Genomic DNA, 227436 nt, shown 5'->3' on the forward strand with positions numbered 1-227436 from the left:
ATCGAACAATTGGAATTGCGGCGCCGATGCTGATTCTCATCAGCCGTTTGTTACAGGGACTGGCTGCGGGCGGTGAAATCGGTGCAGGCGCTGCTTACTTGATGGAAGCAGCGCCGCTTTCGAGACGCAATTTTCTGGTGAGCTGGCAAATAGTTGGGCAAGCCGCTGCCGCCATCCTGGGGGCGCTGCTGGGCGCTCTGCTATCCAGCAGTCTGTCTGCAGGGAATCTTGCTGCCTGGGGGTGGCGCATTCCCTTCCTGATTGGCTTGCTGATCGTGCCGGTTGGCTTGTTTGTCCGGAGGCGGCTACCGGAAGACACCGCGCCGGCAGGAGCAGCAACTCGCAACCGTCTTCAGTTTTCCGAACTTTTCAGAACGCATGGGAAGAAGCTCACACTGGCAACGCTGATGATGACAGGGCGCACGGTGCCAGCCTTCGCTGTTGTCTACTACATGCCGAGTTACCTGACCCATGTATTGCATCTGCCCGCGGTCACCGGATTCCTTTCCTCCGCCGTCTCCGCGCTCGTACTGATGCTGGTCGCTCCGGTATCCGGCCTTCTGGCTGACCGGTTCCAGCACCGCAAACCCTTATTACTTTTCGCGTACGGCGCTACAACCCTTCTGATCTATCCCGTTTTCCACCTCATTACTCATGCGCACTCCACGGCCACCGTACTCGCAGGCGTTGGTCTCATCAGCGTGTTTGTCGCGCCTTGCAGCAGCGTCGGCACCGTATTGGTCATGGAATCATTTCCAGTTCGGATGCGCGCCACTGGTTTGGCCGTTTCTTATGCACTGGGAGTGGCCCTCTTCGGAGGGACGGCTCAGGTGATCATGACCTGGTTGATCAAATGGGCCAGCGATCCCATGGCTGCCACCTGGTATGCCGCGCCGGCGTGTCTTGTCGGTTTCTGTGCGCTCCTGATGTTCCCGGAGCGACGAAACAAGGGACTGTCGTCCCCGCGACAGTAAGCAGCCTCTGCGAGCTTGCGGTTTTGAGGGGTGGATGCTCGCCCCCCGACGCGGGTAGCCCAATCGAATCGTGTTCAAAATCTGAGGCTAATGTCTCGGGCGCCTTAGCAGTCGGCAAGATTGAAGAATTTCCGGCGAGCGGCCAGAAGTCGAACGAAAGACGCCGCTCAAATGACCGGGTGTCCATTGCAGCGAACGACGCTTCATGGCCGATTGTCCTCATTCACAGAGACCGCTTGAGAGCCGCCTTCGATGATTTCAACGTCCGGCCTGTGGAGACTCGTCGAACTGGTGCTATCGGCCACGAAGCGACATTCGCGAGGGCACAGCCCCCGCCATCCAGATGATGGTTCAGCGCAACAGAACGCTCATAGACGGACGCGGGTCGCGCGCCGGCGCTCCGGGCTAACGCCCGGACCCGGGGAAGGTAAAGCTGTCAGGCGAGCGGCAAGCTGTCCTGCGTGCAAGCCAGCGACTCGCTGACGGCGACCTGGCGGTTGTCCTCGTTCGCCATCCAATGAATCGGATTGACGCCGATGTCCGACAGCGAAGCCAGAATGAAAATTCAGGATACGTCGGACGTCGTTCGCGACGGACTGACGGAGAGGCTCTTCTCATCACCTTTAGTGTGAATGAGACGTTCCCTCTGGGACCGTGAACGTCACCGTCTGCCTGCACTCAGTGCACCCAGCGAATAGGTGGTGTTGAGCGTCGACCAACTCGACAAGCATCTTGTGCTTACCGGGTGGCAGGCCCGCCACGCTGATTGTATTGACGTTGTTCGCTTCTACCCAACCCCAAGGCAGGTCGTCGATGTGTACGTGCAGATGCCCGATTCGTGGAGAAACGTTGAGCGCGCCTGGCCCGAACACCGGCAAGATATGCACGTTCTCCACCCGATACTGGATCCAGACGATGCCGTGAGCCAGTCCTGCGGCAAGCGGCGTGGGGTCCACAATCAGTTTGGGTGGCGGCTCGTTATCGATGGTGACGTACGGTGAAGCGACGCCGACCTCCCCTGTGCTCTGGGCGGAGGCGTTCGTTGCGAGCACGATACCAGCCGCGATTGCGGCAAGCGTCTTGATCAGCATGTTTATTTGCGTTCTCACTATTTGATCCCCACAGGGACAATTTTCGGCTAACTTGGACTGGAATCGCCGAGGGTGTCATGGCAGTTGCACAAGCAGACCAGGGCCCGAACCAAACGGCAGATCAACGCGAACAACATCGCATGGACCCGACTGGCACGATTGCATCGAGGAGCGCTCCGACGCATGCGCGTCGGAGCGCTTCGCACTTCAGGCGCGCAAGGGCCTTAACCCTGTGCGCACTTCGTTCGCGAAGATCATCGGTTCTTCCCATGCCGCGAAGTGCCCGCCCGTTTCGGGTTTGTTGAAGTAAATCAGGTTGTGATAGGCCTTCTCGGTCCAGCTCTTCGGCGCCTGGTAGTTTTCACCCGGAAACGCGCTGACAGCGGCGGGCACGTTCACGTCGGCCGCGAGGAAGAAGTTCGCGTGCGACTCCCAGTAGAAGCGCGCCGCCGAGATGCCGGTGTTGGTCAGCCAGTAAAGCGTGATGTCGTCGAGTACGTCGTCTCGCGTCAGGGCGCCTGCTGAATGACCGTTGACGGGATGACCGAGCACGGCTGCGCTCAACGCCGCCGCGGGCTGGCCGTAGCCGTCGCCGTGGTCGAGCAGCCAGGAAGCCAGCGCGACGGGCGAGTCGGCGAGTCCATACAGGGTTTGCGGGCGCGTACCCATTTCGAAAGCGTAACCGCGCTTTTTCTTGAAGTTGGCGCTCAACTGGTCATACGCGTGCTTCTCCTCGTCCGATAAACCGGCAGGCATCGGGTCGCCCGCTGCAAGCGACTTCAGAATCTCGGCCGGAACAGCCGCAGGGAAGTTCACATGAATACCGATCAGTTCGGGCGGCGCCTGTTTGGCCATGATGTTCGTGACAATCCCGCCGAGATCGCCGCCTTGCGAAGCAAAACGCTCATAGCCGAGGCGTTTCATCAATGTGACCCACGCCTGCGCGGTGCGCTCCGGTCCCCAGCCTGTCGTGGTCGGTCTCGCCGAAAAGCCATAACCGGGTAATGAGGGAATCACGAGATGAAAGGCATCCGAAGCCGGTGCGCCGTACGCGGTCGGATTGACGAGCGGGTCGATGATCTTGAACTGTTCGATGACCGAGCCGGGCCAGCCGTGCGTGACGATCAACGGCATCGCGTTTTCATGCTTCGACCGCACGTGGATGAAATGGATATCGAGTCCGTCGATCTCAGTGATGAACTGCGGATACGAATTCAGCCGCGCTTCGCATTTGCGCCAGTCGTATCCAGTTGCCCAATATTGTGCAAGTCCCTGAATGGTGGCGAGTTGAATGCCCTGAGATTCGTCGGGCACCGTCTCGCGATCGGGCCAGCGCGTGGCCTTGATGCGGCGCCGCATGTCGATAAGCTGCGACTCGGGGACGTGAACGCGGAACGGCCGGAGCGCTGTCTTGTCGCCGTTCGCGGGTTCGGTGATCTTGCCGATTGCCGGGCTCGTATCCGCGAAGGCGAGCCGGCTGAGCGAGCCTGCCGCGAGCGCCGCGGCGGCCACGCCGACAAAGTGCCGGCGCGATGAGGATTGGGGCGTGTCTGTTGACATGGGATCGGTCTCCTGCCTTGGTTCAGCGTGTTGTGGTGCGCGTGAAGTCTGCGATGTGCAGTTTCACGAAGTCGGACATGCTCATGGGTCTGCGGCCCGTGAGTTCGAACAGGTCGTTCGTCATGCGGTCGTATCGTCCCTGCACGTGGAGGTCGGCCATCACGGCCAGATGCCTGACGACGTGATCGGGAATGCCAAGTTCGCGCAATTTGTCCGACCACGGCGCGACGGGCACGTTCCGGTAACGGATGGACCGGCCGAGCGCCTCCGAAAAGACGCGCGCGGCCTGCTCGAGATCATTGGATTCGAGGCCCGTCAGGTTATAGATCTTGCCGATATGCGGAGCAGGGTTCTCGAGAATCACCGATACCGCATTCGCAACGTCAACCGCAGAAATGGGCGAGGTCCTGCTATTTCCGAGCGGCAGCGCAAGTTCGTCGTTATCGCGCACGCCGGCTGCGCCCAGCGTCAGGAAGAAGCTTTCGAGAAACGCCGTCGGCCGCACTGTGACGACGGGCAGACCAGACCACTGCAGTACCTGTTCGGCAAGCCAGTGCAGCTTGTGCTGGGGGCTGTCCGTTGTCTGCGTGATGCTCATTTCCGTGACGGTCATCTGCGACATGTTCACGACGGCTTCGACGCCATGATGACGCGCCACGGCAGCAAAATTGACGGTTGCTTCGAGATAGGCCGCCGAGACGGACATGCCGAAATAGACGCGCGAACAGCCTTCGATTGCGCGGTGCATCGAGGCGAGGTCGGTCAGGTCGCCGACCACGACTTCGGCGCCAAGGCGGCGCAACTCGTTCGCACGATCGTCGTCCTGGCGGACGAGCGCCCGCACTTTATAGCCCTTCGCGAGCAATGACGTTGTTACATTGCGGCCGATTCCACCAATCGCGCCTCCGGCGCCCGTCACGAGAATGGGCCGATCATGGGCAGGTTTCGTTGTCATATCACTTACCTTTCAACAAGAGAGTTCACTTTATTTATATGTGCATATGCATACATATACGTAAAAATGTGCACGTGCATACGTCGCTCAACGCGACGATCAGGTCATCATCCGCGTGTACCTTGCAGAAAGCCGAGCATAGTTTTTGTTACCAGCTCGGGTTGCTCCTCCTGGATAAAGTGTCCGCTGTTCTCTACGTCGACGGCGCTCATATTGACCGCCTTTTCACCGACGACCATTTTCATCCACTTGTAGGCGGGACCGCCCATCACGAGAACGGGCATTTGCAGCTGGCCATAACTCTTGTTGTCGCTGATGTCCTGAGGGAAGGCCTGATACCACGCGTTGCCTGCGCGGATCGCGGCGGCGCTGTCATAGGCGTGCTCGTACACGGCGCGGTCGCGCATGTCGACGGCTTTCTCATTTACAAGAAAGTAGTGAAAGAGCCAGTCCTGTTCAAGCCGGACGCGGCCTGCCAGCAGTTGCTCCGGCAAACCTCTGACCTGGTTGAATGCAAACCACCACAGGTTCGGGCGCGCCGAACCCAGCTTGTCACCGTATGCGCCCTGGGCGGGTAGAAGCGGAAACGTCTGCAGGCTATCGTCGGGATGGGGAAACTCCATCATTACAAGCTTGTCGGTGGCTTCCGGATAGTTCTCCGCGTAGGCGAACGCCACAGCCGAGCCGATGTCATGTCCCGCGATCGCAACCTTGTCATATCCAAGCGATTGCGTTAGTTCATGAATATCGGCGGCCATCGTTTTCTTGTCATAGCCGTCGGCGGGCTTTGACGACGCGCCCATGCCGCGCAGATCCACGACGATCACGGTGTAATGCGTGGCGAGCGCCGGCATGATCTTGTGGAAGGTCCACCACGTTTCGGGCCAGCCGGGCAGCAACACGAGCGGCGCACCCTTGCCGCCGACCACATAATGCAGCCGTACGCCGTTCACCGTTGCATACCCATTTCTGAATCCGGGCAGCGACTTCACCAGTGTGCTGTCCGAAATGTCGGTCCTGGCGGCCACGGGTTTGCGCGCATGCGTTGTGACGGGTGCATCCGTCGCGGACGTCTGTGTATAGCCGGGCGAGGCGGCCGCCATCAGCGCCGCAATCACGATGCTTGCGCAGCCGGTCCTGATCATTGCTTTCAAGGCAAATCCTCCTTCGATAGAGGGGCAATTCGAAGTTCGCAGGTCATGCAGCCACGGTGCGTTGATCGTCGGAATCCCGGTCGTTGACGACCATCGGGTGCGAAGCGCGTTCGTGAACATGCGCGGTCGACGTACGGTCGATCATCAGGCTCAGCAATTCAGGGCGGTTGTAGTGGCCGGCCGAATCCATCAGCATCTTGCGGCGGTCGATTTGCGTGAAGTCGAGATCGACGATCACCTCGCCTTCACCCGAGCGCAGCGGTTCGGCCATGAGCGTGCCGTCAGGAGCGACGATCGTGGTGAAGCAGCCGCCCGAGATCGGACCGATTCCGCAACCGGTATCTTTCATGATTTGTGCCTGCTGATCCGCGTCCAGCCACGCCGTCGCATTGACGACGAACGCGCCGGATTCGAGTGCATGCTGGCGGATGTTGATTTCCATGCGCTGGGCAAAGCCCTCGCCAAAAGCGGAACCGGGGTACATCGCCGAATGGATCTGCTCGCCGTCGGCGATCATCGCGTAGCGGGCAAGCGGGTTGTTGTGCTCGAAGCATGCGAGTTGCCCGATGCGGCCGACTGCGCTGTCGACTGCACGCAAGCCCGAGCCATCTCCCTGACCCCAGATCATGCGTTCGAAATGCGTCGGCGTGATCTTGCGGCGGCGCTGGATCAGCGTACCGTCGGCATCGAAGAGCAATTGCGTGTTGTACAGTGTGCCGCCATCGCGCTCATTGACACCGATGGACACGACCATGCCGGCCTTGCGCGCGGCTTCGCCGATCGCTTCCGTCGCAGCGGATGGCACCGTCACAGCCTGTTCGAGCAGGCGCAGATGTTCGGTGCCAGAAAGAAGTTCGATGCCTGTCTGGACGGCAGCAAAGTAAGGGTAATAAGGCACGACAGTTTCGGGGAAGGTGGCGAACTGCACGCCTTTCCGGCCGAGTTCGTGAATCTTCTGCACGACTTTGGCGACGGTTGCTTCACGGCTGTAGAGCACCGGGCTGAACTGGACGGCTGCGGCTTTGACGACTTTCATGAAAAACTCCTTGATGATGGGTAGGGGTACCAGGCATTGGTCGATCTTGCATATGCAACATCGAACGAGAAACTTCAGACCATACGCAACGGCAATTTGCGCGCGATATTCATGAGCTCATGGGCGCCGTCTTCGCTGAGGAGACGCGTTGCGTGGCTCTGTGCAGCCGACCACCCGCTCGCGGCGTTTTTGAGCAGCGCCCGGCCTTCGTGCGTGAGCGAGAGCGGGCGGCTTCGGCCATCGCTTGCCGGGACGCCCTCGGCAACCCAGCCCTGCGCGATCAGCGGCTGCAGATTCCTTGTCAGGGTCGAGCGCTCGTGATGATTCCGCCGGCCCAGATCCGAGCGGCTAATCGGCCCGAATTCCGCGATCATGACAAGCAATGAGAACTGCGGTGCCACGATGCCGAATGGACGCAGCGCGTCGTCATAGACGGACGTCAAGACGCGGGAAATCTGGCGGGCGCGCGTCATCAGACAATTGCGCGCAATCTGGCTGCTCAGCGGTTCATCCGCGGTGCGGTCCGGTTCAACGGTTCCATTCGGCTCGTGTTGCATATGCACTACCTCGGTCAGCCCAGTTTTGCGGTGCGGCGGTTTGCTCGCGATGGGCGTATTTGAGCGGACGAATGTATCCCGCCTGTGTCCGAAAGTCGGTTGTGCGTAAGCGTGCGTATCCCGATCTGGTAGGGATACGTTGAGATACAAAAAGACAGTGCGGGAAAAGAGGGAAGGAAATGATCAGGACTGCGGTGTGAGGGTCTCGCGACGCCTTAGCCGCCGTTGCGGCCCGACTCGGCTTCTCCATTCTCCGCGGTGGCTCGCGAGAACCGCATTTGATATTCACTCGGCGACAACCCGGTCTTGCGCTTGAACAATTGCCGAAATGTGCTGATATCGCCATAACCGACCCGCTGACTCACCGCCTCGAGCCCAATTGGTCGCGTTTCCAGCAGCCTTTTCGCGACCTCGATGCGCAGATTCTGCAGATACGTCAACGGTGCGAGCCCGAGGGCTTCCTTGAAACGGCGATTGAGCGTGCGTTCGCTGACAGCAAGCGACGCCGCCAGATCGCTCAACCGGAATCCCTGCTGCAACGTCGCCTCCATCTGCTGCTGGGCGCGCGCGACGAGCGTGTCGGTATGCCCGTGTTCGTCGAGAAGCGTTGCAAAGGAAGCCTGCGAAGTCCGGTTCATGTCGATCAACAGCGCCTTCGCGGTCATTGCGGCGAGTTCTTCGCCGGCGAAAGTTTCGACGAGCCGCACCGCGAGATTCAGATACGACGTCACAGAACCGCCCGAGATGATGCCGTCTTGCGCGATCAGCACTTCCTGTGCGCGAACTTCGACACGCGGATAGCGGCGCGCGAAGTCCGCGGCTCTCGCCCAGTGTGTCGTTGCGGCGCGGCCGTCCAGCAGGCCCGCCTCGGCGAGCAGGTAGTTGGCGGTGCAATACGCCGCCAGCACGGCACCTCCCTTGCGTTGACGCCGCAATGCGGAAGACAGCGCGTTCAACTGCTCGCGGCGCCCGATGAACTCGTCGATGTTCGAGAAAAACGGTGCCGTCAGCAGAACGGCGTCCGCCCGTTTGCGCGGGTCGATCTTGCCGTCGACGTGAACGATCTGGCCCGACGCAGCCGTGACGGGTTGTCCGTCGAGAGATTCCACGCGCCATGCGAACGCGGGCGCGGATGTCGTGCCCGGCGCAGCCTTGCGCGCACGGAATTGATTGGCCGCGCTGAAGACGTCAACCGGGCCGGCGACGCCTGACGCGAGGATGCCGTCATAGACCCAGATGCGGATGATGGCCATTTGCGTGTCCGAAATTCCCTGAATAATGGCGATCCTGCCACTTTCGCCCGCACGAGTAAACCCCGATCATGGCCGCATCCAATGACCCGAAAGCAGGAGCAACACCATGCCAATGATCGATGCACTGTGGCCCGAAGACGCCTTGACGCCCGAGGCCGAGGCCGTCCTGATCAACGAACTCACCGACATTTTGATCAAGGCCGAAGGCTATGATCCGGCCAATCCGATCGCACGCGCCGTGACCGTGCTTCACCTTCATCGCCCGGCGGCCATCTACGTCGGCGGCGAACGTACGCAGGCCCAACGCTACCGGATCATCCCGTCCGCGCCCGAAGGGCAATACACAGATGAATCGCGCCGCGCGCTGGTCAAAGCCGTGACCGAAGCGGTCTCCCGTGCAGAGAACCGGCCGTTCGACGAAGTCGCTCCGCGCGTCTGGGTGTTCCCGACCGAGATCCCGGACGGCACGTGGGGCAGCCGCGGCGCGATCTATACGCTGCCCGACATTCATGCGCTGCTAGCCGGCGAAGCCGAACGAGTCGAAGGCGAAGAACGCCTCGCGCGACGCCGCCGCGAAAAGGCGCGCATCACCTTCGAAGCCGCGCTCGATGCCGTTAGCGCAGGTATGGCGAACAAACCGCAACTGGAGCGCTCAGCATGAAATTCAACGACACAGCCCCCGTGCTGGCGCCTGCGGGCGGTGTGCCGCTCTGGCTGACGAGGCTCGCCGAAAACGCGACGCTCGAAGCCACCGTGCTGAAGCGTCCGATCGAGGGACGAGCCGATATTCTCTCCGTGATCAAACACGCGGTCTCGCTCTACGAATTCCAGCATCACAGCTACAAGGGCGAAATCGGCAACGGTTTGTATATGGAATCCTATCGGTCGCAAATCCATGGAGTGCCGATCGAAACGGTGGTCGTTGCGCATCTGAACGAACAGGGCGAGACGGATTCCGTGGTTATCAATCATCGCCCGCTCCGTGCAGCGCTGCTGTTCTCGAAACGGATGGGGGAATGCGTCGATGAGCGCTTCCGTGATTGCTATCTGACGGGACCAGAAGCCGCAGCGCTGAATACGGCATCTGGTGTGGCCTCCCGCCAGCCTTAATTTGACAACAGCCTCTGTGCTGGTCGCTTCTGCTGGAGTCTCGATGGCGCAAACCACTCCGATGTCAACCACGCCAACCACGAAGATATTGGCGATTGGCACCTTTCCACCGGGCACGGACATGCAACTTGTCCAGCGCATTCTTCCGACCGAAATTCGCGAGACGGCACGCAAGATCGGCGTGGTCGGCGTGCATGTCGGCTTCGTGGATACGGATCTCACCAAGGATTTCGACGTGCCGAAATTCAGTCCCGTCGATGTCGTTCGTCAGGCCTACGACGCACTCGAAGCGGGCGAAAGCGAAGTGCTGGCGGATGCGGGGAGCCGCGAGTTGAAGCAGTCGCTTTCGGCTGCGGTGCCGGGCTACATCGACCCCACGGTGCTTCAGGCATAGCAATACGGGACCGGTCAATCGCCCCTCGGTAAATCCAGCTGAACATCGAGCCCAACGATTCGCCCATCCACCACCCGATTGCGCAGCACGAGCGTGCCGCCATGCGCTGCCGCCACGCTGCGCGCAATCGTAAGCCCCAATCCCGTACCGCCAGGCGCATCGCTACGACGCGAATCGATGCGGAAATAAGGCTCGAACACGCGTTCGAGCAACGCGGCGTCGGCAATGCCCGGCCCGTTGTCGCTGATCACCACGCGCACGGCATCTTCAACGTCGGTCACGGTGACGCTCGCCTCCTCGCCGCCATAGCGAATCGCGTTGTCGAAAAGATTCTGCAGGCAGCGCTTGAGGTTGCGCGCAAAGCCCGGAATGGGCGCGCGCACGCTGCCCGTCACGCTCACATGATGGCCCTGTTCCCATGCATCGCTGGCGAGGCCATCGAGCATCGAAACGAGGTCGATGCGCTGGCGCGGTTCGGTGATCTCCACGCCCTGTACGGCGTCGAGCGTGGCGCGAACCATGCCTTCCATGTCTTCGAGGTCGCCGCGCAGACGCTCGCGCGAAGCCGGGTCCGGCAGCATTTCCACCCGCAAACGCAGCCGCGTGAGCGGCGAGCGCAGGTCGTGCGAGACCGCGCTCAGAAAGCGCGTGCGCGCAGCAAAGCTGTCGATCAACTGCTGCTGCATGGCGTTGAACGAGTGCGCCGCATTGCGCACTTCGCGCGGCCCGGCCTCGGCGAGAGGCGCGCGGTAAATGTTGCGCCCGAGCGCTTCGGCCGCCGCCGCGAAGCGGCGCAATGGCGCAAGCGCGAAGCGCACCGCAACCATCGCGATCAGGCACACGGCGGCGAAGCGCAGCAGATAGATGCGCAGCAGGTAATCCATCACGAGCGCGCCGCGCTCGGTATGCATGCCCGCCTGGCCTTCGTTCGCCTGGATATCGAGCCACCCTTGACCCGGCACCTGGAGTTGCACGTGAAAGTCGCCGGTCGGCATGCGCGAATCGAACAGGCTCAGCACGCCGCCTTCGCGACGCGCGCCGTCGCGCACCTGGGCGTCGATGAGATGCACGTCGATGGGCTCGGAGAGGCGCTTGCGGATCACGCCTTCGATCAGCCCGGCGGTGGCGCGCTGCGCGAGCGAAAGCGTCGCGGGCACCGGTAGCGGCGCGCCTTGCACCCACTGGAGGCGGTAACGGTCGTCGCCGAGCGTGCCGACGATCGCCTCGCGCGTCGCGGCATTGGGCGCGCGCTGGATGAGGCGCACGGTATCGGCGAGACGGCTGCCGAACAGGCGCGCAGGAATTTCGAGCGTACGGTTGTCGTGCGTTTCGAACCAGATCGTGCTGGTCAGCAACTGGCCCGCGAACATGCCCGCCGCGAGAATCACGACGAGGCGCCCGAAGAGCGTGTCGGGCCAAAGCGACCAAAGCCGCCAAAGCCGCAACCTCGATGCGAAATGAGCGAACCGTCTCACGCTTCGTACCCGACGTCGGCCACGAGCATATAACCCTCGTTGCGCACGGTGCGAATGAGCGTGGCTTCGCGCGCCGAATCCCTGAGCTGCTGTCGCAGCCGGCTCACGCATACGTCGATGGCGCGGTCGAGCGGCGTCATGCTCTTGCTGAACACCTGGTCGAGCAGGAATTCGCGCGAGAGCGGGCGGTTCGGATGGTCGAGCAGGGTGCGCAGCGTGCGGTAGTCCGAGCCGCCGAGCGAGACGACCACGCCGTCGGGCGCGTGCATCTGCTTCATGCGCGTGTCGAGGCGCCAGCCCGCGAAGGTGATGAACGCGTTCGCGTCGGCGGGGCGCGTGCCCGGCACCGCGCGCGTGCGGCGCAGGACCACCTTGATCTTGGCGAGCAGCTCGCGCGGATCGAAAGGCTTGGGCAGATAGTCGTCGGCGCCCATTTCGAGGCCGAGGATGCGGTCGAGCAGTCCGCCGCGCGCGGAAAGAATGATGACGGGCGTGTCGTGGGCCCGGCGCAGCTCGCGCGTGAGGTCGAGTCCATCTTCGCCGTCGAGCATGAGGTCGAGCACGATCAGGTCGACCTGGGCGGTGCCGAGTATCTGCTTCATCTGCGCGCCGTTGCTGGCGGCGCTCGCATGGTAGCCCATCTCACGCAGGTAGTCGCGCAGCAGTTGCCGGATGTTGGCGTCGTCGTCGACGACCAGTATGTGATCCATCTTTTTCTCTTGCCGCCGCGGGATGTTAAGCCGCGCCAACACATTCCATTACAAAACGGCCGGTTTCAACACATCGCCATTACAAACGGCCGTTAAAGTTTCGCTCGCAAATAGCAATCGTTCGCATTTACAGAATATATCATGTTGACCTTTCGATTGATTCCGGGCCTGGCCCGCGTGGCGCAGCGGCGCGCCGTACTGGCCGCGACTTCGGCCATCATCGCCTTGAGCGGCAGCGCCGCCGTCCAGGCCGCCACGCCAGCGGTGACGCAGACGGAAGAGGCGCCGCTCGTCGTTACCGATCTCGCGGGCCGCACGATCAAGGTGCCGGCCGAGCCGCATCGCATTCTGCTTGGCGAGAGCCGTCTGCTTTCCGCGGTCGCGCTCCTCGAGGGTCAGAAGCCGCTCGCGCGTATCGTGGGCTGGCAGGGCGACCTGCCGACCATGGACCCGCAGACCTACGAGGCGTACGCGCAGCGCTTCCCCGAGATTCGCCAGATTCCGCTGATCGGCAAGGCGACCGAGGACAGCATCAGCGACGAGAAGGCGCTCGCGCTCAAGCCCGACGTGGCGATCTTCAGCGTGGCGGGCCACGGCCCGAGCCGTTACAACGCGCTCGTCAAGCAACTCGAAGCGACCGGCACGACCGTGGTGTTCGTCGACTTTCGCGTGCATCCCATGCAGAACACGCTGCCGAGCATCAAGCTGCTTGGCGAGGTCTTGCACCGCGAGAAGGAAGCCGATGCCTATATCCAGTTCTATCAGCAGCATCTCGCGCGCGTGCAGCAAGTGGTGAATGCGATTGCCGAGTCGCAGCGCCCGAAGGTGTTCGTGGACATGCTGGCGGGCGTGTGGGACGCGGGCTGCTGCCACACGGCGGGCAAGGGCAACTTCGGCGAGTTCGTGGATGCCGCGGGCGGCCGCAACATCGCGGCGGGCCTGTTGCCCGGCGTGCTCGGCGATATCAGCATGGAGCAGGTGATCGCGGCACAGCCCGACGTGTATATCGCCACGGGCAGCCGCACGAAGCCTGGCCTCGCTTCGCTGCGCGTGGGCGCGCTCACGAGCGAGCACGACGCCGACGCGAGCCTCGCGCGACTGGCCGCGCGCCCCGGCTTCAACGCCATCAAGGCGATTCACGATGGCCGCGTGCACGGCATCTCGCACAACTATTACGACTCGCCGTACAACATCGTCGCGATCGAGGCGTTCGCGAAGTGGTTCTATCCGCAACAGTTCAGCACGCTCGATGTGCACGCGACCGAGCGCGAGCTGTATCGCCGTTTCCTCGCGATTCCCGATACAGGCACGCAGTGGGTCGATGCGCCGTTGCCTGCGACGCAAGCGCAGCAGGCCGCGCGATGAACGGCGCACGCCTGGCCGCGGAAGCCGCGCGCCCCCTGGACTCGGCGCCCGATGCTCGCGAAGCGACGGCACAGATGCGCGCCTACGCGCGCCTCACGCGCCGCCGCGTGCTGTGCCTCGTAGCGGTCGCGGTGCTGATCCTGGCCTCGCTGCTGTTCGACCTCAGCTCCGGTCCTTCGGGCCTGCCCATTGCGACCTTGCTGCGCACGATCTTCGTGCCCGCCTCGGCGGACCCCGCCAACAGCGTGATCGTCTGGCAGATCCGCCTGCCGTATGCAGTCATGGCGCTCGTGGTCGGCGCCTCGCTCGGCATTTCGGGCGCGGAGATGCAGACGGTCCTCAACAATCCGCTCGCGAGCCCCTATACGCTGGGCGTTTCGGCGGCGGCAGCCTTCGGGGCGTCGCTCGCCATCGTGCTCGACGTGGCGATTCCGGGCGTCGCGCAAACGTGGATCGTTTCGGCCAACGCGTTCGTGTTCGCGTTTGCTTCGGCGCTGCTGCTCGATTTCGTCGCGCGCTGGCGCGGCATGAGCACGGCGGGCGTCGTGCTGATGGGCATCGCGCTGGTGTTCTCGTTTCATGCGCTCGTCGAGCTGATGCAGTTCATCGCCTCCGCCGACGCGCTGCAGGGCCTCGTGTTCTGGACGCTCGGCTCGCTCGCGCGCGCGGACTGGCCGAAGATCGGCGTGCTCACGGCGGCGCTCGCGCTCGCCGTGCCGTTCTCGATGCGCAACGCGTGGACGCTCACCGCGCTGCGCCTGGGCGAAGAGCGCGCGGCGAGCTTCGGCATCGACGTGCGGCGGCTGCGGCTTGGCACGCTGTTGCGCGTGTCGGCGCTTTCGGCGCTCGCCGTGTCGTTCGTCGGCACCATCGGTTTTGTCGGGCTGATCGCGCCGCATATCGCGCGCACGCTGTTCGGCGAGGATCATCGCTTCTATCTGCCGGGCAGCCTGCTGCTCGGCGCGCTGATGCTTTCGCTCGCATCCATTGCCTCGAAGCTGCTCGTGCCGGGCGTGCTCATTCCGGTGGGGATCGTCACGGCGCTCGTGGGCATTCCGCTCTTTCTCGGCATCGTCGTGCGCTCGCAGGGGATGTCGCAATGAGCGGACTGTCGATTCACGGGCTTTCGGTGCGCTACGGCAAGCGCGAGGTGCTGAGCGAATTGAGCGCCGGGCCGCTCGCGCGCGGCGAGATCACGGCGCTGCTCGGGCCGAACGGCAGCGGCAAATCCACCTTGCTGCGCACGCTGGCGGGCCTGAACGCGCCACGCAGCGGCTCGCTCACGCTCGATGGCGCGCCGCTCACGCTGACGGCCGCGCTCGCGCGCTCGCACAGCGTGGTCTATCTGCCGCAGGCGTTGCCGTCCGGCGTGCGCCTCGCGGTGCTGGAGTCGGTCGTGGTGGCCGCGCGCGCGGGGCGCAATGCGGCGTCGCACTTTGGTGCGTCGCGCGGTGGCTCCGCAGCGCAAATCGCACACGCGCATGCGGTGCTCGAGCGGCTTGGCATTGCGGCGCTCGCGGGCCGCTCGCTCGACGCGCTCTCGGGCGGGCAGCGCCAGTTGGTGGGTATCGCTCAGGCGCTGGTGCGCGATCCGCAGGTGCTGCTGCTCGACGAGCCGTGCTCCGCGCTCGACCTCAATCACCAGTTCCAGGTGATGCAGGTGCTGCGCGACGTGACCCGCGAGCGTGCGATCGTCACGGTGGTCGTGCTGCACGACATCAACGCGGCCGTGCGTTCCTGCGACCGCGCGATGCTGCTGCATCGAGGACGCATTGCGCGCCATGGCGCACCAGTCGAGGTCGTCACTGCCGATAGCCTCGCCGAAGTGTTCAGCGTTCGCGCGCGCATCGAGCCATGCTCGCGCGGACAGCTTCAGGTTCTGATCGACGGTCTCGCCGGTCAGCAGGGCATCGCCAGCCGCCATTAGCGCGGCCCAGCCAGCCCGTTCTATCCGCCGTTTCAGCGCGTGTCTTCACGACGCCGGACCGCATTCGCACCGCGCGAATGCGGGGCCGGTTCGCGCGCTGTGCGGTCATCGCTACACGCAAAACTCGTGACAACTCGAAGGAAAAATAATGAAAAAGACGCTCGTCGCCGCCGCCCTTGCCGCGGCTTATGCATGCGGGGTCCACGCACAAAGCAGTGTGACGCTCTACGGCGTGATCGACGCCGGCCTCTCATACAACAGCAACGCAGGCGGCCATAGCCTCTTCGCGGCTGGCAGCGGCAACGTCACGGGCAGTCACTGGGGCGTGACCGGCAGCGAGGACCTGGGCGGCGGCACACGCGCCATCTTCCGCCTGGAGAGCGGCTTCAGCGTGACGAACGGGACGTTGCGCCAGGGCGGCCGCATGTTCGGCTACCAGGCCTATGCGGGCCTCGAAAACAATCGCTACGGCGCGCTCACGCTGGGCCGGCAATATGACTCCGTGGTTGACTATCTCGCGCCGCTCAGCTTCACGGGGCGTCATCCGGGCGGCAACAATCTCTCGGCTCACCCGTACGACAACGACAACCTCAACAACTCGTTTCGCGTGAACAATGCGCTCAAGTACGCGAGCGCGAACTATGGCGGCGCGAAATTCGGCGCGCTCTACGGGTTCTCGAACGAAGCGGGCGGCTTCGACGACAATCGCCTCTACAGTTTTGGCGCGTCGTACGATTTCGGCGGATTCGAGTTCGGCGCGGGCTACCTGCAAGCGAACAACGGCGGCAGCAGCAACACGAACGGCGCGCTCACGCTCACCGATCGCACGTTCATCGCGGCTCAGCAGCGCACCTATGGCGCGGGTGTGAACTACGTCACGCGCAATGCGCGCTTCGGCTTTGTGTGGACGCGCACGCAACTGGGCGGCCTCGACACGATCAATGGCGCGAACAGCCTCGGCCTCGTGCAGAACGGGCAGGGCGCAAGCTTCAGCAACTACGAGGTGAACGCGAGCTACATGTTCACGCCGCAATTCAGCCTGAACAGCGCGTACACCTACACGCAGGGCGCACTGTCGAGCTCAGGTGGCGAGCATCATCCGCGCTGGCACGAGGTGTCGGTGCAGGCCGACTACTTCCTCTCGAAGCGCACCGACGTCTATGCGCAGGCGAGCTACCAGCACATCAGCGCGGATGGATCGGGTCTGGGTGCGGATATCAGCGGGCAGTCGCCGTCGTCGACGAATCAGCAGACAGTCGTCGCGCTCGGCATGCGGCACCGGTTCTGAACGAGGCGCGCAGCCTGAAGCAGCCTATAGCAGGCTGACAACGCTGACGATGCTGCTCACGCCGGCGTCCGCGCCAAGGCTGGCACCGGTTCTGGCGAGCATCGTCCCGCGGCAAGCAGGCGCGCCGCAGCGGCAGGCGTATTCGCGCACGGTATCTTCGCAGGCGTCGTCGGACAATTCGAGCGCGTAGTCGATGAATAGCTCTTCGCCAGGCAGGATGTCGCGGCACGCGTCGATGAATACGTGGCCGTTTATTTCGACCGTTTCGCAGTTCGCCTGGCACGCGTGATTGAGCCAGCGCGCCCAGTTGCCGCCCTGGCCGCCGTCGATCACGCGGCCATCGGAAAGGCCGAAGAGAAACGTATGCGCGCCGTCTTCACGCAGACGATAACGCCGGGCCGCGCTGCGCCAGGTCATGATCTTGCCTTTGTATTCGAAGATGCGCTCGCCCGCCCGCAGGGGGCGCAATGCGTAGACGCCTTTTCCGTGCACCGGCGACTGCCGGACAGTCATTCGTTTGCTCATGGCTATCTTCGCGCGCGTTGAACGCGTGCAGTATAAGCGGCCAGGACGCAAGCGAGTGATGAAAATGCATATGGGCGTTGGTGCTGCATATTGCGCCTTCGCACGTTGCATGCACCGTGTTGAAGCAGACCGCGCTCGGCTCACCGCTGCCGACCCGCGCTTGCCCCACAGTTGACCTCGCGGGCAGGATCAGGGCAACATACCCGGGTTTCTTTCGCAGGTTTCCGGATCCAATTCCAGAGTGGGTATATGGCAAGCACGAATGAGCCGGGCGCAGAAGCCTCGTTGACCTATCGGCTAAAGGCATTGACCAAGATCGCCGATCGTATGAGCAGCGAGATGTCGCGCGACAAGCTGGGTGTGCCGTATCCGGAGGCGAGCATCATCGCCGCGATCGGCACGTTCGGTCCGCAAACCGTGATGGATATCTCGCGGCGCGCCAATCTCGACAAAAGCCAGGCGAGCCGCACGGTCGAGGCCATGCTCTCGAAGGAGATCCTCGCGCGCACGGGCAACGACAAGGACGGGCGCAGCGTCATCATTTCGCTCACCGCCGAAGGCCGCAAGATTTTCAAGAAGATCGGCCCGGCGTTGGACAAGCGCGACAGCGACCTTTACCACGGGCTGAACGAGGCCGAACGCGTCGCGCTGCGTTTTCTGCTCGACAAGATCCTCGCATCACACGGCTGGGACGCCACGCCCTGATCTCCTCCTTATCCGTGCGTGGCTCCCGGCACGCGATCAGTCATTGAATTGTCATCAAACTGCCGCCGCGAGCCGTAGTGCCGTTTCGTGGCGGGTCAGGCGCTAACGCCCAGCGGCACCTCACCATAAAACCCGGTGGTTTCGTAAAGCACAGACTGGGCAGCCAGCTGCATGGTCACGACTGCTTCGGCGCCTGAATCATCTTCCAGCCGTTGCCGGCAGGGTCGCGAAAGCCAGCGTCGACACTGCCATAACGGTCAACGGGCTCCTGAGTGAATTCCACGCCCTGTGCCTTCAGGCGTTCGTAGCTGGCGCGGCAGTCCGTCACGGCGAGCACGAGGGGCGGCATGGCGCCCTTGGCGACCATGGCGCGCAGCGTTTGCGCGGTGGCCTCGTCGTGAACGGGCGGCCCGGGCACGAAGAGCCCGAGCTGGAACGAGGGCTGCTCCGGGTGCTGGACCGTGAGCCAGCGGTACGCGCCATTGCGCACATCGGTATGCACACGGAATCCCAGCTTGTCGACGTAGAACTTGAGCGCCTCATCCTGGTCGTCGACGTACAGGCCTACCACATCGATACCCTGATTCATCACACCTCCCTGGTTAATGTCCACACTTCAGGGCCGCACTTTAGCTTTGCTCGCGCGCCGGCGCTTCTCCAAAACTGCTGTGGTGAGGTCGGGGCGCTGCGCGGCTTTGAGCACGCAGGCGGGCACGCGGTCGATCTCGGGCAGGTCGGCCCGCGCCTGAACGCGCATGGCGCTGGGGCTCAAGCCGGTAACGTCGCGAAATGTGCGGCCAAAGGTGCCGAGACTCTCCCAGCCGGTGGCGAAGGCGATATCCGTGATGTCGAGTTCGGTATCGCGCAGCAGGGTGGAGGCTTGTTCGATGCGCCGCGTGAGCAGATAACGATGCGGCGGGAGTCCGAAGGCGCGCTTGAAGGAGCGCGCGAAATGGGCTTCGGAAACGCCGCTGACCTCGGCCAGGCGCTTGACGGGCCAGGCCTCGTGGGAGGCGGCGTCCATGCGGTCTTTCGCGCGCAATAGACGGCGCAGCAGGGCCGGGTCCTGGAGGGGTTCGGCTTCGGATGGTTCAGGCTGCGCGTGGTTGACGGCGGGTGCGCCGGAGGTGAGGGCTGCGCTAGTCGACATGCATTCGTCTGAAGTGGGCGGCATGCCGGTAGTTTAGGCCCAACGGCGGCCCGCCACGCCTCTACTTCAGCCGTCCCGCCAGGAATTGCTGCAGCCGCTCGCTGCGCGGCGCATTGAGCACTTCCTTGGGGTCGCCTTGCTCTTCGATCTTCCCTTTATGCAGAAACACGACGTGATTCGAAACGTTGCGCGCGAAGCCCATTTCGTGCGTGACGACGATCATCGTGCGGCCTTCCTCCGCGAGTTTTTGCATGACCTTGAGCACTTCGCCCACGAGTTCGGGGTCGAGCGCGGAGGTCGGCTCGTCGAACAGCATCACTTCGGGCTCCATCGCGAGCGCCCGGGCGATCGCCACGCGCTGCTGCTGCCCACCGGAAAGGTGCGACGGGTACTTGTGCTCGACACCGGCAGCCAGCCCTACCTTGTCGAGGTATTTGCGCGCGCGGGCCTCGGCTTCGCTGCGGCTCAGTCCAAGCACGCTGAGCGGCGCCTCGATGATGTTCTCGAGCACCGTCATGTGCGCCCAGAGATTGAAATGCTGGAAAACCATCGAAAGGCGCGTGCGCATTTTCTGGAGCTGTTTCGGATCGCTCACGCGCAGCGCGCCACCGCGGTCCGCGCTCGTGCGGATTTCCTCGCCATTGAGCGTGATGCGTCCCGAGCAGGGCGATTCGAGAAAGTTAATGCAACGCAGAAACGTGCTCTTTCCCGAACCGCTCGATCCGATCAGGCTGATCACGTCGCCAGCCTTTGCCTTGAGCGATACGCCCTTCAAAACCTCGTTCTCGCCGAACTTCTTGTGCAGGTCGTCGACAATCAGCTTGTACATACTCGGTTCACTCCATCAGGACTGCGGGAAATTCTTTAGTGGCCTTGCGGCTTCAGATAGGCCAGCACACGTGTTTCGAGGCGGCGGAAACCCCAGATCAGGGCGAAGACGATGGACGCATAGAGCGCCGCTGCGATGCCGTACGCCTGAAACGTCATATAGGTGGCGGAATTCGCATCGCGCGCCACCTTCAGGATGTCGGGCACGGTCGCGGTGAACGCGAGCGTCGTGGCGTGCAGCATGAGGATCACTTCGTTGCTGTACGAGGGCAGGGCGCGCCGCAACGCGGAAGGCAGGATGATGCGCGTGTAGACCTTGGTCTTCGACATGCCATAGGCCTGGGCCGCTTCGATCTCGCCATACGAAGTTTCGCGAATCGCGCCCGCGAAGATTTCGGTGGCATAGGCGCACTCGTTCAATGCAAACGCCAGCAGCGTGCAATTCATGGCACTGCGAAAGAAGTCGCCAAGAACCGGATTGGCATGCACGAAGTGCAGGCTGTAGAGGCCGGTGTAGCACAGCAACAACTGCACATAGAGCGGCGTGCCGCGGAACACGTAGGTGTAGACCCACACCGGCCGCGAAATCCACCGGTTGCGCGACGCGCGCGCAATGGCGAGCGGCACGGCAAGCAGGAAGCCCGCCACGATCGAAACGACCAGCAGCCAGAGCGTGATGACGAGGCCGCTGGCGTTGTAGCCGTCGCTGAACAGATAGTTGGGCCAGTATTGGCGAAGCAGTTCGATCACAGCGCTGCCCTCCGCACACCGGTCGAATAGCGCTTTTCGAGGCGGTGCAATGCCAGATTGGAAACCGTGGTGATGGCGAGATAGATCGCGCCGGTCACGAGCGTGAAAAAGAAGAACGACTGGGTGGCCTTGCCCGCGTCCTGCGCGGCTTTCACCACATCGGCGAGGCCGATAATCGAAACGAGCGCCGTGGCCTTCACGAGCACTTGCCAGTTATTGCCGATGCCGGGCAACGCGAAGCGCATCATCTGCGGGAACAGGATGCGAGTAAACACGCGCGTGGAACTCATGCCGTATGCGAAGCCCGCTTCGATCTGTCCGCGCGGAACAGCGAGAAACGCACCGCGGAAGGTCTCCGTGAAATACGCGCCGTAAATGAAGCCGAGCGTGATGACACCGGCCACGAACGGGTCGATGTCGATCTGGTCCATGCCCATCATGTCGGTCGCGTCGTTGAGCCAGATCTGGATGCTGTAGAACAGCAGCAGCATGAGCACGAGGTCGGGTACCGCGCGAATGAGCGTGGTGTACGCCGTGCCGATACGCGCGAGCACGCGGTTGGGCGAGAGCTTCGCGGCAGCGCCCGCAAGCCCGAGCAAAAACGCGGCACCGAGCGAGAGCACCGCGAGCTTGATGGTTTCCCACGTGCCCGCGAGGAGCAGCGGGCCGAAGCCTTGAAAGACCATGGAAGAATGTCCTCGTTCAGGGGAGCAGCGCCCCCCTTTTGTCGTTGCCGGAGAAGACTGGGGCGCTTAGCCGCCGTACACGTCGAAGTCGAAATATTTCGACTCGATTTTCTTGTACGTGCCGTCCTTGATCATGTCGGCAATCGTCTTGTCGATCTTCGCCTTGAGGTCGGCGTCTTCCTTGCGCAGGCCGATTGCGGCCGCGCCGGTGGGGATTTCCGCGCCCGCGAACGCGAAGCCTGCGCCGCGCGGCGTCTTCAGGAAGCCGAGATTGGCTTGCACTTCGTCTTGCAGCGCGGCGTCGAGCCGCCCGGACTGCAGGTCCAGATAGACCTGGTCCTGGTTCTGGTACGGAATCACGTTGATGCCCTTGGGCGCCCAGTTCTGCTTTGCGTAGGTCTCCTGAATCGAGCCCTGCTCGACGCCCACTGTCTTGCCTTGCAGCGAAGCGATAGTCGGCTGCAGCGGCGATCCCGTTTTCGCGACGAGGCGCGTAGGCGTGTTGAAGAGCTTGGCCGAGAAGGCGATCTGCTGTTCGCGCTGCGGGGTGATCGTGAGCGCGGAGAGCGCGCCGTCGAACTTCTTGGCCTTGAGGCCCGGAATCATGCCGTCGAAGTCCTGCTCGACCCACACGCATTTGGCGTTCAGGCGCCGGCAGATTTCGTTGCCGAGGTCGATGTCGAAACCGACCAGCTTGCCATCCGTACCCTTGGATTCGAACGGCGCGTAGCTCGCGTCGGTGCCGAAGCGAATGGTGGACCAGTCTTTCGCATACGCGCCACCGGCGGCAAGGGCGAGGGCGACACACAAGGCTAGTTTCTTCATGAAGTCTCCGATAGGAATGGTTGGCGTGTGCCCGGTCATGGAATGGCGGTTCGGCCCGGCAAGTTGTCTATACAATTATCGATGCGTCGAGAAGGCCGGCAATCGGTGTTATCACCTGGGGATTTCACTGTGCTGTAATCGAAAGATGGCGTAATTCATGCGTCAGGAAGCGAGGGGTGCGGGTATACGTGGAGCAGATTGAACTTGTATAGACAAGCTAGGTTGGGTAATCTGATTCCACCTTGTCCAGACAACTTCGACACCGCAATGAACATCAAACTCACTCCCGGCCATCTGACCCTGCCCCAACTGCGCCAGATCGCGCGTGCCCATGAAAACGACGGCGTGAAGCTCGAGCTCGATCCGGCCAGCTTCGCGGCCATCGACGCAGGCGCACGCGCCGTTGCCGAGATCACGGCGAAGGGCGAACCCGCGTATGGCATCAATACGGGCTTCGGGCGTCTGGCGAGCACGCATATTCCGCTCGACCAGCTCGAACTTTTGCAGCGCAATCTGGTGCTTTCGCACGCTGTGGGCGTGGGTGAGCCGATGTCGCGTCCGGTCGTGCGTCTCTTGATGGCGCTGAAGCTGTCGAGCCTGGGCCGCGGTCACTCGGGCATCCGCCGCGAAGTCATGGATACGCTCATCACGCTCTTCAACGCCGACGTGCTGCCCGTGATTCCGGTGAAGGGCTCGGTTGGCGCCTCGGGCGACCTCGCGCCGCTCGCGCATATGTCGTGTGTATTGCTCGGCGTGGGCGACGTATTCGCGAAGGGCGAGCGTATGAGCGCGCTGGAGGGCTTGCGCCTCGTCGGCCTCAAGCCGCTCGCGCTGCAGGCCAAGGAAGGTCTCGCGCTGCTCAACGGCACGCAGGCTTCCACTGCACTTGCGATCTACAACATGTTTGCGATCGAAGACCTGTACCGCACGGCGCTCGTTGCTGGCGCGCTCTGCGTGGACGCAGCAGCAGGTTCGGTGAAGCCGTTCGACACGCGCATTCACGAACTGCGCGGGCATCGCGGCCAGATCGAGGCAGCCGCGGCCTATCGCACGCTGCTCGAAGGCTCGGCGATCAACCTCTCGCACCGCGACTGCGGCAAGGTCCAGGACCCGTATTCGCTGCGCTGCCAGCCGCAGGTGATGGGCGCGTGTCTCGACCAGATGCGTCACGCGGCGCAAGTGCTGCTCATCGAGGCGAACGCGGTTTCGGACAATCCGCTGATCTTCCCGGAAACGAACGAAGTGCTCTCCGGCGGCAACTTCCACGCCGAGCCGGTGGCCTTCGCCGCCGACAATCTCGCGCTGGCCGCAGCCGAAATTGGCGCGCTCGCTGAGCGTCGCATCGCACTGCTGATCGACGCCACGCTCTCGGGCCTGCCGCCTTTCCTCGTGAAGGACGGTGGCGTGAACTCGGGCTTCATGATCGCGCACGTCACGGCCGCCGCACTGGCTTCGGAAAACAAGACGCTCGCGCATCCGGCATCGGTCGATTCGCTGCCGACTTCGGCGAACCAGGAAGATCACGTTTCGATGGCGACGTTCGCCGCGCGCAAGCTCGCCGATATCGCCGAGAACACGGCCAACATTCTTGCGATCGAACTGCTCGCCGCGGCCCAGGGCGTGGACCTGCGCGCGCCGCACCACACGAGCCCGGCGCTTGCGCACGTGATGCAGTCGGTGCGCGCCGAGGTGCCGCATTACGACCTCGACCGTTACTTCGCGCCGGACATCGCCGCCATGGCGAAGCTCGTGCAGAACGGCGCGATCGCCAAGCACAGCCCGCTGGCATTCGAGTCCGAGCAATAAGCATTAGCGACTCAATAAAAACAGCATTCCTGAATAACATCCGAGACGAAGACGTTATGAACCACCCGAACTTCACCGACCCCCGCCTCGACCCGACCCGCACGATCCGCGCGCCGCGCGGTGCGCAGAAGGTTTGCAAGACCTGGATTGCGGAAGCCGCCTACCGGATGATCCAGAATAATCTGGACCCCGAAGTCGCCGAGCACCCGCATGCGCTCGTGGTGTACGGCGGCATTGGCCGCGCCGCGCGCAACTGGGAGTGCTTCGACCAGATCCTTGCCTCGCTCAAGGACCTGAACGAAGACGAAACGCTGCTGATCCAGTCGGGCAAGCCCGTGGGCGTGTTCCGCACGCACGCCGACGCGCCGCGCGTGCTGCTCGCAAACTCGAACCTCGTGCCGCACTGGGCCACGTGGGAACACTTTCACGAACTGGACCGCAAGGGCCTCATGATGTACGGCCAGATGACGGCGGGCAGCTGGATCTATATCGGCTCGCAGGGCATCGTGCAGGGCACCTACGAGACGTTCTATTCGGTCGCGAACCAGCACTTCAACGGCGACCCCAAGGGCCGCTGGATTCTCACGGGCGGTCTTGGCGGCATGGGCGGCGCACAGCCGCTCGCGGCGACGATGGCGGGCTTCTCGATGATCGCGGTGGAGTGCGATGAAACGCGCATCGACTTCCGCCTGAAGACGCGCTATGTGGACCGCAAGGCCAAAACCATCGACGAGGCGCTCGCCATCGTCGAGGAAGCGAAGCGTACGGGCAAGCCGGTTTCGGTGGGCCTGCTCGGCAACGCCGCCGATGTGTTCGCCGAGTTCGTGAAGCGCGGCATCACCCCCGACTGCGTGACGGACCAGACGAGCGCGCACGACCCGATCAACGGCTATCTGCCGCAGGGCTGGACGGTGGAGCAGTGGCGCGAGGCACAGAAGGTTGCGCCCGAAACCATCGTGAAGGTCGCGAAGGAATCGATGGCCCATCAGGTGCGCGCGATGCTTACGCTGCAGGAGCGCGGCGCGGCCACGCTCGACTACGGCAACAACATCCGCCAGATGGCGCTGGAAATGGGCGTGGAAAACGCGTTCGATTTCCCGGGCTTCGTGCCGGCGTATATCCGCCCGCTGTTCTGCGAAGGCAAGGGCCCGTTCCGCTGGGTGGCGCTTTCGGGCGATCCTGAGGATATCTACAAGACCGACGCCAAGGTCAAGGAGCTGATCCCTGACGATCCGCATCTGCACAACTGGCTCGACATGGCGCGTGAGCGCATCGCGTTTCAGGGTCTGCCGGCGCGCATCTGCTGGGTGGGCGTGAAGGATCGCTACCGTCTGGGCCAGGCGTTCAACGAAATGGTTAAGAACGGCGAGCTGAAGGCGCCGGTCGTGATCGGCCGCGACCACCTCGATACCGGTTCGGTGGCGAGCCCGAACCGCGAAACGGAATCGATGAAGGACGGTTCGGACGCCGTGAGCGACTGGCCGCTGCTCAACGCACTGCTGAACACGGCAGGCGGCGCGTCGTGGGTCTCGCTGCACCACGGCGGCGGCGTGGGCATGGGCTTCTCGCAGCACTCGGGCGTGGTGATCGTGGCGGACGGCACGCAGGCGGCTCACGAACGGCTTGGTCGCGTGCTGCACAACGATCCGGCCACGGGCGTGATGCGCCACGCGGACGCCGGCTACGAACTCGCGCAGCAGACCGCGCGCGAGGCAGGCCTCAAGCTGCCGATGCTCGGCCGATGAGCGACGTGACGCCGCTGTTCAAAGGCGGCGGCGTCACACTCGCTCAGAGCGTTTCAGGCAGCCGGTGTGAGTCGTTGTCTACGCAACAGACAAGCACCTCGGCATCCTCGGCACCCGTGCTGAGATACACGTGTCCCACGGCGCTGTCGAAGTAGAGGCTGTCACCGGGCGACAGCTTGAAGATAGTGCCGTTTTCGAAATGCAGTTCCAGCTCGCCGCCCAGCAGGAACAGAAACTCCTCGCCGCTGTGGCGGATGTAATCGGGAAACGCGTCCATCGTACGGGCGTGGATGCGCCCGCGCATCGGCACCATGCGCTTGCCGGTGAGGTCGTTGGCGATCATGCCGTACTCGTAGTTCGGCGTGTCGTAAATCATCTGCTTGCCCGCGCGCGTGAGCGACGGCTTCATCGGGCCGGCCGCCTTGCGCTTCCTGCGTCCGAATATCGTGTCGAAGTCCACGTTCAGCGCGTGTGCGAGGGCGGCGAATTTGTCATACGTGAGCGCAATGTCGCCGCGCTCGGCCTTCGAAATCGTCGAGACCGCGATGCCGGACAACGCCGATAGCTGCATCAACGTCAGTTCGCGCGACTTGCGCGCTTCGCGCAAACGCGCGCCAACGGCCGCGTGATCGATCTCCGTTGCCGCCTCAGTTGCGTTATTTAGTGTCGCGCGTTTTGCCATAGAAGGGACGGTTCCCGGTTACGGGTTTTGTCGTATACGAGAAATGATTTTTTCTCGTATATGATAACTCGCATTTCGACTCCCTTTTGAAGGAGCAGCGTCGTGGCGTCAATTGCACTGGGAAAAGCCGGCCTTTCGAAGGGCCAGGTCATTGCCGCCACCACGCTGGGCACGGCGCTCGAGTACTACGATTTCACGATTTACAGCTTCTTCGCGATCCAGATCGGCAAGCTGTTCTTTCCCTCCGCGTCGCCGGTCAATCAGTTCCTGCTTTCCATTGGCCTCTTCGGCGTGGGCTTCGTGGTGCGGCCGCTCGGCGGCATCGTCATCGGCGCCTATGCCGACCGCGCCGGGCGCAAGCGTGCCATGGTGCTCACCATCATGTTGATGGCGCTGAGCTGTGCGCTGATTGCCTGCGCGCCGCCATACGCGGTGGCGGGCCTCGCCGCGCCGCTCATCGTGCTCGCGGCGCGCCTGATTCAGGGCTTCGCGGCGGGTGGCGAGTTCGGCCCCGGCACCACGCTGCTCGTGGAATATGCGAGCGACAGCACGCGCGCGTTCTTCGCAAGCTGGAACTTCGCGGCGACGGCGCTCGGCCTCGCGCTCGGCGCGGTGGTCGCCACGCTCGTGAACGTGCTGCTGCCCAAGGAAGCGGTCGATAGCTGGGGCTGGCGCGTTCCGTTCCTCGTGGGCATCGTGGCCGCGCCGGTGGGCATGCTGATTCGCCGCCGCCTCGAAGAAACGCTGAGCGCGGCGCCCGCGCACGGCGCACAGCGTAGCGGCGCATTGAAGGCGGCGCTCACCACCCATCTGAAACTCACGATACTCGGGACCTTCGCGGAGCTGGGTGGTTCGGTGTCCATCTACATCACGGCGTTTTTTCTGCCGAACCACGCCGTGCGGGTGTTGCATCTTTCGTCCACGGCGGCGGTCACGTCGGGCGTGGTCAGCTCGCTCGTGCTGTTCGTCGCTGCACCGCTCGTGGGCAAGCTCGCCGACCGCTACACCCGCAAGCGCGTGCTGGTGATCTCGCGCGTCGTACTGCTGCTGAGCGTCTATCCGGCGTTCGCATGGCTTTCCGCCGCGCCTTCCATGGCGCTGCTCTGCGCGGTCTCCGCTTTCCTTTCCGTGTTCGTGGCGGGGCAGGTCGTGCCGGTGCTCGTGATGATCCCCGAACTATTCCCGCGCGAAGTGCGCGCCACCGGCATTGCACTCACCTATGTCGTGAGCGCCTCGATCTTCGGCGGATTTTCGCCACTTGTGGCAAGCTGGATCGTTGCGCGCACAGGTAATCCGCTCGCGCCCGCCTGGTATGTCGCGGCTGCCTGCGCCATTTCGCTGATCCCGCTCGTCTGGCTGCGCGACCGTACCGGCGAGGCCATCGGCTGAACACCACTTCATCAGGAAACCGAACGATGCTTGACAAGACCGAACTGGTCAGTCTGTCCGCCGTCGAACTGCGCCGCCTGATCGGCGCAAAAGCCATTTCGCCCGTTGAACTGCTCGATGCGTGCATCGAGCGCATCGAAGCCGTCAATCCGGCCGTCAACGCAATTACGGCGACATGTTTCGACGCCGCGCGCGAAGCGGCCAAAGCTGCGGAGCAGGCCGTCATGGACGGCAAGCCGCTCGGCCTGCTGCACGGTTTGCCGCTTGGCGTGAAGGATCTCGAAGATACGGCGGGCCTGCTCACGACCTACGGCTCGCCGATGTCGCGCGGCCACGTGCCTTCTCGCGACGTGGTGCTCGTGGAGCGCCTGCGCGCGGCGGGCGCGATTCTCGTGGCGAAGACGAACGTGCCGGAGTTAGGCGCTGGCGCGAATACGCGCAACCCCGTGTGGGGTGCGACGGGCAATCCGTTCAACCCCGCGCTCAATGCCGGCGGCTCGTCGGGCGGGTCGGCTGCGGCGCTCGCGTGCGACATGCTGCCGGTTTGCACCGGCTCCGACACTGGCGGGTCGCTACGCATACCCGCCGCGAAATGCGGCGTCGTGGGCTTTCGTCCGTCGCCCGGACTCGTGCCCAATTCGCGGCGCCTGCTCGGCTGGACGCCGATCTCGGTCGTCGGTCCGATGGGGCGTGACGTCGCCGAAACGGCGCTGCAACTCGCGGCAACGGCGGGCGAATCGGCGGGCGATCCGCTGAGCTACGCCGTGGACGCCAACGCGTTCGCCTTTCCCCCGCATATCGATCCGTCTACGCTGCGCATCGGCTATACCGAAGACTTCGGCTGCTGCGACGTCGACCCGCAGATTCGCGCCGTGTTCCGCGCGCGCATGGCGCAACTCAAACGCATCGTCCACACGTGCGAGCCCGTGGAGTTCGATCTTGGCGACGTGCATCGCTGCTTCGACGTGATCCGCGCGGAAAGCTTCGTCGCAGGCCTGCATGCGGCGTACACGCGTGACCCGGGCGCGCTCGGTCCGAACACGCGCGCGAACTATGAAATGGGCGCGAAGATGTCGCTCTCGGACAGTGCGTGGGCGCAAGCCGAGCAAACGCGCATCTTCCAGCGCTTCCAGAGTGCGTTCGCCCGCTACGACGTGATCGTTTCGCCCACCACGCCGGTTACGCCGTTCCCGTGGAGCGAACTGTATGCCGCGCAGATCGACGGCCGCGCGCAGGAGAATTACTATCGCTGGCTCGCGCTTACCTACGTCGTCACGCTCACCACGCATCCGGCGCTCGCGCTGCCGTGCGGCGTGGATCACGCGGGCATGCCGTTCGGACTCCAGATCGTGGGCCCGTTCCGCGGCGACATGAAGACGCTCTCGGTCTCGCAGGCGCTGGAAACGGCGTTTTCAGCGTATCCTGATCTGCGTCGTCCGCGCCCCGATCTCGCACGTTTGGCACAAGCCAATCCGTCGCTGACTTCCATCGTGACGGCACCTCCCATTGACAACCCAACCGGTAGCGACGCTGCCGGTCTTTCGGCGGTATGAACATGAGCAACGACATTCAAAGACTGCAAACGAACGCGCGCATGAGCCAGGTCGTGATCGCGGGTGGCGTGGTCTATCTCTCGGGCCAGGTGCCCGATACGGCAGGCGCACCGATCGACGTTCAGGCAACCGAAATTCTCACGCGCATCGACAAGCTGCTCGCATCGGCGGGCGTGGACAAAACGCGTGTGCTGACCGCTAACGTGTGGCTGAGCGACCCGAAGCATTTCGACGCTTTCAATGCCGTATGGGAAGCCTGGGTTGCGCAAGGGCACGCGCCGACGCGCGCCTGCGTGCAGGCATTGCTGATGCGCCCGGGCCTCGACGTCGAAGTGGCCGTCACCGCGCTCGCGTGAGCGCCTTCGAGCCAGGAACATTGCGTGATGAAATTCGATTCGGTCGTGCTTGGCGGCGGTATCGTCGGTGTGTCGGTGGCTTTGCAGTTGCAGCGGCGCGGCCTTTCGGTCGCGCTCGTGGACCGCAGGGCGCCGGGCAATGAAACATCGCACGGCAACGGAGGATTGATTCAGCGCGAGGGTGTCTACCCTTACGCTTTTCCGCGCGAGCTTTCTACGCTGCTGCGCTACGCGCGCAACCGCTCGACGGACGTGCGCTATCACCCGGGCGCCATGCCCAGGCTGCTGCCATTTCTCTATCGCTACTGGCACCATTCGCGCGCCGACCGGCACGCCGGGATCGCGCGCGCGTATTCCACGCTCATCGAGCACTGCGTGACCGAGCACCGCTCATTGATCGAGGCGGCGGGGGCAGAGGCGCTGTTGCGCACCAACGGCTGGATGAAGGTGTTTCGCAGTGCGGCCGCCATGGACGCCACCGTGGCCGAGGCGCAGCGCTGGCAGCGCGAGTACGGCGTGGGCCACGAGGCGCTGGACGCCGCGGCGCTGCGCACCGCCGAGCCCGCGCTGAGCCACACGCTGGTGGGCGGCGTGCGCTACACCGATTCCGATTCGGTTAGCGATCCGAAGGGACTGGTCACGGCGTACTCGAAGCTCTTCGAGCAACTAGGCGGCCGTGTGCTGGTTGGCGACGCCGCGACGCTCGAACCGTCGTGGCGCGTCATGACACAGGACGGGCCCGTGCTGGCGAAGTCGGCGGTCATCGCCATGGGGCCGTGGTCGGGCGATATCACGGCGCGGCTGGGCTACGCGTTGCCGCTTGCCGTGAAGCGCGGCTATCACATGCACTACGCGGTGGCGGATGGCGCGAAGCTGAACCAGCCGGTGCTCGACGCCGAAGCGGGCTTCCTGATTACGCCGATGCTGCGCGGCACGCGCCTCACGACCGGCGTCGAACTCGGCTTGCGCGACTCGCCCAAAACGCCCGTTCAGCTCGAAGCGGTCGAACCGCTCGCGCGCGGCATCTTCCCGCTGGGCGCGCGGCTCGATGCCGAGCCGTGGCTGGGCCGCCGCCCCTGCACGCCCGACATGATGCCGATCATCGGGCCGGCTCCCGGGCACGACGACCTCTGGTTCGCCTTCGGCCACGCGCACCACGGTCTCACACTCGGCCCGGTCACGGGGCGCCTGATCGCGGAAATGATGACGGGCGCGCCGACGGTGGTGGACCCTCGGCCATTCCGTGTCGAGCGGTTTTGACTCGGCGCGACGCGGCGCGTGCGGTCAGAACCGGTAATTGAGCCCCGCGAAAGCCGTGATTTCGCGGCGGCTCTCGGTGATCGGGCTGTCGGCGGCGTAGTGCTGAAGGCGTCCGAATGTCGCGTTCACCGAGCCGACCCAGTGCTTCGAAAAGTCGTGCGTCATGTAGAACGTCATGTGCAGATCGCGAATGCCGGCGCCGGGCGAGTAGGCCGGCAAGCCGGATGCCGCGCTCTCGTCAGGCGTCACGCCGAATAGCGTGCGCGTGTAGACGCCGTTGGCCCACGTGAGCCCCGGTCCCACTGAAAACAGCCACCCCGTTAGCGGCAGCGACACATAAAGGTCCGCCGTCGCCGTCGTTCCCTGCCCGTGGCCACTGATGTCCTGATACATGGCAACGGCGCCTGTGAACGCCCACAGCGTGTAATCGGCGAAGAGGCGCAGCTTCGGGCCGTCATCGACATTGCTCAGGCCGTGCAGATGCGGGTCGTCCGACACGGTGCGCGACTGGAAATCGAAGCTCAGCGAAGCGCCCACATGGTAGTTCGGCGCGGAAATCACGTTCACGCCCAGCACGTCCGGCCCTTGCGAGAAGAAGCGGTCGCGGTACGAGATGTCGAGCGACGGGAACGGATAGAACTTCATGTGGCGCGCGCCCGGATACTCAGGCGCGAAATACGCGCCGGGGCCGATCGATATTTTCCACGGCGAGTCGGTTGCGGCGGGATTGGACGTATCGGTATCGGCCCATGCGTGCGAGGCCAGGGTTAGCGCGGCGACGCACGCCAGCCCTTTCATTGCTACGGACAGCTTCACGTATTTTTCCTTCCCACCGCCGCCAGTTGGCGCAGACGCCGGGCGAGCGCCTTGGAGACGACCGGCGCGTCCTTCGCGCTGCGCGCGACTTCGCTCTCGCGCAGAAACAGAGCCGTTTCGCGCGCAACGATCTCGCGTTCGTTGTCCGAGGTGATCATGTGGTACGAATCGTCGAGCCACAGCGTGCGCAGGAAGTTCGAGCCGATACGGTCGATCACGTGGCGCGGATTGCGCGGGCTCGACGTTTCGTCGTCGATTGCGTGGATCACGAGCGTGTCGTTTTCGATCGCGGGAACATCTTTGCGCGCGGCGCGCGCGAGGCGCAGCGCCTGATGCAGCGCGGGCAGCGCAATCGTCGAAGGGCCGACTTCGCTGAAGTCGCTGCGTTGCATGGCGCGCGCGATTTTCTTGCGCAGCGCTTCGTTACGCACACCGAACGGTTCGGCCTCGCGATAGCGGTAGCGATGGCGTAGCGGCGTGAAGTACGCCCAGTCGAGCAGGAAGCGATACCACGGGATCGCCCAGCCGTCGTAGGCGAGCGTGAGCGAGAGCAGGACGAGCGACTGCGCGGCGGGCCGCTCGCGAATCAGACGCAGCGCGAGCGCGCCGCCGATCGAAAGGCCGCAGATCGAGACGCGCTCGTAGCGTGCCGCGAGAGCATCGAACTCGCGCACGGCGTTTTCGACCCATTGCTCCATCGGCAACTGGCCCGTGCCAGCGCTATACCCGTCGATGACGGGCGCGCACACCGTGAATCCTTCGCCTTGCAGATAGCGCGCGAGATAGCGCAGTTCGATCGGCGAGCTGGACAGGCCGTGAAGCATGAGGACGGCGTGGCCGTCGCCTTCGCAGAAAAAGCGCGTGGACTGCACGGCTGGCGCCTCGGTGGCGGCCAGCTCCATTTCGAGCGTCGCCATGTCAGCTCTCCGTGCGCAGCACGAGAAAATCGCCCGCGTGAGTGGTGAAGCGTTCGCAGCTGCAATTGGCGTGCCGGTACTCGCGCTTGTGCTGTTCGCTGCGCAGACGCACGCGATGGTGGCCCGGCGAGAGTGAGTGCGTCAGGCGCTGGACATCGTCGGGATGCAGTGCGCCGAAGAGCGGGCCGGGCGCGACTTCGGCGGCGGCCGGCAGCGCTTGCGACATGCTCTGCCCCACGCTCGCGCGCTGGGCGGCATTACGCTCGAGCCCCTTGATGAGGATGAAGCCATCATGATGCTGCGCGAGGTGGCGCAGCAGCCGATGCGTCTCATCGACGGCGCGGCGTGCCAGCGCGCGCTCGTTGTCGTGACGCAGCAGCAATTCGTAGCGGGACTGCGCGACCGAGGCGATCAACTGCGCGCGAAACTGCTCGCGCCGCAGACGCTCGATCAGCGTGATCACGATCGCCGTGACGAGCGGATAGGACACCAGCAGGATCAGATCGTGGGTGTCGAGGAACGTAATGTAATTGTAGGGCGGCACGAACATATAGTCCGCAATGGCGAGACCGAGCACCATCACGGTCAGCGCAGGCGCGAGGCCGAGGAAGTATTCGACCAGCGAAGCGGCAATACAGAACGTCGTGCCCGGCATCATCGGGCCGAGCAAGGGATGGAGGGCGAAGCGGACGGCACTCGCAAGCGCGAGCGCGCCAGCGGCAATACACCAACGGCGCGGGCCTCTTGGCGCCCAGAGGCGGGCGTTACGGACTTTCATGATTTCCCGGGTCGCCCGCCACGTGACGGGCCGTCGCGCGCGTATTGCTCATGGGCAATCGCTGACGCTTTAGTTGTAAGCAGTGCAAGGAATTCGACAGGAACGGCAAGACGGAGCGGCGGTGACCGACCAGTCACCGTCAGCGCTCTGACAGAATTTTCGCGTTCGGAATATTACCACCGTTTACAAACATGCGATTGGCGACGCCACGTCACCGGAAAGTCGTAGCGGGACTCGGGCGTCAGGATTCCACATCGGCCAGGCTGAATATCCCGGTCTTGTCGTTATACGAAAAGATCTCGGCGTAGCGGCCCCAGGCGATCACGGCGTCGAGCGTTTCCTGCGCGGCGTCGTCGGCAAGCAGGTCCTCCAGTTCCTGCTCGAAGCGCACGCGCGGCGCGCGATGTCCGGGGCGCTCACCCAGCACCGTATGGATTCGCGCGGCCAGCGGCACGTTGCGCAGCAGATGCTCGGCGAACATCAGCTTGCGCTCCTGCGTACTGAATTCGTTGAAGGTCTTGCCCGCGTGCGTGAGGACCACGTCGCCTTCGCTAACCTCCGCAAAGCCGAGGTGCTGCAGCATTTCCGCAATCGGGAAGAGGTCGTCGACTTCGAGTTGCAGCGTACGGGCGATTTCCGGCATGTCCGCGCGCCCGTTGTAGGGCGCCGCAGCCAGGGTTTCGATCAGGCCCGCCATCAGGTTGATCGACACGCCGGGCAGCCAGCTGCCCGCCTCGAGCTCGGGTTTCGCCGGCCCGCCCGGCTGGCGCGCGGTCATCTTCGCGTAGATGTCGTCCACGAGCGTGCGAAACACCGGATCGAGACGATTGCGCGGGTGCTTGAACGGCACCTTGATTTCCGCCGACACGCGTCCCGGGTTCGACGAAAGCACGAGAATGCGGTCGCACATGAACACCGCTTCCTCGATATTGTGCGTGACGATCAGCACCGACTTGATCGGCAGACGCCCTTGCGTCCACAGGTCGAGCAGATCGGTGCGCAGCGTTTCAGCGGTCAGCACGTCGAGCGCCGAGAACGGCTCGTCCATGAGCAGGAGCGTGGGGTCGACCACGAGCGCGCGCGCGAAGCCCACGCGCTGGCGCATGCCGCCGGAAAGCTCGCGCGGGTAGGCGTTTTCGAAGCCGTCCAGACCGATCAGGTCGATGGCGGCGAGCGCGCGCTTGCGACGCTCATGCGGGCCGACGCCGATCGCCTCCAGTCCGGCCTCGACGTTTTCCAGCACGGTGAGCCACGGGAACAGCGCGAAGGTCTGGAACACCATCGCGACACCTTCGGCCGGACCGCTCAGTGGCTTGCCGAGGTAGTTCACGTTGCCGCTCGTTTGCGGGATCAGGCCTGCAATGATGCGCAGCAGCGTGGACTTGCCGGAGCCCGAACGGCCCAGCAGGCCGACGATCTCGCCTTCGCACAGCGTGACGTTCACATCGTCGAGCACCAGTTGCTCGCTCGGGGTCTTGCCGAAGCCGCGGCACACGTGCTGGACGCACAGCACTTCCTGGCCGGTGCCAGGCGGCGTCTGCAGCACGCCGGGAGAGATTGTTTTGAGGTTTTGCATGAGATTCGTACTCAATCAAGGCAGAGCCGGGACTCGGAATACGCGTATAGCGGGCGGGGCAGCGCGCGGTTGAAACGCGTGGCGACCACTCGATTCATGGCGAAACGAAAAGGCCGTGAAAGGAAATGTTCAACTCACGGCCCCGCTCAGTGAGCGCCACCGCTTTTTCAACGATGGCGGATCTTCGTGACCGGAGTTTGGCAGAACTTAGGAAAACCGGGACTTGAGGCGGCGCCACAGGTCTTTCAATGTGTGACGGGGGACAGGGTCGAGCGACAGCAGCGCTTCGTAGTGGGGGCGCGCCTCGTTGACGTGAGGCAGGTGCGACAAAAGCAGACCGAAAATCATGATGTTTCTCCGGACATCTGGCATGGATGGGCGAGTGCAAAGCCCGCAGACGTCCGCTCGCCGCGCAGCGGCGCGGTTGCATGGGGCTACGTGCTTTCCTCGGGCAAGACTGAAGGCAAGCGGTAAGGACAACTGTCACTGTCGGGCATATTGGCTCCTTTTCATGCTGGGCGAACGCCAGCGCCCCCGGTACGACGCGGGGCAGAGGCGAACGGCGGCCGCGGGCGCAAGCGCTCGCAAGGTTGTGCCAATGCGAACGCGTGCGAAGCCCGCGTCGGCATGGCGCTACGGTTTGGGGTGCACGAAGGAAGACTGCTACGGCGCGCACCGTCTGCCTGCTGGCAGGACGGCGGCTCGGGAAAGGGAGCGGATGTCCTGCCGGTCAGGCAGCGAAACTATTCGAAGATCGACTACTGCTACTGTCCAAGGCATCAGCCCCATTGAGAAGACGGGCGAATTCTAGTCTCGGTAAAAACGCGAAGTCAATCAAAATTGCTAAGCAGAGCAGAGATTCAATTCTGAAGGTTGGAGAAACGCGATTGAAAGGAACTGGAGTCTGCGGCGCTGTTGCCGGCAAGCCGCGCCTTATGCTTTTTTTACTTGCGTTTTTATCTGCGTGCCCAATACAATCCGCCCCGTCACAGCAAAGGAGTCCTCCGTGGACGCATGTTCCAGTAGTGGAAGTCCGATGCCGGCCAGCGCCGGCAGCACAACCGCGAGATAGTCGCCGCAGGTTCGCTCCTTCGCCGCTAACTCGCTTACGCCGGGTTAGCGCGCTTCGTTACCGACTGGTCTCGGTCGCCATTGCGACCAGTCTCTCAGCAGCACGCTCCCTCTGATCGATTGCCATTTGCAAATTTGCAAGCTTGCTTGCAGGAATGGCTGCGCTTTCGCATTTCGTCCGCTTCTCGAAGCGGCCAACGCGGAGGGATGATGTTCGTCTTTCTCTTTCCTGTCTTTCAACTGCGCGCGTTGCGTGCTGGCTGCCGTCGCGCACGAATTCTGCTGGCCGCGGCGGCGCTCGCCTGCCTGCACGGCTTCGCTCCCGCGGCTGCGGTTCGCGCCACGCCCGCTAGCGCGCGCCGCCGTTCGCTACACCTCGCACGCCGCGCCGCGCATATGGCGGCACGCGGCGCGCTGCGCACCGTTCACGCGGGGCATCCGCTCACGCCCACGGGTTACGCGTTTCTCGGCGCGACCGTAGCGGCGGCCGCGCTGGTCTCGCTGCTGTGCGCGTGCGAGCCGGAGCGACCTTTATGGCCGCGTTCGCGCTTCGCGTAGAAAACCTGCGCGCCGGACACCGTTTCATCAAGCTTCGCAGGCACGCTCTGCGTTGAACAGCGGACTCGTGTCCGCGATTTACTACAGCCCCACAAATACTATGAAAAACACCCTCAAGAGCAGGCTGCTCGGTTCGGGCGGCCCCATCACGCTGAGCGCTGTCCTCTCACTGGGCATCGTGCCTGCCGCCTTCGCGCAGACCAGCGGGGAAGGTTCGCCCGCTCAACCTGCCGCTTCGCCGGCTTCCTCATCCGGCACAGCGGATCAGCAACAAGCGAGTGCCGCCGATCAGAGCGCTGCTGCGCCCACGGGCCTTTGGGAACGTTCGAACCTCTTTGGCGATATGGGTGGTTTGCGGCCCTGGCTCGCGCAGTATGGCTTGTCGTTCGGCCTGCAGGAAACCAGCGAGTATATGGGGAACGTGAGCGGCGGAACGAGTCGTGGGGGCGCCTATCAAGGGCTCACTGAGTTCAGCCTCGGCATGGATACACAAAAGGCGTTCGGATTGCCGGGCGGCATCTTCAACGTCTCCGGCTTTCAGATTCACGGCACGAGCCTGAGCGCGCGCAACCTGCAAACGCTGCAGAGCGCGAGCGGCATCGAGGCCGATGCCTCGACCCGCTTGTGGGAGCTGTGGTACCAGCAGACGCTGCCCGGCGGCAAGGTCGACGTGAAGGTCGGTCAACAAAGCCTCGACCAGGAGTTCATGATCAGCCAGTACGCGAATACGTTCATGAACGCGACGTTCGGCTGGTCGGTGCTGCCGTCTGTCGATCTGCCGGGGGGCGGCCCCGCGTATCCGCTTTCATCGCTCGGCGTACGCGTGCGCGCCACGCCTACGGACGCGATCACCGTGCTTGGCGGCGTATTCGATGGCAACCCGGCGCCGGGCCAGGGCGATCCGCAAAAGCTCAACGCGAGCGGCACGAATTTCAACCTGGGCAACGGTGCACTGGTTATCGGCGAGATTCAGTACGCAATCAATCAGCCGTCGACCAATGGTTCGGATACCAAATCAAATGGAATGCCTGGCACTTACAAGCTTGGCTTCTGGTACAACAGCAACCGTTTCTCCGATCCGGCAACGGGCCTGTCGGGCGTAGGCGGCCCGGTTAGCTATCGCGGCAACTACAGCATTTATGCCGTGGCGGACCAGATGGTGTGGCGGCCGAGCGCCGATAGTCCGCAGTCGGTGGGCGTGTTCGCGCGCGTGATGGGTGCGCCCGGCGACCGCAACCTCGTGAACCTCGGAGTCAACGCGGGCGTGACGCTCAAGGCGCCGTTCAAGGGACGCGACAACGACGTGGCAGGCCTGGCCGTGGGTTACGCGCACATCGGCTCGCATGCACAGGATTACGCGAGCGCCCAGGCAGCCTCGACGCCGGGCTACCCATCGCGCAGCGCCGAGACGGTTCTGGAAGCGACGTATCAGTACCAGATCGCGCCGTGGTGGCAATTGCAGGCGGACTTTCAGTACTTCTTCCGGCCTGCCGGCGGCATTCCGGACCCGCAGAATCCGTCGCGACGCATTGGCGACGAGGCAGTGCTCGGCCTGCGTACGACGGTCGTTTTCTGATTGGAAAACGTCGCACCTGCCGCAGGATTCGCGGCGGCAGGTGCGTGCAGGATGACGAAGTGCTGAGTTGCGTGCGTGAAGATGCGAACGAAAGACGAGGGAAGACCCCGATTGGTCGTACTTGTGATTGATCTAGACTCCAGGGGCGAGTGCTGCGCAGCTATTCGATGCGGCACCAGTTTCCAAACGCAGATTTCGTTCCATGAAGCATCCGACCCAGGGATGGCTTTTGGGTGTCTTTCTTCTGGCGCTCGCCAGCGTCTCGGCGGCCGAGCCCGTCAAGGCGGCGCGCACCCAGAAGCCTGTCCAGAAGCACATCCAGAAGTACGCGAGGGGCCACGCCCCGAAACACGCCGTCGCGGCCGCGCCTGCGCCGGCGGCGCCAGCCGTCTCCCTCCCTGCAATTGCGAAGCGCTACGAATACCAGTCGCCGTTTGAAAGGCAGTACGCCGCGCAGCTGGCGAAAACCACCGCTGTAACGCCTGGCACTCCGGACGACACCGGCGGCACGCTCGATTCAGGGACCAACGGGGCGCGCACGCCCGGAGCCCAGGTCGATAGTAATGGGGTCCCGAACCAGGCGCTTCATCCGCAAACGCCGCCGCTCGTCACGGTTGGCGACTGGGATCTCTCCGCCGATGCGCACCTTCCGCTCACGCGCTCGCATGATACGGGTGCGGCTATCAGCGCCCGGCATGGGTTCTAGAAAAATCCCCCCGCCACCCACTTCCTTACCGCCGAGCGGTAATCGGTAAGGCATTGCCGTTGTCACGCGTTGCTCCCGGGAATGCGAATGAGGCGAGCCAGTAAGCTGACAAGCTCACATCTCGCAAAAGAATCCTCCCCGGACTCACGCCTTATGTCACAACGACGCCCAACCTGTTCGCGCATCCTGGGTCAACTCCTGCTCCCGGTGCTGCTCAGCTCGACGCTGATGCTGCAGGGCTGCGCCACGACCGCGGAAAATCTTGCCCTGGGTTTTGGTCTCGGCTCGGTCGGTACCGTCTCCGCGCTGGGCTGCCTGCTCGCCTGCCAGATGAACGACGCGCGCTGGTAACCGGCGCTCAGTAGTACATCCACCGCCCGTACTGCGGCGACCAGTACACCCAGCGTGCCGGCGGTTGCTGGTACTGCGCACCCCAAGGTGCGGGCGGCGGGTAGTACGCGGGCCGGGGCTGCGCGTACGTGGGCTGCTGCTGCGGGTATTGCTGCTGGGCGTACTGCTGCTGGGCGTATTGCTGCGCGTACACCGGTTGCTGCTGTTGCGCATAAGCGGGCGGCTGAGCGTAGGCCGGCCGCTGCTGGGCATACGCAGGCGGCTGCTGGGCATAACCGTACGGCTGAGGCGGCGGCGCGTATTGTTGGGCCTGCTGCTGGGCCGGTGGCGGGACCCGTGGTTGCGGCGGCTGGGAGTAGGGTTGGGCGTAACCCTGGCCTTGCGTCGAGTAGATCTGCGCGGAGCGCGGCGGCTCCGACTCGTCGACGGCTTCGTCGTTCGCCAGCGATTCCGGCGGCGCAACCTCGTCCTGCGCGGGCGGCGTTGTCGCAACAGCGCGGTGGTTCGCGCTTGCCTGCGCATAGGCGCGGGGCTGCGATTGCCGCTCAGCAGGGGCGGGCGCCGCGTTGGCATTGGCGACGTTCGCGCGCGCGTTCGTCTGCGCGGGAGCCGCCGCTTCGGCCGGCGCCGCGGCGGTGGAGTCCTGCACGTCTTGCGCCGCTTGCGCTTCCTGCGTCCCTTGCGCGCTCTGTCCGCCTTGTTCATCCCCGAGCGGCTTGACCACGACCGGCACGGTCATCACCGTCGAGACCTCGCCCGCGTCGTTATATGTGTGCTTGATGTCGAGGATCGGCTTCTGGGCTGCCACGCCGGCGGCCTTCTTCGCGGGCGCTGTAGCCGGCGCCGCGGCAGGCGCAGGTGCCCCCGTTTGCGCCATCTCCTCTTTGGCTGCCTTGTAGCCCCGGTCATAGGCCGCCTGGACTTCGCGGTCCTGCGCCGCGGTCTCTTCTTCCTTGCTATAGGCGTGGGACGCTGCCGATATTGCGCAGCCCACTGCAAGCAATGCGATGGCTGTCGCGTGCCTTGCGGTTGTGTCCATGGCGGGACCTTTAATTCTGTTATCCGATGATCTCATCGTACTACGCGGCTGATGACATTCAAGCGGCGGGAAACCCCTTGGGTATGCAGCCGAACGCAAGCGCTCAACCCGGCGACGCTTGCGCCGGCAACCGCTGCCGGAACGCGGCGAGGCGTGTGCTTTCGGGCACGACGCGCCTGCCGTCGGCCGCCGCCGAAATGGCGAGCGCCGCGCGATCGAACGAGGGACGCGGGCGGCCCGTCATCGGCAGGCTGTTCGCGGCGAACCCGTCGCGCCAGGTCACACGGCTCAACGGGCTGTCGATCGAACGGCAACTTGTATTCATACGGTGACGATGGCCGTAAAGGCCGCTCTTGCCGGCGTCGTGCGCGCGGTCGATCCCGAACAACGGACGAGGTTCGGATTGAGTAACAGAATGCGCGCAGCAGGCATCTGATTCGTAGCCGCGGTGCGGACAGATCAAAGCGGATTCGAGTCCTTATCCAATTGAGCGCTGGCCGATGCGATTTTCGTGGCGCGAAGTTTTGCTGCATTGCGTAAACGGCGCAAATAGCGGTTCGATCGGCGTCGGCAATTCGTCATCAATAACCGGTGCTTCGATCCCTTACGTTTCGTATTCAGGTGCCCAGGACTAGTGGTTTCCCGATGTAATAAGCGGTATCGTCAGGCGATTCTTGAACTAGACTTTAAGTCTTGCTGAATTCCAGAGACTTTCCAATGTAAGTTGATGCGGCGATCGATAAGCAAAGGGGAAAGTTTTATGGCTATCGTCGTACACAACATCACTGTGGGCCATGCGAGCCGGAGCGTAGCGTGACGGCGAGCGATGCCGCGCCCGCTACGAGCGCCTGGCGGCATATCGTGCGCGCCCAGGGCATCAGCCTGTCCTACGGCAAGATACGCGCGCTTTCCAGCATCGACCTCGCCATTGGGCGAAACGAGATCGTCGGTCTGATCGGCGATAACGGCGCGGGTAAATCAACGCTCATCAAGGTGCTGACCGGTGTCGTGCGGCCGAGCACGGGCAAGCTGTTCATCCGGGACAAAGAGGTCGACTGGAGGCGCTTTTCCGTGCGCGAGGCGCACCGATTACGCTTCGAGACGGTCTATCAGGAGAAATCGCTAGGAGAGAAGCAGCCGCTGTGGCGCAATTTCTTTGTTGGCCGGCAAATCACCAACCGATTCGGTTTTATCAATGTTGCCGAAGAACGCCGCATTGCCAACGATATTTTGAAGCATCAGCTCGGTTTCCGCGGCGAGGGAATCGACGCGGATTCATTGATTGCGAAACTCTCCGGTGGCGAGCGTCAGGGTGTCGCGATCGGACGGGCGATGTATTTCGAAAGCGATCTGATCGTTCTCGATGAACCAACGGTGGCGCTTGCCATCAGCGAGGTGCGCAAGGTTCTCGACTTTGTGCGATCGATCAAGGAGTCCGGTCGCGCCTGCATCTACATCGAACATAACCTTGCCCACGTGCACGAGCTTGCCGATCGACTGGTCGTGCTCGATCGTGGCCGGATCGTCGCGGATATCAAGTCAGGTGAGATGAGCCTGGAAGAACTCACGCGGTATTTGATTTCGCTGCAGCAGAGCGGACACGGGCCGGCGCCGGTTGCGGGGACAAGGACGTGAGTGATCCGATAAAAGAAAAACGGCCGGCGCGATTCGTGTGTTTTCGCCTGCCGGATTTTGCTCGCATGGAGGGATTGCCGAGCCTGGTCGTGTTTGCGTTGGTGGTCGGCCTGTTCATGGCAACCGCACCGCGCGTCTTTTTAGGCTGGCCAATCTATTTCTCCTTCCTGACCACCGTGCCGCCGCTGGCGGTATTGGCGATCGGGCTGACGCTGGTGATTGCGGCGGGCGAGATCGATCTGTCTTTCCCCTCGGTAATGGCATTTTCGGGCTTTCTGTTCGCCTGGTGCGTGAACACCACCGGATCAGCCTGGCTCGCCATTATTGCGGCGTTGGCTGGCGGCGCGCTGGTCGGCGTGGTGAACGGGGTGTTGGTCGCGGTGGTCGGTGTGCCGTCAATCATCGTGACAATTGGCACGCAGTTCCTCTGGGCGGGTGTTGCCTCGATCCTTTCCGGCGGGCTCTCCAATGCGCTACAGCAACTCGCCAGCGGTTCAGCCTATGCAGTATTCGCGGGCACATTGTTCGGTGTGCTACCGATGCAAGCGCTCTGGGCGCTCGGGCTCGCAATATTCATGTGGTTCATCCTGAATCGCCACCGTTTTGGCGAGCACGTGCTGTTCATCGGAGACAACCGCAACGTGGCGAAGGTCGTCGGCATCAATGTACTGCGTGAGACGGTGAAGTTGTTCACGCTGATGGGTGTGCTGGCCGGTTTCGCCACAGTCTTGCTCACGCTCGAGAATCTGAACTATTTCTCGACCCAGGGGCAAGGCTACCTGCTGCCGGCGCTGGCCGGTGTGTTCATCGGCGGAACGTCGGTGTTCGGAGGCACGGCAACGATCGTGGGTACTTTCTTCGGCACTTTCGTGATTGGCATGCTGGAGGCCGGAATCGTTGCGACCGGTATCGCCGGCTTCTGGGTGCAGGCGATCGAAGGGGTGGTGTTCATCGTTGCAGTGATCCTGCATCTGTTGGTTGAGAATCCCGCCAGGCTACGCGTGTTGCGCGAAAAATTCAGGCTTGGGCGGCGATAAAGCCGTTAAATCAGGAGATAGGAGCAGAAATGATCAAGATCATGACGGGAATCCTCCTGGGGGCGAGCGTGCTTGCGTTCGGCCTCGCGCCGACTGCCGGTGCCACTGAGCCGACCACGACGGGGCAGCTTGGCGCCGGTATGACGATGTATATGCAGATGGGCGGAAACCCCGGCGACGGCGCGACGCTACCGCGTCAGACCGGGGCTGCGGACGCGGGCCATGCCTTCGGCATCAAGGTGATCGAACAGTTCTCGGCCTGGAGCCCGGAGACGATGCTTGCGCAGTTTCGCCAGGCGATGGCGGCGCATCCCACATGTATTGGCATCATGGGCCATCCGGGCGATCCAGCCTTCGCACCCCTGATCAAGCAGGCGGCAGACCAGGGCATTATCGTTACGGTCGGCAATACGCCGCTACCCGACAACCAGAAGCTCTACGACGCGAAAGGCTTCGGCTACGCCGGCGTAGAACTCTACGTAGGCGGGCAGATTACCGCTCAAGCGATGCTCAACGCTGGGCTCAAGAAGGGTGACGAGGCGCTCGAATACGGCGTCTTCAACGAAAGTGTGCGCAGCCAGTCTGACCGTGGCCTTACAGAGACGCTGGAAAAGGCCGGCGTGAAGGTAACCCGGCTCAATATCTCACCTCAGGTGGATGCCGACTCATCGCTCGCCGTGCCGATCCTGGTCGCCTTTATCCAGGCGCACCCTGATCTGAAGGCGATTGGCACTCAGCACGGCGGCGTGACCGGGTTCATTCCGCAGGCGCTTCAGCAGGCCGGCAAGAAGCCGGGGCAAATCATCGTGGGTGGCATCGATCTGGCGCCCGCCACGATTGCCGGGCTGCAGAGCAAATACCTCACCGCGACGCTCGACCAACAACTGTATCTGCAGGGCTTCCTGCCGGTCACGCAGTGCGTGCTCTCGGCTGCTTATCATTTCGCCGGACTGACCATCAACACCGGCGCAGGTGTCCAGACACCCGCGACGATCGACTCGCTCATTCCGCTGATCAAGCGCGGGATCCGCTGAGGGGCTGGCGTGTGGGATACCAGGCGATCGGCGATGCGGGCCATGCAATGTCGCGACTCGGCTAGACGCGCAGTGGCATGAGCCCCGCACGAACCTCCTGCGAGAACAACAATCAGGCGATGCTTACAGGCTGCTGAACAGCCCGGTTGTGTTGCTGCCTTTTTTCGCGAGCGCGAAGAGCGTGCTGACCGTCGTTGGCTTGCTCCTGGCGCTCTCTCTCAAGACTCCCCCCTCCAAACCCAGGGCGATGCAGTTCTTATCGCTCCGCGGACGGTCCGCGCTCATCAGACGATGCAGCGACCAGTCTGGCGCCGCCTCGCCAAATCGCTTCAAGCCAATTCTCGATTTTTTCGAATCGCCTGAAGGTCTATCAAGTTTGAGGGTAGTTATCCCGCCAGGAAAGAGGTTTATCTTGCAGTCAATGCAAGCGGGATCCCACTCACCCGGAGCCGTCGAAGCTGCGGACCTGAAAGCAGTCAGGTGAAGTTGAATGGACCCGGGATGACACCTTAGGCGCTCGATCTGAGCGTGGAGATAAGCGGATATGCCTTTTGAAACAGCGTTGACGAAAGCACTGGATTTACGTGTACCGGTCCTGGCGGCGCCTCTCGGGCGAGGCTCGAGCGCGGAATTTCTCGCAGCAGTGGCCGGGAGCGGCAGCTTTGGCTTTACCGCGCTGGCGCACATGCCGGAAGACGCGGTAAGCGGCGAGCTTGCGAAAATGCAGCGAGCCACGAACGGTCGGTTTGGCGCGAATCTGACGCTGGTCGTTGACCAGCGCAAGCGGCTCGCCGCTGCATTGGATGCAGGGGTACGCGTATTTTCCGTGTGGCAGGGCGATATCGAACCCTATGTTCGCCTAATCAAGGATGCGCACGGGCTTGTGTTCTGGACGGTGGGTACCCCGGCGGAGGCGGCGCGAGCAAAGGATCTGGGCGTCGATTTTATTGTTTCCCAGGGACGCGAGGCAGGCGGGCATTTCGTGGGAAGTGCGCCTACGATGTCGCTCTTGCCGGCTATCGTCGACGCCGCCAAAGGGGTACCCGTGGTGGCCGCCGGTGGTATTGCGGAGGGACGGGGCCTGGTCGCCGCGATGGCGCTCGGCGCCTGCGGGGTCTGGATGGGAACGCGGTTCGTCGCGAGCAAGGAATCGGCCAACCATCGCGGGTACAAGGAGCGGGTTGTCGCGGCTCGCGCGACAGACCTCGTGGAGACCGAGATCTTCGATCCGGTCGGGCAGGAGTGTCCGCATTGGGTGATACGCAATTCCACATACTCCAGGTGGGAGGATGCGGGGTGTCCGCCCAACGGCCAGCGACCAGGGGAAGGCGAGCAGATATCGCGCTTTCCAAACGGAAAGCCGCTCTATCGCTATAACGCCGCGGCTGCCTGGGACGCCATGGAGGGCGATTGGGAGGCAAGTCCGCTCTATGCCAGCGCAGCGGTCGAACTCATACACGATTTGAAGTCGGTCGCCGAAATCGTTGCGGAAATCGAGGCGACGGCGGAAGCGGCGCTCGATAAAGCCGCGCAATTACGGACCGGTCGCTAAAGCGATCCCGCAAGGAAAGGTCCACAGCAATGCGGGCTATCCATCTCCCACACACCAAGGAGTTTCAATGTACTTCGCTATCGTCGCGATCGACCGACCCGGAATGACTGAAGTCAGAGCCAGGACGCGCCCGGCTCACCGTGAATACCTGCGTACGCTGCCTGATGGCGTGGTGTACAGACTGGGCGGACCGCTCATGGCGTCAGACGGCGCGACGGCGATCGGCACGTTGCTCGTGATCGAAGCGCCAGACCTCACGACCGCTGAACGGTTCTCGGCCGGCGACCCTTACAGCAAGGCGGATATCTTCGCGCAGGTCTCCGTCAGGGCTTGGGATTGGGGAACGGGCAACCCGGACAGGGCATGAGGGCGATAAGGCCAAAGCGTTGAGCAAGGGCTTCCTTGCACTGCGCGCGAACGACAAGATCCTGGCGCTGGCCGGGTCGCGCGCAATCCTCATCTGTCTTGCAGAGTAACCTGGAAGCGCGCGGCTCCCCGGCGATCGGCTCACGTCGGGCGTCGACGCTCCAGGTTGCCTTGACGCTTCGAACGTACAAAAAGCGCTCGGGAGCCTGGCACTGCTGATTATTTCATTTACTCAACGCGCCGTTGGCTGTCCTTTCGGCGGTACCCGAGAAGCACTGCAGAGCTTTCGATTTTCGCAACATCCGGGAATTCTCCATGAGCGCATACGACTTTGACCTGTTCGTGATAGGCGGTGGATCGGGCGGCGTCCGCGCAAGCCGTATAGCGGCAGGTTATGGCGCGAAAGTCGCTGTCGCGGAAGCGTACAGGCTCGGCGGCACATGCGTCATTCGTGGCTGCGTGCCAAAGAAACTGTTGATGTACGCAGCGCAATTCGGAATGGCGCTCGAGGAGAGCAAGGGATTCGGCTGGCAGGTGCCGGACGCTTCACACCAGTGGGAAAGCCTGATCCGTGCGAAGGACACAGAAGTGGACCGTCTGGAGCATGTCTATGAGGGGCTACTCGGCAGCGCGGGTGTCGAAGTGTTAAAGGGGAAAGCAACGATCGTTGGCCCGCACGAGGTTCGCGTGAACGATGTGCGGTTTACAGCAGATCACATCCTGGTCGCCAGCGGAGCGACGCCAGAGTTGCCACAGATTCCCGGCGCCGAACTGATGATGACGTCCGACGACGTGTTGGCCATGGAGCATGCTCCAGAAAGAATCGCAATTGTTGGCGGCGGATATATCGCCTGCGAATTCGCCGGTATTTTCAAGGGCCTGGGATCAAGCGTGTGGATGGTCCATCGTGGCTCGAAGCTGCTACGCGGATTCGACGAACAGGTGCGGGAGCATATTGGAAGCCAACTGGCGGCGAACGATATCCAGATGCGACTTGCCAGTACAGTCGATGCAGTCGAGCGCAAAGGCAATGCGTACCTGCTTTACCTCGCTTTTGGGGAGATTCTGGAGGTGGACCTGGTGATGGCCGCCACAGGGCGAAGACCGAACACAGACGGTTTGGGCCTCGAACGTGTCGGCGTGCAGGTCGACGCGCGCGGAGCGATCCCGGTGGATAGCTATTCGCGCACGTCGAGCGATCACGTCTACGCGGTGGGTGACGTGACGAACCGCCTTAACTTGACGCCCGTCGCTATCCACGAAGGCCACGCTTTTGCCGACACCGTCTTCGGCAACAGGCCCCGTCGAACCGACCATGATGGCGTTCCGTTCGCCGTATTCAGTCAACCGCAAGTCGCCGCGGTGGGTCTCACCGAGGAAGAAGCGTGCGCGAAACACAGCGCCGTTCGCGTGTACAGCAGCACGTTTCGTCCAATGCGGGCTGCACTTTCCGGGCGAAACGAACGCGTCCTGGTGAAACTCATTGCGCACGCGACGACCGATCAAATCCTGGGTGCACACATCGTTGCCGCGGACGCCGCCGAGATCATTCAAGGCATTGCGATCGCGCTCAAGGCGGGAGCAACGAAGGCGGACTTCGACGCGACACTCGGTGTCCACCCGAGCGTGGCGGAAGAGTTCGTCACGCTAAGAGATGCAAGAATTTCAAGCAGGAGAGGAAACGATGATTGATCTATATGCCTGGGGGACACCCAACGGAAGAAAGGTTTCCATCGCTTTGGAAGAGCTATGGATCCCCTTCAAAGTGCACATGGTGGATATCACGAAGGGCGAGCAATTCGAGAACAGTTTTCTCGCCATGAATCCAAATAACAAGATCCCGGTGATTGTCGACCCGAAAGGACCGCAGGGGAAGAAGATCACGCTGTGCGAATCCGGGGCGATTCTAATTTATCTCGCCGACAAGACGGGAAAATTGTTGCCGCCCTCCGGCGTCGAACGTCACGAGACGATTCAGTGGTTAATGTTCCAGATGGGCGGTATCGGCCCGATGTTCGGGCAGACGCATCATTTCCGCCGCTACGCGCCACAGGAGACATATGGCCTCCAGCGCTACACGACGGAAACCCATCGACTGTACAAGGTATTGGACGGCCGCCTCGCAAAATCGGAATACGTCGCGGGTAATGAATACTCCATTGCCGATATTGCGATCTACCCATGGGTGGCGCGTTTTGAATTACACCAGATCGCGTGGGAAGCAATTCCAAACGTGAAGCGTTGGTACGATTCGATCGGTTCGAGGACCGCTGTACGGCGAGGCATGGAGATTTTGTCATGACAACCAGTGAGGCTTTGACGGTTCTCGGCAGGAGCAACTCCTCCAACGTGCAAAAGGTCATGTGGTTGCTTGATGAAATCGGGCAGCCATGCGTGCGCGTGGATGTGGGCGGCCAGTTTGGTGGCAACAAAGCCGCCGATTATCTCGCGAAGAATCCGAATGGCGTCGTTCCTACGTTGATTCATGGAGACGCCGTGGTATGGGAGTCGAACACGATACTGCGATATCTCGCCCATTATTTTCGCGCGGACAGCTTGTATCCAACTGACCCCGTTGGTCGTTCGTGGGTCGATCGCTGGATGGACTGGCAGTTGTCGTCCTTAGGGCCGGCGAACCGAACGCTCTTTCAGAGAATTGTCCGAACACCGCCCGAACAGCGCCGTCAGGACGCCATTGAGGAAGCCCGTGCCCAAAATGCGGAACTGTTCGGTCTGCTCGATGGTTATCTCGAGCGATCGGAATATCTTGGCGGCGCATCTTTCTCGATTGCAGACATCGCGGTAGGGCCGTTGGCGTACCGCTGGCTAACGCTCCCGGTGGAACGCCCGAATTTGCACCATGTAAAGCGATGGTACGACCTGCTTTGCAAACGTGATGCGTTCCAGAAGCACGTAATCGAGATCGGGTTGAGCTGACCTGCAGCTAAACAGGCGCGATTATCCGGCAGCGCCTGAGAGTCTTTCCAGTTGAGGCAGGTTTATTCCGGCGCCCATCGACGGTATCTTCATTCGTACATCTACGCAATCTACAAGTCTTAGCCACCTGAAGGAGACAATGATGCCCTATGCCATCCGCGTTCGCGAGACCGGCGGTCCCGAGAAGCTGCTCTGGGAGGAGATTGCTGTTGGCGATCCCGGCCCGGGACAAGCGCGCATTCGCCAGACGGCCGTCGGCGTCAACTTTATCGACATCTACTTTCGCGCCGGGCTCTACGATCAGCCGCTGCCCTTCATCCCGGGGCGCGAGGCCGTTGGCGTAGTCGAGGCAATCGCACCTGACGTGACTTCGCTGAAACTGGGCGACCGTGTTGTCTATAGCGGCGTCCAAGGCGCCTATGCGCAGGTTCGGCTCGTGCCGGCAGATCGCCTGGTCAAGGTGCCGGATGGCATTAGCGACGACGTCGGTGCGGCGCTGATGCAAAAGGGCATGACTGCCCAGTTCCTGTGCCGCCAGACCTACCGCGTTGGCAAGGGCGACACGATCCTTGTGCACGCCGCCGCGGGTGGCGTGGGCCTCGTGCTGTGCCAGTGGGCCAAACATCTAGGCGCAACCGTTATCGGCACTGTATCGACCGAGGAAAAGGCAGCGCTCGTGAAGGCCCACGGCTGCGACTATCCGCTGGTGCATGGGAAGGACGATTTCGTCAAAGCGGTGAAGGAGATCACGGGCGGCGTCGGCGTGCCGGTTGTCTATGACTCGATTGGTAAGGATACCTTCATGCAGTCGCTCGACTGTCTCAGGCCGCGCGGGCTGATGGTGCTCTTTGGTCAGTCGTCCGGCCCGGTGCCGCCATTCGACCTCAGCATTCTCGACAAGAAAGGCTCGCTGTACCTGACGCGGCCCACCCAGAATGCGTATCTGCCGACGCGCGCGAAAGTCGAGGAGGGTGCCCAGGAGGTGTTCGACGTGGTGCAGTCGGGAGCGGTCAAGGTTCACATCAACCAGCGCTTTGCGCTCAAGGACGCGGCTGACGCGCATCGTAGCCTGGAGTCCCGCAAGACGACCGGTTCGCTGGTTCTGCTGGCCTGAGGCGCCGCGCCGCCGGCGCTTGAAGCTGCATCGCGAGCCGGTGGCATCGGTCGTTGCGAAGATAAGGATAACGAAGTTACAACGGAAGGAATATCTCGATGGCACACATCAGCCTGGACATGGATGCGGTAAGAAGCGAATTCGGTCCGTATGCGGATACACAAACGCCTCTCGCTGAACGCGAGCAGGCTTACAAGGACCTCGTCGGCTTCGTGCCGCCACGCATCGCCGCCAGACTGGCCGTGACGGGTGCGCTCGACCCTGCACTCCTTCGCTTGCAGGAAGAGGTGCGCCATCACGCTTTGTATCCCGACTGCTTCGATACGAAGACCGCCCAGCTTATGGTGTTCGGCATGCTTCTCGCCAAACTGCTCGACGCGGCCATGTTGCACGCGCGCGCTGCGCGTCGAGCAGGCGCTACGTGGGAAGAGATGCAAGCGGTAGTGAGCCTGGCTTACCTCTATGGTGGAATTCCGTGCGCAAATCGCGGTGCGGAGATCATGGCTCAGTTGGCCGAGGCTGAGAGCAAGGACCGGCGCGATACCGCCGCCAAGTAGGCCAACCACGGCGAAGTTCGTAAAAACCTGGGGTAGATCGCGCGACACACACGCGACGTGCCCCTGCTGCAGTTACTGAGGAAACCATGCCGGGAATTTATTCCAATCTTATCGGCGGAGAATTCGCTGCAGGATCGAATGCCTCTCGCAACATCAACCCATCGAATACCAATGACGTTGTCGGAGAGTATGCCCAGGGGTCCGTGGCGGACGTGAACCACGCGGTAGGGGCGGCCAGAGGCGCCTTCCCGGCCTGGAGCCGTTCCACACCCCAGGCTCGCCACGATATCCTGAAGAAGGCGTCTGATGAGATCCTCGCCCGCAAGGACGAGCTCGGGCGCCTTCTCTCGCGCGAGGAGGGCAAGACGCTTGCTGAAGGGGTCGGCGAGGTGCTGCGTGCCGGACAGATTTTCGCGTTCTTCGCCGGCGAATGCCTGCGTGCCGGGGGTGAGGCGATTCCCTCCGTGCGGCCTGGCGTAGGTGTCGAAATCACCCGCGAGCCGATAGGGATCGTCGGGATGATCACGCCATGGAACTTCCCGATTGCGATCCCGGCGTGGAAGATCGCGCCGGCACTCGCGTGGGGCAATTGCGTAGTCATCAAGCCGGCCGACCTCGTGCCGGGCTCGGCCTGGGCGCTCGTGGACATCATCCAGCGCGCGGGGTTGCCCCGGGGCGTACTCAATCTCGTCATGGGCCGCGGTTCGGTTGTCGGCCAGGCGCTGCTCGAGCACAAGGACGTGCACGCCATTTCCTTCACCGGGTCGGTGTCGACCGGCCGCAGAGTGGCGGCTGCCTGCATCGCCTCGAACCCGATGAAAAAGGTCCAGCTCGAGATGGGGGGGAAGAACCCGCTGGTCGTGCTCGACGACGCGGACCTCAACACGGCGGTCGAAGTGGCGGTCAACGGCGCCTTCTTCTCCACCGGCCAGCGCTGTACGGCGTCTTCGCGCCTGATCGTACAGGCTGGCATCCATGACCGCTTCGTCGAGGCCTGCATCGAGCGATTGAAGGCCATTGTTGTGGACGATGCGCTGAAGCAGGGCACTCACGTGGGACCGGTGGTCGACCAGAGTCAGCTGGAACAGGACCTCAAATACATTCAGATCGCGAAAGACGAGGGCGGCAAACTCGTCTTCGGTGGCGAACTCCTCCAGCGTGAGACACCAGGCTTCTATCTGCAGCCCGCGCTCTTCACCGAAACGACCAACAGCATGCGGATCTCGCGCGAGGAAGTCTTCGGCCCGGTCGCCAACATCGTGCGTGTGAGGGACTACGACGAAGCGCTCGCGGTGGCCAATGACACCGAATTCGGCCTGTCCGCCGGGATCTGCACGACCTCGCTGAAGCATGCGACGCATTTCAAACGCAACAGCGAGGCCGGCATGGTGATGGTCAACCTGCCGACAGCCGGCGTGGACTATCACGTGCCGTTCGGCGGCCGCAAGGGCTCGAGCTACGGCTCCCGTGAGCAAGGGACGTACGCCAGGGAGCATTACACCACGGTCAAGACGGCCTATACGATGGCTTGATGGCGAATGTGGACAAATCGGCGTCTGTGCAGGCTGCTGACGTCATCGAACAATGTTAGGGGAGTTTGGATGGTGGATTCATTCGATATCCTGATTGTCGGCGGCGGGCCGGTCGGCCTTTGGCTGGCCTGCGAAGTCAGACTAGCCGGCGCGAGCGTGGCAGTGGTCGAGCGACGCCAGGAAGGAGTCCTTCAATCTCGTGCGGGGACAATGCACAGCCGCACACTGGAGATGTTCGCGCTGCGCGGTCTGGCCGCCAGGTTTCTCGCTTCGGGCAAGCGGCAGCCGGAATGGCATTACGGCATGCTCGATACGCTGCTCGACTACTCGCGCCTCGACAGCCGATTTCCCCAGACGCTCAGGATTCCCCAGGCGACTACCGAGAAGCTGATCAGGGAGCGCGCAGCCGAGCTGGGCGTCGTCTACCTCTCTGGGCACCAGGCCGAAGCGATTCGGCAGGACCACTCGGGCGTTACGGTCGAAGGAACAACGGACAAGGGGCGGTTTCATCTGCAGGGGCGCTACCTTGTCGGCTGCGACGGCGCGCGCAGCCTCACGCGTCAACAGGCGGGCATCGCGTTTCTGGGCCACGAGCCGACGCACACGTGGCTTCTGGGTGATGTCAGGCTCGACCTGCCGGAAGGCGCACCGACGATGACGAAGTACAACGAGCACGGCGGCCTTCTGATTGCGCCACCCGGCGACGATGGCCGGAGCCGGATCGTGGTGACGACGCCCGACGAAACCAATCCTGCGCTTTTCCGGCAGGAGCTGACGTTGGAAGAGTTGGCCCGCAAGACTCGAAAGATTCTCGGCACCGACTACAACATGCGTGATCCGTTCTGGCTTTCGCGCTTCTCCAACGAGACCCGGCTCGCCGAGCGCTATCGAAGCGGGCGGATATTTCTCGCGGGCGATGCTTCGCACATTCACGCTCCCTTTGGCGGCCAGGGCTTGAATGTCGGCCTGCAGGATGCGTTCAACCTGGGTTGGAAGCTCGCCGCGGTCATCAATGGCGAGGCGCACGACGTCCTGCTCGACAGCTACGAGGCAGAGCGTCGGCCTGTCGGCAAGCAGCTCAATGACAGCACACTGACGCAAAACGTGCTCATGACGGCGTTCAGCCGGGGTGGACTGGGCCTGCGCAAGATGGTCTCCGATTGTCTGGCTTTTCCGGAGGTGAACGAGAAAATCGCCGGGCAGATTTCAGGTTTCAGTGTTGGCTACGAGGACGTCGGGCCGTTGCGTGGCTTCTCCGAAACGCCGTGCGTGACGGGTGTCGGCATGCGCGCGCCCGATTGTAGCGTCCGGCGGGAGGACGGCTCGGAGACCACCGTGTACCAACTCCTTTCCTCCGGCCACTGGCTCCATCTGTCGTTCGGAACGGACGCGACCGTTTCGCTTGTCGATGCCCTGCGAGAAGAGTCGGTCATCCAGATACGCAGCGCCGAGCGGCCGCACAAATTCTTCGAGGGCGCCACTGCCGTGCTGATCCGCCCCGACGGCTATTCCGCCGGGGTGCTTTGATGCATTTCCTCTTCTGCACGGGGCACAAATTCAACCGCCTTTCCCGGACATAAATCATGCCAAAAGTCGTCAAGATTAAAAACTTCGGTGCTGCCGAGGTTATGGAAATCACCGAAGAAGATAACGCTCCTCTCCAGGCTGGAGAGGCAAGGGTCGAGCACATCGCGGTCGGTCTAAATTATCTCGACATCATGCATCGACAGGGGCACTATCCATTGCCGTTGCCAACAGGTCTTGGCGTCGCGGGTTGCGGCGTGATTCGAGAGATTAGCCCGGAAAACCCTGAATTAGCAGTGGGCGATCTGGTGACCTATGCGGGCACTCCGCCGGGCAGCTACGCGGAACAGCGCGCTGTTCCAGCGGATCGATTGGTGAAACTTCCGCCCGACATCGAGCCAACGGTTGCTGCCGCGGCCCTCCAGCACGGCATTACAGCCGCGTTCCTGATCGAAGATGTTTTCCCGGTCGCGCGCGGGCATTTCGTCCTTGTTCACGCTGCGGCGGGTGGCGTGGGCACGATCCTTTGTCAATGGGCAAAGGCGCTTGGAGCCACCGTCATTGGCACGGTAGGCAACCAGGAGAAGGTCTCGCACGCTATCGAACACGGCTGCGATCACGTTATTGTTTCCACGGCCGAGAATGTCGCCGAGCGCGTGCGCGCTATAACCGCAGGCCGCGGCGTCGACGTCGCATACGATTCTGTGGGTAGGGATACCTTTGAATCTTCGCTCAAGAGCCTCGCATTTCGAGGCATGCTTGTGAGCTTTGGATCTGCATCCGGAGACCCGTCGCCCGTTCCTGTTGGCGATCTGGCGGAGGTCGGCTCCGTCTATCTGACGCGACCGCGGTTCATTCACTATACGCGGACAAGATCGGATCTGTTGCGCTATGCCACAGCCTTCTTCGAAAGGATACGCAACGGCCTGAAAGTGCCGATTGGGCGAACCTACCATATCGACGAGGTCGTTCTGGCTCACAAGGATGTCGAAAGCAGAAAAACCAAAGGGTCCAGTGTGTTCGTATTTTAGGGGAACACGGATCGATTCGAGCAGAGGAAACACGTGCATGACATTTGACGTTGAAATGCTTTTTGTGGACTCCGTCGATGGGGCCGAGCGCGTGGCCACGTCCATCACGCATAAGGACATCGTTACCGGCCTGTCTGCGGCGCTGGCCCCTCAGGCCGTTGCCGTGCTGCATATGTTGTATCCGCGCACCGACGCGCGCACGCACGCGAGCCTCGACGCACTGGTCGAGGCGCTGAACCGTCACAGCATGCATCAAGTCTCCCGCCTCATTGCCGAGAAAGCGCACTATCTGCTGTTTCGCAATCCCGTCAAGGCGTCGCGGGTGCTTCACGAAATCCGCAACGATTCGCTTGCTATCGGCGTGCATGTTTACTACAAGGGGCTCGCGGGCGGTGCGGCCGAACGCTTGCTCGATGCCGACGCCCGTGAACTGCGCCAGCGCTAGCGGCTGGAATTCAGGGCCGCTATCGGGCCGGGTACAGGACAGGTGTGATTATCCAGTGGCGCCTGAGGGTCTTTCCACGCGCGACGTGTTTATTGTGGCGCTGGTCGAGGGTATCTTCATCCTGTCTTGATACCGGTGCACGAGGGTGAGGGTGTTTCTATCCGGCTGGCTATGGATGGCGGCCAAATAACTGCGAGGGCGATACGATGGCAGGAGAAACAAAAAACTTTGGACTGCGAAATTGGCCACCGGCGCCGGCGATCCGCCCGTTCGAGTTGACGGCGCGCCAGCAGAAGCTGGTCGATATGGCACGGGCCGGACTGGCCGAACCGTTCCGCGGGATAAGCCACCCCGGTGCGATTGCTCAGGGCCTCGTGCCGACCGCAGGCCCCGGTGCATCGCTCGCCCCGGTGGTCAATGCGGCGCGCGCCTTCGTCGCGTGTCTCGACGCCGATCAGTGGCGCAGCGCTTGCCTCGCAATCGACGACGAGGCGTGGCGGCAGTGGTCCAATTTCCATCCCTGGCTGATGCCCCGCAGTGGGATCTGCCTTGCCGATCTCAGCCAGGCCCAACGCGAGGCGGCGTTGGCGCTGATGCGCGAGACGATGAGCGAAACGGGTTATGGCACCGCGCGCGACGTCATGCGACTCAACGAGCATGCCCTCGAAATAACGGGGAAGCCCGAGGAATACGGTGAGTGGTACTACTGGATCAGCATTTTCGGGACACCGTCGCCGGACGAACCCTGGGGCTGGCAGATCGACGGGCACCACCTCAACATCAATTGCTTCATGCTCGGCGATCAGCTCGTCACGACACCGGTCTTGATGGGTTCCGAGCCGGTCCTGGCGCGGTTCGGCAAATATAGCGGTCTGCGTGTGTTTGCGGCTGAGGAGGAACAAGGTCATGCGCTGATGCGCGCGCTGTCGGGTGAGGCGCGGCAACAGGCGACGATCGGCACTGAGCTACCGTGGGAAGTGTTCGCGGGTGCTTACCACGATAACCGGCATATCGAGCCGGTCGGTATCCGTTACGAGGACCTGCCACAGGAAGGCCGAGAGCGTCTCGAGGCGCTGCTGGCGACCTATATCGGGCACATTCGCCCCGGACATTCCGAACTGCGCTGGGCCGAGGCCAGGCGCCACCTCGGCGATACGCTTTTCGCCTGGATCGGGCCGTTCGACGATAGCAGCCCGTTCTACTACCGCATCTTGAGTCCAGTGATCCTGGTCGAGTTCGATCACCAGCCCGGCATCGTGTTCGATAACGACAAGCCGTCCCGCGATCACATCCACACGCTCGTGCGCACGCCGAATGGCAGAGACTATGGCAAGGATCTGCTGCGCCAGCATTACCTCCAGTGGCATAGGGATGTGCTTGACCAACGGCTGAAGGTCTGACCGGTCGCAAAAGAAACCATCACGACGCTGGGTGAGTGCGAGCTTACGCGTCATTTATCTTCTCACTTGTTTCGTTAACCTAACGGAATGAATTCGAAATGCACATCGGAATACCCGCGGAAACACAGACAAACGAAACCCGCGTGGCCGCGACCCCGGAGACGGTCAGGAAGTACGTCTCGCAGGGGCATCGCGTCACGGTCCAGGGAGGCGCCGGCGCGGCAGCGAGCTTTCCCGACGAGGGCTATACGGCCGTGGGCGCGCAGCTCGCCGATGCGGCCACCACCTTCGGCGCGGACCTCGTGCTCAAGGTTCATTCCCCCGCGCCCGGCGAACTGGCGCTCATGAAGCGCGGCGCCGTGCTTGTCGGCATGCTGGATCCATTCAACGCGGAAAACACGCGCAGGCTCGCCGAAGCGGGTCTAACGGCCTTCGCGCTCGAAGCCGCGCCACGCACCACGCGCGCGCAAAGCCTCGACGTGCTCTCCTCGCAGGCCAACATCGCGGGCTATAAGGCGGTGTTGGTCGCGTCGAGCCTCTATCCGCGCTTCATGCCGATGCTCATGACCGCCGCCGGTACGGTGAAGGCCGCGCGCGTGCTGATTCTCGGCGCGGGCGTGGCGGGGCTGCAGGCCATCGCGACCGCGAAGCGCCTCGGCGCGGTGATCGAAGCCTCGGACGTGCGCCCGGCCGTGAAAGAGCAGATCGAGTCGCTCGGCGCGAAGTTCCTCGACGTGCCTTTCGAATCGCAGGAGGAACGCGAAGCGGCGGCGGGCGTGGGCGGCTATGCGCGTCCCATGCCGCCTTCCTGGCTCGCGCGACAGTCCGCGCTCGTGCACGAGCGGGCAAAGCAGGCCGACATCGTCATTTCGACGGCACTGATTCCGGGCCGCGACGCGCCTACGCTGCTGCCTTCGGAAACCGTGCAGGCGATGAAGCCGGGCTCCGTGGTGGTCGACCTCGCGGCAGGGCGCGGACGGGTTGCCGATCCCGCCACAGGGCGGCGCGGCGGCAACTGCCCGCTGAGCGAACCGGACAAGGTGGTGCTCAGACACGGCGTGACGATTGTTGGCTACACCAACCTGGCGTCGATGGTGCCCGCCGACGCTTCGGCGCTCTACGCGCGCAATTTGCTGGACTTCCTGAAGCTGGTTCTCACGAAGGAAGGCGCGTTGAACATCGACACGGCCGACGACATCGTCGCGGCGACACTCCTCACACGCCACAGCGAAGTTGCGTGCGAGGTAGAACGATAAAGGAGAACCGCGATGGAAATCGTCAACCATACCGTCATCAATCTGATCATCTTTGTTCTCGCGGTGTACGTCGGTTATCACGTGGTCTGGAATGTCACGCCCGCGCTGCATACGCCGCTCATGGCCGTAACCAATGCGATCTCGGCGATCGTGATCGTGGGTGCGATGCTCGCCACGGGTCTCACTGTTGGCTTGCCGGGCAAAGTCTTCGGCACGTTTGCCGTGCTGCTCGCGGCCGTGAACGTGTTCGGCGGGTTCCTCGTCACGAGGCGAATGCTGGAGATGTTCCGCAAGAAGGAGCCGAAAAAGGCTGTCGTGAAGGAGGGGGTATAGATGAGTGCGAATGGGGTTACGCTGCTTTATCTCGTGGCGTCGGTCTGCTTCATCCAGGCGCTCAAGGGGCTGTCGAATCCGAAGAGCGCGCGCGCCGGCAACATGTTCGGCATGGTCGGTATGGCCATTGCCATCCTCACCACGCTTGCGCTGATCACGAAGGAGTCCGCACAGTTTGGCTCGAATCTCGGGCTTGGTCTTGCGCTGCTGTTCGGGGCGCTCGTGGTGGGCGGTGGCCTTGGGGCCTTTGTCGCCGCGCGCGTCGAGATGACGAAGATGCCCGAACTCGTCGCGGCCATGCACTCGCTGATCGGTCTGGCGGCGGTGTGCATTGCGTATGCGGTCGTCTCTGAACCGGCAGCGTTCGGGCTGGTTGCAGAGGACGCGCCGTATCCGGGCTTCCTGCCGTACGGCAACCGCATCGAGCTGTTCATCGGCACGTTCGTCGGCGCGATCACGTTCAGCGGTTCGGTCATAGCCTTCGGCAAGCTCTCGGGCAAGTACAAGTTCCGCCTGTTCCAGGGCGCGCCGGTGGTTTATCCGGGCCAGCATCTGATCAACCTGATGCTCGCGATCGGCATGATCGGCTTCGGTATCCTGTTCTTCATCACGCAGTCGTGGTTGCCGTTCATCATCATGACGCTGATCGCATTCGCGCTGGGCGTGCTCATCATCATCCCGATCGGCGGCGCGGACATGCCGGTGGTCGTCTCGATGCTGAACTCGTACTCGGGCTGGGCGGCGGCGGGCATCGGCTTCTCGCTGAACAACGCCATGCTGATCATCGCGGGCTCGCTCGTCGGTTCTTCGGGCGCGATTCTCTCGTACATCATGTGCCACGCGATGAACCGCTCGTTCTTCAACGTGCTGCTGGGCGGCTTCGGCGGCGAGGCGGGCGCGGCGGCGGCGGGCGGCGCGCAGGAGCAGCGTCCGGTGAAGTCGGGTTCGGCCGATGATGCGGCGTTCATGCTCGGTAACGCGGAAAGCGTGGTGATCGTTCCGGGCTACGGCCTTGCGGTGGCGCGCGCGCAGCATGCGCTCAAGGAATTGACCGACAAGCTCGTCGAAAAAGGCGTGGACGTGCGTTACGCGATCCATCCTGTGGCGGGCCGCATGCCGGGCCATATGAACGTGCTGCTCGCGGAAGCGGAGGTGCCCTACGACATGGTGTTCGAGATGGAGGACATCAACAACGAGTTCGGCCAGACCGATGTCGTGCTCGTTCTGGGCGCGAACGACGTGGTGAATCCGGCGGCCAAGAACGACCCGAAGTCGCCGATCGCGGGCATGCCGATCATCGAGGCGTACAAGGCGCGCACGATCATCGTGAACAAGCGTTCGATGGCGGCGGGCTACGCCGGGCTCGACAACGAACTGTTCTACATGGACAAGACGATGATGGTGTTCGGCGACGCGAAGAAGGTGATCGAGGAGATGGTGAAGGCTGCCGCGTGATGAGCCAGCGGGTAAGTGCTTGCGGGCGCTGAGAATGAACTGGCCGCGGTCCTTCGCGCGGCCGGAAAACGCCAGCGCCCGCTTTACCAGCCTGGCATGGCATCGAGCCAGCGCTGCCCGTCGGCAAACCGCTCGACCAGCATATCGAGGAGCAGCCGGACCTTGGTGCTCAGCTGTCGCCGATGGGGGTAGAGCGCGACGATCTCCAGTTCCTGGGTCCGGTAGTCGGGTAGCAGCGGCACCAGCACGCCGGAGGCGAGGAGATCGGAAACGACAAACGGGGGGCACAGACACAAGCCGAGTCCGGCAGCGGCAGCCGCGCGCATCACCGTAATGCTGGCAGTGACGAGGTTGCCTGACACGCGAGTGCTCGTTGCATTGCCGGCAGGGTCGACGAAATGAAAGTCGTTGCGGTAGATCGAATGAGCGTAAAGCAAGCAATTGTGGTCGGCCAGGTCGGCCGGGCTGCGTGGCGCGGAATGCGCTTCGAGGTAGGCGGGCGCGCAGCACAGCACATAGTTCCACCTCGCCAGGGTCCGTCTTACCAGCGTCGAATCAGGAGGGGACGCCGGCATGATCGACAGGTCGAATCCCTCCCGCGCAGGGTCGATGGGGCCAACCATGGCGTCGGTCTGGAAATCCAGCGAGACATCCGGGTAGTCGCCGGCGAAGCGGGTGGCGATCGGCGCGATGGACCGCTCCAATGCCTGGTGGCAACGCAGCCGCAGCCGGCCGCGCGGCGTGACCTGTAACGCGCTGGTGATCTCGTCGGCTTCCGCCAGTTCCTGCAAGATTTGCGAGCAGCGCTCGTAATATTCGCGACCGATCTCGGTCAGACCCACACTACGCGTGGTGCGGTTCAACAGACGCACACCGAGGCTGTCTTCAAGCGCCTGAACGTGATTGCTGACCGTTGTCGTCGACAGGTCGAGGCGGCGCGCCGCCGCGGTAAAGCCGCCGCTCTCGACGACGCGGACGAAGGAGGTAACACTGGCCATCCGATCCATGCGTTCCCTCTGATTATCAGGTCACGGTTGAGAGAGTCACTTTGAGTAGCGCGTCAATCTTAGGATTCGCCAATATATACTTCCAATATAAATATTGGCCATCGTCTATAGCCGTATGGCTATGGGTCCGGAGATTCCTCGCATGCGTACGTTCGACCCCTATTTCACATTGCAAAAGCTCGAAGTGTTCTGTCTCGTCGCGGAACTACAGAGTGTGACGCGCGCGGCCGACCGGCTATGCGTTGCGCAGCCGGTGGTCACCGCTCATCTGCGGGGCCTTGAGACCAAGCTCGGGGTCTCGCTCGTCAAGCGCGTCGGCCGCAATATCGGGCTCACCGAAGCCGGGGAGCGCGTGTACAAATGGGCGAATGATGTCCTCACGCGCACGCGCGAGATGGAGCGCGAGTTGTCGGGGCTCGAGGATGGCGCGGCCGGCCGCGCAGTCATTGCCGCATCCATGACGCCCGGCTCCTATCTCCTGCCGGCGCTCGTATCCGACTTTTACGCAGCCCACCCGGAGGGGTTGGTCAGCATCGAGAGTTCGAACCCGCAGGCGGCGCTGGATGCGGTACGCACCGGTGCGTGCGATTTTGCGGTGCTCGTCATGCATCCGTCGGAGAACCGGGAGGGTCTGACCGTGTACATGCTGTGGGAAGAGGCGTTGCTGCTGGCAAGCGCGCCCCACAGCAAGCTGACCGGCGCCGTCGCGCAGCCTCGCGAGTTGGCCGCACTACCTTTCATCAGCGCGCCACGTCATATCGTGCGCCGCGAACTCGAGGAAGCGCAACTGCGTGAACATGGCATCGATACCCGCAACGTGATCCTCGAGTTTGGCCATCCGGAATCGCAGAAGCACGCGGTCAAACGCGACCTCGGCTTGTGCTTCTTTCTCGAGTCGGCAATCCGCGCAGACGTTGAACGCGGCGACCTGCGCGTCGTGCAGACGCCCGGGCTGGAGATGTCGGTTCCCCTTTTTCTCATTCACCGTCGCGACAAAGTGTTGTCGCCATTCCAGAGGGCCCTGATGGAGCACATCAGGGCATCCACATCATCTTCCACAAGGTCGACGCGTGCATCGGGATCGCGCGGGTGACGATCACGTGGGCCATCGTCTCCGGGCTCATGACCGCGCCTTCAACTTCGGGGCGGACTTTTCCGTGCGGTGGGCCACCGCAATCGCCTCAAGGCCCGCCATCACGAATCGCACGTAGTCCTCTACAATCGCGTCACGGTCGGTAGTCGCGGCGGGTAAAACCGCCGCCTGGATCTGCCTTGGCGCGATCATCATGGCGATGCAGGGCAGCACGGTGAACAGCACCGCGCGTTGAACGGCGGCGTCACCGGGCTTCATGCCCAGCGTCTGTGCAACGAGCCCCAGCATGAAGGCCGCTTTCGGCCGCACCGCCTGCTCGATGAGCGCAGGAACGGCGGGCGAGGGCGCAAGCACTTCGCGCAGCATCAGCAGGAATCCCCACGGCTTTTCGGCGTTTGTGGCGAGGCTCACAAGACGCGTGAGCACCGCGCGCAATTGCGCCTTGGGGTCGCTGGGCGCCTGCGCGAGCGAGGTGAGTTCGTCCAGACCCACGACGTGCTTGTGCGCCTCGACCAGCGCGGCCTCATAAAGCGCTTCGCGGCTACCAAAGTGGTAGTTGACCGACGCCATGGGCGTGCCCGCGCGCTCGCAGATCTCCTTGCTGGTGGCGTCCGCGAAACCGCGCTCGGCGAACACGCGTCCCGCCACGTCGAGCAGATGCGCGCGCGTGGCGGCTCCATCGGGGCGGGACGCGCGGCCGGAGCGGGAGGTGGCGGGCTTTTTCGGGCTTGTCGGCATGGTGGAATCGGTGCTTCGAGAAATAGTTTGAATTTGAATTTTAATTCACATATCATTCATTCTACTTCATCTGCGTCCGGACTGCGAACGGGCGCGAGGCCGGGGCGCGCCACGCACCGGGTCGGCTACGCCCGCGCAGATCACCCGTCACAACGGCTACGGCCGGACGCTTTTCGATGGAGCCAACTCATGCCGCCAGCAGTCGCCGGGTTCGAACCCGGCCAACGCCGCCTCAACGGTCACCAGACAACCGGGCGCGAATACCGCAATCTTTCCGTCGCCGCATTTGATATGGACTCCGAATTCGATGTGCCCGTGCCGATGCGCGATGGCATCGAACTGCGCTCGGACATCTATCGGCCCGCAGCGTCCGGTCGGTACCCGGTGCTGGTCTCCGCTTCGCCGTATCCGCGTCAGATTCAGAACCTCGGCGCGCCGCTCGGCTTCATCGAAGCCGGTGCAAGCGACTACTTCGTTCCGCGTGGCTATGTGCATGTCATCGTCAACGTGCGGGGCACGGGCGGATCAGGCGGGACGTTCGGGTTTTTCGACGCGCAGGAACGGCAGGACATGTACGACCTGGTGGAATGGGCCGGGCGACAACCCTGGTCCGACGGTAACGTCGGCATGGTGGGCATCAGCTATTTCGCCATGACGCAGCTCGAAGCGGCGGTCGAGCAGCCGCCTTCCCTGAAGGCGATTTTTCCGGTCGCGGCGAGCATCGACCTTTACGAAGCCGCTGTTCACAACGGCCTGGCTAGCACCCACTTTCTCACGCCGTACCTTTCGATGATCGGCATGACCTCGGCGCACGAAAGCGGATTCTTTCGCAACCGGATCGTGGATGCTGCGCGCTATCTCCTGAAAACGCCCGCCATTCATAAGCACTTCGAAACCACGAACGGAGAGGCCGCGATAGCCGGCCTCAAGGGATTGCTGAAACTGCACCATGCGCCGCACCCGTGGGACGATCTCTGGCGCGCCTGCGTCGTGGAGCATCAAACGCGCGACGCGTGGTGGGAGGCGCGCAGCCTCGTGCCGTTGCTCGAGCGCGTGAAGGTGCCCGTTTATCTCGGCTGCGACTGGGACAACGTGCCGATGCATTTGCCATCCACGTTCAGAGCCTGGCATGGCCTGACCAACAGTCCTGCCGTTCGCGTTGCGATGCTCGGCGAGCATGGCCTCGCTTGGCCGTGGGAAAGCCTGCATATCGAGGCACTTGCGTGGTTCGATCACTGGCTGAAGGGGCGGGACACGGGCATTCTCGAAGGCGATCCGATCCGCTACTACATGCCCGGCGCGGACGAATGGCGCACTGCTGCCGCGTGGCCGCCGAAGGGGACTGGGCATGAGTGGCTCGCGTTGCGCGCGGACGGCGTCCTGGATGTCGAGGAGGGCCCCGAGGGTTGCCGGCAACTGATCGCTTTTGGCCACGGCTTGAGCGGCCATCGGACCAGCGTGGCCGATCCCGCGACGAGCCTCGTATGGCATAGCGCGCCGCTGGAAAACGACGTGGACGTGGCCGGCGATGCGGAAGTGCGGCTCGAGGCCACGAGCACCGCGCCGGACACGGCATGGATCGTGATGCTGCAGGACGTCGATCCCTCGGGCGTCGCGACCAACGTCACGGCAGGGTACCTGCGCGCGAGCCTGCGCGAAGTCGACGAAGCTGCGAGCCGGGACGGATCGCCCGTGTTGCCGTGCAAACAATTCGAGGCGGTGCCGATCGGCACGCAAGTGCAGTACCGCATTCCGCTCGTTGTCACCGCCAGGCGTTTTCGTGCCGGTCATCGCTTGCGGTTGCTCATCACGAGCGACGATCAGGATGCCGATGTCCCCGCCATGCTCGGCTTCCGGCATGCGAGTGTCGGTACGAGCAGCGTCAACACGATTGCCTCATCGTCGCGCCTCCTCTTGCCGGTTTTGCGGTAGTGGCTTGCCTCGCCGCGTGCCCGTGCAGGTGCGCGTGATCGCCGCGACGCATCGCGACCTCATGCGCGGTGTGCGCGAGGGCAGCTTTCGCGAGGACCTGTATTACCGGTTGCATGTCGTGCCGATCCACCTGCCGCCGCTCTCGGCGCGCATTTCCGACATCGTGCCGCTCGCCGAGCATTTCCTCGCTCGCTCGCTCGCGCGGGCGCGCGCAAGCATCTTTCCGCCGACGCCGCGGCGCACCTGATCCGTTATGGCTGGCCCGGCAACGTGCGCGAGCTGAAGAACGCACGTGCGAAAGCGCGCCTTCTGAGCGCTGCCCCGAATGTATTATCTGGATTCCGAAATAGTTGCGGGTGCCGCATAGCCAAGTTCCGTCGCCGCCCTTTCCGCCAGGGCCAGGAGCGCATTGTCCGTGGTTGGCGTAGGCGGTACGACGTAGAGATCGGCAATATCGGTCACCGGGTCGCTGAATGGCGTCGGCGCGCTGCGCTGGGCGTGCAGAAAATCGCGGATCGGCGAAGCGTCCGCGAGGCCCAGGAAACGGCCGATGCTGGCGATGGTCGTGTCCGCATCCTCGATCAGATTGCGATAGCCGATCGTCAATGTCTGCTCCGCCGGGACTTCAGCAAAGAAGTCGATGATTTCGGTTACATACTGGCCCCACACGCGAACGCCGTCGTTGACGGACCCGATCCAGTGCTTGCGCACCAGCGAGTTGGCGACCCAGCCAGGGTCGCGATGAAGATGAATGAAGTGTGCGTTGGGTAACAGCTCGTGTATGAGCCGCAGGCATGACCCGGAGCGCGGCAAGCGCTCGATTGCGCCGATGCGGCCGGAAAGAATCGTAGGATCGGCGTAAGGGGGATGCTTGTCGCCCCAGATGGGCGCCGACATTTCCAGGTCTTCACGATAAAAGCGCTCGACCCAGGCGCCAAGCGTGCGGCGGCTAAAGGCGTTGAAGCGGTCGCGGCAGGCAGGGCTCAGCAGATCGGGGCGCTGGCTGCCCACATCCAGCATTTCCTTGACCAGCGCGAACACGCGGCATTCGTTGGTGAGCTGGATGTGGGGGTGCGCGTTGAGAACCGAGCAGAGAAACGTCGTTCCCGAGCGTGGTGCGCCGACAATGAATAGCGGAAAAGAACGCATTCTGCCATCTCCCTGGTTCGTCCTGCGTCGTCCTGCGCCGGTTTTGCGTGATGCCTTCGTTTGCACCGATGTTACCGGCCGATGCTGGCGCGAAACTGACAACGCGATGGCGGAGGCGACAATGCGCCGGCTGCGCCGCGCGGGCTATGGCTCCATCGCGTTCACCGGAGCAAATGCCCGCTGCGGCTTCATCAGCATGAGCGCACCGGCTGAGGCCAGCGCCGGCAGCGCAAGCATGGCGAAGAGGGCGTCGAAATTCCAGCCGAGCCCGAGCAGCGCCGCGCCGACGAACGAACCGGCCATGCCGCCCACGCGGCCCACGCCCTGCATCCACGCTACGCCCGTCGTGCGAGCTTCGGTCGGATAGATCATGGACGCATAGGTCGACATCGACGTCGCCGCGCTCGTGACGAGCGCGCCGCACAGGAAGAGCGCAACGCCGAGCAACATGGGGTGGTCCACGCTCGCGCCCAGCACGGCGACGAGCAGCGCGGAGAGCAGATAGTCGACGGCGATCGTGCGGTTGGCGCCAAAGCGGTCCATCAGGCGGCCGGCGATCAGGTTGCCAATGAGGCCGCCAAGCGGGAACACGGACGCCATCAACGCACCGTGCTCCACGCTGAAGCCGGCCTTGCGCAGCAGTGTGGGCATCCAGTTCGTCATGAAGTAGTAGACGAGAAGGCTCATGAACATCGTGAGCCACAGCAGCAGCGTGCGGCGCCGATAGTCGTGGGCCAGCAGAAGCGCCAGTGCCGCTTTGCCGCCTGATTTGTCGCGCGTCGCCAAAGGCGCGGTGTGGGCAACGAAGGTGCACCCCGTGAAGTCCCTGCCCGGCGCGATGCGGCGCAGAATGCGCGCGATACGCCGCTCATTGCCGGGGCGCACGGCGAGAAATTGTGCGGATTCCGGCTGGAATACGAACAGGACGAGGGCCAGCGCGAGCGGCACGACGCCGCCCGCCATCAGCACGCTGCGCCAGCCGAAATGCGGAATGAGCCATGCCGAGGCCGCGCCGCCCGCCATGAGGCCGCACGAGAATCCGCAGTACATGGCGTTGACGGAAAGGGCGCGAAAACGCTGCGGCGCGTATTCGGACATCATGGTGATGGTCGTGGGCATCGCAGCGCCGAGACCGAGTCCGGTAATGAAACGCAACGCGGTGAGCGCGCCGATTGACTGGGCCTGCGCCGCAACGAGCGTGCAAATGCCAAACGCCGTGACCGACGCAACGAGCACGCATTTGCGGCCGAAGCGGTCCGCCACCGGCCCGGCCAGAATCGCGCCGAGGCCAAGCCCCGCGAGCGCCGCGCTCATCACGGCGCCCAGTTCGCCGCGGGCCACGCCCCATTCCTGGACGAGAGACGGCGCGATGAACCCGATTGCGGCGGTGTCGTATCCGTCCGCCGAAACAATCAGGAATCCAAATAGAAGTACGAGCCACTGCAATGGGGCAAAGCGCTCGGCGTCGATGAACGATTGCACATCGATGGGGTGGGGTATGCGATTCATCGCCGCCTGTCTCCTGAGTGGTTTTCGAAAGTCCCGGGCGCTTCAGGCCGCGAGATAGCCGCCGTCCACCGGCAAGGTCACGCCGGTGACGTAGGTGGACATCGGCGAGGCGAGAAACAGCACCGCGCCGACGAGTTCTTCGGGTTTGCCAACCCGCTTCATGGGTACGCGGCTCATGAAGCGTTCGAGCTTTGCCGGGTCGTCGCGCGTGAACACGGTCATGGGCGTTTCGATCACGCCCGGCGCGATGGCGTTCACGCGGATGCCGTCGCGCGCGAGATCGACGGCGAGCGACTGGGTCAGCATCTTCACGGCACCCTTGGAAGGCGAATAGCCAAGCGTGTTGGGCTGGCCCGAGAACGACGCGATCGACGCGACGTTGACGATCGCACCGCGCGTCTTGCGCAGCGAAGGCAGGCAGGCGTGGCACACATTGAACGTACCTTCGTGATTGACCTTCATGACGCGCTGAAGGTTGGAGAGCGCGTTCTCGCTGTCGATGCCTTCGCGCACGAGGATGCCCGCGTTGTTCACGAGCACGTCGATTGCGCCGAGCCTGGCCGCGATATCTTCGGCCACGGCGCGGCATTGGGCGGCGTCGGTCACGTCGAGCTGGCACGCGTAGGCCGCGTGCCCGTGGGCTTCGATGGTGGCGGCGGTCTCGCGGGCGTTGGCTTCGTTCATGTCGGAGACAACGACGGATGCGCCCGCCTCGGCGAGTCCGATGGCAATGGCGCGGCCGTTGCCTTGGCCTGCGCCGGTGACGAAGGCAATCTTGCCGACAAGAAGTGGGAGAGTGGATTTCATTAGCGTAACTAAATGATTGAGGAATCAGGCGGGAGCGGATTCGTCTAAAGAAGGCGCTCAGTGCGCCACGAGCGAGGCTTGCGCCGGTATGGAATTCGGTTCGGAATTCACCTGCCGTGCGCGCTCGGCAATATGGTTGGCCGCGATAAAACCGAATGTGAGGCCAGGTCCAAGCGTGATGCCCGCGCCGTTGTATTCGCCGCCCATGATGCTGGCGGCGTCGTTGCCCGCGGCGTACAGGCCGGCAATGGGCGAGCCATCGCGCGCAAGGGCCTGGGCGTGCTCGTTCGTGCGCAGACCCATGAACGAGCCAAGGTCGCCCGGCACGAGCTTGATCGCATAGAACGGTCCGTTGGCCAGCGGCTCGACGCATGGATTGGGCGCGTGCAGCGCATCGCCCTGGTAGCGGTTGTAGGCCTTGCTGCCACGGCCGAATTCGAGGTCGCGGCCAACCCGCGCGCATTCGTTGTACTGACGCACGGTCGCCCCGAGCGTGGCCGCATCCACGCCAATCTCGCCGGCGAGCGCTTCAACCGTTTTGCCGCGCTTGAGATAGCCATTGCGCAGGTGCGCGCCGAGCGGCATGGGGAAGGGCTTGACGAAGCCGAGCCCGTAGCGCCGGATGGCCGCGTGGTCGGCAATGAGCCAGCACGCGGTTTCCGTCTTGCCCTTCGACGTGGCGATCATCGCCTGCACGAGGTCGTGGTACGAGTTCGCCTCGTTCGCGAAGCGCCGCCCGTCGAGGTTCACCGCGATCACTCCGGGTTTCGCCCGGTCGATGAAGTGCGGCATGATGCCAGTCGACCCATCCTTGCGCGGCACGAGCGACATGGGCGTCCACGCGGCAGCATTCGAAAGGCTTCTGTCGAACACGCCGCCCACCGCTTCGGCCATGCGGATGCCGTCGCCAACGTTGGTCTGTGGCGTAGGCGAGTAGTGGCCGTGCCCTGCCTGCACATGCGGATAGGTGGACTTGCGCCGCTCGATGTCGTGCGGGAAGCCGCCCGTTGCGAGCACGACGGCGTGCCGCGCCTTCACTTCGATTCGTTCTCCTGCGCGTTCGAGCACCGCGCCCGTGACGCGGCCGCCCTCGCACAGCAAGCGTGTGGCCGGGCATGAGAGCCAGACGGGAATATCGAGGTCTGCCGCGGATCGGGCAAGCCGCGCAGCGAGCGCGTTGCCGTTGGTGAGCGTCATCCCCCGGCCGAACTTCATCACTTCCCGAAAGTGCTTCATAAGACGCTTGGTCACGTACCAGGCGGATTCGAGCGAGCGCGTCACGCGCATGAAGTGGACGATGTCCTTGCCCGAGCCGATCGTGACGCCAAAAACCGTCAATTCCGGCAGCACCGGGCCGAGGGTCTTGAGCAGTGGCCCAAGCTCGCGCGCGTCGTAAGGGCGCGTGACCATCGAGCGGCCGCCTTGCGCCGCGCCGGGCGCTTCGGCGTGGTAGTCCGGGAACGTGAGCGGCATGTCGAACTGCACCGCGGTGCTGGATGTGAAGAATTCCACCGCCTTCGGGCCGTTCGCGAGAAAGGCGCGCACGCGCGCTTCGTCGAATCCGCGGCCCGCCTGGTCGCGGATATAGGTCAGCGCCTGATCCGTCAGTTCATGGTGGCCCCACGCCTTGGCGAGATGCGTGTTGGGAATCCAGAGCCAGCCGCCCGAGCGCGCGGTCGTGCCGCCGTAGTACGCGGCCTTCTCGGCCACGATCACCTTCAACCCGCGGCTCGCGGCGGTAATAGCCGCCGACATGCCGCCCACGCCCGAGCCAATCACGAGCACATCGCATTCTGCTTGCGTTAAAGACATCGCCTTCTCCGTTCTGATGCGGACGGCGTCGACCAACGCCGTCTCCTTGATTGTTAGATTAAACCTAGCTCGCTAGAGAATATCTTGTAGTTAACCCTATGCAACTGCACTAGATAATGACTAATGCTATACTGCGCCCACCTTTGGATAACGGGGACGGACGTGGAAAACACCGAAACGGAGGCAGTGCCTGAGCGCGAGCGCCGTGGCATACAGTCGATCGAAGTGGGAGGAGAGATCCTCAAGGTGCTGGCCGACGAGGCAAGGCCCATGGCGCTGCGCGACCTTGTGAAGGCCGCGGGCATGCCGTCGGGCAAGATCCACCCGTACCTGGTGAGCTTCGGCAAGATCGGACTGGTCGCGCAGGACCCGGCCACGGGGCACTATCTGCTCGGGCCCATGGCGATCCAGCTGGGACTTGCCAGCCTGCAGACGCAAAACCCCATCCGCGAGGCCACGCCCTTTGCCGAGGCGTTGTCGGAAGAGACTTCGCATGCGGTGGCAATCGCCGTGTGGGGCAATCTGGGCCCGGTGATCGTGCGCCTGATCGACGCTTCCTATCCCATCCACACGAACATCCGCACGGGCACGGTCATGTCGCTCGCGAATACGGCGACCGGCCGCCTGTTCTCGGCGTTTCTCCCGCGCAAGTTCACCGAGACGCTGCTACTCGACGACCGTATCCGGCTCGGCCCCGACATTGCGCATCCGCTGGAAGCGTCGGTGGTCGAGGCGATGATCGAGGAAGCGCGCGAGCGGCGCATGGCGCGCAGCATCAATCATCCGACGCCGGGCATCGTGGCGTTCTCCGCGCCGGTCTTCGACTACTCGAAGAACATTGCCTTGACGCTCACCATCATGGGCCCGACCGGCACGCTCGATACCGATTGGGACGGCCCCGTTGCCCGCGCGCTGCGCGATTGCGTGGAGGCGATTTCGCGGCGGCTGGGCTACAGGGCGGCATGAAGGGAAGCGGGAAAGCTAGCGCAGATTCGCCTGGAAGAACGCGAGCACGCTCGCGTCGAGTTCCTTGTGAAAGGCGACCCGGTCGAAGCCGTGCTCATCCACGCAGATCTCGGGCATCTTCTCTTTCATAGCCTCGTCGCAAGGCGCAAGAAAGGCGAAATGCGCCGAGTCGGGCACGAAGTGATAGTCGGGTTTGCGAGGCAGCGTCCTCGCAAGCGCGGGCGCGTTGTGGGGCAATACGCCATCGCCGCCATACTGCGAAGCCCACACCTGGATGGGCGCTGTCACGTTCTTCAGATCACTCGCAGCAGGGAATTCATTGAGCGGATCGGCGAGCACGAACGCCTTGATTCGCGCATCGCTCGGCAACGGCTGCGTGGGCACTTCTCCACGCGCGATTTCGGCGCAGACCGGCGGCCCCGTGTCCGGGCAAGGCACATCGGAGTGCTGGAAGTCCGGCGCGCCGCCCGCTAACACCAGACCCGTATAGCCGCCGCGCGAAAAGCCAAAGAATCCGATGCGTTGCGGGTCGATTTTCGCGGCGTCCGGCGAGGCGCTCAGCATGTAATCGATCAGGCGCTTGATATCGGTCGGCCGCTCGATGAACACGGACATATCGCCCGCGCGGCTCGGATCGGCGAACGAGTCGCCGGGGTGGTTGATTGCGGCCACAACGAAGCCCGCGTTGGCCAGCGTCTCGGCAAGGTCATGGTGACCCAGATATGAGCCGGTGTGGCCGTGCGAAATGACAACGAGGGGAAGCTTGTCGCCAACGGTCGGACAGTCGCGCCGCCCGTGCAGGATGTATGGGCCGAACGGCACGTCCTGCGCGGGCTCCGCGCATGGCGTCCAGACCATGGCTTTCAGTGCCGGGCCATGGGCGTCGGCGGGAATGTCGAGGCGCTTGAGGCCTGCCGCGTGCGCGGTTGCCGCGAGCAGGCAGAAGAGCACGGTCAATATCGAAGCAGCGGCATACGGAAATCTCTTGTGGGTTGTCGTCATGGCGCGTCCAAAGAGGTTGTCGAATATTTCCACCTTCTCTCTACAAGATCCGCTACGCCTGTGCCGATACCGCTGTCCAGGCATGATCTTTTTCCTGGTGTTCAGTCAGCTTGCAGCTACGGGATTATATCGAGGCAAATTGCTCACGGCGCTCCACCTGCCGTTAGCATCGCAGCAATTCACCGGATCAGCTAATACGGATCACTAACTAACAACGGCCCCACATCGGGCACGGCGACTTCCGCCGCCATCGAGCCCGCCATCATCGCGGGGAATTCATCGCTGAAAATCGGGCCAACTGGCTTTTTACCAGCGGACACAAATGTTGTTCCCGTGCGGCTCTTTATCTTAAGTGGTCGCCTATTTACCATGCATTCACCTGCTGCAAACAACCGTTCGCAGCCCTTCAAAACCTTCGAGGTGAATCATGAAAGTGAAAGTTCTGGCTTCGGCCCTCTCAATCGCCGTGGCCCTCGCCGCGCCCGCTATCGCATTTGCCCAGTCCAACGGCGCGCTCACTCGCGCAGAGGTTCGCAATCAGCTTGTCCAACTCGAAAAAGCGGGATACCGGACCGGAGACGGCGACCAGACGACTTACCCTCAGCAGATCCAGCAGGCGGAAGCGCGGGTGTCCCGTTCGGCTGCGGCATCGAGCGACTTTGGCGGTGTGGTCAGTGGAACGTCGGCGTCCGGGCAAGCCATGTCGGGCGCACCCCAAGCGGATATTCCGGGTCTGCGACCGATTTACTCCGGCCAATGACTCCCGCTTTTGCGCCCGGTTCGATCACGCAATCGGGCGCCTCTAGCTGGCGCGGCGTAGTACGCGCGCGTTACACGCAGGAACAACTGAATTGCCGCGAAGCCGGGTGATCATCGGCGGAAGGTTTTGCAAAATAAGCGGCGTCGATCTCTTACCCGATTTACGGAATTGTCTGCATGCTGATCCCCTCTCCCGAAGCGTTGCCGCAATCGAATCCCGGATTTTCGCGCATGTTCTCTCCTGGACGGCTGACGCTCGGGGTGTTGTTTGCAATCGAATCGTATTCGGGCGACGCACCGAGCATGCGTAACCAGATTGCGCTGGCTCGTGTGGCCGAGGAGGGCGGTTTTGCCGCGCTCGGCGTACGTGATGTACCGCTGCGCGATCCCAATTTTGGCGACCTTGGGCAAATCTACGATCCCTGGACATGGCTCGGCTATGTAGCGGGTCAGACTGAATCTATCGCGCTCTTTACGGCTGCGATCGTGTTGCCGTTGCGTCATCCGATCCATACGGCAAAGGCGGCGGCGAGCATCGACCAACTCACCGGCGGCAGACTCGTGCTCGGCATCGCCTCGGGCGACAGGCCCGTTGAATTCCCGGCGTTCGCAGTGGATCGCGAGGGGCGAGGCGAGATGTTTCGCGAGCAGGTCCGATATCTGAATGTGGCGTGGGGCAGCGCGTTTCCTGAAATTAAAAGCCGCTATGGCACGCTGGGTGGCGCGGATATCGTACCCAAGCCCGTTTCGGCCAGGGTCCCGCTGATCGTGACAGGCAATAGCCAGCAGTCGATCGAGTGGATCGCGCAGAATGCCGACGGATGGATCACGTATCAACGCTCGCTCGCAAGCCAGGTGGAACTCGTCCGGTACTGGCACGAGACCGTTGCACAAGTCTCCCCAGGTAGGTTCAAGCCGTTTGCACAGCCTTATCACATCGATCTGTCCGAGAACCCGGACGAAGGGCCCACACCGATTCACAACGGCCACCGTCTTGGCCGTAACTGGCTGATGCGAACGCTGGAGGCGCTCGAGCGCGCGGGCGCGAACCACGTCTTGCTCAATCTCAAGTACGGAACACGGCCCGCCGAAGCGGTCATCGAAGAACTGGCAACGCATGTTGTGCCCCGTTTTCTGGCCCACGGGGTGGGTAATGCCGGGAAAGCGCGAGCAGCATTGCTCAATAGTGGTGCTGAGGCGTTAGCTTCATGAAGAAAATGGCAATGGGTTACGACAATTGCGCCTCGATCGCAGCCTTGTCGATGATCGACCATACCCGCGCAATTTTCCCGCCGCGCCACGCGTAGAACACATTCTCCGAAAACGCGATTCGCCGACCGTTCACAGGCAAACCGAGAAAGTCTTGTCGGGGCGTGCAATCAAAACGTAAGCGGCTGGCAATGACCAGAGGCTCGGCGACCAGCAGTTCGATTTCGAAGCGCAAGTCGGGAATGTCGCGGACGTCTTGCTCCAGCATGGCGCGATATCCCGCGAGACCAAACGGACGATCGTTATGGACGACGTCGTGGGCGACGAAGTCCCCGAGGCAATCCCAATCCCGTCGGTTCAGGCAGTCGATGTAGCGCCGGTAGAGCGCGCTCAGATCGTGTGCGTCCAATACGGTCTCCTTATCGCATGACGATGCACTCGCGATCGTAGACGAAAGCCGCGCACGGGGCGTCGAGCGCGCGGAACGGCGACGGCGTGCCGAACGAATAACGCAGCCCGGTGGTCGGCCCGTGAAAGAGAGGAACGGATGTTGCGCTACGCAGGGGTCCGCCCGCGGGCTGCGTCCGCGCGTTGCGGCAACGTTCCAAGAGGAGAGAAGCCCTTCCATGCCGCAGGAAGCACTTTGGTTTCTGCTGATAGGCGTGCTGCTGATGTTCGTGGCGCTCGCGCGGGGCCCTATCGCGCGCCTGCCGCTCACGGGCGCGATGATTTATCTGACCGTTGGCGTCGTGGTGGGGCCGGGTTTGCTCGGTCTCGTTCATACCGACCTCGCGCAGAATGTGCGCACGCTCACCGTGTTGGCGGAGGCAGGGCTTGTGGTCTCGCTGTTTTCGGTGGGCATGCATCTGCGCGTGCGGCTGCGCGAGCCGCTCTGGCGCTTGCCGCTGCGCCTCGGCGTGCTGGCCATGGTGCTCAGTGTCGCGCTGATGTTCGCGTTCGGCGTGGCGACGGGTGCGGCCACGGGCGTCGCGTTGTTTCTCGCCGCGGCGCTCGCGCCGACCGATCCGGTGCTCGCGAACGAACTGCGCGTGCATGAGGCCGGCGACGCGGAGCCCGTGCGATTCGCGCTCTCGGGCGAGGGCGGCCTCAACGACGGCGCCGCCATGCCCTTCGCGGTGCTCGGCCTTGCGCTGTGCGGCGTGCACGGCGCCAACACGCAAAACGCGGCGGCGTTCGCCGCGTGGGTGGCGTGGGGCGTCACGGGCGCACTGCTCGTTGGCGGGGTGCTCGGCATGCTCTGCGTGCGCAGCGTCTTCTATTTGCGCACGCGCCATGGCGAAGCCGTGGGGCTCGACGGCTTCATTGCCATCGGGCTGATGTCGGTCACCTACGGCGTGGCGCTGCTGCTGCATACGTATGCGTTCGTGGCGGTCTTCGCTGCGGGCGTAGCGTTGCGTCATGAGGAGCTTCGCGCGACAGGCGAGCGCCGCCCTGCCGAGGCGCTCGAAAGCGTGCAGCTCGGCGAGCGTACCGAAGTCGCGACAGATCCCCAGCGCGCGCACATGTGGCTTGCCGAAGGTATGACGGGGTCCACGCTGGAAATCGAACGGCTGGCTGAGTTCTCGGTACTGCTGATCATTGGCTGCGTAATTTCGGCGCATTGGCGCGAGATGCTCGACCTGCGCGCGGTGCTGTCCGCGCTCGTGCTGGTGTTCGTCGTGCGGCCTCTGGCCGTGCTCGTCGCAATGATGGGCTCGAGCGCTCAGGGCCCGCAGCGGCTCCTGATGGCGTGGATGGGCATACGCGGCGTGGGCGCGTTCTACTACGCGGTGTGGGGGATCGACCAGGCGGGCGACGTGCTGCGGCCCGTGCTGCCCGCCGCCCTCGATGCGATCGTGCTTTCCGTCGTGCTGCACGGCGCGACGGCGGGCTACGTACTCGATCGCTATTACCGGCGCCAGGAGGCGCGCGCCGAATCGGAACACCAGTTGCGTCCGAGACAGGCAGCCCGCTCAAGCTCATGATGGACTAGCGGGTGACGCCTCGCAGCATCTATTGCGTCTTGCCGACTTTCAGATTGTTGGTGACGGATACCACGCCGTTCAGGTCGTGCACGACGCTTTCGGCCTTGTCGCGTTGTCCTTCGTCGGGCACGGTCCCCGTTAGCGTAATGGCGCCGCGCTTCGTGCTGACGTGCACGTCGCTGGAGGTCAAGCCGTCCGCGCCGATCAATGCCGCCTTTGCGTGCGCGGTGATGATCTCGTCACTTGCCTCGCCGCCATAGCCCGGGTCTGCCGCCGCCAGATTGTGCGGGGGCAATGGATTGGGCCGCGAAACCGTATCGCCGGTTTGCGCAAACGTGGCTTGCGCTGCGAGCACGAAACAGAGGCCCACGAGGCCCGCGTGAAGAAGGCACTGCGGAAGGGACTGCGCCTCGTGCATGGCGCATCGCGTCTGGTTCATGACTGTCTCCTTCGCTTGAGAGCCCCAGGCCGCTTGTCGCGCAATGGGCGTGCCGCGAGGGGTTATGGCGTATCGAACCCTCGCTCCCGGGCGAAAACCCGCTCGGGCACAGCCGGTGCGCATAGAGCAGGATGCCTTCAAAGGAGCCGGCAATGCTTTACTACGCGATCGTTTTCTTCGTGATAGCCATCATCGCGGCTGTCTTCGGATTTGGCGGGATTGCCGCTGGTGCGGCGGGCATCGCCAAGATTCTGTTCTTGATCTTCGTGATTCTCTTTCTGGCCAGCCTGCTTTTTGGTATCTCGAGGCGCTAACCCGCCCTCAGGCGCGGCCGCACGGCGACGCCTGAGCGGTTGCTCACCCGATATTCAGGAGTCCACCCATCATGAACATTTCCTTTCCCGAAGGTCCAGTCGAGTACGACACGCAGGAGTTCGCGCTAACCTTTGTTGCGCTCGCGGATTCTGTCCCTGTGGACTGCGCGATTACGGCTGAAGCGCTGGAGGATCGCTTCGGCGCGAAATCGTTGCGAGAGCCCGACCTGCGCCTCGCGTTCCACCGCAACCGCGCTGCCATCGAGGCGGCGGCCGCCCGGCTCATCGAAGAGACGGACGGCAAGCCGGTGACGCTTCACAGCGGCTACTTGCGCTTCTACGGCACGAGCAGACACTGACTATTCGCCTGACTGCGCGCCCGCTCCCGCCTTGCAACGCGCAATCTGCTTCTTCGCTTCTTCCACCACGTGCTCAGGCGTGAAGCCGAATTTGGTCAGCAGCGCCTTGATCGGCGCGGAGGCGCCGAACGTGCGCATCACGATCTGCGAGCCGAAGCGGCCGACGTAACGGTCCCAGCCGAGCGACGCCGCCTGCTCCACGGCCACGCGCGCACGGACGTCCGGCGGCAGCACCGAATCGCGGTACGCCTCGTCCTGCAGTTCGAACAAGCCCCATGAAGGCATCGAGACCACGCGCGCTGCGATCCCCTCCTTTTTCAGCGTTTCGTATGCGGAAATGCACAGCGAAACCTCGCTGCCCGTGGCGAGGAGCAGGACTTCGGGCTGCTTGCCATCGGGTGCGTCGGCGAGCACGTATGCGCCGCGCTGCACGCCTTGCGCACTCGCGTATTTCGTGCGGTCAAGCGTGGGCAGCGCCTGGCGCGTCAACACGAGGCAGGCCGGTTCATGCGTCCGCGTGAGCGCAACGCGCCAGGCCTGCGCGACTTCGTTGGCATCGGCGGGGCGCAGCGTGAGCAGGTCCGGTACGCTGCGCAGCGACGCGAGCTGCTCGATCGGCTGGTGCGTGGGCCCGTCCTCGCCGAGACCAATCGAATCGTGCGTGAACACGTAGACCACGGGCAACTCCATGATCGCCGCGAGCCGGATGGGGGGCTTCATGTAGTCGCTGAAAATGAGGAACGTCGATCCGAACGGCCGCAAGCCCGAAAGCGCGAGGCCATTGCAGACCGCGCCCATGCCGTGCTCACGAATGCCGAAATGCAGGTTGCGGCCTTCGTAGTGGTCGCGCTCGAAGCTTCCCGCGCCATCGAACTTGAGATTGGTTTTGGTGGACGGCGAGAGGTCGGCGGCGCCGCCGATCATCCACGGTACACGTTGCGCGATCGCGTTGATCACCTTGCCCGACGAGTCGCGCGTGGCGAGGCCCTTTTCATCGGCGGCGAAGGTGGGAATGTCGGCGTCCCAGCCCTCGGGCAGCTTGCCCTCGAGCATCAGGCTCAGTTCCTTCGCGAGTTCGGGGTAGCGCTTCGCATAGTCGTCGTAGCGTTGCTTCCACGCTTCGTGCGCCGCCTTGCCGCGCGCGCCCATGCCTTGCGCGAAACGTTCGTACACGCCGTCGGGCACGAGGAACTGCGCGTCCTCCGGCCAGCCGTACGCGCGCTTGGCAAGCCGCACCTCTTCCTCGCCCAGCGCTTCGCCGTGCGCCGCCGCCGTGTCCTGCCGGTTCGGCGCGCCCCAGCCGATGATGCTATTCACCACGATCAGCGTCGGCTTGTCGGTCACAGCCTGCGCTTGTTCGATGGCGGCTTCGATGGCGTTCGTGTCGTTGGCGTTGTCCACGTGCAGCGTGTGCCAGTGGTAGCCGCGAAAGCGCGACTCGACATCGTCGCTATAGGCGAGGTCGGTGTGGCCCTCGATCGTGATGCGGTTGCTGTCGTAAAACCAGATCAGATTCGAGAGACCTAGATGGCCCGCGAGCGACGCCGCCTCGTGCGAGACGCCTTCCATCATGTCGCCGTCGCCGCACACCGTATAGACGCGGTAGTCGAAGATCGTGGCGTCCGGGCGATTGAAGTGTTGTGCGAGCCAGCGCTCGGCCATGGCCATGCCCACGCTGTTGCCGAGCCCCTGGCCGAGCGGCCCGGTGGTCGTTTCGACGCCCGTCGTCCAGCGATATTCCGGGTGCCCCGGCGTCAGGCTGTCGATCTGGCGAAACTGTTTGATATCGTCGAGCGAGACCGCGGGCTTGCCCGTGAGCTTGCCTTTTTCGTCTATGGCTTGCACGCCCGTGAGGTGCAACATCGAGTAGAGCAGCATTGAAGCGTGGCCGTTCGAGAGCACGAAGCGGTCGCGGTTGGGCCATCGCGGCGCGGCAGGGTCGTAGTGCAGATGATGCTGCCAGATCTGGTACACGAGCGGCGCGAGCGCCATGGGCGTGCCGGGGTGGCCGGAATTGGCCTTTTGCACGGCGTCCATCGACAAGGTGCGGATCGTGTCGATGGCGCGGCGGTCGAGATCGGATGGGTCGGCTTGGGTGGGCCCGGCATTCGACGTTGAATTCGATGACATGAGCTAGGACTCCTCGGCTGGGGCGCGCTTGCCAGGCGGGCGGCGCGCGAAGGGAATGATGCGCAAATGCGGTGCCAGCTAGTGCACCGCGTTTTGCGCCGCGCTTGGGATCAGCTTGGGACCATACGAGCATAGGCTTTGCGGTTTGGCACTATCACGTCCCTCCTTTTTGCTTACCGAGCCGATGCACAGAAAACCGCAACACAGGATCGCTGACCTGTGGGGGCGCGGGCGTGGGCCGCGCCGTTGCTGAAGCTTTCGCGCTTGCAAGCTACGACGTCGCGCTGCTTTCGCGCGAACCCGAACGGTTCGCGTGAAAGCAGCGCAATTACAGGCCGCCTACACGATGTGCGCGCGCTCGCGGAGCCCACCGACGTGGCCGACGCACAGGCTGTCGAAACGGCGGCAGCGCGCGTAAAGCGCTAACTCGGCGAAATCGACGTGTGAGTGAACATCGCCATGGCGACCATTTTCGCGCCGGTCTCGACCAGGAAGCGCGCAACGGCAACATGCCGCTCTTCACAGAGCGGCATGTTCACGCGTTGACGGGCGGTGTGGCGATTGGCTTCCTTGGCGTGGCGATGGCATTTGCGCGCTTGCGCAGGCAGGCACGGTCACGCTGGTGATCGTATTCCTTTTTGGGCACGCTCGCGCTCGGCACGCACAAAGCGCATGAAAGCATGGGCGGCGTGTGCGAACGCTGGACCCACGGCGTGACGCTGATATTGCTCGATAGGTCCGGGGGCGGACAGTAGGTGCGAGATAGGACCGCTTCTAAACCAGCGCGGCGCAGCGGTCCACTTGTTCGAGTTCGAGCAGCGCGGCCTTGCGATCCACGCCGCCTGCGTAACCGGTCAGCGCGCCGTTTGTCGCGACAACACGGTGGCACGGAACGATCACGGAAATGGGATTGCGGCCTACTGCGCTCCCCACCGCGCGCGCGTGCCCGGAGTCCAGGCGCAGGCGCCTCGCGACCTCCGCGTAAGAGATCACAGATCCATACGGAATGGCCTCGAGCTCCTTCCAGACCCGCCGCTGAAACGGCGTGCCCCGTAAGGCAATGGGGAGCCCGAAGTCCCGTCTCTCGCCCGAAAAGAACTGCGTGATTTGCCGCTGGGCGTAACGCGCGAGTGGCGGCGCTCCTGTTCCAATGCGCGTAAGCGACATCTGCGGAAAGTATTTTTGGCCCACGAAAAAGAGGCCGGTCAGGAAATCGTCTTCTACGCGCAGCGCGATATCCCCCAATGGACTTGGAATCACATAGCCGGGTGTCATGAGTGTTGGCCCTCGAGTTGGCTCCACATGTGGAGGGTTGCGTAGGCGCGCCACGGTTCCCACTGTTGCGCATGGCGGCCCAGTGCAGATGCGCTCGCATAGCCCAGTTGCTTTTTCAGCGTCAGGTCGCAGGGTGGAAAGGCATTGGGCCACGCGAGGGCGCGCATGGCGATGTACTGCACCGCCCATTCACTCACCCCCTGAATGCTACGCAGCGCGCGCAGCGTGTCTTCCAGCGGCGCGGCGGGCTCGAGCCTCATGCGGCCCGACGACACTTCGCTTGCGAGCGCAACGATCGCATCGGCGCGCTTTCGCGTCATACCGGTGTCCTCGAGTGCGCACGCCGGCGCGCGCGCGAGCGTGGCCGCCGAGGGAAAAATGCGGGTCAACGCTTGCGGTGCGCTGACCTGTGTGCCAAAGCGCTCGGCAATGCGTGAAAGGATGCTTTGCGTGCTCGATGAATGCAGCGACGGTCCGGCCAAGGCGCACACCGCGATCTCGAAGCCGTCCATCGCGCCCGGGACCCGTATGCCCGGTGAGCCGGCCGCCAGATCGCCGAGATGCGGGTCGATCAGATCGGGGCGCGCGTCCAGATCGAACAGACGTCTGACGCGCGGCAGAAGCTGTCCCACGGCCGGCATGAGCGACATCGGCAAAGTCACTTCGAGCGCGTAGCGCTTCGGTGTGTGTCGTGCGCTGATCCAGCCGTGGATCTCGCGGCCGTGATGGCTCAATGCGAGCGTGCGCGTATAGATTTCGTCGCCGATATGCTCTACGCCGGCAATCTGGCGGCGTGCGAGGAACGCGAGAATGCCGGACCAGCAAAACGGCGGTCGATAGACCAGCGTAAAGGTCACGCTTTGCGCATCCGGAGCATGACGGGCATCGGTTTGCTTGCGGAATCGCAGCGGGTTCAGGCCGTATTGCTTCAGGAAAAGGTCGTTGAACCGCCGCACGCTTCCGAATCCTGCCGCGAGGGCAACCGCGTTCACGGGCAAGCGGGTATCGGTTAGCAGCCGCTTGGCCATCAGAAGCCGTTGGGTTTGAGCAAACTCCAGCGGCGACACGCCGAATTGCGCATCGAAGATCCGCCGCAGGTGGCGATCGGTCACGCCCACGCGCGCAGCCAGGTCAGCCAGGCTGCCGGTGTTGAGGAAGCCCTCTTCGATCAGCATCGCGGCGGCGTGCGCGAGCCTGCTCGATACGTCGAGCAGCCCGTTGCCTGGGGCCAGTTCAGGGCGGCATCGCAGGCAGGGGCGAAAGCCCGCGCGCTCAGCCGCTGCGGCATTGGCGAAAAAGTGGCAGTTCTCGCGCCGTGGCGCGCGAACGGGGCAGACCGGCCGGCAGTAGATCCCGGTAGACGAAACGCCGACGAAAAACCAGCCGTCGAAGCGGCGGTCTTTCGAGAGCATGGTCTGGTAGCAGGTGTCGGGATCGAGGCGCATGTCCAGACTGTAAAGCAGATCCGGGGAGGAATCTGGCCAGATTCGGACATGAGTATTCGAGCCCGGCGCGCCGTTCAAGGGCGCACGCGCCGTATGCCTTAACAGCGCCTTTATGACTCGAACGGATAAACGTATCGGATTTGCTTCGTTGTCAGCCGGCGTATGGATCACGTAGATTGAAGCCATTGCTTACCTGAAAGGCTTGCTGCGTGACTACCCCTGCCACATTCACCGCTTCTGCCGCTGCTCTTGCCCCTTCAAGCGCGGCCGCCGCGTCCCAGCACTTCGAGATTCTTCCGTTGAATGCGCCACTTGGCGCGGAAGTGGTCGGCCTCGATCTCGCGAAGCCGGTATCGAGCGACGATTTCGCACGCATTCATCGCGCCCACCTCGATCATCACGTGCTGGTGTTTCGCGACCAGCGCATCACGCCGCAGCAGCAGGTCGAGTTCAGCCGCCGCTTTGGGCCGTTGCAGATCCACGTGCTGCATCAGTTCGCGCTGGCGGGCCATCCGGAGGTGCTGATCGTCTCGAACATCGTGGAGAACGGCAAGCCCATTGGCCTTGGCGATGCCGGCCACTTCTGGCATTCCGACCTTTCATATAAGGAGAAGCCGAGCCTCGGTTCGCTGCTGCACGCGCAGGAGTTGCCCGCAGAGGGCGGGGACACGCTGTTCGCCAACATGCATCTCGCGTGGGACACGCTGCCTGCGCATTTGCGCAGCGCTGTGGAGGGGCGGCGTGCCGAGCATACCTATCTCGCGCGCTATGCGGAACTCCAGGCGCGCAGCCCGTGGCGGCCAAATCTCACGGCGCAGCAGATCGCGGAGGTCAAGCCCGTTGTGCACCCTGTCGTGCGCACGCACCCCGAAACGGGCCGCAAGGCCCTCTTCGTGAGCGAACACTTCACGACGCGCATAGTCGATCTGCCCGAGGACGAAAGCCGCGCACTGCTCGACGAACTGTTCGCCCACAGCGTGCGTGCGGAGCATTGCTACCGCCACGAATGGCGCGCGCATGACCTCGTGTTCTGGGACAACCGCTCGCTCATGCATCTTGCGGCGGGTACGCCCGATCACCTGCGCCGCAAGCTCTATCGCACCACCATCGAAGGCGACACGCCGTTTTGATACGCGCTGCGGGGCGATTTTCGCGCGTTGCGTATTACGCAGAATAAAAAGGAATCCATAGCATGTCGTTTTCTATTGGTAATGCGTTCGCAAGCCGCGCGAACGTGTGGCGCCGCGCGGGCGCGGCTTCCCTCGCCATTGCGCTCGCATCGTTTGGCCTGAGCGTGCCAGCACCCGCGCGCGCAGAAGGTCAGCTCCGCATCGCGGAGCAGTTCGGTGTTGTGTATTTGATGCTCAACGTTGCGCGTGACCAGCATTTCATCGAGCAGGAGGGCCGCAAGGCGGGCGTCGATATCAAGGTCGACTGGCTGCGCCTTTCCGGCGGCGCGGCCGTGAACGACGCGCTGCTTTCCGGCGCGGTGGACGTGGCCGGCGCGGGCGTGGGCCCGCTGCTCACGGTGTGGGACCGCACGCATGGCAGGCAGAACGTGAAAGGCGTGGCGTCGCTCGGCAACCTGCCGTACTACCTCGTCACCACGAACCCGAACGTGAAGACCATTGCCGATTTCACGAGCAAGGACCGCATTGCCGTGCCGGCAGTGGGCGTTTCCGTGCAGTCGCGCGTGCTGCAATACGCGGCGGCGAAGCAGTGGGGCGAGAAGCAGTTCGACCGGCTCGACGCCTACAGCCAGGCCATTCCGCACCCGGACGCGACGGCCGCGATCATCGCGAATAGCAGCGTGATTACGGCGCACTTCGGCAATCCGCCGTTCCAGCAGCAGGAGCTGGCGGCCAACCCGAAGGCGCACATCGTGCTCAACTCGTACGACGTGCTGGGCGGCCCGAGCTCGGCCACGGTGCTTTACGCCACGCAGAAGTTCCGCGACGAGAATCCGAAGACGTATCGCGCATTCGTGGCGGCGCTCGCCGACGCGGCAAACTTCATCGCAGCGCACCCCGAGCAGGCGGCGGATATCTATATTCGCGTGAACGACTCGAAGATCGACCGCAATCTGCTCCTGAAGATCCTGCGCGATCCCCAGGTGCAGTTCAAGACGGCGCCGCAGAATACGCTGGGGCTCGCGCAATTCATGTATCGCGTGGGCGCGATCCGCAACGAGCCGAAGTCGTGGCGCGATTACTTCTTCGACGATCCAGCGGTTGCCAACGGCAGTTGAGCCACGCGCGGCATTAGCGCCAGATAACGGGCCCTTCGCGGGCCCGTTCGCATGCATGGCGTGTATTCAGGGCTTATATGCAGGCCTGGTTTAATTATGCCGATTCATTGGTTGGGCAGCGCGCAGGGTGCCCGTATGTTGACGTTTTATCTGCTGGATTTGCGAAAAGTGAACGTCACCACCACCAGATTCTGGGAGCGCGCGCCGGCCGTGCGCCGTGAAGCGGGCGCGGCGGAACGCGTCGTTGTGGGCGAGCGGCCTACGCATGCCGAACGCGCAGTGCAGGCCGGACCACATAGCGAACGCCTGCTTGCCATCGAAAACGTCAGCCTCGAATACCGCAGCCGCGAGCGCATCGTGCGCGCTACGCAGGACGTGAGCTTCGACGTCTACGGCGCCGACCGCTTCGTGCTGCTCGGTCCTTCGGGCTGCGGCAAGTCCACCTTGCTCAAGGCGATTGCGGGCTTTATCGAGCCGGTGTCGGGATCGATCTCGCTGGCGGGCGAACCCGTGCGCGGACCGGGCGCGGACCGCGTGGTGGTGTTCCAGGAGTTCGACCAGTTGCCGCCCTGGAAAACGGTGGCCGAGAACGTGGCGTTTCCGCTGCGCGCGGCGCGCAAGCTGTCGCGCGCCGAAGCACGCGAACGCGCGCTCCATTACCTCGACAAGGTAGGACTCACCGCTTTCGCCGATGCTTATCCGCACACGCTTTCGGGCGGCATGAAGCAGCGCGTGGCGATAGCGCGTGCGCTCGCCATGCAACCACGTGTGTTGCTGATGGATGAACCCTTTGCCGCGCTCGACGCCCTCACGCGCCGCAAGATGCAGGAAGAACTGCTGCGCCTGTGGGACGATGCGCGCTTCACGCTGCTGTTCGTCACGCATTCGATCGAGGAAGCCCTCGTGGTCGGCAACCGCATTCTGCTGCTCTCGCCGCATCCGGGGCGCGTGCGCGCCGAGGTAAACAGTCACGCGTATTCCCATGCGAGCATGGGCGGCGTGGACTTTCGCGAGAGTGTGGCGCGCATCCATCGTCTGTTGTTCGATACCGATACAGAAGCCAATCACGAAGCCGGAAAGGAGGCCAGCCGATGAGCACGCCACACCCTACGCTGCCGCCCTTGCCACCTGTGCGCGCGGAATACGAGCGTCCCTTGCTGCCGGTGCAGACGGGCGCGGACTCCGCGCCGCTGCCGCTCGCGCGGCGCGTGCTCGACGCGGGCTGGTTTCGGCGCACGCTGATCGCGCTCGTGCTGATTGCGCTCTGGGAAGTCACGGCGCGCGTGGTCGCGAACGACCTGCTCGTTCCGACTTTCGGCGCAACGCTTGCCGCCTTCGTGCAGGGCATTGCGAGCGGCGAATTGCTCGTGAAAACGGGCATTTCGATGTCGGTGCTGCTGCGGGGCTATGCTCTCGGCGTGCTGCTGGCGTTTGTGCTGACGTCGCTCGCGGTTTCCACGCGTGTGGGTCGAGACTTGCTTTCCATGCTCACTGCGATGTTCAATCCGCTGCCTTCCATCGCACTCCTGCCGATTGCGCTGCTCTGGTTTGGGCTTGGCACCGGCAGCTTGCTGTTCGTGCTTGTGCATGCGGTGCTGTGGCCACTCGCGCTTAACATGTACACGGGGTTTCTCGGCGTGCCGGCGACGCTGCGCATGGCGGGGCGCAACTATGGATTGAGCGGTTTGCGCCAGGTCGTGCTGATTCTCGTGCCAGCGGCGTTGCCCTCGATCATCGCGGGACTGCGCGTGGGTTGGGCCTTCGCATGGCGCACGCTGATCGCGGCGGAACTCGTGTTTGGCGCGAGCGCCGGGCAGGGCGGGCTTGGGTGGTACATCTTCCAGAACCGCAACGAGCTTTATACCGATCGCGTGTTTGCCGGGCTTGCGGCCGTGATCGTGATTGGGCTGCTCGTTGAGCATCTGGTGTTTGATACGCTGGAGCGGCTTACCGTGCGGCGTTGGGGTGTGCAGCATTGAGGTTGTGGGGGGGTGGGGCTTTTTTGTTGTGCCTCTTGGCGCTTTGGGCTTTCCTTGTATTCGCGTCGGTTTGCAAGCGTTGCCCCTGTGCGGGGCGGCACCTACTTTTCTTTGCAGCGGCAAAGAAAAGTAGGCAAAAGAAAGCCGCTCAAACCGCCAGCGCCTGCCACAGTTCACCTCTGGCCGTACATGCCAGTGGCTCCGGAGCGTCTGTCGCCTCGCACCACCGAACTTAGTGACAAAGGGCTCATGCATCCCGCTGCTCGCTACGCGCGCTGCGGCCGGGTCTACAAGGGAAACCAAAGGTGTGAATGAGGTCGGCGAAGACTCGCGCGCCCCAATGGTTTTTGATTATGCCCTTCGGGGCGCGTAGCGCCGCCGGAAGGATGAGCGCCTTGTCACGCCGGTTGTGGGCGAGTGGTGGCAGACGCTCCGGAGCCACGGGCATGTACGGCCAGAGGTGAACCGTGGCAGGCGCTGGCGGTGTGAGCGGCTTTCTTTGCCTACTTTCTTTGCCGCGGCAAAGAAAGTAGGTGCCGCCCCGCACAGGGGCAACACTGGCATACCGACGCGAACACAAGGAAAGCCCAAAGCGCCAGGACCAGCACCCTCAACCAATCTCAACAACAACCTTGCTAGCCGCACTACCATCGGCGACGGCTTCATAACCGCGGTCGGCGTCCGCGAGCGCAAAACACCGCGAATCCACCCGCGGCGCAAGCAGGCCCGCTTCGGCAAGCCGCGTCGCCTCGGCGAGCATCTCACCGTGATGCGCGCGATACTTCCCGCTCAACAGCGGATAAAGCGTAAACACCCCCGAATACGTCGCCTCACGAAACGACAGCGGCGCGAGCGCATGCGTACCCCACCCGAGCGCGCTCACCACATGGCCAAAGTGCTTGACTGCGGCAAACGAAGCGTCGAGCGTCTTGCCGCCCACGGTGTCCACCACGAGATCGAAGCCGGCGCCCGCCGTGTGCGCCTGAACATACTGCTCGACGCTTACCGCACCATAGTCGACAGGCGTCGCACCCAGTTGCGAGATCACATCCGCGCTGCGTGCGCTGCCCGTCGCGAAGACATTCGCACCGAGCGCACGCGCAATCTGCACGGCCACGTGGCCGACACCCCCCGCGCCGCCCTGAACCAGCACGCTCTGGCCCGCAGCCAGATGCGCACGATCGACGATGCCCGACCACGCCGTGATGAACGCAAGCGGCAGCGCAGCCGCTTCGCGCATGGAGAGATTCGCGGGCTTGCGCGCGAGGAGGTCCGCGTCGACGGCGGCGTACTCGGCCAGCGCGCCTTGAAGGCCGCCCACGCCGCCCGTCATGCCATACACCTCGTCGCCGGGCGCGAAACGGGTGACGCCCGCGCCTACCGCTTCCACCACGCCCGCCATGTCGATACCGAGCACAAGCGGCAACGGATGCTTCGCATGATCGGCTTTGCCCGCGCGAATCTTCACGTCGAGCGGATTGAGACCCGCCGCATGAATACGCACCAGCACCTGGCCTGTTTGCGGCTGCGGGCGATCGAGCGTGGCGAGTTCGAGCGGACCATCGTATTGGCTGAGAACGAGCGCTTTCATTTTCGGTGTGTGTGTCCTTGCGAATTAAAAAGGTACCCTAAGCGAAATTCGCTTAGCCCTTGTGATTCAGTTGCGAGGCGGCGTCGCGCAACGCTGTGCGCAAGCCTTCTTCCACTACGGGGTGATAGAACGGCATCGCCAGCATGTCGTCCACGCTCAGCCCCATCTGCGCGCTCCACGCGAGCAGGTGGCCGATATGTTCCGCCGCCGGCCCGAGCCATTCCGCCCCCACGAAGCGCCGTGTCGCGCGATCCACGTAGACGTGGCCCAAGCCGTGATTCTTGAGCATCACGCGGCTGCGGCCCTGGTCCTCGAAGCTCACGGCGCCCGTCACGAAGCTACCTGCCACCAGTTCCCGGTGAGACTTGCCAACCATGGCGATCTGCGGATCGGAGAAGACGATCGCAAGCGCCGCGCGGCGCGCAACGGGTTCGACTTCCGGAAAGCGCGCGGCATTGCGGCCGGCAGCGCGCCCCTCGTCGGCGGCTTCGTGGAGCAGCGGCAGCACGTCGTTCGCGTCGCCCGCCACGAACACCGGCGCAGCGCCCGCCTGCAGCGTAGCCGGGTCGAAGCGCGGCACGCCGTGCGCGTCGAGTTCGAGCGACGTGTTCGCAAGGCCGAGGCTCGCCACGTTGGGGTGCCGACCCGCTGCCGCCAACACGTAATCAAACGTTTCTTCGGACTCCGTGCCATCGGCACGGGCGTACCGAAGCGTCACGCCCGTATCGTTGCGCGCTGCCGATACGACACGTCCCTGCGTTTCGAAATGCATGTCTGCGCCAAACACCCGGTGCGCTTCGGCGATCAGACGCGGGTCCGTGAGCGGGCCCACGCTGCCGTGCGAGCCGCCGTACAACGTGACCCGCACACCGAGCCGCGCGAGCGCCTGGCCGAGTTCCAGGCCAATCACGCCCGCACCGACCACCGCCACGCTGCGCGGCAAATCCTGCCATGCGAACACGTCGTCGTTGACGATGAGTCGCTCGCCGAGTCCCGCGAGCGACTCGGGGATCGTGGGCGTCGAACCCGTTGCGATCACGACGCTTTTTGCGCGCACCCGCGTATGTTCGCCAACCTCGATCAGGCCGTCGTCGATGAAGCGCGCATGCCCAACCAGGCGATCCGCTTCGGGCAGTGCGAGGACGCCATCCACGACGAACCCGACGAAACGGTCGCGCTCGCTGCGCACGCGGGCCATTACCGCACGGCCGTCGATTTCCATGCCGAGCGGGTTCACGCCGAATCGTGGCGCCATACTCACCGCGTGCGCCGCCTCGGCCGCCGCGATCAGCAGCTTCGAGGGCATACACCCCACACGTGCACACGTCGTTCCGTAGGCGCCGCCTTCAATGATGATTGCGCTCGCACCTTCCGCCTTCGCGGCGCGGTAAGCGGAGAGTCCGGCCGTGCCGGCGCCGATGATGGCGACATCCGTTTGCAGAGTTTGCATCGTGTTTCCTTGAGGGGTTCATGCATTCGTTTCGATGACCCAGTCTAGGAGGTTCACGCGCGAGGGTGAATGTCGGCGCTGCTCAAGTTCATGCCCGATCGTCTCACGCGAGGCGAATCGGGGCGGTTGCGCCGCTCACTCGGGCATGTGCTGCGCGAGCCAGTCGATCAACACGCGCACCTTCGGCGGCAGAAAGCGGTTGGGCGGATAGAGCATCCACACCGGGCCGCTGTACGCGCGCGGCGCAAGCAGCCACTCGGGCAGCACGCGCACGAGCAGGCCGCCGCGCAGCGCATCTGCGGCGGCGAATTCGGGCAGGCTCGCTATGCCCCGGTCCGCAAGCGCCGCATCGCGCCGCGCCCCCACGTCGTTGGCGATATAGCGCCCCTTCACCTCGACGGTCTGCGTTTGCGCACCGCGGCGGAACGTCCAGCGGTTGTCATCGGGCGTTTCGCCGAGATAGAGGCAGTCGTGGCGAGCGAGATCCTTCGGGTGCTTCGGCGTGCCGCGAGCGCGCAGATAAGCGGGGGACGCACACGGCATCCATTGCAGCGTGCCGAGCCGCCGCGCCGCCAGCCCCGGCGGCGGCGTGGGCGTGGGGCGAACCACGATATCGACGCCCTCGCGTACCGGATCGACGTCGCGGTCGGTGAAGATGAGTTGCACCGCGACGTCCTCATACGCGCGCAAAAAGCCGGAAATCAGCGGATGAATGACGCTCTGCGCGAACGAAATGGGGGCGCTGATGCTCACGCGCCCATGCGGGCGGCCGGTCAGGCGGCTAGCGGCTTGCGCCGCGCTCGCGGCGGCTTCGACCATCTCCGTGCAGTGCCGGTAGACCTCGGCGCCCGATTCCGTGAGCCGCAGGCTGCGCGTGGAGCGCTCCAGCAGGCGCGTGCCGAGTGCGCGTTCGAGCCGCTGCATCTGGCGGCTCACGGTGGAAGGCGTGCTGCCGAGCTGGCGCGCCGCAACCGAGAAATTACCGGCATCGACCACGCGGGCGAAGGTGGCGAGATCGGGCAGCAGGGGCAGGAGGTCGGAGGGTGTCATGGCAGGCGTGGCGAAATCATCTGTGCATTTGAAGCATAAATGATGTTCGGGCGAAACGGATTATCGCCGTGAAAGCATTATCGGACAATGTGTACGTCCCTAACCGATCTGCGAGTTCGTTCCCCATGAATGCCCTGACCCGTTCGTCCCGCACCGTCGATCTGCTGCTCGTTGCCGTCGCGCTCATCTGGGGCACGAGCTATGGCGTGGTGAAGGGCGTGTTGCTCGTCTACCCGGTGCTGGGTCTGCTGGCCCTGCGTTTTGGCATCACCTTTGTGCTGCTTTCGCCCTCGCTGCGCGGGCTGCGTCATGTGATGTGGCGCGACCGGATCGGCGTGCTCGGTGCGGGCTTGTTGCTGCTCGGCATCTTTCTGGCCGAGACGTTTGGTGTTTCGCTCACGAATGCCTCGAACGCCGCGTTTCTCATCAGCCTGTGCGTGGTGCTTACGCCGCTCGTGGAGTGGGCGTGGCTCAAGCGCGCGCCGCGCCCGGTGGAATGGGCGGCGGCCGGCGTGTCGCTGCTCGGCGCGCTTCTCCTGACGGGCGGGCACGTTGCGGCGAGCCCCGGCGACCTGCTGGTCCTGCTGGCCGCGTTGCTGCGTGCGTTGACCACTTGTGCGGTCAAGCGCGTGATGAAGTCGGGCGCTGTGCCGCCGCTCACGGTGACGGCGGTGCAATCCGCCGTCGTCGCGATCGGCTGCGCCGCGCTCGCACTGACTGTCGCGCCCGCGCAATGGCAGCCGTTGCCGCACTGGCAGGGGCACGGCGTGTTCTGGGGCAGCGTGATCTATCTCGTGGCGGGTTGCACGCTGTTCGCCTTCTTCGTGCAGAACTACGCCGTGAGCCGCAGCAGCCCCACGCGCGTGGCGTTGCTCATGGGCAGCGAGCCTGTGTTCGGCGCCCTCTTTGCATGCGTGTGGCTGGGCGAGCGGCTGACTTTGCCCGCGTGGATCGGTGGCATGCTGATTGTTGCGGCTTCGCTTTTCGCGCTCAAGCGGGAACCGCATCGCGAAGCACGAGAGGCACAAGAAGCTGTGAAAGCGTAGGGCGCCGCGTCCACGTCCACAAAAAAGCTCATATGCAATTGCGAATTAACTGGTAGGGGATCGAGACGCGGGCTGTTCCAATGGGCGATTGGACCCGTTCGACGCCGCAGGAGATAGCCCTACGATGGCAAAAGCCAACAAACCCATATTGCTCAACGCGTTCAACATGAATTGCGTGGGGCACATCAATCACGGACTGTGGACGCACCCGCGCGACCGCTCGACCGACTACCGCACACTCGCGTACTGGACGAATCTCGCGCGCACGCTCGAGCGCGGCCTTTTCGACGGGCTGTTTCTCGCCGATATCGTGGGCGTATACGACGTCTATCAGCGCAACGTGGACGTGACGTTGCGCGAGTCGATCCAGTTGCCGGTGAACGACCCCACGCTCGTCGTGCCGGCCATGGCCGCGGTGACCGAGCATCTCGGCTTTGGCGTGACGGTGAACCTCACCTACGATCAGCCGTATTTGCTGGCGCGGCGCTTTTCCACGCTCGATCACCTCACACAAGGCCGCATTGGCTGGAATATCGTGACGGGCTATCTCGACAGCGCGGCGCGCGCGATGGGGCTTGAGCAGCAGCTTCCGCACGACGAACGCTACGACCGTGCGGACGAATACCTGGAAGTCCTCTACAAGCTCTGGGAGGGTAGCTGGGAGGCGGGCGCCGTGCGGCGCGACAAGGCCGCGCGCGTGTTTGCCGACCCAGCGAGGCTCCATCGCGTGGAGCATGCCGGACGCTACTACCGCGTGGACGGCTATCACCTTGCGGAACCTTCGCCGCAGCGCACGCCGGTGCTGTTCCAGGCGGGCAGTTCGGGGCGAGGGCAGCGCTTTGCGGCGCGCCATGCCGAATGTGTGTTTATTTCTCCGCCCAATCGGGCCGCCGCGCGCGAGACCGTGCGCGCGCTGCGCGAACAGCTGGTGCAAGCGGGGCGTCGCCCCGACGATGTGAAGGTTTTCGTGGGCGCGGCGGTGGTGCCGGGTGCGACCGAGCGCGAAGCGCGCGAGAAGTATGCGGACTACCGCCAGTATGCGAGCCGCGAAGCGGGGTTGGCGCATTTCGCGTCGAGCACGGGCATCGACTATGCGCAATACGATCTCGACGCCCCCGTGGACTACGCCCCGGGCAACGCGATCGAATCCGCCACGCGCACGGCGAAGCAACATGGCTGGACGCGGCGCAAGCTGCTCGAGATGTTCGAACTGGGCGGCCGTTATCCCGCGATTGTCGGCAGCGCTTCGCAGGTGGCGGACGAACTGCAGGCGTGGATCGACGAGGCCGATGTGGACGGCTTTAATCTGAGCCGGACCGTGGTGCCCGAGAGCTATGAGGATTTTGTGGATCTCGTCGTGCCGGAGTTGCAGGCGCGTGGGCGCTACAAGACGGCGTATGCGCCTGGCACGTTGCGGGAGAAGTTGTTTGGCGATGAGCCTACGTTGCCGCAGCGGCACGCGGCGGCGGGGTTCAGGCGCGTGACGGAAGCGGCCTGAACAACGATGTAACGCAAAATCGCCGGTGATTCGGATAACGAATCACCGGCAATCGATTGTGAATCAGGCGCCTTTACTGCTGCGGCGCGTCCTTCCACGCGGGCAGCGTCGCCCCGTGATACACGGCAATGATCTCGGAAGCCACGTTAGGCTGCTGATAGCTTTCCACGAGCGCATGCACCCAAGGCGCGTTGGCGTCCTTCTCATTCACGGCAATGAAGTTGCGATACGGATTGCCAGTCACCTTCTCCTGAGCAATGCGCTCCTGCGGAATCTTGATGCCCGACTTCACGGCCCAGTCCGTATTGACGATGGCCGCATCCAGATCGCCAATCGCGCGTCCGACAATACCCGAATCGAGTTCCTTGATATGGATATTTTTCGGATTTTTCGCGATGTCGCGTGCGGTCGGCAAGAGGCCGACATCGTCGCGCAGCGTAATGAGCCCTTGTGCCTGGAGCAGCAGGAGCGAGCGGCCTTCGTTGCTCGGATCGTTCGGCACGCCAATGGTCGCGCCTTGCGGCAGGTCCGCCACCGACTTCACCTTGCGCGAATATAGCCCGATAGGCTGCACGTAGGTAAAGCCCACCGGCACGATCTTGTAGCCGCGCGCCTTGATCTGCGCGTCGAGATACGGCTTGTGCTGGAACGAATTGGCGTCGAGGTCGTGGCTCGACAGCGCTTCGTTGGGCTGAGTATATTCGGAGAACGTAGTCAGCTTGATCGTGAGGCCATGCTTCGCAGCGTTGGCGGCAACCACGCGCCACACGTCCTCGTCTTCACCCGACATGATGCCCACGCGCAACGTCTGGTCCGCCGCGTGTGCAAGCGTCGCGCTCCCGAAACTCACGCCCAGCGCGAGCGAGGCCAGCATCGCGCCCAACAAGGTTCTTTTCTTCATAGGATCCATTATTCGAAGAGTTGTGGATAAGGCGATGCTAAGGAGCGCGCCGCAAGCGGACAACCAATTTCGGGAGCATTGCTTAGCTATATTCGTCGTTTTGCGGCGCGCAACGGCGTGGCTAGGATGCAGCGATTGCATTTTTCAAGCGAGTTCCTTTCCATGTCCACTCTCGCCGTTCCTGCTTCTGAAGTCATTGAAGCCGCCGGGCAAGCGCCTGGCTCGCAACATGCCGTGATCCGCTCGGCGCAAGACGTGGCGCGCATCGTCAGCGGCGGGGCCGCACAAGGCAGCAACGCGCGCATCGTGATCGCCATCGCACTGGGCGGCGTGTTTCTCGATGCCTACGATCTCACCTCGCTCGCCTATGGCATCAAGGACATCGCGCGCGAGTTCTCGCTAACGCCCGTGCAGGTCGGCTTCGTCTCGGCGGCCATTACGTTCGGCGCGATTCTCGGTGCACTGTTCGGCGGCTATCTCACCGACCGCATCGGGCGCTACCGCGTCTTCATGGCCGACATGCTGTTCTTCGTCGTGGCCGCGATCGCGGCCGGGCTCGCGCCCAACGCGTGGGTGCTCGGCGGTGCGCGCTTTCTCATGGGCTTTGGCGTCGGGCTCGATCTACCGGTTGCCATGGCGTTTCTCGCGGAGTTTTCGCGCGTGGCGGGCAAGGGCAACAAGGCGGCCAGCGTGGCGGCGTGGTGCCCCGCGTGGTACGCGGCCACGAGCACCTGCTATCTGCTCATTCTCGGCCTCTATGCCATGCTGCCCGCGCACCAGCTTGGCTGGCTCTGGCGCATTACGCTCGCGTTCGGCGCGGTGCCGGCGCTCGTCATCATCGCCGTGCGTAGCCGCTATATCAGCGAGTCACCGGTGTGGGCCGCGAATCAGGGCGATCTGGAAGGCGCGGCGCGCATACTCAAGCGCTCGTATGGCGTGGATGCCGTGGTCGAGCGCGGCGAGGCGCCTGCGCGCATCACGCGCACCGCTTCATGGCGCAATTACGGCGTGCTGTTCAACGCCACGTATCGCCGTCGCACGATTCTCGCCACAACGATCGGCGCGGCGTCTTCGTTCGGCTACAACGCGATCATCTTCGGCCTGCCCGTGATCATCGCGAGTTTTCTCCAGCAAGGACCGCTCACCACGATCCTCGCTTCGCTCACGTTGAACCTCTTGTTCGCATTCGTTGGCGGCTTGATTGGCGTGCGCACCGCGCCCACCGTTGGCGCATGGAAAATGACCGCGCTCGGCCACACGCTGCAGTTCGTCTCGCTCATCGGTCTCGCGCTGATCGGCCATCCAGGCAGTGGCTTACTCGTTGCGCTCGCCATTCTGCTGCTGGGCGGCTATCTGTTCGGGCAGGGGTTCGGCCCGGGGTCGCACAGTATGACCTACGCGGCGCTCAGTTATCCGACTTCGCTGCGTGGCATTGGCGTGGGCTTCAATCAAACGCTCGTGCGCTCCGCTTCCACGGTGTCGCTGTTCCTGTTTCCCGTACTCGCCGCGGCGCTCGGCACGAAAGTCTTCTGGGTGATCGCCATCGCGCCGCTCGCTTCGCTGCTTGTGTTGCTCGCAATCCGCTGGGAGCCCTCGGGCTACGACATCGATAGCGAAGATTACGCCGATGAGCGCGATGCAGCGATTGCATAAGCAACGAAGAACAAGTTATTTCGGTTTCGAAGATCAGCATTCCATACTGATTGGCGAGGCACGCGCTTCGGGATGCGTAGCGCCTGCTTAAAGGCGACATAGTGATCGCCGCAAACGGGGTTTGAACAGGGGAAAACCAACTATGAGCGATTCGACTCTTGCAGCCGAGGGCGGCAAGCACACGCGTGGGCAGGCCGTGGCGGCTCAGCGCAAGCCCATCGGCACGGAAGACTGGTGGGCGGTTGCGATCGGGCTCTTCGTCATTGCGATCGCATATGGGCTTTTTGCTTCCGGCAGCAGCATCAAGAGCCTTGCGGTGGCGCCGGCGCGCTGGAACGACTTCGGCGGCCTTGCGCGAGACCTCGCAGCGCACGCGGGTGGATACGCGGCGCTGTTCGTCGGGTTCGCGGTCGTATTTTCCGTGGCGATTGCGGCGCTCGGCTTGCCGGTTGCGCAATTCGTCGGAGGATTCTTCGTCCTCTTCGTGGTCTCGGCGCTCATCTTCGTCGTGGGGGCGTGGGCGCAGGCTACGCGCTACAACCTGGAGCCGCCGCTCATCGCGCTGGCGCTAGGGCTGATCGTCTCGAACGTGTTCACGTTGCCCGCCTGGCTCGCGCCGGCGCTGCGCGTGGAGTTCTACATCAAGGTCGGGATCGTGCTGCTCGGCGCGACGCTGCCGCTCACACTGATTGCGTGGGCCGGTCCGGTTGCCGTGGGGCAGGCCACCATCGTTTCGCTCGTCACCTTCTTCGTGATCTACGGCACCGCGCGGGCGCTCAAGATCGAGCAGCGCTTTGCCGCGGTGCTGGGCGTGGGCGGCGCGGTGTGCGGCGTTTCGGCGGCGATCGCGATTGCGGGCGCGGTGCGCGCGCGGCGCGAGCAGGCTTCGGTGGCGATCACGCTCGTCGTGGGGTGGGCGATCGTCATGGTCTTCGCGCTGCCCGCGCTTTCGCGTGCGTTCGGCCTGCCGACAGGGATCGCCGGCGCCTGGATCGGCACCTCGGAATTCGCGGACGCGGCGGGCATCGCCGCCGCCCAGGCCTATGGCGACCTCGCGCGACATGCGGGCGGCGCAGTAGCGGGGGCGCCCGACGCGGCCCTGCAAGCCTTCGTGTTGATGAAGGTGGTGGGACGCGATATCTGGATCGGCATCTGGGCCTTCGTGCTCGCGATCGTGGCGACCACGCGCTGGGACCGCGAGGCCGGCGACGAGGTCCGCACAACTACGCGCGCCCGCGAAATCTGGACCCGCTTTCCCAAGTTCGTGATCGGGTTCGTCATTGCTTCGGCGTTCGTCACGTGGGTCGCCTCGCATTACACGCTGGCCGAATACCGCAGTGTCGTGACGCCGGCCTTCGTCGCGCCGATCGTCGCGTTGCGCACCTGGGCGTTCACGTTCTGCTTTCTCAGCATTGGCCTCACCACGCGATTCGCCGCGCTTTCGTCGACGGGCGTGAGGCCCCTTGCCGCGTTCACCGTCGGCGTGGCCGTGAATGTGGTGCTCGGCTATCTGCTCTCGGCGCATGTGTTCGCACCGTACTGGCTGGCACTCGGCCAATGAGCATGAACGGCGCGGCTGATTCCGCAAAGCGGCCACAGTGCGGGCAGTGTGCGCACTGGGCCGAAGACCGCGCGGTGCTGGAGGCGCGCATCGCGGGCTTAGCCTCGTTCGGGTCCGCTTATGGGGCGAGTGTTGGGGAGAGCCGATTATGTCTGCGGCACGACCGGCTGACTCAACCGGAGGACCGCTGTGCGGCATTCGTTGCGCGCACAACGTAAGGTGCTCATCGAAGCTCGGTGTAGCCCTGCTGCGCGGCCGCGTTGGCCATATCCTCGATTTCGGCGTAAGCCTCGCCAGTGAGTCTCGCGAATCCGCGCAGACGCAGCGTGCGCGCACGTTCGGGATCGGCTGCGAGAGCGGCGTCCAGCGCATCACGCAGCGCTTGAGCCTCACCCTCGCCAAGCGCGCGTGAGGCGATCAGCGGAAGGCCGGGCGCGGAGGCTGTCATGCCGATGGTCCGCACGCCGTCGAACGATTCGGGGTGCGAATCGCGCAGCAACGCAAGCGTGACGCAGTCGATGGCGCCTACGTCGGCCGCACCGCTCGCCAGCGCCTGTAACGTGGCTGCGTGCGAGCCTGTAGAGAGCACCGAGGCGAAGAAACGGCCGTCGCGAGCGAGGGGCGCGAGCGCGTGGCGAAACGCGTTCATGCCGCTATGCGAATCCGCGCCGTTGCACGCGGCGCGCAGGCCGTGGCACGCTTCGAGCGTGTTCGCGCCGCTTGCCCAGGCTCGAGCAGAAACGACGAGCGCGCTTCGGTAGCGCGGACCTTCGCAACCGGGGGCGTCGAATATCGGGGTCGAAATCAGATGGACTTCGTCGGCAAGGCCGAGCATCCGGTACGGAAACCCGCAGGTCTGCGAGAGCAGTAAATCCTTGCGGCGCCAGTGGGGCATGAGTTCGCCCTCGGGCGCGTTCACGATCGTGACGTCGCCCGGGTCGAACGAGCGCGCAGAGACCCGCGCAAAGTCCGTCACGCAGTCGCTCAAGAGCGAGTGCCACAACGCCGCATGTCGCGGCGTCACGTTATACATCGGCAGGGAGGCGATCCAGCGGCTCATCGGCGCATTCTACGCTGCGCATTCCTGGCGCGTCGCGCAGCGCGGCGAAATAAGCAAATGGCAAATCGTTGTTTGGTGAAGCGCGCCGCGTTCGGTATGGTGAGGGCCTGAATTGCTTTGCTCTCCGTATGGAGTGGCACCATCCTTCATCGCGGGAGCTGGCGAACATGGCCGAATACTTCGACGCAGACCACGCGCAGGAAGTCGCCGCGCTCGGCACAGGCTTCACCGCGCGCACGGAATGGCCCACCTGGCTGTTGATCGCCGTGATCTACGGCGGCTGGTTTGCGGTGCTGGCACTCCTGCGTTCAGGTGTCCTCACGCTTGCGGCCGCCACGCCTTGCCTTATCGTGCTGTGCGCATGGCATATGTCGCTCCAGCACGAATTGCTGCACGGTCATCCCACCCGGTTCGCATGGCTGAACATGGCGCTCGGCTGGCCGCCGCTTGCGGTGTGGTTTCCCTATGCCGTGTACCGCGAGAGCCATATGGCGCATCATCGCGACGAAGCGTTGACCGTGCCCGGCATCGACCCCGAGACGAACTACGTGCAGCACGAGCAATGGGCTCGCCTGCCGCGCTGGCATCGCGTGTTATGGCGCGCACGCAAGAGCTTCGTGGGGCGCGTGGTGATCGGCCCGCCCATGAGCGTGGCCGCGACGCTCGCCGGCGCGGTGAAAGCGTTGTGCAGCGGCGAGTGGCGACACGTGCCGATGTGGCTCGCGCACCTCGCCGCCGTCGTGCTGCTGCTCGCGTGGGTGCAGCGTTACGCGGGCGTGCCGTGGTGGTGGTATCTCGCCGCTGTCACGTGGCCCGCGCTCGGACTCGCGATGGTCCGCTCGCTGTACGAGCATCGCGCGGCGTCGCATCCCAAGGCGCGCATCGCCATCAACGAGGCCGGGCTCGTCATGCGCTTTCTGTATCTGAACAACAACTACCATCTCGTGCATCACGACCTGCCGCGCTTGCCGTGGTTTCAACTGCCGCGCGCCTACCGTATGCGGCGCGATGATTATCGGCACAAATGCGGCGGTTTCGTGATCGAAGGCTACACCGCGCTGCTCAGGCGCTACGCGTGGCGTGCGACGGATGCACCCGCGCACCCGTTCGGCGATAACGCGGCGCAATGATATTCACTGGCGGAACCGTTTGAAAAAGCGGCGAATGTCGGCGGCGAGAAGGTCGGGTTCTTCCATTGCGGCGAAATGACCGCCGCGCGGCATGTCGGTCCATTGCGGGACGTCGAACACACGCTCGAGCCACGACCGTGGCGGGTGATTGATTTCCTTGGGAAAGCGCGCGAACGCGACCGGCGGCGCCACGCGTTGCCCGGCCGCGAACCGGAACGGCTGGAGACGGTTTTCCCAGTACATCTGCATGGACGTGCCAATGCTGCCCGTGAACCAGTACAGCGAGAGGTCCGTCAGCAAGGCGTCCTTCGAGAACCGGCGCTCGATCACGCCGTCGCAGTCACTCCATGCGCGAAACTTCTCGCCGATCCACGCGGCAAGTCCCGCGGGCGAGTCATTGAGCGAGGCCGCCGCGGTTTGCGGCCTGGTGGCGTGCATATGCGCATATCCGCCCTCCAGCGCTGCCCAGTCGGCCTTTTCGCGCAGATAGTCCTGTTCCTCTGAGGTGAGCGGGGCTTGCGCGGTATCGATTGCGGGTTCGTACGAGGTGGGCAGGAAGTTCAGGTGGATTCCGTCGACGGCCTGACTGTGCCGCGCGGCTAGCGCAATAGAAACCCCCGCGCCGAGGTCGCCGCCTTGCGCGCCGAAGCGCTCGTAGCCAAGACCGCGCATGAGCGCGGCCCACAGGTCTGCGACCTGGAACGCGGAGGAGCCGGGCGCGGCCGGCGCGGGCGAAAAGGCAAAGCCTGGCAGCGACGGGGCGACGACATCGAACGCATCCGCCGGGTCCGCGCCGAATGCGGCGGGGTCGCAAAGCCGGTCGAGCAGCGCGTGGAATTCGAAGAACGAACCTGGCCAGCCATGCGTGATCACGAGCGGGTAGGGCTTCGGGCCCGCGCCGCGCCGGTGCACGAAGTGCACGCGTTGGCCAACCGCACCACCTGCACCACCCTCACCACCCACTTCGGCCATGAACTGCGGCAGCAGGTTCAGCGCGCGTTCGGCGGCGCGCCAGTCGTATTCGTCTGCCCAATACGCGACGAGCTCGCGCAGCCATGCATTATCGGCCCCTTGTTGCCACGCCGGCGAGGGCGTAGCGTTGGCCCAGCGCGTGGCGCGCAAACGCCGGCGCAGGTCGTCGATTGCATCCTCGGGAACGCGAATTTCGAATGGGTCGATATGCATGGCGGTTCATCCACGTGATGTCGGGCCAAAGAACTGACCATTATGAGCGAATTCTCCGCCGCACAGCGGCCGCCCCTAAGGACCCTTCGAATTCCCTCCATCGCTTACCAGATGTTTATCGAGGCATCCGTTTTATTTATCGGCGATTCGAAACTACGGCGGGGCATCTTTCGGGCCACGGGGCGCTACGCAAACGCCAAGACGTCCGTGGTTTCCGGCATTCCCGGCCGTCGGCGGCCGCACGCGTTGATTGGCACAAGTGCGGTTTTTCGTGCAATCTAGGTAATTGCCCTGGCTACTAGCGCGGTGGGGCCAATTCGTACCGTAGCGCAACGATTCGAATCAGCAGCAGAGGTCCCAATGATCATCGATATTCATGGCCACTACACCACGGCGCCCAAAGCGCTGGAGGCGTGGCGCAAGCGCCAGATTGCGGGCATCGCCAATCCGTCCGATATGCCGAAGGTATCGGAGCTGAAGATCGGCGACGACGAATTGCGCGAATCGATCGAACTCAATCAACTGAAGCTGATGCGCGAGCGCGGTCTCGATCTCACGATTTTCAGTCCGCGCGCGAGTTTCATGGCCCATCATATTGGCGACTTCCAGGTGTCGAGCACCTGGGCCGCAATCTGCAACGAGTTGTGCCACCGCGTGAGCGAGCTCTTTCCTGAGCATTTCGTGCCGGCCGCGATGCTGCCGCAAAGCCCGGGCGTCGATCCCGCCACGTGCGTCGAGGAACTCGTCAAATGCGTGGAGCAGTACGGCAATGTGGCGGTCAACCTGAATCCCGATCCCTCGGGCGGCCACTGGACGAGCCCGCCGCTTTCCGACCGGCACTGGTACCCGATCTACGAGAAGCTCGTCGAATACGACATTCCCGCGATGATCCATGTGAGCACGAGCTGCAACGCGTGTTTCCACACCACGGGCGCGCACTACCTGAACGCGGATACGACTGCCTTCATGCAGTGCCTCACGTCGGACCTGTTCCGCGATTTCCCCACGCTGCGCTTTGTGATTCCGCACGGCGGCGGCGCGGTGCCTTACCACTGGGGACGCTTTCGGGGCCTCGCGCAAGAGCTGAAGAAGCCGCCGCTCAAGGAGCATTTGCTGGGTAACGTGTTTTTCGACACCTGCGTGTATCACCAGCCCGGCATCGATCTGCTCACGCGCGTGATTCCCGTCGACAACATTCTGTTCGCGAGCGAGATGATCGGCGCGGTGCGCGGCATCGACCCTGAGACCGGCCACTACTACGACGACACGAAGCGCTATATCGAAGCCGCGCATGTCGATGCCGCGGACCGCTACAAGATCTACGAAGGCAACGCGCGGCGCGTGTATCCGCGTCTTGATGCGCGGCTCAAGGCAAAGGGCTTGTGAGCTCCCTCTCGATCGAACGGAAGTCAATGACTAAGGATGACGTGAAAAGCAACGCCGCTCTGGCGGGTGTCGGGTCGATGGCGACGCGCCTCCTGCTTGCGGGTCTCGCCGAGCAATACACGCGCGAAACGGGGCAGCGGCTGACTGTTGCCGCGATAGGCGGCGTGGACGCCGCGCGGCGCGTGCAGGCGGGTGAAGCGTTCGATTTCGCCGTGCTGGCAACGGCTGCGATCGAGCGCCTCGCGGCGGCCGGGCACCTCGTTGGCGCCCGCATGGACGTCGTGCGCTCCGGCATGGCGGCGGCCGTCGCCACTGGCGCGGCGCCCCCGGATATCGGCACTGAAGGCGCACTGCGCGAGACGATGCTGCGCGCGGAGCGCATCGGCTATTCAACGGGGCCTAGCGGCGACCATTTGCTGGGCCTGCTCGAACGCTGGGGCCTGGCCGCAGCGCTCGCGCCGCGCCTCGTGATGGCGCAGCCGGGCGTGCCGGTGGCGAGTCTCATCGCGGATGGCGAGGTCGAGATCGGGTTTCAGCAATTGAGCGAGCTAAAGGACGTGCCGGGCGTGGACGTGATCGGGCCGCTTCCCGCCGGGGCTCAACTCGTTACGGTCTTTTCCGCGGCGATCTGCGCGGTGTCCCAGCAGCGGCGGGCGGCGGCGGACTTCCTTGCATTCCTGGGTTCTGAACGCGCCGAGGCGACCAAGCGGGCGTTTGGCATGGAGCCGGCGGGCGGCGCGGAGTACGGGCAGTAGCAGGGCAGCAGGGCACGAGCAAGGCGGCAATAAGAGAAACCGAAGGAGCAATAAGGCGATTAGATCCGACATCTCTTGTCACATGGTCTACGCGTTTACGTTAATTAGACATCCTAATCAGAAAAAACAGAATCGGAGGCGTGAAAAGTGAACCAGAAGAACACCAATACGTACAACATCAGGAGGCAACCATGAGAAACCCGCATACCCAGCGGCTTTACACGAGCGCTCGCGCTCGTGCGGCCTCGCTGCTCTCGCTGTTCGCCATCTTCGCGGCGGCCACACTCGTCGCCGCGTGCGGCAGCGGCGGCAGTGGCAGCAGCACTGGCGGCGATGCCTCGAAAGCGCCGCTCGCAGTCGTGGCGCCCGTAGTGGATTGCTCGAAGCTGGCTTCGGTGGATATCACCGATATTGGCGGTTCGGGCAGCACGATTACCTCGGCTACCGTGACCACGGCGACCATCAACGGTGCTTCGGTCAACTTCTGTACCGTGAAAGGCACGCTCGCGCCTTCGAATACGTTCGAAGTGGCGCTGCCGGTGAGCACGTGGACGCAGCGCTTCGCGGCGCTAGGCTGCGGGGGCTTGTGCGGTAACGTGAGCGACCCGACCCAGCAGTCGTCGTTCAGCTTCAGCTACACGTGTCCGCTCGTGCAGGAAGGCGGCTTCGTGACGGCGGCGACGGACATGGGCCACTCGGGCAACGACGCGGCGTGGACCACGGACCCGCAAAAACAGGCTGATTTCGCGTATCGCGGGCAGCACGTCACGACGCTCACGGCGGAGAAACTCATCAAGGCTTACTACGGGCAGACGCAAAAGTACGCGTACTTCATCGGCTGCTCGGATGGTGGCCGCGAAGCGCTCATGGCCGCGCAACGCTACCCGAACGACTATAACGGCATCATCGCGGGCGCTCCGGCGGCGCACTTCCAGATCCAGAACTCGCTGTATCACGGCTGGAGCGTGGAGTCGCAAAGCACGACCGGCGACAGCACCGGAAACGCCACGCTCTATGCCGACAAGGCGCTCGTGCTGCACAAGGCAGTCGTGGCGGCATGCGGCGGCCAGGCGGGCGTGCCCGACGGCCTCATCGCCGATCCGCGCACCTGCAATTTCGATCCCGCATCGATCCAGTGTGCGCAGGGCGCGACGAACACGAGCAACTGCCTGACCGCAGCCGAGGTGGCCACCGCGAGCAAGATCTACGGCGGACCGGTGGACGCGACATCCGGCGAGCGCATGCTGGCGGGCTCCCCGCAGATGGGTTCGGAAGAGAACTGGGTGGGCGTGGAAGTGCCGACGACGAACTCGACGGCCGCGCCGGTTTCGGTGAAGAGCCTGTTCAGCTACATGATCGTGACGGGCGCCTATAACCTGATCTTCACGGGCTCGCCCACGATGCCGACCATCGACACCTTCGGCTACACGAATGCGAGCTTCTACCCGACCTACCTGCAGGCCAACCATCCGCTGATGGACGCGACGAGCCCCGACCTCTCGGCGTTCAACAAGGCGGGGGGCAAGCTGATCCTGTGGCACGGCTGGGCGGATCAGCATATTTCGCCGCTCTTCACGATCCAGTACTACGAGGCCATGCAGAACACGATGGGCGCTTCGAACGTGAGCGCTTTCGCGCGCCTGTACCTCGTGCCGGGCGTGGCGCACTGCGGCGGCGGCGAAGGCTTCCCGAACATCGACCTCGTTTCGCAGATCACGGCGTGGGCCGAGCAGGGCACGGCGCCGAACGCGGTCATGACATACCAGACCGATTCGTCGAACAACGTGACGGCTAGCCGACCGGTTTATCCGTACCCGGCCGTCGCGCAGTTCACGGGCACCGGCGACTGGCACCTGGGCGCCAACTGGACGCAGGGCGCACCGCTGTACAACCAGCTCACGCATGCCTGGGCGGGCTCGAGCTTCTATACGTCGTACACGCCGACTACGCAGGGTGTTGCCGCGCCTTAACGGGAAGACTCGGAGTTGAACCTGCCAGCCCTTCGGGGCTGGCTTCGTTTGGATTTCGATAACTAAATCGCATGGCCAATGCGCGGTAATGGCAGTGAGTCCTATCGCGGCCTCCGGCGATGTAGCGGCAACTGAATTCCGCACGATCGTCCATCGCCTTTGCGAATCCTTTCGGAGAGCATCGATTTTGTTTATCACGCTGGATTCGATTCCAGTCGCAGGCCGCGACAGGTAAAGCACGGGCTGGTCGCGCCCGGCCTTTATGCGGCGCGGCTTCCAGGGCGATACGGCAGGCGCGGGCGTGCCGAAATTGCCCATGCGGACGAGCATAGACGTATCGAATATGTGGTTAACCCGCACTTTCAGGCAAGGGGTTGGCCACCTATCGTGCCCCCGACGGATAGCAGTTCGTAGATATTCGACTCGGGCACGAGCGAGCGGCAGACCACAGAACGGACAGGAGACTACAGATGTCTGGCAGCAAAACAATTGATATCAAGGCGTTCATCGACGAACGCCACATTTCGGCCTACCAGTGGCTACTGGTGGCGCTGTGCTTTCTCGCGGTGACCGCCGACGGCATGGACGTGGCCATCATGGGGTTCGTGGCGCCCTCCATCATTCACGAGTGGGGCATTTCGCGCCCCGAGTTCGGGCTCGTCATGAGCGCGGCGCCCATCGGCCTCGTGATCGGCGCGCTGGCGGCCGGCCCTGCCTCCGACCGCGTTGGCCGCAAGTGGGTGCTGATTACCTCCGTGTTCCTCTTCGGCGTGTTCACGATCCTCACGGCGTTCACGCAGTCACCGGTTTCCATGGCCGTGCTGCGCGTGCTGACTGGCATCGGTCTTGGCGCCGCCATGCCGAACTCCACGACGCTGCTCTCGGAGTACTCGCCGCAACGCCGCCGCGCACTGCTCATCACAATCATGTTCACGGGCTTCAACCTCGGCTCGGCATTGATCGGCTTCGCGGCGGGCTGGCTCGTGCCGAACCACGGCTGGCGCGCAGTGCTGATCTTCGGCGGCGCTATTCCGCTCGCACTCGTGCCGCTGCAGGCCTGGCTGCTGCCCGAATCGGCGCGTCTGCTCGCCGTGCGGGGCGCCACGAGCATGCGCATTGCCGCGACGCTCAACCGCGTGACCGGCGCCAACTTCGCGGGCGACGAGAATTTCGTCTCGACGGAACCGCCGCTGCCCACGCGCAAACCGATTGGCGTGCTGTTCTCGCAAGGCTATGGCGTGATGACCCTCGCGCTGTGGGTCACGTATTTCATGGGCCTGCTCGTGATCTATCTGCTCACAGGCTGGCTGCCCACGCTGATCAAGGACGCAGGCCTCTCCATCACGGTGGCGGCGAACGTCACGGCCATGTTCCAGATTGGTGGCACGATCGGCGCGGTGCTGGTGGGCTGGATCATGGACAAGGTGCGTCCGGCGCGCGTGATCAGTGCGGCGTATGTCGGCGGCGGCATTTGCGTGCTGGCGCTGGCCGGCGTGGGCGCGCTTTCCTCGTCGCTCGCACTGCTGGTGTTCGCCGCGGGCTTCTGCATGAGCGGTGCGCAAACGGGCCTCAACGCCTACGCGCCGGGCCGCTATCCGACGGTTGCGCGTGCAACGGGTGTGAGCTGGATGCTGGGCATGGGCCGCTTCGGCAGCATTTTCGGCTCGGCCATTGGCGGCGCGCTGCTGGGCCTCGGCTGGGAATTCGCCGCGATTCTCGCGATGCTCGCCGTACCGGCCGTGCTCGCGGCGATCGCGATCCTGGTTTCGCAGCGTGCGCGTGATTCGGCACCGGCTACGCAGGTGAGCGCAGCACACTGAGTTTTTGATTCGGAAAAAAGCTGGATTGAGCGGCGCGGCGGTGCGGATTGCACTGCCGCGCCGCTTTTTGTTTCGCGCGGGGACGGGAGGCGCGGCCTGCGTTCGGCGCGTTAGATTCTGAATGCCCCCACCGTTTCGATCACGGTTTGCGCGTTCCTGCCGAGCGAATTGGCCGAAATCGAAAAGTGATTCACGAGCGCGCTGTCCTGTTGCGTGAGCGCTTCGATATGATCCAAAGCCTGCTTGATTTCGGCAATGCCCGCGCTTTGCTCACCGGTCGCGGTATTGATTTCGTCGATTAGCACATCGACGTCGCGCACTGCCTGAACCGCCTGCCGCATCTTTTCGCGGGCCGTTTCCGTGAGTTGGCAACCTTCCTGAACCTTCTGTGTCGAGTCGACGATGAGTCCGGCGATTTCCTTGGCCGCCATGGCCGCGCGACCCGCGAGATTGCGCACCTCGCTCGCCACCACGGCGAAGCCGCGCCCATGCTCGCCCGCGCGCGCCGCCTCCACGGCCGCGTTGAGCGCGAGAATATTGGTCTGGAAGGAAATCCCTTCGATCACCTGAATGATCTCGCCGATCTTGCGGGAGGCCTCGGTAATGCCCTGCATCGTCACCGTCATGGCTTCCACGGCGCGGCCGCTGTCTTCGGTAATGGCGCGTGCGTGGCCCGCGCTGGTGGCGGCCTGGCGCGCCGCATCGGCGGTTTGCCGCACATTGGCCGCAATATGCTGCATCGAGGCCGCAGATTGCTCGAGGCTCGCCGCTTGCGATTCGGCCCGTGCCGAGAGCGTCTGGCTGCCTTCGGATACGGTCACCGTGGCCGCGCTCATTCGCGCCATCTGGTCGCGCGCGTCGCCGACGATGGCGCGCATGTTCAAACTGACCTGGTTGACCGATTGTTCGAGCTTGCCGACTACGCCGGTGGGCTTCCAGGTGTTCTCGACTTTCTGCGTGAGGTCGCCCATGGCGAGCCGCGTGGCCGCGCCGAGCAGGCGGCGCAACGGGTAAATGAACATGAAGCGCATGCGGTATTCGGCTAGCACGCCGAACGCCACGCAGGCCGCAAGGCCGATCGCCGTGCGCACGGGCGTGATCGACGACGCGCCGCCGTCGACGATGACCCCCGTGACCATGCCCGCCGCCGCCAGAGCGCTCGTGAGCAGGTAGGTCTGCGTCTTCATGGTGGGATGCACGAAGCGCGAAAGCCGTCCGACCATGTCCTTGCGAACGATTGCGCCTGCCTGCAGATGGTGTCTATGCCGGCCGGCTCTTTGCTCTGCGAGCAAGGTTGCATACAGCGCTTCGGCGGCACGCACCTGATCGCGGGAAGCGGCGGTGTGCACCGCCCGGTATGCCACGACATGCTGCCCTTCGACGATGGGTGTCACGCCAATCTGCACCCAGCAATGCCGAGCGTGGCTGAAGCGGTTCTTTAGCACGCCGATCCATGGCTCACGCCTTTTCAGCGTGGCCCACATGTCGCGATAGACCTCGGCGGGCATGTCGGGGTGGCGCAGGACGCTATGAGGGTGCCCGATCAGTGCCTCGCGGGAAAAGCCGCTGGCTTCGATAAACGCGTCGTTGCAGTAGGTGATCACGCCGCGCGTGTCGGTCGTGGAAACGAGCAGCTTTCCGGCAGGCAGAGCGGCTTCTCCGCGTTGATTCGGCGTGGTCGATGGTTCAGTGTGCACTCGTGGTCTCCTTTGTTTTTGATTGCCTTGTTCGGTCGTTCGCTGCTTATCGGCCGGCGATTTCGATCATGAATGGGGCGATTCAAGGCGATAAAGCCACGGCCGCCGCGCAGCAGGGCGATAAACGAAGCGAAGCGCGGTGGCGTATCCCGGTTCGCCACGGCTGAAACGCCCACGGCATAAGGATCGCGCCCAGGGATGAGAAGCGCGCATGCGGTTTCGGCGCCCGCTTGCAGGCACAATGCCCGATAAGCGATTCGCAAGCCTCGCGAAGCAGATTCGATACGACCGTTCGAAATGCGCCGGCCAACAGTCCGGCGGCCTCGGCAGACTCACTTCCTGGAGGCGCGGCAAGCGACGGAGCGCATACAATTGAGCCGGACACACTCGGAGTTGAACGGCGATGCGCATTCTTGTGATCGAAGACGAGCCGAAGACCGGCGCCTATCTGAAGAAGGGCTTCGAGGAATCCGGCTACGCTGTGGACGTTGCCGCGGACGGCGCCGAAGGCTTGATCCTCGCGAAGGAGGCCGCGTACGACGTGATCGTGCTCGACGTCATGCTGCCGGCCATTGACGGCTGGACGGTGCTCAAAACGCTACGCACCACGCACACCACGCCCGTGCTCTTCCTCACCGCGCGCGACGATATCAGCGACCGCGTGAAGGGCCTCGAACTCGGCGCGGACGACTACCTCGTCAAGCCGTTCGCGTTCGTCGAACTGCTCGCGCGCGTGCGCACGCTGGCCCGCCGCGGCCCTCCGCGCGAGAGCGACGTGCTCGTGCTGGGCGACCTCGAAGTGGACGTGACGCGCCGACGCGTGAAACGCGGGGCCGCGCGCATCGACCTTACGCCGAAGGAGTTCTCGCTGCTGCAACTGCTCGTGCGCCGCCAGGGCGAAGTGCTTACGCGCACGCAAATCGCTTCCTACGTGTGGGACATGAACTTCGACAGCGACACCAACGTCGTGGAAGTCGCCATCCGCCGTCTGCGCGCGAAGGTGGACGACGCGTTCGACGTCAAGCTGATCCACACGGTGCGCGGCGTGGGCTACGTCGCCGAAATCAAAGGGAACGCCTGATGCCGCGCATGGCGGTGCGCTCGCTCGCCACAGGCCTCGCGCTGAGTTTCGCGGGCACGACGCTCGCCGTATTCGCGCTCGTGGGCAGCACGCTCTATTTCACGCTGGACCGCGAAGTGAAACAGCAGGACGACCTCGATATCGTGCTGATTTCGCGTCACACGCGCCGCCTTGCACAAGAACTGCACAGCGAGCACGACGTACGTGAACATGCGGAGCGGCTCACGAGTCAGGTGCTTGGCAATCCCGCGCTTTCCATGGAAATTCTCGGCACCGGCGGGGCGCAACTGGCCGAACACAACACGGCGGGCATTGCGGACGCGGCGTTTCCCGATGCGGCGCTCGCCCGGCGCCTTCCCCCCGCGCAACGCATCACCGAAGGCGACGTGGTGGCGTGGCGCAACGCGCGCGGCGTGCCGGTGCGCGGGCTTGCCACGGACGCCGCGCTTGCGGACGGCACGCCGGTCACCATCGTCATCGCGCGCGACATGACCGACCGCTGGCGTCTGCTCGACCACTATCGCGAGCGGCTTTATGGCTTCGGCCTGGCCGGCATGCTGCTCGCGTTCCTCATGAGCTGGCTGCTCGTGCGCGAGTCGCTGCGCCCGCTGCGCGAGATGGCGGCGCGCGCGGCCACGGTCACGGTGGACCGGCTCGATACGTCCATCGAAGTCGAAGGCGCGCCGAGCGAGCTGGAAGCGCTCACGAAGTCGCTCAACGCCATGCTCGAGCGCCTGCACGGCGGCTTCGAGCGCATGTCGCAATACACGGCCGATCTCGCGCATGACATGCGCACGCCGCTCGGCAACCTGCGCGGCGCGAACGAAGTGGCGCTCGCGCGCGAGCGCAGCACCGCCGAATACGAGGCGTTGCTCGAATCGAATCTGGAGGAATGCGAACGACTTTCGCGCATGATCGAAAGCGTGATCTTTCTCGCGCGCGCGGAGCACCCGCAATTCATGACGACGCTCGCGGAGTTCGACGTGCATGATGCGCTCACCCAGATTGCCGAGTACTTCGAAGGTCTCGCGGACGAAGCGGGGGTGCAGATCCGCGTGCAGGGCGCGGGCCGCCTGCGCGCGGATAAGGAACTGTTCCGGCGCGCCGTGGGCAACCTGCTCGCCAATGCGCTGCGCTATACGGCGCGCGGCGCGGAAATCACCCTGAGCGTCGAACAGACGCCAACGGCTGTCGAGGTGACGGTCGCCAATCCGGGCACGCCCATCGCGGCCGCGCTGCTGGAGCGCATTTTCGACCGCTTCTATCGCGCCGATGCGTCGCGCCACAGCGAGCCGCGCGCGGGGGCTTCAGCGGGGCTAGGACTCGCGATCGTGCGCACGATCATGGCGCTGCACGGCGGCTCCGCGCGTGCCGAAAGCGATGCTGCCGGCACGCGTTTCATCCTGACGTTCGCGCGCCCTTAGCGCTCAGGTTGCTCAGCGCAGCACGGTCCCAGCCGCCGCCGAGCGCCTCTAGCAGATGCACGCTCGCGTCGAGCCTTCTACCCGCGATCTGCTCCTCGTTGCGTTCGTTCGAGAGCGCGATGGTCTGCGCCGTCACGACATCGAGATAGTTCACAGCGCCCGCCTGATAGCGGTTCGTGGTGAGCTTGAGCGAGAGTTGCGCGGCGGCCGTGGCGCGCTGCTGGCTTCCGGCTTCGCTCGACAACGTATCGAGCGCGCTCAGGTTGTCCTCCACTTGCTGGAACGCTGTGAGCACGGTTTGGCGGTAGCCGGCCACGGCCGCGTCGTATTGTGCGTTTGCACCTTTTAGCGTGGCGTCGCGCCGGCCGCCGTCGAAGAGCGTGCCCGCGAGTTGCGAACCGATCGACCAGAACAGGCTCGGCGCGCTGAGCCACGGCGCGAAGAACGTGCTTTCGAGGCCGGCCGTGGCGGAGAGCGTGAGGTCGGGGTAAAAGGCCGCATGCGCCTCGCCGATTCTGGCATTGGCCGCCGCCACGCGCCGTTCCGCTGCGGCGATATCGGGACGCCGTTCGAGCAGCGCGGAGGGCACGCCTGCGGGAATCGACGGCACGATGGCAGGATCGACGCGCGGCGGCAGACTGAACGTCGAAGCGGGTACACCGATCAACGTGGCGATGGCGTGCTGGCGTTGTGCGCGCTGAATGTCGATGTCACTGTCCGCCGTGCGTGCGCTTTCGAGCTGCGTTTGCGCCTGGGCGACGGCCGAGGCGTCGATCGCGCCATCGGCGAGCTGCTGCTGCACGATGCGCAGCGCGGCTGTGTATGCGGTCACGGTGTCGTCGAGCAGCTTCTTCTGGCGATCGAGCGAACGCAAATCGAAGTAGTCCGTAGCAAGCTGGCTCGTCATCGCAAGGCGCACCGATTCGAGGTCGGCTTCAGTGGCCTGCGCGTTGGCATGCGCCTCGGTGGTTGCGTCCTTCACGCGGCCGAACAGGTCGGGTTCCCAGCTTGCGGTCAGCCCCGTCGAATAGTCGGGAATCGTCTTGCCCGCAAGCGAATGGTCCACGAGATTCTGCGAGGTCCGGTAGCGCTGCGCCGCCACGCCCGCCGTGACGACAGGCGCATAGCCCGCGCGTTGATAGTCGATCATCGCGCGCGCGGCTTCGAGATTGGCGACGGCCTGGCGCACGGTCTGGTTCGACACATCCACGCGGGCTTCGAGCTGGTCGAGGTCGTTGTCGCCGAAGAGGGTCCACCAGGGGCCGCGCGGTTTGGCGTCGGCGGGCGCAGCGACGATCCAGCCGGGCGCCGCTGCGGGTTGTGTTGTTTGTGTGGCGTAGTGCGCGGGCACATCTGCCGAGGGCACGCTGTAATGCGGCAACGTGGTGCAGGCTGCGAGCGATGCCGCTGTGCAGAGCACGGCGATCCGGCGCAGCGCAGGGAGAGGGCGTTCGAACATGGTGAGCCTCGCTTACGCTTTCGCAGCCGTCGAGGCGGCCGCCACACGTACGCTCTGGCCGCTGGCGACGGCGTCGCCGGGATTGTTGATGACGCGATCGGTTGGCGTGAGGCCCGTTGCGATTTCCACATAAGTGCCGAAATCGCGGCCTATGGTCACCTTGCGCAATTGCACCGTGTTCCTCGCATCCACCACTGCGACTGTCACGCCGTCCGGGCGGAACAGCAGCGCACTCACGGGCAGTTCGAGTGCAGGAGCCGCAGCCGTGAGCGCAAGATGCACCTGCGCGTAGGCACCAGGCATCAGCGCGCCGTCGTGGTTGTCCACATCGACTTCCACGCGTAATGTGCGGCTCACGGGGTCGATCACGTTTGAACTGCGCGCAACGCTCGCTTCGAAACGGCGCCCCGGATATTGTTGCGTCGTCAACCAGACGGTCGTGCCGGGCGTGACGAGGCTCGCGTCGTCCTGCGGCACGTCCACATATACGCGCAGCCGGTCGGTCTGCGCGATATGGAACAGCTCGCCGGGCATGGTGGCAAGGCCAGGCGTGCCGCCCGCTGTGACGAGCGCGCCCACCTGCACGTTGCGCGCGGTGATCACGCCGTCGAAGGGCGCCGTCACGTTCTGGTACGACACCAGCTCCTGGAGCCGCGCGACGTTGGCCTGTGCGGCCTGGAGCGTGGCGAGTTTCGCGGCGGCGTCGCTCGTTTTCGCCTGGGCGTCCTGCTCGGAAACCGATTGTGTCTGCAACATCGTCTGCCAGCGCTGCGCCGTGCTGCTCGCGAAGCGATAGTTGGCCTGCGCCGTCGCTTCGTCGGCGCGCGCCTGCTGGAGTTGAGCGTCGAGTTCGGGTGTGTCGATCTGCGCGAGGGTCTGGCCAGCCTTCACATGCGCGCCGATATCCGTGTACCAGTGCTGCACGTAGCCGCTCGTGCGCGCATAGATCGAGGCGTCGGCCCACGACATGACCGATCCGGGCAGCAGCAGGTCCTGCTTGGCGGGCGCGCGCGTTGGCGTGACGGTGGAGACGATCAGTTCGCGCTGCGCCGCGACCTGCTGGGCCTGCGCCGTGCGCGCCTCGAGGCGCGGCACGATGCCCGCTGTGAGGAGCACTGCGGCAATTGCGAGGCAGGTAAGGCCGATGACGACGGTCGTGTGCTTGCGTGCGGCCACGGCGGGTGTGGCCGGTTGCGCTGGGCTGTCGCGATGCTCGTGCGGAGTGAGCGGCTTCATTCTGGAATCCTTATTCAACGTGAGTGGTTGCACTGGCTTGCGCAGCGTCATTGGCGTCGCGCGCGGCGCGGCGTTTCGCGAGCCAGCCGTGCACCATGCCGAACACGACCGGAACGAATACGAGCGTGGAAAGCGTGCCAATAGCGAGGCCGCCGATCACGGCGCGTCCGAGCGGCGCGTTCTGCTCGCCGCCGTCGCCGAGACCGAGCGCCATCGGCAGCATGCCGATCAGCATGGCGAGCGCCGTCATGAGGACCGGGCGAAAGCGGTTGAAGCCCGCGTCGAGCGCGGCGGCGAGCGGCTCCATGCCCGCGGCGAGCGACTCGCGCGCCGTGTTGATGACGAGAATGCTGTTCGCCGTGGCAATACCCATACAGAGGATCGTGCCCGTGAGCGCTGGCACGCTGAGCGTGGTTTGGGTGACGAACAACATCCACGCGATGCCGGCGAGCGAGGCCGGCAGGCCGCTCACGATGATGAGCGGGTCGAGCCACGACTGGAAGTTCACGACCATCAGCAGGTAGACGAGCGCGATAGCGAACACGAGGCCTGCCGCGAGGCCGCTGAACGAGGCGTTCATCGACTGCACCTGGCCGCGCATCACGATCGACGAGCCCGGCGGCAGTTGCGCGCGCGCCGCGTTGACGAGACGGTTCACGTCGGAGGCGACGCCGCCCAGGTCGCGCCCCTGCGTCGAGGCGAAGATGTCGAGAACGGGCTGCACGTTGTAGTGCGAGACCACGGCTTGCTGCGAGCTGCGTGAGACGGTGCCGAGCGTACCCAACTGGTTCTGCGGCGTGAACGTGACGGATTGCGATGTCGTCACCGGAATATTGGCGAGCGTTTGCAGCGAATGAATGTCGTATTGCGGCATTTCGGTCACGAGCGGATAGCTCACGCCGTTCTTCGGATCGAGCCAGAAGTTAGGCGTGGTTTGCGAACTGCCCGAGAGCGCGATGAGCAGGTTCTGCGCGACGTCGTGCTGCGTGAGGCCCGCTTGCAGCGCCTTCGTGCGGTCCACATCCACGTTGATGGTGGGCTCGTCGCCGGGCTGCTGGATGCGCGCGTCGACGAGCCCGCGCACGCCGCGCATTTCGTCGAGCAGGTGGTTCGCCACGACGCGGTTCTGCGCGAGCTTGTTGCCGACGATCTGCACATCGATGGGCGCAGGCAGGCCGAAGTTCAGGATCTGGCTCACGATGTCGGCCGGCAGGAACGCGAAGGTCACGCCCGGAAACGAGGCGTTGAGCACGTTGCGCAGCTTCGCGACATATTGCGCGGTCGGCTTGTGCTTCGGCGCGAGCGTGATGAGGATGTCCGCATCCTCGGTCCCGATGGGGTCCGACGAGTCGTACGTGAGATTGATGCCGCTCACTGGCACGCCGATGTTGTCGAGCACCGCGGCCTGTTCGGCGGGCGGAATCACGCTGCGGATCTTCGCTTCGACTTCATCGGTGATGCGGGCCGTTTCCTCGATGCGCGTGCCGGTGGGCGCGCGCAGATGCAGGCGGATTTCGCCGGTATCGACGGCGGGAAAGAAGTCGCGGCCCGTGAACGGCACGAGTACGAGCGAGCCGAGGCAGAGCGCGACCCACAGCACGACGAAACGGCGGCGCTGTGCAATGGCCGCCTGAAGCAGCGTGCGATAACGGTTGCGCACCGCTTCGAAACGGTGTTCGAAGCCCGCCTGAAAGCGCGTCAACGCACCCGCAATGCCGCGCGATGGCGCGGCGTTCGGCGTGCGCGCCCGCAGCAGGTACATGGCGAGCGTGGGAATGAGCGTGCGCGAGAAGAAGTACGACGCACACATCGCGAACACGACAGCCTCGGCGAGCGGCACGAAGAGATAACGCGCGACGCCCGAAAGCAGGAACATCGGCACGAACACGATGCAGATGGAGAGCGTCGAAACAAAGGTCGGCACGGCAATTTCGCCGGAACCGTTGAGAATCGCGTCGTGCAGCGGCGCGCCGCGCTCCAGGTGATGCGTGATGTTTTCGATGGCGACGGTTGCGTCGTCAACGAGTATGCCGACGGCGAGCGCGAGGCCGCCGAGCGTCATGATGTTGATGGTTTCGCCGAGCGCCGCGAGCGCGATGAGCGACGTGAGCACGGCAAGCGGAATGGTCACGGCGATGATGAGCGTGGCGCGCCAGCTGCCGAGAAAAAGCAGGATCATCGCGGCAGTGAGGCAAGCCGCAATGAGCGCTTCGCGCACCACGCCCGAGATCGCCGACTTCACGAACACGGACTGATCGGAGAGCGGCGTGATCTTGAGCGCTTTCGGCAGGCCTGCTGCGATCTTCGGCAACATCGCCTTCACTTGCTGGATGATCGTGAGCGTCGAGGCACTGCCGGTTTTTTCGACGGTAAGGAGTGCCGCGCGTTTGCCGTCTGCGCGCACGATGTTCGTTTGCGGCGCGTAGCCGTCGATCACGTGCGCCACGTCGCGCACATACACCACGCTGCCGTTCACGGTCTTGACCGGCAGGTCGTTGAGCGCCGCGACCGTTTGCGTGCTGCCGTTCATCTCCACGTTGTATTCGCGCGAACCGATTTTGGCCGTGCCGCCGGGCAGGATCAGGTTCTGGGCGTTCACGGCGTTCACGACGTCGGCGGGCGCGAGACCTTTTGCCTGCAGCGCTTTCGGATCGAGCTGCACCATGATCTGGCGGATCTTGCCGCCATAAGGCAGCGGCACGGCCGCGCCCTGGACGGTGGCGAGCTGCGTGCGGATGAAGCTATTGCCGAGGTCGTAGAGCGACTGCTCGGGCAGTGTCGCGCTGGAGAGCCCCAGTTGCAGCACCGGCACCGTGGAGGCGTTGTACGTGATGATGTTCGGCGGCAGCGTGCCCGGCGGCAGGATGCGCAGGATCGAGGCGGAGTTCGAAGCCGCCTCGGCGATCGCGCGGTTGATGTCGGCGCCGGGATGGAAGAACACCTTCACGACCGAGACGCCGTTGAGCGACTGCGATTCGATGTGCTCGATGTCGTCCACGTCGGAGGTGAGGGCGCGCTCGTAGTTCGAGGTGATGCGCTGCGCCATGTCCTCGGCGGAGAAGCCGTTGTAGGTCCAGACGATGCTGACCACGGGGATATTGATGTTCGGAAAAATGTCCGTGGGCGTGCGCATGATGGCGAGCGGCCCGAGGATGAATAGCAGTACGGCCAGCACGATGAACGTGTAAGGCCGTCTGAGAGCCAGTTTGACGATCCACATGACGGTGTCCGGGTTGAGGCAGGATTGGCGCAAGTATCGGGAGGGCGCGCTTACCCGGTGCTGACCTCGACATTACGGATTTGTCATCTTTCGCGCGAAGGGGCGTTGGCCGCTGTGGGCGCGTTGCGCCCAGATAACGAACTCGTAATCAGCGGGTCAGCTTTGGGTCAGCGCCGCGCGCCCAGAATGCAGTCAACCTTCGCGATATTGCCGAGGGCGGCCAAGGCGGCATCTCTTCCCGATGCAGCGGCCATTCATTGAGAGGTGAACATCATGAAAGCACTCGTTTCCACATTGCTCGTTGCCTGCGCTCTGGCCGCACCGGCCGCCGCTTTCGCACAGACCGCCAACCCCGCCAACACGCCGGTCACGCGTGCGCAGGTTGTCGCCGATCTCGTGCGGCTGGAGCAGGCGGGGTATCGCCCAGTGGCGAACGACCTCAACTATCCGGATGACATTCAGCACGCGGAGGCGATCGTGGCCCAGGAGCAGGCGCAAACGCAGACGCAAACGGCGCAGCAGGCCGCGCCGGGCAGCACGGCGGTTGGCGGCGTGGCGATGACGGGCAGCTCGGACGCGGGCGCGCCGCTCGTGGCCAGCGTTGACGGGCAGTCGATCTATGCGCATCACTGAGCGCACTACAGAGCGCACTACAGAGCGCACTACAGAGCGCACTACAGAGCGCACTACAGAGCGCACTACAGAGCGCTCGAGCGCGGTGCGGCAGCCCCGGCGATCAAGCCGGGCGCCGCCGCGCATTCCGATTGACTCGATCAAACGTTTGCGTGGCGCGACTTCGCACACCATCCCCCGCCTTAATTGCGCAGTCACGTTAAAATCCCGACCCTCAATAAAAATGAAACGTTGAAACAGGTGTCATGCGTATGCGAAGTGGACTGGATATGCGTCGGGAGGTCCGTACGCCGCTGTTGTTCGCCCCGCTGCTTCTGAACAAGGACGGCCGCGCTCTCGCGCAGGTCGCCGACCTTAGCTCGCGCGGGGCGCTCCTGCACGCGCGCAACGGTCTGCTCTTCCGGGGAGAGACGGTCTCGGGATGGCTGCAGTCGGCGCCGATCGACGACGAAGACGAGATCGTCCTGGCCGTCGCGCTCGATGTTCGGTGGATCGCCGAGGATCAGGAGAGAGGATGGAGCCGTGTGGGTTGCGAGATGCATGCGCTGGATCAGCGCTCGATGGCCCGTCTGCAGGACCTGATTGCGAAGGCCGCGCCCTAGCCGTTCGACAAGTCATGCCTACGCGCCAAAGTCTGCGCTAAAGTTTGTGAGCCGCCCGCCGAAAATCAGGCATGGCGCACGAACAACCCAAACCCCCTCAAAACGATCCGATCCGGGCAGAAGCACGGGCGCTGGAGGCCAGCATCCGCGCGATCAGACGGGCACAGGGAAAGAGGAACCCTGAAGATTGTGTGCCGGGCAGCCCGGAACGCCTCGCGATCATGGAAGCGTTCGTGCGCGATGTCGGGCGTGTGCTTGCGCTCGATATGCGCGAGCTCGAAAAGGACGATGACAGCGATCCCAACGGTAGGGGTTCGGCCGGGTAGGCCGAGATTCAAGACCCCACAGGCGTGAAGCCGTCAGCACTCCAGTCTTCGCTGCCCACTCCGTGGTGCACGAAAAAGAACCCTTGCGGATCGTAGCGATCCTTGATGGCTTTCAGCCGCGCATAGTTGACTCCCCAAAACGCCTCGCGCCAATCGCTGCGAAAAAAATCGGTCTCCGAAATATAGGAGCCGCTTCGCGGCGATAGCGCCTTGAGAATGGCCGCAGCCTTGCCCACATTCGCGGCGTTGCGATGTGCCTGCGCCATGTCAGGCGGCGGGATGGGGAGGCCCGGAAAGGGCGGTGGGCCGCCTGTGGCGACGATCATCAGGCCGAAGGCGTCGGCCACTTTCGGATTCATGGCGCACTGGCGCGCCTCTTCGTTCACCTCCGGCGGCGCGCCGGCGAGCCCTTTGTTGAAATGCAACTCTACGGCTTGAAACTGGGCCGCCGCGACGAAGGCATCGGCAAGCCGGCCGCGTTGCGCCGGTTCGAGCAGGGCCGCGGGCAGCCATTGCGACTCATAGGCGTGCAGGAACGCGGAGGCCTGCTCGCCGTCGCCTTGCCACCAGCCATGGTTGTGTGTGGCGTTGGCGCGCGGGTCTGCCACGAGTCCCGGGTTGGCGTCGACGTCCCACCAGCGACGCGACGGGCCAGCGCCGACGTGAGGTCCTTCGTTCAAGCTGAAGTCCATCGGCGAGGCGCGCACCCAGTCGATGAAAGGCGCCCAGACCGACTTCGCCTGATGGTCGTCGAGGCCCTGGCACACCATCGCCACTTCGATCTCATCGCTGTGAAAGATGAATCGCTCGCCCCATTCAGGATTGAACAGATTGTCTGCATAGTGATCGAAGAGTCGCGCAGCCAGCCGCCGGTAAGCCTCGCGCGACGAAGCCTTGACCTTGAACCTGGCCCAGCCGAAGTTTTCGGGCAGGTCATGGGTCTGTAGCGTGATCTTCGTCACCGCGCCGAAACTGCCGCCGCCGCCGCCCTTGAGCGCCCAGAAGAGATCGGGCTCCTGGCATGCGTTCACCGTGCGGACAACGCCGTCGGCGGTGACGATCTCGGCCTGTAGCAGGCTCGCGGCCGCGAGGCCATAACGCTTCGACCACGACCCGAAACCGCCGCCTAGAACGAGGCCGGCGACGCCCACGGTCGTGCATCCGCCACCCTGAACGTAGCGTCCCGCCTGGGTCGTGACGGCGGTGTAGGCGTCGATCCACATGCAGCCTGTCCCGAGCGTCACTGCAGGCTTCGGTGGCGTCGAGCAGCCGGCTGGAACGAACGCGTCATGGAGTTCGATGCGGTTCATCCCGCGCGTCCAGATCAGAAGAGAATCGGGCGCGTTCGAGCCGCCGAGATAACTGTGGCCGCCGCCTTTCACCACCAGACGCAAATTGTGCTCGCGCGCGAAATTGACGCCCGCAACCACGTCTGCGGTAGAACGGGCCGCCACTGCGTAGGTGCTTGCGTTCGCCGTCCAGGCATCGAGCCAGCCGGAGATCTGGGTGGCGCCCGGATCGTCGCCGAGCGCGAACGGGTTTCGCGCTTCCTTGATTCTCGCGAGGCACGCTTGCGCGTGTGGCGTTTGCGCGCAGGTCTGCCAGATCGTGGTGGGTTGCAGCAAATTTCCGCCGACCGCCTGGCTCAGCGCTTCCCATTCCGGCGCTTTCGGCCAGGCAGGATCGCCTGGCCGCACGCGAGCCGCGCGAGCCGAAGCGGGCAGCACGCCGGCGAAGGTCGAGGCGGTGGCGAGGCACGGCAAGGCGACAACTCCCTTGAGCAGGCATCGTCGTTTCATGACGTCTTTTCTCCTCGCGATGGGTGAAACGCTTAGTTTTCCCAATTATGATGCAACGCCGCCAGAGCACGCTGAAGCGCCTGCTGATCGACGGGTTTGACGAGGTGATAATCGAAACCGGCCGCGCGCGAGCGCTGGAAATCCTCGGCCTGGCCGTACCCCGTGATGGCGACGAGACGAAGGCCCGCGAGCTGAGGCATCGTGCGCAGTGTCTGGGCAAGCTCATAGCCGCTCATGCCGGGCAGCCCGATGTCGAGCAGCGCGATCTCGGGAAGAAACGCTGCGGCGAGCCGGATCGCCTCGGGTCCGCTGTAGGCGACGGCCAGCGTATGCCCTTGCAGCGCGAGGAGTGCCGCGAGGGAATCCGCGCCGTCCTTGTTGTCGTCCACCACGAGCACGCGGCGCTGATCCACATCGGCGGCACCGGCGGCGGCTACCGGGGCAGCGGGGCGCGCAATGCGCCGCAAGCGGATTTCGAACGTCGCGCCATGTCCGATGCCAGGGCTTTGCGCGCTAATCGTTCCCTGGTGCATTTCCACGAGGCGTCTCGCCACGGCCAGCCCGATGCCCAAGCCGCCCTGAGCGCGATCGAGCGTGCGCTCGCTTTGCACGAACAGGTCGAACACATGAGGCAGCAGCTCGGCCGAAATGCCCGAGCCGTTGTCCGAGATGCCGATGACGACGTGGGTGCCTTCTGGCCGGGTCCAAACGCGGATCGTGCCGCCGGGGTTGGTGTACTTCACGGCGTTGGAGAGCACGTTGGCGACGCACTGCACCAGCCGCGCCATATCGCCATCGACGTATAGCGGTTCGTCGCGCTTTGCGGTTTCGACCGTGAGCGTATGCTGCCTTTCGCGCAGCTGCGGCTCGACCGTTTCGATACCCAGGGCCACGACGTTCGCGAGATCGACCGCTCGCCGCCGCAATTTGATGCGGCCCTGGGTGATGCGCGAAACATCGAGAAGATCGTCGACCAGGCGGCTCAGTTGGGTGGTTTGCCGCTTGATCATGTCGATGGCATGCTGCGCCTCGGCATCGCCCGTCAACATACGCGAAAGCAGCTCGCCGGCATTGGTGATGGGCGCGAGCGGATTGCGCAGCTCATGGGCCAGCATGGCGAGAAATTCGTCTTTCTGCCGGTCGGCAACGCGCAGGGCGTCGGCGCCGCTCGCGCGCTCCTCGGCCTCCTGGTGGTGAGAGATGATGATGGCCGCGGTCTGTGCGAGGCGCATCGCGAGTTCACGATCGAGAGGGGTGGGCTTGCACGGGGCCTCGTGATACATGGCGAACGTGCCGACCACCTTCCCGGCGGAAGTCTCGACTGGGAAAGACCAGCAGCCGCGATAGCCGTGCTGCTGTGCGAGCCACAGCCATTCCTTCCAGGACGGATCTTCGGTCACGTCCGGCGTAATGACGGGCTGCCGCGTATAGGCGGCCAGCCCGCAGGAGAACGAGTCGGCGGCGATGCGGAAACTCTCGACGCTCGCAGCGTACTCCGCGCCCATGCCGGTGACGTGCCGCAACTCCGTCTGCTCCGCGTTGGCGAGATAGAACGCGCAGCGGGCGCGGGCGCCCATCTGCCTGACCGCCGCCTTCGTGAGAACGTCGAGCGAGACGGCGAGCGGCGCGTTGTTCACGGCCGCCTGGAAGGCTTCCTTCTGCGCGGCCACCCACGCCGCGGTGTCGCGCAGAACCGTCTCGACGCGCTTACGCTCGGTCATGTCGACCGCCATGCCGAACCATTCGACGATCTCGCCGTGGCTGTCCAGCACCGGGATCGCGCGCGAAAGCGTCCAGCCGGGCGTGCCGTCGACGCGCCGCACGCGATGCTCGAGTTCGAACTTGCTCTTGTTGCGAACGGCCAGTTCGATGTGGGCGAGCACGGCGTCGCGATCCTCCGGTGCGATGTAGCGTTCGAGCCAGCCTGAACTGGCACCTTCGGTATTGGCGATGAAGTCTCGCCCCTGGAGAAAGCGCATTTCGCTCCAGTCGGCGCTCACCGAATAGACCGCGTCCGACGACGCATTGACCAGCGCGCGAAATCGCTCTTCGCTTCTGCGCCGCAATGCCGTGAGTTCGAGCAGCGCGCCGATGCGGGCGACCAGTTCGCGAGCGGAGAAGGGTTTGACCAGATAGTCGTCCGCGCCCGCACCCAGACCATCGACGCGTGCCTCTTCCCCTGCGCGGGCGGAGAGCAGGATGACGGGGATATCGAGTAGCTGCTTGTCGGTGCGCACGGCCCGCAGCAAGCCCAGGCCGTCGAGCCGGGGCATCATGATGTCGGCAAGAATCAGGTCGGGCCGCTGCCGAGCCGCGGCTTGCAGTGCCGCGGCGCCGTCCGGGACGACCTCGACGGCGTAGCGTCCGGCCAGCAGGCTTCGCAAGTAGGCGCGCATGTCGGCATTGTCGTCGGCGACCAGCACACGCAGCCGGTCTTCCGCCGCGATGGCGGGCAGTGCGGCGACCGGCACTGCGTCGGGCACGATGTCTGGAGGACCTGCCGGTTCGTCGACCACGCTCTCGGGTATCCAACGCAACGCCTCCTGCACGAAGGCTTGTGCGTGGATGGCGCTCGGGTCGCCGGCGTGCGCCGGCTTGAGCCGATCGGCGCTCAAATGCGTCGAGCCGAGCGGGATACTCACCACGAATCGTGTGCCGCTGCCGGGTTCGCTGGCGGCGGTGATCTCGCCGCCATGAAGCTTGACGAGTTCCTGGACGAGAGAAAGCCCGATGCCCGTTCCTTCCTGAGTGCGCCCAGCGACCCCTTCGACACGATGGAAACGCTCGAAGATGCGGGGTAATTCGTTGTCCGGAATACCTGCGCCGGTATCGCTCACTTCGAGCAGCGCCTGTGCATTGCGCGAACGCAGCCGAACGGCGATCTCGCCGCGCAGCGTGTATTTGAAGGCGTTGGATAGCAGGTTGAGGACGATCTTTTCCCACATTGGCGGATCGACGTACACAGTCTCGGCGAGCGTTTCGCACTCGACGGTGTACGTCAGGCCGCCGCGTTCGATTGCGGAGCGAAAGGTCCCAGCCACGTTGCGGGTGAGCGCCGCGAGATCGGTCGGCTCATAGGAGGCCTGCACGCGACCGGCTTCGATGCGGGAAAAATCGAGCAGCGTGTTGACGAGCCGCAGCAGCCTGAGCGCATTGCGATGCGCCAGCGCGAGCTGGGCGCGCGCCTGGTCTGGAACTGAGGGGTCCGAAGCAAACTCGGCAACGGGGCCGAGCATGAGCGTCAAGGGCGTGCGGAACTCGTGGCTGACGTTGGAAAAGAAAGCCGTCTTGGCGCGGTCGATGGCGGCCAGCGCCTCGGCTCGCTTGCGCTCCTCTTCGAGCGCCCGCGCGTCGCGGATGCCGGTGACGACCTGCGAGGCCGCAAGCTCGAAAAAGGTGCGATATCCCGCGTCGACCACGCGGTGCGGACTGAGGCCACAAATAAGCACACCGAACGTGCGGGACCGATCCGAGGAGGCGAGCGGCAGCACGATGGCCGAACGTGTCGCCTCGTCCCACGGACTGCGGGGCAGCGCATCCGCATGTTGAGGCAAAAGCGCCACGATCTCGATACGCCGCTCGAGCACGGCTTCCCGTAGCGGCCACGGCTCGTCGGCGTTCGCGTTGGCGAGTTCGACCTGTGCCGGCGCCAGGTGTTCGAGAGCCTGCGCGCTCACGCCTGCGCTGGCCGCTCTGCGCGCGCGGGTGCCGTCCTCGTTCAGCAGATAAAGCAGCGCGAACGGCACATCCCAGGCGTTGTCTTCGAACACCGCAGCGGCGTTCGCGCACACCTGTTCGGCAGTTTGCCCGTCCGCGTGCGCCGCGCCGCGCGCGCCGAGCTCGCGCAACGTGCGCAACTGTCGCTCGACGAAGATCTGCTCGGTCGTCTCCGTGACTGTCGCGAGGACACCGCCGATGCCCGACTCGACGGACGCGTCCGGCACCGGGCTGTACGCGAGGCGGAAATGGGTTTCTTCGCGCGGCACCTTGCGCTCGATGAGAACGGCGATATCGTCGTTCACCGATGCCGGCCCCCCGCGAAAAGGCCGTTCGGCCATCGGGCCGAGGATATGAAAGACCTCGCTCCAGCAGTCGCGAAACCGCTGGCCCATGGCTCGGGGATGCTTTTCGCCGAGCACGGGCCGGTAGGCATCGTTGTAAATCTGGACGAAATCGGCGCCCCACCACAGCAGCATGGGCGAGTGATTGTGCAGGACCAGCGACGCGGTGGAGCGCAACGCCTGCGACCAGCCGTCGACCGGCCCGATCGAGGTTTGGCTCCAGTCGACCGCGCGGGCGAGTGCGCACGCCTCGCCCGCACCCATCAGACATGCGGGGGCCGCCGTCGCCTCGCGTGGCAGTCGTTGCGTGTCCGGGAAACGGTCCTCGGTTGACGACATCGGGTGCCTGCGCCTCCAGCGTCCGCGATTCCTTGCGGCCCGGTCTCCATTGGCAATGGAGAGGGGTCAAGGGCTGTTTTTTATGATATCAGCAATGCGGCGCGCGGCATGTCGCGGTCGCGGCGCTTGCGCCTCGCGGTCGTCATGCGCTTTGTCCTCGATTGCCGTTACTGGTCAGCGTGGGAAACGACGCTCAGGGTCGCGAGCGAATTGTTGCCCTTGGGGCCGCTGGTCGGGCGTCCTGTTTTTCATCTTGCGCCGCAGCGCGTCCCGGCACGCGCCCGAGCACCATCGGCCGGGCAACGCAAGCGTCACTCATGCTGCGCCTGTGCGCCGCGCAGCACGTACAGCGTCACGCTCTGCGCGGGCAGGCTCGCGCGCAGCGTGCCGTCCCGGTAGGGCGCGTCGGGCATGCGCGACAGCTGGTTGTTCGCGAGCCGCCAGGTTTCGGCCACGCCGCTCGCCGCGAAATGGTCGAGCGTGACGGCGGCGTCTGCGGGGCGGTCCAACTGCTTGTTGATGACCACGAGCGTCAGCGCGTGATCGCTCTCGCGTAAGGCGGCGAATGCGGAAACCGTGTCCGGGTCGGGCGCGCTTGCCGAGATGCTGGTCGCACCGAACGCCGCGCCGTTGCCGTCGTAGTTGCGGTAGAGCTTGAACGCTTTGTACACCGGCATCGAGGAATCGAGCGTGCCCCAGCGCGTGGCGATATCCAGCCCTTCGCAGCCGAAAATGCCGAGCACGTCGGCCTGGGCAGTCGCGCCGTTCATCAGCGTGTCGCCGCCCCAGTTGTATTCCGTGATGCCGATGGGCGTGCCCGGGTAGTAGTACGTATCGACCCAACGCCGCATCAGCGGGATCAGCGCCACGACGCTGTTGATCCACGTGGGGTCTTTGTAGTTCGGGTCCCACAGGTCGCGCGTGGAGCGGTTGCGCATGAGCGCGACGGCCTGCGAGTTCGTCGCGCCCGTTTCGGCAAATTCGCCGCCCTGCGGGTAGAAGTGGAGGCTGAACACATCCACCGGATGGCCCGCCGCTTTCCATTGCGTGAGCAACCAGGGCACGTAGGGCATGCCCTGAGTTTCGCCTGTGCGGTCGGGCGCGTGATCGAGGCCGTGGTCCGCTGCGTACTGCTGGTCGAAGCCGCTATAGAAGTAGCCCTGCCAGCCCCATTCTTCCGGCGCGACGATCTGCGCGTGCGGGTCCGCGGACTTCACGGCGCGCGAATAGGCGATCACCTTGTTTGCGATTTCGCTCGCATGCGCGCCCGTGGGATGCACGTCGCGGTGGATGAGCTGCCAAAGGCTCGGTTCGTTGTCGAGCGCGTAGTAGCGCACGCCGCCCGCGCTCGCGCCGCCGAACTGCTTGACCAGATCCGCCACGCGCGCCTGTTCGTTTTGCGGGTCGTCGGGTGTCGAGGCGTCGTTCGTGTCGTTGCCGTCGATTGGCTTGCCACCTGGCGCCACGCCATTGCCGGCGTCGGCATGGCCGTTCACGTCGTAGTTCGGCTGCGGGCCGTATTTGGCGATCGAGAAGCTCGCGAGCGTCGCGCGCGCCGGCCCGAGTTTCGCCACACGGCCGAGCATCGGAATGGTCACGATGGGCGTGGCGCCCGCCGCCTGGGTGAGCGCGACGAAGCGCTCGCCGAACTGGTCGTTGATATCGGCGGGATTGACGGCGAGGCTTTCGAAATACCAGTCCTTGCCCGCATTGCGCGCGTCGATGCGCCAGTTATAGGCCGAGGCGCTGTTGCCGCCCGAGCGGTTGACCGGCGCGCGCAGGTCTTGCAGGACGGCAGTCGTGCCGAAGTTGATGCCGTAAATCAGCGGGCTGATGGGATGCCGGCCTGCCGCGGCATCCACCGAGATGGCCACTGGCAAGGGCGTGCCGGAGGTCGCGTCGGTGCAGGCCGCCGCGCCCGATATGAGCAGCGCGCCGATCAGCACCGTATGCAGGTTAGGGCGCTTGAGGCTGCGGGCGGTAAGCGTCGTCAGCCCGAGGACGCGGGCTGGTCGGAGTATGTTCATCGGGCGCGTGGGTGAAGCGGTGGCTGGCGGTTCCTGATCTCTTGTCAGTAACGGCAGGCATTGCCGTTAATCAAGGGTGGAACTCGCACGAAATCATCACGAATGTCAGTTTGATGCGACATCCGGGATGTTTTCTTACGTATTATATGCGCCGTCGAATCTTCACAGTTGGCCCGGGAACGGCGCGTCGCGCGGCGCGGGCTCAAGCAGTTGAACAAGCTGCGCGGTCAATCAGGCCGTTGTGCGTACAACGAGCTTGAAGCGAAGCCGTGCGGGCCTGGTTCATCGCCCCGGCTGCAACTGGCCCCAGCTCACGAGAATGGCCTGAATGCTGCGCGCGTAGGCATCGCGCTCGTGCGGCGACTCCGAGTGGTACGCGCCAATGGCGCGCCACGTGTTGCCGTATCGCACCATCTTTTGCTTGAGCAGCCAGGCGGCCACGAAGATATTCACGCACGGGTCCGTGAGGGCACCGTGCGGAATGCCCTCGCGCGAAAGCTCCGAAAAGTGGATCGAGTTGATCTGCGCTTGCCCAACGTCGATCGAGCCGTTGGCATTGTGATTGACGGCCGCGGCGTCCCCTTTCGATTCACGCCACGCCACGGCGCGCAGCACGAGCGGATTCACGCCCTGGTAGGCCCCGGCCTTTTCAAAGCATTCATTGGCGGGCGGCGCGGCGTGCGCGGCCGTTGCGCCGAGCGCCGCGAGGCTCACGAACGCGACCCACGCGCGGACGACTCGCGATCGCAGGCTCAGGGCGTTGGTCTGCTGCTGCATGGGGCGAAGCTCCGGGTTGGGCGTCACTGCGCGACGTCACTGCGCGAGAGCGGAATCGAGCTGCTGCTCGATGTCCTTGAGATAGGCGCGCGAAGTGTCGGAGACAACGAGGCGCGGCGTGGGCATGGCGCAGTGGCAATCGCGCTGACGCAGCTTCTTCTTGTGCGAGGACGAATGCGGCGAGGGAAGCTCGTCGTCGTCGCCGGTGGAGGGCGGCAGCATGGCGAGCGTGGGCAGCGGCGGATAAACCTTGTCGGCAGCGGGCGTGGCTGCGGCGGCGACAGTGGTGGCAACGGTGGTGGAAACCCCGGTGGCGCCACCGGCGGCAGGCGCGCTGGTGGCGGGTTGGGCCGCCCACGCGGCGCTACAAAAGCCGAGTGCGGCGGCGAAAACGATCGGACGCATCGTGTCAGCTCCCCGCATGCAACGGCTCGATCGAGACGCTGTACGTCTGGTTCGCGCCGGCCGTCAGGTTTTCGAGCGTGGGCTTGGGCCCCTGCGCGCTCACGCCTCGCCAGATGGCCTGATTGATGTACTTGAGGTCCTGGCCGAGGGCCGTCACGCGGATCACGGTGGGCTGCTTCTGCGCGGCGGCGAGCGCGCCCGCCTTGGCGAGCACCGCGTTCAGTTGCGGGTCGTGCGCGCCGAGCGCGTCGGCGGGAATGTCGAACTTCATGATGACGTTCGACACGGCGGGTTTCCCGGTTTGCGCCGTGGTGGGCGGCTGCAGTTGCGCGCAGCCTGTCATAACCATTACGGCAAGTAAAAGCAAAACGCGCGTCACGGCCGGGTCTCCAAAAAATCGTGGCGATGTACGCGTTTTCGGCCGCGCGCGCGCGGACTTGATACCCGGGTGGCAAACGTTTGCGAAAAAGAAAGAGTTCGCTCGCGCAGTGCCGCTTCCCGAAAGGTCGCGCGCGCGTGCGGCGGCGTTCGGGCAGAGAACTGCCTCCCGGACTGGCGGGAAATGCGCCGCGCATGGGGTGTTTAAGTATGAAGAATGGCAAACAACCGCGCGGCACCGGCCCAGGTGCCGCGCGCCGGTTCGCTTTAATTGAGCTTGCCGAGCACCGCGCTGAACTCATCCTTGCTCAAGGCGCGCAGCGTTTGCGTGCGGATATTGCCGAGCGACCCGAGCGCGAGGCCGAACGCCATGAAGCTTTGCTCGTCGGGCGCTTCGATGACCGTGACGATGTCGTATTTCCCGAGCGTCCAGTAGATCTGCTTCATTTCACAGCCGAAAGTTTTGGCTAGTTCCGCTGCCTGACCGGCCCGCTGCGCGCTGTTTTTGACAGCGCGAATACCCTGGTCGGTGAATTGCGCAAGCACCACATAGGTCGACATGACGATTCCCCTTACGATGACATCGAAACGCGGATCACTGGCTCCCCTCGGCCGACCCTTCGGGCCGGATGTTCTGGTTATGGCGGAAAAGGTTGTGCGGGTCGTAACGCGTCTTCACTGCGACGAGACGGTCCATGTTCGGACCATAGGCCGCCTCGACGCGCGTGCGTTCGTCGTCGGTGAGGAAGTTCACGTAGACGCTGCCGAGCGCATAAGGCGCGGAAGCTTCGAAAAAGTCGCGTGCCCAGGCAACGCAGCGTGCGTCGTCGGCGGGATCGGTCCAGCGGCCGTGCACATTCATCACGTAGAGCGCGTCGCGGTTCGGGTAGGCCATCGCATCGGGCGCGACGCGCAATGTCGCGCCGCCGATTTGCCCGAAGAAGATTTCGCACTGGGGCGAGGGCAGTGTGGCGATCGCGTCGGTCAGCGTGTCGATGAGACCGTCGGGCAACGTGGCGAGATTGTGCGATTTCCAGTAGTTGCGCGCGCCCGGCGTGAGAAGCGGATCGAATGCCTGTTGCCACGCGGCGTACGGCATCGGCCCGAGATGTTCGCCATAAGGCTTGCCGAAGCGGCGCACCACCTCCACCGCGTTCGGCCCGTTTTCCAGCGGCCCCGAATAGCAGATCGCAAAGGCAATGATCGGCTTGCCGTGCACCTCGGGCGGCAGGAAAGGCAACGGCGGTGCGAGGCGCGACACGCTCCACACTGTCAGGTCTTCGGGCATCGTCTCGACCGCCTCGCGATACTTCACGAGCGCTTCTTTCGCGGCGTCGAACGGCAGGACGACGAGACCGCCGTAGATCTCGGGGCCGACGGGGTGAAGCGCGAACTCGAACATCGTGACCACGCCGAAGTTGCCGCCGCCGCCGCGAATGGCCCAGAACAGGTCGGCGTTTTCGTCGGCGCTCGCGCGCAGCAGATCGCCGTCGGCGGTCACGATATCGGCGGCGACCAGGTTGTCGACCGACATGCCGAAGCGCCGGCTCAGCCAGCCGAAGCCGCCGCCCAGCGTGAGACCGGCCACGCCCGTTGTCGAATTGATGCCAAGCGGCGTGGCGAGGCCGAACGCCTGCGCTTCGTGGTCGAAGTCGCCCAGCGTGGCGCCTGGCTCCACATACGCCCGGCGCGTGGCGGGCTCGACTCTGACCGATTTCATCGGCGAGAGATCGATCACGATGCCTCCGTCGCATAGCGCGCTGCCCGCGATATTGTGGCCGCCGCCACGCACGGCGAGCGGCAGCCCCGTTTCACGCGCGAACGCCACGGTTTGCCGCACGTCGGCGCAGCCCCGGCAGCGCACGATGAGCGCGGGGCGTCGCTCGATCATCGCGTTCCAGATTTGTCGGGCTTCTTCGTAGGTTGCGTCACCAGGTTGTAACGCCTCGCCGCGCAGCGCGCTTTTCAATGTGGCGACGGATTCGCTCGACAGGCTGGACATGGCACACCTCTCAATTCAACGGATCGGACAAACGCGCGCCAATAGCCGGGCGTGCGTTTTCATGGACTGAACGGAACTGCGGGCGACCGCTTCAATTGTCGAATCAGTGCGGCTCACGCACGCGCGAAACGCGGCGTGCGTCCGGTCGGGAAAGCAGGAAGGAAGGGCTTTCGCTAAGGGCGGCGGGGGCAGCCTCTGGCCGGACCGCGAGGGGCCGGGCGGCGAGCGTGACATCGCCGGGTTTCTACCCGGGCCGCCACCGAGCCTCGCAGATTAATTAGATAACCTAAATTATGCAGCTTGATAAATAAAATCGCGTGCAATTAATTCAGATTATTGTCGCGCGTGGATTCACTTTAATAGTCTAGCAAGCGAAATGCATGGATTCTATAATTTTCACGCACGCACGGGCAGCGTGTGTCTTTTCACCAGCCCAACGAGAGGTCTCACCATGACGCGAAAGTACATTGACTGCAGGGAGTTCCCCAGTGAGATGAACTGCTCGGTTGCGATCTCGGCGGATTCTGAGCTTCTGGAAGCTGCCGTGCAGCACGCGGTGAGTGTGCATCGTCACGCCGATTCGCCGGAACTGCGTGCGCAGCTCAGCCAGCTCTTTCACGAGGGCTCGCCGCCCGAGGCATTGCCACGCGCATGACGATAAAGAGGGCCGGCATGCAAGGTGCCGGCCAGTGCGCCCGCTCCACACAGCGCGCGCGAGAAATCCAGCCCCGCCACCCACGCGTTTCTGGCGTGCGAATCCAGGCCGAGACTTAAGCGCCAGCAGACTGCGATTGCCACCCGTTCGCCCCGGCACGTTCGTCCGTGGCAGAATCAACCGCGTCCCGCAGTCCCAACATCAGCGTAAGGCCTTTCCAGCTGGGAGCCGCCCGTGAAATACCCGCTAATTGTTGGTTTGAGTATCGTTTTCGTCGATGTCGTCGTGTGGCGTGCGCAGATTCCTCCACATGATCTGGTCAGGCTCTTCATACGGCTCGCGCTCTTCGCGGTGTTGAGCTGGGTACTGTTTTCATCGGGCATGAATCCGTTCGGGCAGGCTCCGTACCGGGACGCGGCAGCGCTCCACTGGTTAGCCCAGGTTCTGGAAATCGTCTGGTGGCTGATGGCGGCGCGACTGTTTACCCTGTCGCTCGACTCTCTATTGCTGCCTCGCGCGTGGCGAAAGCAACGACTCTTCTCGGACGTCTTCGGCGCCGTCGTTTTCCTCGCTGCGGTCGTTGCCGCACTTGCATTCGTGCTTGAACTGCCGGTGCGCGGTCTGGTCGCGACATCGGGCGCACTGGCAATCGTGCTCGGCCTCGCCATTCAAAGCACGCTAAGCGACGTTTTCGCCGGCATTGTGCTCAACGCCACGGAGCCGTACACGGTTGGCGACTGGGTCGTGATTGACGATGTGGAAGGCAAGGTCGTCGAAATGAACTGGCGCGCCACGCATTTGTTGACCGGCCAGGGAAACACGCTCATTGTCCCGAACGCGATGACTTCCAAGGCGAAAATCTCGAACAACAGCAGGCCGGCGAATGTTCACGGCCTTTCACTCGTGCTCGAGATCGACCCCGAAGCGCGGCCGAAGACCGTGATCGACGCGCTGGAACGCGCGCTGACTGGAAGCAACGCCATCCTCAAGACGCCCGCGCCCTATGCCCGCATGCAGCGCGCAACGCTGAACTCGATCCATTACGAGGTGGTCGGGTTCGTTGACGATATGAGTAAAAAGAGGGTGACGTCCAACGAACTGTTCGATTTGTGCTACCGGCACCTGGCTGCCTCCGGGGTATCGTTGCGTGCACTGGGCGTGCCGGCGCCCGCAATCGAAGCGCATGACGCGAAGGAGGCGCTGCTCAAGCGCGTGTCTCTGTTCGAAAGCTTGAGTGCCGATGAAGTGAGCCAGCTTGCGAAGCGCCTTTCCCGGCACGAGTACCCGGCCGATCAACAGATACTTGCCCCGGATACCGTGCCGGATAGTCTCGCCATTATTTATGCGGGCGTGCTCTCGGTGACTTTCCGTGAATCGTCGGGCGTGCGCGAGCTTGCCCGGATTGGCCCGGGTGAAGCATTTGGCGAGGCGGGACTGCTGGCAGGCCTGCCCATGCATGTGTCCATTACCGCACTAACGCCATCGGTGCTTTTCGAAATCGGCAAGGACGACATGACCTCGTTCCTGAAAGAGCACCCGGAAGTCGCGAAACAACTGTGTCAGCTATTGGCATACCGGCAAGACAAGATCGTGAAGTTGACGACGGCGCTCCCCGCCGAACAGGAGCAAGGTCATTCGCTCTTTGAGTGGCTCTTCGGCAAGGTGCGCAATATCCACTCGTTGTACGATTCCTGATGGGCTCTATTTCAGCGCGCCACGGCGTTTACCGCTCGGATTCGATCGGCAGAAGGCCAGGAACCAGACGCCGGCACGCCGCATGAAGGATACATCGGGCTCCGAATCATATTCGGTCACGGTTCCGTTCGCGGCCGCGTCGATCCAGACGAGTGCCGCCTCCCATCGGCAATAGCGGTAGGAATCATGCGCTTTACGTTGTAATATCGACGCATTCCAGCCCCGCATTGCCCCATGACCAACGTCGCCCCCGACGAAGTGCGCCTCGCCGCCGAAATCGAGCGGCTCAAGGCCGAGTTTCCCAAAACGCGCGAACTGTATCGCGAAGTGTGCGCGCTCATGTTCTTCCGTTACGGCATCACGCCCACGGCCAACCGGCTCTATCAGCTAGTGCGCCGCGGCAGCATGAGCACGCCGACGGCAGTGCTTTCGGAGTTCTGGGCCACCCTGCGTGAAAAAAGCCGCGTGCGTATCGAGCACGCCGATTTGCCTGAGGAGCTGCAAGGGGCCGCCGGCGAACTCATGGGTGCGCTGTGGACGCGCGCCACAGCGGCCGCGCAGGCTTCGCTCGAGGCGCTGCGGCTGGAAGTGGAAGACGTGCGTCTCGCTGCGCAAGGCGCAACCGCCGCCGTGCGCGCGGACCTTGCGCACACTGAGGTGGCGCTCGAACAGCGCACCGCCGCGCTGCTCACGGCGCAGGTGCGCATTCAGGAACTGGAGCAGGCGCAGGCCGCCGCCGTTGCTACGCGAGGCGCACTCGAAGCGGAACTCGCGCGCGCACGCGACGCGAGCCGGGAAGGCGACACCGCGCTGAGCCAGGCACGCGCCGATTTTGCCGCCGAACGCGACAAGTTGCGTGCAAGCGCCGAACTCGCGCAAACGCACTGGCAGGCAGCGGAGCAGCGCGCGGCGCGCACGGAAGAAAGCGCGCGCGCCGAAATTCAGGCATTGCAGGCGCAACTGGGCGATTTGCGCCACCAGGTGGGCATGCTCGAAGGCCGGCTCGACGCACTGCGTTCGACCCGCGAAGTTCCGGTGCGCGAGCGGCAGAAGACGCCCGCGAAGCCGCTGCGAGCGGCGCGCAAGACCGGGCAAAAGACGTAAGCCCTTGGGTTACGCGATGATTCCTTCGGCATCCTGACTGAAGAACCGGGTTCGCAGCGTATCACTCGTCGCGCACGCGCACCGGCAGCTCGGTTTTGTACTCCACGCGGCGCAGTGCCACGGAAGTGTGAATGTCACGCACGCCCTCGATCTTGGTGAGACGCGTCATGACGAAACGCTCGATGCCCGCAATATCGCTCGCCACCACGCGCAGCATGTAGTCGAACGCGCCCGTCATCAAATAACACTCCATCACTTCGTCGCAGTTCGAGATCGCGCGCTCGAATGCGGCTAGCCGTGTCTCATTCTTCTTCTCGATCGCCACTGACACATACGCGTTCACGGGAAAGCCCGCCTTCTCCTGATCGAGCAGCGTGACGTACTGCGTGATGACGCCGCGCTCTTCGAGCATGCGGATGCGCCGGTAGAACGGCGAGAGCGAAAGCCCGAGCGATTCCGCGAGGTCGGCGGACTTCACGTGCGCGTCGCGCTGCAGGGCGTGCAGGATGGCCACATCCACGCGGTCGAATTTCATTGGCCGGCTTTCCCAGAAAAATGTGATTTTGGGGCGAATGTTGCTAATTCGCTAGCGATCTGTGGCTCAGTTTGGCACGAATCGCCGCTATTGGCTACCTAGAATTCGGTAATACCCACAAGCCGAACAGCGGAGACAACCATGAACATGCGAGCCGTCGAGACCGAGCGCCAGATCGATACGGACTATCGCCTCGAAGACCGCTACCTGCGCGAAGACGGCGCGGTTTTTCTCACCGGCACCCAGGCGCTCGTGCGCATCCTGATCGAGCAGGCGCGCGCGGACCGGCTTGCCGGGCTGAAAACGGCGGGTCTCGTCTCCGGTTATCGCGGCTCGCCGCTCGGCGGATTCGATCAGGAACTGTGGCGCCAGAAGACGCTGCTGGCGGACTTCGACGTGCGCTTCGAGCCGGGCCTGAACGAAGACCTCGGCGCGACGATGCTGTGGGGCGCGCAGCAACTCGATGCGTTTCCCGGCAAGCGTGTGGAAGGCGTGTATTCGATGTGGTACGGCAAAGGACCTGGCGTGGACCGCACGGGCGACGTGTTCCGCAACGCCAACATGCTCGGCACGGCGCGGCACGGCGGCGTGCTGGCCGTGGCCGGCGACGACCATGCGGCGCAGTCCTCGATGTTCCCGCACCAGACGGACCACGTATTCGAAGGCGCGATGATGCCCATCCTCTTTCCGGCCTCGGTCGAGGAGTACATCGACTTCGGGCTGACGGGCTATGCACTTTCGCGTTTCAGCGGGCTGTGGGTGGGTTTCAAGGCGATTACGGAGACGGTGGAAAGCGGCCGCTCGATGCGTGTAGGTCGCCGTATGCCGTTGCGTTTGCCCGAGGACATTGCGGTTCCGGCGCAGCGCGGCTTCAACTACGACACGCAATTACGCTGGCCCGCGGAGCGCGCCGAACTGGAGCGCCGCGTGCTTGAAGAACGCCTGCCCGCCGCGCTCGCGTTCATGCGGGCGAATCCGCTCGACCGCGCGTTGCTGCGGCCCGCGCATGCGCGGGTGGGCATCGTCACGGTGGGCAAGGCGCATGCGGACGTGCTGGCCGCGTTCGAGGCGCTCGGCCTCACGCCCGAGCGCCTCGAACAGCTCGGCATCGGGCTCTACAAGGTCGGCATGATCTGGCCGCTCGAGACGGAAGGGCTCAAGGCGTTTGCACGCGGCATGCAGGCGCTTTTCGTCGTGGAGGAAAAGCGCTCGTTCGTGGAGCGGCAGATCAAGGAAGCGCTCTTCAACGTGCGTGCGGACGAGCGGCCGTCCGTGCACGGCAAGACGCTTGGCGAGCGGGAGCCGCTGCTTGCGGCGGCGATGGAGTTCGCGCCGGAGCAGCTTGCCCGCGCACTGCAGCGGTTTTTTCAGCACGTTGCGGTTGATGTTCCGCATATCGTTGCGGATACAACGAATGCGCGTTCGGGCGCGCAGCGCGTCATCGCGCTGGCTTCCGTACCGCCGGGCGAACCGCTCACCCGCCAGCCATTCTTCTGCGCGGGCTGCCCGCACAATACCTCGACACGCCTGCCGGACGGCTCGCATGCCGCGGCCGGCATCGGCTGTCACATCATGGCGCTCGGGGAGTCGGGCAACACGGCGACGTTTTGCCAGATGGGCGGCGAAGGCGTGCAGTGGGTCGGCATGTCGACGTTCACGGATATGCCCCATTTGTTCGTGAACCTCGGCGATGGCACCTACCAGCATTCGGGCAGCCTTGCGATTCGCCAGGCCGTGGCGGCGCGCGCGAACGTCACTTACAAAATTCTTTTCAACGATGCGGTCGCCATGACAGGCGGGCAGCCCACCGAGGGTGGCCTCACCGTGCATCGTGTGGTGGCGCAGGTTCAGGCGGAAGGCGTGTGCGAAGTCGTCGTGGTGACCGACCGGCCCGAGCAATACGTGGGCGCGCATGGGTTGCCCACGGGCGTGACGCTCTTGCACCGCGACGCACTCGATGCGCTGCAGCGCCGCTTGCGCGAGCAGAAGGGCGTTTCGGTGATCGTCTACGACCAGACCTGCGCCGCCGAAAAACGCCGCCGCCGCAAGCGCGGCAAGCTGATCGATCCGCCCACGCGTGTGGTGATCAATCCGGCCGTGTGCGAAGGCTGCGGCGACTGCTCCGTGCAGTCGAACTGTATTGCGATCGAGCCGCTCGAAACGGAACTGGGCCGCAAGCGCGTCATCAATCAATCGAGCTGCAATAAGGAGACCTCGTGCGTGAAGGGCTTTTGCCCGAGCTTCGTGACGGTCGAGGGCATGGAGCCGAAGCGCCCGGACGCCGCGCGTATTCAGCGCATCGAAGCCGAGTTGTGCGCCACGCTCGCACCGCCCGCACGCGTGCCGCAGGCGCTGGAGCAGCATCTGCGCATGGTCGTGACCGGTGTGGGCGGCACGGGCGTCGTGACGATCGGCGCGATACTCGCCATGGCCGCGCACCTCGAAGGGCGCGGCGCCTCGACGCTTGACTTTACCGGTCTCGCGCAGAAGAACGGCGCGGTGTTGAGCCACGTGCAGATCGCAGCGAGCCGCGGGCTCATCACCACCTCGCGCATCGGCGCGCATGCGGCCAACGTACTGCTGGGTTGCGACGCCGTGGTGGCCGCGTCGTCCGGCGCGCTCTCGCGCCTGCCGGCCAACGGTGCGCGCGCGATCGTGAACGAGCGCATCACGGCAACGGCCGACTTCGTGCGCGATGGCGATCTGCCCGTGAGCAAGGCCGTGCATCAAGCGGCGATAGAGAGCGCGATGGGCGCAGAGGGCGCGGAGTTCTGGGACTGCACGGCGGCCGCGGAAGCGATATTCGGCGACGCCATCGCCTCGAACATGATGATGGTGGGCTACGCGTATCAGATGGGCCTCGTGCCGCTCACCGAGGCATCGATCCAGCGCGCAATCGAACTCAATGGCGCGGCCGTGAAGATGAACGAACGCGCGTTCCTTTGGGGACGTTTGATCGCGCAGGACGCTCGCGCGCTCGAGCGCGTTGCGGGAGCGGACGTTGCAGTCGCGAACACGCCGTTCGATTTCGCACGCTTCGTGGCCGAGCGCGAGCGCGATCTCACGCAGTATCAGAACGCCGCTTATGCGGCGCGGTATCGCGCGCTGATCGAAACCGTCGCGCAGGCGGAGCGCCGGATTGAAGGTGCAAACGGTGATCTTGCCCAGGCGGCAGCGCGCCATTACTTCAAAGTGCTCGCCTACAAGGACGAGTACGAGGTTGCACGTCTGCACACGAACGGTGGCTTCGGCGCGTACCTGTCTGGTTTGTTCGATGGCACGGCAGGCAAGAAGACGTTCCACATGGCGCCGCCGCTCCTCACGCGACGCGACGCGCAAACGGGACGCCGCAACAAGATCGCGCTGCGCGGCGTGTGGGCCGAGCCGCTGCTGCGCGTGCTGAAGCACGGTAAGGCGTTGCGCGGCACGCCGCTCGATCCGTTTGCACGCCAGCGCGACCGCGTGATCGAGCGCGCGATGATCGGCGAATTCGAGGACGACGTGCGTCTCGTACTCGGCAAGCTCACGCAGCAGACGCTTGCGGCTGCGATCGGCCTGCTCGGCGTGCCGGGCGCGGTTCGTGGGTTCGGTATCGTCAAGGAACGCAATTACGAGCGTTCGCGCGGTGTGCGTGAGCGGTATCGCGCGGAACTGTCGGGTGAGACGGTTTGAAAGATCGGATAACTAATAGATATTCAACGGAGGAGATTCAAATGATTGTGCAGGACAAGACGTTTTTTATCACGGGCGGCGGTTCAGGGCTCGGTGCAGCGGTCGGGCGGCATCTGCTCGAACGCGGCGCCAACGTCGTGTTCGCCGATATCGACGTGGCCCGCGCGCGTGACGAGGCGGCGTCTGGCGGCGAACGTGCACTGGCCGTTGAGGTCGATGTGACGCAGGCAGCAAGCGTCGAGGCGGCGATTGCGCGCGTCACGCAGCGCTTCGGTGCGCTGCATGGCGCGGTCAACTGCGCGGGGATCGCGCCTGCGCAACGCATCGTCGGAAAAGAGGGCGCCCATTCGCTCGATCTGTTCGCGAAGGTCGTAAGCGTCAACCTCATCGGCACCTTCAACGTGATGCGCCTCGCTGCCGTGGCGATGGCGAACAACACGCCCGACGCCGGCGGCGAGCGCGGCGTGATCGTCAATACGGCTTCGGTGGCGGCGTACGACGGCCAGATCGGGCAATCGGCCTATGCGGCTTCCAAGGGCGGTGTGGTTTCGCTCACGCTGCCTGCGGCCCGCGAACTGGCGCGCAACGCGATTCGCGTGGTGACTATCGCGCCTGGCATCTTCGAAACGCCGATGCTCCTCGCCATGCCCACCGAAGTGCAGCAGGCGCTGGGCGCGGGCGTGCCGTTTCCGCAACGCCTCGGCCAGCCCGCGGAGTTTGCGGCGCTCGTCGAGCATATCGTCGGCAACCGCTATCTGAACGGCGAAGTGATACGGCTTGACGGCGCGTTGCGCATGGCGCCTCGCTAGTCGACGATTTGCGTTGGGCTGGCCGCCGCTGGGACGCCGAAGACCGCGTATCGTAGAATCGGAATCATCGACTCACGATATTCGAAAATCACATGGCCAAGGACGTGACTTTACGGCAGTTCCGCTACTTCGTGGCGGCGGCGCAGAACGGGCAGTTTTCGATGGCGGCGGCGGCCGAGCATGTCTCGCAGTCCGCGATCACCAATGCGGTGCTCGCGCTCGAGGAGGCGCTCGGCACGCGACTCTTCGTGCGCTTGCCTCAGGGCGTGGAACTGACGCCCGACGGGCAGGACTTTCTCAATCACGCGCGCCACGTGCTGGAGTCGGTGCGCGACGCGCTGCACAAGGCGCCGTTTCGCGCGCACAGCCTGCGCGGTACGGTGCGCATGGCCGCTTCCTATACGCTGCTCGGCTATTTTCTTCCGGAACTGCTCGCGCGCTTTCGTGCGACTTATCCGGAGATAGAGATCGATCTGCGCGATCTCGACCGGCCGGCTATCGAGGAGGCGGTGCTCGCGGGCGACGTCGATCTTGGCGTGGTGCTGCTCTCCAATGTGGAGCGGCGCGCGCGTTTTGGCCACCATGTCTTGATGCGTTCGCGACGGCAGTTGTGGGCCGCGCCAACGCATCCTCTCGCGCAGATGGGCACCGTCACGCTGCGCGACATCGCGCGTTACCCTTATATTCTGATCACGGTGGACGAGGGCGAGGCCTCGACGCTGCGCTACTGGAAAAAGCGGCGCGTTGCGCCGAATATCGCGTTTCGCACGAGTTCGATGGAGGCGCTGCGCGGCCTCGTGGCGCATGGCTTCGGCGTGACGATTCTCTCGGATATGGTGTTCAGGCCGTGGTCGCTGGAAGGTAAGCGCATCGACGCTTGCGCCGTGGAGGATGCCATTCCGCAGATGGAGGCGGGCATGTTGTGGCATCCGGGCGCGGTGTTGAGCGATCCTGCACGAGCGATGCAGCAGTTTTTGATTCATGCTTGCGGGAATTGAGGGGCGGCGGCCATCCCTCTTTTCGAATTCCTTCGATATCCCCGCCACCCCCATTTCCCTAATCTGACGCCTTCACCGGAATCATTCGCGCTGGAGGCAAGTCATGGGTCCGCAACTGTTGCTCGATACGTCGCATCTGATGAAACACGTCGATGCGCTGGGCAAGTCTATCCGCACGCACGTTGACGTCCAATCCGCTGGGCGTCGCGAGCGTGTCGTCGTCGATTTCGTTCAACGCCAGTGCGCCGAGATCATCGATCTCGGCGTGGCGCTTGGCTGCGCGGCATTTTGCATGGGTATCGTGCTCGGCGTGTACCTTCTGCTCGAACGCCTCTAATCCATTCAAAGAGGCCATTTCAATGTCCAAACCGCGCGAACATTACCGAGCGGGAAAAGAGCCGGTCGACCCGGATAGCTACCTCGCGGCGATCATCGAGCGTCATTGGCATTTATATGCCGACATCGGGATGTGCATCGGCGTTTTGGTGGTGGTCGTCTGCCTGGTTGTTGCCGCGCACGTGATCGTCGACTGGCTCAACCTCGCGATCTAGTCGCCAACGGCCGGCCTGACACGCCCGTTCCTCCCACCATGCCTTCATGGCAAGATACGCTTTCCCTCGCGCCACCCCGGGCACCGTACTCGGGCAAAAACAAGGAAGCGTCATGTCGGCCGTGTCGGCGTTCAAGCTCGTGCTCCTATCGCTCATCGCCATCATCGCGCTCGAGCTGCTCGCGAAACGCCTGCGCCTGCCGCCCGCTGCCGCGCTGCTGGTCGGCGGCGCCGCCATGGCGTTCGTGCCCGGCCTGCCGCCGGTCGTGATCGACCCCGACCTCGTCCTCGTCGTGTTCCTGCCGCCCTTGTTGATGGACGGTGCTTACTTCTTCGTCTGGTCCGATTTCAAGCGTCACCTCGCGCCCATCCTGCTCTTCGCCATTGGCGCGGTGGCCTTCACGACGTGGGCGGTCGGCGTGGTTGCGCATTGGGCCGTTCCGTCGCTGCCGTGGGCCGCATGTTTCGCACTGGGCGCGGTGGTGTCGCCGCCGGATGCCGTCGCCGCGAAAGCCGTGCTCGAACGGCTCGCGTTGCCGCGCCGCCTGATGGTGCTGCTCGAAGGCGAGAGCCTGCTCAACGACGCCGCCGGTCTCGTGCTGTTTCGCTTCGCCGTGGCGGCGGCATTGACGGGGGCGTTCAGCGAACCGAATGCGGCGCTCAGCTTCGTCGGGCTCGCGCTCGGCGGGATCGTGGTTGGCGCTGTCGTGGGCTATGTCGTGGTTTGTCTGCTGCGTCAGCTCGAAGATGAATATCTGATCATCACCGCATCGGTGCTGGCGGGCTGGATCGCCTATATCGCGGGGGACATGCTGGGCGTTTCGAGTGTGATCGCAACGGTCACGTGCGGCATGCAGCTAGGCTGGCATCAGCACGAAGTCTTGTCGGCTACCGTGCGCAGCCGCGGCACGGCGTTCTGGCAGGTCATGGTTTTCGTGCTCGAGGCGCTAGTGTTCGTGCTGATCGGTCTCTCGCTGCGCGCGGTCATGCTTCGCCTCGGCGGGACCGGCAATGCGGTCGCGCTGCTCGGTCCCGCCGCGATGGCCGTGGTGCTTGCCGTCGTCGTTTCTCGCTGCGTGTGGACCTATGGGATCGAGATCATCAGAGCAGCGTTGCATCGGATGATGCCCAGCCGCGTGAGCGCCGCGGACTTTCGCGGCGCGGCGGTGGTGAGCTGGGCCGGCATGCGCGGCGTGGTCACGCTCGCGATTGCGCTCGCGTTGCCAGAGGCGATGCCAGGGCGTGACCTCATCCTTTTCGCCGCGTTTGCCGTCATTCTGTTCACGGTGCTGCTGCAAGGCACGACCATCGGACCGTTGATAAAACTAATCAGGCCAGCGAATGATCTGGAAGATGAATCCGCCTACCTCAACGAGCCGCAGGCGTGGGCGCGCCTCGAAGCGGCGCAGCTTGAGGCGATCACGCCGCTCGTGCATGGACCGGACGGCAGTGTGATTCATCCGCGTTTGCTGGAGCAGTACACGTATCGGGCGACCCTCACGCGCAATTATGCGAACGCCGAGAGCTATCCCCAGGAAATGCGCACCTCGCATTACGACGTCGTGCTGGCCGCGGTGGAAGCCGGGCGCGCGGAGCTGCTGAAGCTGCACCGCGCCGGCCTCATCCACGACGAACTGTTGCGCGTGCTCGAACGCGATCTCGATCTGGAAGAGCTTTCGGCGCGGCACGGGAGGGGCTGATACTTCCCCTCGCGGCTTTCAGGTGTGCACGACGAGCGGCGCAAACAGGCGCGAAAGGTCGCGCTGCTGGTCGAGACTCCAGAGAAAACCAAGAGCATCGCCGGCACGTGCCTGGCCGATCGCGGGCGTCGCGTTCTTGCGGAACTTCACCTCGAAGTCGCCGCGCTGCATCGGCCGCGTGGCGAAGCCCGGAATGTCGTCCACGCGCTTCGACACGGTTTGTCCGTCCGTGAGCGTGGCGCTCACGATGGTCGCGTAATATTTCGGATACAGCCGGGTCAGTTCGGGATCCTCCACAACTTTTATCTTTTGCATGAACGTGCGGATCTTCGGGTCATGCAGCGCATCGGAGCGGTAGCTCGCCAGGCTGATATCGCCGTCGAACATGGCGCGCGCGGTCACGTAGGGCAGGCTGTGATCGGCGGTTTCGCTCGTTTCCGGCGCCCATTTCTGCGGGTCCATGCCCGCCGAGAAATAGCCTTCGTGCGAGGTGCGAATCTCCATGCTGGCGATACGGTTGAGATCGCCCACCTGCTTCGCAACGTCGATGCCCGCGGCAATGGCCGTTTGTGTGAGCGCCTGCGCCGGGTAGAACTTCACGGCACAGTCGTTGATGCGAAACGGCCGGCCTTTGCCGCCGAAACTCGCCGTGTCGATGCTGAATGGTCCGGATACCTGCTTGAACAGCCCCGCATCGCCCTCGAAAATCGGCGCGGGGCCCGTGAGTCCGTCGCGTGCGAGGGCGGCCGAAAACACGGCGTTACGCGCAGCGTCGGCATCGGCGAGACCCTTCCAGTTCGACATGGTTTGCACGCGCGTCTGGTTCAGCGCGAGATGGCCATTGAGCGCGATGTTGACGGCTTCGGCCAGTTGCCGCTCGTCGAGCTTCATGAGCTTGCCTGCCGCAAGCGCGGCTGCGGGCAGGCTGAAGATGGGGTGATCCCAGCCGCGCGAGCTGATCGAAGCGGCGTCCATGAGGCGGCAGTCGATTTCGTAGGCGAGGGCGATGGCGACAATCAGGTCGCGGCCGTTCGCGCCTTCGGCTTCGGCCTGCGCGAGACACGCCGCGATGTTGTCGCTGGGGTGGCCGATCTCCTTGCCCGCATAAACGTCGTTGAGGTCGTAGTAGCGGATCGCCGCGCCATTCGCAAACGTCGCGAGATCGGGCGACGTGCGCCGCTGCGTGCCGAGCACCGTCGCGCCCTTGCCGTCGCCGCTCGCGTAGTTCAGCGCGACCTGGCGTGCGATGCCCACGGGTTTCTCGCCGAGTGCGGCGATGCCGCAGCCCAGCGCGTCGGCGGTGTGGGTCTTGACCACTTCGATCGTGCCCGCATCGAGGTCATCGTAGTTCAGCGCAGCGGCGTAGGCGGCAAGCCGCTGCGCGATGGTGGACGAAGCCGGTGCGGACGCAACCTTCTGGGCGCGCGCCGCGCCCATGCCGCCGAATGTGCCCGCGCCCGCGGCGAGCGCCGTGAGTGACGCCATGAATGCACGTCGTTGCATGCGGTGTCTCCTTGTTTCTGGTTAGATTGAAGAAAGCATGCGAGTCAAACGAGCAGCAGCAGCGCGGCGCCGAACACCACGGTGCCGAGCAGGAAGGTCATGACCGTGAAGCCCAGCACGCGCTGCACGCCAATGCCGGCCATGGCGACCACGGGGGCGGCCCAGAACGGCTGCATCATGTTGGAGACCTGTTCACCCATTGCGACGGCCATGGTCGTGGCCGGCATGGAGGCGTGCAGCGCGATCGCTGCGGGCACAACGAAGGGGCCCTGCACGGCCCAGTGGCCGCCGCCGCTCGGAATGAAGAACGTGACGATCAGCGAGCACACATAGCTCCAGAACGGCAGCGTGTGCGTGTTCGAGATCGCGATGAAGAAGTGCGAGATCACGTTGGGCAGGCCCGTGGCGTCCATCATGCCCATCACGCCGCCATAGAGCGGGTACTGCAGCATCATCGAGCCGGTTTGCTTCGCGGCGTTCTTGACCGCGTCGGCGTAAGCGAGCGGGTAGCCGTGCAGGATCACGCCTGCGATGAACATCACGAAGATCACGGCGTTCACGCCGGAAAACGCTTCGATGTGCTCGATGTGCGCGAGCACGAGGAAGGTCACGCCCACCGCGCCAATGAATGCGCTGCCGATCCAGGAGTATTCGAGCCACTTCGCGAAGCTCAGCTTGCCTTCGGGGCGTTTGCGCGGTTCCGGGTCGGGGTTCTTGTCGATGTCGAGCACGACGGCGTCTTCATCGCGTGGCTTGAGGAACGCGAGCAAGATGGGCGTGGCGATGAGCATGACGACCACGGGAACGAGGTTGAATGCCGTAAATACGGTGTCGCTGAACGGCAGGACTTCGCCCGTGAGTTTTTGCACGACGTTCATCGCGCTGCCGGGCGTGGATTGCGCGAGCGCGATCGAACTGGAAATGCCGCTCGCCCATACGACCCAACCGGAGAAGCCCGCTGCGACGATCCATGCGAAGTCCACGCGCATGCGCTTGGCCACCTCGCGCGCGAGCAGCGCGCTGACCACGAGGCCGAGGCCCCAGTTGAAGAACGAGGCCACGGCCACGAGCACGAAGGTGAGCGCGGCTGCCTCTACCGGCGTGCGGGCAATCCCCACAAGCGCTTTGAACACGCGCTGCACGGGCGCGGCGTGAGCGAACGCGTGGCCCGTTACCAGGACGAGTGTGATCTGGAAGGCGAACGTCAGGATATTGAAGAATCCCTTGTACCACCCGACCACGAGCGTGTTGAGCGTCGCATGTGGGGCGAATATCGCCGAGAGTGCGGCCACGACCGCGGTGATGAGGATCGCGAGCACGAACGGGTCGGGAATGGTGCGCTCGAACAGGCTGATCGTCGCATCGGTGAAGCGCGTCTTGCGAGGGGGGGCGGCGGTGGCGGTGGACTTCACGTGGTGTCTCCTGGTGCTGAAGGTGGCCGCGCGTACCTGGCGCGCGGCTGTTTGTATCTGGGGCGTCGTGGCGCTAGTTCATCGGGCGAAGCCGTAGAGCTCGGCGGGGTTGTCCACGAGAATCCGCTTGCGTGCGGCTTCGTCCTCGACCCATGTGCCGAGCAGATCGAAGATCGCGGCGGTGTCCGGCTTGTGCGTTTCCGTCACGTGGGGCCAATCGCTGCCCCACACGGTGCGCTGCGGCAGCAGCGCGGCCCATGCGCGCGTGGTCTCGGCGAGGTCGGCGTAACCGCCCGCGAGTCCCACTTGCGAATCGAGGTAGGCGCCCGAGAGTTTGACCCACACGCGCCCGGAGGCCGCGAGGCGGCGCACCACGCCATACGCGGGATGCGAGGTGCCCACGGGCGGGGGCAGGCGTGCGAGATGGTCGAACACCATCTTGCAGGGCAGGCGCGTGAGCAACGCTTCGTGCTCGACGATCTGGTCGGCGGTCCAGTGCAACTGCACATGCCAGCCGAGTTCCGCGATGCGTCGCGCAAGCGGTTCGACCATGTCGAAGGTGACGACCGCTTGATGCGGCGTATACAACGTAAAGCGGATGCCTCGTATGCCGCCGCGATCGAGCATGTCGAGTTCGGTGTCGCTCACATCGGGCCGCAGGACGGCTACGCCGCGGGCGTTGTCGATGCCCAGTTGGCGGATCGCGTCCACCGTCACGCAGTTGTCGGTGCCGTAAGGTCGCGGTGTCACGATCACGGTGCGCTGCGTGCCGGTGCGTTCCTGGACGCGGCGATAGTCCTCGACCGTTGCGCGATCAACAATATGTGCGCCGTTGCCGGGCGACGCCGCGAAGCGGCGATCATAGATGTGGATATGCGAATCGCACGCGAAGGCGGGCGCCTGTATGCGCGCTTTGGGGGTGTCGATGGTATGGACATGCTGCTCACGGTCCATCGCGTTGTCTCCTTGTTTGCCACGCACGCTAACGGGAATCGACGTGCGCGGTTGCGGTCTTCTCTGTTCAGAGCACGGCGTGCTCGTTTCGCAATCGTTCGATCTCCGCATCGCTCCAGCCGGCCTCGCGCAGCACCGTATCGGAATGCTCGCCAAAGGCGGGCGCGGCGATCGAATCGGGTGCGGGCGTTGCGCCGAAGCGGATCGGCTCGCGAAAGCCGCGATACGCGCCTACGCCGGGATAGTCGTAGCGCGTGACCATCTCTTCCGCGAGCACCTGCGGGTCGTCGAACATATCTTCGACCGTGCGCGCCGCCGCGCAGGGCACGGCTTCGCCAAAGTGCGCTTCCCATTCGAGCGCGCTGCGCGCCTGCAACGCGGCGTGCAATTGCGGCACGATCTCGTCGCGATGCTCGGCACGTTTGCGCACCGAATCGTAGCGCGGGTTCTGCGCGAGTGCAGCGAGTCCGGTTTTTTCGCAGAGCGCCTGCCAGAAATGCGGCGTATTCGCCGAGATGTAGAGCCAGCCTTCGCGCGTGGGATGAATGCCGGTGATGCCGCCCGAGCGCATGTCGCGGCCTACGTCCTTCGGTTCGTCGTCGGCCCAGATCATGCGCGCCGACTGCATGGTAAGCGCGCTGCGCAACAGCGAAACGCCCACGTACTGGCCCGCGCCGCTGCGCTCGCGTTCGAACAACGCGGAGGATACCCCGGCAGCCACGAGCGCGGCGGCGTAGTAGTCGACCACCGAGCCATAAAGAATCTCGGGCGGGCCGCCGCGCTTGCCCTGGAACGTGCACATGCCCGTCATGGTCTGCAGCACCTGGTCGTAGCCGGCCTTGTCCTTGTTCGGGCCCTGGTCGCCGTAGCCGGTGACCGCGCAGTAGATGAGCCGCGGGTTCACTTCGCGCAGCTGTTCCCAGCCAATGCCGAGACGTGCTGGCACGCCGGGCCGGAAGTTGTGCACGAGCACGTCCGCCTGTTCGACGAGACGCAGCAGCACCTCCTGCGCGCGGGGTTGCTTCAGGTCGAGCACGAGGCCCCGCTTGCCGCGGTTCACACCGAGAAAGGCGCGGCTCTCGGCTTCTAGCGTGGAAGGGTACTTGCGCAGATTGTCGCCCGTGGGCGGTTCGATCTTGATGACGTCCGCGCCCTGATCCGCGAGCAGCGTGCAGCCATACGGGCCCGCGATATACGCGCTCAGATCCAGCACGCGCACGCCAGCGAGCGGGCCGCGCGGCGCGGCGTTCGTTTCGGCAGGTTGTTTCATTGGCGCACCTCGCTCGACGTTGCGCACGCAACGAGACCAAGCCGCTCGGCGCTTTGCACGAGCGCGCGGGCGCGCTCGACGAAGGGCGCATCGATCATCTTGCCGTCGACGACATAAGCGCCCACGCCGTCGCGTTCGGCGTTGCGCGCGGCTTCCACCACGCGCAGCGCGTGGGCGATTTCTTCGTCGGACGGACGGAACACGTCGTTGGCGAGCGCGATCTGGCTCGGGTGGATACAGCTCTTGCCGAGGAAGCCGAGCGCGCGGGCCAACTCGGCTTCAGCACGAAATCCTTCGGTATCCTTGATATTCGCGAAAGCCGAATCATAGGCGAACACGCCGGCTTCGCCCGCAGCGAGCCGCAGGCTGAACATGGCTTGCTGCACGGCCGCCGGGTCGCGCCGCGCGATGCCGAGCGGCTCGAACAAGTCGCCGAGACCCAGTTGCAGTCCCGCCACGCGTGCATGGGCGGCCGCGAGCGTCGCGGCTTCGCGCAGCGCGCGCGGCGACTCGACGTTGAGCAGCAGCTTCACGGGGCGGCTTACGCCATTGGCGCGCTCCGCGCGCTCGATGGCGGCGGCGGCGGCGCGCACGTCGTCGGCGGATTCGGGTTTCGGCAGATTCACGTAATCGAGGCCGGGCTGAACCACGGCGGCGATATCGTCGGCGAACCACGGTGTATCGAGCGCGTTCACGCGCACGATCAGCACCTTGCCGTGTTCGCGCATGGCGGGCGAAACCAGCAGTGCTCGCAGCGCCTCACGTGCGTCGGGTTTACGCGCAGGTGCAACCGAGTCTTCCAGGTCGAACGACAACGCGTCCGCGGCGCTCGCGAGCGCCTTTTCGAACAGCTCCGGGCGCGATGCCGGCACGAACAGTTTGCTTCTCATTTCCACGCATTCCGTATAGATCACCACTGAAGGGCAGTCTACGATCGGTAACGATTTAGATAAACTATGCGGATCTATCTTTAAACCATAGAAATGCTACGGTTATGGACACTGGCTTTCTGAGCAATCTGCTGCTGGTCGTGGAGAGCGGCTCCATGGCGGAGGCTGCGCGTCGCGTGGGCGTGACGCCCGCCGCGATCGCGCAGCAAATCCAGGCACTCGAGCGCGAGCTGGGTGTGGCGCTCGTCATGCGCGCGGGGCGCACCGTCATTCCCACGGAGGCGGGCCAGCGCGTCGTGGAGCGCGCCCGCTCGCTCGTGCGCGGGTTCGATGAGCTCAAAGCGCTGGCGCAGGAGCAGGAAATGGGCGGCGAACTGCGTGTGGGGACCATCACATCGGCGCTGCTGAGCGTGCTGCCCGACGTGCTGGCGCGCTTCGCCGCGGCTTTTCCGCAGGTCAAGCTGCTGATTCGCGCAGGCACGTCGACGGAACTCTTCGAGGCGCTGCAGCGCGGCGAGGTGGACGTGGCCATCTGCCTGCACCCGGCCTTCGCGCTGCCGAAATCTTATGACTGGCATCTGTTGCGAGAAGAGCCCATCGTCGTGCTCGCGCCTGCAAGGTTCGCGCGGGCCGACCCGCACGAACTGCTGCGACGCGAGCCGTTCATTCGTTACGACCGCGCGCTCGGCGGCGGCAAGCAGGCCGACCAGTATTTGCGCCGCGCGAAGATCGCACCGCGCGAGCTGTTCGAATTGAACTCGCTGATGGCGATTGCGCTGATGGTGGATCGCGGCCTTGGCGTCTCGCTCGTGCCCGATATCGGCACGCCGCTTACGAAGGGCTTGCGGCTCGCGCGCCTGCCACTGCCCGAGGAAACCGAGCCGCGTCGTTTCGGCATTCTGTGGTCGCGCGCTTCCACGCGCAGCCGCGTGATAGGCGGGATGATCGAATGCTCCGCGGAGGTGCTGCGCCGGTGACGACTGGGCGACACGGTCGCGCGGGGTTCAAGCGCTCGCTGGCTTGCCGATGCGCTTGTACCAAAGTTCGATGAACGACTCGGCGGCGGGTGAAAGCGAATGCTCGGCGCGCCGGATCAGATTGACGTCGCGCGTGACAACGGGCGCTTCGAGCTTGCGCGCGACGAGATCGCGGTGCGGAAACGAGCCGAGCAGCATGCCGGGAAAGATCGCGATGCCGAGTCCGGCCTCCGTCATCGAAAGCCCGGTTGTCATATAGGACACCTCATATTCAATGGACTTGCGCTCACCTAGCGCGAAGAGCGTCTCGTCGATCAGGCCGCGAATGCCGCTGCCCGGCTTCACGCCGATCCATGGGTAGCTGAGCGCATCGGCCCACGTTACGCGACGCTTTTTCGCGAGGGGCGAGTCCTTACGGCAAATCGCGCAGAGCCTGTCGCGCGCGAGACATTGCAGCGTGATGCCTTCGGGTTTGTCGCTGATCGTGCCGATGCTGAACTCCACGTCGCCGGTGAGCGTGGAAGCGGTGAGCCGGTCGGGCGCGGCGTCGTCGATCGAAACCTCAATGTTCGGATACAGCGCGCGGTACTCGGCCACGAGCCGCGGCACGATAGCCGCCGCGATGGAAGGCGTGGCGGCGAAGCGCAACTGCCCGCGCTCGCGCCCAGCCAGCTCTTTCACGCTCGACTGGATCGATTCGAGGTCGCGCAGCATGCGCTCGACAGTGGGCAGGATTTCCTGCGCCGCCACCGTGGGCCGTAGCGAGCGCGACGTACGGTCGAAGAGGCGCATGCCGAGCGCTTCCTCCATCTGCCGGATCAGCACGCTTACGGCCGGTTGCGTGATGAACATTTCGTCGGCGGCGCGCGTGAGCACGCCGAAACGGCAGACGAGCGCGAAGGCGCGCAATTGCTTGATGGTCGGTTGCATAAAGTAACTTTATGGAGCCATTGATTTTGTTCGATTGTCTTCATGACTATAGTGCCTTACATTGCATTGCGGCAGATTTGCATGAAGTCGACAACGAACCGATAGCAGCAGCAATAAGAGCAGGCCAGCCGTGAGCTGACCGCATGGAGACAGTCGTGAGAGCAATGGATACGCGCATTCGCTGGCGCGGCGCCGTGGCGTCGACGCTCGGCAACGTGCTGGAGTGGTACGACTTCGTCGTATTCGGGTTTCTCTCTATCATCATCGCCAGACAGTTCTTTCCCGGCAACAGCGAATACGCGGCGCTGATGCTGACCACGGCCACTTTCGGCGCGGGGTTCGTCGTGCGGCCGCTCGGCGGCGTGCTGCTCGGCATGTACGCCGACCGCAAGGGCCGCAAGGCGGGCCTCGCACTCGTCATCGCCTTGATGACGCTGGCGGCCGCGATGATAGCCTTTACACCCGGTTTCCAGCAGATCGGACTCGTTGCGCCCGCAATCGTCTTGTGCGCACGACTGCTGCAAGGTATTTCGGCGGGCGGCGAGTTCGGCACGGCCACGGCCATGCTGATCGAGTACGCGCCCAAGGGGCGGCGCAACCTATACGGCAGCTGGCAGATGTTCGCACAGGCGCTGGGCGCGCTGCTGGCCGTGGCGATGGGCAGTGCGCTCACGCATCTCTTCACGCCGCACGCGCTCGAATCGTGGGCGTGGCGCATTCCTTTCCTCTTTGGTCTGCTCATTGGCCCGGTGGGCTTCTATATCCGCCGCAGTCTGCCGGAGACCGAGGCGTTCGAGCAGATAGAGAAACGCGTAAAGGCGCCGTTTAGCCGCGTGGTGTCGCAATACCCGCGCGAGCTTTTCGTGGCGACGGCGCTCAGCGCCGCACTTAATGTCATGTCGTACGTGATCATCACCTATCTGCCGATTTATTCGGTCCAGAACCTGCACATGCCGGTGACGCTGCCCTTTAACGTGCTGCTTGCGAGCGTGTTGCTGCGCGTGGTCACGATTCCTTTCTTCGGCCATATGGCGGACCGCGTGGGTGGCAACCGCATGATCTGCGGCTCGCTTATCGTATTTCTCATCGTGCTGTATCCGGCCTACTACTGGATCGTGAGCGCGCCTTCCATCGTTTCGATCATGACGGTCGAACTGCTGTTCGCGTTGCTGATCGGTGCTTCGAACAGCCCGATCCCCACGGCGCTGGCAGCGCTCTTTCCGACCGAGGTGCGCTCCACCGGCCTCGCGATTTCGTACAACATCGGCGCGGCGATTTTCGGCGGATTCTCGCCGTTCGTGCTGACCTGGCTGCTGCACACCACGGGCAACAACATGGCGCCTGCCCACTTCTGCGCGGTGTTCTTCGCGCTGGGTCTTGTCGGCGCATTCATGCTCAAGCGCGAGGCGCCGCATTTGAACGATCTTTCGGCGCCTTCGTCCATTTGAGGTGAACCTCGCAACACATACTCGCCGACGCTTCGATCCATACAATAAGGATGACGAAGCGTCGTACATTCCATCGGTGAATCTCGAACAGGAGAAACCAGCATGCCCGTCATCGACGTCCATACCCATATCTTCACGCACAAATGGCTCGAACTGCTCAAGGAGCGCGGTGGGGCCTACAACATTCAAACGCGGCCCGACGGGCAGCAGGAAGTGTTTCGCGGCAACACGCCGGTCGTGATTCCGCAGAAGGGCCATTTCGATTTCGATCTTCGCATCAAGCACATGAACGAAGCGGGTATCGACGTGTCGGTCGTTTCGCTGACGTGCCCGAACGTATTCTGGGGTGACGAGGAAACGAGCTGCCAGGCCGCGCGCGAGACCAACGACACGATTGCCGAGGGACAGGCCGCTCACCCCGAGCGTATCCGCTGGTTCGCTTCGCTGCCGTGGGAGTATCCGCAACGCGCGGTCCAGGAGCTGGAGCGCGCCTGCGCCAACGGAGCGAGCGGCGTGATGGTGCTCGCCAACGTGGCGGGCCGCAGCCTCACGGACCCGATGTTCGCGCCGATCTGGGCCGAGATCGACCGGCGTTCACTGCCGGTGCTCGTGCACCCCACCGATCCGCCGGGCGCCGAGCAAATGGACATGACGAAGTTCGACCTGAGCTGGTCGGTGGGCTTCATGTTCGATACGACGCTCGCTATCACGCGCATGATCTTCGAAGGCTTCTTCGACCAGTATCCGAACCTCAAGATCATCGCCTCGCATGCGGGCGGGGCGCTGCCGTATCTCGCGGGCCGCTTCGGCAAGGGCGACGACGTGGAAATTCCGCAGCGCCGCCAGATGAAGCGCAAGCCTATCGACTACCTGCGCCACATTTACTACGACTGCATCACGTATAGCCCGGCGTCGCTCGAGTTCCTGATTTCGGTGGTGGGCGCAGACCAGGTGATGTTCGGCACGGACTGGCCGCATCAGGTGCATGACACGCGCGGTGCGTTTGCCAATACCGCGCGCTTGCCGAAGGCGCAATGCGATGCGGTACGCGGCAGCAACGCGTTGAAGGTGTTTGGATTCTGAGCCAGGCAGACGGCAGGCGCGGCTGTTGGGCCGCGCCTGGCCGGCATGAAAGCGGCGCCTATTCCGCGAAAAGATCCGGCCCGAAGACTTCGTAGTGAATCCGGGCTTCGTGAACGCCGAGATTCTTTACCGCGTCGTGCTGCATACGCATGAAGGGAATGGGCCCGCAAATATAGTAGTCGGCGTCGGGTTGCAGAACCGCCTGCTTGATCTGGCCGATGTCGACGAACCCCGCGTAATCGTAATCGCGTCCATGGACGTCACCGGGCAGCGGCTCGTTATAGAAAATCACGAGGTGGAAGTTGGCGTTCGTGGCTGCGGTCTCGCGCAGACGGTCGCGCATGGCATGCACGGCGCTATTGCGTGCGCCGTGCACGAACACCACCTTGCGATTCGGGTCCTGAAGCGCTCGCTTGAGCATGCTGATCATCGGCGTGAGACCCACGCCGCCGCTGATGAGCACGATAGGCGTCGACGCGTTCACGTCGATATGGAAGTTGCCGTAAGGCGCGGCCAGTTTCACTTCGTCGCCCACGTTCACGTGATCGTGCAGCAGGTTCGAAACGTAGCCGGCCGGCTGCGGGCCGCCGGCCTCGCGTTTCACGGAAATGCGGTAGGTCCTGCCATTGGGCATATCGGAAAGACTGTATTGCCGAATCTGCTGCAAGCCGAGCGCCGGCACGTTCACACCGATGCTGATGTACTGGCCGGGCTCGAAGTTCGCGACCGGGCCACCGTCGGCGGGTTCGAGCACGAACGAGGTAATGATGCTGCTCTCCAGCCGCTTCTCGCGCACGACGAAGGTGCGCCAGCCGGTCCAGCCGCCGAGCTTGTCGGCGGAACCTTCATACAGCTGGCATTCCATGCCCATGAGCACGTCGGCGAGATTGCCGTAGGCCTGCGCCCAGGCGGAGATGATGTCCTCGGTGGCCGCGTCGCCGAGCACCTCCTTGATCGCGGCTAGCAGATGTTCGCCGACGATCGGGTAGTGCTCGGGCAGCACGCCGAGGCTTGCGTGCTTGTTTGCGATGTTCTTGAGCACGGCCCCGAGGCTCGAAGGGTCCTCGATGTTTTCCGCATACGCATAGACGGCGCGCGCGAGGGCCTGCTGTTGCTGCCCCTGTTCCTGGTGCGCCATGTTGAACACATTCTTCAGTTCGGGGTGGGCCTCGAAGAGCCGCGTGTAAAAACGCTTGATGATGGCGTAACCGTGGTCCGCAAGCACGGGCGCGGTCGCCTTCACGATGTCCTTCGTTCGCTGCGTGAGCATTGCCGGTCCTCCTTTCGCGCGCGGGGAAGCGCGCATAGTCGTTCCAGTCTAGCCAATGACCGGCGCGATCGCAGGGACCGGCGCTAATGCGTCACGCCTCCTTGTCGTCCGCTGCGCTGGTACTCGTGATCATGCGCACGCGTTTGCGGATTTCCGAATCGAGAATCAGCCGCCCGCGCAGTTTGCCTTTCATTCGCTTGACATGTTTGGGCGCCTCCGTCATGTGCTCGACCATCAGCGCGCGCACACGCTCGACGTCGCGCTCGCGTGCGGCCTTCACGATCTCGCGGTGAATCTTGACGTTCGAAGCGCCAAAGCGGCGATGCTCCGCAATCGGCGTGTCGTTTCGAAACTCGATCAGCTGGCGGATCATTTCGTTGATCAGCTCGCAGATAAAGCGCAGGAACGGATTGGGATTCGCGGCCGCGAGTATGTCGTGAAAGGTCATGTCCTCCTGGCGCTGACGCACGAGGCGGCCGTGGTCATGGGGCCCGCTCGCACCGTCGCAGCATTCAATGTTCGCTTCGAGCGCGGCAAAATCCGCTTCGGTGAGATGCGGCACGGCGCCTGCGGCGAGTTCGGGTTCGAGCTGCTGGCGCACGGTATAGATGTCGTCGATCGAGACATCTTTGAAGAACAGATAGTTCTGCAGCAATTGCAGCGTGCGGTCGAGCGGTACTTCCACCACCATGCCGCCGCCGCTCGGCCCCGTGGATACCTTGATGAGACCTTGCACCTCGAGCGACTTGAGCGCCTCGCGGATCGTGCTCTTGCTGACCGAATAGAGCTGCTGCAACTCGGCTTCGCGCGGCAACCGGTCGCCCGGTTTCAGATCCTTTTCGGTAATGAGGCGCTTGATCTCCTCGGCGACGAGATCGGCGCGCTTGGGCTGCTTGATTTCGACGGCGGTCCCCGATCTGACCCGGTTCGTGACCATCTTCGCGACTCCCTGGGTGATGTTGTTTCGTTATTTCGCGCCGGCCGCGCCGCCGTTCATGGGAAGGCGCGGCGAGGCAGACGAGGTTTTTGACGGATTGACACTGAAATTAATTATACCTAGCATCGGGTTCATTCTATTTATCATGATAAATAGAAATCACCGTCTCGCAGGCCGCCTCGTATGCGCCGGTACGGTTTTGCAGTCTGCCGCGTCGTTCGTGTCTGTGTTTCCCCACAAGGAGCCTCAACTTGAATCGCCGAGAACTGTTGAAACTGGCCGCGCTGTCGGCCATGCCGGGCGCGCTGAGCGTCCTCTCGTCCTCACGGGCGTTCGCGCAGGGGGCAGCCGGCGTGCAGCTCGCGTGCCCCGTGCCGATGTCGGGGCCGTTCGCGGCCAACGGCAAGTACGCCGATCTCGGCATGCAGCTCGCGGTCAAGCAGTACGGCAAGGTGCTCGGCTTGCCGCTCGACTACACCACGCTCGATACCGAGGGCAAGCCCGCTACGGCCGTGCGCCGCGTGCAGGAGATCGAGCAGCAGAAGGGCGTGCGCTTCTTTGCGGGCGGGGTGCTGTCTTCAGAAGCACTCGCCATGGGCAAGGAAGTCGACAAGAGCGGTGGCGTATTCATTACCACGGCCGGCGCCGACGAAATCACGGGTAAGGACTGCAACGCCGCCACGTTCCGCTGGTCGGTGCCGACCTTCGGCGCAATCGATCAGACCGTGCGCCCGCTCATCCAGATGCAGCCGAAGGCCAAACGCTGGTACACGATCACGCCGCAATACGTGTTTGGCGAGGGCCTGCTGAGCGCTGCGAAGAACGTGTTCAAGGAGAAGGGCATCGAGCACGTGGGCAACAGTTATCACTCGCTCACCGAGAAGGAATTCAGCGGCTATCTGACGAATGCGGTGGCGGCCAAGCCCGACGTGCTGCTCATTCTCAACTTCGGTTCGCAGTCCTCCGATACGCTGCGCCAGGCCGTGAGCTTCGGCATGAAGAACAACTGCACGATCCTCATGGCGTGGGCCTCGGGTCTCGAACAGTTCGAGGCGCTGGGCGCAGACCTGTGCGATGGCGTGTACTTTGGCGCGCAGTACTGGCACGGCATCGACACGCCGCTCAATCACGACCTCGTGCAGCGCACCCAGGCGGCCTTCAAGGCGAACCCGAACTACAGCCTCGCGGGCTCGTACATCTGTTCGAAGATCTTGCTCGACGGCATGGTGAAGGCGGGCAGCGCCGACCCGAAGAAAGTCATTGCCGCGCTGGAAGGCATGAAATACGCCGGTTTGACGGGCCCGGAGGAGATCCGCAAGGGTGACCATCAGGTGCTCAAAAACTACTATCTTTTGAAGGGCAAAAAGAAATCGGCGATGAAGAATGGCGACGACTACGTGGACATCGTCAGCTCGGGCCAGTCGTTCCTTCCGCTCGACAAGACGGAGTGCAAGATCGCCTGAGGTATCCATTGCGGCCTCGGGTGCCGCTCGTTCGTCACTTCTACGCTACGCACGCCATGAATGTCTATCTGCTGCAGATCATCAATGGAATCGGCGTCGGGATGTTGTATTTCCTGCTGGCGGTCGGCCTCTCGATCGTCTTTGGCCTGTTGCGCTTCGTGAATTTCGCGCACGGCGCGTTCTACCTGCTCGGCGCGTATTGCTGTTATCAGTTTCTGCAGTGGTCGGGCAGTTTCTGGCTCTCGCTCGTGGTCGTGCCGATCGTGGTGGGCGCGCTCGCGTGGATCGTCGAGAAACTCGTATTACGGCATATCTATGCGCAGCAGCACGAGTTTCATATTCTCGCGACAGTGGGGCTTGCGCTGGTGATCCAGGAATGCGCGATTCTCGTGTGGGGACCGCTCGGCGACAACGTGGCCGTGCCCGACGCGCTCAATGGCGTGGTGATCTGGGGCAGCTTCGTTTATCCGAAGTACCGTCTCTTCGTGATCGGCTTCACCGCCGTGCTCGCCGTGCTGCTCTGGTGGGTGCTCGAAGGCACGCGGCTCGGCAGCGCGGTGCGGGCGGGCAGCGAGTCGTCGGAGATGGTGTCGCTGCTCGGCATCAACGTTACGCGCGTGTTCAGCCTCGTGTTCGCGCTCGGCGCGGCCACGGCGGCGCTCGCGGGCGTGCTGGCGGCGCCTATTCGCGGCGTCGATCCGTTCATGGGGCTCGAGGCGTTGAGCGTGGCCTTCGTCGTCGTCGTGGTGGGCGGCATGGGCAACTTTCTCGGCGCACTGGTGGGGGGGCTGCTGGTCGGCATCGTCCAGAGCCTCATGAGCACGCTCTGGCCACAGGGCGCGCAACTCATGATTTATGTGGCGATGGCGGCCGTGCTGCTGCTGCGTCCCAACGGACTGCTCGGGAGGGCCGCATGATCGAATCGACGAAGCTCGCCGCTGGCGCGGGCACACGCGATGCGGCCGGACCTGGCGGCCTGCTGCGGCGCTATCGTTATGTTCTCCTTGCCATCGTCGTGGTGTGCGCGCTGCCGCTCACCATCCGTTCCGGATCGCTCGCAACGGAAGTGCTCGTGTTCGCACTCGCGGCGCTGGGCTGCAATCTGCTGCTGGGCTTTACGGGACTGCTCTCGTTCGGTCAAGGCATTTTCTTCGGACTCGGCAGCTACACCGCCGGCATCCTGCTCACGCACGGCGTGCCTTCGGTGCTCGCGGCGCTGGCGGCCGCGGCTGTGCTGGGTGCGCTCGCGGCGGCGATTGTCGGCTGGTTTTCCATACGCCAGCGCGGCACGTATTTCGTGATGCTCACACTCGCGTTCGGCCAGCTCTTCTACTTTCTCGCCTATTCGTTGCCCGATATCACCGGCGGCGACAATGGCCTGCTCGACATTGCGCGTCCCGCGCTTTCAATCGGATCGCACGCGCTTATCGCGCTCGATTCGCCGTGGCAGTACTACGGCTTCGTCGCGGCGGTGTTCGTGGTCGTGTTCGCGTCGATGGTGCGCGTTTCGCACTCCGTGTTCGGTCGCACGCTGCTCGCGATTCGCGACAACGAGGCGCGCGCGGGCGCGGCGGGCTATCACGTGAGCCGCTTCAAGTTGATGGCGTTCGTGATCTCGGGTGCGGTCACCGGTCTCGCCGGCGCGTTGCACGCCATGATGACCGGCATCGCGCCGCTCTCGAACATCGACTATCACACGAGCGAAATGATCCTGCTGATGACGGTGATAGGCGGTAGCGGCAACCTCTTCGCCTCGGTCATTGGCGCTGCGTTCTACGTGCTCTTTGCCGACTGGCTCTCCACCTTGTGGCCGCGCTGGCTGCTTCTGCTTGGCCTCGTGCTGATCGCCGTGAGCCTCTTCATGCAGCGCGGTCTGTGGGGGTTGGGTGAGCGCGTCGTGGCCGCCCTGCGGCGTACCGATGGCGCGGATGCGCACAGCAAGGAGCAGCCATGAGCGAAGCGATTCTGGAGGCGCGCGGCGTTGTGAAGCGCTACGGCAAATTCACGGCGCTTTCGGGTGTGGACCTGCGCATCGCGCCGCGCACGGTGCATTCGGTGATCGGGCCGAACGGTGCGGGCAAGACCACGCTCTTTCACGTGCTCACAGGCACGGTGCCGATTTCTTCGGGTTCCATAGTATTCGACGGCCACGACATCACGCGTGAGCCCGATCACAAGCGCGTGCGCCGCGGTATTGCGCGTTCGTTCCAGGTGACGAGCCTGTTTCAGAACCTGAGCGTGCGCGAGAACCTGCGCGTGGCGGCGCAGGGCGTGCAGGCGCGCCGCGCGCTCAACGCATGGACCCCGCCGCACGGTGCGCTTGCCCACGCGGAAACGGTGGAGCGCGTGCTGGAGCGCCTCGCGCTGCAACGCCATGCGGATACGGCGGCGGGCGCGCTCTCGCATGGCCAGCAGCGGCGCCTCGAAGTGGGCATGGCGCTGGCCGCGCGGCCGCGCGCGATCTTTCTGGACGAGCCTACCTCGGGCATGGGCATCGACGATCTCGACGACATGAAGGCACTGATCCGCGGCCTGCGCGACGACTATACGGTCGTGCTCATCGAGCACAACATGGGCATCGTCATGGACATTTCCGACACCATCACGGTGATGCAGCAGGGCCGCGTGCTCGTGGAGGGCAAACCCGACGCGATACGCGGCGACGAACGCGTGCGCAGCGCCTACCTTGGCAACATGATTACGGGAGGCCGCGCATGATGCTCGACGTGCGGGACATTCACGCGTACTACGGCAAGAGCCATATTCTGCAGGGCGTGTCGCTGCAGGTGAACGAGGGTGAAACGGTCACGCTGCTAGGCCGCAACGGCGCGGGAAAGTCCACTACGCTCAAGACGATTGCGGGTGTGATGGCGCCGCGTGGCGGTGTGATCGAGTTCTCCGGCAAGGCAATGAGCGGGCAGCCCGCGCATCGTATCGCGGCGGGGGGCCTGTGCTTCGTGCCGGAGCATCGCGGCATTTTCCGCTTGCTGAGCGTGGAGGAGAACTTGCGCCTCGGCGCGCGCAAAGGTTCGCCGTGGCAACTCGAAGACATCTACCGGATTTTCCCGCGCCTGAAGGAGCGGCGCAAAAACGGCGGCGCGCAGCTTTCGGGCGGCGAGCAGCAGATGCTCGCGATCGGGCGCGCGCTCATGAATCATCCGCGCCTACTGATGCTCGATGAACCCGTGGAAGGCCTCGCGCCCGTGATCGTCGAGGAAATCGTCGAACAGCTCAAGCAGATCAAGGCGGCGGGCGTAGCGATCGTGCTGGTCGAACAGAACCTCGAAGTGTGCACGCAACTGGCGGACCGGCACTACATCATCGAGCAGGGCGTGATCGTCTACGCGAGCGACAACGCGGAGTTCGCCGCCGATCATACGGTCAAGGACCGATATCTGGGCGTGGGCGTGGTTTGAGCGTCGCATCCCATTCAAGCAAGGAACCCAATCGATGCAAGTTCAGGAAATGACTCGCGAGCCGGTCGCCGGCCTGCGCACGAACGGCGCACGCCTGTGGGACAGCCTCATGCGGCTGGCCGAAATCGGCGCAACGGAAAAGGGCGGCGTGTGCCGCCTCGCACTCACGCCGCTCGACCGCGAAGGGCGCGATCTCTTCGTGGCGTGGGCGAAGGAGTTGGGCTGTACGATGCGCGTGGATGCCATCGGCAACATCTTCGCGCGGCGCGCGGGCGAGCGAGACGACCTGCCGCCCGTGATGACGGGCAGCCATATCGACACGCAGCCCACAGGCGGCAAGTTCGACGGCAACTACGGCGTGCTGGCGGGCCTCGAAGTGCTGCGCACGCTGGAAGAAGCGGGCGTGCGCACGCTCGCGCCGCTCGAAGTGGCCGTGTGGACCAACGAGGAAGGCTCGCGCTTCGTGCCGGTGATGATGGGGTCCGGCGTGTTCGCCGGTGCGTTCACACTCGAGCATGCGCTCGTGCAGCGGGATTGGGATGGTGTGTCGGTGTCCGAAGCGCTTGCGAAGATTGGCTATGCGGGCGAGGGCCCCTTTGCGCCGCATCGCGTGGGCGCGTATTTCGAAGCGCATATCGAGCAGGGGCCCGTACTCGAAGCGCACGAGAAGACGATAGGCGTGGTGCAGGGCGCGCTCGGCCAACGCTGGTACGACGTCACGGTGCACGGCATGGAGGCGCATGCGGGCCCCACGCCGATGGATTCGCGCCGCGACGCGCTGCTCGTTGCGGCGGCACTCATTCAGGAGGTGAACCGCATCGCGCTTGCGCACGCGCCGCATGGGCGAGGCACCGTGGGCTGGCTCGACGTGCGTCCCAATTCGCGCAACGTGATTCCGGGGCGCGTGACGTTGACGGTAGACCTGCGTGCCGCCGATGACGATGCACTGTCCGCGATGGACGCGCAATTGCGCGCGGCGTGCGCCGCGGCTGCGCGGCAGGCAGGGATGAATATCGACGTCGAGCAGGTCGTGTACTTCCCGCCGCAGCCCTTCGATCCCGCGCTCGTGGAAGCCGTGCGAGCGGGCGCGCAAACGCTCGGGCTTTGCGCCATGGACGTGGTGAGCGGCGCGGGACACGACGCCGTCTATCTCGCGCGCGTCGCGCCCACGGCCATGATCTTCGTGCCCTGCAAGGACGGCATCAGCCATAACGAAATCGAGGACGCGCGCCCAGAGCATCTGGAGGCCGGCTGCAACGTGCTGCTGCACGCGATGCTGGCGGCGGCGGGCGTGGCTGCTACGGGTGAGGAGGGCGCTGCATGAAAGTCCTGATCGCACGAATGAATCACGAAACGAATACGTTCTCACCGGTGTCCACGCCGCTTGCGGCGTTCGGCGGCGATGGGCCGGCGTGGGGCGAAGCGGCGTATCGCGAGAACAAGGGCATGCGCACGGCGATGTCGGCGTTCATCGACGCGGCCGAGCGCGAAGGCGCGCAACTCGTCACACCCGTTTCGGCTTCGGCGAATCCGAGCGGCCCCGTTGCCGCCGATGCATACGATGCGATCTGCGACGCCATCGTTGCTGCTGCGTCCGGCTGCGACGCGGTGATGCTCGACCTGCACGGCGCGATGGTGGCGCAGCAGTCGGCGGACGGCGAGGGCGATCTGCTCGCACGCGTGCGCGCCGCGCTGCCCGATGCGCCGATTGCTGTCGCGCTCGATCTGCACGGAAACGTCACGCAGAAAATGATCGACAACGCGGATGTGATCGTGAGCTTCAAGACTTATCCGCACGTCGATATGTACGAGACCGGCGAACACGCGGCGCGCTTGCTGCTCGATCGCATGCAGGGTCGCGCGCAGCCGGTGCTGGCGTGGCGGCAGCCGCCTCTGCTCACTTCGACGCTGCGCAGCGCGAGCGCCGAGGGTGCGATGCACCGCGCCGTCGAAGCGGCGCGTGAGGCCGAGGCGCAGGGCATGCTGGCCGTTTCGGTGCTCGCGGGCTTTTCGCTTGCCGACATTCCCGCACCGTGCATCAGCGTGGTGGTGGTGGGCAACGGCGACGCGGCGGCCGCCGAGGCAGTTGCAGAGCGTATCGCGAGGCAGATCTGGAACGAACGGGGCGAATTCGTTTATCGCAGTCCCCCGCTCGAAGCGTCGATCGCTCAGGCGGCGCAACTGGCGCCGGGCGCCGACAAACCCGTGCTGCTGCTCGACCACGGCGACAACTGCATGTCGGGCGGCACCTGCGACACGATGGACCTGCTCGAAGCCGCGCTCACGCAAGGGCTCACCGGCATGGTGAGCGGCCCGCTATGCGACCCGCAAGCCGTGGCGGCGCTCATTGAAGCGGGCGTGGGCGCCAGGGTCACGCTCGGCGTTGGGAACAAGCTCGCGCGCGAAGGTGCGTCACCGCGCGCGCCCTTCATGGCAACGGGCGTGGTGCGAGCGATCACCGACGGCGAATATGTGATCACCGGCCCGACCTACACAGGCCAGCGCGCGTACATGGGGCGCGCGGCGGTACTCGACATCGGTGCCGCGACGCTCGTCGTGACCGAGCGCACGCACGAGCCGTGGGACCTCGGCGTGTTCGAGAGCGTGGGCATCGACCCGCGCCGCGCGCGCTTTCTGCTGCTGAAGTCGCGCATGTATTGCCGTCCGGTGTTCGTGCCGATCGCGGCCGCGCTCGTGGAATGCGACAGCCGCGGCGTGACCGGTTCGGACTACGGCCTCTTTCAGTATGAGAGGCTTGCGCGCCCGGTGTATCCGCTCGATGCCGATATGACGTGGCTTACGAGGTGAACATCGGACGAGCGTTGGTCACACTTTGGGGTTTGCATAACTAGCCAGGCAGTGCGAAGAAAACGTCCTCCACTTCGAAAGGAAACCTTCATGCGTTTGCTGCTCGCGATGTTCAAGCACGAAACCAATACTTTCTCGCCGGTTCCCACGCCGTTCGAGCGCTTCTTTCGCCGCACGGGCGGCGCCGTCGCGGGCCCGGAGGCTCTCGAAGCCTACCGCGGCACGGGCGGCGCGCTGGGCGCCTACATCGACGTGGCGGACGAGCTTGGCGCGCAAATCGTGCTGCCCGTTGCCGCCGACGCCTTTCCGAGCGGCCCCGTGCATGACGACGCTTATCGCCGCATCACGGAACTGATTCTCGACGCGGTTGCGAAGGGCGGCTACGACGGTATCCTGCTCGATCTGCACGGCGCGATGGTCACGCAATCGCTCGACGACGGCGAAGGCACGCTGCTGCGCCGCCTGCGTGAGATCGACCCGACTACGCCGGTGGGCGTGACGCTCGACATGCACGCGAACGTGTACGACGACATCGTGAAGCACGCGACGGTCGTCACCGGCTATCACACGTATCCGCACGTCGACATGTACGAGGCCGGATTGCGCGCGGCGCGCATAGTCGCGCGCACGATCGCGGGTGAGATCAAGCCGGTGATGGCGTGGGGCAACAAACCGATGCTGCCTCACGTGATGCGTCAGGGCACGCACGCCGAGCCGAATCGATCGCTGCAGGCACGCTGCATGATGTACGAGCAAGGCGACGCGCTGGCGGCCTCGCTGTTCGTGGGCTTTCCGAACGCCGATATCGAGAACGCGGGCCTGAGTGTCGTGGTCTGTACCGATGGCGACAAGGCGAAGGCGGCCACGCTGCGCGATGCGCTGCTCGACGAAGCGTGGCGCGAGCGCGAAAAGTTTCTCTATGCGAGCGAGCCGCTGGCGCAATCGGTTGCGCGCGCAAAGGCTTCGACAACGGCTGGCCCGCTCGTGCTGCTCGACCATTGCGACAACACAGCGTCGGGCGGGACGATGGATACCACCGAGGTGCTGGCGGAGGTCCTGAAACAAGGGCTCGACAATGCGGTGTTCTATGCGATCTACGATCCCGAGGCGGTGCAGCAGGCGATAGCCGCGGGCATCGGCAATGAAGTCACGCTTTCGTTGGGCGGCAAGCTGCCGATGCCTGCATTGCAGGAGACGAGCCGCCCCATCGAAGTGACGGCGCGCGTGAAGCTCGTGTTCGACGGCGTGTTCCGCAATCGTGGCCCGATGTATCGCGGCGCGCTCAACAATACCGGTCCGACCGTGGTGCTCGATACCGGCAAGGTGGAGATCGTGGTGGTATCGGCGCATCAGGAGCCGTTCGATCTGAACTGCCTCTCTTCAGTGGGCATCGACCCGACGCAAAAGCGCTATATCGTGCTGAAAAGCCGCGTGCATTGGCGCGCCGGTTTCGGCGACCTCGCGCGCGAGGTGATCGAATGCGCGGGCGTGGGCGTCACGACTTCGGATTACGGCAAGCTTGAATTCAGGAAGGTGCGGCGGCCGATTTATCCGCTGGATGCGATGTGACCGCCGCGGAAAACAGACTTAGTACCCCTGCACCCAATGCCCCGGAATCCACACCCACTGGTTGCCATCCCAGCGGTAGTGGCCCTTGGCCCAGGCGTAGCCTTGGGCGGGGGCGGGCGGCGGTGCCTCGACGCGCGGCGCCGGCTCCGGTGGGTGGGCGGGCTCCACGATGCAAGCGGAAAGCAGGGCGGCGCACGCGACCAGGGTAACGGGGTACAGTCGTTTTATCTTCATGACGGTTGTCCCCCACTGATTTACGTTGTTTGGTTATCCGAACGGATGCCTGGTCTCATCGCTCGTTCACACTCTTATCAAACCCGTAATCGCGTATTTCGTGCCTGCGTCGCCGAATAGCGTCGATGCCGTACGCTGCGGATCGAGCCCGAGACTCTCGGCGGCAGCACCGGCTATCAATGCGTCGAGTGAGGCGGTGGGCTTGAGATCGCGCGACTCGTAGAGATCCGCGGTGCGCAGTCCCGGCCAGTCGGTCTGTACGCGCCCCCCCGCCACGGCGCCGCCCACGAGCATCGCCACCGAAGCCTGCCCGTGGTCGGTGCCGCCCGTGCCATTCGCCGCGGCCGTGCGGCCGAACTCCGTCGCGACGAGCACCGTGGTCTTGTCCCACGCGGGGCCCAGGCCGTCGCGCAGCGACGCGAGCATCGTGTCGAGCGCTTTTAGCTGATTCGCGAGCCGCGCATTCTGCGCGCTGTGCGTGTCCCATCCGCCGGTTTCGATCATGGCGATGCGCGGGCCATCGGGGCGCGAAAGAAAGCTCGCTGCCAGCTTGCCGACGCTCGCGGGGTCCTGGCGTGCGCTGGCGTCGCCGGCGAGTCCGCGTGCGTTCATTGCCGATGTCCAGAGTGAGCGCAGTTGCGGATCGGCTTCGTAGAGCGCCGAAACCCGCGTGAGCAGATCGTCGGAAGCGTTGGGCAGCGCCGAGGGCGCGTACGAACTCACCTGGACCGAGCCGCGCAGCGCGAGCGGCACGGTGGGCGCGAGCGCAATGGCGTTTTCGCGCGAGGCAGGCAGCATGGCGACGAGGCGGTTGAGCCAGCCGTCCTTGACCTGGTAAGGCGCGCGGCCGCCCGTTTCCAGCACGTTCTGACCGTCGAAGTGCGAGCGGTCACGATACGGCGAGGCGATCGCATGCACGAAGAGGGCCTGTTTTTCGCCATACATCTGCGCCATCTGTGCGAGTGACGGGTGCAGCGCGAACGTACCGTCGAGTTTCGTGGCTCGGTCAATGTCGATGGCGAGCGGGCCGCGCAGCGCGGCATAGGCAGGCTCCGCATAGGGCACGACGATGTTGAGTCCGTCGGCCGCACCGCGCTGGATCACGAACACGAAGCGGCGCTCGGTTTCGGCGCTGGCGAACACGATCTGTGGCGCGACGAGCATCGCGCCCGCGCCGGCGGCGGCGACGCGCAGGAAATGGCGGCGGGAAACCATGGCGGTTATCTCCTCAGGAAATCGGGCGAGACGAGCAGCAAGGCGATCGCAGTGGATGCGCTTTCGGCGTGCGCGACCGCGGTGGCCGTGGGCGCGCTGAGCGTGGCGCCCATGAGGGTGTCGCCGAGCGTGCGCGGGTCGAGCCGGTCGCCCACGCGCGCCGAGAAGCGCTGCGCGACTTCCACGCGGCGCACGAGCGCATCGGGCGCGGCCCAGCTTGCGGCGATATCGTCGTAACCGGCGGGAGAACCCGGCCGCCACACTGGCTGGCCAAGCTGCGTGAGCAGCGGCGCGGCATTGATGTCGCTCACTTCACTGAGTCCGCGCCAGCCTAGACCGCGCATCGACGAAACGGTCCATTCCCACGGCGTCTTGAACTTCGCATCGACCGGCGCCCACGCTTGCGGCGCTTCGACGAGCGCGCGGTACACGGTCGGGAGATCGCCGCCGCTTTGTTCGAAGGCGAGCGCGAGGCGCTCGGTGAGTGCGGGCGGCGGATTGTCGGCGACGAAGTGGCGCGCGAGCTGGAACGCGATATGGCGGCTCGTGGCGCTCGCATGCGCGAGGTCGTTGAGGATGGCGAGCGCCTGCTGCTCGCCCGGTTGATCGTAGCGCTTGCCCATCACGGTGCGCGCGCCCGGCTCGTGCTGTGCCGGGCGGAACACGAAGCTGCCGGGCGCTGCTGCATTGGCCTCCGCATTGGCCACCGCGTTGGCCGCATTCCCAGGCTGCGGCCCGCGCACCCCCGCCACGCTCCAACCCGTGAGCGCACGTGCGAATTCGGTCACATCGTCCTGCGTGTAGCCGGTGCGCACGCCGAGCGTGTGCAGTTCCATGATCTCGCGTGCGAGGTTCTCGTTCAGACCACGCTTGTGCGCGGGGTCGCGCTCATCGGCGCGTAGCGCGGCCCGGCTGTCGGGCCCAACGGAGCGCGTCTGGTCGAGAAAGAGCTGCATGGCTGGGTGCTGCTCGACCGCGACCAGCATGTCCGCGAAATTGCCGAGCACGTGCGGGCGTATCGCTTCCATTTCGAATGCGCCCGCAATGCCTGCAATCAGCGCTTTATCCACCGATACGGCGAAGTGGTTCGACCAGAAATGCACGAGGCGCTCGACGAAAGGCGTGTCGGTCTGCAAGGCGCTCGTGAGGCGCGCGTTGACGGCGCTGCGGTAGATGCCCACGCTCTCGCGGCGGATCGCCTGATTGACCGCGCGGCGTGCGGCTTGTTGTGCGTCGGGTTGCCCGCTGGTTCGTGCGTTGGTGTCCGAAGCCGCGCTCGCTGCCGCGTCGCCCGCCATGCCTTGCTGGCGCTCTGTGCCGAAGCGCTCGGCGAGCGCCAGCGTACCCGGCTCGTTGCGCCATGCTGCGGGCAACGGTTCGTATGCGGAGAACTGGCTGAGCAGCCAGCCTTGAGGATTGGCGGGCGGCGTTTCGTCGGCGCGCGCGCCGAGGCCGAAGCGGTTCATGGCGATCGCGCCGGCGCGGGTATTCGAAAGGCTTTCCATGCGCGGTCCTTGTACTCGTTGGAGCGTTGCGTATTCCCGTTAAACGGTCGTCGCTCGCGTTATCCGTCGCTGGTCCGCCAACTTTTTTATTGCGAGCCGCCTGCGTCGCTTACGGCATGTTGCGGCTGCTTTTGCTGCTGCGCCGGCAGCCGCCACTGGCCGCGCTTTTCGAGTCCTTCGACGAACTTCACGCGTTCTTCGGGCGTGAGCGTGGCCGCGAAATCGACCACGCCGCTTTCGACTTGCGCACGCAACGCGCTATCCGCTGTGCGCGTGCGCGTGAGCGCGGTGTCGATGGCGTTGCGGTCGAGTTGCGGCGCGGCGAGCAGGTCGAGCACCTCGCGCCGTCCGTCACGTCCGTCGCGCGCGTACTGGCGGCCTTCGCGGCGCGAGGACTTGAGCGCTTGCTCGAACTGCTGCTGGCGCTGCGCCGAAAGTTCCTCGGTGGCGAAGCGCAACGCCACGCGCTGCGCGGGTTGCACCTGCGGCTCGCCGCGCACGGCGAACCAGCGCCAGGCGCCGCCCGCAATGGCGCCGAGCAGAAAGACATTCAGGAGTACCGAGCCGACGAGGAGCGTCTTCCATGAGCGGCCGTTCATTCGTCACTCCCTCCGGCGCCGGGGTTGAGGTTCGATTCGCTCCAGTCCGAACTCGTCCCGCCAAAGCTCGTGGTGAGCCAGGTCTCGTGCGGTGCTGCGGGCGTCGTGCCGCCGAGCACGACAAGCGATATCGTCAGCGCGCCCGCGAGCGCTCCGGCGAGACCCACCCCCGCGAATGCCGCGCCGGACCACCAGAATCTGCGGCGCTTCGCGGCGGAAACGGGCTTAACTGCGGGCCTGACTGCGGGCTTGACCGGTGCGCCCGCAACGATCTCTTCGAAGCGCGCGCGCGTGGGCGGCGCAACCATGTCGCGGGAGAGCCAGCTATCGAGCTCCATGGCTTCATCGAGCGCCGCGCTCGCTTGCGCGCGATGCGCGCGCGCCCATTCGAGCGCGTCGTTGCGCTCGCGCTGCGGCCAGCGCTGCGGGTCGGCGCCATAAGCCGCGACGAGGGTGTGAAATCGTTCGAGTGTCATACGGAGTCCTTACCGGCAGATTCGCCGGCCAGTTGAGCGCGCAAGGTGCGCCGGGCGCGCGCCAGCAGGCTTTCGAGCGCGTCCACCGAAATATCCATCAGGCCGGCTGCTTCGAGGTTCGACAGCTCCTGATAGTAAGTGAGCACGAGCGCTTCGCGCTGACGCACGGGCAGCGCCGCGAGTGCGGCGCGCACGCGTTCGTCGCGCGTGCGCGCTTCGATCTGCTGGTCGGGCGAGCCTGCGGGATCGGGTGTCGGCTCGCTCAGGGCGTGCACGTCTTCTACGGTCTCTTCGCGGCGTCCGCGCAAGCGGTCGTAACACAGATTGAGCGCCACGCGATGCAGCCACGTGTCGAATTTCGCTTCGCCGGTGCGCCAGGCCGGCGCCTGTTTCCAGATCCGCATGAAAGCTTCCTGGGCGACGTCTTCGGCTTCGCTGCGGTCGCCCAGCATGCGCGTGGCGAGTGCGATAAGGCGCGGCAGCTTGCTTGCGACGAGCGCGCGCACGGCAAGCGGATCGCGCGCGCCGACGCGCGCGACGAGGTCCGCGTCAGGATCGCGTTCGTTCAAGGCCTTCCTGGCCCTGGAGGTCTGCAAAGTTTGAACCGCAGGCGAACCCGCTGCCGCGCCGTCATTGTCGTTTCTCAGTTTGAAGTCGGGCATTCACGCGTTATGCCGATCTACGCCACGTCATGCCCAGTGGCCCGGAATCCATCGCCAGTTCGGGCCGTCCTCGACCCAGTGGTCAACAGCCCCTATATGACTTGAACGGCGCCGCGGGGAAAATCCGTCGCGGGCCGTTTAATCCGCATGCAATTTCCGCGCTCAACGTCGAACTTACCGATTCGGAAAGTATGTTGCTTGACAACTGCAAGATCCGAACCCGAAAGACTTACGTTAAGGGTTTATACCTAATATGAACCGCCACAAAATTGTTAAATTTCTGTCTTAGAATGGACATTCTAGATTGACTGCGGCAATGCAACATTAGTTTCCAAACATAGGAATACAGCCGTAAGTCAAGCCATCGGGGGTTGGCGCTTTCATTAGTATGACTAACCAAGGAGCATGAACTGATGTCCGTTTCCGCACCCGAACAATTCCGCGCGAACTACCAGGCTGGCGTCGCAGCGTTCTTTGCGCTCACGAAACCCGTTTTCCAGGGTGTGCAGGCCGTGATCGATCTCAACGTGCAGGCCAGCAAGGCTGCTATCGCTGAAAGTGAAGCGACACTCAAGGGTGCCCTGCAGAGCGGCAATCCCACCGAGTTCCTGACGCAACAGATTGGTGCGTCGCAGCAAGCGGCCGCCAAGGCCATGTCGTACGGCCGCCACCTCGTCGACATCGCGACGACGACGCAAAACGAGTTGATCCAGGCCGCCCAGGCGCAATCGGGCGAGCAGGAGCAGCGCTTCAAGGCCTTTTCCGAAGGCCTGACGCAAAACGCACCGGTCGGCGCGGAGTCTTTCGTCGCGGCCATGAACTCGACGTTCGCCGCCGTGAACAATGCCGCCGAGACGCTGCGCGGCGTGACCCGCCAGGCCATCGAAACGGCCCAGAGCAATTTCCAGAACGTTGCCGCCTCCGTCCAGGAAGCCACGCCGGCAACCGCTAAGGCGACGAGCCCGGCCAAGGCCTGATTTCCGTTCCTGCCAGACCGGCAAGACCCCAAGACCCGCCTTCGTCGTCGTAACTAAACGACGAGGGCGTGGCATTTGCCGGCTCAGCTTTCAAAACATCGATATTTCAGCGTAATTGCAGAGCAGGAGCTCAACATGACTGACATTGTGATCGTTTCGGCCGCACGTACGGCAGTAGGCAAATTCGGCGGCTCGCTCGCGAAGGTGGCGGCGCCCGACCTGGGCGCCATCGTCATCAAGGCCGCGCTCGAGCGCGCCGGCGTGAAGCCCGACCAGGTGAGCGACGTGATCATGGGTCAGGTGCTGACCGCTGGTTCGGGCCAGAACGTGGCGCGCCAGGCATCGATCAAGGCGGGGCTGCCCACGGCCGTTCCCGCCATGACGATCAACAAGGTGTGCGGCTCGGGCCTGAAGGCGGTGATGCTGGCCGCCAACGCGATCATCGCGGGCGATTCGGACATCGTCGTCGCAGGCGGCCAGGAAAACATGAGCGCCGCGCCGCACGTGCTGCCGGGCTCGCGCGACGGCTTTCGCATGGGCGATGCGAAGCTCATCGACAGCATGATCGTCGACGGCCTGTGGGACGTGTACAACCAGTACCACATGGGCGTGACGGCGGAAAACGTCGCGAAGGAATACGGCATCACGCGCGAGGAGCAGGACGCGTTTGCGGCGCTCTCGCAGAACAAGGCTGAGGCTGCGCAGAAGGCGGGCCGCTTCGATGCGGAAATCGTGCCGGTGGCGATTCCCCAGCGCAAGGGTGAGCCGCTGCAGTTCGCGACCGACGAATTCGTGCGCCATGGCGTGACGGCCGAATCGCTCGCGGGTCTGAAGCCGGCGTTCAACAAGGAAGGCACGGTGACGGCGGCGAACGCCTCGGGCCTCAACGACGGCGCGGCAGCGGTCGTGGTGATGTCGGCGAAGAAGGCCGAAGCGCTGGGCCTGAAGCCGCTCGCGCGCATCAAGGCGTACGCAAGCGGCGGCGTGGACCCGAAGATCATGGGCATGGGCCCGGTGCCGGCTTCGAAGCGTGCGCTGGAGCGCGCGGGCTGGTCGGTGAACGACCTCGATCTCATGGAGATCAACGAGGCCTTTGCCGCCCAGGCGCTGGCCGTGAACAAGCAGATGGGCTGGGACACGTCGAAGATCAACGTGAACGGCGGGGCGATTGCGATCGGTCACCCGATCGGCGCATCGGGCTGCCGGATTCTCGTGACGCTGCTGCACGAAATGCAGCGCCGTGATGCGAAGCGCGGTCTCGCCTCGCTGTGCATCGGCGGCGGCATGGGTGTGGCGCTCGCGCTCGAGCGCGCTTGAGTTCGCTTGATCCTGCTTGATGCCGCTTTCAAAGCACTAAGCAACGTAGTAACCAGGTAGCAAGCGGCTCGTCGCACGCGCAAGCAGCGGCGAGCCGCCCGTAGCAGCAACCACGCGCAATACTAGAAATTGACCAGAAGCCGCGCGGTATTCGCCTTGTCTTCATCCTGGGTGGAGGGTGAAGCTGGGCAACAGTGTATGTGGCGCCTGCTCGCGTAACGCGTAACGCCACGGATTAAATGACGCACAACTCTCGCGGATATATAGGATGACGAATCGTATTGCATTGGTAACAGGTGGTATGGGCGGCCTTGGCGAGGCCATCAGCGTGAAGCTGCATGATGCGGGCTATCGCGTCGTCGTGACGCATTCGCCCGATAACGCGGGCGCCAAAGACTGGCTGGCGCGCATGAAGGAGACCGATCGCGAATTCCACGCATGTGGCATGGACGTAGCCGACTATGACTCGTGCCAGCGCGGCGCGAAGAAGATCCAGAGCGAAGTCGGCCCTGTCGATATTCTCGTGAACAACGCGGGCATCACGCGCGACATGACGTTCCGCAAGCTCGACAAGGTCAACTGGGACGCCGTGCTGCGCACGAATCTCGACTCGATCTTCAATATCTCGAAGCCGCTGTGCGACAGCATGGTCGAGCGCGCGTGGGGCCGCATCATCAATATTTCGTCGGTGAACGGCTCGAAGGGTTCGGTCGGCCAGACCAACTATGCCGCCGCGAAGGCCGGTATGCACGGCTTCACGAAGTCGCTCGCGCTGGAAGTGGCGCGCAAGGGCGTGACCGTGAACACCATTTCGCCGGGCTATCTCGCCACGAAGATGGTGACCGCCATTCCTCAGGACATTCTCGATACGAAAATCCTGCCGCAGATCCCGATGGGCCGCCTCGGCAATCCTGGCGAAGTCGCGGCACTCGTGCTGTTCCTGTGCTCGGACGAAGCGGGCTTCGTGACGGGCGCAAATATTCCTATCAACGGCGGCCAGCATATGCAGTAAAGCTATGCTAAACATGTGCCGCGCATGAATGATGTCAGGCGAATATCGCCTGATGGATGCGCGGCGCATGTGGCACCGGTAATCCGTACCGACCGCCGCATTGCAGGGCGCGTGTAAAGCGCGCCCTGCAATGCGGCGGTTTTGCATGGTGCCGCGGGGTTTGCGGGGCACGAACGCCCTGAAGCGTGCCGCTATAATTGGCCACCTCAAGCATGACCGGAGACCGGCCTTTGTCGAGCATTGCGAAACTGCTGTCCATCCTCGAACTCTTTTCCGAGGCGCGGCCTTTTCTTTCCGCCGAACAGGTGGCGGCCGAACTGCAATGCTCGGTGCCGACCGCTTACCGCTATCTGCGTGAACTCGTCGACACCGGCATGCTGCTGCGCTTCGTGGGCGGCGAATATGGCCTCGGCCCGCGCATCATCACGCTCGACTACCATCTGCGTATTTCCGATCCGCTGCTCAAGGCGGGGCAGCCGGTCATGCGCGAGCTGGCGGAGCAATCGGGCTTCGACGCCGTCATGTCGCGCTGGTATGGCAACGAACTCGTCGATACCCATCGGGAATCGCACGACGCCGTTTTCGACCTGCGCTATGGACGTGGCCGTCCGCGTCCGCTCTTTCTTGGCGCTGCGCCGAAGGCGATCCTCTCCACGTTTCCCAAGGCGAAGCTCGCCGCGCTGTTCGAGCAGTACCCCGAGGACATCGCCGCTAGCGGACTCGGCGCCTCGCTCGAAGAATTCCGCGCGAGTCTGCTCAAGATCCGCCGCGCGGGTTTCTATCTCTCGAAGGGCGAACTCGAAGCGGGCATGTCCGCCGTCGCTTCGCCGCTCTTTACCGACGCATCCGGCGAAGCCGTGGCCTCGCTTGCGCTCGTCGTACCCGAGCAGCGCCTCGCGTTCTTCAACCTCGAGCGCGTGGTCGAGGCCGTGAAGGAAGCCGCCGCGCGCATTTCCACGCGCGTGCGTGCATTGATCGAGTCGTAAAGCGGTGGAACGGCGTCACGCTACGCCCATACGCACCGCCATCTCCCTCTCCCACACCGCGCGCGGCCGAAACCCCGGCAACGCGCTCGCATGGCGCTCGACCTCGGCTAGCAACGCCTCGTCGGGCAGCGTGAAGTCCACGCTCACACGCATGGGCTGATCCACGTACCACGGCGTATCGATGAAAATCTCCAGCCGGTTGCCTTCCGGGTCGCGTGCATAGAACGAAATCGCATTGCCGTGCGTGACCGGAACGATTTCCTCCATCCCTTCCTCTACGAAGCGCCGGTGAAAGTGCTTGAGCGTGGCGAGGCTGTCCGCCTCCAGTGAAATCTGGTTGATCGGATTGAACGGCAACTGTTCGGGCCTGCCGCTCGCCAGCACGATCTGGTGATGCACGCGGGGATCCCGGCTGAGAAAAACCAGGTTGACCGTGCCGCGCGGCGAGGGCAGCGTGCCGCGGTCCGTCACCGTGAATTCGAGCACTCGCGTATAGAAGTCTTCGACCTTCGCCATGTCGGTCACGAAAAAGCCCATGTGGCTGAGCGTGAGGCCGGTTCGCTTCGTGGCTTGTTCGGTGTTCGGCAGAGTCATGCTGTCTCCAGTAGTAGTGATAAACCCTGATAAAAATGAAGTTGTGCAGGGCGTTTTGCGTAGTGTATTCTCAAAATACGATAAACGCACCAAAAAATACGCGTCCCGATTCCAGAGAAAACCCACTTTTTATCACCGGAGCATCATGAAACTCGCCAGCTTTTCCACCCATGAAGGTTCGTCGTTCGGCGTTGTGCGCGGCGGCGCGGTTTTCGACCTCAAGAAGCGCCTCGACGGCCGCTATGCGGACCTCAAGTCGCTGATCGCGGCCGGCGCGTTTGCGCAAGCCGAGCACGCCGCGAGCGAAGGCAAGGGCGACTATCCGCTCGCCGAAGTCACGCTCGAACCCGTCATTGCGAATCCGCAGCAGATCTTCTGCGTGGGCCTGAACTACGCGGAGCACGTGAAGGAGACCAACCGCGAGACCACCGAGCAGCCCGTGATTTTCATGCGCCTGCCGGCATCGCAGGTGGGCGCGGGCGAGCCGATGCTGCGTCCGCGCGAGTCGACGCAGTTCGACTATGAAGGCGAGATCGCCGTGATCATCGGCGAGGGCGGACGGCGCATTGCCGAGGCCGACGCGTGGCGCCATATCGCGGGCTACAGCTGCTACAACGACGGCTCGGTGCGCGACTGGCAGCGCCACACGGGCCAATGGGGGCCCGGCAAGAACTTCTACCGCACGGGCGCGTTCGGCCCGTGGATGGTCACGAGCGACGAGATCGAGCCGAATGCGCTGATGACGCTCGTCACGCGCCTGAACGGCCAGGAAGTGCAGCGCGCGACCACGCAGATGCTGATTCACGGCATTGCGAAGCAGATCGCGTATCTCTCCACCTTCACGCCGCTTTTCCCCGGCGACGTGATCGTGACCGGCACGCCGGGCGGCGTGGGTGCGAAGCGCAATCCGCCGCTTTTCATGAAGCATGGCGACGTGGTGGAAGTCGAGGTGGATCGCATCGGCACGCTCAGGAATGCCATCGCAGACGAAGCGTAAGTTGCAGGACGCCGTCCGTACGATGCGGGCGGCGCGGTCATCCACGGAGTTATCCACGCAGTTAGCTATGTATCAGGTGAATGGGATGAAGGATCTCGTAAGCAATTCGGTATGCGAAGCAAATCCGGCGCCCGACCATGATGTCGCGATCATCGGCTTCGGGCCGACGGGCGCAACGCTCGCCAATCTGCTCACGCTGCGCGGCCTGAAAGTCGTGGTGTTCGAGCGCGACAAGGACGTGTTCCAGCTGCCGCGCGCTGTGCACTTCGACGGCGAATGCATGCGCGTGTTTCAGGCCGCCGGGATCGCGCAAATGCTGCTGCCGAACCTCTTCGTCGGGCCCGGCATGAAGTTCGTGAACGCGCGCGGCGAGCTGATGATCGACTGGAGCCGGCCCGGCGGCATTGGCCCGCAAGGCTGGTGCGCAAGCTACAAATTTCATCAGCCGGATCTCGAACGGGCGTTGCGCGCGCAACTTTCCGCGCGCGGCGGGGCCGACGTGCGTTTGCGTCACGAGGTGTTCGCGCTCGACGAACGCGACGACCACGTGCGCATCCGCTTCGAGGATACGGCGCAATGTCGTCTTGACTGCACCACGGCGCGTTACGTGGTGGGTTGCGACGGCGCGCGCTCGACGGTACGCCGCTTCATCGGCACGGAGCTTGCCGATCTGAAATCGCACGAGCGCTGGGTTGTGGTGGACGTGCTGCTGGAAGGCGAGCGCGCCGATCTCGGCGACTACTCGATCCAGTACTGCGACCCTGCGCGCCCAACCACCTACACGCGCGGGCCGCACAACCGCCGCCGCTGGGAAATCATGGTGATGCCGGGCGACGACGAGCGCCGTGTCGGCACGGCCGAATGGATCTGGGAGCGGCTCGCCCGATGGATCACGCCCGAGCACGCACAACTCGAACGCTCGGCGATCTACACGTTTCATTCGGTGATCGCGCAAGGCTGGCGGCGCGGCAGGCTGCTGATCGCGGGCGACGCGGCACATCAGACGCCGCCGTTCATGGGACAGGGCATGGCGGCGGGCATACGCGACGCCTCGAACCTCGCATGGAAGCTCGCCGATGTGATCGAAGGCGCGCTGCCCGAAACGCTGCTCGATACCTACGAGAGCGAGCGCGAGCCGCACGTGCGCACGTTCATCGAAACGGCGGTGCAGTTGGGCGGCGTCATTCAGGCGACCGATAGCGACGCCGTGGCCGCGCGCGACCGCGCGATGACGGCGGCGATTCGCGAGTTCCGCACGCCGGAGCCGCGTTTGGGGCCGGGCTGGCATGCGGGTGCCGCTGGCGGCGATATCGGGCCGCAACCCGTGTTCGAAGACGGTACGCGTCTGGACGACGCCGTGGGCTATCGCTTCGCGCTGGTCGTTGACGAAGCGCTTGCGCAACGCGCACACGACGCGCTCGCGAACACACCACAACGCGAGCGCGTGGCGATCGTTCCGGCTATGCAAGAGCCGCTTCGAACCTGGCTCGCGCAAGCCGGCGCGCGCGCCGTGCTGCTGCGGCCCGACCGCTATGTTGGCGGCGTGGCGCACGATGCGAGCGAACTGGATGCGCTGCTCGAACGCGCAGGCGTTGCGTGTGCGCAGCAGCGGCGCGAGGCCGCGGCAGCTTAATCCGGCTTGACGCCGCTTTAACCCGCTTGACCCCGCTCGACCCCGTTTGACCCGGCCTCAGGGCGGCGCAGTGGAACGCGGCCGCCCGGGCCGATGCCTTTGAAGCCAGGGCGCAGGACGAAGATCCGCTAACAGCCCCCAAGCGCCGCCAATTCCATCATTAAGGAGAGCATATGGAGACGACACCCTCACGGCCAGCATCGCAGGCCGCGGCACCTGGCCTGACCCGCGCCCAATGGAAAATGATCCTCATTGCGAGTCTGGGCGGCTCGCTGGAGTTCTATGATTTCGTGATCTACGGTTTCTTCGCGCACTCGATCGCCGCGCAATTCTTTCCGGCGAGCGATCCGCTCGTGAGCATGCTGCTCACGTTTTCCGTGCTCGCCATCGGCTATATCATCCGGCCGCTCGGCGGCATCGTGCTCAGCAGCCTTGGCGACCGCATCGGCCGGCGGCCCGTGTTCGTGGGCTCGATCGTCGTCGTGACGCTGGCGACCATCTGCATTGGCTTGTTGCCCAATTACGCGCGCTGGGGCGTTGCCGCGCCCATCGCGCTGATTGGCTTGCGTGTGCTGCAAGGCTTTTGCGTGGGCGGCGAAATGCCCGGTGCGATCACCTATGCGGTGGAAGCGGCGCCGCGCCGCGCGGGCCTCGCGGCCGGGGTGATCGTCTGCGCGATCAATACGGGCGTGATGCTCGCGACGATCGTCAATCTCGCCGTGCAGTCCGCGCTGACGCCTGCCGACGCCGCGAGCTACGGCTGGCGCATTGCGTTCCTCGTGGGCGGTGTGTGCGGGATCGTTTCGTATCTGTTGCGACGCAATCTCGACGAGTCGCCCGAGTTCAAGCAGATGCAGGGCGCCGTGGTGAAGCAGCCATTTCGCGAAACGCTGCGCCATCATCGCGGCGCGGTGGTGGGCGGTGCGCTTTCGATTGCGGTGATGGCGGGCTTCAACGGCGTGCTCTACGGCCACATGCCCGCGTATCTGATCGAGACGCTGAACTACGCGCCGCGCGAGGCCGCGCTCGCACAGAATGCGTATTTGCTCGTGAGTTCGGCGGGGCTGCTCGCGGCGGCCTGGGCTGGCGACTTCGTGCCGCGTCGATACTTGCTACGTGTTTCGTGCGTGCTGCTCGCCGCGCTTGCGTGGCCTTTCTATACGGCGCTCGCGTCGCACAGCATGAACGTGGTGGTGTTGTTCGTGCTTGCTGCGCTGGTGTTCTCGCTCGCAAGCGGCACGTGGGCTTCGGTACTTGCCGACCTCTTTCCGGTGCAGGTGCGCTTTAGCGGCATCGCGCTCGCGTACAACGTTTCGGTGGTCGTGTTCAGCGGCTTTGCGCCGTTACTCTGCGCGGCCTTCGTGCGTGCGAGCGGATCGCCGGCGGCGCCTGCGTGGTACGTGATCGGTTCGGCGCTGGTCGCCCTGGTGGCGAACCTCGGGCTGCACGCTTCGTCGCGCTCGCGGGTGGAGCGCCAGGCGGCCGCGGCAGGCTAGGTGTAGCTGTAGCGGCGGGATCTGGGCACGCCCGATGCGCTAACTGGCAAGCGGCAGGAGAAAGCGCGGGTCGGGCCGGGAACTGCCACCTGTCGAAGCCCGCAAGGAGAGAGCCATGTCTATGCTCGTTGCGGGCCGCTTCACGACCCGACCCGCAGCGTCGAACCGTTGCGCGAATGAGCGCAGCGGTATTGCATTGCAAGGAGGCAGCCATGAAGCATCACGAGAGCGCGGACGACGACGGTACGAACGTCAAGCATCCGCAGCATGAAAGCAGCGAGCCGCTCGCGCGGCGTCACCCGCATGAGCCGCGCTCGGTGGGCCGCCAGGGGCATAGCGACGTGGAAAGCGGGCAGGAGGACACGGACCGCCGGGGCGCCGATGCACACCAGCAGCGCACGAAGAACGATGCTCAAGTGAACCGCAATTCGCGGGAGGGGCGGCGCTGAGTTCGCTCAAGCCTGGCGCGCGCCCCTGTGTGCGGCCTCTTACTTGGGCGAGACGTCGATATCGCCGAAGTATTTGCGTGCGAGCGACGTGACCGTGCCGTCGGACTCGATCTTCGCGATGGCCGCGTTCAGGCGATCGCGCAACGCCGTGTCGCCCTTGCGGATGCCGAACGCCACGCCGCTGCCTAAAATCTTGTCGTCGCGCACGGCCTCGCCCACGAACGCGAAGCCCTTTCCTTCGGGCTGCGAAAGAAAGCCTTTCTGGCCCGCGGGCGCGAGCAGGAGCGTCGCGTCCAGACGCCCCGCGCCGAGGTCCGCGTAAATCTGGTTCTGGTCCTGGTAGGGCACGACCGTCACGCCGGCCGGCTCCCAGTGCGCCTTTGCGTAGGTTTCCTGAATCGACGACTGCAGTACACCCACTCGCTTGCCCTTGAGCGAGGCGGCGGTGGCCACGAGTCCGCTGTCACCGCGCGCGATCAGGCGACTCGGCACGCGATAGATCACAGTGGTGAAGTCGATGGCCTCGCGGCGCTTTTTGGTGGCGTTCATCGCCGAGTTGATGGCGTCGAACTTGCGCCCTTGCAGCGCGGGAATCAGGCCGTCGAACGACGTTTCCACCCATTTGCAGGTCATGTTCGCCTTGGCGCACACGGCATTGCCGATGTCGATATCGAAGCCCTGCAGCGTACCGTCCGAGGCCTTGGTTTCGAACGGCGCATACTGCGCCTCGACGCCGAAGCGCAACAGGTTTGTGTCGGCGAATGCCGAAGCCGGGCCGAGCACGCCGTACACGCATGCAAGCGCGAGGAGCGCGTTGAGTCGCTTCATGATGATCTCCTTGCCTATCAGTTTCGTTGTGTTTCGAATGCAGATGCCTTAAATCGCGCAAAGGCGACGCGCGCCTTCGAGCAATGTTTCGTCATCCTTGGCAAAGCTCAGGCGGATGATGCCTTCATCTGTGCCGTCGGTGTAGAACGCCGAGAGCGGAATCGTCGCCACGCGGGCATCGCGGATGAGCCTCAGCACAAAGTCGCTGTCGCGCTCGTTCGAGAAAGACCGGAAGCGCGCGAGCATGAAAAAGCTGCCTTCGCTGGGCAGCAACTCGAATCGCGAGGCTTCCAGCGCGCGTGTGAGCAGCTCGCGCTTGTGCTGGTAGAAGGCCGCCAGACCCAGATAGCTTTGCGGTTCGGCAAGTGCCTGCGCGAACGCATACTGCATAGGTGTGTCGGCGGAAAACACCATGAACTGGTGGACCTTGCGGATTTCGTCCATCAGCGCGGCGGGTGCGAGGCAGTAGCCCACGCGCCAGCCCGTGACGTGATACGACTTGCCGAACGACGAAACGATCACGCTGCGTTCGGCAAGCTCGCGGTAGCGCGCCATGCTCCGGTGCGGCGCGCCGTCGAACACCACGTGCTCGTACACTTCGTCGGAGAGAATCACGATGTCGGTGTTGCGCGTGAGCGCGGTGAGCCGCGCAATGTCGTCCTCGCCGAATATCGTGGCCGTGGGATTGTGCGGCGTGTTCACGATGATCATGCGCGTGCGCGGCGTGATGGCCGCGCTCACCGCATCCCAGTCCACGCGGAAATGCGGCTGCGCGAGCTTGATCGCCACGGGCTTAGCGCCCTGCAGGCGTACGATGGGCGCATAGCTGTCGAACGCCGGCTCGAAATAGATCACTTCGTCGCCGGGGTGCACGAGCGCGCTGATCGTCGAGTACAGGCCTTCGCTCGCGCTCGCGAGCACGGTCACTTCGCTCGACGGATCGTAGTGCGCACCGTGAAGCGTCTCGAACTTGGCGGCGAGCGCTTCGCGCAAGTCGGCGAGGCCCGCCATCGGCGCGTACTGGTTGTGGCCTGCGCGCATGGCGGCGGCCACGTCGTCCACGAGCTTCGCGCTCGGGTCGAAATTCGGCGCGCCTTGCGAGAGGTTCAACGCTTGATGCTCGGCCGCAAGCTGGCCGATCACCGTGAAAATCGTCGTGCCCACATCGGGCAGCTTCGAGCGGGCCTGGGCGGCGCTCTGCATGGTCGGTCTCCCTTCGGGCGGCGCGCGGCCGCGTGGCTTGAAAGGTGCAAGGCCGCGCAATGAGCGCGCCTCGCACGGAGCGGCCCATTACGCCGAAAGAGCGGCCCGCATGCAATCGATTAATTCTCATGCCCGCCATGCACGGCGCTCATGGGGGCGCGACGGACGGCATTACGGCGTCGCGCGGTCTTGCCCGATCCACTCGCTGAACAACTGCACCTTCTTCTGCTGGGCCACGCACTCGGGGTACACGAAATAGTAGCGCGAGCCCGTGGGCACGGCGAGGTCGAAGGGCATGACGAGGCGCCGTGTCTCGACATCCTCGCGCACGAGCGTGCGGTCGGTAATGGCGACGCCAAAGCCCTGCATCGCGGCAGTCGCCGCGAGATCGAGCGATTCGAACGTAGGGCCGAGATCGGCATCGACCTTTTTCGCGCCTGCGCGCGCGAGCCACAGGCGCCAGTCGGCATGGTCGCGCGTGGGGTGCAGCAGGGTCTGGTGCGCGAGGTCGTCGGCCTTGACGAGCGGGCGGCGCGAGAGCAGTTCGGGCGTGCAGACGGGCGTGAGGTATTCGTCGAAGAGCGGCACCGCGTGCACGTCGGCGCCGGGCGACGAACCGTAGATGATCGCCGCGTCGAACGGCTCCGCCTGGAAGTCGACTTCGTGCCCCCACGTGGTCGTGATCTGGATCTGCAGGTCGGGGTGCTCGTTCTGGAAGCGCATGATGCGCGGCAGCATCCACCGCATCACGCAGGTCGGCACCTTGAGCGCAAGTTCGGTGCGCTGGCGCGTGAGCCGTTGCGAGGCTTCCTCGATGCGCCCGAAGCCGTCGCGCACGGCGGGCAACAGCTGTTCGCCTTCGGCGGTGAGCGTGAGACCCTTGGACGAGCGGCGAAAGAGCGGCAGGCCGTAATACTGCTCGAGCGTGAGGATTTGCCGGCTCACCGCGCCTTGAGTGAGGCAAAGATGCTCGGCCGCGCGCGTAAAGCTGCCGTAGCGGGCGACCGTTTCGAAGATTTGCAGGGCGTTGAGCGGGGGAAGGCGTCTCATGGCGGTCGTTGGGCGGCCGGGCGGGCGCACGCATCCGGCGGGAATCGAGCCGCTATGATACGACGGCCGCCCGCTTCAATCGTCCGCGCCGCCTGCGCTCGGCGCCCGGTCTGCCGCGCGTTTCGCATCGATCGTTGCGTGCGCACCGAACAGGGCGTGAATGCCGGACTCGGAAAGGAACATGGCCTCGGCGTTGTGGCCCGCATCCGGCACCTCGAACCACGCGTGGCGCAACTGCGGATGCCTGGCACGCAGGTAGGCGTAGTAGGCGCGGGCGCGCGCAAGACGGTGTGGCCCCTGCGCGCTGGCCGCGCACGAACGGTCGAGCGCCGCATGCGCGGGGTCGCAATCGAGTTCGCCTGCCAGATAGACCACCTCTCGCCCGACATAGCGGTGTTCGAGCGTAGCGGCATCCGGCGTTGCTGCCGCGTAGCGCGGGAGCTTGCGCATGCCGTACTTCCAGTCGTCTACGTCGGGGCATGCGGTGTGATCCGCGGGGCCGAAGGCGCCATCCGGTTGTGGGCGCAACGAATCGAAATACACCCAGGAAGAGGGATTCGCGATCACGAAGCGCAGGCTCACGCCGAGTTGCGCGCATTGCTCGGGCGCGGCGCTCAATATCGCATAGCGATGCGCGACCTGAGCCCCGCCTGAATGTCCCGCGATCACGATCTCGCGTAGCGCCGGATACCGCGAGCGATCGGCAAGCTGCGCGACGAGGGCATCGAGGGCGTCGAACGAACTCAAGGGTGCGGGGCCGCGCGCGTCGGCTCCGCCCATCCACGCGGTCCATTCCCAGTGCAGGAAGTCCGCATGCGCGCGGTGGTGCTCGACATCGGCGCTTGCCAGGAACTGCGGCACGATGACGAGCGTGGCGTCGTCGTGCGCAGAGGAAGCGGTGCGGGCGCGCAGTGTCGAGCGCAAGTAGGCGTCGGCGTCGCGCAGGCGGCCATGTAGCACGACAAGTGCACGCGTGGCTCGCTCGCTCGCCGCGCAGCCGCCGACGAACATCGGCACGTTGCCGCTGCCTTGCGCCGTGACGACAGGCAAGCGGACATCGCCGATAGCGCGCACCGGGTACTCGTTGCGCGGGCGTTTGTCGCCCGCGCTGCTCACATCACTCACGTCGCTCACGATGGGCTGCACGTTCATTGCGACTCCGATTCCGCCGGCCACGCATTGGGCTCGCGCAGCAGGCGCCGGCCCGACACGCTCGCAAAGACCAGCACGAGCGACACGATGCCCGTGACGATGAGATACCACGCCGGCACGATGCGCGAGCCGGTCACCCCAATGAGCGTCGAGACCGTGAGGGGCGCCATGCCGCCGAACAAGGTGACGGCGACGTTGTACGAGAGCGCGACGCCCGTGGAGCGCGTGGACGTGGGGAAAAGCTGCGTCAGCATGCCGGGGTGCGCGCCGGACATCAGGCTCAGCACGACGGTCGCGACCATTTGCGCGGCGAATACGCGCTCGGGCGTGGGCGCGGCGAGCACCCACGCAAAGAGCGGCCAGGCGGCGCAGATCCAGACGAGCGTCACCGGCAGGAAGAGCCGGTAGGCGCCAAAGCGGTCGGCGAGCTTGCCTGCGAGCGGATAGCCGATGATGCCGATCAGCCCCGATGCCGCCGTGCCGAGCAACGCGCTCTTGAGCGGCAGATGCAACTGGCGCTCGACATAGAGCGGCATATACGAATGCCAGAGGTAGTTGGTCGCCGCGCCCACGGCGATCACGCCTACGGCGCACAGCGCCGCGTCGCCGCGCTCGCGCAGGAACGCGCGCAAGGACTGGCGCGGCGCGTGGCCGAGGCGCGCGCGCAGCTGCACGAACTCCGGCGATTCGGCGACCTTGTGGCGGATATAGAAGCCCACCGGGCCGACCAGCGCGCCGAGCAGGAAGGGCACGCGCCAGCCCCATTCGACGAGCGCGGCGGGCGTGAGATGCGTGGTCAGCAGAAAACTGCACGCGGAGGAAAGCAGCAGCGCCACGGCCTGGGACGTCATCTGAAAGCTGCCGTAGAACATCTTGCGGCCGGGCGGCGCGTACTCGGTGAGCATCGAGGCGGCGGTGGCGAACTCGCCGCCCACCGAGAGCCCTTGCAGGATGCGCGCGAGCAGCACGATGAGCGGCGCGGCAATGCCGATTGACGCATAGCCGGGCGTGATGCCCATGAGCAGGGTGCTCGCCGCCATCAGCACGATCAGCGCCGAGAGGGTCCGGCGCCGCCCGTAACGGTCGGCGAACGCGCCGATCACCACACCGCCGAGCGGCCGCACGACGAAGCCGATCGCGAAGGTGGCGAGCGTGAGCGTGATCGACAGAAAGCTGCTGTGCACGGGGAAAAACACCTGCGCGATGGTCTTCGCGAAGTAGCCGTAGATGAGGAAATCGAACCACTCGAGCCCGTTGCCGATGACGGAGGCGAGCACGGCGCGGCGGACCTGCGAGGTGGTGAGGGCGGGCGCGTCGAGCGTGGCCTGCCCCGCTTCGAGAATGGATTGCATAGGTCTCCGGATGTCGTCGTTGGTGTTTTCCTCACAGACTAGGGAGTTGCGCGGCAAATGTAAAATACATATCGGATGGGGTTGCCATATCCAATACCTATATCGGAGCGTCCCTATGGAGCTACGTCACCTGCGTTACTTCCTCGTGGTTTGCGAGGAGCGCCAGTTCACGCGCGCGGCCGCGCGCCTGCACATGCAGCAGCCCCCGCTTTCGCAGCAGATCCAGGAGCTCGAGCAGGAACTGGGCTTCGCGCTTTTCACGCGCCAGCCGCGCGGCGTGGAGCTGACCGCGCCGGGCGAGGCGTTCGCTGCTTGCGCGCGCAACCTTCTGCGCACGCTGGAGCAGGGCATCACGCATGCGCGGCGGGTGGCGCTCGGGCAGGCGGGCAAACTGCATGTGGCGCTCACGAGTTCGGCCGCGTTTCATCCGCTCGCGCCCGCCGTGATCCGCGCGTATCGCGACGCGCATCCCGACATCGCCATCGAGCTTAGCGAGATCAATGCAGCCGAGATCATCGAGATGATGATGAACGGACACGTCGATGTCGCGATCCTGCGTAAGCCGATTGAGACGCCCGCCGAGTTGCGCTTCGAGCGCATCGCTCAGGAGCACATGCTGCTCGTGCTGCCGGTGGGGCACCGGCTGGCGGGTACGCGTGCGGTGTCGCTCAAGCGCCTGGCGGGCGAGCCGTTCATTTTCGTGCGGCGGCCAGGCGCCCCCGGCATGTACGCCGATTTCGTGCGCGCCTGCGAAGCCCAGGGCGTGCAGTTGCGCGTGGTCGACGAGGTGCCGCGCATGGTCACGGCGATCAATCTCGTGGCCGCGGGCGGCGGCGTGACGCTCGTGCCGGCTTCCATGCGGCGCTATCAGCAGGAGAGCGTGCGCTACTGCCGCGTGGCCGGGGACGAGGCGTTTCGCGCACCGCTTCATCTCGTGACCAAGCCCGCCGTGCGCAATCCGGCGGTGGAGCGCTTCCGCGAAACCGTGCTTGCGTTTGTGGAGCGTTCGCGCGAAGGCGGCTGAGCCCCTCAAATATTTTCGTCCGGCCCCTTTCGGATTGCTTCGACCTGCCGTTAACCCGTATGCCTCGCTACGGGCGCGAGGCGCAATCACAAGAGCAAGACGAATAGACAGTGGCAACGAGAATCATCGAAGGAGCGGCAGTGCGGGCCGCCACCGGGCGCGAGACGCCCATCGCAGGCCGCCCGGCGGCGGTGCGCGTGCTCAGCAAGCTACGCAGCCACAAGTCCAGGCTGGCGCTGCTGGCCGTCGCGGCGGGCTGCGTCATTGCGTTCGCGTCCTGGCTGGACGGACAACTGCGGCCCGCGCTCGAGACGCGTGAGCGCAACGAGCAGGCCGCCGAGGATCTGCGCGAGCGCTTCGCGCCCTGCTTGCCCAATGCCGGGCGCAGCGCGAACTCGTGGTGCGGCGCTGTGAGGATTCCGCCGCCGCCTCCGCGACCTGTTACCCCGCTTCCGCTGATCGCGGGTGCGCCCGCGGCGTTCTGCACGGCCAACGGCAGCCCGTCCTGCTGATCGCCGTCATGCGCGTTGCCGGGTAGCGTCGATACCGGTAGCCGCGCTCGTCTTTTTCGTGCTCCGTATTGCCAACTGATTGTTAGCAATGTTTGCACAGCGATTCGAACTTGCTAGCATTCATTCGAGGAGCCACGCAATGGCAAATCTCACGATGCCACGTTGCGAGCGCACGAACGGCGGATCGCCGAAACTCTCACGCAGACGCGTCAGCATCGCGCTCACGGCCGGCTTCGTGAGCGACAAACGCTGCGCGGCGCGCGTGACGTTGCTTTCGTCGAGCAAGGCGTCGAGCGCCCGCATGATTACTCGTGTCCACTGCACCTAAACCGACAGCATCGAAAGGTAACGAACATGAACGAGATTTTCTGGCCCGAAGACTTTTTGCCCGGCACGGACTGGCTCGACGGCCTGGTCGACGCCGCGCGCAACGCCACGGGAGCACGGCCATGAAGGCCGCCGTGGTGCGTGCGCCGGGTGGCCTCGACCGGATCGAACTGCGCGATATCGCCGAGCCAGGCGCCCCCGGCACCGGCGAGATCCGCGTGGAACTTCATGGCACCTCGCTCAATTTCCACGATCTGCTGGTGGCCAACGGCGCCATTCCCACCGCGGACGCTCGTGTGCTGATGGCGGATGGCGCGGGCGTGGTGTCGGCCGTGGGCGCGGGCGTGACGGAGTTCAAGCGCGGCGACCACGTGGTGTCGTGCTTCTTTCCGCAATGGACGGACGGCTCGCCTTGGCAGGCCGTGGGCAACTTCGCCCAGACGCCCGGTGACGGCGTGGACGGCTTCGCGACCTTGCACGCCGTGCGGCCCGCGAGCGCCTTCACGCTCGCGCCGCGCGGCTGGAGCCACGCCGAGGCCGCCACGATCACGACGGCGGGGCTCACGGCATGGCGCGCGCTGGTGGCCGACGGCGGCCTCAAGGCGGGCGACACGGTGCTGACGCTCGGCACCGGCGGTGTATCGATCGCGGCGTTGCAGATCGCGCGGATGATGGGCGCTTCGGTCATCGTCACGTCGTCGTCGGACGAGAAACTGGCGCGTGCGAAAGCGCTGGGCGCCGACCAGGTGGTCAACTACCGGCAGCACGAAAAGTGGGGCGCGCTCGTGCGTGACATGACGGGCGGCAAGGGCGTGGATCACGTGATCGAAGTGGGCGGCCCGGGCACGCTCGCCCAGTCGATCGACGCGGTGCGCGTGGGCGGCCACATCGCGCTGATCGGGGTGTTGACCGGACGCGAAGGCACCGTGCCGACCTCCGTGCTCATGGCGAAACAGGCGCGTCTGCAGGGCTTGATCGTTGGCAGCCGGCGCCAGCAACAAGATTACGTCGCGGCGCTCGACCAGGCCGGCATTCGCCCCGTGCTCGACCGCACGTTCGCGCTAGACGAGCTTGCCGACGCGTTTCGTCATCAGCAGGCCGGGGCGCATTTCGGCAAGGTCTGCGCGGCGTGGTAAAGCCAATGCGGCGCCATGGTGGCGCCGCGTTCCTGGCCGTTGCGAAAATTGATTTGGATAGCGAACTAATAAAAACAGTAATCGAAGCGCAATGTTTCCGTTCTTTACAACGCATCACGAAGTGATATAAATAGATAGCACACGGAAAATTCGCGAACGAATCGGCCAGCCAATCGGCGAACAGCAAGAGCCGGGTACGTTCCATGCTCAGGAGCCCCACCATGCCGCTTTCCCGTCGTCGCTTCATGATCCTTGCCGCCTCCGTGGCTTCCACGGCGGCGCTTTCCAACGAATCGCGCGCCGACGCGCCGGTGCTCTCCGAGAGCGACCCGACCGCCATGGCGCTCGGCTATAAAGCCGACGCGAGCAAAGTCGACAAGACCAAATTTCCGCACTTCCAGGCGGGGCAGACCTGCGCGAACTGTCAGCTGTTTCAGGGCAAACCGGGCGCGCCGAATGGCCCGTGCGCGACCTATGGCGGCAAGATCGTCGACGCCAAAGGCTGGTGCAGCGCCTACGTGAAGAAGGCCTGACATATGCCCCGCGAGGGGCACGCTGCAAGCCGTTGATCAATGCGTTTCAGGAGGCGTCATGAAGGCGGTGTGCCCGCTGCACGGGCCAACGACCATCGTCGGTACGAACGCGTATGGGTTTCCGGTTTATGCGTGTTGCCGCGACGACATTCCCTTTGTCATGCCACCGGACGCCTGTACGCGCGAGCCGGTGCAATCCGGGGATGAACCGACTCGCCAACCCCGGCAACCCACGACCGACAAGGAGCAACGCTGATAACCCAGTCACCCCGCACACGAACGCGGTTGCCCGCGTCCGTGTGCGTCGGCATCAGGTTGCCGGCGCGCTCAGCGACGTGTTGTACGTGGTGCCCGCGATCACCACGTTGGTCAGGGTAATGCCGCTCACATTGCTCACGAAGACCGGACCCGGCGCGGCCGAGGCAGACGTCGAAGGCGTCGTCGGCACTGCGCCCGTGCACACCGGGTTGCCGAGGTTGCAGTTCGAGATCGTGACGCCGCTGATCGGACTTACAGTCGGCACGGGCAGCGGACCGTTGTAATCGACGGCCTCGGGGCCCTGCATGACGAGCGCCTGGAAGCACGAGTTCGACCCGGCCACGAAGCCCGAAGGCATCGAATACGACACCGAGCCCGACACGTTGGTCGCGTTCACGTTCGTGATGTTGATGTTGCTGATCACGGACGGACTAAAGCGGACGGCGTCGCCGGACGGACTGTAGTCGCAGTCGAACGTGATCAGGCCGCCCTGGCCCGTAGACGGGTTCGTCGCGAGACCGGTCGTTCCTGTACCTGTGATCTTGCTGATCGCGGCGCCGAGCGACCCGCCGCCGTACTTCCCGGCGAGGTTCACACCGTTGGACAGCGTCACGCCGTTGATCCAGACGTTGTTGATGAACCCGCCACGGTTCATGTTGCTCTTGAACCGCAGCGCGATGTTCAGCGGATTGCTCGCCCAGTTCTCGTTTTGCATCGTCAGGTTGCGAGCGTAGACGTTGCGCACGCCCGCGCTCATTTCGCTGCCGATCGTCAGACCGCCGTGCCCGCTTTGCATCGTGCAGTTCTGCACGACGATGTTCTGCATCGGACCGTACTCGGTGTCGAGGTACTTGCCGGACTTGATCGCGATGCAGTCGTCACCGGTGTTGAACTGAACGTTCTGCACCAGCACGTGGTTGCACGCGTCCGGATCGAAGCCGTCGTTGTTCGGTCCGACGCTGTCGGCAAACACGCCGTCGATCACTACGTTCGTGCAGTCGGTGGGATGGTGCTGCCAGAACGGCGTGTTCTGCGTGTGATAGTTCTGCAAAAACACGTTCGTGCAGCCGATGAACTCGATCATGCACGGACGCAGATAGTGACCGTTGCCGAAAATGCGGTTCTCGAACGGCACGCGCAACTCGGAGAGTGCGGGCAGATAGTTCTGATCCTGGTTCCAGCCCGTGCCCGTGAGCAGGCCCATCAGCGAAGTCGTCGCGCCGTACTGATTCGTGAAGGAGACGTTGGCCTGCGGGTTCTGGATTTGCGAGGCGGGGAGGCTGGTGAGCGGGACGTTGTTTGGATTTACATAAGCCTGCGAGGGCGTCGACGAGCCTGCGCAGCCGTACGTGTTGCTGCTTCCCTTGTAGGTCCACCAGCAGGAGGTTGGCGCCTGGGTGCTCAATTGCATTGGCGTCATTGCCTGACCGTTCAGCACGCAGGTGTTGTCGTCGGCGGTCACGGCAATGTTGGTCTGGCGGAATGCGTAAATCGGCGAGCCGAAATTCAGGCAGTCGTTCGCCTGCCAGCGCGTGTGATACAGATTGCCGTTCGCTGTTTTGTACGGGCCATTCTTCGCGTAGTCCGCCGGGTTCGGGCTGAAATAGATCGTGCAGCCCGATTCCAGATGGAGGTTCACATGGCTGAGCAGCACGATCGGACCGCCGCAATACCAGTTGCCGGCTGGCACCACCACGCGGCCGCCACCGGCGCGACTGGCGTCCATGATCGCGGTGTTGAACGCGGTGCATGAGTCGTATTGCGTGCCCGTGTAGTCACACGGAACCATCACGCCCGAGCCCGGGCTTTGCAGGTCGCTGGTCGGATGCGCGGTCTGTTCCGTGCCGCCCGTCACCCATGGAATCTTGCCGCTCGGCCAGGCAGTCGACGTAATCAGCGCGGAGGCAGGGAGCGTGCGCGCACCGTAACTCGTTACGTGAAATTCGGCGCGGGAGAAGAGCGAATGATCGACGTGGGCGAGCCTTCTGATGATGGCCGTGGCCTGTCCGTCCGGGCCCCAGATCGGGTCGCCGGCGGGGTGGCCGGGCGGCGGCGGAAGGTGCCCGCCGAACGTGGCAGGCGTGGGAAACATGGAGTCAGCTGCTGCCGCGCCGCGGCTGGCCGCGAGGAGGCTTGCGCCTGCGGACGCGCCGGCAAAGGCCATGAACGCGCGCCGTTTGGGCGAGGCGGGCGCGTTCGCGCGGCCTTCGGAGAGTTGGGGATCGTCTTGGTCATGCGTTGCCATTTTGTTCGTTCTCCTATGTTGTCTCGCTGGATTGTTTCGCTGACGGGGTGACTGGACTTCGGCGGCCATTGGGCCGCGTGGCGACGCTAATGCGAACGGGAGAGGCACGGTTACAGCGAAGAGATCGAACAGGAGCGGCTGGCCGATCACCATGGATATTGTTGTCAGACGACATCCAAATCGTCAATCAGATTTATCTAGGTGATGTACCTGGTGCTTCCAGTTGCCGCGCATATCTACAGCTAGCTTACGGGCGTAGGGAATTTGTCTGACGAGCGAGGTGAGGTTCTCTGATGTGAGCGGCTCTGTCTGGTATGAAGTCGTGTCGGGTGTTTGTAATGGAATTCATGTCGACGTTGAGGTTCACGATGCAAAAGCACAGGCAAAAATTGTTTGCGGTCTTTTGACGTCCGAACGACGGAACAGCGTTAGCTGATGACGAAGCCCGTCTTCGATTGTTCGATTCGCGTGTCTGTCGAGGTGTGAACGGCGGCGTGGCTGGTGTGAATGACAAATTGCTATCGTTCGGACTCCTCATGTCGAAATGACAGATCCCGGGTTCAGTGGTCATCCGCGCCTTCGCGGTAGCCGCGACGCCTGGAGAACTCAGTTGGACGAAGCCGCGCGCGACGTCGGCCATGTCAGTCTGAATCGGACGTTGCCGCGCGTGGGAACATAGAGTGCGCGAGCACGCTCCACGCCGTCGAATGTGGCAACGACGCGGTAATGGCCCGGGGGCAGCCGCGCAAACAGGTAGGGGCCGGCCGATGTACCCGCGAAGACGACCTTCCCGTCGGACCCGAATATCTGCACCGCGACACCCGACAGGTACTCGCCTGATGCGGCAGTGAATGTTGCCCGCATGCTATAGCCGGGCGCGAGCCTGCGAAGCGCACTGGCTTCATCCTCGCCCACGCCGCCCGTGACATAGGGGATACCGCGGTCGTTTCCGACCGGTATGTCGCTGCCTGGCATCTCCTGAGCAGGCGTCCTGATGGGCGGCGCCACAGTGGGGGGCGTCTTGTGGTCGGGTGCCTGCCGGGCAGGCGCGACGGCCTGTGCGTGGAGTCTGCTGATACCTGATTCGCAATCCAGTCCGGGTAGGGTGCCATTGGGGCCACCGAACCCGTTCAGCGGACGTCCTTCCAGCAACCAGCGCGGGAGGGAAAGATCTTGTGCTTTTGCACGGGGAATGAGCGTATTGCGTATGCGCTCCACGACCACGCGACGCTCTTCGAGCGTCGACGCACGGTGCATCTCTGCGCAGAACTCAATGCGTTCGTCGTCGCTCAGTAAGAGGGAGGAAATCGATTCGGGGGGCACCTCCGACTGCCTCGCGTGCCTGGCAAAGACTGCCGTCGATGCAGTACACACAGCCACAACCAGGACGGTTCTCGACAGGCCGGAAAATGTCGTGAGCATGATGAACCTCCGGGCCAATCTCGGGAGTGCGGCGCCGGGTTTGTCCCGGAGGCGTCTGCGAGAGCACTCGACTTACTTCAGACGTTTCAGACGGGCAATGGCGATTGACTTGTCTTTTACGTGGTGAGATGCAACAGGCGTAAATACCACCGCAGTGTAGCAAGTCGAACGGACACGAGCCGGCCGGTTGGTCCACCGAGTACGCGAGCGGCAGTATGAGGCTGGGCTCGATGGCGGCATCATTCTCGATGGCACCCCCGCGCATGAATGGATTCGGTGGCTCGCCGTCCGTTCCTCGTCGCGTGGTATCGGGATCGGTCAGTGTCTGGTCGAAGACGCGATTGACCGATTGGGAGACTCGGCTCGCATTTCGGTAGACACTTTCCGCGAAGAGAATATCGAGCGGCGTGCGGCATTCGAGCGCGTAGTCGAAAGTATTGTTTCGCTTAATTCATTTTTTATACTAAGGCTCTACTGTCGCAGCAATAAAAAGCCATCTCCATTCTCTTGCCGCCGCGGTATTGGCATTGCCTCGTGCTCAAAGCGACGCGGCGCATCAAGGCCCACGTGACAGGTCGTTATCCGGCACAGAAAGTTATCAGACGATTTGCGCATACCTGTCCCGGAGCAGCAAATAAACAACACTCCGTAACGAATAGTTGTGCCTCAGCGAAATGACACGCTACGCTCCCGTTCACGGCCTTATTGTTCGAGCGTGGAAAAACTTTCCCAGTTCATCACCAATTACTGAGGATTGCTAATGAAAAGAATACTTATTTCCAGCGCGGCTGGCGCGCTTTTCGCTGCCGCCGCGTCGTCGGCATTCGCACAAAGCTCGGTCACGCTGTACGGCATCGTCGACGAAGCCATCCGGTATCAGACGAATGCTGGGCCGGGCGGCAACGACCAGGTCGCCATGACGTCCGGCCCGGAAACCCACAGCCGCTGGGGCATGAGGGGCAGTGAGGATCTGGGCGACGGCTGGTCCGCGATCTTCCGCCTCGAAAACGGCTTCGAAGCCTTCAATGGGCAACTACACGTCCCTAACACACTGTTCAGTCGGCAAGCTTTCGTGGGGCTGTCGAACAAAACGTGGGGCTCGCTGACCTTTGGCAGGCAATATGCGCCCGCCTACGACACCTTGGGCGATATCTTCGACCCGCTGACCGTTGGCAACTATTGGCAAAACAGCTGGATGTATAACGGCATCGGCCCGTACCTCGAAGTCAATAATTCGATCAAGTACAAGGGCAGTTTCGAAGGTTTGGATATCAATGCCCTTTACGGTCTTGGCAACCAGCCGGGCGCGCTCGGTCTCGGCGCCACCTATGCCGTGGAACTGACTTACACGTACGGCCCTGCCATGCTCAACGCAGGCTTCCAGCAGGTCTCCGTTCCGACATCTGCGACTGGCTCTTCGGTTGGCACCAGTGTCGGCAGTTCGATCAATGGCGGCAAGAGCAACTTCCTGCATATCAGCGGCGCGTTTCAGGTCACCCACGACATCCGCCTCCTGGCCGGCTGGCTGCGGGGGCAGGACCAGACTGGTTTGACCGACATCTACATGCAGCAATCCGGCGCGCCCACACTGAAGGGTCCCGGCAGCCCCAACCGTATCGACGACACCTATTACATCGGTGCGAACTGGCACGCCATGCCTGCGCTACTGTTCACGTTCGCCTACTACTACGGGCAGACGCGCAATGCTGAACTGCTCGACGGCACGCTCGGCAAGGGGGTGAACCAGTCGGCTACGGTTCTCGCCGAATACTCGTTCACGAAGCGCACGGAAGTCTACGGGATCACTGACTTCGCGCGCGGCACCGGCGCCTTCTCCGCCGACTACCCGGGCGGGGTCAACGGCGAGGGCGTTCCGACGAACACGATTGGCCGGACCAATCAGGTGGGCGTGGCAGTCGGACTTCGCACGATGTTCTAAAGACGCGTTCATACGTTGCGACACGGACCCCGCGCCGGGTGCTCGGGCCAGCTTGGCGGCGTCGGTCCGTTGTCGAGCGCCTTGTTCAATCAATTCGAGAAGCCGCAGTGGCTCCAGCGCTTCTCATCCGGGTTGAAACTGCTGGCACTCCGTGTCGAACCAAGAGTTGACCAGGCGCTGCGCAGCCTCTAGATCCTCGGGATAGTAGGGGTCGTTCCATGGCGACGGGTTGTAGCCCGCTTTCCTCAGAGCTGTGAGTTCGCTGGCGTGTTGTGCCATCGTAGGAGGCGCGTTGCGTCTAAGCGAGGCCAGGTCACGGCACTCCGTTGGGCTCAGATGGGGTCCGCTTTGTGGCACGCCGCCGCCGGCGGTACATCCACTCAGCAGAAGCACCAACGCAATCAGCGTCGGGCGGATTTTGGGAAGGCTTTGCATAGCGCACCTCCACGTGTCTGATGGTCCAGTGCATCGCGAGCATGCCGCAGATGGCCGTAGGGCATCAATGCCCAGTCCGGCTCCAGGCCGACGAGAGATGGAAGAATTGCGCACTGTGTTTGGGCAGCACGCGCACCGCCATTCACCCAGCAACGGACTTTACACGTTGTTACCGGCGCGCCGCGCACGTCCGCGCGGGCTTTCCGTATACTGCCGCCCTTGTCGCCCCCCTCTTTACGCGTGCCGTGCCCGGCGCGGCAGCAATGCGAACCACACTGTGATGCCCATGTTCTCTACCAGGTCCGTCCTCACCGCCGCGCTTGTCGCTGCAGCAAGTCTCTCGTTGTCAGCATGCGTCGCCCCGGGTTACACGCCGTACGGCGCACAGCAAGGCTACTCGGCCCAGTACTCAGCGCCAGCGTATAGCCAGCCCGCCTATGCGCAAGCGGGCACCGTGCAGCAACCCGCCTACGCGCCGCCGCCCGCGCCGCAACAGCCGTATGACACGCAAAGCAACGGCCAGTACGGTTCGCAGTACAACTCGCAATACGGCAACCAATATGGCACGCAGTACGGCACGATCTCAAGAATCCAGCCATTGAGTAGTGCCACGGGTGCGTCGGGCATCGCCGGAACCGTGGTCGGTGCATTGGTTGGCGGTGTTCTCGGGAATCAGATCGGAGGTGGTCACGGTCGCGACGCCGCGACCGTCATTGGCGCGCTCGGCGGAGCTTATGCAGGCAACCAGATCGGGCAACAGATGGGTCAGCCCGCAGGATTCCAGATCGACGTGCAGCTGAGCGATGGCTCAACCCGCGCGTTCAACGTGCCGACGCCCGGCGTACTGCGCCCGGGCGACCGCGTGCAGGTCAACGGCAGCCAGCTTGCGCGCTACTGATTCAGGCGGCGAAGTCGGTCGACGTCGACAGGTCCTTCCACGTTTGCGTTTCCTGCGCCACATAAGCGTTCTTCGCAGCGATGGCAGCCAGTGTGTCCGTGCCGAGTGGAAGGCGCAATGGTGGGTTAGTCGCGTCGACAAGTGCGATCAATGCGGCCGCAAGCTTCGTCGGGTCGCCGGGCTGGTTGTGATTCATTTGCACGGCCTTGCGGCGAACTGCACCCGAGGTTTCGTCGTAGTCGTCGATCACGTCAGGCGCAACGACCAGCGAAGACGCATCCAGAAAGTCCGTGCGGAAATACCCCGGTTCGACGACGGTCGCGTGAATGCCTAGCGGTTTCAGTTCGGCATGCAATGCTTCCGTAATCCCCTCGACGGCGAACTTCGTCGACGAGTACACGCCAAATCCGGCCGCGGCCCGGTAGCCGCCAATCGATGAAATATTGATCACATGGCCCGAGCGGTTTGCGCGCATCGTCGGCAACACGGCGCGCGTGACGTTCAGAAGTCCGAATACATTTGTGTCGTACATGCGGCGCACGTCTTTGTCCGCGGATTCCTCGACCGCACCGAGCAGACCGAAGCCGGCGTTGTTGACCAATACGTCGACGCGGCCGAATTTTTCAAGCGCCAACTGCACCGCCGACTTTGCCTGGGCCTCATTGGTCACGTCCAGCGCAACCGGCAGCAGCGCAGCCGACTCGCCGAGACGCTCGACGATAGCCTGGACGTTACGTCCGGCAGCCACGACTGCGTTGCCGTTGGCGAGCGCTGCTTCGGCAATCAATGCGCCAATGCCTCGCGAAGCGCCGGTGATGAACCATACGCGTTTAAAGCCACCTTGTTGAGCGTCAGCCATGATGTCTCTCCTACGTGTGTGATGAGGTGATGCCATGGTAAGCGACGCGATTGACACAAACTAGCCGTATATTACTGGAGTGATAATCAACGTTTATTTGCGAATCAGGGGCGCCGGAAATGAACGAAATTCGTGCGATCACCACTTTCGTCCGTGCCGCGGCGCTCGGTAGCCTGCGTGGCGCGGCGGTCGACCAAGGCATCTCGCCGCAGGCCGCGAGCCATGCGGTGATGCAGTTGGAGAAGGCGCTGGGCGTGCGGCTCTTTCATCGGACCACCCGCAAGCTGAGCCTGACCGAGGAGGGCCAACGGCTTCTCGACAGCGTGGAACCGGCGCTCGCCATGCTGTCGTCTGCGCTCGACGAGGCGCGGCACTCGAAAGAAGACGTGGCAGGCATGCTGCGCGTGAGCGCGCCGCGCGCATTCGGGCTCCCGGTCCTGTGGCCGTACTTCGAGGAATTCCAGAAGCGCTATCAGAACGTGCAACTCGAAGTGCAATTCGACGATCAATTCACGGATCTCGTGACTGACCGCTCCGATGTGGGATTTCGCGGTGGACCACCGCCTTCGGGCGGCTCGATCGCACGCCGGCTGGTGCCGATCCAGCTGATCGTGTGCGCGTCGCCGGACTATATCGATCGAAACGGCGCGCCGCGGACCATTGACGAACTCGCTCAACATCGCTGCACCGGGTACCGCCGTGCAAACACGGGCAAGCTTGCGCAGTGGCAGTTTCGTATCGGCGATGAAATCGTCTATCGCGACGTGCCCGCTGCCATCTGCGTGAACGACACGGAACTGGAAACGCAGGCTGTGCTTTCTGGTCTCGGCATCGGGCAGTTGGGTAGCTTCAACGCCACGATGCATATCAGAAGCGGTCGACTCATTCCGTTATTGATGCAGCACGCGACCGAATACGGCACGATCTACATCTACTATAAGCATCGAACCGAACAATCGCTGCGCGTGAAGACATTCATCGACTTCATGGTTGAGCGCATGGCCGGCAACCGGAACTTCTTTCTCGATCCGTCCGAACTTCGCGATGCGCAGCAGCCTCAGCCGAAACGTGCCGCGAAGCGACGTGGATAGTCGCCACGCGTTGCACCTCTCAAACAAGCAAGGTTTACTGGCTTATTTGGTTAGCCCTCGTGTGCGAAGGCGTGTGCCGTGCGAACCCTGGGCGGCCGGTCGCGCAGCAGCAGCGGCGTTAAACGCCGGTTGGCTGTCTGCGCCGCCCACTCGCAATACGCGGCGCTGCCGAGCACCCAACCCTTGAGCGTGGACTGCATCAGATTGTCGACCTCGCGTTCGTCAAGAGGCTGTGCGCCCAGATCGCGGTATGACTGCTGGCGCTCGAGCGGCGTATTGCCGAGCGCCCGGTAGAGGGGATGGTCCTTGATGAAGCGATCGACACGCAGTCCGATGTGGTGCGTGTAGCTCGACCATGGGTAGTTTCCCGGTTCGGCCACATGGCGGTTGCGCACCGGCGCATGATCGATGACCTGGCTCGCGAGCAGGAAATACCGGTCTGGCTCGATCACGGTTGCATGGTACCCGCCACGCCACACCGTACCGCGGCGTCCATGGCGGCGGTTGAAGGTCTCGACATAGCGACGGCCAACCGCCTGCATCGCCATGGCCAGGCTCGACTCGTATGAAGGCGTGACGAGGAACTGCACCGCGTCGGGCATGAGTACCCACGCGTGGACTGCCAGATCGGCGACGCGCGCGGCGTCCGCCAGGCAGGCGAGAAAGTAAAGGTAGTCTCCTTCGTCGAGGAATGCGGGCCCCGTGAGCCCCTGCAAGATAACGTGCTGCGGTTGTTCTGGGACGTAGTGCCGTGCGAGCCGTGTCATGCTGAATTAACCGGAAATCCGATTTGAGAAAGCGATCCGACTGGTATCGGACGCTCGCCGTTGTGTAACGTGCGTACACGATCAAATTCTATGGGGCACGCGCGTACATCTGCGTCGCGAACAAGCCTTTTTTCTGGCCTCACTTCGCTGTTTTGACGGTTCGTATGCGGCCCTTTTTTATGTCACCGCTGAATAGCAACGCTGCGCCCCAGACTCCATTCGCAGACATCTGAACCGGTGATCCGTATCGAGGCGTCACGTGTTGCCGGTTGGAACGATTCCCGTGGCCTCGACCATCAGGATCACCGTTTTCTCAGGCGCTCGCGGGCGATGCAGCAGCCCTTTGTGGACGACAAACGCTTGCCCCGGGCCCAAATCCACGAGCCTGTCTTCAAGATCGATTAGAAAGCGGCCACTCACGACATAAAAGAATTCGTCCTCTGCGTCGTGTTTGTGCCAGTGATATTCGCCCTGAACGACACCCAGTCGGACCACCGACTGGTTCACTTCACACAGCGTCTGGTTGTACCAGGGATGGCTGTTTGCGGCCACGAGAGCAGGCACGTCGATGATTTCGCCGGCGGCGTAGAGGACGTTAATACGGGTCAGATACGGAAAGGCATCGGTGCTCACATGGATCTCCATGAACGCTAGTTCGTGTCGAACATGCGAACCACTTTAGGCGGTGCCAGTTCTGTGGGTCTTGTACCCGAGCGTCACTCTTTGGTACAGGAGCGATCTTCGAGCAACTGCGCGCGGTACGCGCCGGGGGGTAGGCCCATCTTGCGACGAAAGACGCGCGTAAAGTGGCTTTGGTCGGTGAAACCGGCGGCCTGAGCAATGGCTGCGAGCGAATGGTGCCCATTGGTCAATTGAGCGCAGGCGAAGTCGAGCCGAAGCTGACGCACGTACTCGCCCACAGTACAGCCAAAGTGCTTGCGGAATTCACGCGCGAGGTGGTCGGCGCAAACATGGCTGTCCGAAGCAATTTCATCCAGCGTCAACGACTCACGAAAGCGATCGTGCAGTAATGCTTCCACGCGACCGAGCCATCGACGTGAACCGCCAACCGCCGCCGCAGGCGGGACGGATCGCTCGCACGCTGCAAGAAGTTCGAGTACCAGACCTTCAACGGCCAACGGTGTGGCCGAATCCTGTTCACGACACTCGCGGACCAGACGGCGCATGAACGACAGCGGCGCTCCGTTGGCAAAGTCATCTGGACGATCGAGGACCCGCGCGCGGCCACCAAGCCGCTGCAGCCACAAGGACGAAAACTCGAGATGGAGTGCCTTGCCGCCGGCGCCGTACCAACAATTTGCATGCGGTACGCCTGCGGGGAAAAACGTCAATGACATCGGCCCGTCTTCGCCACGGCGTGTCGGCCAGGATCGTGTACCGCGGCCGTTCAGCACGTAACAGAAAAAGGGATTCACATGTTCGTGCTGGGGGATGATCAGATCCGTTGCGAAACGAGTCTCCACGACCGAGATGCCGTCATCGCCGTATTGCAGGGTGGTGGTGCCGAAGTAGTCGCCCGGTTCAAGTACCCTCAACATGGGACCGCTCCCCAAGAGATTTTGCAGTCGATATTACACACTTCGATGGAAGCGAAATTGCGGACTCGGTCCCACTTTGTATTTGAGTGTATCGACTGCGTGCGTTGATACGTGCGTCTACAAAACCGCCGTTGCAGGAAACGAATGAGATACATCCTCGCGTTCCAATAGCGCATGACGAGTATGACGAGCCGCAAGTTCCATGTTATTCGTCGCGAGCGAAGCGCGTGACGGGAAAAGAGAGGGTTTTCAGTTATGGGTTCATTGAGCATCTGGCATTGGATGATCGTTCTACTAATCGTGGCACTAATTTTCGGTACGAAGAAGCTACGGAACATCGGTGGCGATCTGGGCGGCGCGGTGAAGGGCTTCAAGGAAGGCATGGCGCAAAGCGAAATGCCCGAAACGCAGGGTGAATTGCCGCACAGGGGTGCCGTCGACAGGCAAGCAAAGGACGTGACGCGTTCGAGTGACGTTAGCTAGCCACTATCGTTTCAGTCTCGTTCAGCGTGAACATGCCTTCGCGCCAGCGGAACGTAAAACGGGCGACGATCGAGAGGAAGCATTCGGCCACTTTGAGCGCGGCCGGAGCGAGTGTTCGGAGGGTGGTGCAATATTGAAAGCGGCCGGCGCATCCCTGCGCGGCAAAGACAGGAGTGGGTCATGAAATCGAACCTGCGATGCGCCTTGTGTGCGTTTTTTCTATTGACCGCTGCTGGCATGGCTCATGCCCAGTCGGCAAGTGCGCCAATGGACGCGTCGATGGCGCCGGCCACGACGCAGGCGGCGCCCAGCACGAAGCAAGCGGACCGCGCACTCGCCCGTGCTGTGCGACGCGCATTGTCCAGGGCGCAAGGATTCAACGTTTCCGGCGTATTCGTTCGCGCGCGAAGCGGCGCCGTGACGCTGAGCGGGACGGTTCGCACTGGCGACCAGATCCGTCAGGCGGAAGAGGTTACGCGTTCGGTGCAGGGCGTGACTTCGGTATCGAACAAGCTGACGCTCTTTCACGGCGGAAACGGCTGATTGGGACTTCACCGCGACGGCAACACAGGCAGGAAAAGCCATTCGCGCGCTGATTGCACCCGATGCAATCAGCGCGCGACTCACATCGAGATCCCTGCAAGCGCGATCACGGCGGCAAAGACACCAAGTGGCACAAGGTGCGTGAAATCGCGGTGACGCAGAACGGTCAAGAACGCCGCCGCGATGATTAGCGCCCCAAGCGCCAGGCCAACCATGCGACTGGCAGGAAGCGCAATCAGAACGGCGCACATCATCTCCAGTGCGCCGGTTAAACGGCCCCACCAGCGCGGGTAACCCCACCGGGCGAAATCGCTTTGCGTCGCGGGCGTGCCGATCGCGTTGAAGAGACCTGCGCCAAAGAAGCCGGCAACGAGAAGCCAGACCGAAAGAGTAGGGATCATCTTAGTGCCCGCCCATCATCATCGAAATCGCTGTGAAGACCATCAGCGCGGCTGTCGCGCCGTGCATGCCGAAAGCGCTTTTGGTTGAGCCTTTCGCTGCAAGAATGAGCAGCATGTCGCCAACAGGGATGAGGGCTAGCGCAAGCAGGATGGTGCCGATTCCGAGAGGCGTGCCGCAAACCATAAACGCCAGCACTGCCAATCCCGACGCAATGTCGCGCACGCCCTTGAGGCGCAGCCACCAGGCGATGTTGGCGCCGTTTTCAGGAAGCGGCAGGCCGAAACTGCGTGTCGCGGTCATTGGCCTTACAAGATATTGGGTGCCGATCGCGATAATCGCGATGGCCAGAAACAGCGCCAGTCCAATCGAAAGCCAATGCATCGCGGTGTCCTATGCTTTGTCGTGTAGTGACAAAATATAATCTAGCGTTGCTATATTTTCAAGCTTCCGTATCATAACAAGGCATGTGGACCATCGTGGTCAGGGAGATGACAAGTTGAGTATCGCCGAGCGCAAAGGCAGGCAAAGGGCCGAGCGCGAGTCCCGCATCATCGCGGTAGCGCGGTTGATCGCGGAGCGCGAAGGATGGGATGCCGTAACGGTCCGCCGCCTCGCCGAAGAGATCGAATACAGCCAGCCGGTCCTCTACTCGCATTTCGAGAACAGGGACGCGATCGTGGCAGCGGTTGCAGTCGAGGGTTTCCAGGAGCTCGCGATCGCGCTTCGGGATGCGACGCATGGATCGACTGGGCAACAGAGCGCCCTCGAACATGTCGCCATGGCCTATCTCGGCTTTGCGGGGCGGTGTCCTGCGCTTTACGAGGCCATGTTTACCCTTCCGACGGATCTGCGCTTTGCTGAAGCCGAGACCCGACCGGAATTGCGAGCGGGTTTCGAAGCGCTCGCGTCGGTCGTCACGCCGTTCTGCACCGATGTCGAGGACGTGACCGAGACCTTTTGGGCAGCCCTGCATGGGCTCGCGGAACTCGAACGCTCAGGCCGAATCCGTCCCGGCGCGCGGGTTGAACGCATCATGCTCGTTGTTCGGGCGGTCACCGTTTCAGGTCGGGCGTCTTCGACGCACGGCTACGCTATTCCCCGGTAATCCTCGGGCGATAAAAAAATGGCGCCGCAGGCATTCAGCCTGCGGCGCCATTGCGTGGCGCTACGGTGCGGATCTACGACACAAGCCCCGCGCCGTACCCCAACATCACACTTACATCGTCACCGTATCGGCCACTTCCTTGAAGTCTGCGATCTGGTCGAAGTTCATGTACTGGTAGATCTTGTCGCCGTTGGCGTTGAGCACGCCCATGTCGGCCATGTACTCTTCCTTGGTCGGGATCTTGCCCAGACGCGAGCAGATCGCCGCCAGTTCCGCCGAGCCAAGGTACACGTTCGTGTTCTTGCCCAGACGGTTCGGGAAGTTACGCGTCGACGTCGACATGACCGTCGCGCCTTCGCGCACCTGTGCCTGGTTACCCATGCACAGCGAGCAGCCCGGCATTTCGGTACGCGCGCCGGCCGTGCCGAACACGCCGTAGTGGCCTTCTTCGGTCAGCTGCTTCTGGTCCATCTTGGTCGGCGGCGCGACCCACAGCTTGACGGGAATGTCGCGCTTGCCTTCGAGCAGCTTCGACGCGGCACGGAAGTGACCGATGTTGGTCATGCACGAGCCGATGAACACTTCGTCGATCTTGGCGCCGGCGACATCAGAGAGCGTCTTCACGTCGTCCGGATCGTTCGGGCAGGCCACGATCGGCTCATGCACGTCGGCCAGATCGATTTCGATGACGGCAGCGTACTCGGCGTCCGCATCCGGTTGCAGCAGTTGCGGATCGGCCAGCCATGCTTCCATCGCCTTGATACGGCGCTGGAGGCTGCGCGGGTCCTGGTAGCCCTGGGCGATCATCCACTTCAGCAGCGTGATGTTGCTGTTGAGGTACTCGATGATCGGTTCCTTGTTCAGGTGCACCGCGCAACCGGCGGCCGAACGCTCAGCCGATGCATCCGACAGTTCGAACGCTTGCTCGACCTTCAGGTCGGGCAGGCCTTCGATTTCGAGAATGCGGCCCGAGAAAATGTTCTTCTTGCCTTGCTTGGCGACCGTCAGCGTGCCTGCCTTGATGGCGTACAGCGGAATGGCGTTGACGAGGTCACGCAGCGTGACGCCCGGCTGCATCTTGCCCTTGAAGCGCACGAGCACCGATTCCGGCATGTCCAGCGGCATCGTGCCGGTGGCTGCCGCGAAGGCGACCAGGCCCGAACCCGCCGGGAAGCTGATGCCGATCGGGAAGCGCGTGTGCGAGTCGCCGCCGGTGCCGACGGTGTCGGGCAGCAGCATGCGGTTCAGCCACGAGTGGATCACGCCGTCGCCCGGACGCAGCGCGATGCCGCCACGGTTGCTGATGAAGTTCGGCAGCGTTTGGTGCGTCTTCACGTCCACCGGCTTCGGATAAGCGGCGGTGTGGCAGAACGACTGCATGACGAGATCGGCCGAGAAGCCGAGGCACGCCAGGTCCTTCAGTTCGTCGCGCGTCATCGGGCCCGTGGTGTCCTGCGAGCCCACCGACGTCATCTTCGGTTCGCAGTACGTGCCCGGGCGCACGCCCTGGCCTTCCGGCAGACCGCACGCGCGGCCAACCATCTTCTGCGCCAGCGAGAAACCCTTGCCGCTGTCGGCCGGCTGCTGCGGCAGGCGGAACAGCGTCGACGGTGCCAGACCCAGCGCTTCACGCGCCTTGGCGGTCAGGCCGCGGCCGATGATCAGCGGAATGCGGCCGCCGGCGCGCACTTCGTCGAACAGCACGTCGGACTTGACCTGGAATTCGGAGATCACGGCGCCGTTCTTGAGTGCACGGCCTTCGTACGGGCGCAGCTCGACCACGTCGCCCATTTCCATCTGCGACACGTCGAGTTCGATCGGCAGGGCGCCGGCGTCTTCCATCGTGTTGTAGAAGATCGGGGCGATCTTGCCGCCCAGGCACACGCCGCCGAAGCGCTTGTTCGGGATGAAGGGGATGTCTTCGCCCGTGAACCACAGCACCGAGTTGGTGGCCGACTTGCGCGAGGAGCCGGTGCCGACCACGTCGCCCACGTAGGCGACCAGGTGACCCTTTTCCTTCAGCGATTCGATGAACTTGACCGGGCCGCGCTTGCCGTCTTCTTCCGGCGTGATGCCGGGACGGGCGTTCTTCAGCATCGCCAGCGCGTGCATCGGGATGTCCGGGCGAGTGGTGGCGTCCGGGGCCGGCGAGAGGTCGTCGGTGTTGGTTTCGCCCGTCACCTTGAACACGGTGATGGTCAGGCTTTGCGGCACTTCCGGACGGCTCGTGAACCATTCCGCGTCCGCCCAGCTTTGCAGCACGGCGCGTGCGTTGGCGTTGCCTTTGTCCGCGAGTTCCTTGACGTCGTGGAACTGGTCGAACATCAGGAGGGTTTTCTTCAGCGCGTCGGCCGCCACGGTGCCCACTTCGGCGTCGGACAACAGTTCGATCAGCGGCTGGATGTTGTAGCCGCCCAGCATCGTGCCGAGCAGTTCGGTGGCGCGAGCGCGCGAGATCAGTGCGCAGGCGGTTTCGCCCTTGGCCACGGCGGCCAGGAACCCGGCCTTCACGCGGGCAGCTTCGTCGACGCCTGCGGGCACGCGGTTGGTGATCAGCTCGACCAGCGTTTGCTCTTCACCGGCGGGCGGGTTCGTCAGCAGTTCCACCAGTTCGGCGGTCTGCTGAGCCGTGAGCGGCAGGGGAGGAATGCCGAGCGCGGCGCGTGCGGCTACGTGAGCGCGAAAATTTTCTAGCATTGGGGGACCTACTGGTATTGCGTTTGAAGGCGAAGGCTTTTCAGGCACTCCGAGGCTTTTCCAGGCACTGCTTTGGCCACGATTTTAATTGCAATGCTCTCTAACGTCAAATGTCTTATGTCTTATATAAGAGTTGGGCGCGACACCAATGCCGGCGTGAAAAAGCCTGCGATTTTTCCTCAGGTTTTGCGGCCGAACGCTTCGCGTAGCTTTCCCTTGGCTTTCACAAGCGTGTCGCGCCGCGATTTGGGCAGGTTTTTGCCCGCGCGATTGATATAAAAGTTCAGCATCGACATGGCCGACTGAAACGGCGTGCCCTTACGCCGCCGGCTGCGCAGCGACGATTCCTTGAGCGAACGGGCAATCGCTTCGGCGCTGCCCGACTTGAATACGCCGGCTTCGATGTCCATGGCGTCGCTCGTCTCGTTCACGTGCTTCGACCATTTATTCGTGGCGCCGCTCGAGGTGCGTTTCGTGCGACTTTTAGCAGCGCTCGCGTGGGCATGACGCTGGCGTGCGGGGCGGCCACCCTTGCGCCGCGTGGACGGATGCTGGCTCGTGCTCATGAGATCTCCCTTCTGACGATTCACCCACTGCGCAAATGCAATACCGTGGGGTCCGGCACGCTCCATGCATCCATGCGTGTGTGCAAGCGCGTGGCGTGAGGAAAACGGCTCGCGCGCGCGGAACCGGCAAAGGAGGCGGTCGATCATGAAGTCAACTCCACGCTACGAAGTGAACGTATGCGGAGGCGATTTCCAGCATGTCCGGGAATGCTTTCGCGAATGGAAAAATGAAACGCTTATCTACCGCCAGCACCAGAAGATGTTTGAGGGCCGTAACGAGGTGCGCCCGTTGGAGAAGCGCGAGTACGACAACACGGAGCAGGCGCGCAAGGCGCTGCAAAACGCCTGCGACCCGCACGATCCCTATGCGCTGGCTGCCGAGGTGAGCAATGGCGAACGCGACATGTGGATTGTGATGGCGGCTTATCGGGAATAAATGATGGGCGCAGCATCGGCGCGACACAGAGTGCGCCAGTCCAGAACCGAAGGATCGGACAGACGGGGAACGGGGTAGAGAAATTACAAGCGTGGCGGGCGGAATTGCAATTGCCGCGCACAAGGGAAGATCAGATGAAAAGCACTACGAAACCGTATACGGGATGTGCGCGCAACGATATCCCTGCAGGTATGCCGTTCAAGGAGCAGAGTATGGGACTTTCGACACACAACCCCACGCCGAACGAGGCCAATGAAACCGGCGGCGCACGCACCGCCGGCAAACAGCCGGCGCAGGAGAAACCCGCGCGGGGCGTGCCGGGTAGCTTCGATCAGCCAGAGTCACGGCCCGAGGTGATGCCGCGCGAGGGCGGACCGCATCCGGAGCAGACGGCGGAGGTGCCGCTGGGCCACCACGGTAGGGCGGAGCCGCCAGGGTCGTTCGGGCACAACAGCGCGCCCGTGAAAAGAAAGAACGGTTAGTCATGCGAAACAAGCGGGCGAGCTAACTTAGCGCCCTGCGAGCATGCGCCCGCCCAGCCCGATCAGCACGACGCCCACCACCGAGTCGAGCGCGGCTTTGCGCCGAACGAGGAACTGGCGCACGGTGGGATGCGAGGCGAGCAGGGCCATCGTGCAATACCAGGCGCACGATATGAGGATGGCGATCACGACGACGGCCACTTCGAGCCAACGCGGCGCGGCGGCGGGCACCATCAACGCGAAGATGCTGCCGTAGAACGCAATGGCCTTGGGATTCGTCATGCTGACGACATAGCCCTTTTTCGCGGCGGCCCAACCCGATGCGCCCGCCTGCGCCGAGACCTGCAAGGGCTGGCGCGCGGTGAGGAGCATTTTTGCGCCGAGCCAGATCAGATAGCCCGCGCCCGCGATGCGCAGCCCGGTGCCGATCCAGGCGACATGCGCAACGATCAGGCTCAAGCCCGCGATGGCGATCCACGCCCACGTGCCGGAAGCGGCGGCAAGACCGAGGCCGGTCGCGAGGCCGGCGCGGCGCGAAGCCACCGCCGTGGAGGTGACGATGACGAAGTTCGGCCCGGGGCTTGCGACACTCAGCAACAGCACGCCAGAAAGCGCGAGCAGGACATTGAAATAGTTCACGATGGCAGGCTCCACGGCAGGTTCGATGCGCCTTCAACGACGCATCGTTAAGCCCGTCATGATACTCCGTGCGACTGCGAGGCACGGCGCTTGACGGTTCGACTCAGCTACGTTTCATTAAACGCCAAAGCGTCGTCCGCCCTATGCCGAGGGCGCGGCTGGCGGCCGCCCGATTACCGCCATGCGTGGCGAGTGCGCGTTCGACGTCTTCCCGTGTGACCGGGGTGGCGTCGTCGCGGCGCGCTCCGTTCGAGGCAGTCGCCGCGCGCTGCGGCGCATCGCTCGCCTCGTCACGCTGCGCGAATTCCGGGAAAGAATCGTACAACGAACTATCTGCGGGCGCGCCGCTGGCTTCATCAGCAAGGAAGATGGCCGCGCGTGCAAGCAGATTCTCCAGTTCGCGAACGTTCCCCGGCCACGCATAGCTCGCGAAATACGGCGCGAACAGTGCGAGTACGCGCTCGATCGCGGCGGCGCGCAGCGCGTAGCGATCGGCCATGCGTTCGAGCAGATGGCGCGCGAGCGCGGCCATGTCCTCGCGGCGTTCGCGCAAGGGCGGCAACGGAATGTGCAGCAAATTGAGCCGGAAATACAGGTCGGCCCGGAACGCGCCTTCCTGCACCAGCGCGCGCAGGTCACGGTGCGTGGCGGCGATCACGCGCACGTCCACGGGCGTGGCGCGGCTTGCGCCCAGTTTCATCACCTCGCGCTCCTGGAGCACGCGCAGCAGGCGGCTTTGCAACGCGGGCGGCATCTCGCCAATTTCGTCGAGAAAGATCGTGCCCGTATGCGCGACTTCCACGAGGCCGGGTTTTCCGCCGCGCCGCGCGCCCGTAAACGCACCTTCTTCGTGGCCGAACAGCTCGCTTTCGATCAGCCCCTCGGGTAGCGCCGCGCAGTTGAAGGCGACGAAGGGATTGCCGCGCCGCCGGCTCGCATTGTGGATGCCCTGAGCGACGAGCTCCTTGCCCGTGCCGCTTTCGCCCGTAAGGAGCACGGTGGCGTCGTGTGCCGCGCTCATCGCCGCGAGGCGCCGCACGCGCGCCATGGAGGGCGCAACGCCGACCAGGTCGTCCAGTTCGTAGCGCGCCACGAGATGCCGCGGGCGCTGGGTCGTGCGCAGCGACCGGTCGATGCGCTGCGCGACGAGCGCATCCTGCGCCGTGACCACCGCGCCCGAGCGCGCGCCTTGTTCGACGATCGGCACGCAGCTCACGATGAGCGAGCGCCCGCCGATCTGTTCGATGCGCTCGTCGACGGCCGCGTCGCCGCCGGCCATTTCGCGCAGCAGCGGGCCCACCGAGCGGACAAGCTGTGCGCTCACATCGCGCGCGCGGTCGAGACCGAGCAGATCGAGCATGGCCGGATTGACCGCTTCGAGCTGACCGGCTTCGTCGAAAGCGGCCACGCCATCACGCAGGTGCGCGACGATCGTGTTCAGGCGCACGCGTTTGGACTCCTTCTGGCGGCTCACGCGTGCGAGTTCCACGGAGCGCTCGAAGGCCTCGTGCACCGCACCCAGCGAATAGAGGAACACGCTTTCGAGCCCAGCCGCCTGGGCGAGGTCGCAGGCCATGCCGGGGCCGATGATGACGCGGCAGCCCTCGGCTGCGAGCGCCGTGACGGCGTCGCGCACTTCGTCCACCGTGCGATAGGCGCGCTGCGCGAGGCGCAGGTTGAGCCACGCGCCGAGGTCGGCGAGTTCGTGCGAGACGCTCTCGTGCAGGATCAGCCCTATCGGCGCGCCGGGCCAGGTGGCGTTCGCGTGCGTGATGCCGGCCAGCACATCGAAGCCGTTCACCTTCACCATGACCACGGGCACGCTCAGGTTGTCGCGCAGGTACGCGCCGTTGGATCCGGCGGCGAGCACCACGTCCAGGGTGCCCGCTTCGATATAGGGCTGCAGCGCTGTGACGGCGTCGCCATAGCCTTCGCGCACGTTGAAGAAGCGCGCTTCGCTCGCATAGCGCGGCGCGACGGTTTCGCAAAGATTGCGCAGCCGGCTGATGCTCACGAGCGCGATGCTCGGTCGGCTGGCGGTCTGGGGCAGGCTGGATGGAGGCACGGCGGAATCTCGACACGAAAGGGGTGTTCTGGAACGTTTCATGAAACGTTCCAGAGATTGTGACATGAAACGCTCGTCGTGCTTAGGGTCCAGCTAAGGTATTGTTTTGTATGGCTTAGGCCTGGCTCGTGCCCGCTGGCATACATCGTGCAAATGTCTGAGCCATCTCAAAACCCACTGAACGCATCAACTGAACGGAGCCATCGCGATGACCACCTCCACCGCCGCCCGCCGCGCCGCTTTCCGCGCCAAAGTCAACGAACGCCGCGGCCTGCTCGTGCCGGGCGCCTTCAACGCCATGAGCGCCCGCGTGATCGAGGACGCCGGCTTCGAGGCGCTCTACCTCACGGGCGCAGGCGTGACCAACATGTCGTTCGGCCTGCCCGATCTCGGTTTCATCGGGCTCTCGGACGTTGCCGAGCACACGGCGCGGGTGCGCGACGCCGTCAACCTGCCGCTCATCGTCGACGCCGACACGGGCTTCGGCAACGCGCTGAACGTGCGCCAGACCGTGCGCACGCTCGAGCGCAGCGGCGCCGACGCGATCCAGTTCGAAGACCAGGTGATGCCGAAGAAGTGCGGCCACTTCGCCAACAAGGAAGTGATCGGCGCGAGCGAGATGGTGGGCAAGATCCGCGCGGCCGTGGACGCGCGTGAAGACGGCAACCTGCTCATCATGGCGCGCACCGACGCGGCCGCCGTGCACGGCATCGAAGACGCGATTGCGCGCGGCCATGCGTTCATCGAGGCGGGCGCGGATATTCTCTTTATCGAAGCCACGGAAAAGCTCGAGGATATCGAGCGCCTGCCGAAGCTCATCGACGCCCCGCAGCTCATCAACATCGTGATTGGCGGCAAGACGCCGGTGCAGTCGCGCGAAGCGCTCGCGGGCCTCGGCTACGCGCTGGTGCTGTACGCGAACGCGGCGCTGCAAGGCGCGGTGGTCGGCATGCAGCGTGCGCTCGGGCAGTTGCGCGCGAACGGCCGCCTCGACGAAGACGCGAATATCGTTGCGCCGTTCGCCGAGCGTCAGCGCCTCGTGAACAAGCCGCTGTTCGACCGGCTCGATCGCGAGTACGCACCGAAGGACTGAACGCCACCCCCGGCATTTTGAAAAACAAGAGGAGGAGACACGCATGTCGAATGAAGTGGACTTCGGAGTCCGAATCGATAACCAGACGGCAGAAATACACGCTGCACCGATCGCGCGGCCGCGCATCCGCTCGATCGTCGGGGGCCTGGCCGGCAACCTGATCGAGTGGTACGACTTTCTGGCGTACAGCATTTTTTCGATCTATTTTGCGAAGTCGTTTTTCCCGAGTGACAAGCCGACCGTGCAACTCATGAATACCGCTGCCATCGCGGCCGTGGGCTACGTCGCAAGACCGCTCGGCAGCTGGCTCGTGGGCTTCTACGCCGACCGGCACGGGCGCAAGTCCGCGCTCACGTGGTCGGTCACGGCCATGTGCATCGGCTCGCTCATGATCGCGCTCACGCCGGGCTACGCGAGTATCGGCGTGCTCGCGCCGATTGTGCTGATCGCCGCTCGCCTGCTGCAAGGCCTGAGCATGGGCGGCGAGTACGGCACCAGCGCGACTTACCTCAGCGAGATTTCACCCGCCAACCGGCGCGGCTTTTATCTCGGCTTTTTGCAGGTGAGCGTGGTGGCGGGGCAACTCGTTGCGCTCGCACTCATGCTCGTCATGCAGAACCTGCTGATGACGGCGGAGCAGATCGAGCGCTGGGGCTGGCGTGTGCCGTTTCTGCTAGGCGGCGCGCTCGCGCTTTTCGCGCTCTATATGCGGCGCAACGTGACGGAGACCGAAGCATTCGAGCGCGGCAGGCGTGAAGCCGGTCCGCCTGTGCTCAAGCAATTGCTGCTGCACTGGCGGCAGATTCTGCTTGCGATCGGCATTACCGTGGGCGGTACGGTGGGCTTCTATACGTTTACCGTGTACATGCAGAAGTACCTCGTGAACACCGTGGGCCTTTCGAAGGAAATGTCGACGCTCGTTTCCACCGGCGCGCTGCTGCTTTACATGCCGCTCCAGCCGCTCTTCGGACTCGCTTCCGACGTATTTGGCCGCCGCCCGGTGCTGATCTGCTTTGGCCTTTCGACCACGCTATTCTCCGTGCCGCTTTTCACGGCGCTCAGCCATACGCGCGATCCGCTGGTGGCGTTCCTGCTGTCGTTCGCCGGGCTCGTGATGCTGAGCGGTTTCACCTCGGTCCACATGCTCGCGAAAACAGAGTTGTTCCCCACGCGCATTCGCGCGCTTGCGGTGGGGCTGCCGTATGCGCTCACCACGGCGATTCTCGGCGGCACGACGGAGTTCGTCGCGCTGCGCTTCAAGGCGAGCGGGCACGAGCAGTACTTCTACTGGTACGTCACGGCCTGCGCGGCGATTTCGCTGATCGTGTATCTGCGCATGCCTGAAACGCGCGGGCGCACGGCGGAGTCCGTGTGATGCCGGTTAGGGGGCGCGGCGCCTCACGAAGCGCTGCTCCGTGACCTTCGTGCCCCACTGGCCCCCATCGAATTCCTCTGCCAACTGGAAGCCGAACGACTCGTACAGATGCCGCGCGGCGTCGAGGCCCTTGAACGTCCACAGGTAAGTCTCGGCGTAACGCGCATCGACGAACTGCATGGCGGTCGTCATCAACTGCCTGCCGATACCGGTGCCGCGCAGTGAGTCGTCCACGATGAACCAGCGCAGATGGGCGACGCCTGCGTCGCCGCTCCCGTGTCCGTCGATAGCAAGCGAAGCCAGTATGCGATCGCGCTCCACCGCGAGCCACAGCGCCCGGCCTTCGGCGGGCAAGGCGCCGGCGAATTCGGCCAGTTCCGTCGCCACCTTCTTCTCGAAGTAAGCGCCGAAGCCCCAGTTCGCCGCGTAGAACCGCGCGTGCAGGCTCGCGATGTCGCCAATGCAGCCGGGCAGGTAGCCTTCCACGATCTGCACGCCCGCTGTCGACGCGGTTGCGCTGTCCTCGTTGGGGTTGTCGTGCGCGAGCGCGTCAGCGTAGAGCGCGAGCGCGCGCACGAGCGCCTGCTGATCCGTGGGAACCAGCCGCCGCAGCGCGTGGGAAACCTGGTCCGTGGCGAAGCGGTCGATCTTCGCGCGCAGCTTCTGGCCCGCTGCGCTCAGGGTCAGTTCGGAGGAGCGCGCGTCGTCGTCGGCGGTCTTGCGTTTGACGAGACCGGCCGCCTCGAGCCGCGCGACCTGCCGGCTCGTGTTCGACTTGTCGAGCCGCAGGATGTCGCCTAGCGCTCTGGCGTTGATGCCCGGCTGCGCGCCGATCTCGATGATGGCGTGCACGGCGGAAGGGGCGAGATCGCTGTCCGCGAGTGTCGTGCGCATGAAGCCGAGTTCGCGCACGAGCCGCCGCGAGAACTCGCGCAGTTCGAGGATGGTCGTCTCGCGGGGCTGGGCGGGCACGTCGACAAAATCCATGATGGTCTCCGTTAGGGTCCTAATGCAGATGGTTGCGACTCGCAACTATCCGCAATCGAAATATAGGCATCCCTTGCGAATAACGCAAGTGCGCACAGCGCAGCCGCGAAATTGCCGTTCGACCCTTCACCCGTTCGCGCTCAAGAGGAACGCCGCTTGCGGGAAGGTCAAGCCTCCACGGACGCCGCGCAGCCATGCTTCAGGAACGCCTCAACCCACTCAGAGAAGCGCCGAAAGAGAAGGCGCGCAACCCGGACGACGCTTCCGGCCAGCGCGTGCTGGTGCTCGGTGCGCTCGGTGTGGTGTTCGGCGACATCGGCACGAGCCCGATCTACGCGCTGCGCGAAGCGGTCCAGACGGCGCATTCCACGGCGCAGCCCGTGGTAATGGGCGTGCTCTCCATGATCCTGTGGGCGGTGCTGATCGTCGTGGTGCTCAAGTACGCCTTGTTCGTCATGCGCGCCGATAACGAAGGCGAGGGCGGCATCGTCGCGCTCACGGCGCTCGTGCGCGCCGGGTTCGCGAAGGCAGGGCGCCCCGCGCCGCGTCTGCTCGTGCTCGCGGGGCTCGTTGGCGCGGCGATGTTCTACGGCGACGCGATGATCACGCCCGCCATCTCCGTGCTCTCCGCCGTGGAAGGGCTCAAGGAAATCAATCCCGCGTTCGATAGCGCGGTGCTGCCGGTTTCGCTGGCGATTCTCGTGGCGCTCTTCGTGTTCCAGTCGCGCGGCACCGCCGTGGTCGGGCGCACGTTCGGTCCCGTCATGGCGCTATGGTTCTTGAGCCTCGGTGCGGTAGGCGTTTATCACATCGTGCGCTATCCCGCGATTCTCGCCGCGGTGTCGCCGCTATGGGCCGTGCGGCTTACGCTCGCGCATCCGGGGCTCGCGTTCGGCGTGCTCGCCGCCGTGATTCTTGCGTTGACTGGCGCTGAGGCGCTCTACGCCGACATCGGCCACTTCGGCACGCGTTCCATTCGCATTGCGTTCTTTTGTGTCGTGTTGCCTGCGATCGTCACTGGCTATTTCGGCCAGGCCGCGACCATACTGTTCGAGCCGAGCGGCGCCAGCCAGCCGTTCTTTCGCTCGATGCCCCAGTGGGCGCTCATTCCGGCAGTTGGCATTGCCATGCTTGCGACCATCATCGCTTCGCAAGCGGTGATTTCGGGCGCATTTTCGATGACGAGCCAGGCCATCGAACTAGGCTTCCTGCCGCGCATGCGGACGATAGAGACCTCGAGCAAGCGGCGCGGCCAGGTGTATGTTCCGGCGGTGAACGCGGGGTTGCTCGTGGCCGTGGTGTTTCTGGTGCTGTTCTTTCGCAGTTCGGAGCGGCTCACTTCGGCGTATGGCCTCGCGGTGGCGATGACGATGGTGACCACGTCGATGCAGATGTTATCTGTGTGCCGCGAAGTGTGGGGCTGGCCGCGCCTCCTCACGGCGCTCACGTGCGTGCCGCTGCTGCTCGTGGACGGCATGCTGCTCGCGGCAAGCTTGCCGAAAATTCCCACGGGCGGCTGGTTCCCGGTCTCCGTGGGCGCATTGCTGTTCATCACGATGAGCACCTGGAACCGGTGCCGCGAACTTGAGGCGCGCCATGCGGTACGCGGCGAGTCGGTGGACGATTTTTTGCGCGGCATCTGCTCGGCCGATCCGAAGCCGCCCCGCGTGCCGGGCACCGCTGTCTACCCGGGCAACGTACCCGGCATGACGCCAGCCGCGCTCGCGAGTAACGTGCGGCACAATCACGTCCTGCATCGCACGGTAATCGTGTTCGCCAATGTTTCGGAGTCCGCGCCACAGGCGGACGACGAAACGCGCATTGAAGCGCGCGACCTCGGCGCGGGCTGCTGGGAGATCGTCGCGCATCATGGCTTTGTCGAGCGGCCCAATCTGCCGCACCTTTTGGCGTCGCTGCAAGGCCGGCTGGGCGACTGGCGTTTCGACCCGCGGCAGACCACCTACTATCTGCCGCGCGACGAAGTGCTGCGACAGCACGCCCAGCAAGACGTGAGCCGCTGGCGCGCGCGGCTCTTCGCTTTCATGTCGTATCACTGCGCTTCGAGCGCCGAGTATTACGGCCTGGCTCCCGAGCATGTGGTCGAACTGGGCGTGCAGGTGGCGCTCTGAGCATGGCCTTGGCCAGCGCTGTCATGCCGTGCCTGCCGCCGCTGAAAGCGTGGAGATGATCTCCGCATTGAAGGCGGGCAGGTCGTCGGGCTTGCGGCTCGTGATGAGGTTGCCGTCGTGCACCATGGTCTCATCGACCCACTTGCCGCCCGCATTGCGAATATCGTCCTGCAGCGAGGGCCAGCTCGTCATGGTGTGCCCCTTGACGATACCCGCCGAGACGGGCAGCCAACCGCCATGGCAGATCACGGCGATGGTTTTGTGCGCGTCGTTGGCCGCGCGCACGAACGCCTGGGCTTCCGGAATCAGGCGGATGGCGTCCCCGTTCACCACCCCGCCGGGCAACACAACCGCGTCGTAGTCATCCGCTTTCGCGGTGCTGAAAGTGCGGTCCACCTTGATCTTGCTGCCCTTGTCGACGTGGCGAAAGCCCTGAATTTCGCCGCTTTTCTGCGAGATTACGTCCACCTGCGCGCCTGCTTCCTTCAATGCGCGGCGCGGTTCGGTAAGTTCGACTTCCTCAAACCCGTCCATGGCAAGGATTGCGACCTTGCAGTTGTCGAGCATGTTAGCCATTGCGATTTCCTCCTCGTTTGAGAGCGTTGAAACCTCGATTTGCCGGCTTTGCGCCGGTTTGCATGCATTTGCCGGTACAGCAAGGCGGATGCCGCGCCGCGTGTGCAACGCGAGCAAACGGAAGCGGCGAACAGTCGGGCTTCACTCGGGTGTCGCTCGCTGGCGGCATGGCGCTTGCGGAAGAAGAGGTAAGCGTGGCGCGGCGTCAGCACGCCACGCAGCAGTTTCATCCACAACCTCAAGGAGAGCGAAATGAATGGATCGATCAAGCAATTGCTGGCCGGGGTCGTAATCGCAACGTGTTCGGCGGTTGCACTCGCGCAAAGCGCTGGCGGCGGCACGGCCGGGGGAGCCAACGGCGGCAGCAATGGGGTAGGCGCGGGCGGCGGCACGACGGGCGCGGCGGGCATCAACACGGCACGCTCGCCGGGAAGCGCCGCAGGCACGCGCTATGACAACAGCGGCTACGGCGCGCCGGGCACGACGGCGACGGGCGGCGGCCAGGGAACGGGGACTGGCGCGGCGCCTGCGCCTGCACCGGGAACTCGGCAGAACATGCCGTATAACAACGGCAATGGCGCAATGAGCACTCAACCGAACGGTGGCGCGCAGGGAGGCCAGTAAGAACGGAGTTGTGTAGTTAAACTAAATTTCTCAGAATAATCGATGACGTAATGTGAAGGGCGGGCGGCGCAAATTGCGTTCGCCCGCCCTTTTTCAAGGTCGCGTACTTTTGACTCGACCGTTCAGTCGATCGCCTTGTTGCCGGTTTCCTCGAACAGGGAAACGGCGATGAGCGAAATCAGCACGCAGCCGATCATGTACCACGCGGGCGCCATCTTGTTGCCCGTGACATGGATGAGCCAGCCGGCCACGAGTTGAGCCGTGCCGCCGAACACCGACACCGCAATCGCGTACGCGCTCGACATATAGCCTGCGCGCAGATGCTTCGGAAAGTTTTCCGGCATCAACGCGTAAGCGGGAGCGGAGCCCATCGTATAGAAGAGCATGAGCACGATGAGCGCGCCGAGCACGACCGGCAGCGAAGGAAAGTGCGTCATGAGCCAGAACGCCGGGTAGAGCAGCAGGATCAGCGCGATGCGACCGATCACCGTGAGCGGCTTGCGACGGCCCATGCGATCCGACCACGCGCCGTAGATCGGACACATCACGAGCGAGATCGTGCTGGACGCCACGCCCGCGAGGATCGACATTTTGGGTGGCAATCCCAGGTACTGGATGCAGTAGGTCGGCATGTAGTACATCATCACGTACGTCGAAACCGACATGCCCATGATCGCGAAGATCGTGAGGAACCAGTTGCGCACGTACACGCCTCGCTTCGGGTCGTCACGGTCCGCGACCACGCGCTGCGCTGGCGGCTCCTCGCGAATGTGCCGGCGCAGATAGATACCGACCGGCGCGATGAGCGTGCCGAGCAAAAACGGAATGCGCCAGCCCCAGCTATGCATCGTGTCTGCAGAGAGCAGAAAGCCGAGGCTCGCCGCGAGGCCCGAGCCGAGCAGCGCCGCCGCGCCCTGGCTCGCGAGCTGCCAGCTCGCGCGAAAGCCACGGCTCGCTTGTCCGCCCATTTCGAGCAGTGTGGCCGTTGCCGCGCCGAACTCGCCGCCTTGCGCGAAGCCCTGCACGAGGCGGGCGACGACGATAAGCAGTGGCGCAGCGATACCAATCTGCGCATAGGTGGGCGCAAGACCGATAGACGCGGAACCCACCGCCATCAACAGGATGGTGAGCGTGAGCGCCGGCTTGCGGCCCGCGCGGTCCGCGTAGCGGCCGAGCACGATGCCGCCGAGCGGGCGCATGACGAAGCCCACGGCGAACACCGCGAATGCAAGCAGCAGCGACGTGACCTGGCTGTCGGCCGGAAAGAACTGATGGCCGATCGTCAGCGCGAAATAGCTGTAGACGGTGAAGTCGAAGAATTCGAGCAGGTTGCCGATCACCGCCGCGAGAACGATCTTGCGCTGGTAGGCAGGCGAGAGCGCGGCTTCGTCGGCCGCTTTCAGAAGCGGTTCGGTCGTGGCGTTCATGCACGGTCCTTGCTGAGGAAGCGTTCGACGAGACGCGTCCAGAACGCAGCGCCAATGGTCAGGTTCTCGTCGTTGAAGTCGTAGCGCGCATTGTGCAGCATCGGCCGGCCTTCGCCATTGCCAAGGCGTACGAAACAACCAGGGCGCTGCTGCAGGTAGTACGCGAAGTCTTCGCTGCCCGCGATCGGCGGAAACGGCGCGATGACGTGCTCCGGCCCGACCAGTTCCTCGGCCACCTGGCGTGCGAATTCGGTTTCGGCTTCGCTGTTGATGAGCACCGGATAGCCGCTGATGAAGTCGATGTCCACCGTCGCGCCGTAGCTTTGCGCCTGCGCTTGAACGAGCGCGCGGATGCGTGCTTCGAGCGTCGCGCGCACTTCGGGCGAGAACGATCGCACGCTCATTTCGAGCACGGCGTCTTCGGGAATCACATTCGGCGCATGGCCCGAACGGAACGCGCCAACGGTCACGACGGCGGCTTCGGTGGGGTCGACGTTGCGCGACACCACCGACTGCAAGGCCATCACGATGCTGCTGCCCACGAGCACCGGGTCCACGGCCAGATGCGGGCGCGCCGCGTGGCCGCCCTTGCCGTGAACGCGCAGCTTGACGGTGTCGCACGCGGCCATGAGCGGGCCGGCGCGAAAGCCGAACGTGCCGGTGGGCACGCCCGGATGATTGTGCAGGCCGAAGATCGCTTCGCAGGGAAAACGATCGAAAAGGCCGTCGGCGATCATGCGCTCGGCGCCGCTGTCCGAGCCGGCTTCCTCGGCGGGCTGGAAGATCAGGTGGACGGTGCCGTCGAAGTTGCGCGTTTTGGCGAGCTGGCGCGCCGCGCCGAGCAGGACCGTGGTGTGGCCGTCGTGGCCGCACGCGTGCATCTTGCCCTCGTGCACGCTCGCGTAGTCGAGGCCGGTGAGCTCCTGGATCGGCAGGGCGTCCATGTCGGCGCGCACGCCTACCGTGCGCGCGCTCGTGCCCGCCTTGAGCGACGCCACCACACCGTGGCCGCCCACGCGGCGCGTGACGTCATAGCCCCAGGCCGCGAGCTTGTCCGCGACGAAGCGCGACGTGTCGGCTTCCTCGTAGGAGAGCTCAGGGTGCTTGTGGAGGTGATGACGGATTTCGTCGAGTTCCGATCGGGCTTCGGCCAGGTCGGCGACTTCGCAGTAGTGGTGCTCGCTCATGGGGGACTCCTTTTATTGGAATAGGTTCGGGCAAAAGCCAAAGGCCGAGTATTGCATCGACGAAAAACTCGACCCATGACGGAAAAGCGTCGAAAATGTTGACTTGAAGTCAACGGTCGATTGTCGCGGCGCAGCAAGACAACGCGCGCGAAAGGAGCAATGCAATGCGGGGAAAGGTAGATCGGGAAGATGCGGCGCGAGGCGCGATCGACGATATTGGCGAGCGGCCGCTGCGCTATCTGGCCGAAATCGCGGCGGCGGGCGGCGTGCGCCTGGCCGCCGAGGCGCTGGGCATCAACGCCTCGGTCATCAGCCGCCAGGTGGCGGCGCTCGAGCGGCGGCTGCGCTTTCCGCTGATCGAGCGGCGCGGGCGCAGCGTGGCCGTGACCGAGATCGGTCAGGTGCTCGTGGACCATTATCGCGACGGCCAGCGTCGCCAGCGCGATCTGGCCGCGCGCCTGGAGGAGTACCGGCACCTGAGGCGCGGACGCGTGGCGCTGGGCGTGGGCGAGGGCTTCATCGGCAATCTGATCGCGCGGGCGCTACAGCGATTTTCGATGACGTACCCCGACATTCTCGTGGAGATCCGTTCGGGGCCGACGCCGGTCGTGCTGTCGCTCGTGCGCGACGACATGGTCGATATCGGCTTGTGCACGCGCACCTCCGACGACCCCGCCATGCGCATTCACCCCTTTGCGGGGCGCCCGCTTTGCGCGCTCGTCGCGCCCTCGCACCGCTTCGCGAAGATGCAGAAGGTGGCGCCCGCCGAACTCGCCAGCGAGCGTCTGATCTTCATGACCGAGGCGTTTGGCGTGCAGCACTTCGTGCAGTCGCTGTTCGACGACGCGCGCCTGAACGTGATGCCCGCGTATCGCGTGGATCTATTCAACACCGCCCAGACGCTCGCGGCTGCCGGGCTGGGCGTGGCGTTCATGTCGTCGATTACGGCGCGTCGCGGCATCGATCTGGGCGAACTGGTGGCCGTGCCGATCGATCATCCGATCGCCGCGGGCTTTTCGAGCCAGATGGTCACGCGCGTGGGCCGCAGGCTATCGCCAGCAGCGGATCACTTGAGGAAGCAACTCGCGCAGAGTTTTTTGGAGTCGGCGGCGAAGTAATCGAGATACGTTGCGCGCGCAACGCATTGGGATGGCTGACGCCCGGTTGCCGATCTACTCCTGCGCCGAAGGCGCGTCCCCAATCCTCAACACCGCATCGCGTTTGGCAAGCAAATGCTGCCGCAATATCGCCGCGAGCCGCTTGCCGTCGCGCGCGTCGAGCGCTTCCAGCATTTCGCCGTGCTCACGGATCGCGCGATCCCACTTTGGGGTCTCGAAGTTCGAGCGAAACCGCAGCGCCTGCAAGCGGCGGTTCACGGCGATATACGTTTGCCGCAGCGCCGAATTGCGCGCCGCTTCGTTGATCTTGTCGTGAATCGCCTGATTACGGCTGTAATAACCGGCCAGATCGTTCTGCGCGCGGCAGGCGAGCATGGCGTAGTGCAGCGCTTTGATCTCGGCGATTTCGGCCGCGGTGATCCGCTCGCAAGCCAGTTCGCCTGAAAACGCTTCGAGCCCGCTCATGAGTTCGAAGGTCTCGCGCAGTTCCGCCTCCGACATCTTCGAGACCGAGGCGCCGCGATTCGGCGAAATCTCGATCAACCCTTCGGAAGCGAGCACCTTCAGCGCTTCGCGCAACGGCGTGCGCGAAATGCCCAGGGTCTCGCACAGCTCGCGTTCATTGAGCTTGCGGCCGGCCTCGAGCACGCCTTCCACGATGAACCGTCGCAGATGGTCGACGACGGTGTCATGAAGTTGCTGGCGCGCAATGGGCGGCAGTTCCGGGCTAATGGCGGAGGGGTTCAGGTTCGGGTTTTGCATGCAAAAGGCATTTTCATCGATTTCCAGCGAATTCTAGCCCAAGGACAGGATCTCAAAGCAGCAAGCTGTGATTGGGGTAAACCACATCAGAATTGTCTGTCTGTACGTGGGCTGGCTGGATTATAGTTTTTTGAATGCAAAATTCAAAACAGGAGCGATTGCATGTTGAAGCTCGATTTCCATCCCGCCGGTCGCCACTTCCTGCAGATACCCGGGCCGAGCCCGGTGCCCGATCGCATCCTGCGCGCGATGAGCTATCCGACCATCGACCACCGCGGCCCCGAGTTCGGCGTGCTCGGGCTCAAGGTGCTGGATGGCATCAAGAAGATCTTCAAGACGCAGCAGCCGGTGGTGATTTATCCGGCCTCGGGCACCGGCGCGTGGGAAGCCGCGCTCACCAACACGCTGAGCCCCGGCGACACGGTGCTGATGTACGAAACGGGTCATTTCGCGACGTTATGGAAACAGATGGCCGAGCGCCTTGGGCTGAAGCCGGAATTTCTCGGTCTGCCGGGCATTGAAGGCTGGCGGCGCGGCGTGCAGGCCGACATGATCGAAAAGCGTCTGCGCGAAGATTCGCAGCACGCCATCAAGGCCGTTTGCGTGGTGCACAACGAGACCTCGACCGGCGTGACCTCCGACATCGCCGCGGTGCGCCGCGCGATCGACGCCGCAGGGCATCCGGCACTGTTGCTCGTGGACACGATTTCGGGTCTCGCGAGCGCGGACTACCGGCACGACGAGTGGGGCGTGGACGTGACCGTCTCCGGCTCGCAGAAGGGCCTCATGCTGCCGCCGGGCATCAGCTTCAACGCGGTTTCGGCGAAGGCGCTGGCGGCCAGTGAGCATGCAAAGCTGCCGTGCAGCTTCTGGGGCTGGGCCGAGATCATCGAGATGAACAAGAGCGGCTACTGGCCGTACACGCCCAACACGAACCTGCTCTACGGCCTTTCCGAAGCGCTCGACATGTTGCAGGACGAAGGGCTCGACAACGTGTTCGCGCGGCATCGGCGGCTGGGCGAGGCGTGTCGGCGCGCGGTGCACGCGTGGGGCCTCGAGATCCAGTGCGCCGACCCCGCCGTCTACAGTCCCGTGCTCACGGGCGTGATGATGCCCGACGGCGTGGATGCGGATGCGGTTCGCAAGATCATCTACGAGCGCTTCGATCTTTCGCTCGGCACGGGTCTCGGCAAGGTCAAGGGGCGCATGTTCCGCATCGGGCACCTGGGCGACTGCAACGATCTCACGCTGTTGGCGGCGTTGGCCGGCTGCGAGATGGGCCTGCGCATTGCGAACGTGCCCTTGAAGGACAGCGGCTTGCCTGCGGCGATGGAATATCTCGCGGCGCAGCCCAATGTGGTTTCGCTGAAAGCAGCCTGAAACGGGGGGAGCGGGCGCACACCACGCGCATACCACGCACATGCCGCGCACGGGGCGCGGCATGACAGGCTGATTTCCCAGCTTGTCCCAGGTCGTTCCCATGCCGGACGCCCCTGCAAGAAGGGCGATGCGGCCGATAGAACCAGCAACGGAGACAGACGATGAAACGGTATCGATTGACGAGCGCGAGCAGCATCGTGCTGATCATGCTCTGCATCATGTACTTCATCACCTACCTCGATCGAGTGAACGTGAGCACGGCGGCGGCGGGCTTCGGCAAGGAGTTCCAGCTTTCGCATACCCAGGTAGGGCTGGTTTTTTCGGCGTTTGCGTATCCGTATCTGCTGTTTCAGGTCATTGGCGGCTGGGTGAGCGATCGCTTCGGCGCGCGGCGCACGCTGCTCTTCTGCGGCGCGCTGTGGGGCGTAGCCACGGTGCTCACGGGCATGGCGGGTGGCCTCGCCACGCTGCTCGCCGCGCGCCTGTTGCTCGGTTTCGGTGAGGGCGCAACGTTTCCCGCCTCGACCTCGGCCATGTCGCGCTGGGTCGCGAAAGAGCGGCGCGGCTTCGCGCAGGGCATCACGCACTCCGCGTCGCGCGTCGGCAATGCGGTGGCACCCGCTGTCGTGGTGCTGGTGATGGCGCGCTACGGCTGGCGCGAATCGTTCTACGTATGCGGCGCGCTCAGCCTGCTGTGGGTGGTGGTGTGGGCGGTCACGTTCACCGAACATCCGAAGGATCACCCGCGCATCACCGAGGCCGAACTCGCCATCCTGCCGCCGCCTAAGCCGCGCGTGACAGGCCTGCCGTGGATGGCGCTCTTCAAGCGCATGATGCCGGTGACGATCGTCTACTTCTGCTACGGCTGGACGCTGTGGCTTTTCCTTAGCTGGATTCCGCAATACTTTCTGCACAACTATCACCTGCAGTTGGGCAAGTCGGCGATCTTCGCCTCGGTGGTATTCCTCGCGGGCGTGGTGGGCGACACGCTCGGCGGTCTCGTGACTGACTGGCTCTTTCAACGCACGGGCAACCTCAAGCGCGCGCGCAGCTGGATGGTCTCCGTGTGCATGCTCATCACGTTGATCGTGCTGGTGCCGCTGATGTTCGTGCACGATCCCGTCATTTCGATGGCATGCCTCGCGGCGGGTTTCTTCTTCGCCGAAATGACCATCGGCCCGATGTGGGCGATTCCCATGGATATCGCACCGGAATTCTCCGGCACGGCGAGCGGCATGATGAACACAGGTTCGGCATTGGCCGCGATCATCTCGCCCGTGGTGGGCGGCTTTCTGATCGACCGCTTCGGCAACTGGGATCTGCCGTTCGTGGGCAGCATGGTGCTGATGGGCTGCGGCGTGATTCTCGCGTTCCGCATGCAGCCAGATAGCCGCTTCGAGTTGGGCAAGCCGACTGAAGAGCCCACGGGTTCTCATCAGGGAGTGTGAACAGCGATGGAAGGCGCACGCACCTCGGGCATGCTGATCAAGCCGATTCATCTGGTTCCCTCGAGCGCGGGCCATGGCTCGCCGCTCGCGCGGCGCCTGCGTGACGCACTGCGCGGCGACGTATTTTTCGACGCCGCGAGCCGCGGCCGTTACGCAACCGACGCCTCGATCTACCAGATCATGCCCATCGGCGTGGTGGTGCCGCGCGATCAGGACGACTTGCGCGCCGCGCTGGAAGTGGCGCGCCTCGAGCATGCTCCTGTGCTGGCGCGCGGCGCGGGTACGAGCCAGTGCGGCCAGACGGTGGGCGAAGCGCTCGTGATCGATACGTCGAAGTGGCTCAACAATATCGTCGATTTCGATGCCGATGCGCGTACGGTGACGGTCGAGCCGGGCGTCGTGCTGGATCATCTGAACGCGTGGCTCAAGCCGCACGGGCTGTGGTTTCCCGTGGACGTTTCGACGGCCGCGCAGTGCACGATCGGCGGCATGGCGGGCAACAATTCGTGCGGCTCGCGCTCGATCGAATACGGCAACATGGTGCACAACGTGCTCGGCATCGACGCGATTCTCGCGGACGGCAGCGAGGCCCGTTTCCAGTCGTTGAAGCTGCCGCACGAGGGCGCGCGGCTGGCGGCGCTGCTCGAAGGTGTGCAACGCATCGCCACGCGCGAGCGCGGCGAGATCGCTGAACGCATGCCGAAGGTGTTGCGCCGCGTGGCCGGCTACAACATCGACCTGTTCGACTGCCAGAACCCGCTCGCCTATACCGACGACGGCGTGGCGAATCTCGCGCATCTGCTCGTGGGCTCCGAAGGCACGCTCGCATTCAGCCACCAGATCACGCTGAAGCTCGCGCCACTGCCCGCGCACAAAACGCTGGGCGTGGTGAGCTTTCCGACCTTCTGGCAGGCGATGGATGCGGCGCAGCACATCGTCAAGCTCAAGCCGACTGCGGTGGAGCTAGTCGATCGCACGATGATCGAACTCGCGCTTGGCAATCCGGGCTTTAAGCCGGTGATCGAAAAGGCGCTGGTGGGCAGGCCCGAGGCGATCCTGCTGGTCGAATTCGCTGGCGAGAATCGTGATGATCAGGTGCGCCGCCTCGATGGTCTGGTTGAACTGATGGGCGACCTCGGTCTGCCGGACTCAGTCGTGAAGATGACCGATGCGAACGAGCAAAAGGCGCTGTGGGAAGTGCGCAAGGCAGGCCTGAACATCATGATGAGCATGAAGGGCGACGGCAAGCCCGTCTCGTTCATCGAGGATTGCGCCGTGCCGCTCGAACATCTCGCTGAGTACACGAGCCGCCTGACTGAAGTCTTCCATCGGCATGGCACCGAGGGCACGTGGTACGCGCACGCGAGCGTCGGCACGCTGCACGTGCGCCCGATTCTCGACATGCGCCGCGATGGTGCGACGAAAATGCGCGCGATAGGGGAAGAGGCTGCAGAACTGGTACGCGAATACAAGGGCGCGTTTTCGGGCGAGCACGGCGACGGCCTGTGCCGCGGCGAATGGATTGCCTGGCAGTACGGACCGAAGATCAACCAGGCCTTCATGGAGATCAAGCAGCTGTTCGATCCCGAGAACCGCTTCAACCCTGACAAGATCGTCCGCCCGCCGAAGATGGACGACGCGAAGCTGTTCCGCTTCGCGCCGGGATATCGCGAGCGCCAGATGCGGCCGATGCTCGACTGGTCGGCGTGGGACGTGGACCGCGATCCGCTAACGGGTGTTGAAACGCCGCCCGGCAGCGGCGACGACCTGACTGGCGGCCTCGCGAAAGCCGTGGAGATGTGCAACAACAACGGCCACTGCCGCAAGTTCGACGCGGGCACGATGTGCCCCAGCTATCGCGTGACGAAGGACGAGAAGCATGTGACGCGCGGCCGCGCGAACACGCTGCGGCTCGCGATTTCGGGGCAGTTGGGCGAGGACGGACTCGCGAGCGATGAGGTCAAGGACACGCTCGACCTGTGCGTATCGTGCAAGGGCTGCAAGCGCGACTGCCCGACCGGCGTGGACATGGCGAAGCTGAAGATCGAGGCGCGCGCGGCGTGGAATATGAAGCACGGCGTGAAGCTGAGGGAGAGGATGATTGCGTTTTTGCCGCGCTATGCGCGCCGTGCGGCGAAGGCGGGAGGCTTCGCAGCGGCTGGCGAGCGGATTCCTTTGGTATCCGCGTGGGTTAAGCGCGCGCTCGGTCTCGCGCCGCAACGCTCGCTGCCTCAGTTCCGACCGTCGTTCCTTCTGGCGGTTGCGGCCGCAAAGCGGGACGCAGCAGCGGCAACCAAAGAGGTGGTGCTGTTCGTCGATACGTTCAACGACAACTTCGAGCCCGAAAACGCCCGCGCCGCGAAACGGGTGCTAGAAGCGGCCGGTTATTTCGTGCACTTCAATGTGCGCGGCGAAGAACGCCCGCTATGCTGCGGGCGCACGTTCCTCGCAGCGGGGCTGGTGGACGAGGCGAAGCGCGAGGCGCGGCGCCTGCTCGACACGCTCATGCCATTCGTCGCGCGCGGCGTTTCGATCGTCGGGCTCGAACCTTCGTGCCTGCTCTCGATGCGCGACGAGTTCCTGCAATACGGCTACGGCGACGAGGCCCGCGAGCTCTCGGCCGCGGCGTTCCTGTTCGAAGAATTTCTCGTGCGCGAGAAAGGCGCGGGCCGATTCGATCTGGCCTTGCACCCACTCGACGCGCCGCGCGCGTGGGTGCACGGCCATTGTCACCAGAAAGCGTTCGACGCCTTCCGGCCCGTGCTCACGGTGCTGGGCTGGATTCCGGGGCTGGACGTGAAGCCGATCGAATCGTCATGCTGCGGGATGGCGGGGAGCTTCGGTTACGAAGCGGAGCACTACGAAGCGTCGCTTGCGATGGCCGAGCTTTCGCTGTTGCCCGCCGTGCGCAAAGCGGATCGCGCCGATCTCGTCGTGGCGGATGGCACGAGTTGCCGCCACCAGATCCACGACGGCGCGAACGTCACGGCGCTGCACGTGGCGCGCGTGCTGGAAATGGCGATGAATTAGTTTGCGAGTGTGCTCGTGCCCTGGCGCGAGCACACGGCATCTACGGCGTGCAGCATCTTGCCGAAGAACGTATCCGCGAATGCTGAGTCGAGCCAGCGCACGATCAGCGCGATCTTGCGCTCGGGCTCGATCCACATAAACGAGCTTCCCGCGCCCACGCCAAAATAACTCGATTCGGGCACGCTGGGAAACACGCGCCGCTCCGTATTGAGCCAGACCAGTGAGCCGTAGAACGGCGCGAGCGGGCAGGGTGTGCGCATGCGCGCGATCCATTCGCTCGAGAGCACGCGATTGCCAGAGGCTACGCCATCGTCGAGCAACATTTGTGCGATCTTCAATTGATCGTTCGCGCTCACCGACATGCCGCCGCCCCAATGCGAGCCGCCGGGCACCGATTGCACGCGTCTGCCATCCAGATCGATCCACGCGTTGTCGTAGCCGACCCATTGCCAGTTCTCGCTCGCGCCAACGGGCCGCATGATCGTCTCGCGAAATACTTCGGGTAACGAACGACCGAACAGATGCAGGAGCGCGAGCGAAAGCTGGTTGATGCGCACGTCGTTGTATTCCCAATACGTGCCGGGCGCCTGCAACGGGCGCAAATCGCCTTTCTTCCCGTTGGGCGGCTCGCCGAAGGTGACGGCGCGATAGTGATCGGCCTGATCGGAAAGGCCGAAGCACTTGCCCGTCCATTCGCTCGTCTGTTGCAGCAGATGCGTCCACGTGACGGTCGCGTTGTGGTCATCGTCGAAGCCGATGCCGGGCACGCGCGCGCGTACGGGCTCGTCGGGATCGGGCAAGAGGCCGCGGTCGTGCGCCACGCCCGCGAGCAGCGCCAGATATGTCTTCGCGATGCTGAAGGTCAGATCGGGCCGATCGGGCTCGCCCCATTGCGCGAGCAGACGCCCATTCACGGCAACGGCGCCCGACACAGGGCCACGATCGTGGATGGGGCCGAGCAACCGGTTCCACGGCGGCGGGTCGTTCACGTGCACGCCGAAATTGCCATCGGCGTTACGGTCCCATGCCGATTCGTGATCGACGGAAAACTGGATGGCGTCCTGAAGTTCTTGCGGCAAATCGTGTTGCATACGTGCGTGTTTCCTTTTGCTTGTTCCTGTACGGCGCCGGTTCAACGGGCGCCCAGCTTGACGCGCGCCCAGATCAGCGTAGCGAGGCTCAACACGGCCGCGAACATCAGCCAGAGTCCCGGCGCGAGATTATTGCTCGTCGCCGCAATGAGCGAGGCCACGGCAAGCGGCGTGAAACCGCCGAATACGGTCGTGCCGACGTTGTAGGCGAGCGCCATGCCCGTGGTGCGCGTGCGCGTGGGGAAGAAGCTCGCCATGAGCGCCGGAATCGAGGCGAAATAGGTGACTTTCAACACCGCGATCCAGATCACGGCGGCCAGCAGCGTGGGCAGCGAAGGACGCGCGTTCAAGAACATGAACGCTGGATAGACGGTGAGCAGGAACAGCACGCCCGCTACGAACATGATGCGCGTGCGGCCCACCTTGTCCGACCAGTGGCCCACAATGGGCGTGAGCACGATGGCAATCAGGCCGGCCACGAGCGTGGCGATAAAGCCCGACGAAGGCGCGAGACCGAGTTGCCGTGCGGCATAGGTCGGCATGTAGAGGAGCACGTATTGGGCCGATGTGGTCAGTATCAGCACACCAATCGATGCAATCACACCCGACTTTTGCGTGGGGAACAGTTCGCGCACGGGCGACTCGGCTTTTTCGGCGCGCTCGAATTCGGGCGTTTCGTCGATGCGTCTGCGGATATAAAGACCCACGGGTCCAATTAGCACACCGAACAGAAATGGAATGCGCCAGCCCCAGCTTTCGAGCTGTGGCTGCGTGAGCGTGCCCATGATCACGGCGCCGAACAGGGAGACGAGCACCGTGCTCGCACCCTGGCTCGAGAACTGCCAGCTCGACATGAAACCGCTGCGCTGCGGCGCGTGTTCGATCAGGAAGGCGGTGGAACTGCCGAACTCGCCGCCTGCCGAAAAGCCTTGCAGAAGCCGCGAGGCGAAAAGGCCGATGGGCGCGAGTATGCCGATCGTCGCGTAAGTGGGCATGAGCGCGACCATGCCGGTGCCGATGGTCATCATCGATATGGAGAGCGTGAGCGACGCCTTGCGGCCCTTGCGGTCGCTGTATGAGCCGAGCACGAGCGCGCCGAACGGCCGCGCGAGATACGAGAGCGCGAATGTGCCGAGCGTGAGCAGCAGCGAAATCGTCGCGTTGTGAACGGGAAAGAAAAGCTTGGAGAGCGTCGAGGCGAAGTAGCCGTACGCCAGCAGGTCGTAGAACTCGAGCGCATTGCCTATCGAAGTCGCGATGATGAGCCGCGAGACGCTCTTGCCTGAAGTGCTTTGCTCGGGCGCTGACCAGGGCTCGCTGCCGTGATGCGCGGGTAGGGAGTCGATGCTCATTGCCGCCTCCTCATGCACGTGTTGTTGGATGTGGTGCGGGGTTGGACGCGCCGGCCTCTCTAGCGCCGAGGTCCCAGAAGAGGCCAGCCATGATGCGCAGCCCGTCGCGCACGACCGGGCCGAGCAGGTGCTCGTTCGGTGCGTGTTGCGAGCAGCCTGGATACGAATGCGGCACCCACAGCGTGGGCATGCCGAGCACTTCGGCGAATACGTCATTGGGCAGCGTGCCGCCCAGGTTCGGCAGCAGCACGGGCTCGGCTCCCGTGGTCGCGCGCAGCGAGCGCAGCGCCCATTGCACCCACGCGTTGTCGGGATCGACACGCGTGGCCGGCGCGCCGCGCTCCACGTCGAGCGCGATCATGTCGAAGCCGTGTGCGTCGAGGTGCGCGCGTACGATGCGTTCGAGGTTCTGCCAGCGGGTGCCGACGACGAAGCGAATCTGCATGTAAGCGATAGCGTGCGGTGGAATCGCGTTCACGGGCTTCTCGGGGTTGCCTGTGCGGAACGCGAGCACTTCCAGATTGTTCCAGCCGAACACGCGCTCGGTGGGTGTGAGGCCCGGTTCGCCATAGTCGCGATCGACTTCGGGCTCGCCCGGACTGCCGCCCACGCGAATATCGGCGAGCGCGCGGCGCACGGATTCCGGAATGGGCGGCGGGCGCAGG

At 64.1% G+C, this 227436-nt stretch carries 210 protein-coding genes and 1 pseudogene (1 of these 211 only partly in view); 113 read left to right on the forward strand and 98 right to left on the reverse strand.

Annotated elements, in window-relative coordinates:
• Positions 1–974 (forward strand): MFS transporter (locus JMY28_RS20720; RefSeq protein WP_236596966.1); only part of this gene is annotated, 974 nt, incomplete at its 5' end.
• 623 nt (positions 975–1597) lie between these two features.
• Here JMY28_RS20720 and JMY28_RS20725 read toward each other — a convergent pair.
• The 7 genes from JMY28_RS20725 to JMY28_RS20755 all read right to left on the reverse strand — a co-directional run bounded on the left by JMY28_RS20725 (position 1598) and on the right by JMY28_RS20755 (position 8580).
• Positions 1598–2065 carry a DUF6130 family protein gene (locus JMY28_RS20725; protein WP_236596967.1) on the reverse strand — a complete coding sequence of 156 codons (468 nt, stop codon included), beginning with the start codon at positions 2063–2065 and terminating at the stop codon, positions 1598–1600.
• 207 nt (positions 2066–2272) lie between these two features.
• Complete coding sequence (locus JMY28_RS20730) at positions 2273–3625, reverse strand: epoxide hydrolase (protein ID WP_201697790.1); 1353 nt, start codon at positions 3623–3625, stop codon at positions 2273–2275.
• 22 nt (positions 3626–3647) lie between these two features.
• Positions 3648–4580 (reverse strand): NmrA family NAD(P)-binding protein, encoded by a 933-nt coding sequence (locus tag JMY28_RS20735; RefSeq protein ID WP_201697791.1) that lies wholly within the window; start codon positions 4578–4580, stop codon positions 3648–3650.
• Positions 4581–4687: 107 nt separating this feature from the next.
• Positions 4688–5854: an alpha/beta fold hydrolase gene (locus JMY28_RS20740; protein ID WP_201697792.1), complete on the reverse strand. Its 1167-nt coding sequence runs from the start codon at positions 5852–5854 to the stop codon at positions 4688–4690.
• Entirely contained in the window at positions 5778–6770 is a 993-nt protein-coding gene (locus JMY28_RS20745; protein ID WP_201697793.1) for a carbon-nitrogen hydrolase family protein, read from the reverse strand. Before JMY28_RS20745 ends, JMY28_RS20740 begins: the two co-directional genes overlap by 77 nt.
• A gap of 74 nt (positions 6771–6844) precedes the next feature.
• Entirely contained in the window at positions 6845–7327 is a 483-nt protein-coding gene (locus JMY28_RS20750; RefSeq protein ID WP_201697794.1) for a MarR family winged helix-turn-helix transcriptional regulator, read from the reverse strand.
• A 215-nt stretch (positions 7328–7542) separates the two neighbouring features.
• Positions 7543–8580 carry a GlxA family transcriptional regulator gene (locus JMY28_RS20755; protein ID WP_201697795.1) on the reverse strand — a complete coding sequence of 346 codons (1038 nt, stop codon included), beginning with the start codon at positions 8578–8580 and terminating at the stop codon, positions 7543–7545.
• Positions 8581–8686: 106 nt separating this feature from the next.
• Between JMY28_RS20755 and JMY28_RS20760 the strand changes: the two genes are divergently transcribed.
• The 3 genes from JMY28_RS20760 to JMY28_RS20770 are packed head-to-tail and all read left to right on the forward strand — an operon-like array spanning position 8687 to position 10084.
• A complete protein-coding gene (locus tag JMY28_RS20760) occupies positions 8687–9241 on the forward strand; it encodes a tautomerase family protein (RefSeq protein ID WP_201697796.1) in 555 nt (184 codons plus the stop codon).
• Positions 9238–9690 carry a hypothetical protein gene (locus tag JMY28_RS20765; RefSeq protein WP_201697797.1) on the forward strand — a complete coding sequence of 151 codons (453 nt, stop codon included), beginning with the start codon at positions 9238–9240 and terminating at the stop codon, positions 9688–9690. Before JMY28_RS20760 ends, JMY28_RS20765 begins: the two co-directional genes overlap by 4 nt.
• A gap of 43 nt (positions 9691–9733) precedes the next feature.
• The gene (locus tag JMY28_RS20770) at positions 9734–10084 is read left to right on the forward strand and encodes a Rossmann-fold NAD(P)-binding domain-containing protein (RefSeq protein WP_201698040.1); all 351 of its coding nucleotides are present in this window, start codon (positions 9734–9736) and stop codon (positions 10082–10084) included.
• A gap of 14 nt (positions 10085–10098) precedes the next feature.
• Here JMY28_RS20770 and JMY28_RS20775 read toward each other — a convergent pair whose 3' ends face one another.
• Complete coding sequence (locus tag JMY28_RS20775) at positions 10099–11559, reverse strand: ATP-binding protein (protein WP_236596968.1); 1461 nt, start codon at positions 11557–11559, stop codon at positions 10099–10101.
• The gene (locus tag JMY28_RS20780; RefSeq protein ID WP_201697798.1) at positions 11556–12269 is read right to left on the reverse strand and encodes a response regulator; all 714 of its coding nucleotides are present in this window, start codon (positions 12267–12269) and stop codon (positions 11556–11558) included. The genes JMY28_RS20775 and JMY28_RS20780 overlap by 4 nt, the downstream gene beginning before the upstream one ends.
• 141 nt (positions 12270–12410) lie before the next feature.
• Between JMY28_RS20780 and JMY28_RS20785 the strand changes: the two genes are divergently transcribed.
• From JMY28_RS20785 to JMY28_RS20800, 4 genes are all read left to right on the forward strand, one after another.
• Positions 12411–13634 carry an ABC transporter substrate-binding protein gene (locus JMY28_RS20785; RefSeq protein ID WP_201697799.1) on the forward strand — a complete coding sequence of 408 codons (1224 nt, stop codon included), beginning with the start codon at positions 12411–12413 and terminating at the stop codon, positions 13632–13634.
• Between the two features lie 74 nt (positions 13635–13708).
• On the forward strand, positions 13709–14737 hold the full coding sequence (locus JMY28_RS20790) for a FecCD family ABC transporter permease (RefSeq protein WP_236596980.1): 1029 nt from the start codon (positions 13709–13711) through the stop codon (positions 14735–14737).
• The gene (locus JMY28_RS20795; RefSeq protein ID WP_201697801.1) at positions 14734–15561 is read left to right on the forward strand and encodes an ABC transporter ATP-binding protein; all 828 of its coding nucleotides are present in this window, start codon (positions 14734–14736) and stop codon (positions 15559–15561) included. The genes JMY28_RS20790 and JMY28_RS20795 overlap by 4 nt, the downstream gene beginning before the upstream one ends.
• Before the next feature lie 148 nt (positions 15562–15709).
• On the forward strand, positions 15710–16849 hold the full coding sequence (locus JMY28_RS20800; RefSeq protein WP_201697802.1) for a porin: 1140 nt from the start codon (positions 15710–15712) through the stop codon (positions 16847–16849).
• A 24-nt stretch (positions 16850–16873) separates the two neighbouring features.
• On the opposite strand, the gene JMY28_RS20805 is transcribed toward JMY28_RS20800, so the two are convergent.
• Entirely contained in the window at positions 16874–17362 is a 489-nt protein-coding gene (locus JMY28_RS20805; RefSeq protein ID WP_236596969.1) for an SET domain-containing protein, read from the reverse strand.
• A gap of 261 nt (positions 17363–17623) precedes the next feature.
• Here JMY28_RS20805 and JMY28_RS20810 point away from each other — a divergent pair, with 261 nt between their 5' ends.
• Entirely contained in the window at positions 17624–18079 is a 456-nt protein-coding gene (locus JMY28_RS20810) for a MarR family winged helix-turn-helix transcriptional regulator (RefSeq protein ID WP_201697804.1), read from the forward strand.
• Between the two features lie 175 nt (positions 18080–18254).
• On the opposite strand, the gene JMY28_RS20815 is transcribed toward JMY28_RS20810, so the two are convergent.
• The 6 genes from JMY28_RS20815 to JMY28_RS20840 form a co-directional block, all read right to left on the reverse strand.
• Positions 18255–18668 (reverse strand): VOC family protein, encoded by a 414-nt coding sequence (locus JMY28_RS20815; RefSeq protein WP_201697805.1) that lies wholly within the window; start codon positions 18666–18668, stop codon positions 18255–18257.
• 27 nt (positions 18669–18695) lie between these two features.
• Positions 18696–19229, reverse strand: coding sequence for a helix-turn-helix domain-containing protein (locus JMY28_RS20820; RefSeq protein ID WP_201697806.1), 534 nt, complete (start codon positions 19227–19229; stop codon positions 18696–18698).
• Between the two features lie 61 nt (positions 19230–19290).
• On the reverse strand, positions 19291–20058 hold the full coding sequence (locus tag JMY28_RS20825) for an ABC transporter ATP-binding protein (RefSeq protein WP_201697807.1): 768 nt from the start codon (positions 20056–20058) through the stop codon (positions 19291–19293).
• Between the two features lie 35 nt (positions 20059–20093).
• On the reverse strand, positions 20094–20807 hold the full coding sequence (locus JMY28_RS20830; protein ID WP_201697808.1) for an ABC transporter permease: 714 nt from the start codon (positions 20805–20807) through the stop codon (positions 20094–20096).
• Positions 20804–21493: an ABC transporter permease gene (locus tag JMY28_RS20835; RefSeq protein WP_201697809.1), complete on the reverse strand. Its 690-nt coding sequence runs from the start codon at positions 21491–21493 to the stop codon at positions 20804–20806. The genes JMY28_RS20830 and JMY28_RS20835 overlap by 4 nt, the downstream gene beginning before the upstream one ends.
• A gap of 66 nt (positions 21494–21559) precedes the next feature.
• Positions 21560–22318 (reverse strand): ABC transporter substrate-binding protein, encoded by a 759-nt coding sequence (locus JMY28_RS20840; protein WP_201697810.1) that lies wholly within the window; start codon positions 22316–22318, stop codon positions 21560–21562.
• A gap of 267 nt (positions 22319–22585) precedes the next feature.
• Here JMY28_RS20840 and hutH point away from each other — a divergent pair, with 267 nt between their 5' ends.
• Together hutH and hutU are read left to right on the forward strand one after the other, a co-directional pair.
• Positions 22586–24124, forward strand: a complete 1539-nt coding sequence (gene hutH, locus JMY28_RS20845; RefSeq protein WP_201697811.1) for a histidine ammonia-lyase — start codon at positions 22586–22588, stop codon at positions 24122–24124.
• A gap of 56 nt (positions 24125–24180) precedes the next feature.
• The gene (hutU, locus tag JMY28_RS20850; protein WP_201697812.1) at positions 24181–25869 is read left to right on the forward strand and encodes a urocanate hydratase; all 1689 of its coding nucleotides are present in this window, start codon (positions 24181–24183) and stop codon (positions 25867–25869) included.
• Between the two features lie 43 nt (positions 25870–25912).
• Here hutU and JMY28_RS20855 read toward each other — a convergent pair whose 3' ends face one another.
• On the reverse strand, positions 25913–26551 hold the full coding sequence (locus tag JMY28_RS20855; protein WP_201697813.1) for a helix-turn-helix domain-containing protein: 639 nt from the start codon (positions 26549–26551) through the stop codon (positions 25913–25915).
• 102 nt (positions 26552–26653) lie between these two features.
• Here JMY28_RS20855 and JMY28_RS20860 point away from each other — a divergent pair, with 102 nt between their 5' ends.
• Genes JMY28_RS20860 through JMY28_RS20875 form a run of 4 tightly spaced genes read left to right on the forward strand, consistent with a single transcriptional unit; the run spans position 26654 to position 31109 of the window.
• Positions 26654–27940, forward strand: coding sequence for an MFS transporter (locus JMY28_RS20860; RefSeq protein ID WP_201697814.1), 1287 nt, complete (start codon positions 26654–26656; stop codon positions 27938–27940).
• A gap of 26 nt (positions 27941–27966) precedes the next feature.
• Complete coding sequence (locus tag JMY28_RS20865; protein ID WP_201697815.1) at positions 27967–29493, forward strand: amidase; 1527 nt, start codon at positions 27967–27969, stop codon at positions 29491–29493.
• A gap of 2 nt (positions 29494–29495) precedes the next feature.
• Positions 29496–29849: a RidA family protein gene (locus JMY28_RS20870; RefSeq protein ID WP_201697816.1), complete on the forward strand. Its 354-nt coding sequence runs from the start codon at positions 29496–29498 to the stop codon at positions 29847–29849.
• A gap of 27 nt (positions 29850–29876) precedes the next feature.
• Complete coding sequence (locus JMY28_RS20875; protein WP_201697817.1) at positions 29877–31109, forward strand: NAD(P)/FAD-dependent oxidoreductase; 1233 nt, start codon at positions 29877–29879, stop codon at positions 31107–31109.
• 24 nt (positions 31110–31133) lie between these two features.
• On the opposite strand, the gene JMY28_RS20880 is transcribed toward JMY28_RS20875, so the two are convergent.
• From JMY28_RS20880 to JMY28_RS20900, 5 genes are all read right to left on the reverse strand, one after another.
• On the reverse strand, positions 31134–31907 hold the full coding sequence (locus JMY28_RS20880) for a MipA/OmpV family protein (RefSeq protein ID WP_201698026.1): 774 nt from the start codon (positions 31905–31907) through the stop codon (positions 31134–31136).
• 14 nt (positions 31908–31921) lie between these two features.
• Positions 31922–32827: an alpha/beta hydrolase gene (locus JMY28_RS20885; protein ID WP_236596981.1), complete on the reverse strand. Its 906-nt coding sequence runs from the start codon at positions 32825–32827 to the stop codon at positions 31922–31924.
• Positions 32828–32843: 16 nt separating this feature from the next.
• Positions 32844–33620 carry a DUF4118 domain-containing protein gene (locus JMY28_RS20890; protein WP_201697819.1) on the reverse strand — a complete coding sequence of 259 codons (777 nt, stop codon included), beginning with the start codon at positions 33618–33620 and terminating at the stop codon, positions 32844–32846.
• A gap of 241 nt (positions 33621–33861) precedes the next feature.
• Positions 33862–35196, reverse strand: a complete 1335-nt coding sequence (locus tag JMY28_RS20895) for an ABC transporter ATP-binding protein (RefSeq protein WP_201697820.1) — start codon at positions 35194–35196, stop codon at positions 33862–33864.
• Between the two features lie 207 nt (positions 35197–35403).
• Positions 35404–35544, reverse strand: a complete 141-nt coding sequence (locus tag JMY28_RS20900; RefSeq protein ID WP_201697821.1) for a hypothetical protein — start codon at positions 35542–35544, stop codon at positions 35404–35406.
• Positions 35545–36474: 930 nt separating this feature from the next.
• On the opposite strand from JMY28_RS20900, the gene JMY28_RS20905 reads away from it, so the two are divergent.
• From JMY28_RS20905 to JMY28_RS20920, 4 genes are all read left to right on the forward strand, one after another.
• On the forward strand, positions 36475–36825 hold the full coding sequence (locus JMY28_RS20905) for a hypothetical protein (protein ID WP_201697822.1): 351 nt from the start codon (positions 36475–36477) through the stop codon (positions 36823–36825).
• Positions 36826–36925: 100 nt separating this feature from the next.
• Entirely contained in the window at positions 36926–38401 is a 1476-nt protein-coding gene (locus tag JMY28_RS20910; RefSeq protein WP_201697823.1) for a carbohydrate porin, read from the forward strand.
• A gap of 202 nt (positions 38402–38603) precedes the next feature.
• Positions 38604–39107 (forward strand): hypothetical protein, encoded by a 504-nt coding sequence (locus tag JMY28_RS20915; RefSeq protein ID WP_201697824.1) that lies wholly within the window; start codon positions 38604–38606, stop codon positions 39105–39107.
• Between the two features lie 153 nt (positions 39108–39260).
• Positions 39261–39458 carry a hypothetical protein gene (locus tag JMY28_RS20920; protein ID WP_201697825.1) on the forward strand — a complete coding sequence of 66 codons (198 nt, stop codon included), beginning with the start codon at positions 39261–39263 and terminating at the stop codon, positions 39456–39458.
• 7 nt (positions 39459–39465) lie between these two features.
• Here JMY28_RS20920 and JMY28_RS20925 read toward each other — a convergent pair whose 3' ends face one another.
• Entirely contained in the window at positions 39466–40497 is a 1032-nt protein-coding gene (locus JMY28_RS20925; RefSeq protein ID WP_201697826.1) for a hypothetical protein, read from the reverse strand.
• Positions 40498–40600: 103 nt separating this feature from the next.
• The gene (locus tag JMY28_RS39445) at positions 40601–40885 is read right to left on the reverse strand and encodes a hypothetical protein (protein WP_328809435.1); all 285 of its coding nucleotides are present in this window, start codon (positions 40883–40885) and stop codon (positions 40601–40603) included.
• Positions 40886–41310: 425 nt separating this feature from the next.
• Between JMY28_RS39445 and JMY28_RS20935 the strand changes: the two genes are divergently transcribed.
• The 3 genes from JMY28_RS20935 to JMY28_RS20945 are packed head-to-tail and all read left to right on the forward strand — an operon-like array spanning position 41311 to position 44203.
• Complete coding sequence (locus JMY28_RS20935; protein WP_201697827.1) at positions 41311–42132, forward strand: ATP-binding cassette domain-containing protein; 822 nt, start codon at positions 41311–41313, stop codon at positions 42130–42132.
• Complete coding sequence (locus tag JMY28_RS20940; RefSeq protein ID WP_236596970.1) at positions 42129–43169, forward strand: ABC transporter permease; 1041 nt, start codon at positions 42129–42131, stop codon at positions 43167–43169. The genes JMY28_RS20935 and JMY28_RS20940 overlap by 4 nt, the downstream gene beginning before the upstream one ends.
• A gap of 29 nt (positions 43170–43198) precedes the next feature.
• On the forward strand, positions 43199–44203 hold the full coding sequence (locus JMY28_RS20945; protein WP_201697828.1) for a substrate-binding domain-containing protein: 1005 nt from the start codon (positions 43199–43201) through the stop codon (positions 44201–44203).
• Between the two features lie 123 nt (positions 44204–44326).
• Here JMY28_RS20945 and JMY28_RS20950 read toward each other — a convergent pair whose 3' ends face one another.
• Positions 44327–44536: a hypothetical protein gene (locus tag JMY28_RS20950; protein WP_201697829.1), complete on the reverse strand. Its 210-nt coding sequence runs from the start codon at positions 44534–44536 to the stop codon at positions 44327–44329.
• A gap of 211 nt (positions 44537–44747) precedes the next feature.
• Here JMY28_RS20950 and JMY28_RS20955 point away from each other — a divergent pair, with 211 nt between their 5' ends.
• From JMY28_RS20955 to JMY28_RS21025, 15 genes are all read left to right on the forward strand, one after another.
• Positions 44748–45755 (forward strand): NAD(P)H-dependent flavin oxidoreductase, encoded by a 1008-nt coding sequence (locus JMY28_RS20955; protein ID WP_201697830.1) that lies wholly within the window; start codon positions 44748–44750, stop codon positions 45753–45755.
• Between the two features lie 67 nt (positions 45756–45822).
• Positions 45823–46122: a YciI family protein gene (locus tag JMY28_RS20960; protein WP_201697831.1), complete on the forward strand. Its 300-nt coding sequence runs from the start codon at positions 45823–45825 to the stop codon at positions 46120–46122.
• 314 nt (positions 46123–46436) lie between these two features.
• Positions 46437–47813: a glutathione-disulfide reductase gene (gor, locus tag JMY28_RS20965; protein WP_201697832.1), complete on the forward strand. Its 1377-nt coding sequence runs from the start codon at positions 46437–46439 to the stop codon at positions 47811–47813.
• Positions 47806–48423, forward strand: a complete 618-nt coding sequence (locus JMY28_RS20970) for a glutathione S-transferase family protein (RefSeq protein WP_201697833.1) — start codon at positions 47806–47808, stop codon at positions 48421–48423. The genes gor and JMY28_RS20970 overlap by 8 nt, the downstream gene beginning before the upstream one ends.
• Entirely contained in the window at positions 48420–49058 is a 639-nt protein-coding gene (locus JMY28_RS20975) for a glutathione S-transferase family protein (RefSeq protein WP_201697834.1), read from the forward strand. The genes JMY28_RS20970 and JMY28_RS20975 overlap by 4 nt, the downstream gene beginning before the upstream one ends.
• A 142-nt stretch (positions 49059–49200) precedes the next feature.
• Positions 49201–50172: a quinone oxidoreductase family protein gene (locus JMY28_RS20980; RefSeq protein WP_201698028.1), complete on the forward strand. Its 972-nt coding sequence runs from the start codon at positions 49201–49203 to the stop codon at positions 50170–50172.
• 98 nt (positions 50173–50270) lie between these two features.
• Complete coding sequence (locus tag JMY28_RS20985; protein ID WP_236596971.1) at positions 50271–50729, forward strand: carboxymuconolactone decarboxylase family protein; 459 nt, start codon at positions 50271–50273, stop codon at positions 50727–50729.
• Positions 50730–50815: 86 nt separating this feature from the next.
• Positions 50816–52261, forward strand: coding sequence for an aldehyde dehydrogenase family protein (locus tag JMY28_RS20990; protein WP_201697835.1), 1446 nt, complete (start codon positions 50816–50818; stop codon positions 52259–52261).
• 69 nt (positions 52262–52330) lie between these two features.
• Entirely contained in the window at positions 52331–53788 is a 1458-nt protein-coding gene (locus tag JMY28_RS20995) for an FAD-dependent monooxygenase (RefSeq protein ID WP_201697836.1), read from the forward strand.
• 56 nt (positions 53789–53844) lie between these two features.
• The gene (locus JMY28_RS21000; RefSeq protein WP_201697837.1) at positions 53845–54816 is read left to right on the forward strand and encodes a quinone oxidoreductase family protein; all 972 of its coding nucleotides are present in this window, start codon (positions 53845–53847) and stop codon (positions 54814–54816) included.
• A 37-nt stretch (positions 54817–54853) separates the two neighbouring features.
• A complete protein-coding gene (locus JMY28_RS21005) occupies positions 54854–55261 on the forward strand; it encodes a hypothetical protein (RefSeq protein ID WP_201697838.1) in 408 nt (135 codons plus the stop codon).
• 206 nt (positions 55262–55467) lie between these two features.
• Positions 55468–56661 carry a DUF3500 domain-containing protein gene (locus tag JMY28_RS21010; RefSeq protein WP_201697839.1) on the forward strand — a complete coding sequence of 398 codons (1194 nt, stop codon included), beginning with the start codon at positions 55468–55470 and terminating at the stop codon, positions 56659–56661.
• Positions 56662–56759: 98 nt separating this feature from the next.
• Complete coding sequence (locus tag JMY28_RS21015) at positions 56760–57917, forward strand: Re/Si-specific NAD(P)(+) transhydrogenase subunit alpha (protein ID WP_201697840.1); 1158 nt, start codon at positions 56760–56762, stop codon at positions 57915–57917.
• A 12-nt stretch (positions 57918–57929) separates the two neighbouring features.
• A complete protein-coding gene (locus JMY28_RS21020; protein ID WP_201697841.1) occupies positions 57930–58250 on the forward strand; it encodes an NAD(P) transhydrogenase subunit alpha in 321 nt (106 codons plus the stop codon).
• Positions 58251–59705 carry an NAD(P)(+) transhydrogenase (Re/Si-specific) subunit beta gene (locus tag JMY28_RS21025; protein WP_201697842.1) on the forward strand — a complete coding sequence of 485 codons (1455 nt, stop codon included), beginning with the start codon at positions 58251–58253 and terminating at the stop codon, positions 59703–59705.
• Positions 59706–59788: 83 nt separating this feature from the next.
• Here the strand turns inward: JMY28_RS21025 and JMY28_RS21030 are convergent, their stop codons facing one another.
• Positions 59789–60712, reverse strand: coding sequence for a LysR family transcriptional regulator (locus tag JMY28_RS21030; RefSeq protein ID WP_201697843.1), 924 nt, complete (start codon positions 60710–60712; stop codon positions 59789–59791).
• Positions 60713–60854: 142 nt separating this feature from the next.
• Between JMY28_RS21030 and JMY28_RS21035 the strand changes: the two genes are divergently transcribed.
• A complete protein-coding gene (locus tag JMY28_RS21035) occupies positions 60855–61805 on the forward strand; it encodes a LysR family transcriptional regulator (protein WP_201697844.1) in 951 nt (316 codons plus the stop codon).
• Positions 61806–61832: 27 nt separating this feature from the next.
• On the opposite strand, the gene JMY28_RS21040 is transcribed toward JMY28_RS21035, so the two are convergent.
• Positions 61833–62543, reverse strand: coding sequence for a TetR/AcrR family transcriptional regulator (locus JMY28_RS21040; RefSeq protein ID WP_201697845.1), 711 nt, complete (start codon positions 62541–62543; stop codon positions 61833–61835).
• 189 nt (positions 62544–62732) lie between these two features.
• On the opposite strand from JMY28_RS21040, the gene JMY28_RS21045 reads away from it, so the two are divergent.
• Positions 62733–64475 carry a CocE/NonD family hydrolase gene (locus JMY28_RS21045; RefSeq protein WP_201697846.1) on the forward strand — a complete coding sequence of 581 codons (1743 nt, stop codon included), beginning with the start codon at positions 62733–62735 and terminating at the stop codon, positions 64473–64475.
• Positions 64476–64479: 4 nt separating this feature from the next.
• Positions 64480–64722 carry a sigma 54-interacting transcriptional regulator gene (locus JMY28_RS21050; protein WP_328809436.1) on the forward strand — a complete coding sequence of 81 codons (243 nt, stop codon included), beginning with the start codon at positions 64480–64482 and terminating at the stop codon, positions 64720–64722.
• A gap of 83 nt (positions 64723–64805) precedes the next feature.
• Here the strand turns inward: JMY28_RS21050 and JMY28_RS21055 are convergent, their stop codons facing one another.
• The 4 genes from JMY28_RS21055 to JMY28_RS21070 form a co-directional block, all read right to left on the reverse strand.
• Complete coding sequence (locus tag JMY28_RS21055) at positions 64806–65624, reverse strand: sulfotransferase family protein (RefSeq protein ID WP_201698030.1); 819 nt, start codon at positions 65622–65624, stop codon at positions 64806–64808.
• Between the two features lie 144 nt (positions 65625–65768).
• Positions 65769–67133 (reverse strand): MFS transporter, encoded by a 1365-nt coding sequence (locus JMY28_RS21060; RefSeq protein WP_201697847.1) that lies wholly within the window; start codon positions 67131–67133, stop codon positions 65769–65771.
• 42 nt (positions 67134–67175) lie between these two features.
• Positions 67176–67940 carry an SDR family NAD(P)-dependent oxidoreductase gene (locus JMY28_RS21065; protein WP_201697848.1) on the reverse strand — a complete coding sequence of 255 codons (765 nt, stop codon included), beginning with the start codon at positions 67938–67940 and terminating at the stop codon, positions 67176–67178.
• Between the two features lie 57 nt (positions 67941–67997).
• Positions 67998–69752 carry an FAD-dependent oxidoreductase gene (locus JMY28_RS21070; protein WP_201697849.1) on the reverse strand — a complete coding sequence of 585 codons (1755 nt, stop codon included), beginning with the start codon at positions 69750–69752 and terminating at the stop codon, positions 67998–68000.
• A gap of 162 nt (positions 69753–69914) precedes the next feature.
• On the opposite strand from JMY28_RS21070, the gene JMY28_RS21075 reads away from it, so the two are divergent.
• On the forward strand, positions 69915–70718 hold the full coding sequence (locus tag JMY28_RS21075) for an IclR family transcriptional regulator (RefSeq protein WP_236596972.1): 804 nt from the start codon (positions 69915–69917) through the stop codon (positions 70716–70718).
• 15 nt (positions 70719–70733) lie between these two features.
• Here JMY28_RS21075 and JMY28_RS21080 read toward each other — a convergent pair whose 3' ends face one another.
• Entirely contained in the window at positions 70734–71720 is a 987-nt protein-coding gene (locus tag JMY28_RS21080) for an alpha/beta hydrolase family protein (RefSeq protein WP_201697851.1), read from the reverse strand.
• Between the two features lie 427 nt (positions 71721–72147).
• On the opposite strand from JMY28_RS21080, the gene JMY28_RS21085 reads away from it, so the two are divergent.
• Entirely contained in the window at positions 72148–72480 is a 333-nt protein-coding gene (locus JMY28_RS21085) for a DUF4148 domain-containing protein (protein WP_328809437.1), read from the forward strand.
• Positions 72481–72656: 176 nt separating this feature from the next.
• A complete protein-coding gene (locus JMY28_RS21090; protein ID WP_201697852.1) occupies positions 72657–73691 on the forward strand; it encodes an LLM class oxidoreductase in 1035 nt (344 codons plus the stop codon).
• A gap of 16 nt (positions 73692–73707) precedes the next feature.
• Here the strand turns inward: JMY28_RS21090 and JMY28_RS21095 are convergent, their stop codons facing one another.
• On the reverse strand, positions 73708–74097 hold the full coding sequence (locus tag JMY28_RS21095; protein WP_201697853.1) for an ester cyclase: 390 nt from the start codon (positions 74095–74097) through the stop codon (positions 73708–73710).
• A gap of 217 nt (positions 74098–74314) precedes the next feature.
• On the opposite strand from JMY28_RS21095, the gene JMY28_RS21100 reads away from it, so the two are divergent.
• Positions 74315–75673 carry a cation:proton antiporter domain-containing protein gene (locus JMY28_RS21100; RefSeq protein WP_201697854.1) on the forward strand — a complete coding sequence of 453 codons (1359 nt, stop codon included), beginning with the start codon at positions 74315–74317 and terminating at the stop codon, positions 75671–75673.
• A gap of 28 nt (positions 75674–75701) precedes the next feature.
• Here the strand turns inward: JMY28_RS21100 and JMY28_RS21105 are convergent, their stop codons facing one another.
• The gene (locus JMY28_RS21105; RefSeq protein WP_201697855.1) at positions 75702–76112 is read right to left on the reverse strand and encodes a BON domain-containing protein; all 411 of its coding nucleotides are present in this window, start codon (positions 76110–76112) and stop codon (positions 75702–75704) included.
• Positions 76113–76264: 152 nt separating this feature from the next.
• On the opposite strand from JMY28_RS21105, the gene JMY28_RS21110 reads away from it, so the two are divergent.
• Complete coding sequence (locus tag JMY28_RS21110; RefSeq protein WP_158761410.1) at positions 76265–76426, forward strand: DUF1328 domain-containing protein; 162 nt, start codon at positions 76265–76267, stop codon at positions 76424–76426.
• A gap of 71 nt (positions 76427–76497) precedes the next feature.
• On the forward strand, positions 76498–76785 hold the full coding sequence (locus JMY28_RS21115) for a DUF1488 family protein (protein ID WP_201697856.1): 288 nt from the start codon (positions 76498–76500) through the stop codon (positions 76783–76785).
• On the opposite strand, the gene tkt is transcribed toward JMY28_RS21115, so the two are convergent.
• Positions 76786–78915, reverse strand: a complete 2130-nt coding sequence (gene tkt / locus JMY28_RS21120) for a transketolase (protein WP_201697857.1) — start codon at positions 78913–78915, stop codon at positions 76786–76788.
• A gap of 443 nt (positions 78916–79358) precedes the next feature.
• On the opposite strand from tkt, the gene JMY28_RS21125 reads away from it, so the two are divergent.
• Positions 79359–79541, forward strand: coding sequence for a hypothetical protein (locus JMY28_RS21125; protein ID WP_201697858.1), 183 nt, complete (start codon positions 79359–79361; stop codon positions 79539–79541).
• A gap of 148 nt (positions 79542–79689) precedes the next feature.
• Here the strand turns inward: JMY28_RS21125 and JMY28_RS21130 are convergent, their stop codons facing one another.
• Both JMY28_RS21130 and JMY28_RS21135 read right to left on the reverse strand, forming a co-directional pair.
• Complete coding sequence (locus tag JMY28_RS21130) at positions 79690–80190, reverse strand: methylated-DNA--[protein]-cysteine S-methyltransferase (protein WP_201697859.1); 501 nt, start codon at positions 80188–80190, stop codon at positions 79690–79692.
• Entirely contained in the window at positions 80187–81635 is a 1449-nt protein-coding gene (locus JMY28_RS21135) for a DNA-3-methyladenine glycosylase 2 family protein (RefSeq protein WP_201697860.1), read from the reverse strand. The genes JMY28_RS21130 and JMY28_RS21135 overlap by 4 nt, the downstream gene beginning before the upstream one ends.
• Positions 81636–81844: 209 nt before the next feature.
• Between JMY28_RS21135 and JMY28_RS21140 the strand changes: the two genes are divergently transcribed.
• From JMY28_RS21140 to JMY28_RS21155, 4 genes are all read left to right on the forward strand, one after another.
• Complete coding sequence (locus tag JMY28_RS21140; protein ID WP_201697861.1) at positions 81845–82765, forward strand: TauD/TfdA dioxygenase family protein; 921 nt, start codon at positions 81845–81847, stop codon at positions 82763–82765.
• Positions 82766–82827: 62 nt separating this feature from the next.
• Entirely contained in the window at positions 82828–83883 is a 1056-nt protein-coding gene (locus JMY28_RS21145; RefSeq protein ID WP_201697862.1) for an ABC transporter substrate-binding protein, read from the forward strand.
• Between the two features lie 168 nt (positions 83884–84051).
• Entirely contained in the window at positions 84052–84978 is a 927-nt protein-coding gene (locus tag JMY28_RS21150) for an ABC transporter ATP-binding protein (protein WP_407945523.1), read from the forward strand.
• Entirely contained in the window at positions 84975–85862 is an 888-nt protein-coding gene (locus tag JMY28_RS21155; RefSeq protein ID WP_201697863.1) for an ABC transporter permease, read from the forward strand. Before JMY28_RS21150 ends, JMY28_RS21155 begins: the two co-directional genes overlap by 4 nt.
• 610 nt (positions 85863–86472) lie before the next feature.
• Here the strand turns inward: JMY28_RS21155 and JMY28_RS21160 are convergent.
• The 3 genes from JMY28_RS21160 to JMY28_RS21170 all read right to left on the reverse strand — a co-directional run bounded on the left by JMY28_RS21160 (position 86473) and on the right by JMY28_RS21170 (position 89953).
• Positions 86473–87453 (reverse strand): zinc-dependent alcohol dehydrogenase family protein, encoded by a 981-nt coding sequence (locus JMY28_RS21160; protein WP_201697864.1) that lies wholly within the window; start codon positions 87451–87453, stop codon positions 86473–86475.
• A 52-nt stretch (positions 87454–87505) separates the two neighbouring features.
• Positions 87506–88903, reverse strand: coding sequence for a dihydrolipoyl dehydrogenase (locus tag JMY28_RS21165; protein WP_201697865.1), 1398 nt, complete (start codon positions 88901–88903; stop codon positions 87506–87508).
• 135 nt (positions 88904–89038) lie between these two features.
• Positions 89039–89953, reverse strand: coding sequence for a LysR family transcriptional regulator (locus tag JMY28_RS21170; protein ID WP_201697866.1), 915 nt, complete (start codon positions 89951–89953; stop codon positions 89039–89041).
• 125 nt (positions 89954–90078) lie between these two features.
• Here JMY28_RS21170 and JMY28_RS21175 point away from each other — a divergent pair, with 125 nt between their 5' ends.
• Positions 90079–90999, forward strand: a complete 921-nt coding sequence (locus JMY28_RS21175; protein WP_201697867.1) for a DMT family transporter — start codon at positions 90079–90081, stop codon at positions 90997–90999.
• Between the two features lie 124 nt (positions 91000–91123).
• Complete coding sequence (locus JMY28_RS21180) at positions 91124–92497, forward strand: LLM class flavin-dependent oxidoreductase (protein WP_201697868.1); 1374 nt, start codon at positions 91124–91126, stop codon at positions 92495–92497.
• A 73-nt stretch (positions 92498–92570) separates the two neighbouring features.
• Here JMY28_RS21180 and JMY28_RS21185 read toward each other — a convergent pair whose 3' ends face one another.
• Positions 92571–93398, reverse strand: a complete 828-nt coding sequence (locus JMY28_RS21185; RefSeq protein ID WP_201697869.1) for a MetQ/NlpA family lipoprotein — start codon at positions 93396–93398, stop codon at positions 92571–92573.
• 162 nt (positions 93399–93560) lie between these two features.
• Between JMY28_RS21185 and JMY28_RS21190 the strand changes: the two genes are divergently transcribed.
• Together JMY28_RS21190 and JMY28_RS21195 are read left to right on the forward strand one after the other, a co-directional pair.
• Positions 93561–95051, forward strand: coding sequence for an MFS transporter (locus JMY28_RS21190; RefSeq protein WP_201697870.1), 1491 nt, complete (start codon positions 93561–93563; stop codon positions 95049–95051).
• 142 nt (positions 95052–95193) lie between these two features.
• Complete coding sequence (locus tag JMY28_RS21195; protein ID WP_201697871.1) at positions 95194–96612, forward strand: YeiH family protein; 1419 nt, start codon at positions 95194–95196, stop codon at positions 96610–96612.
• Positions 96613–96835: 223 nt separating this feature from the next.
• Here the strand turns inward: JMY28_RS21195 and JMY28_RS21200 are convergent, their stop codons facing one another.
• Complete coding sequence (locus JMY28_RS21200) at positions 96836–97672, reverse strand: phosphate/phosphite/phosphonate ABC transporter substrate-binding protein (RefSeq protein WP_201697872.1); 837 nt, start codon at positions 97670–97672, stop codon at positions 96836–96838.
• A 128-nt stretch (positions 97673–97800) separates the two neighbouring features.
• Here JMY28_RS21200 and JMY28_RS21205 point away from each other — a divergent pair, with 128 nt between their 5' ends.
• Positions 97801–98802, forward strand: coding sequence for a fatty acid desaturase (locus JMY28_RS21205; RefSeq protein WP_407945524.1), 1002 nt, complete (start codon positions 97801–97803; stop codon positions 98800–98802).
• Positions 98803–98805: 3 nt separating this feature from the next.
• Here JMY28_RS21205 and JMY28_RS21210 read toward each other — a convergent pair whose 3' ends face one another.
• Positions 98806–99987, reverse strand: a complete 1182-nt coding sequence (locus JMY28_RS21210) for an epoxide hydrolase family protein (RefSeq protein ID WP_201697874.1) — start codon at positions 99985–99987, stop codon at positions 98806–98808.
• Positions 99988–100347: 360 nt separating this feature from the next.
• On the opposite strand from JMY28_RS21210, the gene JMY28_RS21215 reads away from it, so the two are divergent.
• The 4 genes from JMY28_RS21215 to JMY28_RS21230 all read left to right on the forward strand — a co-directional run bounded on the left by JMY28_RS21215 (position 100348) and on the right by JMY28_RS21230 (position 105918).
• Positions 100348–101373, forward strand: a complete 1026-nt coding sequence (locus JMY28_RS21215; RefSeq protein ID WP_201697875.1) for an amidohydrolase family protein — start codon at positions 100348–100350, stop codon at positions 101371–101373.
• A gap of 26 nt (positions 101374–101399) precedes the next feature.
• Complete coding sequence (locus JMY28_RS21220) at positions 101400–102128, forward strand: substrate-binding domain-containing protein (RefSeq protein WP_201697876.1); 729 nt, start codon at positions 101400–101402, stop codon at positions 102126–102128.
• 191 nt (positions 102129–102319) lie between these two features.
• Positions 102320–104098 carry a tannase/feruloyl esterase family alpha/beta hydrolase gene (locus tag JMY28_RS21225; protein ID WP_201697877.1) on the forward strand — a complete coding sequence of 593 codons (1779 nt, stop codon included), beginning with the start codon at positions 102320–102322 and terminating at the stop codon, positions 104096–104098.
• 470 nt (positions 104099–104568) lie between these two features.
• Positions 104569–105918, forward strand: coding sequence for an MFS transporter (locus JMY28_RS21230; protein WP_201697878.1), 1350 nt, complete (start codon positions 104569–104571; stop codon positions 105916–105918).
• A 110-nt stretch (positions 105919–106028) separates the two neighbouring features.
• On the opposite strand, the gene JMY28_RS21235 is transcribed toward JMY28_RS21230, so the two are convergent.
• Positions 106029–107615, reverse strand: a complete 1587-nt coding sequence (locus JMY28_RS21235; RefSeq protein ID WP_201697879.1) for a methyl-accepting chemotaxis protein — start codon at positions 107613–107615, stop codon at positions 106029–106031.
• 403 nt (positions 107616–108018) lie between these two features.
• Here JMY28_RS21235 and JMY28_RS21240 point away from each other — a divergent pair, with 403 nt between their 5' ends.
• Both JMY28_RS21240 and JMY28_RS21245 read left to right on the forward strand, forming a co-directional pair.
• Entirely contained in the window at positions 108019–108696 is a 678-nt protein-coding gene (locus JMY28_RS21240) for a heavy metal response regulator transcription factor (protein ID WP_201697880.1), read from the forward strand.
• Positions 108697–108704: 8 nt separating this feature from the next.
• Positions 108705–110120: a heavy metal sensor histidine kinase gene (locus JMY28_RS21245; RefSeq protein WP_201698032.1), complete on the forward strand. Its 1416-nt coding sequence runs from the start codon at positions 108705–108707 to the stop codon at positions 110118–110120.
• On the opposite strand, the gene JMY28_RS21250 is transcribed toward JMY28_RS21245, so the two are convergent.
• The 3 genes from JMY28_RS21250 to JMY28_RS21260 are packed head-to-tail and all read right to left on the reverse strand — an operon-like array spanning position 110095 to position 116035.
• On the reverse strand, positions 110095–111579 hold the full coding sequence (locus tag JMY28_RS21250; protein WP_201697881.1) for an efflux transporter outer membrane subunit: 1485 nt from the start codon (positions 111577–111579) through the stop codon (positions 110095–110097). The genes JMY28_RS21245 and JMY28_RS21250 overlap by 26 nt on opposite strands.
• A 12-nt stretch (positions 111580–111591) precedes the next feature.
• Positions 111592–112815 carry an efflux RND transporter periplasmic adaptor subunit gene (locus JMY28_RS21255; protein ID WP_201697882.1) on the reverse strand — a complete coding sequence of 408 codons (1224 nt, stop codon included), beginning with the start codon at positions 112813–112815 and terminating at the stop codon, positions 111592–111594.
• Between the two features lie 10 nt (positions 112816–112825).
• Complete coding sequence (locus tag JMY28_RS21260) at positions 112826–116035, reverse strand: efflux RND transporter permease subunit (RefSeq protein WP_201697883.1); 3210 nt, start codon at positions 116033–116035, stop codon at positions 112826–112828.
• Between the two features lie 273 nt (positions 116036–116308).
• Here JMY28_RS21260 and JMY28_RS21265 point away from each other — a divergent pair, with 273 nt between their 5' ends.
• From JMY28_RS21265 to JMY28_RS21275, 3 genes are all read left to right on the forward strand, one after another.
• Entirely contained in the window at positions 116309–116668 is a 360-nt protein-coding gene (locus JMY28_RS21265; protein WP_201697884.1) for a DUF4148 domain-containing protein, read from the forward strand.
• A 251-nt stretch (positions 116669–116919) separates the two neighbouring features.
• The gene (locus tag JMY28_RS21270; protein WP_201697885.1) at positions 116920–117270 is read left to right on the forward strand and encodes a PilZ domain-containing protein; all 351 of its coding nucleotides are present in this window, start codon (positions 116920–116922) and stop codon (positions 117268–117270) included.
• A gap of 71 nt (positions 117271–117341) precedes the next feature.
• Positions 117342–117596: a hypothetical protein gene (locus JMY28_RS21275; protein WP_201697886.1), complete on the forward strand. Its 255-nt coding sequence runs from the start codon at positions 117342–117344 to the stop codon at positions 117594–117596.
• An 8-nt stretch (positions 117597–117604) separates the two neighbouring features.
• Here JMY28_RS21275 and JMY28_RS21280 read toward each other — a convergent pair whose 3' ends face one another.
• The 8 genes from JMY28_RS21280 to JMY28_RS21315 form a co-directional block, all read right to left on the reverse strand.
• Positions 117605–119395, reverse strand: coding sequence for an FAD-dependent oxidoreductase (locus JMY28_RS21280; RefSeq protein WP_201697887.1), 1791 nt, complete (start codon positions 119393–119395; stop codon positions 117605–117607).
• 32 nt (positions 119396–119427) lie between these two features.
• Entirely contained in the window at positions 119428–123795 is a 4368-nt protein-coding gene (locus JMY28_RS21285) for an ATP-binding protein (RefSeq protein ID WP_201697888.1), read from the reverse strand.
• Between the two features lie 311 nt (positions 123796–124106).
• Positions 124107–125822 carry a glycoside hydrolase family 44 protein gene (locus JMY28_RS21290; RefSeq protein ID WP_201697889.1) on the reverse strand — a complete coding sequence of 572 codons (1716 nt, stop codon included), beginning with the start codon at positions 125820–125822 and terminating at the stop codon, positions 124107–124109.
• A gap of 282 nt (positions 125823–126104) precedes the next feature.
• On the reverse strand, positions 126105–126599 hold the full coding sequence (locus JMY28_RS21295; protein WP_201697890.1) for a lytic transglycosylase domain-containing protein: 495 nt from the start codon (positions 126597–126599) through the stop codon (positions 126105–126107).
• 36 nt (positions 126600–126635) lie between these two features.
• A complete protein-coding gene (locus JMY28_RS21300) occupies positions 126636–127004 on the reverse strand; it encodes a hypothetical protein (RefSeq protein ID WP_201697891.1) in 369 nt (122 codons plus the stop codon).
• A 4-nt stretch (positions 127005–127008) separates the two neighbouring features.
• Positions 127009–127383 (reverse strand): hypothetical protein, encoded by a 375-nt coding sequence (locus JMY28_RS21305; RefSeq protein ID WP_236596973.1) that lies wholly within the window; start codon positions 127381–127383, stop codon positions 127009–127011.
• Positions 127384–127649: 266 nt separating this feature from the next.
• Positions 127650–127943 (reverse strand): GYD domain-containing protein, encoded by a 294-nt coding sequence (locus JMY28_RS21310; protein WP_201697892.1) that lies wholly within the window; start codon positions 127941–127943, stop codon positions 127650–127652.
• 34 nt (positions 127944–127977) lie between these two features.
• Positions 127978–129384, reverse strand: a complete 1407-nt coding sequence (locus JMY28_RS21315) for an FAD-binding oxidoreductase (protein WP_201697893.1) — start codon at positions 129382–129384, stop codon at positions 127978–127980.
• A gap of 451 nt (positions 129385–129835) precedes the next feature.
• Here JMY28_RS21315 and JMY28_RS21320 point away from each other — a divergent pair, with 451 nt between their 5' ends.
• From JMY28_RS21320 to JMY28_RS21330, 3 genes are all read left to right on the forward strand, one after another.
• Entirely contained in the window at positions 129836–130039 is a 204-nt protein-coding gene (locus JMY28_RS21320; protein WP_201697894.1) for a DUF1059 domain-containing protein, read from the forward strand.
• Positions 130040–130273: 234 nt separating this feature from the next.
• A complete protein-coding gene (locus JMY28_RS21325; RefSeq protein ID WP_201697895.1) occupies positions 130274–131734 on the forward strand; it encodes a mechanosensitive ion channel family protein in 1461 nt (486 codons plus the stop codon).
• A 234-nt stretch (positions 131735–131968) separates the two neighbouring features.
• The gene (locus JMY28_RS21330; protein ID WP_201697896.1) at positions 131969–132838 is read left to right on the forward strand and encodes a DNA-binding protein; all 870 of its coding nucleotides are present in this window, start codon (positions 131969–131971) and stop codon (positions 132836–132838) included.
• A 61-nt stretch (positions 132839–132899) separates the two neighbouring features.
• On the opposite strand, the gene JMY28_RS21335 is transcribed toward JMY28_RS21330, so the two are convergent.
• Positions 132900–133373, reverse strand: a complete 474-nt coding sequence (locus JMY28_RS21335; protein WP_042267102.1) for an Lrp/AsnC family transcriptional regulator — start codon at positions 133371–133373, stop codon at positions 132900–132902.
• 141 nt (positions 133374–133514) lie between these two features.
• Here JMY28_RS21335 and JMY28_RS21340 point away from each other — a divergent pair, with 141 nt between their 5' ends.
• The 6 genes from JMY28_RS21340 to JMY28_RS21365 all read left to right on the forward strand — a co-directional run bounded on the left by JMY28_RS21340 (position 133515) and on the right by JMY28_RS21365 (position 141102).
• Positions 133515–137045 carry an indolepyruvate ferredoxin oxidoreductase family protein gene (locus tag JMY28_RS21340; protein ID WP_236596974.1) on the forward strand — a complete coding sequence of 1177 codons (3531 nt, stop codon included), beginning with the start codon at positions 133515–133517 and terminating at the stop codon, positions 137043–137045.
• A 41-nt stretch (positions 137046–137086) separates the two neighbouring features.
• Positions 137087–137854 (forward strand): SDR family NAD(P)-dependent oxidoreductase, encoded by a 768-nt coding sequence (locus tag JMY28_RS21345; RefSeq protein WP_201697897.1) that lies wholly within the window; start codon positions 137087–137089, stop codon positions 137852–137854.
• 92 nt (positions 137855–137946) lie between these two features.
• Complete coding sequence (locus JMY28_RS21350) at positions 137947–138852, forward strand: LysR family transcriptional regulator (protein WP_201697898.1); 906 nt, start codon at positions 137947–137949, stop codon at positions 138850–138852.
• A gap of 103 nt (positions 138853–138955) precedes the next feature.
• Positions 138956–139189 carry a hypothetical protein gene (locus JMY28_RS21355; protein WP_201697899.1) on the forward strand — a complete coding sequence of 78 codons (234 nt, stop codon included), beginning with the start codon at positions 138956–138958 and terminating at the stop codon, positions 139187–139189.
• 22 nt (positions 139190–139211) lie between these two features.
• Entirely contained in the window at positions 139212–139403 is a 192-nt protein-coding gene (locus tag JMY28_RS21360) for a hypothetical protein (RefSeq protein ID WP_201697900.1), read from the forward strand.
• Positions 139404–139515: 112 nt separating this feature from the next.
• Positions 139516–141102, forward strand: coding sequence for a Na+/H+ antiporter (locus JMY28_RS21365; RefSeq protein ID WP_201697901.1), 1587 nt, complete (start codon positions 139516–139518; stop codon positions 141100–141102).
• 18 nt (positions 141103–141120) lie between these two features.
• Here JMY28_RS21365 and JMY28_RS21370 read toward each other — a convergent pair whose 3' ends face one another.
• The 5 genes from JMY28_RS21370 to JMY28_RS21390 all read right to left on the reverse strand — a co-directional run bounded on the left by JMY28_RS21370 (position 141121) and on the right by JMY28_RS21390 (position 147131).
• Positions 141121–142605, reverse strand: a complete 1485-nt coding sequence (locus JMY28_RS21370; RefSeq protein WP_201697902.1) for an MmgE/PrpD family protein — start codon at positions 142603–142605, stop codon at positions 141121–141123.
• Positions 142606–142649: 44 nt separating this feature from the next.
• Positions 142650–144017, reverse strand: a complete 1368-nt coding sequence (locus tag JMY28_RS21375) for a short-chain fatty acid transporter (protein WP_201697903.1) — start codon at positions 144015–144017, stop codon at positions 142650–142652.
• A gap of 78 nt (positions 144018–144095) precedes the next feature.
• Positions 144096–144971, reverse strand: a complete 876-nt coding sequence (locus tag JMY28_RS21380) for an amidohydrolase family protein (protein WP_201697904.1) — start codon at positions 144969–144971, stop codon at positions 144096–144098.
• A 67-nt stretch (positions 144972–145038) separates the two neighbouring features.
• Positions 145039–146241, reverse strand: coding sequence for a CaiB/BaiF CoA transferase family protein (locus JMY28_RS21385; protein WP_201697905.1), 1203 nt, complete (start codon positions 146239–146241; stop codon positions 145039–145041).
• Positions 146238–147131: an HpcH/HpaI aldolase/citrate lyase family protein gene (locus tag JMY28_RS21390; RefSeq protein ID WP_201697906.1), complete on the reverse strand. Its 894-nt coding sequence runs from the start codon at positions 147129–147131 to the stop codon at positions 146238–146240. The genes JMY28_RS21385 and JMY28_RS21390 overlap by 4 nt, the downstream gene beginning before the upstream one ends.
• Positions 147132–147235: 104 nt before the next feature.
• Here JMY28_RS21390 and JMY28_RS21395 point away from each other — a divergent pair, with 104 nt between their 5' ends.
• On the forward strand, positions 147236–148108 hold the full coding sequence (locus tag JMY28_RS21395) for a LysR family transcriptional regulator (RefSeq protein WP_201697907.1): 873 nt from the start codon (positions 147236–147238) through the stop codon (positions 148106–148108).
• Positions 148109–148135: 27 nt separating this feature from the next.
• Here JMY28_RS21395 and JMY28_RS21400 read toward each other — a convergent pair whose 3' ends face one another.
• Positions 148136–149038 (reverse strand): LysR family transcriptional regulator, encoded by a 903-nt coding sequence (locus JMY28_RS21400; RefSeq protein ID WP_201697908.1) that lies wholly within the window; start codon positions 149036–149038, stop codon positions 148136–148138.
• 164 nt (positions 149039–149202) lie between these two features.
• Between JMY28_RS21400 and JMY28_RS21405 the strand changes: the two genes are divergently transcribed.
• Together JMY28_RS21405 and JMY28_RS21410 are read left to right on the forward strand one after the other, a co-directional pair.
• A complete protein-coding gene (locus tag JMY28_RS21405; protein WP_236596984.1) occupies positions 149203–150486 on the forward strand; it encodes an MFS transporter in 1284 nt (427 codons plus the stop codon).
• A gap of 102 nt (positions 150487–150588) precedes the next feature.
• Positions 150589–151569, forward strand: coding sequence for an amidohydrolase family protein (locus JMY28_RS21410; protein WP_201697910.1), 981 nt, complete (start codon positions 150589–150591; stop codon positions 151567–151569).
• A gap of 58 nt (positions 151570–151627) precedes the next feature.
• Here the strand turns inward: JMY28_RS21410 and hmpA are convergent, their stop codons facing one another.
• Entirely contained in the window at positions 151628–152839 is a 1212-nt protein-coding gene (hmpA, locus tag JMY28_RS21415) for an NO-inducible flavohemoprotein (RefSeq protein ID WP_201697911.1), read from the reverse strand.
• Between the two features lie 91 nt (positions 152840–152930).
• Positions 152931–153776: a FadR/GntR family transcriptional regulator gene (locus JMY28_RS21420; protein WP_201697912.1), complete on the reverse strand. Its 846-nt coding sequence runs from the start codon at positions 153774–153776 to the stop codon at positions 152931–152933.
• 251 nt (positions 153777–154027) lie between these two features.
• Between JMY28_RS21420 and JMY28_RS21425 the strand changes: the two genes are divergently transcribed.
• The 8 genes from JMY28_RS21425 to JMY28_RS21460 all read left to right on the forward strand — a co-directional run bounded on the left by JMY28_RS21425 (position 154028) and on the right by JMY28_RS21460 (position 163032).
• Positions 154028–155239 carry an ABC transporter substrate-binding protein gene (locus JMY28_RS21425; protein ID WP_201697913.1) on the forward strand — a complete coding sequence of 404 codons (1212 nt, stop codon included), beginning with the start codon at positions 154028–154030 and terminating at the stop codon, positions 155237–155239.
• 56 nt (positions 155240–155295) lie between these two features.
• Positions 155296–156156, forward strand: a complete 861-nt coding sequence (locus JMY28_RS21430) for a branched-chain amino acid ABC transporter permease (protein ID WP_201697914.1) — start codon at positions 155296–155298, stop codon at positions 156154–156156.
• Positions 156153–157193, forward strand: a complete 1041-nt coding sequence (locus JMY28_RS21435) for a branched-chain amino acid ABC transporter permease (protein WP_201697915.1) — start codon at positions 156153–156155, stop codon at positions 157191–157193. The genes JMY28_RS21430 and JMY28_RS21435 overlap by 4 nt, the downstream gene beginning before the upstream one ends.
• On the forward strand, positions 157190–157957 hold the full coding sequence (locus JMY28_RS21440) for an ABC transporter ATP-binding protein (protein ID WP_201697916.1): 768 nt from the start codon (positions 157190–157192) through the stop codon (positions 157955–157957). Before JMY28_RS21435 ends, JMY28_RS21440 begins: the two co-directional genes overlap by 4 nt.
• Positions 157954–158655, forward strand: a complete 702-nt coding sequence (locus JMY28_RS21445; RefSeq protein ID WP_201697917.1) for an ABC transporter ATP-binding protein — start codon at positions 157954–157956, stop codon at positions 158653–158655. Before JMY28_RS21440 ends, JMY28_RS21445 begins: the two co-directional genes overlap by 4 nt.
• A gap of 34 nt (positions 158656–158689) precedes the next feature.
• A complete protein-coding gene (locus tag JMY28_RS21450; protein WP_201697918.1) occupies positions 158690–159979 on the forward strand; it encodes a Zn-dependent hydrolase in 1290 nt (429 codons plus the stop codon).
• Positions 159976–161463 carry a M81 family metallopeptidase gene (locus JMY28_RS21455; protein ID WP_201697919.1) on the forward strand — a complete coding sequence of 496 codons (1488 nt, stop codon included), beginning with the start codon at positions 159976–159978 and terminating at the stop codon, positions 161461–161463. The genes JMY28_RS21450 and JMY28_RS21455 overlap by 4 nt, the downstream gene beginning before the upstream one ends.
• A gap of 90 nt (positions 161464–161553) precedes the next feature.
• Complete coding sequence (locus tag JMY28_RS21460; RefSeq protein WP_201697920.1) at positions 161554–163032, forward strand: M81 family metallopeptidase; 1479 nt, start codon at positions 161554–161556, stop codon at positions 163030–163032.
• Between the two features lie 18 nt (positions 163033–163050).
• Here JMY28_RS21460 and JMY28_RS21465 read toward each other — a convergent pair whose 3' ends face one another.
• The 6 genes from JMY28_RS21465 to JMY28_RS21490 all read right to left on the reverse strand — a co-directional run bounded on the left by JMY28_RS21465 (position 163051) and on the right by JMY28_RS21490 (position 167723).
• Positions 163051–163266, reverse strand: coding sequence for a YXWGXW repeat-containing protein (locus tag JMY28_RS21465; protein WP_201697921.1), 216 nt, complete (start codon positions 163264–163266; stop codon positions 163051–163053).
• A gap of 66 nt (positions 163267–163332) precedes the next feature.
• The gene (locus JMY28_RS21470; RefSeq protein WP_407945525.1) at positions 163333–164481 is read right to left on the reverse strand and encodes a DUF1501 domain-containing protein; all 1149 of its coding nucleotides are present in this window, start codon (positions 164479–164481) and stop codon (positions 163333–163335) included.
• Positions 164482–164486: 5 nt separating this feature from the next.
• Positions 164487–165986, reverse strand: a complete 1500-nt coding sequence (locus JMY28_RS21475) for a DUF1800 domain-containing protein (RefSeq protein ID WP_201697922.1) — start codon at positions 165984–165986, stop codon at positions 164487–164489.
• Between the two features lie 86 nt (positions 165987–166072).
• Complete coding sequence (locus tag JMY28_RS21480; protein WP_201697923.1) at positions 166073–166585, reverse strand: periplasmic heavy metal sensor; 513 nt, start codon at positions 166583–166585, stop codon at positions 166073–166075.
• Entirely contained in the window at positions 166582–167061 is a 480-nt protein-coding gene (locus JMY28_RS21485) for a hypothetical protein (RefSeq protein WP_201697924.1), read from the reverse strand. The genes JMY28_RS21480 and JMY28_RS21485 overlap by 4 nt, the downstream gene beginning before the upstream one ends.
• On the reverse strand, positions 167058–167723 hold the full coding sequence (locus tag JMY28_RS21490; RefSeq protein ID WP_201697925.1) for an RNA polymerase sigma factor: 666 nt from the start codon (positions 167721–167723) through the stop codon (positions 167058–167060). Before JMY28_RS21490 ends, JMY28_RS21485 begins: the two co-directional genes overlap by 4 nt.
• A 413-nt stretch (positions 167724–168136) precedes the next feature.
• Between JMY28_RS21490 and phaP the strand changes: the two genes are divergently transcribed.
• The 4 genes from phaP (at position 168137) to JMY28_RS21510 (ending at position 172015) form a co-directional block, all read left to right on the forward strand.
• A complete protein-coding gene (phaP, locus tag JMY28_RS21495; protein ID WP_201697926.1) occupies positions 168137–168700 on the forward strand; it encodes a TIGR01841 family phasin in 564 nt (187 codons plus the stop codon).
• A 135-nt stretch (positions 168701–168835) separates the two neighbouring features.
• Entirely contained in the window at positions 168836–170017 is a 1182-nt protein-coding gene (locus JMY28_RS21500; protein ID WP_201696930.1) for an acetyl-CoA C-acetyltransferase, read from the forward strand.
• Positions 170018–170285: 268 nt separating this feature from the next.
• Positions 170286–171029: an acetoacetyl-CoA reductase gene (gene phbB / locus JMY28_RS21505; protein ID WP_201697927.1), complete on the forward strand. Its 744-nt coding sequence runs from the start codon at positions 170286–170288 to the stop codon at positions 171027–171029.
• 230 nt (positions 171030–171259) lie between these two features.
• A complete protein-coding gene (locus tag JMY28_RS21510) occupies positions 171260–172015 on the forward strand; it encodes an IclR family transcriptional regulator (protein ID WP_201697928.1) in 756 nt (251 codons plus the stop codon).
• 15 nt (positions 172016–172030) lie between these two features.
• Here the strand turns inward: JMY28_RS21510 and JMY28_RS21515 are convergent, their stop codons facing one another.
• Complete coding sequence (locus JMY28_RS21515; protein WP_201697929.1) at positions 172031–172609, reverse strand: VOC family protein; 579 nt, start codon at positions 172607–172609, stop codon at positions 172031–172033.
• A gap of 145 nt (positions 172610–172754) precedes the next feature.
• Between JMY28_RS21515 and JMY28_RS21520 the strand changes: the two genes are divergently transcribed.
• The 4 genes from JMY28_RS21520 to JMY28_RS21535 all read left to right on the forward strand — a co-directional run bounded on the left by JMY28_RS21520 (position 172755) and on the right by JMY28_RS21535 (position 177184).
• A complete protein-coding gene (locus JMY28_RS21520; RefSeq protein WP_201697930.1) occupies positions 172755–173606 on the forward strand; it encodes a fumarylacetoacetate hydrolase family protein in 852 nt (283 codons plus the stop codon).
• Positions 173607–173691: 85 nt separating this feature from the next.
• Positions 173692–175239, forward strand: coding sequence for a bifunctional 3-(3-hydroxy-phenyl)propionate/3-hydroxycinnamic acid hydroxylase MhpA (gene mhpA / locus JMY28_RS21525; protein WP_201697931.1), 1548 nt, complete (start codon positions 173692–173694; stop codon positions 175237–175239).
• A 173-nt stretch (positions 175240–175412) separates the two neighbouring features.
• Positions 175413–176735, forward strand: a complete 1323-nt coding sequence (locus JMY28_RS21530) for an MFS transporter (protein ID WP_236596976.1) — start codon at positions 175413–175415, stop codon at positions 176733–176735.
• A gap of 212 nt (positions 176736–176947) precedes the next feature.
• Positions 176948–177184: a hypothetical protein gene (locus JMY28_RS21535; RefSeq protein ID WP_201697932.1), complete on the forward strand. Its 237-nt coding sequence runs from the start codon at positions 176948–176950 to the stop codon at positions 177182–177184.
• A gap of 39 nt (positions 177185–177223) precedes the next feature.
• On the opposite strand, the gene JMY28_RS21540 is transcribed toward JMY28_RS21535, so the two are convergent.
• The 5 genes from JMY28_RS21540 to JMY28_RS21560 form a co-directional block, all read right to left on the reverse strand.
• Complete coding sequence (locus JMY28_RS21540) at positions 177224–178012, reverse strand: ABC transporter substrate-binding protein (RefSeq protein ID WP_201697933.1); 789 nt, start codon at positions 178010–178012, stop codon at positions 177224–177226.
• A gap of 48 nt (positions 178013–178060) precedes the next feature.
• Complete coding sequence (locus JMY28_RS21545) at positions 178061–179215, reverse strand: methionine aminotransferase (protein WP_201697934.1); 1155 nt, start codon at positions 179213–179215, stop codon at positions 178061–178063.
• Between the two features lie 171 nt (positions 179216–179386).
• Positions 179387–180265, reverse strand: a complete 879-nt coding sequence (locus JMY28_RS21550) for a LysR substrate-binding domain-containing protein (protein ID WP_201697935.1) — start codon at positions 180263–180265, stop codon at positions 179387–179389.
• Between the two features lie 75 nt (positions 180266–180340).
• Positions 180341–181417: a hypothetical protein gene (locus tag JMY28_RS21555; RefSeq protein WP_201697936.1), complete on the reverse strand. Its 1077-nt coding sequence runs from the start codon at positions 181415–181417 to the stop codon at positions 180341–180343.
• A complete protein-coding gene (locus JMY28_RS21560; protein ID WP_201697937.1) occupies positions 181414–182769 on the reverse strand; it encodes an MFS transporter in 1356 nt (451 codons plus the stop codon). The genes JMY28_RS21555 and JMY28_RS21560 overlap by 4 nt, the downstream gene beginning before the upstream one ends.
• A 115-nt stretch (positions 182770–182884) precedes the next feature.
• Here JMY28_RS21560 and JMY28_RS21565 point away from each other — a divergent pair, with 115 nt between their 5' ends.
• Both JMY28_RS21565 and JMY28_RS21570 read left to right on the forward strand, forming a co-directional pair.
• On the forward strand, positions 182885–183793 hold the full coding sequence (locus JMY28_RS21565; protein WP_201697938.1) for a LysR family transcriptional regulator: 909 nt from the start codon (positions 182885–182887) through the stop codon (positions 183791–183793).
• A 110-nt stretch (positions 183794–183903) separates the two neighbouring features.
• A complete protein-coding gene (locus JMY28_RS21570; RefSeq protein WP_201697939.1) occupies positions 183904–184305 on the forward strand; it encodes a hypothetical protein in 402 nt (133 codons plus the stop codon).
• A 150-nt stretch (positions 184306–184455) separates the two neighbouring features.
• Here the strand turns inward: JMY28_RS21570 and JMY28_RS21575 are convergent.
• Positions 184456–184608: pseudogene (locus JMY28_RS21575) on the reverse strand (helix-turn-helix domain-containing protein); the annotation flags it as partial.
• 146 nt (positions 184609–184754) lie between these two features.
• Here JMY28_RS21575 and JMY28_RS21580 point away from each other — a divergent pair.
• The gene (locus JMY28_RS21580; RefSeq protein ID WP_201697941.1) at positions 184755–185768 is read left to right on the forward strand and encodes a zinc-dependent alcohol dehydrogenase family protein; all 1014 of its coding nucleotides are present in this window, start codon (positions 184755–184757) and stop codon (positions 185766–185768) included.
• 221 nt (positions 185769–185989) lie between these two features.
• Positions 185990–186301 carry a high-potential iron-sulfur protein gene (locus JMY28_RS21585; protein WP_201697942.1) on the forward strand — a complete coding sequence of 104 codons (312 nt, stop codon included), beginning with the start codon at positions 185990–185992 and terminating at the stop codon, positions 186299–186301.
• Positions 186302–186611: 310 nt separating this feature from the next.
• On the opposite strand, the gene JMY28_RS21590 is transcribed toward JMY28_RS21585, so the two are convergent.
• The gene (locus JMY28_RS21590) at positions 186612–188804 is read right to left on the reverse strand and encodes a glycoside hydrolase family 28 protein (protein ID WP_201697943.1); all 2193 of its coding nucleotides are present in this window, start codon (positions 188802–188804) and stop codon (positions 186612–186614) included.
• A 606-nt stretch (positions 188805–189410) separates the two neighbouring features.
• Positions 189411–190226 (reverse strand): carboxypeptidase-like regulatory domain-containing protein, encoded by an 816-nt coding sequence (locus JMY28_RS21595; protein WP_201697944.1) that lies wholly within the window; start codon positions 190224–190226, stop codon positions 189411–189413.
• Positions 190227–190986: 760 nt separating this feature from the next.
• Between JMY28_RS21595 and JMY28_RS21600 the strand changes: the two genes are divergently transcribed.
• Positions 190987–192165 carry a porin gene (locus tag JMY28_RS21600; RefSeq protein ID WP_201697945.1) on the forward strand — a complete coding sequence of 393 codons (1179 nt, stop codon included), beginning with the start codon at positions 190987–190989 and terminating at the stop codon, positions 192163–192165.
• Positions 192166–192288: 123 nt separating this feature from the next.
• Here JMY28_RS21600 and JMY28_RS21605 read toward each other — a convergent pair whose 3' ends face one another.
• Entirely contained in the window at positions 192289–192600 is a 312-nt protein-coding gene (locus JMY28_RS21605; RefSeq protein ID WP_201697946.1) for a DUF4148 domain-containing protein, read from the reverse strand.
• Between the two features lie 277 nt (positions 192601–192877).
• Between JMY28_RS21605 and JMY28_RS21610 the strand changes: the two genes are divergently transcribed.
• The gene (locus JMY28_RS21610; RefSeq protein ID WP_201697947.1) at positions 192878–193498 is read left to right on the forward strand and encodes an outer membrane lipoprotein; all 621 of its coding nucleotides are present in this window, start codon (positions 192878–192880) and stop codon (positions 193496–193498) included.
• Between the two features lies 1 nt (position 193499).
• On the opposite strand, the gene JMY28_RS21615 is transcribed toward JMY28_RS21610, so the two are convergent.
• Positions 193500–194357, reverse strand: coding sequence for an oxidoreductase (locus JMY28_RS21615; protein WP_201697948.1), 858 nt, complete (start codon positions 194355–194357; stop codon positions 193500–193502).
• A gap of 119 nt (positions 194358–194476) precedes the next feature.
• Here JMY28_RS21615 and JMY28_RS21620 point away from each other — a divergent pair, with 119 nt between their 5' ends.
• Positions 194477–195448 carry a LysR family transcriptional regulator gene (locus JMY28_RS21620; RefSeq protein ID WP_201697949.1) on the forward strand — a complete coding sequence of 324 codons (972 nt, stop codon included), beginning with the start codon at positions 194477–194479 and terminating at the stop codon, positions 195446–195448.
• Positions 195449–195498: 50 nt separating this feature from the next.
• On the opposite strand, the gene JMY28_RS21625 is transcribed toward JMY28_RS21620, so the two are convergent.
• From JMY28_RS21625 to JMY28_RS21635, 3 genes are all read right to left on the reverse strand, one after another.
• A complete protein-coding gene (locus JMY28_RS21625; RefSeq protein WP_201697950.1) occupies positions 195499–196215 on the reverse strand; it encodes a transposase in 717 nt (238 codons plus the stop codon).
• Positions 196216–196470: 255 nt separating this feature from the next.
• Entirely contained in the window at positions 196471–196860 is a 390-nt protein-coding gene (locus JMY28_RS21630) for a cupin domain-containing protein (RefSeq protein ID WP_201697951.1), read from the reverse strand.
• Positions 196861–196931: 71 nt separating this feature from the next.
• Positions 196932–197774, reverse strand: coding sequence for a helix-turn-helix transcriptional regulator (locus JMY28_RS21635; protein WP_201697952.1), 843 nt, complete (start codon positions 197772–197774; stop codon positions 196932–196934).
• Positions 197775–198029: 255 nt separating this feature from the next.
• Here JMY28_RS21635 and tatA point away from each other — a divergent pair, with 255 nt between their 5' ends.
• Positions 198030–198257 carry a Sec-independent protein translocase subunit TatA gene (tatA, locus tag JMY28_RS21640; protein ID WP_201697953.1) on the forward strand — a complete coding sequence of 76 codons (228 nt, stop codon included), beginning with the start codon at positions 198030–198032 and terminating at the stop codon, positions 198255–198257.
• Between the two features lie 180 nt (positions 198258–198437).
• Positions 198438–198800: a BON domain-containing protein gene (locus JMY28_RS21645; RefSeq protein ID WP_201697954.1), complete on the forward strand. Its 363-nt coding sequence runs from the start codon at positions 198438–198440 to the stop codon at positions 198798–198800.
• Between the two features lie 80 nt (positions 198801–198880).
• On the opposite strand, the gene JMY28_RS21650 is transcribed toward JMY28_RS21645, so the two are convergent.
• Together JMY28_RS21650 and JMY28_RS21655 are read right to left on the reverse strand one after the other, a co-directional pair.
• Positions 198881–199201 carry a DoxX family protein gene (locus JMY28_RS21650; RefSeq protein ID WP_201697955.1) on the reverse strand — a complete coding sequence of 107 codons (321 nt, stop codon included), beginning with the start codon at positions 199199–199201 and terminating at the stop codon, positions 198881–198883.
• A 1-nt stretch (position 199202) separates the two neighbouring features.
• On the reverse strand, positions 199203–199583 hold the full coding sequence (locus tag JMY28_RS21655; protein ID WP_201697956.1) for a DUF4267 domain-containing protein: 381 nt from the start codon (positions 199581–199583) through the stop codon (positions 199203–199205).
• Between the two features lie 115 nt (positions 199584–199698).
• Between JMY28_RS21655 and JMY28_RS21660 the strand changes: the two genes are divergently transcribed.
• Positions 199699–200307 carry a TetR/AcrR family transcriptional regulator gene (locus JMY28_RS21660; RefSeq protein ID WP_201697957.1) on the forward strand — a complete coding sequence of 203 codons (609 nt, stop codon included), beginning with the start codon at positions 199699–199701 and terminating at the stop codon, positions 200305–200307.
• Between the two features lie 111 nt (positions 200308–200418).
• On the opposite strand, the gene acnB is transcribed toward JMY28_RS21660, so the two are convergent.
• Both acnB and JMY28_RS21670 read right to left on the reverse strand, forming a co-directional pair.
• Positions 200419–203004: a bifunctional aconitate hydratase 2/2-methylisocitrate dehydratase gene (gene acnB / locus JMY28_RS21665; protein ID WP_201697958.1), complete on the reverse strand. Its 2586-nt coding sequence runs from the start codon at positions 203002–203004 to the stop codon at positions 200419–200421.
• Positions 203005–203183: 179 nt separating this feature from the next.
• The gene (locus tag JMY28_RS21670; protein ID WP_201697959.1) at positions 203184–203570 is read right to left on the reverse strand and encodes a DUF3175 domain-containing protein; all 387 of its coding nucleotides are present in this window, start codon (positions 203568–203570) and stop codon (positions 203184–203186) included.
• A gap of 145 nt (positions 203571–203715) precedes the next feature.
• On the opposite strand from JMY28_RS21670, the gene JMY28_RS21675 reads away from it, so the two are divergent.
• A complete protein-coding gene (locus JMY28_RS21675) occupies positions 203716–204006 on the forward strand; it encodes a hypothetical protein (RefSeq protein ID WP_201697960.1) in 291 nt (96 codons plus the stop codon).
• 212 nt (positions 204007–204218) lie between these two features.
• A complete protein-coding gene (locus tag JMY28_RS21680) occupies positions 204219–204488 on the forward strand; it encodes a hypothetical protein (RefSeq protein ID WP_201697961.1) in 270 nt (89 codons plus the stop codon).
• A gap of 27 nt (positions 204489–204515) precedes the next feature.
• On the opposite strand, the gene JMY28_RS21685 is transcribed toward JMY28_RS21680, so the two are convergent.
• Complete coding sequence (locus JMY28_RS21685) at positions 204516–205127, reverse strand: LysE family translocator (protein WP_407945526.1); 612 nt, start codon at positions 205125–205127, stop codon at positions 204516–204518.
• A gap of 103 nt (positions 205128–205230) precedes the next feature.
• Positions 205231–207234, reverse strand: a complete 2004-nt coding sequence (prpR, locus tag JMY28_RS21690) for a propionate catabolism operon regulatory protein PrpR (protein ID WP_201697962.1) — start codon at positions 207232–207234, stop codon at positions 205231–205233.
• A gap of 166 nt (positions 207235–207400) precedes the next feature.
• On the opposite strand from prpR, the gene JMY28_RS21695 reads away from it, so the two are divergent.
• Both JMY28_RS21695 and JMY28_RS21700 read left to right on the forward strand, forming a co-directional pair.
• Positions 207401–208285, forward strand: coding sequence for an isocitrate lyase/PEP mutase family protein (locus tag JMY28_RS21695; protein WP_201697963.1), 885 nt, complete (start codon positions 207401–207403; stop codon positions 208283–208285).
• A 43-nt stretch (positions 208286–208328) separates the two neighbouring features.
• On the forward strand, positions 208329–209660 hold the full coding sequence (locus tag JMY28_RS21700; RefSeq protein WP_201697964.1) for an MFS transporter: 1332 nt from the start codon (positions 208329–208331) through the stop codon (positions 209658–209660).
• Between the two features lie 6 nt (positions 209661–209666).
• On the opposite strand, the gene JMY28_RS21705 is transcribed toward JMY28_RS21700, so the two are convergent.
• Positions 209667–210647: a bifunctional helix-turn-helix transcriptional regulator/GNAT family N-acetyltransferase gene (locus tag JMY28_RS21705; protein WP_201697965.1), complete on the reverse strand. Its 981-nt coding sequence runs from the start codon at positions 210645–210647 to the stop codon at positions 209667–209669.
• 194 nt (positions 210648–210841) lie between these two features.
• Between JMY28_RS21705 and JMY28_RS21710 the strand changes: the two genes are divergently transcribed.
• Positions 210842–212776, forward strand: a complete 1935-nt coding sequence (locus JMY28_RS21710) for a potassium transporter Kup (RefSeq protein ID WP_201697966.1) — start codon at positions 210842–210844, stop codon at positions 212774–212776.
• Between the two features lie 21 nt (positions 212777–212797).
• Here the strand turns inward: JMY28_RS21710 and JMY28_RS21715 are convergent, their stop codons facing one another.
• A complete protein-coding gene (locus JMY28_RS21715) occupies positions 212798–213352 on the reverse strand; it encodes a type 1 glutamine amidotransferase domain-containing protein (RefSeq protein ID WP_201697967.1) in 555 nt (184 codons plus the stop codon).
• Positions 213353–213604: 252 nt separating this feature from the next.
• Here JMY28_RS21715 and JMY28_RS21720 point away from each other — a divergent pair, with 252 nt between their 5' ends.
• Positions 213605–213976 (forward strand): hypothetical protein, encoded by a 372-nt coding sequence (locus tag JMY28_RS21720; RefSeq protein ID WP_201697968.1) that lies wholly within the window; start codon positions 213605–213607, stop codon positions 213974–213976.
• Positions 213977–214098: 122 nt separating this feature from the next.
• Here JMY28_RS21720 and JMY28_RS21725 read toward each other — a convergent pair whose 3' ends face one another.
• Complete coding sequence (locus JMY28_RS21725; protein ID WP_201697969.1) at positions 214099–215403, reverse strand: MFS transporter; 1305 nt, start codon at positions 215401–215403, stop codon at positions 214099–214101.
• Positions 215400–216590, reverse strand: a complete 1191-nt coding sequence (locus JMY28_RS21730; RefSeq protein WP_201697970.1) for a M20 aminoacylase family protein — start codon at positions 216588–216590, stop codon at positions 215400–215402. Before JMY28_RS21730 ends, JMY28_RS21725 begins: the two co-directional genes overlap by 4 nt.
• 164 nt (positions 216591–216754) lie before the next feature.
• Between JMY28_RS21730 and JMY28_RS21735 the strand changes: the two genes are divergently transcribed.
• Entirely contained in the window at positions 216755–217708 is a 954-nt protein-coding gene (locus tag JMY28_RS21735; RefSeq protein WP_201697971.1) for a LysR family transcriptional regulator, read from the forward strand.
• A 54-nt stretch (positions 217709–217762) separates the two neighbouring features.
• On the opposite strand, the gene JMY28_RS21740 is transcribed toward JMY28_RS21735, so the two are convergent.
• The gene (locus tag JMY28_RS21740) at positions 217763–218470 is read right to left on the reverse strand and encodes a GntR family transcriptional regulator (RefSeq protein WP_201697972.1); all 708 of its coding nucleotides are present in this window, start codon (positions 218468–218470) and stop codon (positions 217763–217765) included.
• Between the two features lie 162 nt (positions 218471–218632).
• Here JMY28_RS21740 and JMY28_RS21745 point away from each other — a divergent pair, with 162 nt between their 5' ends.
• The 3 genes from JMY28_RS21745 to JMY28_RS21755 all read left to right on the forward strand — a co-directional run bounded on the left by JMY28_RS21745 (position 218633) and on the right by JMY28_RS21755 (position 224328).
• Positions 218633–219850, forward strand: a complete 1218-nt coding sequence (locus JMY28_RS21745; protein ID WP_201697973.1) for a pyridoxal-phosphate-dependent aminotransferase family protein — start codon at positions 218633–218635, stop codon at positions 219848–219850.
• Between the two features lie 161 nt (positions 219851–220011).
• Positions 220012–221298: an MFS transporter gene (locus JMY28_RS21750; RefSeq protein ID WP_201697974.1), complete on the forward strand. Its 1287-nt coding sequence runs from the start codon at positions 220012–220014 to the stop codon at positions 221296–221298.
• Between the two features lie 6 nt (positions 221299–221304).
• Positions 221305–224328 carry an FAD-binding and (Fe-S)-binding domain-containing protein gene (locus JMY28_RS21755; protein WP_201697975.1) on the forward strand — a complete coding sequence of 1008 codons (3024 nt, stop codon included), beginning with the start codon at positions 221305–221307 and terminating at the stop codon, positions 224326–224328.
• On the opposite strand, the gene JMY28_RS21760 is transcribed toward JMY28_RS21755, so the two are convergent.
• The 3 genes in view from JMY28_RS21760 to JMY28_RS21770 are tightly spaced (at most 41 nt apart) and all read right to left on the reverse strand, a layout consistent with a single transcriptional unit that may run on beyond the window.
• A complete protein-coding gene (locus JMY28_RS21760; protein ID WP_201697976.1) occupies positions 224325–225419 on the reverse strand; it encodes a serine hydrolase domain-containing protein in 1095 nt (364 codons plus the stop codon). The genes JMY28_RS21755 and JMY28_RS21760 overlap by 4 nt on opposite strands.
• Positions 225420–225460: 41 nt before the next feature.
• A complete protein-coding gene (locus JMY28_RS21765) occupies positions 225461–226771 on the reverse strand; it encodes an MFS transporter (RefSeq protein WP_201697977.1) in 1311 nt (436 codons plus the stop codon).
• A gap of 10 nt (positions 226772–226781) precedes the next feature.
• A protein-coding gene (locus tag JMY28_RS21770) for a M20 family metallopeptidase (RefSeq protein WP_201697978.1) crosses the window boundary here: on the reverse strand, positions 226782–227436 show its end. It continues 764 nt past the right edge of the window; the window shows 655 of its 1419 coding nt (coding positions 765–1419); the start codon falls outside the window, past its right edge — the gene reads right to left on this strand; its stop codon occupies positions 226782–226784.

Origin of the sequence: Paraburkholderia hiiakae, from assembly GCF_904848665.1 — a bacterium.
GTDB lineage: Bacteria > Pseudomonadota > Gammaproteobacteria > Burkholderiales > Burkholderiaceae > Paraburkholderia > Paraburkholderia hiiakae.

What these genes read in the sequence shown, in the direction of transcription:
- JMY28_RS20725 (WP_236596967.1), bottom strand. Translation starts at nt 2,065, where the DNA reads ATGCTGATCAAGACGCTTGCCGCAATCGCGGCTGGTATCGTGCTCGCA.
- JMY28_RS20730 (WP_201697790.1), bottom strand. Translation starts at nt 3,625, where the DNA reads ATGTCAACAGACACGCCCCAATCCTCATCGCGCCGGCACTTTGTCGGC.
- JMY28_RS20735 (WP_201697791.1), bottom strand. Translation starts at nt 4,580, where the DNA reads ATGACAACGAAACCTGCCCATGATCGGCCCATTCTCGTGACGGGCGCC.
- JMY28_RS20740 (WP_201697792.1), bottom strand. Translation starts at nt 5,854, where the DNA reads ATGTTCACGAACGCGCTTCGCACCCGATGGTCGTCAACGACCGGGATT.
- JMY28_RS20745 (WP_201697793.1), bottom strand. Translation starts at nt 6,770, where the DNA reads ATGAAAGTCGTCAAAGCCGCAGCCGTCCAGTTCAGCCCGGTGCTCTAC.
- JMY28_RS20750 (WP_201697794.1), bottom strand. Translation starts at nt 7,327, where the DNA reads ATGCAACACGAGCCGAATGGAACCGTTGAACCGGACCGCACCGCGGAT.
- JMY28_RS20755 (WP_201697795.1), bottom strand. Translation starts at nt 8,580, where the DNA reads ATGGCCATCATCCGCATCTGGGTCTATGACGGCATCCTCGCGTCAGGC.
- JMY28_RS20760 (WP_201697796.1), top strand. Translation starts at nt 8,687, where the DNA reads ATGCCAATGATCGATGCACTGTGGCCCGAAGACGCCTTGACGCCCGAG.
- JMY28_RS20765 (WP_201697797.1), top strand. Translation starts at nt 9,238, where the DNA reads ATGAAATTCAACGACACAGCCCCCGTGCTGGCGCCTGCGGGCGGTGTG.
- JMY28_RS20770 (WP_201698040.1), top strand. Translation starts at nt 9,734, where the DNA reads ATGGCGCAAACCACTCCGATGTCAACCACGCCAACCACGAAGATATTG.
- JMY28_RS20780 (WP_201697798.1), bottom strand. Translation starts at nt 12,269, where the DNA reads ATGGATCACATACTGGTCGTCGACGACGACGCCAACATCCGGCAACTG.
- JMY28_RS20785 (WP_201697799.1), top strand. Translation starts at nt 12,411, where the DNA reads ATGTTGACCTTTCGATTGATTCCGGGCCTGGCCCGCGTGGCGCAGCGG.
- JMY28_RS20790 (WP_236596980.1), top strand. Translation starts at nt 13,709, where the DNA reads ATGCGCGCCTACGCGCGCCTCACGCGCCGCCGCGTGCTGTGCCTCGTA.
- JMY28_RS20795 (WP_201697801.1), top strand. Translation starts at nt 14,734, where the DNA reads ATGAGCGGACTGTCGATTCACGGGCTTTCGGTGCGCTACGGCAAGCGC.
- JMY28_RS20800 (WP_201697802.1), top strand. Translation starts at nt 15,710, where the DNA reads ATGAAAAAGACGCTCGTCGCCGCCGCCCTTGCCGCGGCTTATGCATGC.
- JMY28_RS20805 (WP_236596969.1), bottom strand. Translation starts at nt 17,362, where the DNA reads ATGACTGTCCGGCAGTCGCCGGTGCACGGAAAAGGCGTCTACGCATTG.
- JMY28_RS20810 (WP_201697804.1), top strand. Translation starts at nt 17,624, where the DNA reads ATGGCAAGCACGAATGAGCCGGGCGCAGAAGCCTCGTTGACCTATCGG.
- JMY28_RS20815 (WP_201697805.1), bottom strand. Translation starts at nt 18,668, where the DNA reads ATGAATCAGGGTATCGATGTGGTAGGCCTGTACGTCGACGACCAGGAT.
- JMY28_RS20820 (WP_201697806.1), bottom strand. Translation starts at nt 19,229, where the DNA reads ATGTCGACTAGCGCAGCCCTCACCTCCGGCGCACCCGCCGTCAACCAC.
- JMY28_RS20825 (WP_201697807.1), bottom strand. Translation starts at nt 20,058, where the DNA reads ATGTACAAGCTGATTGTCGACGACCTGCACAAGAAGTTCGGCGAGAAC.
- JMY28_RS20835 (WP_201697809.1), bottom strand. Translation starts at nt 21,493, where the DNA reads ATGGTCTTTCAAGGCTTCGGCCCGCTGCTCCTCGCGGGCACGTGGGAA.
- JMY28_RS20840 (WP_201697810.1), bottom strand. Translation starts at nt 22,318, where the DNA reads ATGAAGAAACTAGCCTTGTGTGTCGCCCTCGCCCTTGCCGCCGGTGGC.
- hutH (WP_201697811.1), top strand. Translation starts at nt 22,586, where the DNA reads ATGAACATCAAACTCACTCCCGGCCATCTGACCCTGCCCCAACTGCGC.
- hutU (WP_201697812.1), top strand. Translation starts at nt 24,181, where the DNA reads ATGAACCACCCGAACTTCACCGACCCCCGCCTCGACCCGACCCGCACG.
- JMY28_RS20855 (WP_201697813.1), bottom strand. Translation starts at nt 26,551, where the DNA reads ATGGCAAAACGCGCGACACTAAATAACGCAACTGAGGCGGCAACGGAG.
- JMY28_RS20865 (WP_201697815.1), top strand. Translation starts at nt 27,967, where the DNA reads ATGCTTGACAAGACCGAACTGGTCAGTCTGTCCGCCGTCGAACTGCGC.
- JMY28_RS20870 (WP_201697816.1), top strand. Translation starts at nt 29,496, where the DNA reads ATGAGCAACGACATTCAAAGACTGCAAACGAACGCGCGCATGAGCCAG.
- JMY28_RS20875 (WP_201697817.1), top strand. Translation starts at nt 29,877, where the DNA reads ATGAAATTCGATTCGGTCGTGCTTGGCGGCGGTATCGTCGGTGTGTCG.
- JMY28_RS20880 (WP_201698026.1), bottom strand. Translation starts at nt 31,907, where the DNA reads ATGAAAGGGCTGGCGTGCGTCGCCGCGCTAACCCTGGCCTCGCACGCA.
- JMY28_RS20885 (WP_236596981.1), bottom strand. Translation starts at nt 32,827, where the DNA reads ATGGAGCTGGCCGCCACCGAGGCGCCAGCCGTGCAGTCCACGCGCTTT.
- JMY28_RS20890 (WP_201697819.1), bottom strand. Translation starts at nt 33,620, where the DNA reads ATGAAAGTCCGTAACGCCCGCCTCTGGGCGCCAAGAGGCCCGCGCCGT.
- JMY28_RS20895 (WP_201697820.1), bottom strand. Translation starts at nt 35,196, where the DNA reads ATGCAAAACCTCAAAACAATCTCTCCCGGCGTGCTGCAGACGCCGCCT.
- JMY28_RS20900 (WP_201697821.1), bottom strand. Translation starts at nt 35,544, where the DNA reads ATGATTTTCGGTCTGCTTTTGTCGCACCTGCCTCACGTCAACGAGGCG.
- JMY28_RS20905 (WP_201697822.1), top strand. Translation starts at nt 36,475, where the DNA reads ATGATGTTCGTCTTTCTCTTTCCTGTCTTTCAACTGCGCGCGTTGCGT.
- JMY28_RS20910 (WP_201697823.1), top strand. Translation starts at nt 36,926, where the DNA reads ATGAAAAACACCCTCAAGAGCAGGCTGCTCGGTTCGGGCGGCCCCATC.
- JMY28_RS20915 (WP_201697824.1), top strand. Translation starts at nt 38,604, where the DNA reads ATGAAGCATCCGACCCAGGGATGGCTTTTGGGTGTCTTTCTTCTGGCG.
- JMY28_RS20920 (WP_201697825.1), top strand. Translation starts at nt 39,261, where the DNA reads ATGTCACAACGACGCCCAACCTGTTCGCGCATCCTGGGTCAACTCCTG.
- JMY28_RS20925 (WP_201697826.1), bottom strand. Translation starts at nt 40,497, where the DNA reads ATGGACACAACCGCAAGGCACGCGACAGCCATCGCATTGCTTGCAGTG.
- JMY28_RS20945 (WP_201697828.1), top strand. Translation starts at nt 43,199, where the DNA reads ATGATCAAGATCATGACGGGAATCCTCCTGGGGGCGAGCGTGCTTGCG.
- JMY28_RS20955 (WP_201697830.1), top strand. Translation starts at nt 44,748, where the DNA reads ATGCCTTTTGAAACAGCGTTGACGAAAGCACTGGATTTACGTGTACCG.
- JMY28_RS20960 (WP_201697831.1), top strand. Translation starts at nt 45,823, where the DNA reads ATGTACTTCGCTATCGTCGCGATCGACCGACCCGGAATGACTGAAGTC.
- gor (WP_201697832.1), top strand. Translation starts at nt 46,437, where the DNA reads ATGAGCGCATACGACTTTGACCTGTTCGTGATAGGCGGTGGATCGGGC.
- JMY28_RS20970 (WP_201697833.1), top strand. Translation starts at nt 47,806, where the DNA reads ATGATTGATCTATATGCCTGGGGGACACCCAACGGAAGAAAGGTTTCC.
- JMY28_RS20975 (WP_201697834.1), top strand. Translation starts at nt 48,420, where the DNA reads ATGACAACCAGTGAGGCTTTGACGGTTCTCGGCAGGAGCAACTCCTCC.
- JMY28_RS20980 (WP_201698028.1), top strand. Translation starts at nt 49,201, where the DNA reads ATGCCCTATGCCATCCGCGTTCGCGAGACCGGCGGTCCCGAGAAGCTG.
- JMY28_RS20985 (WP_236596971.1), top strand. Translation starts at nt 50,271, where the DNA reads ATGGCACACATCAGCCTGGACATGGATGCGGTAAGAAGCGAATTCGGT.
- JMY28_RS20990 (WP_201697835.1), top strand. Translation starts at nt 50,816, where the DNA reads ATGCCGGGAATTTATTCCAATCTTATCGGCGGAGAATTCGCTGCAGGA.
- JMY28_RS20995 (WP_201697836.1), top strand. Translation starts at nt 52,331, where the DNA reads ATGGTGGATTCATTCGATATCCTGATTGTCGGCGGCGGGCCGGTCGGC.
- JMY28_RS21000 (WP_201697837.1), top strand. Translation starts at nt 53,845, where the DNA reads ATGCCAAAAGTCGTCAAGATTAAAAACTTCGGTGCTGCCGAGGTTATG.
- JMY28_RS21005 (WP_201697838.1), top strand. Translation starts at nt 54,854, where the DNA reads ATGACATTTGACGTTGAAATGCTTTTTGTGGACTCCGTCGATGGGGCC.
- JMY28_RS21010 (WP_201697839.1), top strand. Translation starts at nt 55,468, where the DNA reads ATGGCAGGAGAAACAAAAAACTTTGGACTGCGAAATTGGCCACCGGCG.
- JMY28_RS21015 (WP_201697840.1), top strand. Translation starts at nt 56,760, where the DNA reads ATGCACATCGGAATACCCGCGGAAACACAGACAAACGAAACCCGCGTG.
- JMY28_RS21020 (WP_201697841.1), top strand. Translation starts at nt 57,930, where the DNA reads ATGGAAATCGTCAACCATACCGTCATCAATCTGATCATCTTTGTTCTC.
- JMY28_RS21025 (WP_201697842.1), top strand. Translation starts at nt 58,251, where the DNA reads ATGAGTGCGAATGGGGTTACGCTGCTTTATCTCGTGGCGTCGGTCTGC.
- JMY28_RS21030 (WP_201697843.1), bottom strand. Translation starts at nt 60,712, where the DNA reads ATGGATCGGATGGCCAGTGTTACCTCCTTCGTCCGCGTCGTCGAGAGC.
- JMY28_RS21035 (WP_201697844.1), top strand. Translation starts at nt 60,855, where the DNA reads ATGCGTACGTTCGACCCCTATTTCACATTGCAAAAGCTCGAAGTGTTC.
- JMY28_RS21040 (WP_201697845.1), bottom strand. Translation starts at nt 62,543, where the DNA reads ATGCCGACAAGCCCGAAAAAGCCCGCCACCTCCCGCTCCGGCCGCGCG.
- JMY28_RS21045 (WP_201697846.1), top strand. Translation starts at nt 62,733, where the DNA reads ATGCCGCCAGCAGTCGCCGGGTTCGAACCCGGCCAACGCCGCCTCAAC.
- JMY28_RS21055 (WP_201698030.1), bottom strand. Translation starts at nt 65,624, where the DNA reads ATGCGTTCTTTTCCGCTATTCATTGTCGGCGCACCACGCTCGGGAACG.
- JMY28_RS21060 (WP_201697847.1), bottom strand. Translation starts at nt 67,133, where the DNA reads ATGAATCGCATACCCCACCCCATCGATGTGCAATCGTTCATCGACGCC.
- JMY28_RS21065 (WP_201697848.1), bottom strand. Translation starts at nt 67,940, where the DNA reads ATGAAATCCACTCTCCCACTTCTTGTCGGCAAGATTGCCTTCGTCACC.
- JMY28_RS21070 (WP_201697849.1), bottom strand. Translation starts at nt 69,752, where the DNA reads ATGTCTTTAACGCAAGCAGAATGCGATGTGCTCGTGATTGGCTCGGGC.
- JMY28_RS21080 (WP_201697851.1), bottom strand. Translation starts at nt 71,720, where the DNA reads ATGACGACAACCCACAAGAGATTTCCGTATGCCGCTGCTTCGATATTG.
- JMY28_RS21085 (WP_328809437.1), top strand. Translation starts at nt 72,148, where the DNA reads ATGAAAGTGAAAGTTCTGGCTTCGGCCCTCTCAATCGCCGTGGCCCTC.
- JMY28_RS21090 (WP_201697852.1), top strand. Translation starts at nt 72,657, where the DNA reads ATGCTGATCCCCTCTCCCGAAGCGTTGCCGCAATCGAATCCCGGATTT.
- JMY28_RS21100 (WP_201697854.1), top strand. Translation starts at nt 74,315, where the DNA reads ATGCCGCAGGAAGCACTTTGGTTTCTGCTGATAGGCGTGCTGCTGATG.
- JMY28_RS21105 (WP_201697855.1), bottom strand. Translation starts at nt 76,112, where the DNA reads ATGAACCAGACGCGATGCGCCATGCACGAGGCGCAGTCCCTTCCGCAG.
- JMY28_RS21110 (WP_158761410.1), top strand. Translation starts at nt 76,265, where the DNA reads ATGCTTTACTACGCGATCGTTTTCTTCGTGATAGCCATCATCGCGGCT.
- JMY28_RS21115 (WP_201697856.1), top strand. Translation starts at nt 76,498, where the DNA reads ATGAACATTTCCTTTCCCGAAGGTCCAGTCGAGTACGACACGCAGGAG.
- tkt (WP_201697857.1), bottom strand. Translation starts at nt 78,915, where the DNA reads ATGTCATCGAATTCAACGTCGAATGCCGGGCCCACCCAAGCCGACCCA.
- JMY28_RS21130 (WP_201697859.1), bottom strand. Translation starts at nt 80,190, where the DNA reads ATGACACCCGGCTATGTGATTCCAAGTCCATTGGGGGATATCGCGCTG.
- JMY28_RS21135 (WP_201697860.1), bottom strand. Translation starts at nt 81,635, where the DNA reads ATGCGCCTCGATCCCGACACCTGCTACCAGACCATGCTCTCGAAAGAC.
- JMY28_RS21145 (WP_201697862.1), top strand. Translation starts at nt 82,828, where the DNA reads ATGTCGTTTTCTATTGGTAATGCGTTCGCAAGCCGCGCGAACGTGTGG.
- JMY28_RS21155 (WP_201697863.1), top strand. Translation starts at nt 84,975, where the DNA reads ATGAGCACGCCACACCCTACGCTGCCGCCCTTGCCACCTGTGCGCGCG.
- JMY28_RS21160 (WP_201697864.1), bottom strand. Translation starts at nt 87,453, where the DNA reads ATGAAAGCGCTCGTTCTCAGCCAATACGATGGTCCGCTCGAACTCGCC.
- JMY28_RS21165 (WP_201697865.1), bottom strand. Translation starts at nt 88,903, where the DNA reads ATGCAAACTCTGCAAACGGATGTCGCCATCATCGGCGCCGGCACGGCC.
- JMY28_RS21170 (WP_201697866.1), bottom strand. Translation starts at nt 89,953, where the DNA reads ATGACACCCTCCGACCTCCTGCCCCTGCTGCCCGATCTCGCCACCTTC.
- JMY28_RS21175 (WP_201697867.1), top strand. Translation starts at nt 90,079, where the DNA reads ATGAATGCCCTGACCCGTTCGTCCCGCACCGTCGATCTGCTGCTCGTT.
- JMY28_RS21180 (WP_201697868.1), top strand. Translation starts at nt 91,124, where the DNA reads ATGGCAAAAGCCAACAAACCCATATTGCTCAACGCGTTCAACATGAAT.
- JMY28_RS21185 (WP_201697869.1), bottom strand. Translation starts at nt 93,398, where the DNA reads ATGAAGAAAAGAACCTTGTTGGGCGCGATGCTGGCCTCGCTCGCGCTG.
- JMY28_RS21190 (WP_201697870.1), top strand. Translation starts at nt 93,561, where the DNA reads ATGTCCACTCTCGCCGTTCCTGCTTCTGAAGTCATTGAAGCCGCCGGG.
- JMY28_RS21195 (WP_201697871.1), top strand. Translation starts at nt 95,194, where the DNA reads ATGAGCGATTCGACTCTTGCAGCCGAGGGCGGCAAGCACACGCGTGGG.
- JMY28_RS21200 (WP_201697872.1), bottom strand. Translation starts at nt 97,672, where the DNA reads ATGAGCCGCTGGATCGCCTCCCTGCCGATGTATAACGTGACGCCGCGA.
- JMY28_RS21205 (WP_407945524.1), top strand. Translation starts at nt 97,801, where the DNA reads ATGGAGTGGCACCATCCTTCATCGCGGGAGCTGGCGAACATGGCCGAA.
- JMY28_RS21210 (WP_201697874.1), bottom strand. Translation starts at nt 99,987, where the DNA reads ATGCATATCGACCCATTCGAAATTCGCGTTCCCGAGGATGCAATCGAC.
- JMY28_RS21215 (WP_201697875.1), top strand. Translation starts at nt 100,348, where the DNA reads ATGATCATCGATATTCATGGCCACTACACCACGGCGCCCAAAGCGCTG.
- JMY28_RS21220 (WP_201697876.1), top strand. Translation starts at nt 101,400, where the DNA reads ATGACTAAGGATGACGTGAAAAGCAACGCCGCTCTGGCGGGTGTCGGG.
- JMY28_RS21225 (WP_201697877.1), top strand. Translation starts at nt 102,320, where the DNA reads ATGAGAAACCCGCATACCCAGCGGCTTTACACGAGCGCTCGCGCTCGT.
- JMY28_RS21230 (WP_201697878.1), top strand. Translation starts at nt 104,569, where the DNA reads ATGTCTGGCAGCAAAACAATTGATATCAAGGCGTTCATCGACGAACGC.
- JMY28_RS21240 (WP_201697880.1), top strand. Translation starts at nt 108,019, where the DNA reads ATGCGCATTCTTGTGATCGAAGACGAGCCGAAGACCGGCGCCTATCTG.
- JMY28_RS21245 (WP_201698032.1), top strand. Translation starts at nt 108,705, where the DNA reads ATGGCGGTGCGCTCGCTCGCCACAGGCCTCGCGCTGAGTTTCGCGGGC.
- JMY28_RS21250 (WP_201697881.1), bottom strand. Translation starts at nt 111,579, where the DNA reads ATGTTCGAACGCCCTCTCCCTGCGCTGCGCCGGATCGCCGTGCTCTGC.
- JMY28_RS21255 (WP_201697882.1), bottom strand. Translation starts at nt 112,815, where the DNA reads ATGAAGCCGCTCACTCCGCACGAGCATCGCGACAGCCCAGCGCAACCG.
- JMY28_RS21260 (WP_201697883.1), bottom strand. Translation starts at nt 116,035, where the DNA reads ATGTGGATCGTCAAACTGGCTCTCAGACGGCCTTACACGTTCATCGTG.
- JMY28_RS21265 (WP_201697884.1), top strand. Translation starts at nt 116,309, where the DNA reads ATGAAAGCACTCGTTTCCACATTGCTCGTTGCCTGCGCTCTGGCCGCA.
- JMY28_RS21270 (WP_201697885.1), top strand. Translation starts at nt 116,920, where the DNA reads ATGCGAAGTGGACTGGATATGCGTCGGGAGGTCCGTACGCCGCTGTTG.
- JMY28_RS21275 (WP_201697886.1), top strand. Translation starts at nt 117,342, where the DNA reads ATGGCGCACGAACAACCCAAACCCCCTCAAAACGATCCGATCCGGGCA.
- JMY28_RS21280 (WP_201697887.1), bottom strand. Translation starts at nt 119,395, where the DNA reads ATGAAACGACGATGCCTGCTCAAGGGAGTTGTCGCCTTGCCGTGCCTC.
- JMY28_RS21285 (WP_201697888.1), bottom strand. Translation starts at nt 123,795, where the DNA reads ATGTCGTCAACCGAGGACCGTTTCCCGGACACGCAACGACTGCCACGC.
- JMY28_RS21290 (WP_201697889.1), bottom strand. Translation starts at nt 125,822, where the DNA reads ATGAACATACTCCGACCAGCCCGCGTCCTCGGGCTGACGACGCTTACC.
- JMY28_RS21295 (WP_201697890.1), bottom strand. Translation starts at nt 126,599, where the DNA reads ATGCAGCAGCAGACCAACGCCCTGAGCCTGCGATCGCGAGTCGTCCGC.
- JMY28_RS21300 (WP_201697891.1), bottom strand. Translation starts at nt 127,004, where the DNA reads ATGCGTCCGATCGTTTTCGCCGCCGCACTCGGCTTTTGTAGCGCCGCG.
- JMY28_RS21310 (WP_201697892.1), bottom strand. Translation starts at nt 127,943, where the DNA reads ATGTCGACCTATGTGGTGCTTGCGCAATTCACCGACCAGGGTATTCGC.
- JMY28_RS21315 (WP_201697893.1), bottom strand. Translation starts at nt 129,384, where the DNA reads ATGTCCAGCCTGTCGAGCGAATCCGTCGCCACATTGAAAAGCGCGCTG.
- JMY28_RS21320 (WP_201697894.1), top strand. Translation starts at nt 129,836, where the DNA reads ATGACGCGAAAGTACATTGACTGCAGGGAGTTCCCCAGTGAGATGAAC.
- JMY28_RS21330 (WP_201697896.1), top strand. Translation starts at nt 131,969, where the DNA reads ATGACCAACGTCGCCCCCGACGAAGTGCGCCTCGCCGCCGAAATCGAG.
- JMY28_RS21335 (WP_042267102.1), bottom strand. Translation starts at nt 133,373, where the DNA reads ATGAAATTCGACCGCGTGGATGTGGCCATCCTGCACGCCCTGCAGCGC.
- JMY28_RS21340 (WP_236596974.1), top strand. Translation starts at nt 133,515, where the DNA reads ATGAACATGCGAGCCGTCGAGACCGAGCGCCAGATCGATACGGACTAT.
- JMY28_RS21345 (WP_201697897.1), top strand. Translation starts at nt 137,087, where the DNA reads ATGATTGTGCAGGACAAGACGTTTTTTATCACGGGCGGCGGTTCAGGG.
- JMY28_RS21350 (WP_201697898.1), top strand. Translation starts at nt 137,947, where the DNA reads ATGGCCAAGGACGTGACTTTACGGCAGTTCCGCTACTTCGTGGCGGCG.
- JMY28_RS21355 (WP_201697899.1), top strand. Translation starts at nt 138,956, where the DNA reads ATGGGTCCGCAACTGTTGCTCGATACGTCGCATCTGATGAAACACGTC.
- JMY28_RS21360 (WP_201697900.1), top strand. Translation starts at nt 139,212, where the DNA reads ATGTCCAAACCGCGCGAACATTACCGAGCGGGAAAAGAGCCGGTCGAC.
- JMY28_RS21365 (WP_201697901.1), top strand. Translation starts at nt 139,516, where the DNA reads ATGTCGGCCGTGTCGGCGTTCAAGCTCGTGCTCCTATCGCTCATCGCC.
- JMY28_RS21370 (WP_201697902.1), bottom strand. Translation starts at nt 142,605, where the DNA reads ATGCAACGACGTGCATTCATGGCGTCACTCACGGCGCTCGCCGCGGGC.
- JMY28_RS21380 (WP_201697904.1), bottom strand. Translation starts at nt 144,971, where the DNA reads ATGGACCGTGAGCAGCATGTCCATACCATCGACACCCCCAAAGCGCGC.
- JMY28_RS21385 (WP_201697905.1), bottom strand. Translation starts at nt 146,241, where the DNA reads ATGAAACAACCTGCCGAAACGAACGCCGCGCCGCGCGGCCCGCTCGCT.
- JMY28_RS21390 (WP_201697906.1), bottom strand. Translation starts at nt 147,131, where the DNA reads ATGAGAAGCAAACTGTTCGTGCCGGCATCGCGCCCGGAGCTGTTCGAA.
- JMY28_RS21395 (WP_201697907.1), top strand. Translation starts at nt 147,236, where the DNA reads ATGGACACTGGCTTTCTGAGCAATCTGCTGCTGGTCGTGGAGAGCGGC.
- JMY28_RS21400 (WP_201697908.1), bottom strand. Translation starts at nt 149,038, where the DNA reads ATGCAACCGACCATCAAGCAATTGCGCGCCTTCGCGCTCGTCTGCCGT.
- JMY28_RS21405 (WP_236596984.1), top strand. Translation starts at nt 149,203, where the DNA reads ATGGATACGCGCATTCGCTGGCGCGGCGCCGTGGCGTCGACGCTCGGC.
- JMY28_RS21410 (WP_201697910.1), top strand. Translation starts at nt 150,589, where the DNA reads ATGCCCGTCATCGACGTCCATACCCATATCTTCACGCACAAATGGCTC.
- hmpA (WP_201697911.1), bottom strand. Translation starts at nt 152,839, where the DNA reads ATGCTCACGCAGCGAACGAAGGACATCGTGAAGGCGACCGCGCCCGTG.
- JMY28_RS21420 (WP_201697912.1), bottom strand. Translation starts at nt 153,776, where the DNA reads ATGGTCACGAACCGGGTCAGATCGGGGACCGCCGTCGAAATCAAGCAG.
- JMY28_RS21430 (WP_201697914.1), top strand. Translation starts at nt 155,296, where the DNA reads ATGAATGTCTATCTGCTGCAGATCATCAATGGAATCGGCGTCGGGATG.
- JMY28_RS21435 (WP_201697915.1), top strand. Translation starts at nt 156,153, where the DNA reads ATGATCGAATCGACGAAGCTCGCCGCTGGCGCGGGCACACGCGATGCG.
- JMY28_RS21440 (WP_201697916.1), top strand. Translation starts at nt 157,190, where the DNA reads ATGAGCGAAGCGATTCTGGAGGCGCGCGGCGTTGTGAAGCGCTACGGC.
- JMY28_RS21445 (WP_201697917.1), top strand. Translation starts at nt 157,954, where the DNA reads ATGATGCTCGACGTGCGGGACATTCACGCGTACTACGGCAAGAGCCAT.
- JMY28_RS21450 (WP_201697918.1), top strand. Translation starts at nt 158,690, where the DNA reads ATGCAAGTTCAGGAAATGACTCGCGAGCCGGTCGCCGGCCTGCGCACG.
- JMY28_RS21455 (WP_201697919.1), top strand. Translation starts at nt 159,976, where the DNA reads ATGAAAGTCCTGATCGCACGAATGAATCACGAAACGAATACGTTCTCA.
- JMY28_RS21460 (WP_201697920.1), top strand. Translation starts at nt 161,554, where the DNA reads ATGCGTTTGCTGCTCGCGATGTTCAAGCACGAAACCAATACTTTCTCG.
- JMY28_RS21465 (WP_201697921.1), bottom strand. Translation starts at nt 163,266, where the DNA reads ATGAAGATAAAACGACTGTACCCCGTTACCCTGGTCGCGTGCGCCGCC.
- JMY28_RS21470 (WP_407945525.1), bottom strand. Translation starts at nt 164,481, where the DNA reads ATGGTTTCCCGCCGCCATTTCCTGCGCGTCGCCGCCGCCGGCGCGGGC.
- JMY28_RS21475 (WP_201697922.1), bottom strand. Translation starts at nt 165,986, where the DNA reads ATGGAAAGCCTTTCGAATACCCGCGCCGGCGCGATCGCCATGAACCGC.
- JMY28_RS21480 (WP_201697923.1), bottom strand. Translation starts at nt 166,585, where the DNA reads ATGAACGGCCGCTCATGGAAGACGCTCCTCGTCGGCTCGGTACTCCTG.
- JMY28_RS21485 (WP_201697924.1), bottom strand. Translation starts at nt 167,061, where the DNA reads ATGACACTCGAACGATTTCACACCCTCGTCGCGGCTTATGGCGCCGAC.
- JMY28_RS21490 (WP_201697925.1), bottom strand. Translation starts at nt 167,723, where the DNA reads ATGCCCGACTTCAAACTGAGAAACGACAATGACGGCGCGGCAGCGGGT.
- phaP (WP_201697926.1), top strand. Translation starts at nt 168,137, where the DNA reads ATGTCCGTTTCCGCACCCGAACAATTCCGCGCGAACTACCAGGCTGGC.
- JMY28_RS21500 (WP_201696930.1), top strand. Translation starts at nt 168,836, where the DNA reads ATGACTGACATTGTGATCGTTTCGGCCGCACGTACGGCAGTAGGCAAA.
- phbB (WP_201697927.1), top strand. Translation starts at nt 170,286, where the DNA reads ATGACGAATCGTATTGCATTGGTAACAGGTGGTATGGGCGGCCTTGGC.
- JMY28_RS21515 (WP_201697929.1), bottom strand. Translation starts at nt 172,609, where the DNA reads ATGACTCTGCCGAACACCGAACAAGCCACGAAGCGAACCGGCCTCACG.
- JMY28_RS21520 (WP_201697930.1), top strand. Translation starts at nt 172,755, where the DNA reads ATGAAACTCGCCAGCTTTTCCACCCATGAAGGTTCGTCGTTCGGCGTT.
- mhpA (WP_201697931.1), top strand. Translation starts at nt 173,692, where the DNA reads ATGAAGGATCTCGTAAGCAATTCGGTATGCGAAGCAAATCCGGCGCCC.
- JMY28_RS21530 (WP_236596976.1), top strand. Translation starts at nt 175,413, where the DNA reads ATGGAGACGACACCCTCACGGCCAGCATCGCAGGCCGCGGCACCTGGC.
- JMY28_RS21535 (WP_201697932.1), top strand. Translation starts at nt 176,948, where the DNA reads ATGAAGCATCACGAGAGCGCGGACGACGACGGTACGAACGTCAAGCAT.
- JMY28_RS21540 (WP_201697933.1), bottom strand. Translation starts at nt 178,012, where the DNA reads ATGAAGCGACTCAACGCGCTCCTCGCGCTTGCATGCGTGTACGGCGTG.
- JMY28_RS21545 (WP_201697934.1), bottom strand. Translation starts at nt 179,215, where the DNA reads ATGCAGAGCGCCGCCCAGGCCCGCTCGAAGCTGCCCGATGTGGGCACG.
- JMY28_RS21550 (WP_201697935.1), bottom strand. Translation starts at nt 180,265, where the DNA reads ATGAGACGCCTTCCCCCGCTCAACGCCCTGCAAATCTTCGAAACGGTC.
- JMY28_RS21555 (WP_201697936.1), bottom strand. Translation starts at nt 181,417, where the DNA reads ATGAACGTGCAGCCCATCGTGAGCGACGTGAGTGATGTGAGCAGCGCG.
- JMY28_RS21560 (WP_201697937.1), bottom strand. Translation starts at nt 182,769, where the DNA reads ATGCAATCCATTCTCGAAGCGGGGCAGGCCACGCTCGACGCGCCCGCC.
- JMY28_RS21565 (WP_201697938.1), top strand. Translation starts at nt 182,885, where the DNA reads ATGGAGCTACGTCACCTGCGTTACTTCCTCGTGGTTTGCGAGGAGCGC.
- JMY28_RS21580 (WP_201697941.1), top strand. Translation starts at nt 184,755, where the DNA reads ATGAAGGCCGCCGTGGTGCGTGCGCCGGGTGGCCTCGACCGGATCGAA.
- JMY28_RS21585 (WP_201697942.1), top strand. Translation starts at nt 185,990, where the DNA reads ATGCCGCTTTCCCGTCGTCGCTTCATGATCCTTGCCGCCTCCGTGGCT.
- JMY28_RS21590 (WP_201697943.1), bottom strand. Translation starts at nt 188,804, where the DNA reads ATGGCAACGCATGACCAAGACGATCCCCAACTCTCCGAAGGCCGCGCG.
- JMY28_RS21595 (WP_201697944.1), bottom strand. Translation starts at nt 190,226, where the DNA reads ATGCTCACGACATTTTCCGGCCTGTCGAGAACCGTCCTGGTTGTGGCT.
- JMY28_RS21600 (WP_201697945.1), top strand. Translation starts at nt 190,987, where the DNA reads ATGAAAAGAATACTTATTTCCAGCGCGGCTGGCGCGCTTTTCGCTGCC.
- JMY28_RS21605 (WP_201697946.1), bottom strand. Translation starts at nt 192,600, where the DNA reads ATGCAAAGCCTTCCCAAAATCCGCCCGACGCTGATTGCGTTGGTGCTT.
- JMY28_RS21615 (WP_201697948.1), bottom strand. Translation starts at nt 194,357, where the DNA reads ATGGCTGACGCTCAACAAGGTGGCTTTAAACGCGTATGGTTCATCACC.
- JMY28_RS21620 (WP_201697949.1), top strand. Translation starts at nt 194,477, where the DNA reads ATGAACGAAATTCGTGCGATCACCACTTTCGTCCGTGCCGCGGCGCTC.
- JMY28_RS21625 (WP_201697950.1), bottom strand. Translation starts at nt 196,215, where the DNA reads ATGACACGGCTCGCACGGCACTACGTCCCAGAACAACCGCAGCACGTT.
- JMY28_RS21630 (WP_201697951.1), bottom strand. Translation starts at nt 196,860, where the DNA reads ATGGAGATCCATGTGAGCACCGATGCCTTTCCGTATCTGACCCGTATT.
- JMY28_RS21635 (WP_201697952.1), bottom strand. Translation starts at nt 197,774, where the DNA reads ATGTTGAGGGTACTTGAACCGGGCGACTACTTCGGCACCACCACCCTG.
- tatA (WP_201697953.1), top strand. Translation starts at nt 198,030, where the DNA reads ATGGGTTCATTGAGCATCTGGCATTGGATGATCGTTCTACTAATCGTG.
- JMY28_RS21645 (WP_201697954.1), top strand. Translation starts at nt 198,438, where the DNA reads ATGAAATCGAACCTGCGATGCGCCTTGTGTGCGTTTTTTCTATTGACC.
- JMY28_RS21650 (WP_201697955.1), bottom strand. Translation starts at nt 199,201, where the DNA reads ATGATCCCTACTCTTTCGGTCTGGCTTCTCGTTGCCGGCTTCTTTGGC.
- JMY28_RS21655 (WP_201697956.1), bottom strand. Translation starts at nt 199,583, where the DNA reads ATGCATTGGCTTTCGATTGGACTGGCGCTGTTTCTGGCCATCGCGATT.
- acnB (WP_201697958.1), bottom strand. Translation starts at nt 203,004, where the DNA reads ATGCTAGAAAATTTTCGCGCTCACGTAGCCGCACGCGCCGCGCTCGGC.
- JMY28_RS21670 (WP_201697959.1), bottom strand. Translation starts at nt 203,570, where the DNA reads ATGAGCACGAGCCAGCATCCGTCCACGCGGCGCAAGGGTGGCCGCCCC.
- JMY28_RS21675 (WP_201697960.1), top strand. Translation starts at nt 203,716, where the DNA reads ATGAAGTCAACTCCACGCTACGAAGTGAACGTATGCGGAGGCGATTTC.
- JMY28_RS21680 (WP_201697961.1), top strand. Translation starts at nt 204,219, where the DNA reads ATGGGACTTTCGACACACAACCCCACGCCGAACGAGGCCAATGAAACC.
- prpR (WP_201697962.1), bottom strand. Translation starts at nt 207,234, where the DNA reads ATGAAACGTTCCAGAACACCCCTTTCGTGTCGAGATTCCGCCGTGCCT.
- JMY28_RS21695 (WP_201697963.1), top strand. Translation starts at nt 207,401, where the DNA reads ATGACCACCTCCACCGCCGCCCGCCGCGCCGCTTTCCGCGCCAAAGTC.
- JMY28_RS21700 (WP_201697964.1), top strand. Translation starts at nt 208,329, where the DNA reads ATGTCGAATGAAGTGGACTTCGGAGTCCGAATCGATAACCAGACGGCA.
- JMY28_RS21705 (WP_201697965.1), bottom strand. Translation starts at nt 210,647, where the DNA reads ATGGATTTTGTCGACGTGCCCGCCCAGCCCCGCGAGACGACCATCCTC.
- JMY28_RS21710 (WP_201697966.1), top strand. Translation starts at nt 210,842, where the DNA reads ATGCTTCAGGAACGCCTCAACCCACTCAGAGAAGCGCCGAAAGAGAAG.
- JMY28_RS21715 (WP_201697967.1), bottom strand. Translation starts at nt 213,352, where the DNA reads ATGGCTAACATGCTCGACAACTGCAAGGTCGCAATCCTTGCCATGGAC.
- JMY28_RS21720 (WP_201697968.1), top strand. Translation starts at nt 213,605, where the DNA reads ATGAATGGATCGATCAAGCAATTGCTGGCCGGGGTCGTAATCGCAACG.
- JMY28_RS21725 (WP_201697969.1), bottom strand. Translation starts at nt 215,403, where the DNA reads ATGAACGCCACGACCGAACCGCTTCTGAAAGCGGCCGACGAAGCCGCG.
- JMY28_RS21730 (WP_201697970.1), bottom strand. Translation starts at nt 216,590, where the DNA reads ATGAGCGAGCACCACTACTGCGAAGTCGCCGACCTGGCCGAAGCCCGA.
- JMY28_RS21735 (WP_201697971.1), top strand. Translation starts at nt 216,755, where the DNA reads ATGCGGGGAAAGGTAGATCGGGAAGATGCGGCGCGAGGCGCGATCGAC.
- JMY28_RS21740 (WP_201697972.1), bottom strand. Translation starts at nt 218,470, where the DNA reads ATGCAAAACCCGAACCTGAACCCCTCCGCCATTAGCCCGGAACTGCCG.
- JMY28_RS21745 (WP_201697973.1), top strand. Translation starts at nt 218,633, where the DNA reads ATGTTGAAGCTCGATTTCCATCCCGCCGGTCGCCACTTCCTGCAGATA.
- JMY28_RS21750 (WP_201697974.1), top strand. Translation starts at nt 220,012, where the DNA reads ATGAAACGGTATCGATTGACGAGCGCGAGCAGCATCGTGCTGATCATG.
- JMY28_RS21755 (WP_201697975.1), top strand. Translation starts at nt 221,305, where the DNA reads ATGGAAGGCGCACGCACCTCGGGCATGCTGATCAAGCCGATTCATCTG.
- JMY28_RS21760 (WP_201697976.1), bottom strand. Translation starts at nt 225,419, where the DNA reads ATGCAACACGATTTGCCGCAAGAACTTCAGGACGCCATCCAGTTTTCC.
- JMY28_RS21765 (WP_201697977.1), bottom strand. Translation starts at nt 226,771, where the DNA reads ATGAGCATCGACTCCCTACCCGCGCATCACGGCAGCGAGCCCTGGTCA.